We start from the raw sequence: 224,958 nt of genomic DNA on the forward strand, positions 1-224,958 counted from the left end.
TGGCGCCGATCAGGAAGGATTGAGCATGAGCTACCAACTGGAAACCGCTGCCCATCCGGAGACGCTGCGCCGGGTGGCGATCGATCCGGTGTCGCGGGTCGAGGGGCATGGCAAGGTGACCTTGCTGCTCGACGAGCAGAACAAGGTGCACCAGGTGCGCCTGCACATCGTCGAGTTTCGCGGCTTCGAGAAATTCATCCAGGGCCGCCCGTACTGGGAGGTGCCGGTGATGGTCCAGCGCCTGTGCGGGATCTGCCCGGTGTCGCATCACCTGGCGGCGGCCAAGGCGCTCGACCAGGTGGTCGGCGCCCGCCAGCTCACACCGACCGCAGAAAAGCTGCGCCGGCTGATGCATTACGGGCAGATGCTGCAATCGCACGCGCTGCATTTTTTCCATCTTTGTTCACCTGATCTGCTATTCGGTTTCGACAGCGAGGTGACCCGCCGCAATATCGTCGGCGTCGCCCAGGAACACCCGGAGATTGCCAAGCGCGGGGTGTTGCTGCGCAAGTTCGGCCAGGAGGTGATCCGCGTCACTTCGGGCAAGCGGGTGCATGGCACCGGCGCGGTGCCGGGCGGGGTGAACAAGGCGTTGACGGTGGCCGAGCGCGATGAATTGCTGCGCGACATCTACCAGATCGTCGCCTGGTCGCGCGATGCGGTGCACCTGATCCAGAAGGTGCATATGCAGGACCCCGGCCTCTACAACAGCTTCGGCATCTTCCGCTCGAACTTCATGTCGCTGGTCGGCCACAACGGCGACCTCGACTTTTATCACGGCACGCTGCGCGCCCGCGACGACAACGGCAAAGCGATTTTCGACGGCGTCGATTACTGCCAGTATGACCGCTACATCGAAGAGGAAGTGAAGCCGTGGAGCTACATGAAGTTCCCGTACTTCCGGGCCTTGGGCAAGGAGCACGGCTGGTACAAGGTCGGGCCGCTGGCGCGGGTGCAGAACTGTGACCAGATTCCGACCCCCTTTGCCGAACGCGAGCGCAAGGAATTCGTCGATTACGCCGGCGGCTCGCCGCTACATGCGCCGCTGGCCTATCACTGGACGCGGATGATCGAGATGCTGCACGCCGCCGAAACGATCAAGGACTTGCTGCACGACGACGATTTGCTGGGCGATCACCTGCTGGTCGAAGGCCCGCGGGCTTTTGAGGGGGTCGGCGTGATCGAGGCGCCGCGCGGCACCTTGTTCCACCATTACCGGGTCGATGAAAACGACTTGGTGACGATGGCCAACCTGATCGTATCGACCACCAACAACAATCAGGCGATGAACGAGGCGATCCGCCATGTCGCCCGCCGCTACCTGCACGGGCGGGAGATCACCGAGGGCCTGCTCAACCACATCGAAGTCGCGATCCGCGCCTTCGACCCCTGCCTCTCCTGCGCCACGCACGCGCTGGGCAAGATGCCGCTGGAGGTCGAGCTGATCGATGCTGACGGCGAGCGCGTGCATGCGCTGGCGCGCGGCTGAGGCACCATCTTGGTCGATTGCGAAGCCAGCGCAGATGCAGTTGCGGCAACCGGCCTGGCGCCGGTCGTGGTGTTCTGCATCGGCAATCCGAGCCGGGGCGATGACGCGCTTGGGCCGCATATCCACGGTCAACTGGAGAATTGGCTGAAAACCGCCGGGCTGGATGCGACGGTAGAACTGATTGAGGATTTCCAGCTGCAGATCGAGCACGCAGTGGATTTGGCCGGGCGGCAACTGGCGATCTTTGTCGATGCCGGGGTGGAAACCCTGGCACCCGTGGTTTTTCGCCGCTTGGCTGCGTCGACCGTGGCAACTCACTCCACCCATGCCCTGCCGCCGGAAAGCGTGCTGCAGGTGGCCTTGCAGATGGGCGTGCCACTGCCGCCGGCCTATGTGCTCTGCGTGCGCGGCGAGAGCTTTGCCTTGGGTGAGCCCTTGAGTCCGGCGGCACGCAGTTCTGCGGCGGCGGCACTGGGCTTGCTGCAGGATTTGCTGGGTGCCGCCGAGGGAGGCCAGGGGGTAGCGGATCGGGCAGCGAGGCTGGCCGGCAGCGGCGACCCGGGCGTATAATTCGCTGGTAATACTGACTTTTGAGTCAGTAAAGGCGGGTGCAGAATGAAAAAGATCAAAAACATCGTGGCCGGGGTGGCTTTGCTCCTCGGTGTAGCCAGCGTCGGCTACGTTTTCTGGCAACGTCAGGCGGCGGCTCTGCCGCCCGGGCTGACCAGTGCCAACGGGCGGCTGGAAGCGACCGAGGTCGATGTCGCCAGCAAGATTCCCGGGCGGATTGCGGCGGTGATGCCGCGCGAAGGCGACTGGGTCGAGGCCGGGACAGTGGTTGCCCGACTGGTTGCCGACGAACTGCGTGCCCAGTTGCGGGCGGCCGAAGCCAGCGTGGTCCAGGCCGAGCGAGCGGTCGATCAGGGCCGTGCCGGGGTGCGCAAATCGCGCGCCGACCTGCAGCTTGCCGACAAGACCCTGCAGCGCTCTGAAGAACTGGTCGGGCGCGGCTTCATCTCGCGCAACAAGCTCGACAGCGACCAGAGCGGCATGGAAGGCGCGATGGCCGGCATGGCCCAGGCGCAGGGCCGGGTCGCCGAAGCCGGTGCGGCGGTGGCGGCGGCACGGGCGCGGGTCGAGGTGCTGCAGGCCAATCTGCGCGACAGCGAACTGCTGGCACCGGTCTCCGGCCGCGTACTCTACCGCCTGGCCGAGCCGGGCGAAGTGCTGGCGGCCGGCGGCAAGGTGCTGACCCTGCTCGATCTGAGCGAAATGCATCTGACAGTCTTTCTGCCGACGGCGCTGGCCGGGCAGGTGGCGCTCGGCAGCGAGGCGCGGGTCGTGCTCGACGCCTTGCCGCAGCAGCCGCTGCCGGCGACGGTCAGTTTCGTCGCGGCCAAGGCGCAGTTTACGCCGCGCGAGGTCGAGACCCGCAGCGAACGCGAGAAACTGATGTTCCGGGTCAAGGTCCGGGTCGATCCGGACTGGCTGGCGGCGCACCGCGATCTGGCCAAGAGCGGCATGCCTGGCGTCGCCTATCTCAAGCTGGCCGCTGCCGCACCCTGGCCGGCGGCGCTGGCGGTGGCGCGCTGAGGCGGGTATGAGCGCCGAGGCAGCGGTGCTGGCGCGGCTGAGCGGCGTCCGCCTGGAATACGGCGCGGTGCAGGCGCTGGCCGAGCTTGAGTTGAGCCTGCCGGCGGGGTGCATGGTCGGGCTGATCGGCCCGGATGGTGTCGGCAAATCCTCGTTGCTGGCCTTGCTTGCCGGTGCCCGGCGGATTCAGCATGGGACGGTCGAAGTGCTCGGCGGCCATCTGGCCGATCCGGCTTTTCGCGCCGCGATCCAGCCGCGTATCGCCTACATGCCGCAAGGGCTGGGCAAGAATCTCTATCCGACCCTGTCGGTCAATGAAAACCTGCATTTTTTCGGCCGCCTGTTCGGCCAGGCTGCCGCCGAGCGGCAGGTACGCATCGCCGAATTGCTTGCCGCAACCGGCTTGACGCCGTTCGCCGAACGGCCGGCTGGGCAGCTTTCGGGCGGGATGAAGCAGAAGCTGGGCCTGTGTTGTGCATTGATCCACGACCCCGACCTGCTGATTCTCGATGAGCCGACCACCGGCGTCGATCCGCTGTCGCGGCGCCAGTTCTGGGAACTGATCGCACGCATTCGCGAGCGGCGGCCGGGAATGAGCGTGCTGGTCGCCACCGCGTACATGGAAGAGGCCGAACGCTTCGACTGGCTGGTGGCGATGGATGCCGGCCGCGTGCTTGGCTGCGGGACGCCGGCCGAGTTGCGGGTGCGCACCGGCCGCGACAACCTCGATGCGGCCTTCATCGAGTTGCTGCCGGCAGCCCGCCGCCAGGCGCACCGGGCGCTCAGCATTCCGCCGCGTGCGGCTGGCGGCACCACCTGGGCGATCGAGGCAGAGGATCTGAGCCAGCGTTTCGGCGAATTCACCGCCGTCGATGGCGTCAGCTTCCGCATCGCCCAGGGCGAGATTTTTGGCTTTCTCGGCTCGAACGGCTGCGGCAAGACGACCACCATGAAAATGCTGACCGGCTTGTTGCCGCCGACCGCCGGCAGCGCCCGCCTGTTCGGCCAGCCGGTTGCTGCCGGCGATCTCGCCACCCGGCGCCAGGTCGGCTACATGTCGCAGGCTTTTTCGCTCTACGGCGAGTTGACCGTGTTCGCCAACCTCGACCTGCATGCCCGCCTGTTCGCCTTGCCGGCGGCGCAGCGGCAGGCGCGGATTGGCGGGTTGATGCAGCGCTTCGGCCTCGACGAATACGCCGACCAGCCGGCCGCCGAGTTGCCGCTGGGGATCCGCCAGCGCCTCTCGCTGGCGGTGGCGGTGGTGCATGAACCCCGGCTGCTGATCCTCGACGAGCCGACATCCGGCGTCGACCCGGTGGCCCGCGACCAGTTCTGGGAGTTGCTGATCGAGTTGTCGCGCGGGCAGGGGGTGACGATCTTCATCTCGACCCACTTCATGAACGAGGCCGAGCGTTGCGATCGGATTTCCTTGATGCACGCCGGCCGCGTCCTCGCCTGCGATACGCCGCAGGGGCTGCGTGCCGGGCAGGGGGCGGCGACGCTCGAAGCGGCCTTTATCGCTTATCTGGAGGCAGCAAACAGTGGTCGCAGCGATCTGGTCACGGTCGACGGCGAAAAAACCGAAAAATCGCCTTCCCCGCCGGTCGACCGTGAGGCTCCGTCTCACGCCGCTCCAGGCGGCTTCAGCCTGCGCCGCCTGCTCGCCTACGCCGGGCGGGAGTGGCTGGAATTGCGCCGCGACCGAATCCGCCTGGCCTTTGCCTTGCTTGGCTCGCTGTTGATGATGTTCGTGCTTGGCTACGGTTTGAGTTTCGATGTCGAAGGCCTGCGCTTTGCCGTGCTTGATCGCGACCAGACGCCGGCCAGCCGCGACTACATTGCCCACCTCGGCGGCACCCGTTACTTTGTCGAGCAGCCGCCGCTGCACGACGCCGGCGAACTGGAGCGGCAGTTGCAGAGCGGGCGGATTGCGCTGGCGATTGAAATTCCCGAAAACTATGGGCGCGAACTGGGACGCGGCCGCAGCGTCGAGCTTGCCGCCTTTGTCGATGGCGCCATGCCTTTCCGCGGCGAGACCGTCCGTGGCTACGTCGAAGGCCTGCATCGCGACTATCTTGCCCGGCGCCAGCTGGAAAGCCGTGGCGAAGCGCCCGCGCCAGCGTTCAGCCTGGTCAGCCGCTACCGTTACAACCAGGACTTCAAGAGCATCTACGCGATGGTGCCGGCGGTGATTCCGCTGTTGCTGCTGCTGATTCCCGCGATCCTGATGGCGCTCGGCGTGGTCCGCGAAAAGGAGCTGGGCTCGATCACCAACCTGTATGTGACGCCGGTCAGCCGCCTCGAATTCCTGCTCGGCAAGCAATTGCCCTACATCGGCCTGAGTCTGGCCAGCTATGCGCTGATGCTGGCCGAGGCGGTCTGGCTGTTCGCGGTGCCGGTCAAGGGCAGCCTGGCGGCGATGTCGCTCGGCGCGCTGCTGTACGTCGCGGCAACCACCGGGTTGGGGCTGCTGATGTCCAACTTCACGCGGACGCAGATTGCCGCGCTGTTCGGGACCGCGATCGTGACCATGCTGCCGACTATCCAGTTTTCCGGCCTGACCTCGCCGGTCGAGTCCTTGCAGGGGGCCAGCTACTGGATCGGTCAGTTTTACCCGGCAACCTACTTCATCCTGATCTGTCGCGGTGCCTTCACCAAGGGCCTGGGCTTTGCCGAACTGTGGCCGGCACTGCTGGCGCTGGCCGCCTTCGCGCCGGTGCTGACGGCGGTCAACGTTGCCTTGCTGCGGAAACAGGAGGATTGAGGATGCGCTTCTCGCTGGCTCAGGTCTATCGTCTGGGGATCAAGGAACTGCGCAGCCTGGCGGCCGACAAGGTGTTGCTGGCGCTGATCTGCTGGGCGTTCAGCGGGGCGATCTACGAGGCTGCAACCGGGGTTTCGCAGCAATTGCATCTGGCGCCGGTAGCGATTGTCGATGCCGACGTTTCGCCGCTGTCGACGCGCCTGGCGGCAGCCCTCTATCCCCCGTATTTCCAGGTGCCGCAGAGCATTTCGCCGGAGCAGATGGATCCGGCGCTGGATCAGGGCCTGTACGCCTTCGTGCTGGTGATTCCGGCCAATTTCCAGCGTGACCTGAGCGCCGGGCGACGGCCGGAAATTCAGCTGAATATCGATGCCACGGTGGTCAGCCAAGCCTTTATCGGGGCCGGCTACATCAAGCAGATCGTTGCTGGCGAGGTCGCCCACTACCTGCAGGGCGATGCCGCCGCCGCACCCGACGCAATCCGTCTGGCGACGCGGGTACGCTTCAACCCCAATCTCACCGGCGTGTGGTTCGGCGGGGTGATGGAGGCGATCAACAACGTCACCATGCTGACCATCATCTTGGTCGGCGCCGCCTTCGTCCGCGAGCGCGAGCACGGGACGCTGGAACACCTCTTGGTGATGCCGCTGCGTCCGGCCGAAATCATGCTGGCCAAAATCTGGGCCAACGGGCTGGCAGTGCTGCTCGGGGTCGCCTTCGCGCTCAAGGTGGTGGTGCAGCAACTGCTGGAGGTGCCGCTGGCCGGGTCGCTGGCGCTGTTCCTGCTGGCGGCGGCTGGCTACCTGTTTGCCGCCGCGTCGATCGGCATCTTTCTCGCGACGCTGGCCCGCTCGATGCCGCAGCTGGGCCTGCTGATCATTATCGTGATTGTTCCGCTGCAGCTGCTCTCGGGCGGCGTGACGCCGCAGGAAAGCATGCCCGAGGCGGTGCGCTGGGTGATGGCGGCGACTCCGACCACCTATTTCGTCCGCCTGGCGCAAGGCATTCTTTACCGGGGGGCCGGCCTCGACGTGGTCTGGCGCGACCTGCTGCTGATGCTGACCGTCGGCGGTGGCTTCTTTGCCGTCGCCTTGTTGCGCTTCCGCAAGTCGGTAGCGCAGAGTCTGAATTGATTTTCATCATGGGCAGCAGCGAGGTCGCTGTTTAAGCTGCATCCCCGTGTCTGCCGCTTTCGGCAGAAAGCGGAGTTGACATGCATTTCCTCAGAAGCGTCTTGGCGGCGACCGCGGTCGCCGCATTTTTTCCCGCAGCTTCGCTCGCGCTGGCGGGCGAAAGCGCTGAACAGCATTTTGTCGCTTTGCAGACCGACGAACAGGCAGGCAAGCGTTTGCCGGGTCGCGAACTGGTGCTCGAAATCGACCTCGCCGCCAGCGATGTCGAGCGGCAGGAAGAGGGTAGCCGGCATCGCCTGCATTACCGGATGGCCGCCAACCAGGTGGCCGAGGGCTGGAGCTGGCAGCCGCAGGCCAACCCGGCGCAGGAAGATTATTACCGCTACAAGTTCCTGCCCCTGCAGTCGTTGACCGTGGAGCGCGGCGAATACACCCACGAAGACAAGATCGGCGAGGCCCAGCAGATGCGCATCGTCTGGCGCTACGACTATTTCCTGGCTTTCGACAACCTCTACGAGTTCTACCCGCGGCTGGTCGATGACGAAGCCGGTTTCGACGTCGAGTGGATGAGCCTGGCCGACGAGCGCGTCGGCTTGCGGGCCAAGGTCACGCTGGGCGAAACGCCGCTGTCGGAAAGTACGACTTTCTGGAAGGCGATTCATGCCCAGCCACGCGATCTGACCCTGAAAAAACGTTATTTCGTCGGCCAGTTGCAAGCACTGGAAGCTTTTGATCGGCAAAGTGGGGCGACCTTGTGCCGCATCGAGCGCGCTAGCAGTGGTCACTGCCGCCAGCCATAAATAGGCCAGCCGGCCAGTAAAAAGCCCGGCACCAGGCCGGGCTGCGATGGCAAGGGGATCGTTCAGCGATAGACGAGAACCGGAATCTTGGAGTGAGTGAGGACCTTGTTGGTCTCGCTGCCAAGCAAAAAGCCGCTAAAGCCGCGTCGACCGTGGGAAGCCATGAAAATCAGGTCGCATTCGGCCTTTTCGGCGGCTTCGATGATCGCTTCATAAGGGATATCGCTGGTTGCCGAAACCGTGGCGCATGGCACGCCGGCTTCAGCGCACAGGCGGCTTACTTCGCCGAGATATTCGGCGGCCTGTTGCTCGGCCATTTCAGCGAATTTTTCGGGAGTGGTCGGATCGATCAATGCGCCTTCGCCAAAATAGGCAATCGGATATTCCGGCTTCGCGAAGAAGGCGGTGATCCGGGCACCGGCTTCGCGGGCAAAGGTAACCGCACGCTGGACCGTGGCTTGCGACAGTTCCGAGCCATCGGTAGGAACAAAGATATGCTTGAACATGGTTTGCCTCCTTGGAAATCCTTGCCGGGCGGGGCTTTCGCGTCTTTTGCCCGAGTTCGTTTTCATGCTACGCCCAAGCGCTCGGGAAGGCAAACCCGAGGTAATCCGGCGCTCGGTTGATACCAGGAGATGGCCCGGTGCAGGCCGGCATCTGCGGAAAAATGCAAAGGCATTTGCGGCGGATCAAGTCTTGGCCGGCATTTAAGCTGCGAGTCGGGGGTAAGATGATCGCCATACCGTCGTCAATCAAGAGGTGAATTCGATGTCCGGCAATCAAAATGCGTTCAAGGATCTCGATCTGGCTGGCCTGAGTACGCTGGAAAATATTGGCCAAGCGGTCGGCAAAAGCGTCGATCCCTTCGGTGTCACCACTTCGCTGGTCAATGCCTGGATGGCCTGGGCGCTGCATCCGCAGGAACTGGCCCGGGCGGTCAGCGGTTTGTCGGGCGACCTGTTGGCCCTGCAGGCGCATGTCGCGCGGCGGGCGCTCGGCCTGCCCTCGCAGGACGTGATCACGCCGAATGCCGACGACGCGCGTTTTTCGGCCCCGGTGTGGACCGACTCGGCAAGCTGGGACATCATCAAGGAGTGGTATCTCGCCTTTACTCACCGCTTGCAGGACATGTTTTTCGAAACGCCGGGACTCTCCGACAGGGAGCGGCGGCGGGCGGCTTTCTGGCTGCGCAAGTGGCTGAACATGGTCGCTCCGACCAACTTCTTCTGGCTCAATCCGGTGGCCATGCAGCGCTGTGTCGAGACCCATGGCGAAAGTCTGCGTCAGGGCTGGGAGAACTTCCAGCGCGACGTGCAGGCCAAGAATATCCTGATGGTCGAGCCGGATGCTTTCGAAGTCGGCAAGGAACTTGCGACGACGCCGGGCAAGGTGGTTTTCCGCAACCGCCTGGTCGAGTTGATCCACTATGCACCGACCACCGAAAAGGTCAGGGCGATGCCGATCGTGATCATCACGCCGTGGATCAACAAATTTTACATTCTCGATCTGACGGCCAAGAAAAGCCTGGTCAAGTACCTGACCGATCAGGGGTTTTCGGTATTCATCACCAGCTGGAAAAATCCCGATGCCGGTATGGCCGATGTCCGCTTCGACGATTACCTGCTCGAAGGCGTCAACGAAGTGGTTGCCGCTGCCCGTGCATTTTGTCAGGTACCGCAGGTGCATCTGGTCGGCTACTGCATCGGCGGGACGCTGGTGACCACCTACATGGCCTGGGCCAACAAGCATTTTGCCGCCGATCAGGTGCCGGTCGCGCACTGGACCTTGTTTACCACGCTGACTGATTTCTCGCATCCGGGCGACATCGATGTTTTCATCGATGAGGCCTGCATCGGTGCGCTTGAAGAGTCGATGGCCAAGAAGGGATACCTTGACGGCAGCGAAATGGCAATGTCTTTCCGCATGCTGCGCTCCAATGGCCTGATCTGGCATTACTGGGTGCACAGCTATCTGCTTGGCGAGGCCTTGCCGCCTTTCGATGTGCTGTTCTGGAACATGGACACGACGCGCATGCCGCAGGCGATGCATTCCTTTTATCTGCGCGAAATGTATCTGCACAACAACCTGATCAAGCGCGACCGGCTGAGCATCGCCGGCGAACCGATCGACCTCGACCGGATCGTCCAGCCGCTTTATGCCGTGACTGCCGAAGACGATCACATCGCGCCGTGGAAGCAGTGTTACCGGATTCGCAAGTACATCAATGTCAGCGCTCCGGTGCGTTTTGTGCTGTCAACCTCGGGTCATATCCTCGGTATCGTCAATCCGCCCGCCAATCCTCCCAAGCGCGCTTACTGGATTGCCGAACCGGAGCGTAATGAGCATTGGGAGCACTGGCTTGACCGGGCCGACAAGAAAGCAGGAACCTGGTGGGAGGACTGGACCGGCTGGCTGGCCGAGCGGACCGGTGAACTGGTTCCGGCTTATCCGGCGGAAAGCGCGGGTTACCCGGCGCTGGCCGATGCTCCCGGCGAATATGTCCGCGAAAGATAGCGCGGCGGCTTTTTTTACCGGCTGCCGCCGCTTTCCCACTGTTCCTTTGTCGCCCGAGTTGATAAATTAGCGCCTGCTTCAAAAAGGCGATTGGGAAAATTCTGCTATGAGTACAGGATTGGCTGTGACAAAGAAAAGCGCGTCGACCGCTGGCGCTGATTTACTGCGTATTGTGCGCATCAACGAAGAAATCAAGTTGGTGGTCAGTGTCGCTTTTAAAATCAATATCATGGCGCTCAATGCGATTTTTCTCGCCAAGCGTGCGGGTACCGCCGCGCTTGGCTTCGGGGTGCTATCGAACGAGTTGCGGGTTTTTTCCCAGGATTTGCGCACCTGCATGCAGACCTTGACCGATCTGATTCACGCCAGCGTTGGCGAGGTTTCGGTGACCCTCAAGAATGTACGTCGTACCCGCTTGCTGCGCGCTGCGGTGCGAATGGCGCCAGAGTCTTCGGCAACAGCAGCATTGGCCCGCCGGGAGGCGGAAAACGAAGTGCATGAGCTCAAGTTTCAGTCTTTGCGCAAGCAGCTCAAGCGCGCACTTGAAGATGCATTTCAGATGGTTGAGCTGGGCGGCGTGCTGGCCAAGTCGGCCAAGATCGAAGCCGCTTATGGCCAGAGTTTTGCCGGGGCCCTGGCTCAGGTGTCGGGGGAATTCGACGGTATTGTCGAGGAAATTCGTAGTTCGCTGGAGTCGTTGCGCCGCTCGACTTTCGTCACCGCGCGCTGATTGCCCAGGGAGGGATGAGGACAATGAAAAAAACCGAAACTATTTTTCAGGATGGGTCGCACAAATGGGTGGCGATCATCCGCGATCAGGAAAAGCCCGGGTATCTGGTCGATACCAATGAGTATCTTGTGATCAACGGCAAGCAGGGGCTGTTGCTCGACCCCGGTGGTGCCGAAATTTTCCCGGCAGTCTTTTCGGCGTTGTCGGCTGAGTTTGATCCGTCGGCTCTGACCGCGATCTTTGCCTCCCATCAGGACCCCGACATCTGTTCGTCGCTTGCCCTGTGGCTGGAATTCAACCCGGCGATGCGCTGCTACATCAGTTGGCTGTGGGAGAGCTTCATTCCCCATTTCGGCGGCGATGCCGAGACTTTCGTCCCGATTCCCGACGAGGGCATGGATATCTCCTTGAACGGGCTGCCCTTGCGTGCGGTGCCGGCGCATTACCTCCACTCCTCGGGGAATTTCCACCTTTACGACAAGCAGGCAAAAATCCTGTTCAGCGGCGATGTCGGGGCAGCATTACTGCCGCCCGGCGATGAGAGCCTGTTCGTCGAAAAATTCGATACTCACATCCGTTATGCCGAAGGCTTCCATCGTCGCTGGATGGGGTCGAACGATGCCAAGCGTCGCTGGTGCGAACGGGTGTCGCAACTCGATATCGACATGCTTTGTCCGCAGCACGGGTCGATCTATCGCGGTGCCGACGTGCAGCGCTTCATTAACTGGTTCGATGAATTGCAAGTCGGAATTATCCAGTACTAAAAGCATTTTTGTCGATTTGACGGCTGTCAAGGCGTGACCGCAAGGGTCACGCCGACAATCAGGGAAAGATTTCCGCAGCCGTGAGTAACACGATGACCACCATACGTAACCTGATGACCGACGATCATCGTCGGTGCGACGATTTTTTTGCCGATGCCGAGCAGGCTGTCGGTAAAGGCAATCTGGAGGCCGCCCGAGCCGCTTTTGCGCACTTCCGCCAAGCTACGCTGGCGCATTTCGACAGTGAGGAAAAGACGCTTTTTCCGACATTCGAGGCCAAAACCGGGATGAGCATGGGGCCTACCCAGGTGATGCGGATGGAGCATGCCCAGATGCGAACCCTGTTTGATGATGCCGATGCTGCGCTGGTTTCCGGCGATAGCGACGAGTATCTGGGGGTGGCCGAAACCTTGCTGATCATGATGCAGCAGCACAATATGAAAGAGGAAAACATCCTTTATCCGATGTGCGATCAGCATCTTGCGGACGAGTTGCCGGAGTTGTTGCCGCGCCTCGAAAGCGAACTGGCCGGGGAGTGAGCATGAGCCATCCCAAGACGCCGCACGTGGTCGATGCCCGCTATCTGGAGCCGCCGGAGCCCTTTGTCCAGACCATGGAGATGCTCGACCGGCTGGCGGTTGGTGAGCGGATGCTGCTGCTGCTGTTCCGTGAGCCGCACCCCCTGTACAAGGTCCTGCGCCAGAATGGGCATACCTACGAAACCGAATTGCTGCCTGACGGTACTTTCGAAATCCTGATCACTCGCTGAGCGGAGGCGGACTCGATGCAGGCCCTGCTGTCGTTCGAGAATGCTCCGCCGTTTGCTGCCCCTCTCAGGTTTTTCATCACGGCGCCGCTGCTGGCGGCACTGGCCGGCCTGATTCTGGTCTGGCAGGGGGGCGACCTATTGTCGTCGCGCTGGCATCCCGGATTGCTGGCAGCCACGCACTTGCTGACCGTCGGTTTCATGCTGATGGTGATGCTTGGGGCGCTGATCCAGATTCTGCCGGTGGTTGCCGGTGCCAATCTGCGCCAGCCTTTGCAGCTGGCGCGTGGCCTGCATCCGCTGCTGTTGCTCGGTGCGCTGATGCTGGCGGCAGGATTGCTGTTCGGCAGGCCAGGCTGGTTGCAATTGGCGGCAGCCCTGTTGCTGTCGGCTGGTGGCTGGTTTATCCATTCTGCCGTGCAGGCTTTGTGGCGGGTACCCCTTACCAGCCCTACCATCGCCGGCCTGAAGCTGGCTTTGCCAGCGTTGGCGCTCAGCTTGCTGCTGGGGGGCGGGTTGGCCCTGACCTTGGCCGGTGGCTGGGCCTGGCCAGTTTCGGGGGTGACTGACCTGCATGCGGGCTGGGCTCTCGGCGCCTGGGCCACCGTCCTGCTCGCCGCCGTTGCCTATGTCGTGGTCCCGATGTTTCAGTTAACGCCGGGCTATCCGGCGCGAGCCGGCTGGCTGTTTCCCTGGGCAATGTGTGGCGTCGTGCTGTTTTGGTCGCTGGCCGAGATTTTCCGGTTCGCTGCGGCCGGTTTGCTGGCTCGCCAGCTGGCTGCCGGCCTGGGGCTGGCCTTTGCCGTTCAGACCTTGTATCTGCAGGGGCAGCGGCGGCGGGCGCGGCCCGACGCGATTTATCGTTTCTGGCAAGGAGGGCTGCTTTGCGCGGTTTTTGCGCTATTGCTGCTGTTGACCGTGAATGCCTTGCCCGAGGCGTTTGCCTGGGCTGGCTGGCCGGTGCTGATCGGGGTCTTGCTGCTGCCCGGTGCCTTTGTCGCCTTTATTTCCGGAATGCTATACAAGATCGTCCCTTTTCTGGCCTGGATGCATTTGCAAAATGCCGGACAGGGCAAGGTTTCGGCTCCCAGCATGGGTAAGCTGTTGCCTGAACGCGATGCTCTCTTGCAATCACGCTTGTATTTCACGGCAATGCTGCTCTTGCTGCTGGCAGTGTTTTTCCCCGACTGGCTGGCACGGCCGGCTGGTCTGAGTTTTGCAGCAGCCATGCTGTGGCTGGCGAGGAATTTGTGGTTGGCCTTGCGGCGTTATCGGGCGCACCAGCGGCTATTGTCGGGTATCGCGGAGGAGGGGGCGTGAGCTATCTGTTGTTGAAGCATCTGCATGTCAGTTGTGTGGTGCTCAGTGGCATCGGCTTCTTGCTGCGGGGGCTGTGGATGCTGCGGGGGTCGCCGTTGCTCGGTCATCGCCTGACACGCATATTGCCGCATCTGATCGATAGTTCATTACTGGGCAGCGCGTTGCTTCTGGCGTGGTTGAGCGGTCAATATCCGTTCATGCTCGACTGGCTGACTGGCAAGTTTTTTGGTTTGCTCGCTTACATCGTCCTTGGGGCGCTGGCCCTCAAGCGTGCGCCCACCTTGCGTGGGCGTGCACTCTGCCTGGTGCTGGCGGTGGTGGCTTATGGCTACATCGTCAGCGTTGCCATGACCCGCAATCCGTGGCCCTGGGCTTGAGCGGCAAGCTTCCGCCCCTGTTCGGGTCAGTGTTGCGGGTGCATCAGGCTCTTGAGTCCGGCAACATTGAGAATGCGGATGTGTTTCTGCTGGACTGCGATATGGCCCTCTTCCTGGAAACGGGAAAAGGCGCGTGAAACGGTTTCCAGTTTGAGACCCAGGTAACTGCCGATTTCCTCGCGGGTCATCCGCAGGTAGAACTCGGAGGGAGAAAAGCCGCGCGCGGTGAAGCGCTGTGACAGGTTGAGCAGGAAGGCGGCCAGGCGCTCTTCGGCGCGCATTGTTCCGAGCAGCATCATTACACCATGGTCACGGACGATTTCGCGGCTCATTACCTTGTGGAAATGGTGTTGCAGGGTATGAATCTCGCGCGACAGGGACTCCAGGCGCGAGAAGGGGATCGCGCAGACCTCGCTGTCTTCGAGGGCGATCGCGTTGCAGGTGTGGTGTTCAGTGCTGATTCCGTCAAGTCCGAGCAATTCGCCGGCCATCTGGAAGCCCGTCACCTGGTCCCGGCCGTCGGAGAGCAGGACGCCGGTTTTGAAAAAGCCGCTGCGGATCGCGTAGATTGCATCAAAGGTTTCGCTGGCGCGGTAGAGGTGGTCGCCACGCTTGACCCGGCGGCGGGTCGAGACCAGATCGTCGAGGCGTGCCATTTCCTCAGGCGAGAGCCCAAGCGGCAGGCAGAGCTCACGCAAGTTGCAGTTGGAACAGGCCGTTTTGATGACCGCGAGGGATACTTCTTCGTTCAGTTTGTGCTGACCCATACGCAACCTGCAATCGATTGATCCATGTCAACCGTTAAAATCGACCTTCCGAACATAATGCCGCAAAAAGCGAGGCGCCTAGCTCAATGAATTTTGCCACTGAAAATCTGGTTTTTGATCCTGAAATCATCCGTCGTTTCGACGTCAATGGACCGCGTTACACATCCTACCCCACCGCGGATCGTTTCGTCGAGGCATTCGACTCCGATGCCGCCAAATTGTGGCTGAGCAAACGCAACATCGGCGGTATCAGCCGTCCCTTGTCGCTGTATTTCCATATTCCTTTCTGCAACACCATTTGCTACTACTGTGCCTGCAACAAGATCATTACCAAGGATCACGGGCGCAGTGCCAAGTATCTGAAGTACCTGGGGCGCGAACTGGCCTTGCAGAGCGCGGCGCTCGAAGGCACCGACGGCGAACACGAGGTCATCCAGCTGCACTGGGGCGGTGGTACGCCGACCTTCCTGTCGCACGACGAGATGCGCCAGTTGATGGGCGAGACGCGCAAGCATTTCAAGTTGCTTGAAGGCGGCGAGTTCTCGATTGAAGTCGACCCGCGCAAGGTTGATACGGCAACCGTGGCGCTGCTTGGTGAACTCGGCTTCAACCGGATGAGCGTCGGTGTCCAGGATTTCGACGAACGTGTTCAGGCGGCGGTCAACCGCATCCAGAGCGAGGAAGAAACCGCCAACGTGATCCAAGCGGCCCGCGCCAATGGCTTCAAGTCGATTTCGGTGGACCTGATCTACGGCCTGCCGCATCAGACCGTGATGGGCTTCAACCGCACGCTCGAGCGTGTGCTGGCGATGGACCCGGACCGTCTGTCGATTTACAACTATGCGCACTTGCCCAGCCTGTTCAAGCCGCAGCGCCGGATTGCCGAAGACGATTTGCCGTCGGCCGACAGCAAGCTGCAGATTCTGGCGCTGGCAATCCGCAAGCTGACCGAAGCTGGTTACGTCTTCATCGGCATGGACCACTTCGCCAAGCCTGACGACGAGCTCGCCGTGGCGCAGCGGCAAGGACGCCTGCACCGCAATTTCCAGGGCTATTCGACCTATGCCGACTGCGACATGCTGTCGTTCGGGATTTCGTCGATCAGCAAGGTCGGACCGACCTACAGCCAGAACGTCAAGACGCTCGACGAGTACTACGACCGCCTCGACTCGGGGATGCTGCCGGTGTTTCGCGGGATCGAACTGACCGCCGACGACATCCTGCGCCGTTCGATCATCCAGGCGCTGATGTGCCATTTCGAACTGTCGATCGAGAGCATCGAGAGCGCGCATCTGATCGACTTCCACAAATATTTTGCCGCCGAGCTGGAAGATTTGCGCGAACTGGAGCGTGGCGGCCTGGTCAAGATCGACCGCGAATGGATCACCGTGCTGCCGCCGGGACGCATGCTGGTCCGTGTGATTTCGATGGCGTTCGATCGCTACTTGCGTGCTGATCGTCAGCGTACTCGTTACTCGAAGGTGATCTGACCGATTGTTGTTGGGGGGCAGGGAGGAAAAGGGGGGCTGCGGGGGCAGTCCCCCTTTTTTCTTTTGGCCGGCAAGGCTTTTTCGCGGGAGTCGAGGAAGCCGGTAAAATGCCGGCTTTTGCCGGGGCAGCCGCCTGCGGCCAGCCGGATCAATCGCATGCTCAGAATTACCGAAGTCAAACTCCCCCTCGATCACCCGCAGGAAGCGCTGCTGGCAGCCATCTGTGCCCGTCTGGAGGTGCCGGCGGCTGCGGTGCTCGGCTACACTATCTTTCGGCGCGGCTACGATGCCCGCCGTAAAAGCCAGATTTCGCTGATCTACACGCTGGACGTGACCCTGGCTGAGGAAGCGGCGGTGCTCGCCCGCTTTGCCGGCGACAAGCAGGTGCAGCCGGCGCCGGATACCCGCTATCAGTATGTCGCGCAGGCGCCGGCAGGGCTGAACGAGCGGCCGGTGGTGATCGGGATGGGGCCGTGCGGCTTCATGGCCGGCTTGTTGCTGGCGCAGATGGGGTTCCGCCCGATCATCCTCGAGCGCGGCAAGGCCGTCCGCGAGCGGACCAAGGATACCTGGGGGCTGTGGCGCAAGCACAAGCTCAACCCGGAATCCAACGTTCAGTTCGGCGAGGGCGGCGCTGGCACCTTCTCCGACGGCAAGCTCTACAGCCAGATCAAGGACCCGAATTTCTACGGCCGCAAGGTGCTGGAGGAGTTCGTCCAGGCCGGGGCGCCGGAAGAAATCATCTACGTCAGCAAGCCGCACATCGGCACCTTCCGGCTGGTCAAGATGGTCGAAAACATCCGTGCCAAAATCACCGAGTTGGGCGGTGAAATCCGCTTCGAAAGCAAGGTCGACCGTATCGTGCGCGAAGACGGACAGGTGGTGGCGGTCGAACTCGCTGGCGGCGAGCGGATCGCTACCCGGCATGTGGTGCTGGCAGTCGGCCACAGCGCCCGCGATACCTTCCAGATGGTGCACGCGCAGGGAATTTACGTCGAAGCCAAGCCGTTTTCGATCGGTTTCCGCGTCGAGCATCCGCAAACCTTGATTGACAAGGCGCGCTTCGGTTCCAGCGCCGGGCATCCGATTCTCGGCGCCGCCGATTACAAGCTGGTGCACCATTGCGCCAACGGGCGGGCAGCCTACAGTTTCTGCATGTGTCCGGGTGGCCAGGTGGTGGCCGCGACCTCCGAGCCGGGGCGGGTAGTGACCAATGGCATGAGCCAGTATTCGCGTGCCGAGCGCAATGCCAACGCGGCGCTGGTGGTCGAGGTCAAACCGGAGGACTTCCCCGGCGATTACCGTAGCAATCCGCTGGCCGGGATCGACTTTCAGCGGCAGTGGGAATCGGCTGCCTTCGTTGCCGGCGGCGAAAATTACGACGCGCCGGCGCAAAAGGTGGGCGATTTTCTTGCCGGCCGGCCGTCGACCGTGTTGGGCAGCGTCGAGCCTTCGTACCAGCCCGGGGTCCGGATGACCGACCTCGCCAGCTGCGTGCCGCCCTTCGTGATCGAGGCGCTGCGTGAGGCGATTCCGGCCTTCGACCGCCAGATCAAGGGCTTTGCGATGGCCGATGCGGTGCTGACCGGGGTCGAGACGCGTACTTCGTCGCCGGTGCGGATCAAGCGCGGCGCCGATTTCCAGAGCATCAACACTCGCGGTCTGTTCCCGGCCGGCGAAGGCGCCGGTTACGCGGGCGGTATCCTGTCGGCCGGGGTCGATGGGATCAAAGTAGCGGAAGCGGTGGCCTTGTCGATGCTGGCGGGAGCCAGCTAGGTTTTTGTCTTGCTTTTAGTGGTTTTGCTGAATTCTGCTTGATGTTAGTCAACGGATAGTCGGTAGTTCCGCGTAGCATCTAGGTCTTTCGTACTAGATTGCTTCGGCAAACATGGATAAGGACCAGGAAATTCTCGCGGTCAGCCGCATGGTTTTCGAACTGACGCGGATTGGCGACGATGATCTGGACCGCATGCTTGATCGCTTGTGCGAACTGTTGCCCGCCTTGCCCGGCATCCGGGTGCGCGATCAAGCCGTGCTGTTGCTGCGCAACCGGCGCGGAGTCCTCACCCAGGTAGCCCAGCACGGGCTGGCGCCCGCGTGGTTGCAGCCCTTGCAATCGGCCGGTGAGGTCGGGGGCGAGGTGCGCATCACGACGCCGGCGACGCATACGCCGCCGCTGCATTTCAACGATGTTGCTGCCGAAGCGCCCTGTTTTGCCTTGCCGCTGGCCGCGGCCGGCTGGTTGCTGTTGTTCATCGATCCAGAATGGCGGCCGGATGCGGTTGAGTGTGAGTTCATGAACGATCTCGCCCAGTCGGTGGCGGTGATCGTTACCCGCAGTATTGTCAATGAAACCCTGCGTGTTCGTGAAATTGAACTGGAGCAGGCACGGACTGATGCCATCCGCCGTTTGGGTGCGGCTTCCGAGTATCGCGACAATGAAACCGGGATGCACGTGATGCGGATGACCCATTTCGCCACCAGCATTGCCAAAGCGATGGGGCTGCCCGAAGCGCAGCGCGAACTGCTGGCGATCTGTGCGCCGATGCACGATGTCGGCAAGATCGGAATTCCCGATGCCATTCTGCTCAAGCCCGGGCGTTTGTCGGCCGAGGAATTCGAGGTGATGAAGACGCATGCCGAAATCGGCAGCCGCCTGCTGACCGGTGACGATGCCTTGATTCAGGCTGCGCGTGAAATTGCGGTCAGTCACCACGAGCGCTGGGATGGCCAGGGCTACCCGCAGGGCCTGACGGGTGACGAAATTCCACTGCTGGCGCGGATTTGCGCGGTTTCCGATGTTTTCGATGCATTGACTTCAATCCGGCCGTACAAGGAAGCATGGCCACTCGATGAAGCAATTGCCTGGATTCGTGCCGGCTCGGGAACGCATTTCGATCCGGCGGTGGTCTGCGCTTTTGAGCTTGCCCTGCCTGAAATCCTGCGGATTCGGCAGTTGTATCGCGACGACATCATCGATCCCAATCAGATCCTCAGTCTGCCGCCGCTGCCGTCGCGCGCAGACAACTGGGTGCAGTGGGATGACAGTCTCAGCGTCGGGATCGACGTGATCGATGAGCACCACCGCTACCTGTTTGACCTGACCAACGATTTGTTCGAAGTGGTCTCGCACAAGCGAGGCGCGCGCGAAGTCGCGCGGGTTTTGAAGGCGCTCGACCATTACGTGCAGGTGCATTTCCGCGCCGAGGAACGGATGATGACCCACTGGGGTTACGGCGGTCTGGCGCAGCAAGAGCAACAGCATGCCGAATTTGAGAGTCGCCTGCGCGGCTTTTATGAAGCGCTGCATGACAACCCGCTGACGGCGCAGTTCGACGTGCTGCACTACTTGCGCAACTGGCTGCTGGCGCACATCGTGCACGAAGATGCCAAGCTGCGTCTGCTGGTACAGCCGGCCTGAGCGCCGGCCGGCGCAGCGGGTATTCGCTGGATATTGCAGGCATCGGATGGGCTGCCGGAACTTGCCGGAGCGCGACGGTGACTGCCCGGCTCAGGCGAACTGGCCGGCGACCCAGCCCGACGACCAGGCCCACTGGAAGTTGTAGCCGCCCAGCCAGCCGGTGACGTCGACCACTTCGCCGACAAAATACAGGCCGGGCACCTGCTTGGCTTCCATGGTTTTTGACGACAGCGCGTCGGTCGCCACCCCGCCCAGGGTGACTTCTGCCTTGGCAAAGCCGAGGGTGCCGGCCGGCATCAACTCCCAGCCCTGCAAGGCGCACGCCGCCTGTTCAAGGTCGCGCTTGCCGAGTTCGCTGAGCGGGCGTTTGAGCCAGCGTTCTCCGCCGAGCAAGGCGCACCATTCGTGCGCGAAGCGGCGGGGCAGTTGCTGCGCCAACAGGTTCGGCAGCAGCATCCGGCTCTGCCAGTGCTCGGCCAGCCAGGCGGCGGCGTCAATGCCGGGCAGCAGGTCAATCTGCAGCGGGGCCTTCTTGCCGGCCTGATACTCCTGCATCTGCCAGTAACTGGAAATCTGCAGGATCGCCGGGCCGGACAGGCCACGGTGGGTGATCAGCACATTTTCGCGGAAACGCGCCGTGCCGAACTCGGCAATGGCATCCAGCGTGGCACCGGCCAGCGGCTTGATCGGCTCCAGAACTTCCGGCGCCAGCGCCAGCGGCACCAGTGCCGGCTTGGGCGGGATCACCGCCAGCCCGAATTGTTCGGCGAGGCGGTAGCCGAAAGGGGTGGCGCCGATCTTGGGGATCGCCAGACCACCGGTCGCAACCACCAGCGACGTTGCCGAAAAGTGGCCTTTTTCGCTGTCGACCGTGAATCGCGCTCCATTTTGGCCGGCGTCCGTGAGTTGGCGGATTTCACCGACCGCGCAGGGCATTGCCCAGCGCACCCCGACCGCATCGCAGGCGTCCTTCAGCATGTCGACGATATCGGCGGCCGATTCGTCGCAAAACAACTGGCCGTGTTCGCGCTCGTGGTAGGGAATGCCGCGTTTTTCCAGCATCGCGATGAAATCCCACTGGCTGAAACGGGCCAGCGCCGAGCGGCAGAAATGCGGGTTTTGCGACAAATAATTGTCGGCGCTGACGCTGCGGTTGGTGAAGTTGCAGCGGCCGCCGCCGGAAATGCGGATGCGCTCGCCCAGCTTTTCGGCGTGGTCGAGCAAGAGCACGCGGCGGCCACGGGCGCCGGCCTGGGTCGCGCACATCATGCCGGCGGCGCCGGCACCTATCACGATGACGTCGAAATGCATGGGAAGGGAGCGAAGAAAGGGGCGCCGATTCTACCACCCGCCCGCATCATGCCGGGTTTGCCGGAGTATTCCGTCCTGATCCGGGGGGCGCAGCCAAGCCGCTGAGCGCACGAATATTTCGCCCATCGGCAACGCTGCGGGCTGCTACTCGGCGACAGGGACAACCGGCGGCCGGGCAGACCTGGCGCCAAGCAGCTTCGCTTGATGTCGGCAGGGTGGGGGGATCAACTGCGATCACTCGATTCCCGGTCGACGCCGGCGGTTGCTCTTCGGTACACTGCGGCCTTTGTCATTACGGTCGTCGCTCATGCCCGATTCCGGCTATCTCGCGCTGTTCCTGGTTGGTCTGCTTGGCGGCACTCATTGCGTCGGCATGTGCGGCGGGATTGTCGGCGCCTTGAGCATGGGGGCTCCCGGCAGCGGGCGCTGGTCCTTGCACCTGGCCTACAACGGTGGACGGATCGCCTCGTATGCGCTGGCCGGCACCCTGGCCGGAGCGCTCGGCGCCGCCAGCCTGGGCTTCGACGGCGTCGCGCCGGTGCGGCTGACCCTCTACCTGCTGGCCAACCTGATGCTGATTGCGCTCGGCCTCTACCTGCTCGGCGCGACGCGGGCGCTGGCGCTGACCGAGCGTGCCGGCCAGCTGTTGTGGCAACGCCTGCAACCGCTGACCCGGCGCTTCCTGCCGGCGCGCAGCGTCGCCCAGGCCTTTCCGCTCGGCCTGCTGTGGGGCTGGTTGCCCTGCGGCCTGGTCTATAGCGCGCTGGCGACAGCCCTGACCGCCGGCTCGCCCGGGCGTGGGGCGGCGCTGATGCTGGCTTTCGGCCTTGGCACCCTGCCCAATCTGCTGCTCGCCGGGATCGTCCTCGCCCGGCTGAACGAATTCGTCCGCCGCCCGGTCGTACGCCTGTTGTCTGGCGCACTGGTGCTCGGTTTTGGCCTGTATGGCCTGCTCGGCTGGTTCCGCCTGCTGGCTCTTGAAGGAAAATGAAACGATGAAACTACTGCTCGCTGTCGATGGTTCCGATTGTTCGCTGCGTGCGCTTGAGCATGTGATCGGACTGGCGGCGCAGTGGCGGACGCCGCCGGAAGTGCACCTGTTGCACGTGCATCCGCCGATTCCGCTTGGCCGCGTGCAGGTGCATGTCGGCAAGGAAACGCTGGCAGCGCATTACCGCGAGGAAGGCGAAGCGGTGCTGGCGGTAGCGCAGCAGCGGCTGGCGCAGGCCGGGCTGGCCTATATCCCGCATCTGCATGTCGGCTTGCCGGCCGAGGTCATTGCGCATCAGGCCGAACTGCTGGCGGTCGATCAAGTGGTGATCGGTTCGCACGGGCGGGGCGCACTCGCCGGACTGCTGCTCGGCTCGGTGGCGCAAAAGCTCGCGCATCTGCTGAAAACGCCGCTGTTGCTGGTCAAATGAGCGCTACGTCGCAGGAAGCCGCTGCGGGCAACGAACAGGTCGTCGAATTCGCCATCGGCGGCATGACTTGTGCCGCCTGTTCGACGCGCCTGGAAAAGGTGCTCAACCGCCAGCCGGGGATGCAGGCCAACGTCAATCTCGCCGCCGAACGGGCGCGCGTGCGCCTGGCGGCCGGGGTCGAGGCGGCGGCGGTGGTCGCCGCCGTGGCCAAGGCCGGCTTCAGCGCGACGCCGGTCGACGCCGGCACCCGCGAGCGCGAAAAGGCCGCCAAACAGGCGGCTTATGCGCAGGAATTGCGCCAGTTCTGGATCGCCGCCGCGCTGACCCTGCCGCTGGTGCTGCAAATGCTGTGGATGTTCCCGGCCGACGGGCATGGCCACGCCGAACTGCCGCGCTGGCTGCAGCTGGCGCTGGCGACACCGGTGCAGTTCTGGATCGGCTGGCGTTTTTACGACGGGGCCTGGAAGGCGCTGCGCGGTGGCGGCGCCAACATGGACGTGCTGGTCGCGCTGGGGACGACCATGGCCTGGCTGCTGTCGGCGGTGGTGACCCTGTTCGGGCTCGACGAGCATGTCTATTTCGAAGGCGGGGCGGCGGTGATCACCCTGGTCCTGCTCGGCAAGCTGCTCGAAGCGCGGGCCAAGGCGCGCACCTCGGAAGCCATTGAGGCGCTGATCCGGCTGCAGCCGAAGACTGCCCGCGTCCGCCGCGAGCAGGACGGCGCGGTGGTCTGGCGGGAACTGCCGGTCGAGGCGCTGATGCCTGGCGATGTGTTTCTGGTCCGTCCCGGCGAAGCGGTGCCGGTCGATGGTGAGGTGGTCGACGGGGCGTCGAGCGTCAATGAAGCGATGCTCACCGGCGAGAGCATGCCGGTCGGCAAGGCGCCCGGCGACCGGGTTTTTGCCGCGACCCATAACGGCGAAGGGGCGTTGACCTGTCGCGCTACCGGCGTCGGCGAGCAGACGCTGCTGGCCGGAATCATCCGTCTGGTGGGTGAAGCGCAGGGCTCGAAAGCGCCGGTGCAGCGGCTGGCCGACCAGATTTCCGGGATTTTCGTGCCGGTGGTGTGCTCGCTGGCGCTGGCCACCTTCGTCGGCTGGTGGCTGGCCGGCGCCGGTTTTGCGACGGCGCTGGTCAATGCCGTCGCGGTGCTGGTGATTGCCTGTCCCTGCGCGCTCGGGCTGGCAACGCCGACCGCGATCATGGTCGGTACCGGCCAGGGGGCGCGCGCCGGGGTGCTGGTACGCAACGCCGAGGCGCTGGAGCGGGCGGAAAAAATCAAGGTACTGGCACTCGACAAGACCGGCACGCTGACCTGCGGCGAGCCGCAGTTGACCGACCTGCTGCCGCGCGCCGAATCCTCCGATGCTGTGCTGGCGCTGGCGGCGGCACTGGAGCAGTCGTCCGAACACCCGCTGGCGCGGGCAATTTTGCACCATTTCACGGTCGACCGTAAAAATCCGCAATTTTTACCAGTGCGCGACTTCCGGGCACTGCCCGGCCACGGCGTCGAGGCGCGGGTGACGACGCCGAGCGGCGAACGCCAGCTGCGCCTCGGTTCGCCGGTCTGGCTGGGGCTGGCCGACGATCCTGAGGTCAAGCGCCTGCAGCAGATGGGCAAGACGGTGGTGGTGCTGGCCGAGTGGCCGGGGGCGCAATCCGTCGCCGAATCTGCCACCGAGTCTGCCGCGCTGCAGGCCGCTGCCAATCAAGTGGAAGCCAATCCAGCGGCAGCCGGGCCGACGGTGCTTGGCGTGCTGGCGATTGCCGATGCCTTGCGTCCGACCTCGCGGGCGGCGGTGGCGCGGTTGCGGGCACAGGGGATCCGGGTGGTGATGCTGACCGGCGACCAGGCGCTGACGGCGGCGGCGATTGCCGCCGAGGCCGGGGTCGATGAATTCCGTGCCGGCATCCTGCCCGGTGACAAAGCCTCTGCCATCGGCGAACTGCGCGCTGCCGCCCAGGCGATGGACGCCAAGGCGCTGGTGGCGATGGTTGGCGACGGGATCAACGATGCGCCGGCGCTGGCCGCTGCCGATGTCGGCTTCGCGATGGGCGCCGGCTCCGATGCGGCGGTCGAGGCCGCCGACCTGACGCTGATCCGCAGCGACCTGCACGGTCTGGCCGACGCCATCGACCTGTCGCGGGCGACGCTGGGCAAGATCCGCCAGAACCTGTTCTTCGCCTTCATTTACAACGTGCTCGGCATTCCCGCCGCCGCCTTCGGCCTGCTCAACCCGGTGATCGCCGGCGCGGCGATGGCGGCAAGTTCGGTGTCGGTGGTCAGCAATTCGCTGCTGCTCAAGCGCTGGCGCGCCGGGCGTTAAAAATTCACTTTTTCAGGAGTCGACCGTGGGAAGTACGCAAACAAGTACCGAAATCAAGATCGGCGGCATGAGCTGCCAGGGCTGCGTCAAGAATATCGGCGGCGTGCTTGCCGCCTTGCCCGGGGTGGCCAGCGCCGAAGTATCGCTGGAACAGAACGCCGCGCAGGTCAGCTTCGACCCGCAGCAGATCAGCCGCGCTGACTTGCTGGCGGCGATTGAAGACGCCGGTTTTGATGCCGAATAACGTGCCGAGAGCCCTGCATGACTCAAGCCTCTAATACGAACGGCGCACCGCCGCGCCTGACCCAGCTGTCGCACGGCGGCGGTTGCGGTTGCAAGATCGCACCCGCCGTGCTGCGCCAGATTCTCGCTGCCTCCGGCGTGGCTGGCATCGTCCCGCCGCAACTGCTGGTCGGCACCGAGACCAGCGACGACGCAGCGGTTTACCAGATCAACGAAACCCAGGCGATTGTCGCGACCACTGATTTCTTCATGCCGATTGTCGACGACCCCTACGACTTTGGCCGCATCGCCGCGACCAACGCCATTTCCGACGTTTATGCGATGGGCGGCACGCCGCTGTTCGCCCTGGCACTGGTCGGCATGCCGGTCAATGTGCTGCCGCTGGAGACCATCGGCCGCATCCTGGCCGGCGGCGAAAGCGTGTGCAAGGCGGCCGGGATTCCGATTGCCGGCGGCCACACCATCGACTCGGTCGAGCCGATTTACGGCCTGGTCGCCATCGGCCTGGTCGATCCGCGCCACCTCAAGCGCAATTCCGGCGCCCGTCCCGGCGACAAGCTGATTCTCGGCAAGCCGCTCGGCGTCGGCGTGTACAGCGCGGCACTGAAGAAGGAGCAATTGCATTCGGGCGATTACGCCGCGATGGTCGATGCCACAACCCGGCTCAATACGCCGGGGCAGTTGCTTGCCTGTCTCGACGGCGTGCATGCGCTGACCGACGTGACCGGCTTCGGCCTGCTCGGGCATCTGCTCGAAATCGCACGCGGCAGTGGCCTGCGCGCCCGCCTCAATCTGGCCGACATTCCGCTGTTGCCGCGCGCCCGCGAGTTTGCGGCGGCGGGTTACATCACCGGTGCTTCCGGCCGCAACTGGGCCAGCTACGGCGCAGAAGTCAGTCTGGCCGCCAGTGTCGGCGACCTCGACCGCGCCCTGCTCACCGACCCGCAAACTTCGGGCGGCTTGCTCGTTGCCTGCGCCCCGGATACCGTCACCGAAGTGTTGTCGGCCTTCCTGCAGCACGGTTTCAACCATGCGGCGGTGGTCGGCGAAATCGTCGATGGCCCGGCCGGGGTCGAGGTGGGCTAAGCGGTTTTGGCGGTTTTTTCCGTTTCCCACGGTCGACCGTGGCAATGGCAAAAAATAGCCGACAAGCAGCCAAAGCCAGCCAAAAACCAGCCGAGACAAAAACAGCGCGCCGGGATTTTCGTCCCGGCGCGCTGTTTTGCTTTGGCGATCCGCTCAGAGCCGGTCAGGCATAGGCCTGTTCAGCGACCTTTTCGCGCTGTTCGACGGCTTTCAGCACGAACAGCAGCCCGGTGCCGATGGCCATGATCGCGGCGGCCAGCCACAGCCCGGCGGTGTAGTCGCCGGTACGGGTCGCCAGCCAGCCGGTCAGTGCCGGCGCCATGATCTGCGCTGCGCCGTAGGAAAGGGTCATCTTGCCCATCATCTTGGCCGGCTTGGTCGGGTAGTAGCGCCCGGCCATGGTCAGCACCAGGCTGACCATGCCGACGAAGGTCGAGCCGAAGAGCAGGGCCGCGAAGATCGCCGGCAGCAGGCCGGGGACGGTGATCGGCAGCAGGATGCCGACGATCTGCAAGGCGGCGGCGAGGATCAGCGCATTCAGTTCGCCGCTGCGGCGGGCGATGAAGTCCCAGGAAATGCAGGCCGGCGCAGCGCCGATGCCGATCGCCAGGAAAATCTTGGTGCCCTGACCGGCCATGTCCGGCAGGTGGTTGACGATGGCAACGATGAAGGTGGTGGTGACCACGAAGCCGACCCCGGCGCAGAAATACATCGCCATGAACAGCTTGAGGAAGAGCGGCGACGGCGGGTTGTCGACCAGCTTCTGCCCGCCGGCGGTGAGGCCCGAGTTATCGGGCGGTGGCAGCCAGCGCCAGGCCGGGATCAGCAGTAGGCAGGCGAGGGCACTGAAGGCGAACCACTGCTCGCGCCAGTCGAGCGCCGGGGTCAGTAGCCACACTGCCGCCGAGCAGCCGGCAATGCCGAGGCCGATGCCGGCGAAGTGGATGCCGAGTTCCGGGCGTTGCTGATGGCGGATCAGCCAGTTGAGGATCAGCCCGGTGCCGAGCAGCATCGCGGCGGCGCTGGCCAGTCCGGCGAAATAGCGCGATAGCAGCCAGATCCACAGGTCGGTGGTCAGGCCCATCAGCAGCGTGCTGGCAATCGCCAGCAACAGGCCGACCCGGTACAGGCGGTCCTTGAGGTGGAGGTCGGAAATCGACGCCGCGATCAGCGCGCCGGACAGATAGCCGGCGTAGTTGATCGCTGCCAGCCAGCCGCCTTCGGCCAGCCCCAGCCCCGCTTGTTGCTGCATCAAGGGCAGCAGCGGCGTGTAGGCAAAGCGGGCAACGCCGAGGGTCAGCAGCAGGCTGAAAATGCCCGCGCCCATCACCCGGTAGCGCTGGCGCGATCGTTCATTGCTGGAATTCATGGTGTTTCTCCTGATACAGAATTGCTTCACCTACGATAAACGCGCTAAGCTATCTGTTCAAATGATTTATCAAGAATCAATTGTTCGATTTTGGAGAATGGTATGGAATTGATCGCACTCCGCACCTTCGTTGCCGTGGTCGAGGCCGGTGGCATTCTGGCGGCGGCCGGCCGGCTGAATACCGTGCAGTCGAACGTGACCGGCCGCATTCGCAAGCTGGAGGACGAGTTCGCCAGCGAGCTGTTTCAACGCAAGGGACGCGGGTTGGAACTGGCGCCGGCTGGCCGGGTGCTGCTCGACTATGCGCGGCGGATGCTGGAGCTGGAGCGCCAGACGCTCGCCGCCGTGCGTCAGGTTGGCGAGTGTTCCGGCGAACTGCGGATCGGTGCGATGGAAACCTTTGCCGCACTGCATCTGCCGCAGGCCCTGAAAGCAGTGCGCAGCGCGCATCCCAAGGTTGAGTTGCGGGTGTATACCGAGCCGACTGCCCGGCTGGTGGACAAGGTGCTGGCCCACAAGCTTGACGCGGCCTTCGTCGCCGGCCCGGTCGTGCATCCGGACCTGACTTTCAGCGAAGTGGTGGCCGAAGAACTGGTGCAGGTGCATGCCACCGGTTGCGATCCGGTCCGGCTACCGTTGATCCTGTTTCGCGAGGGATGTGCCTATCGCACCCGGGCACTGGCCTGGCAGCGCAGCATCGGGCATGCGACGGCAGATGTGATGGAGTTCGGTACGCTGGACGGCATTCTCGGCTGCGTTTCGGTCGGCCTTGGCTGGACCCTGATGCCGCGGCGGATTGTCGAACAGTCGCGGCAGGCCTCCGAACTGATCATCACCCCGGTACCGGATGAAATTGCCCGGGTGCCGACTGGCCTGATTCGTCGCCACGAAGTATCGCCGCTACGCGCCTTGCAAACCCTGGTCGAAGCTTTTACGCCGCCGCAGGCGTGGCGGCAGGTGGCCTGACTCCGACTCGCTACCGGGCCGCGTGGGGGCGACAGCCGGGACAAGACCGGGTGCAGCAAGGCAAAATCAGGGCAGGAAAAATGAAAAAAGCCACGGTCAACGTGGCTTGGCGGCAAAAATGCCGGTGGAAGTTTGGGGCGGGGGCTGCGGCCGGTGACGGTGGCCGGCAAGCGTAACTGGCGGTAGTAGGCGTAGCCTCTTTAAAGCGGCCCCAATCGGGCTGCCCTAAATGGATGACCCAAAACGACCGGCGGCGATGGCCGCCGGGTCGGGGTCAGTCGCCGCTGCCCATCTGCGTCTGCAGGTAGTTGGGCAGGGTCACGGCGTCGATCAGGCTATGCTGGGTCTCGATCCAGTCGATCGCTTCCTCGCAGCCTTCGAGCAGGTCTTCGAGCAATTCGCGGCTGACGTAATCCTGCTGCTCCTCGCACAGGGCAATGGCTTCAATCAGCTGCGGGCGCTGGATTTCCTGCTCGTACTTGAGGTCGCCTTGCAGGCATTCGGCGACATGCTCGCCGATCAGCAATTTGCCGAGGTTCTGCAGGTTGGGCAGGCCTTCGAGGAAGAGGATGCGCTCGATCAGTTCGTCGGCTTCCTTCATCACCCGGATCGACTGCTTGTACTGGTAGTCGTTGAGCTTCTCCAGGCCCCAGTTGCGGAACATCCGGGCGTGCAGGAAGTACTGGTTGATCGCGGTCAGTTCGTTCTTGAGGACCTTATTCAGGACTTCGATGACCTTCTTGTTACCTTTCATCGCGGTCTCCTCAGCTCGGGCTGCCGGAGCCCATCTGGCTCTGCAGATAGTTGGGCAGGCCGATCATCTCGATCAGGCGCAACTGCTTTTCCAGGAAGTAGGCGTGGTCGACTTCGGTGTCTTCCAACTGCACTTGCAGCATGTCGCGGGTGACGTAGTCCTGGGCTTTTTCACAGGCGGCGATGGCCTTCTTCAGTTCGCCGTCGACCTTGTATTCCACGTCGAGGTCGGCCTTGAGCATGTCCGGCACGCTCTTGCCGACTTTCAGCGCTTCACGCTTTTCCAGATTCGGCTTGCCTTCAAGGAAGAGGATGCGCTGGATCAGCGCGCGGGCATGCTGGCGTTCGTGGTCGGATTCGTGGATCGACTTTTCGGCCAGCTCGTTGAGGCCCATGTCGGCGTACATTTCGCCGTGAATCAGGTATTGGTCGACGGCGGTCAATTCGCCGGCGAGGAGATCGTTGAGGATCTCGATGATTTTCTTGTCGCCCTTCATGGCTTTTTCTCCTGGGAGTGTGGGGGACGGACTGGCTGGCAGACCTCGGCTGGCTGATCCCGGCGATTGCCGGGCGCCATTGTAGGCGCTTGCGTCCCGTCTTAGAAGCGCGATTTGAAAAAAAGTTCTTTGATTACAATGAATTAGGAACTGTTCTCATTTGTGTTTCGGGGTTTTTTCGTTTTCTACCCAGATGTGCCGGGCAATGGCGTGTTCGAGTGCCAATTCAACCTCGTCGGCAAGGATCACGGTCATCGGCCGCTGCTGCAGCACGGTCAGTGGCTGCCCGAGCGCCAGGCCATAGGCGGTTAGTTGTTCGCGTTGCAAGGGATCGATTTCATCGCCGAGTTCGGCCAGGCAGACCCGCTGGCCGGCAGGAATGAAGGCCAGCGGCAGGCGGGCTGCCGCGTGGGAATTGGATTTCGGACTCATGGGCAGGTGCCTCAGGACCACAGCGCGCGCAGCGCCAGATTGAACAGACCGCCAACGAAAAAGGCGAAGGGAACAATGGTCGCGACCATGCCGAGCGCGGTTTTCAGGCCTTGTTCCTTGACCATCATCATCAGGCTGGCAAAGCAGGGGATGAACAGGGTGATGGTGATCATCCCGACCACCGCCTGAATCGGGTCGAGGCTGCCAGCCATCGCGAACAGGCCGGTGGCGCCGAAGTCACGGCGCAAAAAGCCCATCACGAAGGCAGCTGAGGCTGCCGGCGGCAGGCCGAGCCAGCCGCTGACCAGCGGTTCGCCGAGGCGGATGATCGCCGGCAGGATGCCGAATTTGTCGAGCGAGTACATGATCAGGGTGCCGAGCAGGAACAGCGGGATCACTTCGATCAGATACCACTTGAGGCGGCCGCCGGTCTTCTTCAGCACGTTGCCGAGGATGGGCAGGCGCATCGGCGGCAGTTCGGTGACCAGCGGAATACGGCGGCCGGGAATCAGCCGGGCGGCCAGGAAGCCGGCCAGCAGCAGTACGCCGACCATGGCCAGGGCCCACACCAGCAGCGCCTGGAAGGAGACGCCGCCAAGCATGCCGAGAACCACGCCGAGCTGCGCTGAGCAGGGGATCGCCAGCGCCAGTAGGAAGGTGGTGATCAGGCGTTCGCGAGGCGAATGCAGGATGCGCGTGGTCAGTGTCGCCATCGTCACGCAGCCGAGGCCGAGCACCATCGGCAGCACGGCGCGGCCGTTGAGGCCGATGGCAGCGAAGAGCCGGTTGGCGATCACGGTTAACCGGGGCAGATAGCCGGAATCCTCGAGCACGCCAAAGGCGATGAAGAAGGTGGTGACGATGGGCAGAATCAGCGCCAGCGCGTAGGTCATGCCCATGGTCCATAGGCCGTACTGGCCGACCAGCAATTCGGCCAGCCAGGGCTGGTCGACCGTGGTTTCGACGAACTGGGTGAAGGCCGGGTTGAGGAGGCCTTCGAAGAGGTCTTCCTCAAGCAGGCCGACGAGGGTGGTGGCGCCGAAGACGCCGACGAATTCATAAACCGCAAACAAGACGGCAAGCAGGCAGGGAATGCCCCACAGCGGATGCACCACGTATTGGCCGATGCGTTGCGAGAGCAGCGGGCTGCTTTGGGCGCTGCGCCGGATTACGCTGGCGGCCAGCGCATCGGCGGCCTGGGTCCGCTCACGGGCAAGTTCGGCGGGCAACTTGCCGTGCCAGCGGGCTTGCGCATTTTTACGGATGTCGGCCAGTTGACCGTAGTGCTCGCCGGCGCGCTCATGCAGCCAGCTTTCGACCTGGCCGTCGTTGCCGAGATAGAGGATGGCTAGGCCGCGTGCGTTTAGCTGCGGGTGCGGCGCCAGTTCGGCGATGGCCGCCGCCATTTCGCCAATTGCGGTTTCGCTGGCGGCATCGTAGCGCAGCAGCGGATCGGGGCGCCGGGCTTGCGGCAGGCTCTGGGTCAGCGCCTCGATGCCTTCGCCGCCGGTGGCGACGGTGGCCAGCACCGGAATCCCGAGTTCTTCAGCGAGCGCCGCCAGATCGACGGTGACGCCACGGGCGGCCGCCTCGTCGTGCATGTTCAGGGTCAGCACCATCGGCACGCCGAGTTCGGCGAGGAGCGCGGTCAGCGTCAGCGTCCGGCGCAGATTCTTGGCATCGCCGACCTGCAGCCAGCAGCGGGCGTCTTCGCCGAGCAGCGCGCGCATCGTCGCCCGTTCGTCGTCACTGCGCGAGGGCAGGGCGAGCACGCCGGGGGTGTCGAGCAGGCTGGCGCTGCCATCGAAGCGGGCGCTGGCGCGGGTGACTTCGACGGTGGTGCCGGGGTAGTTCGAGACATTGACGTAGGCGCCGGTCAGGCGATGGAAAAGGACCGATTTGCCGACGTTGGGATGGCCGACCAGGAGGATGGCGCTGGCAGAGGTTTGAGTCATGGGTTCAGGCTGTTTGGCAGCGGGCGATGGCCTGGTGCAGCCACTGCTCGCCGATTTCGCCGCTGTGGCGGGCACAGGGACGGCGATCCGGGGTGAGGACGAGAGTATAGGGCAGGGCGCCGCTGCGGTTACCGAAACGGGCGAGCAAGCCGCGTGGCTCGCTCGGTCCGTGCAGCAGCAGCAGTGGGGAGCGTAGCGCGGCGCGGGCCGGTGCGGGGGCACGTTCGGTTTCCGCCGGACGTTGCAGCGCGACGGTGACAATCCGGGCGCGGCCGGCATGTGCCTCGGCGCTCCGCAGCAGGGTCGGCAGTTCGCGGACACAGGGCGGGCAGTCGCTGCGCCAGAAATTGACTACCGAGACTTGTGGCGGCAAGTTGGCCAGGCGAACAAAACCTTCGTTGGCCGCCAGTTCGAAATCCAGGGTAGCGTCGGAAAATGCCGAATTTTCGGCGTGGACCGTGGAGATTCCGCCCAGCAGCACCGCTAAGCATAAGCAGCCAGCGCGGCCGGGGCGAGTAAGGGCAAAGCCCGTCCGGGCCGGAGCCGGGACGGGCGGAAGTGGCAATCGGGCGGGCTTACAACGCAAACTTGACTCCGCCGTAGATGAAGCGACCCCGGTTCGGACCCCAGATATGGGTCACATCGTAGCTGCCGGCGGCGTCGATCCAGAGCATGCTTTCCTTGTCTGACTGCTTGAAGTCAAACAAGTTATCGACACCCAGGTAGGCAGACCACTGCTTGTTCAGGCGGTATTCACCGCGCGCATCGACGACCCAGTAAGCCGGGCTTTTACGGCGTTTCGGGCTGCCGTCGAAGTTGAAGCGCTGGTTGTTGTCGTAGTCGTAGAACTTGGCCAGGTCCATCGGCCCGGTCCAGGTCGCCCGCAGCATTCCGGTCCACGGGCCGCTGTCGTAGTCAAGACGGAGATAGGCGCGGGTCTCGGGACGGGCGAAGGCGAGCGTGCCGGCTTCCGAAAAATCGTACTTGAAGTGTTCGCCGGCAATCGTCGCTTCCAGCTGCGGTGTCAGCTTGTAGGTGACGGTCAGGTCGCCGCCGATCACGGTCACCGGCTGTCGGGCCGAGGTGAAGCGGGTAATCGGGTCGCCGGTCAGCGGATCGGTGGCGCCCGAGTTGAGCAGTGCCATATTCTTGATCCGGTTGTAGTTCAGCGAGCCGACCCAGGCCAGGCGGTCGCCGGCGTAGGACAGTGCGTAGGAAAGGTTGTCGGCGGTTTCCGGCTTCTTGATTTCGCGGACGATGCGAGTGGTATCGAGAATCCCGTGGTCCTGTTCGAAGAACGAGGTCGGGGCGCGGTAGCCGTGGCCGACGGCAAAGCGGCTGTTGAGTTCGTGGCTGTGGTTCCACAGCACGTTCAGGCGCGGGCTGGTGATGCCGCCGAAAACATTGTGGTTGTCGTAACGCAGCGACCCGTTCACCTCGACATCGCCGTCGAAGAAGGCACGGTAGGCCTGAACGAAGGCGCCGGGGGTGCGGTACTTGTAATTGTCGATGCCATCGTTGATCCGGCCACTGGCGTCGCGGCCCCGGCTATTGAGGTCTTCGTAACGGTAGCTGGTGCCGACGGTGAGCAAGGTGGCGCCGAGCGGCTGCTGGGTGCTCGCCTCGAAGTAGTACTGATCCTGCGCCGCCTGGTAGAGCGCCTTTTCGTAGAACGAATCCTGCTTGTGGTTGGCGTAGCCGAAGGCCAGGCGCAGGCTGCCGGCGCCGAGGGCACGGGTGGCGCTGGAAACAAACTGCTTGCGCTCGGTGAAAATGATCTCCGACATGCCGGCCCGGCCATCGGTGTAGAAACGTCCGGCCTGGCCGTTGCGCAGCAGGTCGCTGCCGCTGCCATCTGGCGTCACCCAGCCACGCGGGTCGGGTGAGCCGTTGGCACCCCGGCTCCAGTCAAAACCATTGCCGCCGCCGTCGGCCTTGACGCCGCTGTAGTCGCGGCCCATCGCTCCGCCCATGCGCTTTTCGTCGACCACGTCGAAGCGGCCCTTGAGCTTGAAGCCGCCGAGATCGTCGGCGAAGAAACCGATGCCGCCGAGCTTGCGCTCGTAGCCGGTATATTCGGAAACGCCGTTCCTGTCGGCGTCGACCGTGTTATGCCGGTTGTGCTGGAAGTTGGCGGTTACGGCGCCGCGTTCGAAAGCCTTGGCGGCGAACAGGTCGGTGCTGTTCTGGCCGTAGCTGCCGAACTGTTGGTTGGCGATGAATTCATCCCTGGTCGGGCGGCGGGTCACGATATTGACCGAGCCAGCCAGCGCTTCGGGGGCGATCAGACTGGTCCCCGCACCCCGTGAAATGTCGATCCGTTCGATGCCGCCGAGATTGACGCTGTCGAGGCCGTACGCGGTCGAGACCGACGAAAAGATCGGGATGCCGTCGATCAGCAGCGTGGTGTAGCGGCCGGGCAGGTTGTTGAGGACCACGTTGCGCACGTTGCAGATCGAGCATTCGGCCTGGACAGCGATTCCCGGGCGCTTGTCGAGCGCCTCGGTGAGCATGGTCGCCCCGGTTTTTTCCAGTTCGCGGGCACCGATCGATTCGGTGGCAACGATCTCATCGCGCAATTGCGGCTTGGCGCCCACCGCGCGGCCGCCGGAAACGGTGACCTCGCCGAGTTGCTTGTCGGCCAGTGCCGGCCAGGCAAAGCATAGTGCCAGTGCGGCGGCAATCGGTTTGAGATGGGTGTGACGCATGCTGATCCTCCCTGAAGATTGGTTTGGCGGCACGACTCAGGTCTGTTTTCCCGCCGGTTCACTGCCAAAGCCGCCCGTAGGCGGCTTGGCGGAGGGCAAAAGGCCTTAACCCTGTCCGGGCTGGGTGACGAAGCCGATCTTGCTGAGACCGGCCCGACGGGCCGCGCTCATGGTCTCAGCAACCGTTTCGTAACGGGTGACGCGGTCGGCCTTGAGGTGCATTTCGACATTGGCATCCTGCTGCACCGCATCGCGGAACTTGGCTTCGAGGCTGTTACGGTCGACCGGCTCGGAACCGACAAAAACCTGGTTGTCGGCGTTGATCGCAACCTGCAGGGTCATCGGCTTTTCCGGGGTCGGGGTGCTGGCGGCGCGCGGCAGGTCAACCTTGACCGAATGGGTCATCAGCGGCGCGGTGATGATGAAGATGATCAGCAGCACCAGCATCACGTCGACCAGTGGCGTCATGTTGATTTCGGCGGTCGGCATCTGGCTGCCGCCGGAGTTGAACGAACCCATCGCCATTTAAGCCACCTCTGCCGCAGCACGGGCGCGCATCGGGTGGATCTGGGCGCTGTTGGCGACGAAAGGTTTGCCGACGGTGAAGAAGGCGTGCAGGTCGTGGGCGAAGGCGTCGAGGTCGGCGAGGATGACGCGGTTGGCGCGGGTGAAGGCGTTGTAGGCGAACACTGCGGGCAGCGCGACGGCGAGGCCGGCGGCGGTCATGATCAGCGCTTCGCCGACCGGGCCGGCGACCTTTTCCAGCGCGGCCTGGCCGGAGAGGCCGATCGCGACCAGCGCGTGGTAGATGCCCCAGACGGTGCCGAAGAGACCGACGAACGGTGCGGTGGCGCCGGTGGTGGCGAGCAGGGTCAGACCGTTTTCCATGCCGGCCTGGGTCGTCGACAGTTGCTGGCGCAGGGCGCGTTCCATCTGCTCGGCCGGGTCGAAGCGGGAAGCGAGGCGGCCGGTCGCGGCTTCGCAGTCGTTGTTGCAGCAATTGGCCTGGGCGGCGAGTTGGGCGTAGGGGCTGTCCTCGCCGGCTTCGCGCAGGCGGTCGAGACCCTCGGCGACGCTGCGGGCGCCCCAGAAGGCGCCGACGGCGCGGGCGGCGCGGCGCATGTTGTACCAGTCCCAGGCCTTGGCCAGGATCAGGTACCAGCTGGCGACCGACATCAGGGCCAGGATGACCGCGACGCTGTGCGAGATGGCATCGCCGGCCGCCCAGAGGTGGGCGAAGCCGAAAGCGTTTTGCGTGTTGTCCATGTCTTATTGCTCCAGTTTGAAGATGATGGGAACCAGGACCCAGCTTTGGACCGGGGTGTCACCGCGCTTGGCGGCGACGAATTTCCAGGTGCGAACGGTTTTCTGGGCGGCCTCGTCGAGACGGGCACTGCCGGAGGAAGTCTTGATTTCGACGTTGTCGGCGGTCCCTTGCGGGGTGACCGAAACGCGCAGGATGACCTTGCCTTCCTCGCCCATGCGGCGGGAGAGCGGCGGGTAAGCTGGGGCCGGATTTTTCAGGTAGTCGGCGTCGAAGCGGGCCTGGCTGACCGGCTCGGGCGCCGGTGGAGCCGGCGGTGTCGGCTTGCTTTCGACCACCGGGGCGACCGGCGCGGCCGGGGCTGGGACGGTGCTGGTGGTGGCTTCGATCTGCGGCTGCGCCGGCTTGGGTTGCGGTTGCGGGCGCACTGCTTGCGGCTTGGCCATCGGCAAAGGCTTGGCTTCTGGCGGCTTGGGTGCTTCGACCGGTGGAATCAGGTCGACGATCAGCGGCATTTCGAGAATCTGCGGCACCACCGTCTTGGCGGCCATGATCAGCGCAAAAACGCCGACATGCAGACCGATGACGAGACCGAGCAGGCTGCTGCGACGACCGGCAGCGGAAGAGGAAAGGGCGTAACTCATGATCTTTCGCAGCATCCGCAAGACACAAAAAACCCGTGGCTTGCTTGCAGATGCTGGCTGGCTGTGGGAAGGATTACAACGGAGAGAGGGAAAGTGGTACTCGACAGTTGCGCACTGGCTATTTGGTCAGGATCAGCTTGTTTTCGCGGGTGACGCGCAACTGGTAACGCTGTCCGGCATGCTCAATTTCGATCAGGTTCCGGCCGGCCAGGAGTTGCCGGCTGTCGATGCAGGTCTTGCTGTCGCTGGCTTCGGTGCGGACCGGTTGCGAGGGTGTGCTAGGGGTTTGCAGCATGATGGATTGCAAATAATTGAGAATTGTTCTCATATTATCGTATTGAGAATCGTTGTCAATATTGTTTTGGCAATTTGATTGAACTTTTTCCGCCGTCAAGGAAAAACTGTGGGAGGCTGGCCGAAAAAATCGGAGGATTGCTGGTGCTCGGTCCAGTCGCTGGCAGCGAGCATGGGATTTTCAGTGCGCAGTGAACGGTCAATTCGTGCCGGGTCGAATCGCACGGTTGGCAGCTTGCATGTCGTTGCAAAGCACCGGCGAAGGGCAGCAGCGGGAGCGAGCGGTCATGCTGCCGGGACGGGGGATGGCCGACGTGCGGAAGCCTCGGCGAAGCGAGCAGGGGGGTACAGGTTGACGTGGCTATCGCGGTAATCCGGCGCCAGTTTTTCGGCATGTGCCGGATGGTCGGGGCAGTCGTTGAGGCCGGGACGCGGCAGGGGATGGTCCGGCAAGAATTGTTTTTTTGCCGTTGATTATGGTCGACCGTAACTAACGGCAAAAACCGGCTTAAGCAGCTTGCCCTGCGCAGCTCGGTGCTTGCCTGAGGGCTGGCAAGATGGCCGGAGGGGCTTGTCGGAAATGAACGAGTCAGCGGGCTATTCCGGCAAGCTGTGATGAACAAAAAAATGGCGGGATCGCTCCCGCCATTTTTGCTGTAGCAGTCTTGCTGCTTATTTGGTCACGGCAGCAATAGCCTTGGCGACGTAGTCAATGTTCTTGCTGTTCAGCGCGGCCAGACAGATACGGCCGGTGGACACGGCGTAGATGCCGAATTCTTCCTTCATCCGTTCAACCTGGGCGGCGGTCAGGCCGGTGTAGGAGAACATGCCGCGCTGTTGCACGACAAAGGAGAAGTCCTGGGCACAACCGGTCGCCTTGATGGCGTCGACCAGACCGGTACGCATGGCACGGATACGGTCGCGCATGCCGGCCAGTTCGGCTTCCCACTGGGCGCGCAGTTCGGTCGAGGCGAGCACGCCGGAGACCAGGGCGGCACCGTGGATCGGCGGGTTGGAGTAGTTGGTGCGGATGACGCGCTTGACCTGCGACATGACGCGGGCCGATTCGTCCTTGGAGGCGGTGACGATGGACAGGGCGCCGACGCGCTCGCCGTACAGCGAGAAGTTCTTGGAGAACGAGCTGGAAGCGAAGAACTGCAGGCCGGAGGCGGAGAAGGCGCGGATGGCGACGGCGTCGGCGTCGATGCCGTCGGCAAAGCCCTGGTAGGCCATGTCGAGGAAGGGCACCAGGCCGCGTTCCTTGCAGATGCCGACGACTTCTGCCCACTGGGCATCGCTCATGTCGGCGCCGGTCGGGTTGTGGCAGCAGGCGTGCAGCAGCACGACCGAGCCCGGGGCCATCTTGTTCAGGTCGGCGACCATGCCGGCGAAGTTCACGCCGCGGGTAGCGGCATCGTAGTAAGCGTAGTCTTCCACGACGAAACCAGCGGCTTCGAACAGCGCACGGTGGTTTTCCCAGGACGGGTTGGAGATATAGACCTTGGCTTCCGGGTTGAGGCGCTTCAGGTAGTCGGCACCGATTTTCAGGGCGCCGGTGCCGCCAATGGCCTGAGCGGTGATCACGCGGCCGGCGGCGAGCAGGTCGGAACCCTGGCCGAAGAGCAGGTTCTGCACCGCGCCGGTGTAGGCGGCCGGGCCTTCGATCGGCTGGTAGCCGCGCGGCGGGGCGGCCTTCAGGCGGGTCTCTTCGGCGGCCTTGACGGCGGCCAGCAGCGGAATCTTGCCGTTGTCGTCAAAGTAGACGCCAACGCCGAGGTTGACCTTGGTGTCGCGCGTGTCGGCATTGAAGGCTTCGTTCAGGCCGAGGATCGGATCGCGCGGGGCCATTTCCACCGCTGCAAAGATCGAAGAGGACATAGGAACTCCGTGGAATAATAGGGACGAACTGACAATAACGCGCAAAGCACGCTTCGCGCTGACAAAACCGCAAAATTCTAGCATGACTGAAACGCCTGCATCCCTGCCTGAAGCTCAGGTTGTCACTTTTCCCGACAGTCCTTTTCGTTTGCACCAGCCTTTTCCGCCGGCTGGCGACCAGCCGGAAGCGATCCGGCAACTGGTCGAAGGACTGGACGATGGTCTTTCGTTCCAGACCTTGCTTGGCGTCACTGGCTCGGGAAAAACCTACACGATGGCCAATGTGATTGCCCGCAGCGGTCGGCCGGCCTTGATTCTGGCGCACAACAAGACCTTGGCGGCGCAGCTGTATTCGGAGTTCAAGGAGTTTTTCCCGGAGAACGCGGTCGAGTACTTCGTCTCCTACTACGACTACTACCAGCCGGAAGCCTACGTCCCGTCGCGCGACCTGTTCATCGAAAAGGACAGTGCGATCAATGACCATATCGAGCAGATGCGCCTTTCTGCGACCAAGAGCCTGATCGAACGCCGCGATGTGGTGATTGTGGCTTCGGTGTCGTGCATCTACGGTATCGGCGACCGCGAGGAATACCACAACATGATCCTGACCATGCGTGTCGGCGACCGCATGGATCAGCGCGACATCATCAAGCGCTTGAGCGCGATGCAGTATGATCGCAATGAACTGGATTTCCACCGTGGCACCTTCCGTGTGCGCGGCGACGTGATCGACATCTTTCCGGCCGAACATGCTGAACATGCGATCCGGGTTTCCTTGTTCGACGATGAAATCGAGGCCCTGCAGTTCTTCGATCCGCTGACCGGACAGATGCTGCACAAGGCCCTGCGGTTCACGGTCTTTCCGGCATCGCACTATGTGACGCCACGGGCGACGGTGTTGCGGGCGATCGAGGCGATCAAGGAAGAGTTGCGCACCCGTGTCGATTATTTCACCCGCAACCAGCAACTGGTCGAGGCGCAGCGGATCGAGCAGCGGACCAAGTTCGATCTGGAGATGCTCGATCAGATCGGCTTTTGCAAGGGGATCGAAAACTATTCGCGGCATTTGTCCGGGCGGCGACCGGGTGAGGCACCGCCGACGCTGATCGACTACCTGCCAGCCGATGCCTTGATGTTCATTGACGAGTCGCACGTCACCATTGGCCAGGTCGGTGGGATGTACAAGGGCGACCGCTCGCGCAAGGAAAATCTGGTCAACTATGGTTTCCGTCTGCCTTCGGCGCTGGACAATCGGCCGCTGCAGTTCGACGAATTCGAGGCGCATCTGCGGCAGACCGTCTTTGTCACTGCCACGCCATCGGACTACGAGCAGAAGCATGCTGGTCAGGTGGTCGAGCAGGTGGTGCGACCGACCGGGCTGGTTGATCCGGAAATCATCGTCCGGCCAGCGACGACGCAGGTCGACGATTTGCTGGCCGAGGCTGCGAAGCGGATTGCCGTCGGCGAGCGGGTTCTGGTGACAACGCTGACCAAGCGGATGGCCGAAGACTTGACCGATTTTCTCGCCGACAACGGGATCAAGGTGCGCTACCTGCATTCCGATATCGACACCGTCGAACGGGTCGAGATCATCCGCGACCTGCGCCTCGGCGAATTCGATGTGCTGGTCGGCATCAACCTGCTGCGCGAAGGTCTGGATATTCCCGAGGTGTCGCTGGTGACCATCCTCGATGCAGACAAGGAGGGCTTCCTGCGGTCCGAGCGTTCGCTGATCCAGACTATTGGCCGGGCTGCGCGCCACTTGCACGGGACGGCGATTCTCTATGCTGATAAGATAACCGAGTCGATGCGCCGGGCGATGGCCGAAACCGAGCGGCGGCGCGAGAAGCAGTTACGTTTCAATGCTGAAAACGGGATCACACCCCGTGGCGTATCGAAGCGAATCAAGGATATTATCGATGGTGTGCATGACACCGACAGCAGCAGCGGCACCGGCCTGAAGGTGGCCGAGCGGCAGGCTGCGTACGATGTCATGGACGAGAAGGCGCTGGCCAAGGAGATCAAGCGTCTCGAAAAAGAAATGCAGGATTTCGCGAGAAATCTTGAATTCGAAAAAGCGGCAGCTGCACGGGACGAGCTTTTCCGCCTACGCGAAAGAGCATTCGGCGCGGCGCAGCACGACCACGACAGGGGAAATTGAATGATGACTTACCGGGTGTTGCTGGTTTGCATGGGCAATATCTGTCGTTCACCTACCGCCGAAGGTGTCTTGCGCCAATACATCGTCAACCATGGGTTGGGCGACAAGGTCGAGGTGGATTCGGCAGGAACGCATGGCTATCACGTCGGCGAGGCTCCCGATTCGCGGACACAAAGGGCGGCCAAGGCGCGCGGCTACAATCTTTCGCAATTGCGGGCGCGCAAGGTAGCGCCGCAGGATTTGGATTATTTCGATCTGATTCTTGCAATGGACAAAAGCAATCTCGACAATTTGCGTCGCATGGCTTCGCCCGAGCAGCGCGAGCGGATTGGCTTGTTCATGGATTATGCAAAGAATTTCGATGACAATGAAGTGCCGGATCCTTACTATGGTCTGGGCCATGGTTTTGATCTGGTTCTCGACATGGTCGAGGATGCATCAAGCGGTCTGATCGACCACTTTCGGCAAGTTGTCGGCCGTTAGTCGGGCCGTTGTTTACCCCTCGGGGTAGATGGCGGAAATGCAGAAGGGGTGCCCGCGGGCACCCCTTCTGCATTTCCGCCAACGGTGAAGTTGGCGGAGGTGGGTTGATTACTTGTTGCCGGTTTCAACCATGACCAGGGGTTCGCTTTCAACATTGACGCTGCGTGCCTTGCGCGGGCGGCCAAGCTTGACAGGTACTTCGCTGGTAACCGGGGCGGCGCTGGAAGTGGTTTGCACCATGACCAGACCACTTTCGGCTAAGGCCTGTTCGACATTGGCGGTTAGCGGAGCAGCTGCCGGCAACTCTGCCGGGCTGCTTGCTTCGGCTGGTGCCGGTGCGCTTGCTTCGGCTGGTGCCGGTGCGCTTGCCTCTGCCGGTTCCGGTGCCTGCGGTGCAGCAGCGGCTGGTACCGGTGCGGTCGGGATTTCGGGCGTGCCAGCCGGAGCAGTTTCCGGTTGTGTCTGCGGCGCTTCGCCAAGAATTACCGGTGCCGCCGGAGGAGCTTCCGTCGCAGCGGCCTCGGCTGCCGGTGCTTGCGGTTCGGCGTGCGGCAACGGCGCGCTTGCCGGTGCAATTGCCGGGGCTTCGGTAGTAGCTTCTGGTGCTGCCGGTGCTGCATCCGGTGCCGGGGTTGCAGCAACTGCTTCCGGGGCTACCGGGGCGGCGCTGGTGGCAGGTTCGATGGCTGCCGGGATGACGACGACCACCGGTTCCTGGTTGAGCTCGGGGTGGGCAGCGGTATCGGATGCCACGGCTTGCAAGTTCAGGTTTTCACCTTGCTCGCTTTCCTGGCGACGTTCTCCGCGATTACGGCCGCCACGGCGACCGCGCCGGCGGTTGCCGGACTCCTCGCCATTTGCTGCGCTCTGTTCGAGGGCAGGGACAGCGTTTGGCACGGCGTTGCTGGCGACCGTGCTTTCGGTGCTGGCGGCTACTTCCTGCGCTTGCTGTCGTTCGCGCTTTTCGCGACGTTGCTCGTTATTGCGCTGGCGGCGTTCCTGACGTTCTGCGCTATTTACGGTCGACTCGTCGCGGGCCGGTTTTTCCGCGCGTTCGCTACGCTCCGGGCGTTCACCTCGCTCTTCGTCACGACGGTTGTTGCGATTGTTGCGGCGGTTGTCGCGACCTTCATTGCGTTCGCGGCGACCTTCGCGGCTCTTCTTGGGGGCCTCGGTCTGGGTCGGCGTAGCCGGAGCAGCCTCTTCCTTGGTGCTGCCAAACCAGGACATGATGCGGGCAATCAGGCCGGCGCTCGGCTTGACTTCGGCAGCAGGCGGCGCCACCGGCTTCTCGGCGACGACCGGAGCCGGTTGCTCGGGGGAGATTCCCTTGACCACGGCTTCCTGGCGCGGTTTTGCGGTTTCGTTCTGGGCGTTGCGGGCAACCGCTTCTTCAACCGGCATATCGACCATCTTGTAGGACGGCTCGCGGGCATCGTCGTGGTTGAGGTCGTCGTGGCGGAGGCGGGCGATGGTGTGCGCCGGGGTTTCCAGGTGCACGTTGGGGATCAGCAGAATGGTGACCTTGTGGCGCAATTCAATGGCCTGGATGTCCGGGCGCTTCTCGTTGAGCAGGAAGGTGGCGACATCGACCGGAACCTGAACGTGTACGGCGCCGGTGTTTTCCTTCATCGCTTCCTCTTCGAGGATGCGCAGGATGTGCAGCGCAGCTGATTCGGTCGAGCGGATGTGGCCGGTGCCGGTGCAGCGCGGGCAAGGGATGTAGCTGGTTTCGGCAAGCGCCGGACGCAGGCGCTGGCGCGACAGTTCCATCAGGCCGAAGCGGCTGATCTTGCCCATCTGGACGCGGGCGCGGTCGAAGCGCAGCGCGTCGCGCAGGCGGTTTTCAACTTCGCGCTGGTTCTTGGCGCTTTCCATGTCGATGAAGTCGATCACGATCAGGCCGCCCAGGTCGCGCAGGCGCAGCTGGCGGGCGAGTTCGTCGGCAGCTTCGAGGTTGGTGCGCAGCGCGGTTTCCTCGATGTCAGCGCCCTTGGTGGCACGACCAGAGTTCACGTCGACAGCGACCAGGGCTTCGGTGTGGTCGATCACGATGGCGCCGCCGGAGGGCAGGTTCACCTGGCGGGCGAAGGCGGTTTCGATCTGGTGTTCGATCTGGAAGCGCGAGAACAGCGGCACGTCGTCGCGGTAGCGCTTGACGCGGCTGACGTTACCCGGCATCACCGTGCCCATGAAGGCCTTGGCTTGCTCGTAGATCTCGTCGGTATCGATCAGGATTTCGCCGATATCCGGCTGGAAATAATCGCGGATGGCGCGGATGACCAGCGAGCCTTCGAGGTAGATCAGGAAGGGGCCGGACTGCTGCTGGGCGGCGCCTTCGATGGCACTCCACAGCTGCAACAAGTAGTTCAAGTCCCACTGCAGTTCCTCGGCCTGGCGGCCGATGGCGGCAGTGCGGGCGATCAGGCTCATGCCTTGCGGCACTTGCAGCTGATCCATAGTTTCGCGCAGTTCAGCGCGTTCGTCGCCGTCAACGCGGCGCGAGACGCCGCCGCCGCGCGGATTGTTCGGCATCAGCACCAGATAGCGGCCGGCCAGCGAGACGTAGGTGGTCAGGGCGGCGCCCTTGTTGCCGCGCTCGTCCTTTTCGACCTGCACGATCAACTCCTGGCCTTCCTTCAGGGCCTCGTTGATCTTGGCCTTGCCTGGTTCGACACCAGACTGGAAAAAGGCACGGGAAACTTCCTTGAACGGCAGAAAGCCGTGGCGGTCAGCACCGTAATCGACAAAGCAGGCTTCGAGCGAAGGCTCGATACGGGTGATGACCCCTTTGTAGATGTTGCTTTTCCGTTGTTCCTTCGCGGCGGATTCAATGTCGAGGTCAATCAGTTTCTGACCGTCGACAATGGCGACACGGAGTTCTTCCGCCTGTGTCGCATTGAAGAGCATGCGTTTCATATTGTCGGGCTCCAACTAGCCGGAGCGCCGCAGGGAAACGCCCATGCAGGCAGCGACAGTTTCAGCAATCGGGTTGCGTCATGTTCTTCTGGGTATGGCGTCAAAAGGCGATGGTGAAAGTGCTGATCAGTAAGTGGCCGTGTCTTTTTTCTTGAAATAAACAGCCTGAAAAATCCTGCAACGGGTAATCCGTGCGTGCTTGTGGCGAGCTAATCCATTAACATCACTACTTTTGGTGAGTGAACTTAACCAGTCGTTTTACGTTGGTCTGGCCTGCGCAATTGGCGTAGGTGGGATGCGGAGCCTGCCTGGAGCCTGCCGTGTGGCGGTCGCGCTCGTGGCGCTAGGGCGAACGGTCTGACGGTTCGGCATCCCTTGCAAACCGAGACGCAAAACGAATGCAGTATATTGGAAAATGAAGGATACAGGGAAGAAATCACTCAACCAGGCGGTTGTGCGGGTCGAAATCGGCGAAGACGAAGTCGGGCAACGGCTCGATAATTTTCTCATTCGGCGGTGCAAGGGGGTGCCCAAAAGTCACCTTTACCGGATTTTGCGTAGCGGCGAAGTGCGGGTGAATAGCGGTCGGGTTGATGCGACCTATCGCCTGCAGTTGGGTGATAGCGTCAGAATCCCGCCGATTCGCGTTGCCGAACGGGTTGAAAGTGCAATCGACGAAGTCGCCAAGCAGCGGGTCGAACTGCCGATCATCTACGAAGATGAGGCGATGCTGGTGATCGATAAGCCGGAAGGGATTGCCGTTCACGGTGGTAGTGGCGTCAGTTTCGGCGTGATCGAAGCCTTGCGCCGGCAGCGCCCACTGGCCAAGTTTCTTGAATTGGCTCATCGCCTTGATCGGGAAACCTCGGGGGTGTTGCTGGTGGGGAAGAAGCGTCTGGCGCTGACTGCCTTGCACGACATGTTTCGCGAGCATGGTGCCGGGGCGGACAAGCGTTACCTGGTGCTGGTCAAGGGGCGCTGGATGAATCAGACGCAGCATGTCCGGCTCCCGTTGCACAAGTATTTGACCGAAGGCGGCGAGCGTCGGGTCAGCGTTGATGCGCAGGGTAAGCCCTCGCATACGGTATTTCGCTTGCTGGCCCGCTGGTCGGGGATGAGTCTGCTTGAAGCGCAGTTGAAGACCGGGCGGACGCACCAGATTCGCGTGCATCTGGCGCATCTCGGCTTTCCGATTCTCGGTGATGAGAAGTACGGCGATTTCGCGCTGAACCGCGATTTGAAGCGTGATGGCTTGAAACGCATGGCGCTGCATGCGTGGAATATCGCTTTCCGGCATCCTTTGACGGCGGTCCCCTTGAGTTGTCGTGCTTCATTGCCGGCGGGGATTGCTGATTACATTGCCACGGTCGACGCCCGGGAAAGCCGGGAATTTGCCGTTGCCGATTTGCAGGAGAGATTGGTGTGAAGTATTCGCTGGTGGTGTTTGACTGGGATGGCACCTTGCTTGATTCCGCTGCGACCATTGTTCGCTCGATTCAGGCGGCTTGTCATGACCTTGGCTTGCCGATTCCCGACGATGCTCGCGCCCGGCATGTGATTGGTCTTGGTCTCGCAGACGCGATGCGGCATGCAGTTCCGGAACTGCGGCCCGAGCAGATGCAGGCGATGGTCGATCGCTATCGCCATCACTATTTGTCGAGCGATCATCAGTTGACCTTGTTTGCCGGCGTGCCGGCGATGCTTGAGCGCTTGCGCTCGGCTGGGCACATGCTGGCGATTGCCACTGGCAAGAGTCGCATCGGATTGGAGCGGGCGCTCGATCATTCCGGTTTGCGGCCTGTATTCATGGGGTCGCGTTGCGCTGATGAGTGTCACTCCAAGCCGCATCCGCAAATGCTTGAGGAACTGATCCTGGAATTTGGCGTCGATGCAGCGTCGACCGTGATGATCGGCGATACCTCGCATGATATGCAGATGGCCAGGAATGCCGGGGTTGATGGCCTGGCTGTGACTTACGGGGCGCATCCGCATGCGCATTTGCTGGATAGTTCGCCGCGTGCGTGTCTGCACTCGGTTCAGGAGCTTGATGCATGGCTGGCGCAAAACGCCTGATCTGCCGCAGCGATGAATTGCTGGATGGTGGTCGAGGTGTCCGGTTTGGAGTTGAATTTGGCGGGCGGGAGCGGTCGGCTTTCGCCATCCGCTACGATGGTGGTGTTTATGCTTATTTCAACGAGTGTGGGCATGTGCCGGCGGAGCTTGACTGGCAGCCGGGTGAGTTCTTCGATTCTGCAAAGTTATACTTGATCTGCTCGATTCACGGCGCCCTTTATTCGCCGCGCGACGGGCGCTGCCTTGGTGGTCGCTGCCAGGGGAGAGGGCTGCAGCCTCTGGTGGTGTTCGAGGAGGCGGGGGCGGTCTGGCTGGATCTTGACCGGCTTTTGGTGGGTGTTGCTCGCGGTGGCCTTCCTGTGTTTTCAAAGATGGAAATAAATAACGAAAAATGAACGATCCTCAACAATCCGAAACTCGTTTGCCGACTGAGTCGGAAAAGTCGTCCTGGGAGCAGAAAACCCTGGAAAAACTGGTCTTTGCCACCCTTGAGGAGCAGCGGGCGCGGCGTCGCTGGGGGATCTTTTTCAAGGCGCTGGGTTTTGTCTATCTGCTGATCGTGCTGGTTGCCGTGGTCGATTGGGGGGTGGGGGCCGAGCAGCAGGAACGCCATACCGCGATGATCAACGTCACCGGCGTGATCGATTCGAAGGGGTTGGCCAGCGCCGAGCATGTGATTTCGGCGTTGAACAGCGCGTTCAAGGAAAAAAATGCGGCTGGGGTCATCCTGCGTATCAACAGTCCGGGCGGGAGTCCGGTGCAGTCCGGATTGATTAACGACGAGATTATTCGTTTGCGTCAGGCGCATCCGGACAAGCCTTTGTATGCCGTGGTTGAGGATATGTGTGCTTCCGGCGGTTATTACGTGGCGGCGGCGGCGGACCGAATTTATGTCAACAAGGCCAGTATCGTCGGTTCGATCGGCGTCTTGATGGATGGTTTTGGTTTTACCGGGACCATGGACAAGCTCGGGGTAGAGCGGCGTTTGTTGACTGCTGGCGACAACAAGGGCTTTCTCGATCCCTTTTCGCCGCAGGCGCCCCAGCAGCGCGCGCATGCGCAGGTGTTGCTCAATGACATCCATCGCCAGTTCATCGAGGTGGTCAAGCAGGGGCGTGGCAAGCGGCTCAAGGAAACGCCGGAAATGTTTTCCGGTCTGATGTGGACTGGGGCTCAGAGCGTCGAATTGGGGTTGGCGGACGACTACGGTAGTGTCGATAGCGTCGCCCGCGACGTGCTGAAAGCGGAGAAGGTGCTGGACTACTCGATCAAGGACAATATTGCCGAGCGTTTTGCCAAGCGTCTGGGGGCAGGGGCGGTGGGCAGTTTGTGGCAGGGGGTGGCCGAGAGCACGGCCGGGTTGCGCTGGCAGTAGTGGCCTGCGGGATGCCGGCCGGGCGGCTTGGCCGCCGGTCGGGTTCGGTTCAGGCGAGAAGCAAAAATACGGTAGGGCGCCGCTCGATATCGGGCGGCGCTTCTTTTTTGAGTTGTTGCCGCCATGCGCTGATGCTGCGAGTCACGATCCGTTCGCTGTCCAGCGTCAGGTCGGTTGCCAGGCAAAGGCGGGTGCCTGGCTGGCAGGTGTTGAGTAGAGCATCGAACAGTGCGCGATTGCGGTAGGGGGTCTCGATAAACAACTGGGTCATCCGCCGTTTGCGTGATTCGTTTTCCAGTTCGCGCAATGCTTTGCTGCGTTCGGCATCCTTGGTGGGCAGGTAGCCATGAAAAGCAAAGCACTGCCCATTGAGTCCGGAGGCCATTAGTGCCAGCAGCAGGGACGATGGTCCGATCAGCGGGATGACCTGAACGCCGTGTCGCTGCGCCAGTGCGACCAGATTGGCTCCGGGGTCGGCGACCGCCGGGCAGCCTGCTTCCGAAAGCAGGCCGAGGTCGTGGCCGGCGAGCAGTGGCGCGAGCAGGGCTTCTAGCGCGTCGGCCCGGGTGTGTTCGTTCAGTTCGGCTAACTGGAGTTGTTGCAGTGGCAGATTGGTGCTGACAGCTTTCAGAAAGGCGCGCGCGGTTTTGGCTTGTTCGACCACAAAGTGGGTCAGCGGCCGGATGATTTCCAGTGCTGAAGGTGTCAGGTTGGCACTGATCGGGCTAGGGCCTAGGGGGACGGGGATCAGGTAGAGCTTGCCGGAGGTGGGGTTGGAGTTCATGTTTTTACAGTACCTTGATGCCGGCGTTGCGCAGCATGTCGCAGAGGGCGATCAGCGGCAGCCCGACCAAGGCGTTCGGGTCGTCGCCGCGCATGCTTTGCAGCAGTGCGATGCCTAGTCCTTCGGATTTGGCCGATCCGGCGCAGTTGAAGGCGGGCTCGCGGTCGAGGTAATTTTCGATTTCCTGGGGGCTGAGCGTGCGGAAGGTGACCAGCGTCGGTACGCCGCGTACCTGGGCCTGATTACTGCAGCTATCCAGCAGGCACAGGCCGGTGAAGAAGTTGACGGTTTTTCCTGAGAGTTCCTGAAGTTGGGCAATGCCGCGTTCCCGGTTGCCGGGTTTTCCGTAGATTTTGCCGTCGACCGTAGCGACCTGGTCGCTGCCAATGATCAGCGCGTCCGGATGGAGTTTGGCGACGGCTCTGGCTTTTGCTTCGGCCAGGCGGAGCGAGAGTGCTTCCGGGCTTTCGTCGGGGAGCGGCGTTTCATCGGTTTGCGGATTGGCGACGGTAAATGGCAGGCCAAGGCGCTCCAGCAGTTCGCGGCGGTAAGGAGAGGTTGAGGCAAGGATCAGTGGTCGGGACATGGTGTTATTTAAAGGCTTCGGTGCAACAAAATCGGCTAACGGGCTGTTGCAATGGCACTTTGTTTTGACTTGGGCAAACAAAAATAATATCATCCGAAGTTTAAGTCGAAGCAGCTTGAGATTGAAAAAGATTACAGACGCTTTCGTTTTTGCCCGCGAGGGGCGTGTTCTTGAGGGGGCACTGCCGCTGGCATCGCTTGAACGGCTGCATGATCTGGTGGTTGAGGTGGCGGGTGAAGTACATTTCCGTCTCCGCGGGTTCAAAGGTTCGCGTGGCGAGCCGATGCTGGAAGTGCAGGTTTCGGGGGCTGTTCCCTTGGCTTGCCAGCGTTGCCTGCAGGCCATTTCTTTTGATCTTGAGGTCGATAACCGGCTGGAACTAGTTCCTGAAGGTGCCGATCTGTCGCAAGACGAGCTGGAAGACGACACCCGGGACTTTCTGCCGGTGGTGCGTGAACTGGATGTGCTTGAGCTGGTTGAGGATGAAATCCTGCTCAGTCTGCCGGTGGCCCCGCGGCACGAAAAATGTGGCTTGCCCGGAGCCTCCGAGTCCGGCGAACGGCCCAATCCGTTTGCGGCACTGGCGAGTTTCAAGGGTAAGCCGAACTGATTTTTTTGGAGTGACATCATGGCCGTTCAACAGAACAAAAAATCCCCGTCCAAGCGTGGCATGCACCGCGCTCACGACTTCCTCACCGCCCCTTCCATCGCCGTTGAAGCAACCACTGGCGAAACGCACCTGCGTCACCACATCTCTCCGAGCGGTTTCTACCGTGGCAAGAAGGTCCTGAAGGGCAAGGGCGAGTAATCGTTCAATGAAAGGCAGGCGTCTCCATTCGGGGCGCCTGCCTTTTCTTTTGTCTTTTCGGATCCTGTCATGACCCGCATTGCCGTTGATTGCATGGGGGGTGACCACGGACCGTCGGTGACGGTTCCTGCGGCCATCCGTTTTCTTGCCGAGCAGCCCTCGGCCCAGTTGTTACTCGTTGGTCGCGAAGAAGTCCTGCGCCCCTTGTTGGGCGAACAGGCCGCTAACCCGCGTCTGCGCATCGTGCCTGCTACAGAAGTGGTCGGGATGGACGAATCGCCATCCCTGGCGTTGCGCAACAAGAAAGACTCTTCGATGCGCGTGGCGATCAATCAGGTTAAAAGTGGCGATGCCGATGCCTGCGTTTCTGCCGGCAATACCGGCGCGCTGATGGCGATTTCGCGTTTTGTCCTGAAAATGCTGCCCGGCATCGAACGGCCGGCGATCTGCGCCCCTTTGCCGACCGCTACCGGGCATACGCACATGCTCGATCTGGGCGCTAATGTCGATTGCGCGCCGGAGCACCTGCTCCAGTTTGGAATCATGGGCGCGATGCTGGTCGCCGCGATGGAGCACAAGGAGCGCCCTACGGTCGGCGTGCTCAATATCGGTGAAGAGGAAATCAAAGGCAATGAGGTGGTCAAGGCTGCTGCTGAGTTGCTGCGCGGCTCCGGCCTGAACTTTGTCGGCAATGTCGAAGGCGATGGCATCTACAAAGGGCACGCCGATGTGATTGTTTGCGATGGCTTTGTCGGCAATGTCGCGCTGAAAACTTCCGAGGGTCTGGCGCAATTGCTTGCCGGTTCGCTCAAGGATGAGTTCAAGCGGAACTGGCTGACCAAACTGGCTGCTTTGTTTGCAATTTCCGTCCTCAATCGCTTCAAGCAGCGTTTCGATCATCGTCGCTACAACGGTGCGATCCTGCTCGGGCTCAAGGGTATTTCAGTGAAAAGCCATGGCTCAGCGGATGAGCTGGCGTTTGGCAATGCGATTCGGCGTGCATTCGACGCTGCCGAAAATCGGGTTCTTGAACGGATTACTGCGCAAATGGCGCAGATGCAGCCGCAGGCTGCGGTGGAGGCTTGATGATGTTTGCACGTATCGTCGGTACTGGCAGCTATTTGCCGGGCAATCCGGTCAGCAATAATGACCTGGCCGCCCGAGGCATCGATACGAACGACGAATGGATCGTTACCCGCACCGGGATTCGTACCCGGCATCTTGCTGAAGCCGGAGTAACCTCCAGTGAGCTGGGCCTGGTGGCTGCGCAACGGGCACTCGAAATGGCTGGGCTGCAAGCGGCTGACATTGATCTGATCATTGTTGCTACCTCGACGCCCGATTTCATCTTCCCGAGCACTGCTTGCCTGATCCAGGGCAAGCTCGGTAACAAGGGGGCTGCCGCGTTTGACGTACAGGCGGTGTGCAGCGGTTTTGCCTATGCACTGGGTATTGCCGAAAAGTTCATTCGCTCGGGGAGCCACCGGCGGGCGCTGGTGATCGGTGCCGAGGTATTCTCGCGTATTCTCGACTGGAGCGATCGCGGTACCTGTGTCCTGTTTGGTGACGGGGCTGGTGCAGTGGTTCTCGAAGCGTCGGAAAAGCCGGGTATTCTGGCAACAGCGATGCATGCCGACGGCAGTCAGTTCGGAATTCTCAACGTCCCTGGGCAGGTCAGTGGTGGCCAGGTGATCGGCGATCCCTTCCTGCGCATGGATGGGCAGGCAGTATTCAAGTTCGCCGTCCGGGTGCTGGCCGAGATCGCCGAGGAAGTCTGCAGTATTGCCGGCGTCGCAACCAGTGAGGTCGATTGGCTGATTCCGCATCAAGCCAATATCCGCATTATCGAAGCGACCGGGAAAAAACTCGCTATCGAGCGCGAGCGGGTCATCGTCAGCGTCGACCGGCATGGCAACACCTCCGCTGCATCGGTGCCGCTGGCTCTCGACGAGGCGGTGCGCGACGGCCGCATACAGCGCGGCCAGAAGGTGCTGCTCGAAGGGATTGGCGGTGGCTTTGCCTGGGGCGCTGCGCTGCTCGAATTCTGATCGTTCGAGAGGCGAGAGCCGAAGGTCGTCAAAGCGACGGCTTTCCACTCTCTACTCTCCATTAGCTAGGAGTCTGTATGTCTTTTGCGTTCGTTTTTCCGGGCCAGGGCTCGCAGAGCGTTGGCATGATGGCCGCCTATGGCGATGCCGCTGTGGTGCGTGCCACTTTTGACGAAGCTTCTGCCGCACTGGGCGATGATCTCTGGGCGATGGTTGCCGATGGCCCCGCCGAGTTGCTGGCACAGACGGTCAATACCCAGCCGGTTATGCTGACTGCCGGGATTGCAGCCTGGCGTTTGTGGCAGGAGAAGGGCGGCAAGCAGCCGGCGGTGGTGGCCGGGCATAGCTTGGGCGAGTACGCAGCGCTGGTGGCTGCCGGTGTAATCGAGTTCAAGGATGCGGTGCCGCTGGTACGCTTGCGCGCAGCTGCGATGCAGGCCGCTGTGCCGCTCGGTACCGGTGCGATGGCGGCAATTCTCGGGCTGGATAACGACGGTATCGTTGCAGCTTGTGCCGAGGCAGCGCTGGGTGAAGTGGTCGAGCCGGTTAATTTCAACGCCAACGGCCAGACCGTGATTGCCGGCCACAAGGCTGCAGTCGAGCGGGCAATGGCCGCATGCAAGGCGCGCGGAGCCAAGATGGCCAAGGGTCTGCCGGTGTCGGCACCGTTCCATTCTTCGTTGATTCGTCCGGCCGCCGAGCAGCTCGCTGCGCGCCTGAATGAGCTGACGCTGCAGGTGCCGCAGATTCCGGTGATCAACAACGTCGATGTTGCGCTTGAGAGTGACCCCGCACGGATCAAGGATGCGCTGGTGCGCCAGGCCTACAACCCGGTGCGCTGGGTCGAGACGGTACAGAAAATGGCCGCGATGGGCGTGTCGACCGTGGCAGAGTGTGGTCCGGGCAAGGTTTTGGCCGGCCTGACCAAGCGTTGCGCTGACGGTGTCAATGGCGTGGCGCTGGCTGATCTGGCCAGCCTCGAAGCAAATCTCGGATTGGAGTAAGCAGATGCTGAACGAAAAAGTTGCCCTGGTGACCGGTGCCACGCGTGGTATCGGGCGTGCGATTGCGCTCGAGTTGGGCAAGCTGGGAGCGACCGTGATTGGTACGGCGACCAGCGAAGACGGCGCCGGCAAGATTTCCGCTTACCTCGCCGAAGCCGGCATTGCCGGGCGCGGCGTGGTGCTCAATGTGACCGATGTGGCGCAGAGCGATGCCTTGCTTACCGATCTCGGCAAGGAATTCGGTGCCATCGGGATTCTGGTGAACAATGCCGGTATCACCCGTGACAACCTGGCGATGCGGATGGGCGATGATGACTGGGATGCGGTGATCGACACCAATCTCAAGGCCGTCTTCCGCCTCTCGCGCGGTGTCATGCGCGGCATGATGAAAGCGCGTTTTGGCCGGATCATCAATATTTCATCGGTCGTTGGCTATTCCGGAAACCCCGGTCAGGCCAACTACTGCGCAGCCAAGGCGGGGGTTGCTGGTTTGACCCGTTCGCTGGCTCGCGAACTGGGTAGTCGCAACATTACCGTGAATTGCGTTGCACCAGGCTACGTTGCGACCGACATGACGCATGCCTTGACCGACGAGCAGAAGGCCGCCATGCTGGCGTCGATTCCGCTGGGGCGTGCCGGCACGCCCGAGGATATTGCCGGTGCGGTGGCCTTCCTGGCCTCGCCTGCCGGTGCTTATGTGACAGGTACCACCATTCATGTGAATGGCGGTATGTTCATGGATTGATTTCCAGAAGCCTCGGCTTTTGGTACACTTCTAACGTTTTTTTTCGAACCCCCGAGGGGAAGGAGCTTTTCTAATGGATAACATCGTAGAGCGCGTCAAGAAAATCGTCGCCGAACAACTGGGCGTGAACGAAGCGGACATCAAGAACGAGTCCTCCTTCGTGGACGATCTGGGCGCTGACTCCCTGGACACCGTCGAGCTGGTCATGGCCCTCGAAGAAGAATTCGAGTGCGAAATCCCCGACGAACAGGCCGAGAAGATCACCACGGTGCAGCAGGCCGTCGATTACATTCTCGCCAACAAGAAGTAATCCATTTCGGTTGAACCAGGCAAGGCCGGCCCCATCAGGCCGGCCTTGCCACATTTAGTATTCGGAGTGCACCTTGGCACGTCGCAGAATTGTCGTTACCGGCCTGGGCCTGATTTCCCCGGTTGGAAATAGCGTTGAAGAGGGCTGGCAGAACATCATCGCCGGTCGTTCCGGTATTGCCCCGATCACCAAGTTCGATACGTCCACCTTCCCGGTCCAGTTTGCCGGCGAGGTCAAGAATTTCGACATTACCCAGTACATTGCCGCCAAGGATGCGCGTCGGATGGATGCCTTCATCCACTTCGGTCTGGCTGCCGGTATTCAGGCGGTGCGGGATGCAGGCCTCGACCAGGCTGGTGCTGCCGATCCCGAGCGGGTTGGCGTGTCGATCGGCTCCGGTATCGGCGGTCTGCCGCTGATCGAGAACACCAAGGCGGAATACGATGCTGCCGGCGTGCGCAAGGTGTCGCCTTTCTTCGTGCCCGGTTCGATCATCAACATGATCTCCGGCAACCTGTCGATCGAGTTTGGCTTCAAGGGGCCGAACATCGCCGTGGTTACCGCCTGTACGACCGGCACCCATTCGATCGGCGAAGCTGCGCGCATCATCGAGTACGGTGATGCCGACGTGATGATCGCCGGCGGTGCCGAGTCGACCGTGTCGCCGCTGGGTATGGGCGGTTTCTGTGCCGCCCGCGCGCTGTCCACCCGCAACGACGATCCGGCGACTGCCAGCCGTCCTTGGGACAAGGATCGCGACGGTTTCGTGCTGGGCGAAGGGGCCGGGGTTCTGGTACTGGAAGAGTACGAGCACGCCAAGGCTCGTGGCGCCAAGATTTACGCCGAACTCGCCGGTTATGGCATGAGCGCCGACGCTTACCACATCACCGCGCCGAACATGGACGGTCCGCGCCGTTCGATGGTCAATGCCCTGAAGAATGCCGGCGTGACCCCGGCCGACGTGCAGTACGTCAATGCCCATGGTACCTCGACCCCGCTCGGCGATAAGAATGAATCCGATGCGATCAAGGCCGCCTTTGGCGATGCTGCCCGCGATATCGTCGTGAACTCGACCAAGTCGATGACCGGTCACCTCCTTGGCGGTGCTGGCGGCGTTGAGTCCCTGTTCACCGTGCTGGCGATCCATCATCAGATTTCGCCGCCGACGATCAATATCTTTAATCAGGATCCTGAGTGCGATCTGGACTATTGTGCCAATGTCGCTCGTCCGATGAAGATTGACGTAGCGCTGAAGAACAACTTCGGTTTCGGTGGGACCAACGGTTCGCTGGTCTTCAAGCGCGTCTGATCGACGCTCCGGTCTAGCGGAGTCTGAACGGTGCAGTTTCCGGTACACATCGGACTGCACCGTTCTTTTTTATTGTGTTATTCCTTGCTGCTGTTGAGCTTGCCGGTTCTGATGCTGGTCCTGCTGGCGCCGCATCCGTGGTTCTGGCGGCTGCTCTATGCCTGCCTCTGGCTGTTGCTGCTAATCACAGCCTGGTGCGCCTGGTCAAAGCAGCCGCAGAGCCTGATTTTACAGGCTGACGGTTTAATCCGCCTGGCAGATGAAGAATGCGGGCGCAAGGTGCTCGATGGTGCCTGTGTGCATCCTTGGCTGACGGTATTTCGTCTGGAAAACGGCAAAAAGCGACCGTTGACCGTGGTGGTCACAGTCGATAGCTTGAATCCGGAGGATTTTCGCCGCTTGCGGGTTTTCCTGCGCTGGCGGCGGCCGCTCAGCCGGGGCGGCGTCGTTTGAGGACGGTGTTGCGCGGTTTTGCAGCCAGTTCCGGGTAGTCACGCGAACAATGCAGGCCACGGCTTTCGCGTCGTTGCATCGCGCACCGCACAATCAGTTCGGCGGTAACCACCAGGTTACGCAATTCGATCAGGTCGTGGCTGACCCTGAAGTTGGCGTAGAACTCGTCGATTTCGCGCTTGAGCAGACCGATCCGGTGCTTGGCCCGTTTCAGGCGCTTGTTGGTGCGCACGATGCCGACGTAGTCCCACATGAAGCGGCGCAGTTCGTCCCAGTTATGCGAGATCACCACTTCCTCGTCGGCATCAGTGACCCGGCTGTCGTCCCAGGAGGGCAGGGTGGGGAGGGGGGCTGGCGGAGCGGCGAGCATGTCGCTGACCGCAGCCTCGGAGAATACCAGGCATTCAAGCAGTGAATTCGAGGCCAGGCGGTTGGCGCCATGCAGGCCGGTGCAAGAGGCTTCGCCGGCGACGTAGAGACCGGGAACGTCGGTCCGTCCGCGCAGGTCGCTGACAATGCCGCCGCAGGTGTAGTGGGCGGCCGGGACCACCGGAATCGGGTCGCGGGTGATGTCGATACCCAGTTCAAGGCAACGGGCGTGGATGTTCGGGAAATGCGCGCGAATGAAGTCGTCGCCTTTGTGGCTGATGTCGAGATAGACGCAGTCCAGCCCGCGCTTTTTCATTTCGAAGTCGATGGCACGGGCGACGATATCGCGCGGCGCCAGTTCGGCCCGCTCGTCGTGATCGAGCATGAAGCGCGTGCCATCGGGCAGCCGCAATAGACCGCCTTCGCCGCGAACTGCCTCGGAAATCAGGAAGGACTTGGCTTGCGGGTGATAGAGGCAGGTCGGATGGAACTGGATGAATTCCATATTGGCGACCCGGCAGCCGGCACGCCAGGCCATCGCGATCCCATCGCCGGTTGAGGTGTCGGGATTGGTAGTGTACAGATACACCTTGCCCGCGCCGCCGGTGGCAATCAGCGTGTTGCCGGCACCCAGCGTCAGTACTTCACCATTGCGCGTATCGAGCACATAAGCGCCCAGGCAGCGTTGTTCCGGTAGCCCCAGTTTTTCACTGGTGATCAGGTCGATGGCGATGTGATCTTCGAGGATGGTGATGTTCGGGTGCTGGCGAACCTTGCGCGTCAGCGTGTCCTGGACGGCAAGGCCGGTGGCGTCGGCGACATGGATCACCCGGCGGGCGCTATGGCCGCCTTCGCGAGTCAGGTGGTAGCCGGATTCATCCTGGGTGAAAGGAACGCCCTGGTCGATCAGCCATTCGATGGCGCGGCGACCGTTTTCAACCACGAAACGGGTTGCGCTGCGGTCGTTCAGCCAGGCACCGGCGATCAGGGTGTCTTCGATATGCGCCTCGATCGAGTCGCGGCTATCGAGCACGGCGGCAATGCCACCCTGTGCCCAACCGGACGCCGAATCCTCCAGGCGCCGTTTGCTGACTAGCGCCACGCGGCAGTGTTCGGCGAGGCGTAGCGCGGCAGATTGACCTGCCAGGCCGCTGCCGATGATAAGGGCATCGAATGTCTGCACTACAGTATCCGGAGTGTTGATTGCGGCGCGAAATATAGCACGCGGGCCCGGCTTCAGCCCGTTACGAAGCGTCACAATTTTGTTGTTTTCAGTGCTGGGCAGCGAAAACGGCTGCGCTATACTGGCAGCACAAATATAAACATTGGTCCCCAGGGAATGAATGCCATGAGTGAGCGCGAAATCGATCAGGTGCTGGTCGAGCAGGCGCAGGGCGGTGATCAACGCGCCTTCGATCAGTTGGTGGGCAAATACCAGCGCAAGCTGGGGCGTCTGCTTTCGCGCATGATTCGCGATGCCGCCGAAGTCGAAGATGTAACCCAGGAAGCCTTCATCAAGGCGTATCGTGCCTTGCCGTCGTTTCGCGGCGACAGTGCCTTTTATACCTGGCTCTACCGCATCGGCATCAATACCGCTAAGAACTATCTGGTTTCGCAGGGGCGGCGTGCGCCGACCTCGACCGAATTCGATGCCGACGAGGCGGAGACCTTCGAGGATGCGACCCAGTTGCGTGACATCAACACGCCGGAAAGCCTGCTGCTGTCCAAGCAGATTGGTCAGACCGTGAATGCAGCGATGGAGGCTTTGCCTGAGGAGTTGCGTACGGCCATCGTGCTGCGCGAGATCGAAGGCCTTTCCTACGAAGAGATTGCCGGAATCATGGATTGCCCGATCGGAACGGTACGTTCGCGGATTTTCCGCGCCCGCGAAGCGGTTGCCGGTAAATTGCGGCCCTTGCTCGACACCTCGCCGGATCGTCGCTGGTAATTCGATGAATAGGCATGCAGAACAAAGCACCACGGTGCGCGGCGTCGTGCGCGCAGTCGAGGGAACGGTCGCGCTGGTCGAAGTCGAGCAGGGCGGCTGTGGTCGTTGTCACGAAGAAGGTGGCTGCGGCGGGCAGAACCTGACCCAGATGTTCTGCTCCGGCCCCAAGTCCTACCGGGTGGACAATGCCCTCGGTGCCCAGCCCGGCGAGCGCGTGCTGATTGCCGTGCCGGCCGGTAGTGTCCGGCGGACCGCCAACCTGGCCTACGGCCTGCCGCTGCTTGGCATCATCGGCGGTGCCGCACTTGGTACTGCCTTCGCGGCCGATCTGGGTGGCGTCCTCGGAGCGCTGCTGGGCGGTGGTCTGGTCTTTGCGTGGGTCAGGCGGAAGACTGCGGTCGGCTCTGGGAATTTTTCGCCGCGTCCCCATATCGTAGACCGTCTTGATTCCTGAATTTTTCTGCCTGTTTTCTGGAGGGTGATTGCCGATGAAACGCCTGCTTGCGTTTTTTGCCTTTTTCCTTGCCTGTTCTCTGGCTGTCGCGCAGGGAAGAAACTTGCCGGATTTTGCCGATCTTGCCGAAAAGCAGGGGCCGGCCGTGGTCAATATCAGTACTACGCAAACCGTTCGACGTGGCGGCCAGATGTCGCCTTTCCCTTTTGATGAGAACGATCCGGCTTTTGAGTTTTTCCGTCGCTTTATCCCCTTGCCGCCGGGCGGGACGGTGCCGCGTGAGTTCGAAAACAAGTCCCTGGGCTCTGGATTCATCATTAGTGCCGATGGATATATTCTGACCAACGCCCATGTGGTCGACGGGGCTGACGAGGTGACGGTCCGATTGACCGACAAGCGCGAGTTCAAGGCCAAGATCATCGGTGCCGACAAGCGCACCGATGTTGCGCTGATCCGGATTGAAGCAGCCAATTTGCCAGTGGCGCGACTGGGGGATCCGCAAAAATTGCGCCCGGGTGAGTGGGTGGTGGCCATCGGTTCGCCCTTCGGTTTCGAAAACTCGGTGACGGCCGGGATCGTATCGGCCAAGGGACGTTCGTTGCCGCAGGAAAACTACGTTCCTTTCATCCAGACCGACGTGGCGATCAACCCCGGCAATTCCGGCGGTCCCTTGTTCAACATGAATGGCGAAGTGGTCGGGATCAACTCCCAGATTTACAGCCGCAGTGGCGGTTACATGGGGGTTTCGTTCGCGATCCCCATTGATGTCGCGATGGAAATTCAGAGCCAGTTGCGCGCCAGCGGCAAGGTTGCTCGTGGCCGGCTCGGCGTGGTCATTCAGGAAGTCAGCAAGGAGTTGGCCGATTCGCTGGGGCTGGCCAAGCCGATGGGGGCAGTGGTCAATGCCGTTGAGAAGGGCGGCCCGGCAGACAAGGCAGGGCTGGAGCCGGGCGACGTGATTCTCAAATTCGATGGTCGGCCGATCAACGCCTCTGCCGATCTGCCGCGGATTGTCGGCGCCACCCGCCCGGGAACCCGAGCGCTCGCCCAGGTCTGGCGCAAGGGCGGGACTCGTGAAATTCCGGTCGTGGTCGGTGAAATGCAGGAGGATAAATCGGCTGGGCGCAACGTCAGGCCACAGCGCCCGACGGAGTTGGCGGCCAATCGTCTTGGTCTGGTGCTGAGCGAGCCTTCCCCGGAACAGAAACGCGAGCTGAAACTGGCGGCCGGTCTGATCGTCGATGAAATACGCAGCACCGCACCGCGTAGCGATCTGCGTGTTGGCGATGTGATTCTCGCGGTGATCAGCAGGGGGGCAACGACCGAACTCAAAAGCGTCGAGCAGTTCAACAAGCTGCTGCAGCAGTTCGAAAAGGGCAGCAATGTGACCCTGCTGATCCGGCGTGGCGAACTGCAGACTTTCATCACGATCAAGGGTATCAACGGAAGCAACTGAGATGAGTATCGAACTGACGCTGATCAGCCGTGGCTACTGCCACCTCTGCCATGACATGGAAGAAGCCCTGAACCCTCTGGCGGCAGAGTTCGCGGCAACGGTCAGTGTGGTCGATGTCGATGCCGATCCGGCGCTGGAAGCAAAGTACGACGAACTGGTGCCGGTCTTGCTGCACGGCGATCACGAACTCTGTCACTACTTCCTCGATGTCGCCAAAGTCCGTGAATATTTGGCGGGAATCCGCTAGAATTCAAAGTCTTCTGAACAAGGAAGGGCGCCGGACAGCGCCCTTTTTTACTGGCAGCCTTTTAAGCGGCAGCGTAAAGCAGCATGGATCACATTAGAAATTTCTCGATCATCGCTCACATCGACCACGGCAAATCGACCCTGGCCGACCGGATCATTCACCTTTGTGGCGGTCTTTCCGACCGCGAAATGGAAGCCCAGGTTCTCGACTCGATGGATATCGAGAAGGAGCGGGGCATTACCATCAAAGCCCAGACGGCTGCGCTGCAATACAAGGCGCGCGACGGCAAGGTGTACAACCTCAACCTGATCGACACCCCGGGACACGTCGACTTCTCCTACGAAGTCTCGCGTTCGCTGTCGGCTTGCGAAGGCGCACTGCTGGTGGTCGATGCCTCGCAAGGTGTCGAGGCCCAGACCGTGGCCAACTGCTACACGGCAATCGAACTCGATGTCGAAGTGGTGCCGGTGCTGAACAAGATCGACCTGCCATCGGCCGACCCGGACAGCGCCAAGCAGGAAATCGAGGATGTGATCGGGATCGACGCCACTGACGCTGTTCAGGCTTCGGCCAAGACCGGTCTCGGTGTTCAGGATATTCTCGAACAAGTGGTTGCCCGGGTGCCACCGCCGGTTGGCGATGTCACCGCGCCGCTCAAGGCACTGATCATCGACTCCTGGTTTGACAACTACGTCGGCGTGGTGATGCTGGTCCGTGTGGTCGATGGCGAAATACGTCCCAAGGACAAGCTGCATTTCATGGCCACCGGCGCCAATCAGCTGTGCGAGCAGGTCGGCGTGTTTACGCCGAAGTCGCTGCAGCGCGATGTGCTGCGCGCCGGCGAGGTCGGTTTTGTGATTGCCGGGATCAAGGAGCTGAAGGCCGCCAAGGTGGGCGACACCATCACCCATGCCGACCGCAAGGCGGTCGAGCCGCTGCCCGGCTTCAAGGAAATCAAGCCGCAGGTTTTTGCTGGCCTGTATCCGGTTGAAGCCAACCAGTACGACTCGCTGCGCGAAGCGCTGGAAAAGCTCAAGCTTAACGATGCCTCGCTGCAATACGAGCCGGAAGTCTCGCAAGCGCTTGGTTTCGGCTTCCGTTGCGGCTTCCTCGGTTTGCTCCACATGGAAATTGTGCAGGAGCGCCTGGAGCGTGAATTTGATCAGGACCTGATTACGACCGCACCGACCGTGGTTTATGAGGTGGTGCAAAAGGATGGCAGCGTGATCCAGGTCGAGAACCCGGCTAAGCTGCCGGAAATCTCCAAGATCGACGAAATCCGCGAGCCAATCATCGAGGCAACCATCTTCGTGCCGCAGGACTTCCTCGGCAACGTGATCACGCTGTGCAATCAGAAGCGCGGCAACCAGGTCGACATGCACTACCACGGCCGCCAGGTAAAGCTGGTCTACGAAATGCCGATGGCCGAAGTGGTGATGGACTTCTTCGACAAGCTCAAGTCCTGTTCCAAGGGCTACGCCTCGCTCGACTACGATTTCAAGGAATACCGCACGGCCGACGTGGTCAAGCTCGACATCCTGATCAATAGCGAGAAGGTCGATGCGCTGTCGCTGATCGTTCACCGCGCCAACTCGCAGTATCGCGGCCGCGAACTGGCCTCGAAAATGCGCGAACTGATTCCGCGTCAGATGTACGACGTGGCGATCCAGGCCGCCATCGGCTCGCACATCATCGCCCGTGAAAACGTCAAGGCCATGCGCAAGGACGTGCTCGCCAAGTGTTACGGCGGCGACATCTCGCGGAAGAAGAAGCTGCTCGAAAAGCAGAAGGCCGGCAAGAAACGGATGAAGCAGGTCGGCTCGGTCGAAATTCCGCAGGAAGCCTTCCTCGCCGTGTTGCGTGTCGATAACTAACCCGGATCCAGACTGAGCATGAACTTCGCACTGATTCTTTTTGTGCTGCTGGTGCTTACCGGCCTGCTTTACGCGGTCGACGTCCTGAAATTCAGGAAATTGCGGGCACCGGGTGGCAAGGAGCCGTTGTGGGTCGAGTGGGGCGCCAGCTTCTTCCCGGTGATCCTGATCGTCTTCGTGCTCCGTTCCTTTCTCTTTGAACCGTTCAAGATTCCTTCCGGTTCGATGATCCCGACGCTGCTGATCGGTGACTTCATCCTGGTTAATAAATTCACCTATGGCATCCGTCTGCCGGTGATCAATAAAAAGATCATCAGTATCAATGACCCGCAGCGTGGCGATGTGATGGTCTTCCGCTTCCCGGAAGACCCGTCGCTCGACTACATCAAGCGGGTGGTGGGCGTGCCCGGCGACACCATTGCCTACCAGCACAAGAAGCTGACGATCAATGGCCAGCTGGTGCCGATGAAGAAGCTGGAGGATTTCCAGCATCGTGAGCGCCTGTATTACTCCGAGCAGTACAGCGCCAAGATGGGTGAGGTCGAGCATCGCCTGCTCAACGATAGCGATGCACCGGAGTTCATCCCTGACGCCAGCCGCTTCCCGTTTCGCGAAAATTGCTCCTACAATGCCGCAGGCGTGGTCTGCAAGGTGCCGCCCGGGCATTACTTCATGATGGGCGACAACCGCGACAACAGCCGCGACAGCCGTTCGTGGGGCTTCGTGCCGGAAGAGAACATTGTCGGCAAGGCCTTCTTCATCTGGCTGAACCTCAGCGATCTGGGCCGTATCGGCTCGTTCAAGTAAGGAGAAAGCGATGCGCAAGCAGAAAGGCGTCAGCCTGGGCGGGCTGTTGATGCTGCTGGTCCTGTTGCTGCCGGTTGGCCTGGTCGGCCTCAAAACCGTGCCGACAGTGATCGAGTACTACGCGATCCTGAAGGATGCCAAGGCAGCGATCGCCCAGGTCGGTCCCGAGGCGACCGTGGCCGATGTACGCCGGGCTTTCGACAAGTACGCCGAGATCGACAATTTGCCATTCAAGTCGGCAGACTTGCAGATCGGCAAGGAAGGCAATCGCATCGTCGCTTCCTTCGCATACGAGAAGGTGATTCCGCTGTTCGGCAACGTTAGCCTGTTGATCGACTATCGCGGCACCACCGCCGGCAAATAAGGGATGACGGCAGAACGTATTGCCGGAAAACTCGGACACGCGTTTTCCGATTCCGCACTATTGCGCACCGCGCTGACGCACCGCAGCTACGGCATTCCCAATAACGAGCGCCTGGAATTCCTGGGTGACGGCATCCTCGATTTCGTGGTGGCCGATCTGCTCTACCGGCGTTTCCCCGATCTGCCGGAAGGCGATCTGTCGCGTTTCCGCGCCAATCTGGTCCGTCAGGACAGCCTGCATCAACTGGCGCTGGGGGTCGGCATCGGCGAGGCCTTGCGCCTGGGTGAGGGCGAGTTGAGGAGCGGTGGCGCCAGCCGGCCGTCGATTCTTGCCGATGCGCTCGAAGCGGTGTTTGGCGCGGTCTATCTGGATGCCGGTTTTGCCGCTGCCGCCGAGGTGATCGGACGGCTTTACCAGCCGCTGCTTGACGCGCTCAAGCCCGGCGCCGCGCCGCAGAAGGATGCCAAGACCCGGCTCCAGGAGTGGCTGCAGGGGCGCAAGAAGCCGCTGCCACGGTACGAATTGCTGCAAACTTCGGGGGCCGCACACCAGCAGAATTTTGAGGTGGCCTGCATTATTGGCAACCCAGCCCTGCGCACCGTAGGCGAGGGCAGCAGCCGGCGCATTGCCGAACAGGTCGCCGCCGATCTGGCACTGAAGGAATTGAAAGCATGAAAGAAATCCGCTCCGGTTATCTGGCCATTGTCGGCCGTCCCAACGTCGGTAAGTCGACGCTGTTGAACCGCCTGGTCGGCGAAAAGATCAGCATTGTCTCGCGCAAGGCGCAGACAACGCGCCACCGCATCACCGGCATCCTGACCAACGATGATGCACAATTCGTCTTCGTCGATACCCCGGGTTTCCAGACCAAGTTCTCGAATGCGCTCAACCGCGCGATGAACCGGGGCGTGACGCAGACCCTGCACGATGTCGATGTCGTCCTCTTCGTCGTCGAAGCCGGGCGCTACGACGCCAAGGACCAGGCGGTGGTCCGCCTGCTGCCCAAGGACGTGCCGGTGATTCTGGTGGTCAACAAGACCGACCAGTTGAAGAACAAGGACGCCTTGCTGCCTTTCCTGGCCCAGGTCGCCGCCGACTTCGACTACACCGCCGTGGTCCCGGTCAGCGCCGCCAAGGGGCGCCAGACCGAGGAACTGCTCAAGGAGGCGCGCAAGCACCTGCCCAACGAAGGTCTGATGTTCGGCGAGGACGAACTGACCGACAAGAGCGAGCGCTTCCTGGCCTCCGAATACATCCGCGAAAAGGTTTTCCGCCTGCTTGGCGACGAACTGCCCTACGCAACAGCAGTCGAGATCGAACGCTTTGAAACCGAAGGCGCGCTGCGCCGGATTTTTGCCGCCATCGTCGTCGACCGTGAAAGCCATAAGGCCATCGTCATCGGCAAGGGCGGGGAAAGCCTCAAGCGGATCGCCAGCGAAGCCCGCCAGGACATGGAGCGCTTGTTCGACGGCAAGGTCTATCTGGAAATCTGGGTCAAGGTGAAGTCGGGCTGGAACGACGACGAGCGCCTGCTCAAAAGCCTCGGCTACGAATAAGCCGGGCATCCGAGCCAGACAAGGGACGCCACAGGCGAGGCCGGGACGATGTCAGCACGCGGCAAGGTCGATGCCCAGCCGGCCTGGGTGTTGCACAGCTATCCCTATCGTGAAACCAGCCTGATCGTCGAGGTGTTCACCCGCGATCACGGGCGCATCGCGCTGCTGGCGCGCGGTGCCCGCCGGCCGCGGGCGGCGATTCGCGGCCTGCTGCTGGCCTTTCAGCCGCTGGAAATCGGCTGGGCCGGCAAGGGCGAAGTGCCGACCCTGATGAAGGCCGAATGGGTCGGCGGCCAGCCCCTGCTCGGCGGTGAGGCCCTGTTCTGCGGCTATTACCTGAACGAACTGCTGCTCAACCTGCTGCCGCGCGAGGACGCGCACCCCATCCTCTTTGCCCGCTACGGCGCCTTGCTCGCGCATCTCGCCGGCGATCAGGACAGCGCCGAGCGCGAGGCCGACCTGCGCCGTTTCGAAAAGGCGATGCTGCAGGAGCTTGGCTACGGCCTGACCCTCAACCACGATGCAGCGGGCGAGCCGATTGCCGCCGAACTTCAGTACAGTTACCGGATCGAGGAAGGCGCGGTGCCGCTGGCGCAGGGCGGCGGCGAACCGCCGCTGGTGCTCGGGCAGACCCTGCTCGACCTCGATGCCGAAGATTTTTCCCGGCCGCGTACACGGTCCGAAGCCAAAAACCTGATGCGCACGTTGCTGGCGCATTACCTGAATGGAACCGAACTGGTCACCCGCCAGATTTTCAAGGAGTTGCAAGCGCTATGATCGAACTCGGCGTCAATATCGACCACGTTGCCACCCTGCGCCAGGCGCGCCGCACCTATGAGCCGGACCCGGTCTGGGCGGCTTCCGAAGCTCACCTCGGCGGTGCCGACGGGATCACCTTCCACCTGCGCGAGGATCGCCGTCACATTCAGGATCGCGATGTCGAGCGGCTGGCCGAGACGACCCAGATCAAGCTCAATTTTGAAATGGCGGCAACCGACGAAATGATCGCCATCGCCTGCCGGATCAAGCCGCAAATGGCGATGCTGGTACCGGAAGGGCGCCACGAGGTGACCACCGAAGGCGGCCTCGACATCCTTGGTCAGGAAGCCCGGCTCAAGGACCAGATTGCCCGCCTGGCCGAGGCCGGTATCTGCACCAGCGTCTTCATCGACGCCGAACTGGCACAGATCGAAGCAGCGGCGCGGATCGGCGCGCAGGTCTGCGAAATCCACACCGGCCCCTACGCCCACGCCTTCCACGACCGGGGCCGCGATGCCGAAGCGCCGGCGGTACTCGCCGAACTGGCCAAGATCCGCGCTGCCGGGCAGGCGATCCGCGAGTTCGGGATGCGCTTCAACGCCGGGCACGCGCTCAACTACTACAACGTGCAGCCGCTGGCCCGCCTGCCCGGCGTGCGCGAACTGCACATCGGCCACTCGATCGTCAGCCGCGCCGTCTTCGTCGGCCTGCGCGAAGCCGTGCGCGAAATGAAGGCGCTGATCCGCGAAGCGGCGGCTCGGCCCGAAGGCGTCTGAGCCGGATGATCCACGGCATCGGCACCGACATCGTCCGCGTCGAGCGACTGGCGGCGATGTGGCAAAAGCACGGCGAGCGGGCTGCGGAAAAAATACTCGCTGCCGACGAACTGGCGGCGTTTGCCGCCGCCGGCGATAAAGGCCGCTTTCTCGCCAAGCGTTTTGCCGCCAAGGAGGCCTTTGCCAAGGCGCTCGGCAGCGGTGTGCGCGAACCGGCGACCCTGCCCAACATCGCCGTCGGCCACGACCCGCTGGGCAAGCCGCAACTGCATTTCCACGGTCAACTCGCCGAACTGGTCAAAAACCTTGGCCTGACCGCGCATCTTTCGATCAGCGACGAAGCCGAATACGCTGTCGCCTACGTGCTTCTGGAGCGTGCATGACTACTGCTGCGTCCTCTTCCTCCGTCCTGGCCGGGTTTGCGGAATCCGCTGGCTCGGCTGTTTCGCCCCGGTCCCTGCCGCTCGGGCCGCTGATGATCGACATCGCCGGTCACGAACTCACCGCGCTTGACCGCGAACGCCTCTGCCATCCGCTGGTCGGCGGCATCATCCTGTTTACCCGCAATTACCGCGACCCCGAGCAACTGCGGGCGTTGACCGCCGACATCCACGCCCTGCGCCAGCCGCAGCTGCTGATCGCGGTCGATCACGAAGGCGGCCGCGTGCAACGCTTCCGTGACGGGTTCACCCGCCTGCCGCCGATGCGCGCGCTGGGCGAACGCTACGCCGCCGACCCGGAAGCCGGGCGGCAACTGGCACGTGCCGCCGGGCGGGTGCTGGCCGGCGAATTGCGAGCGCACGGCGTCGACTATTCCTTCACCCCGGTGCTCGACCTCGACTATGGCCCTTCGCGGGTGATCGGCGACCGCGCCTTCCACCGCGACCCGGCGGTGATCGTCGATCTGGTCAAGGCCCTCGGCGAAGGCCTGCGCGCCGGCGGCATGGGCACCTGCGGCAAACACTTCCCCGGCCACGGCTACGTGATTCCCGATTCGCACGTCGAACTGCCGGTCGACGAACGCCCGCTGAGCGAAATCCAGGAAGACCTCGAACCCTACCGCCAGCTGGTGCAAGCCGGCGCGCTCGACGGCGTGATGGCCGCGCACGTCATCTACCGCCAGGTCGACCCGGCCACCGCCGTGTTCTCCCGCCACTGGATCGACTATTTGCGCCAGGACCTTGGCTTTAACGGCGTGGTATTCACCGACGACCTGTCGATGGCCGGCGCCGGCATCGTCGGCGACATGCTCGCCCGCGTCGAAACCGCCTATGCCGCCGGCTGCGACATGCTGCTCGTGTGCAACTCGCCGGACGCGGTCGGCGACGTGCTGGCCCGCTGGCAACCGCCGCAGGACACCGCCTACCGGGCCAGAAGCGCACGCATCGAACAACTGGCCGCCGCGATGCAGCAGCCGGTGGGGGAGTTGCTTGCCGGAGCCGCTTATCGTGAGGCGCTGAGGGTGTTGTCGACTTTGGCCTGAGCTTGGGTGCGGAAATCGCCAGTTTTCCAGCACCGCATGGGCAGGGAAAAGGCTGCTGTCACGGTCGACCGTGACAGCAGCCTTTTTTGCTTGAAACCCAGCAGGGGGCTCCCCGCAACCACCTCAGGTTCAGGCGCTGCTCTTGCTCACCGCAGCCTTGCCGGCATCAGCGGTGGTATTACTGCCCGCATCGCCTCCACCGGTCAGTTCCTTGGTCTTGCTGGCGATGAAGTCGTCGTAGCCTTTTTGTACCAGCGCGTAGGTCTGGTCGATGCTGCCTTTGATGTCGTCGCCGAGGGCATTGAGGCCTTTGAGGATGTCGCTGGCTTCGTTGAAGCCGCGTTCGAAGCCGCTGCGGATGGTGGCGACGAAGTCCTTGACCAAGGTTTCCGGGTCCTTGTCCGGGTTTTGCTTGGCGTAGGCTTCGAAGAAGCCGGTGGATAGCGACAGGATGCGGTCGGCGGTGGCTTGCGGGCTGTTGTCCTGGCTCATCGCGTTCTGAATCGCGTCCGGCCCCAGGGTGGGCGCCAGGGCTTCGTTGATGCCTTGAATGGCGCTTTTCAGCATCAGCGCCAGCGGCTCGTTGCCGCTGCTCAGCGAGACGCTGACCGAGGACTGGACGATCTGGACATTCTGCTGCGCCTTGAACTGCGCCAGCGCGGCGGTGGCGCTGCTTTTGCTGGCAGCGGTCGCGCTGGCCTGTTCGCTGTTGCCGGCCCGCTGGCTTGCTTCGGCGCCGGTAGCAGTCCGGGGGGGCGTGGTGGCGGACGAAGTGCGCGCCGCCAGCGGAAGTTTGTCGCTCAAATTGCCGGATAGGGTGGTGCCGATCATGGTGATTCTCCTCGCGCGAACCTGCGGCGTGCCGGAGTGGCACGTCCTCCATCTTCTTTATCGGCATAAAAGGGCGGTATGACAAGGGCTGGGGGCTTGTTTTTCGTCGCCGAATCGCGGAACATCCGGCCCCTTTTTGCCCGGAGAAGTCATGGCCTTCAAGGATGCCGCCGCCGAATACCGCTTGCTCGACCTGTCGCTGCTCGACCCCGACCCCGAGCATCCGCGCCGCCAGCCGGACGAGGCCGCGCTCAAGGGGCTGGCCAACGCCATCGGCAAGAAGGGCGTGCTGCAGCCCTTGCTGGTGCAGCCGGCCGATGCCGCCGGGCGTTACCGGGTGATCGTCGGCGAACGCCGCCGTCAGGCCGCGCTGCTGGCCGGCGAAACGCAGGTGCCGGTGCTGATCCGCGCCTGCCCGGCGGACGAGGTCCTGGAGGTGCAGGTATTCGAGAATCTCGGCCTCGGCGTGCGTGCCGCGCTGGAACCGCTGGACATGGCCAACGCCATCCAGCGGATTGCCGACCGTTTCGAGACGCCGAATGCCGCCGCCGAGCAGTTCGGGCGTTCGCCGACCTGGCTCAACCAGGCGACCGCCGCCGCCAATCTCTCGCCCAAGGTCAGTGCCTTGCTGGAGTCGGGCAAGATCGGCAGCGCGACCACGGCGGTGCAGATCGAGAAACTGGCGCAGAAGGACGAGGCCAGCGCCGAATCGCTGCTGGAAAAAATCGAGCAATTGCCGGAAGGCGAAAAGCTGCCGCGCGAGCTGGTCGAGGAAGCCCTGGCCGAAGCCGGCGTCAAACGCCGCAAGAAGGACAAGAAGAAGCCGGCTGCGGACGAAGGCGACGCCGCTGAAGCCGCACCGGCTGTCGCGGCAGTGACCGCCGTTGATGGTGTAGCCGTGACCGCCAGCGGCGAACCGGCCTCGACCGGGAGCGATCTGCCGCCGTGGGAAAGCGGCGAGGCTGAGGCTGCCGGCCCGGTGCAGGCTTCGACGCGGGCGACTTCACCGGTGCAGGCAAGCAGCGCCGGGTCGCCGGTAACGACCCGAGAAAGCACAGGCGAGGGCGGCTACCAGGTCGCGCGGGAAGCGGCCAACGCTCGCGCCGCCGTGCACCCGGACAAGATGCGCCAGGTCGCCGCCTTGCTCGGGCTGGAAAGCGGCGACGAAGCCACCATCCTCGACCGGTTGATCGACGAATTCCTGGCGCTCAAGGCTCGCGCCTGAGCGGCTGGTAGCGGTGCTGCCGGCGGCGGGCCGGCGCACGCGGTCGACTGGAAGTTGGCCTGTTTTCACGGTCGACCGTGGCATTCCAATGTTTTTCCAGCTATCCACAAAAGCTGTGGATAAGTCTGTGAATGAGTCGTGGGGAAATGCGCTAAGTCCCGCAACCGTAAGGCTTTTTCTTACTCTGCTGCAAACTTGTGCAGAATTGTAAGTTGTTGATTTTGTTGAGTTTAAACTGTGCGCACGGTTTGGCGCGGCTTGCCGGCGTGTCAAGGGGTTTGGCAAAAAATATATTTCGCCGCCTGTGCGTAAGCCAGGCTTGACAGGGCTGCTGTCAAGGGCTTGGGGATATTTTTTTCCACAGCCGGCAGCTCGCGCCGGGTGCTGCATTGCGGCGGCCTCTTGCAGCCGTTGGCTAGGCTCAGAACGAGATGTAGCGGCCTTTGCGGTGGTTGATCGCCAGTGTTGAGTTGAGCGCGGCGATGCCGAGCAGCGAGATCGCCACTTGCGACCACGGGACGACGGCGAGGGCGGCGAGCAGAATCACCGTGTCGATCACCTGCAGGCATTTGCCGGCCGGCCAGCCGTGGCGATCCTGCAGGTAGAGCGCGAGGATGTTGAAACCGCCGAGGCTGGCCTGATGCCGGAACAGGATCAGAAAGCCGACGCCCAGCGAAAAGCCGCCGAGCACGGCCGCCAGCAGCGGTTCGAGCAGCGCATAGCGCAGCCCGAGCGGCGCCAGATCGACGAATAAGGAAAATAGCGCAATCGCGATCAGCGTCTTGACCACGAAGACTTTGCCCATCCGCCGCCAGGCCAGCCAGAAGAAGGGCAGGTTGAGCAGCGCGTAGAGCAGGCCGAACGAGCTGCCGCTGGCGTAGTGCAGCAAAAAGGTCAGCCCGGCAGTGCCGCCAGTGAGCAGCCCGGCGCTCTTGAATAGCACCACACCGGAGGCGACCAGCAAGGTGCCGATCACGATCGCCTGCGCGTCGTCGAACAGGCTGTGCGGATTGGCCGGGCGGTCCTCGTCCGGCCTGGCCGCTGCGGTGGCGGACGGGTGGGCTGGCGGCGGGGCAGAACGCGTGGGGAGTGCGGACATGGCAAGGGCAGGCAGAAGCGATATCCGGCATTTTCCGGCGCCCGCCTGCCGCCGGCTATTGGGGAAAGACGCAGTGCCGGCGCTGGGCTGGCCGGGCGACGGCAAAGTTCAGGTTATGGGGCGCTTTTGCCACGGTCAACTCGCAAAAATGCAGAAAATTGCGGGTTGACCGTGACCGTGACCGTGACCGTGACCGTGGTCGTGGTCGTGGTCGTGGTCGTGGTCGTGGTCGTGGTCGTGGCTGGCTTGGGCTTAATCCGCCGCGTCTTTGTGGTGCCACAGGGCCGGGAAGTCGTCGGCGTACCAGTAGCGGGGAATCCACGGTGCGGGTTGCAGCTTGTCTTCCGGGTCGATGAACACCAGCGGCGTCGGGCCTTGTCCACGCAGAATCGGGTGGGTGATCTGGTCCAGGCGCAGGCCCTCGGCGAGTTCGCTGGTATCCAGTGAAAACCAGGCTTCGCCTTCTGTCCAGAGTATGCGTAGCAATTGTCCGGAGTGGGCGTCCCAGATGCGCAGGGTGTTGTCGTAGCTAGCGGAGAGGATGCGAGTTCCATCGGGGGAGAAGGCGGCGCTCCTGACCGAGCTTTGATGCCCTTTGAGGGTGGCGAGGGGTTGCAGGGAGTGAGCGTCCCAGAGGCGCAGAGTATTGTCGTCGCTGGTGGAGACGATGCGAGCGCCGTCGGGGGAGAAGCTTGCGCTGTTGACCGGGCGTTGATGCCCTTCGAGGGTGGCGAGGGGCTGCCAGGAGTGAGCGTCCCAGATGCGCAGAGTGCGGTCGTAGCTGGCGGAGACGATGCGAGCGCCGTCGGGGGAGAAGGCAGCGCTCATGACCCAGTGTTGATGCCCTTCGAGGGTGGTGAGGGGCTGCCCGGAGTGAGTGTCCCAGATGCGCAGAGTATTGTCGTTGCTGGCGGAGACGATGCGAGTGTCGTCGGATGAGAAGGCAGCGCTCCTGACCGAGTCTTGATGCCCTTCGAGGGACGCGAGGGGCTGCCCGGAGTGAGCGTCCCAGAGACGCAGGGTGCGGTCGTCGCTTGCGGAGACGATGCGGGCGCCATCTGCGGAGAAGGCGACGCTGTTGGCCCAGTCTTGATGTCCTGCGAGGGTGGCGCGGGTTAGGCCGGAGTGAGCGTCCCAGATGCGTAGGGTATTGTTATAGCTTGCGAAGATGATGCGGGTGCCGTCGGGGGAGAAGGCGGCGCTTCTGACCCAATCTCGAGGCCCTTTGAGTATGGTGAGGGTTTGCTCGGAGCTAGCGTCCCAGGTGCGCAAGGTATTGTCGGCACTTACGGAGATGATGCGAGTGCCGTCGGGGGAAAAGGCGGCACTAGTAGCCCAGCCTTGATGTCCTTCAAGTATGGCGATGACCTGGCTGGAGTGGGCGTCCCAGATGTACAGGGTGTTGTCGAGGCTTGCTGCGATGATCCGAGTGCCATCGGGGGAAAAGACGGCGCTTCTAACCCAGCCTCGATGCCCTTTGAGTGTGGCGATGGCCAGGCCGGAGCGAGCGTCCCAGATGCGCAGGGTGTTGTCGTCGCTTGCGGAGACGATGCGAGCGCCGTCGGGGGAGAAGGTGGCGCTTCTGACCCGGTTTTGATGCCCTTCGAGTGTGGCAAGGGGGGGCTCGGAGTGGGCATCCCAGAGGCACAGGGTGTTGTCGTCGCTGGCGGAGACGATGTGAGTGCCGTCGGGGGAGAAAACCGCGCTAGCAATTCCACCTCGGTGCCCTTTGAGTGTGGCGAGAGTTTGTTTGGAGTGAGTGTCCCAGATGCGCAGGGTCCGGTCATTGCTTGCGGAGACAATGCGGGTGCCGTCGGGGGAGAAGGCGGCGCTGTTGACCGAGTCTTGATGTCCTTCGAGTGTGGCGATGGCGCGGTAGGAGTGAGCGTCCCAGATGCGCAGGGTGTGGTCGTCGCTTGCGGAGACGATGCGGGTGTCGTCGGGGGAGAAGGTGGCGCTTCTAACGCGGTCTTGATGCCCTTCGAGTGTGGCGATGGACAGGCCGGAGTGAGCGTCCCAGATACGCAGGGTATTGTCGTCGCTGGCGGAGACGATGCGGGCGCCGTCTGGGGAGAAGGTGGCGCTTCTGACCCAGTCTTGATGTCCTTCGAGTGTGGCGATGGACAGGCCGGAGTGAGTGTCCCAGATGCGCAGAGTGTGGTCGTAGCTTGTGGAGACGATGCGGGCGCCGTCGGGGGAGAAGGCTGCGTAGGTTGTCATTCCACTATGGCCGTACTGCAGGTGGGGGGTGCAGGGGGGGGCAGGGGGATGGGGCAGTGAACCTGCCCGGCTGTTCGGCGCAGTGCAACCCAATAAACAGCTATCGACAAGCGTCACTTCGCCCTGGCTATTGGCCAGGCGGGCTGCGCGCAGGTCGGTGTTGGAAAAGTCCGCCTCGCTCAAATCACTGTGCTGGAACAAGGCCTTGATCCACTGGCTATTGCGGGCCGAGGTGTGGCTTAGATTGGCATGGCGCAAGTCGGCTTCTTTGCCTTGTACCCTGTCGAGCTTGCTGGCACTCAGGTTGGCGTTGGCGAGGATGGCTTGCCAGAAGTTTGCCCCACTGGCATCGGCTTGGCTCAGGTTGGCGCCGTCGAGCACACTGCGTGACCAGTCGCTGCCCTGAAGTTGCGCATTGGCGAGATTGGCGCCGGGGAGCACCAAGTCCTGGCACTGGCAGCCGGCGAGATTGATACGTTGTGGTGCTAGCGGTAGCCAGTCCACCTGGTCTTGCTGGTAGGCGCGGCTGGCCCAGTAGCCGAGCAGGTAGGCATTGCGCCGGGCGTTGGCCGGGTAGGCGGTTTGGCGGGTGAGCAGGGGGCTGCCGGGGGCGTTGCCATCTTCCTTGGCCAGGATTGCAGCGATGTTTTGCTGTGCCTGTTTTTGCGTCATGACCTCGTGCAGGGCAAGCAAGTCGGCAAAAAAGACGGCGGCTTCGCGGCTGGGGATGGGGCCGTTGAGCTTGGCTGCGAGTGCCTCCGGGTTGTTTTCGGTAGCTTTGAGCAGGGCACGGGCGTAGAAAAATTCGAGAAAGCTGCGGTGCGAGAAGCCGTAGTAGCCATCCGGCGTGCGTGAGAGAAAGGCGGCGGTGCGCAGTTCGATGTCGAGCGTGGCGGGGTCAAGCTGGCTGGGCAGGCGGCGGTCCTTGATCAGCGCGTAGAGGTCACCGTGGTGGATGCGCTGACCGTCGCGTTGCCAGAGTTCGACGGCCAGGGCTTCAAGGATGACGAGTAGCTCGTTGCTATTGCTTTGCCGGTCGGAGTGGCGGTAGTCGTTGAGCCAGCAGTTGGTATAGCGCAGGTAGAGCGCGCCGGCGGTGACGGCTTCACCGCTGCGCTTGAGATCGGGCAGCGAGCCGATGATGATGTCGAGCAGTTGCGGTCGGTCGGCGAGGCTGGCGAGGTTGTAAATGTTGCGGATATCCTTCCAGGCTTGTTTGCCGTCTTTTTTGCCCAGGCGTGTGCTCAGGTATTGCTGGATTTGCTCGTGGTCAAAGCGGGGTAAAACGTCGATGTTGCCGTCAAAGCCGCGCGCGGCCTGTTCCAGCGCGGCAAGGCGGTCACTCAGGCGGTGCACGGTTTGCTGGGCTTCGCCGTGTTCGCGGAAAAACTGCTCGCGGCAGGTAATCAGCACACGATTGGCGCGCGGGTTGTCGCCGGCACTGTCGCTGGGTTGGGCGAGCATGCGGAATTGCTCGACGACATTGCGGTGGGCTTGGGCAACGCCCATTTCGTCAAAGCTGTCGATCAACAGGATGAGGCGGCCACGTGCCAGCAAGTGTAGAAAAATGGCCGGGTCGCGGCGTTCGCCGGTCTGGCGCTGCCAGTGGTCGTGCAGCAGATCGCCGAGGCTGGTCTTGTTGGGGAAGTCGCGCAGGTTGATCAACAGCGGAATCGGATTTTCCGGATTACCGAGGGCTTGTTGTGCCAGATCGTAAGCAAAGCGGCGGGTAAAGGCGGTCTTTCCGGTGCCGTAGTCGCCGAGCAATACCCATAGGCGACTGTGCTCGCCCCGGCTCCAGGCTTGCGCATAGGGCAGTAGCGGCAGGGTTTGGTCGGCCTGTTTTTCTGGCTGGATTTTTTGCTCGATGTAGCTGGCAGCGAGCGGACTGTTGGCAAATTCCGAAATCAGGCGGTTGAGGTAGGTGGAAAAGTCGATCAGGGCGCGTTCGAGGTCTTCCGGCGTAAAACAGCGAATCTGGCGACCTTTGGCGAGTTCCTGTGCTTGCGGGCTGAAGCGGCGGGCAACGACCATGCCGCGCGCGCCGCGTTCGAGTGCCTTGGGTGTGCGCAACCAGACATCGAGGGTTTCGATAATTTCCTTGCCGACGGCTTTTTCGTGGTCCTTGCATTCGACAAAGTAAGTTGCAGTGTCCAGGCCTTGCTGGATGCTGGCGATCAGGTCGATGCGGTTGCCGTCCAGGGTTTGCTCGGGTTCGACGCGGTAGCCGAGCAGGCGCAGCAGGTCGGCGATACGCTCTTCAAAGGTTTTGCCTTGCTTGGCGCGGCTGTCGGGTTTGCGCAGGTCGAGGTAAAGCTCCGGGCGTTGGCGCTGGGCGATGCTTTCGGCTTGGGCAGCGCGCTCGTTTTCGGCCTCGATGGCGAGCAGGCGGGCGGCGACTTCATGGTATTTGCGGACGATGGGCGAGTCGGTTTCGCTGAGTGCCAGGATGGCTTCGCTACGGCGCAGTTCCGAGCGTTCGGGGATTTCGATCAGGCTGTCGGCAGCAAGGCCGAAATCCTTTTCCCATTGGCTGCGCAGTTTGGCGCTGACCTCGGGCTGGTCGGCCGGGATAGGTGAGGCGACCAGTTCCAGCTTGAGTTCGGCGTACTGTCCGTTTTCGCCGCGCTGCGGGTCGTTGACATGGTCTTTGAGGGCTTCCCATATGTGGTTCAGCCCGCCGGTATTCTGCGCGCCATAGTTGCCGACGAGCAGGGTGACATCGGGCAGCCAGGCGGTGAGAAAGCCGCCAATGTCGGTGATGCCGGTGCGCGAATCGAGCACGATGTAGCGAAAGCCTTCTTTTTCGCGCAGGTGCGTGAGCATGGCGCGCAGCATTTTCAGGCCGGTTTCCGGGGTGACCGCGAGAAAGTGCCCCCAGTCGATTTGCTGGTAAAGATCGGCGGCATTGGTTTCCTCGCCGTGCGCTGGCAGCAGGTAGAGGTTGCTTTGTTTTTCGCAGGGCAAGATGTTTTTGCCTAAGCGTTCCAGGTCGCGCTGAGTCGGGGCATCGAATTTGCGTTTTTCCTGCCAGTGGTGGAGCCATTCAAACAGGCCGCTCTTGTTCTCGCGGCTGGTCGATAGATCATTGATGCGATGCAGGCCGGGGGCTTCGAGGTCGAAGTCGCAGATCAGGGTTTTGCCGTGGCGGGCTAGTAATACGGCCAGATTGGCGGCCAGAACGCTGCGCCCTACGCCGCCCTTGTAGCTGTAGAGAGTGACGGTGAGGGACATCAGGCAGCTTTCTTGTTTTTGGGGTGCAAGCTGAATACGCTCATGCCGCACAGTGGGCTGCGGGGAGAATTTACGGTCGACTCGGTTTTGGGGGGGATTTTGGTCAGCCTCTGGGGCTTGCTGGCGGATTGCTGGGCTAGCATTTGCCGGCCACGCTCGGTCAGGCACCAATCCTTTTCGCGGCCATTTTTGCGCGCGCTGATTAGGCCGTGGTCAGCGATTTCGCCGAGCAGTTGCGAGAGGCGTGAGGCGCTGTAGCTTTTGGCATCCTTGAGTTCACTTTGTGCCAGGTAGCGGCCATCTATGGGCAGTGATTGCAGCAGGCTGCTGATTTGCTTGCGGCGGATGAATTCGCGCAATTCTTCGTCTGATGGAATGCGCAGCATTTGCCCGGCCAGCAGCGAAAGATAGCCCTCCCAGCGACCGCGCAGGGATGCGGGCAGTTGCCCGGCATTGGGCAGGCGTTCGAGCAGCGCATCAAGTACGGTTTCGAGCTCACCGAGGGTTTCCGGATCGTCGCTGCTGCAGGCGCGCAGGGTCCAGGCATTGAGCAGGTAGTCGGCGACGTTGCGGGTGGTGTCGTCCCATTCAGCGAGTTCGCGGGCGGCGGCCAAAAGATCAAGTGGGGAACTGTCGTCGACGCGGAGTTCCGGGTCGGCGGTACGGAGATTGAGTGCCATGACTAAATCGTCCTAAAGTATTTTCTGTTTAAAATTTTAGCACTGTTTAATTTTATATGCCGGGATCGCTACATCAAAGATCCACAGTGCTGAATTGCCTGGGTGGTAGGCCTGATCATCGAGCTTGTCGATGGCGGCTGACTGGCTGGCGTGGATGTAGCCAAAATGCGGGGCGGTGGCGCTGGCGGGCATGTTCAAGGTGCTGGCGCCTATTGGCTGGTTGGCAACCAGGCTGGTGCAGCGATGGCGGTTCCAGAGTTCTCGGGTAGTTTGCTGGTGCAGATGAACTTTGTCGCTCAGGCTGGGGATCAAGAGCCAGTCGGGGCAGAGTTGATCGAGCCAGATCGTTTTGTAGTCGTTGACGCAATCTTTACAGATAGCCATCGAGAGATTGCCGATGGGGGTTTGTAGTAGCGAGGCAAACTGGCCGGGGGTGAAATCTTCGGTAAAGCCGCCAATCGAGGCCGGTGAAAATTTGTCGTGCACCAAAATGCTGCGACCGTTTGTGCCTTGCAGCAGGTGGCAGCGATTGCGGGGTTGGGATTGGCAATGAAGGTGAAAGCTGCCGAGAACGATCAAGGGAATGGTGCAGGGATTTCCTGTTTCGTAGCGTTCAAGGAGCCAGTCAGCGATGTCTTTTTGAACGGCGCAGGAAAGCGTCAGTTCCGGAAAGATCAACAGTTGTACGGATCGCTTTTCGGCCGCCAGGATTTGTTTCTGCGCTTCGGCAAAACGTTCTTTCTCTCCCATAGTGCCGGTGGCAAAGCCAATTTCCCGCCCGTGGTGGGTTTCTTTTGTCGACCAGGTAATTTGGTGCTGATCCATGAAGTAGCCGAGTGCCGCGCAGAGCGTTGCGGTTTTAGGCTTGAGCTGCTTTTTGAGTGCAGCGTTGGCGGTCGGGGCTTTTTCTGCGAGGTTGTGCACGCGCGCCGAGACTCCTTTTTCCAGTTGCTCCGGAATGACCTGGTGGTGACTTATGTAGTTGCCAAAGCGCACTGCCTGGGTTTGCTCGACTCCGCCGTGCGGGCTGCCCTGGACCAGAAAATAAGTCGCGGACTCAATCGCGATAGGAATAACCGCTATTTTTTTACGTTTGGGGGCAGCAAGCAGGCGATCAAGGGCTTCAATCACATCGGTTGGCCGGGCGAGCAGGTCGATCAGTTCCAGCAGTTCTTTGCCGGTTTCAAAATGTGCCTTGATCCGGTCGCTGACGGCCATGCGGCTTGGTTTTCTGGACCATTCATCCAGCTGTGTTCCGCCTTGGGAATAGGATTGTTGGGCGAGATGCCACAAGCGAACGAGGGCGGTTCGGTATTCCTGTTGATTGATCAGCTGGCAAACGGTTTCCATGACAACCAGTGGCGGTGAATGATCCTGGTATTGTCGCCGATGTTTTGGTCATAACCAATGCGTGCAAGGCTGTTGGTGAATTGCTTGGCACCAGCTGGAGTTTTGGGGCTATCCCCAAAACCTGTGGATAAGTCTGTGGGTGAAGCGGGGAAGGATGCGCTAAGTGCCGCTGCCACAAGCCTTTTTTCTGCTCTGCCAAAATTTTTGGCGGATTCTTAAGTGATTGATTATTCGTTGTTTTACTTGCCTTGGCTGGTTTCTGCTGAAGTCCGAACTGTCAAGAGGGGGCAGTAAAAATATTTTCTGCAGGCTGTGCGTAAACTCGCTTGACTTGCCGCTTGTCAAGCCGGTTTCGGGCGGGTTTTTGCCGTTTGTCACGGTCGACCGTGGGAAAACGCAAAAAAGCCGGCACGGCCTTGCGGGGCCGGGCCGGCATGCCGTGGGCTGAAACCCCCGGTCTGGCCTGGCCGGTTTACCAGCGCATTTCGCCCTTGTTCACCTTGGCGCCGATGTCGAGCGCGATGCCGAGGCCGGCTTGCGGGTAGGCCTTTTTCAGCGCCGCGATCAGTTCGCCAGCGTTGCTGCTGTGGGCGGCTTCCTGCTCGAAGCGGACCAGGTAGTCGCGGGTGTAGCGGAGGTTGCTGGCGTCGAGCGGGGTGCCCGCCTGCATGTGGCCGGGGATTACCACCGCCGGTTGCAGCGCCGCCATTTCGTCGAGCTGCGCCAGCCAGGCCTGGCGTTCGGCGGGCTGCTGGGTGTCGGCGGTCCACACATGCAGTTGGCCGAAGACGCCGATATTGCCGAGCAGCACGCGCTGGCCGGGAATCCACAGGTAGGGGCGGTGGGCCAGTGGGCCGTGGTTGCCGCGCAGTTCGATGCTTTCGCCGTCCACCGTCAGCGGGCCGTCCCAGGCTTCCGGCAACTGCGGCTGGCGCGGCGCGTTGGCACCCATCTTCGGGCCCCAGAAGGCGAGCTTGGCCGGCAGCTTGGCGGCGATTTTCTCGCGCACCGCCGGGCTGGTCAGCAGCGCCGCCTGCGGGAACAGTTCCTTGAGCGTCGCGGCGCCAAAGTAGTAGTCGGGGTCGGCCTGGCTGATGTAGATCGCCTTCAGCGTCTTGCCGCTGTCGAGGACGTTGGCGGCGATGCGGTAGGCGTCGGCGCGGGTGAAACCGGCGTCGATCACCAGCGCTTCGCGTTCGCCGCTGAGCAGCACCGAATTGACGTGGAAGCTGCCGGCTTCGGCGTTATAAACCTTGACCTGCAGTTCGCCGGCCTGGGCGGGCAGGGTGGTTAGCGAACTCAGGGCAAAGGCGAGGGTGCTGGCAATCAGGGTAGGGCGCAACATGGGGTTTCTCCGTGGGGTTGGTGTTGACGGAGTGGATTGTCGTTGCAGAATGCGAGCGGATAAAGGCGTTAAACTGCGCTTATCTGTTACATAAATTGAAACAATTGAGGGGCGAAAAATGGACCGATTGCAGGCGCTGGCGATTTTTGCCGACATTGCGGCCAGCGGCAGTTTTACCGCCACCGCCAGCCGGCTCGACCTGTCGCGGCCGATGGTCACTCGTGCCGTCGGCGAACTGGAACAATGGCTGGGCGCCCGCCTGCTGCAGCGGACAACGCGGCGGGTGACGCTGACCGATGCCGGCGAGCAATGCCTGCGCCGGGCGCAGCAGATGTTGGCGCTGCGCAGCGATCTGGAAGAAGAAATCAGCCCGGCCGACGGCGAATTGCGCGGCCAGCTGCGGCTGACGGCGGCGATGTCCTTCGGCCACGCACATCTGGCGGCGGCACTGGCCGACTTTCTTGCGCTGCACCCCCGGCTCAAGATCGACCTCGATGTCGGCGACCGGGCGCTGAATCTGGTCGAGGCGCGCATTGACCTCGCCTTGCGCATCGCCGCCGAGCCCGACCCGGCCCTGATCGGGCGGCCGCTGGCGCCAATTGCATCGCGGCTGGTGGCCGCGCCGACCTATCTGGCGGCGACCTCGGTGCCGCAGCAGCCGGGCGAGCTGCCGCCGCACCGCTGCCTGGGCCACAGCCACTTCGGCCGCCAGCAATGGACCCTGAGCCGGGCCGGCGAAACCTGCCGCGTCGATGTCGCCTGCCGCTTCACCGCCAACGAGGCGACGGTGCTGCACCGCGCCGCGCTCGCCGGTGGCGGGATTGCGCTGCTGCCGACTTATCTGGTCGCCGCCGACCTGGCCAGCGGCGCACTGGTTGCGGTGCTGCCCGAATGGGAATTGCCGCCGCTGACCCTCTACGCGCTCTACGCCTCGCGCCGCCACCAGTCGCCGGCGCTGCGCCAATTGCTGGATTATCTGGTGCTACGCTTTGCCGATCCCGATTGGCGGGCGCAGGCCTTGCTGGCCTGAGTGTGCGCCCGGCGGATTGTGGTCTGCGGGCCGGCATTCACGGTCAACCTGTGCGGCCGGCAAATATGCGGTTTTGGCGGTGTTGACCGTGGTAAGACGTGCCGTCGTGCGCTATCCACAAAAGCTGTGGATAAGTCTGTGAATGAGTCGGGGAGCGATGCGCTAAGTCCCGCCGGCGTAAGGGTTTTTCTTACTCTGCTGCAAACTTGGGCAAAATCCTAAGTTATTGATTTTTAAGTAACTAAACGAAATGCACGGTTTTGTGCAGCGGGCCGGGCTGTCAAGAGGCTGGTGAAAAAATATATTCGCCAACTTGTGCGTAAATGGCCTTGACTTAGCCCCTGTCAACACCTTTGGCGGCGTTTTGTCGGCCGCTCCCGGCCTGCTGTCGGGCTGGCCGGCGCCAGAGTGAGGGGAGGCGGGCGGCGGCATTTTTAAGCAAGGCCTGCGAGGCATCCCGTAAAATCCCGCTTTTCCCCTCTGGAAGTTTCCCGCCATGGCACTCCGTGAAATCCTCCGCATGGGCGACCCGCGTTTGCTGCGCCGGGCGCAGCCGGTCACGGCCTTCGATACGCCGGAATTGCACGCCCTGATCGCCGACCTGCGCGAAACGATGGCGGCGGCCGGCGGAGTCGGGATCGCTGCGCCGCAGATCGGTGTCGATCTGCAACTGGTGATTTTCGGTTTCGCCCAAAGCGCGCGTTATCCAGAGGCCGCAGCGGTGCCGCTGACCGTGCTGCTCAACCCGGAGATCGAAATCCTGCCCGGCCCGGAGGAAAGCGGCTGGGAAGGCTGCCTGTCGGTGCCGGGGATGCGCGGAGAGGTGACGCGGCCGGCGCGGATTCGTTACTCGGGCTTTGACCCGCTCGGCCAGCGCATCGAGCGCGAGGCCGAGGGCTTCCACGCCCGCGTCGTGCAGCACGAATGCGACCACCTGTGGGGCGTGCTTTACCCGATGCGGCTGCGCGACCTGAGCCGCTTTGGCTTTACCGACGTGCTGTTTCCCGAACTGGCGGGGCTGCAATGAGTGAGCGCGCCTGCTGGCCGGCGCTGCTGCCGCTGGCATTGATTTCCACGGTCCACGCCGCTGTCGGGCAAAATTCGGGCGGCGGCGAAGCCTGGCAGGCCTGCCGGCAGATCGCCGATGCTACGCAGCGGCTGGCCTGTTACGACGCCTTGCCCGCCAGCGGCGCCGGTTCCGGCGCGGCGGTGCTGCCGGTGGCGGGAGGTGCGAATGCCGGCCCGGCGCGCGGCGCATCCGGCGCGCCTGCCGCAGGTGGCGTCAGCTCAGCGCAGGTCGCCGCGAACACTGGGGGCAGTAACGGTGCAGCGGTGGAAACGGCAGCGCCACGTTTTCCGGTCAATGCGCCGGCAAATGTGCCGGCGAGTGTGCCAATCAGGGTGGCGCCGGAAGGCCTGCGGGCGGCGGGCGCCGCTATCCCCTCGCTGCTCGGCAAGGCCTGGGAACTGGACCCGGAGTATCGCGGCCAGGTGCTGCAAATCCGCCAGTACAAGCCGGTCTATGCGCTGCCCTGGTTTTCTGCCAGCCGGGCCAACCGCCATCCCAATACCCCGGCGCCCGGCCACAGCCTGCCCGAGGCCTTGCCGATCGAGTCCGGCGAGGCCAAGTTTCAGATCAGCCTCAAGGCCAAGCTGGCCGAAGACCTGCTCGGCAGCAACGGCGACCTGTGGTTCGGCTACACCCAGTCGTCGCGCTGGCAGGTCTATAACGGCGGCGTCTCGCGCCCCTTCCGCGAGACCAATTACGAGCCCGAGGCAATGCTGGTCTGGCGGACCGATTACGACCTGCTCGGCTGGCGCGGGCGGCTGTTCTCGCTTGGCATCAACCATCAGTCGAATGGCCGGGCGCTGCCGTTGTCGCGTAGCTGGAACCGGGTGATCGCCACCGCCGCGCTGGAAAAAGGCGACTGGACGCTGGCGCTGCGCCCCTGGTGGCGCGTGCGCGAGGCGAGCAGCCAGGACGACAACCCGGATATCGCCAACTACCTCGGGCGCGGCGACCTGCAGTTGATCCGCCGCTTCGGCGGGCATCAACTCTCGCTCATGCTGCGCCACTCGCTGCGCGGCGGCGAGCAGAGCCGGGGCGCCGTGCAGATCGACTACGCCTTTCCCATCGAAGGCAGCCTGCGCGGCCACCTGCAATGGTTCTCCGGCTACGGCGAAAGCCTGATCGACTACAACCACCGCGCCACCTACTACGGCGTCGGTCTCTCCCTGCTGGAGTGGTATTGATGGCGGCCAACGCACACATGGTGTACCTGCTCGGCTACCCCGAGCACCTCAGCACCCCGGTCGCGCAAATGATCGCCGACGACCGTCTCGCCGCCTGGCTGCGCCAGCGCCACCCGCAGGCGCACGAAGTGCGCAGCGACCGCGCCCTCTACGACTACGTCGAAGAACTCAAAAGCGACCACCTGCGCAACGCCCCGCCACTGGCGCGGGTGGCTTACGACGGCAAGCTGCAAACCGTGCGCAACGCTCTCGGCACCCACACCCGGATCGCGCGGGTGCAGGGCGGCAAGCTCAAAAGCAAGCGCGAAATCCACATCGCCACCGTCTTCCGCGAAGCCCCGGAAGCCTTCCTGCGCATGATCGCCGCGCACGAAGTCGCGCACCTCAAGGAGCCGGAGCACGACAAGGCTTTCTACCAGCTGTGCACCTACATCGAACGCGACTACGCGCAACTCGAATTCGAAACCCGCGCCTGGCTCTGCCTGCTCGCAGCGGGGCAGGAAAATCCCTGGGGCTAACGCCAGTGGCGGCACTTTTGCCGCAATCAAGGTTCAAAAGCGGGAGCCCTGCGCCGGCGATGCGCATTTTTCCAGGCGGTTTTACGACAGCACCCATTCCCCGGCCCGGCTCGGCGACCCGACAATCGGGAATCTAGGCTGACCAGGAGAATGAACATGACACGCTCGCATCGTTTGACCACCGGCCTGCTGTTCGCCGGCCTGCTCGCCGGCTGTGCCGGCCACACTGCCATTACCGCCGCACCGGTCCGCAGCGGCGACGGCCTGCTCACCGGCAGCAACGGCATGACCCTCTACACCTTCGACAAAGACACCGCCGGCAGCGGCAAGAGCACCTGCAACGGCCCCTGCGCCAGCAACTGGCCGCCGCTGCTGGCAAGCCAGGGCGACACCGCCCACGGCGACTACAGCCTGATCACCCGCGACGATGGCCGCAAACAATGGGCCTACCGGGGCAAGCCGCTGTACCTCTGGATCAAGGACCAGAAACCGGGTGACCGCACCGGGGACGGGTTTAACGGGGTTTGGCGGGTGGCGAAGCCTTGAGGGGGAGTTTGGTCTGACGCGAAATTGGGGGCGGGGGGCTGCTGATTTGTGTCAGACCGGATGGGCTGGGAACGACCCAATCCGGCCTTTCACTGGCCCTGAGCGCTAACGGCAGTTTTCGGATTGGTGCTGCCGTTCAGGGCAAGTGCCGAATGCCAACTGCTCAGCCATTACCCCGCCCACCGAATGGTAGCTTTTCTCCCATAAACGCTTACGCATCAAGCGCCTGCTGAAACACATTTCGAATATCCCGTAGGTACTTAGGGTCTAATTCCAGCACCGGCACTTCGAGCGTTACGTCGTCAATGGTAAGTTTCTCAAAAGCCCAACCAGGACTTAAATCGTTGCACCATCGGTCTAGTATTTCATATGACATTGCAGCAAGTCGTGCAACTGGCTCCTGTTCGTTACCGCTTCGAATCTCGCCTATAACCGCAGCCAAAAGCGGAAGATTCAGTGCGGCCATTCCCTTCATGCGCTGCCAGACGGTAGAAGTTCCAAAGCAAGACGAAGTAAGAATTGCATCGCAAACTGTAACTGCACTTACCTTTCTCTTAACAGCTTGGGAAATTAATTCATCGATGGTCGTAGAATTTTCTTGATGCAGGCGTTCCAATTGTGAAAACGCTTCGGCGATACGTGTTTCCATTGCCCTAGTCATTCGAGCGCCTTCTGGTGGAATGGCAGCCTTCGCTTGAATTTGCAGAGCCGCGTTCTCATCAGGGTTGAAAACAAGAATATCAATTTCGCCTCTTTCCCAGCACACGTTTGGCACAACAACGAGTTGCGGTATCTGCTGGAAAATCTTCACGGCCGCCGCAATAAGAGCTGGTTCCATCTCGTTTGCAATACTGCGCGAAAAAGAGTCGGGGGCCAGTTTATTTTTTACGTAAAGAAGATTCCGTGTGGACATCACGGTCCTTACTATTTGCGGACTAAACAAGTATCCATCGCCAAACTTGATAATCGGAGGAAGAAACCCATCGCCCGCCTGTGGTGCAGTTCGCGCCTTTGCGTCTACGGCGAAGAATCGCATGAGCTTGCCATACTCTTCACCCTGAAGTCTGGCGATAGAACAAATCAGACTATCGATAAAGCTGGCATCAATTAGGGGCATAATCCATTCCCATGCCTCGGCTACGAGACGCTCTTTTTCGCTCTCCGGGACGAAACGCGTCGTTGCAAAAAGCATTTCTGCTATCAGCTGACAGCAGATAGAGTAGGCGGCCCATGCGGCTCGGAACTGTCGAAACGTCTCAAACGCTACTCCAGTTGCGTTAAAAAAACCTTCTTCGCTGATGCCTAGAAACTCACGTTCGCCAGCTATATATTCGTTCTTTATAGAGTAAATTACCGACACGAAAAGCCCCATGTCGATATTTGGTGCCGTGTCAGCTAACTGATAAGTTGCATCATAATATTTCGCTACGTCAATTTCCGGCTCTTGTGGCATTGCCGTTTCACTGAGAACTATGTCACGCCAATCAAATCGGGCAATATCTGTCGAAAGATGGTTGATTGAATAAGATCGATTAGCCACTTCATGAACCAGATACCACTTTCGGTGAATAGCTGGCATCAACTCGCAATAATGCCCATACTGGAGTAGAAATTGCAACTCTGCAAAGTCCTGCAAGGTGAAGGCTTTCATAGCGTCTAGCACACCATCACCGAGACTCTCAACATCACACTTTGTTAGGAGTATGGGGAGAAGATAAGACAACCTGGAAACAAGGGCTTGACCTGCCTGCCTCCTAGGTGTTCCTCCCTTGAGGCGGTTTCCGTAGCAGAGAGCATCCAGAATGCCAAAAATGTTGGTTAGAACTGACCTTAGTGGGAGCGAAAGAATCCCCAGTTCTTTTGCTCTCTTATCGAGTTCCTCCTCAATTTCAGATAGCTTATAAGACATGTGGCAACTCCGATGCTAGGTGGGGGGCAAGTGCCGCAGAGTATAGTGGGTGTTCTACTTTCGGAAGCGGCTAACATCCGAACTGGAACAACATGAAGGTTGGCACCAAGGCAGAAGTCCGCGTTATTGGCAGATGGCAGCTCAGACCAACCAGCCTAAGTAGGTCGACTGGCAGGTTTTGGACTGAAACTGACGCTCGAATGACCATGGTGACAAGAGGCTGACCGGCAGCTTCTGGCCGATTGCTGTCGAAACCAGCATCATCAAACCCAATGCCCTCCGTAGCCAGATACAGCGAGGCCGGGCGGCGAAAACAGCGGGATTGGGGAGTCAGGGTAGCGGGGTAATCGCCGCCTGCGTAAGGCAAGAAAGCACCAATACCCAAGATTTTCCGAAGCCGCCACCCAACTCCTCAGCCCATCCGCAACCCCTTACTGCCGCACTTCCCGCGTATTGTCCGGGGCCGGGTAGTCGGGGGTGGTGGGGGTGCCGCTGCTGCGGAAGGGGTTGATGTCGAGGCCGCCGCGGCGGGTGTAGCGGGCGTGCACGGCGAGGGCTTGTGGGGCGCAGCGGTGCCACAGGTCGCAGAAGATGCGTTCGACGCATTGCTCGTGGAATTCGTTGTGGTTGCGGAACGAGACCAGATAGCGGAGCAGGCCGGCGCGGTCGATTGCGCGGCCGCGATAGCGGATGACGACCATCGCCCAGTCGGGCTGGCCGGTGACCAGGCAGTTGGATTTGAGCAGGTGCGAGTACAGGGTTTCTTCGACGATGGCCGAACTTTCCGCTGCCGCACCGGCTTGTTCTCCGGCGGATTTTTGCCCGTTTTCGCCGTCGACCGTGGTCAGCCGCTCCGGCGCCGGTTGATAGTCGCTGCAGTCGATGTCGAGGTCGTCGAGGAGCACGCCTTGCGGGTAGCCGACGCTGGCTGGCGGTTGGTCGCCGAGCGGCGCGAGTTCGACCCGTACCGGGGCGCCGGCGGCGGCCGAGAGGTCGCGGCTGAGGGTCGCGGCGACGGCCGCGGGGTCGGCAAAGGCGGTCTGGTTGAGCGAGTTGAGGTAGAGCTTGAGCGACTTGGATTCGATCAGGCGCGGGCTGTCGGCCGGGACGCGCAGGGTACCGACGGCGACCACCGGTTTGCCGCGCGGGTTGAGCCACGAGACTTCGTAGGCGTTCCACAGGTCTTCGCCGACGAAGGGCAGCGCGTCGGCACGCAGACCGAGTTCGTCGCGCTTGCCCTGGCGCGGGATCGGGAACAGCAATTCGGGGGCGTAGGTGCTGGCGTAGGCGGTGCTTTTGCCAAGCGGCGAGGCCGAGGCTTCCGGGCAGGAGGCCGGGGCGGGAGAGGCGGAGGTAGTCATGGGCGGCGATTTTACCGGCTTTGCCGGTGGCGGGAGGAAGACCTCCGTGTGCTGGTTTTTATCGATTGCTACGGTCGACCGTGGCGATCGATAAAAACCCCGGGGTAGCGGTTTTATTGGCCGGCAACCCAGTTTTTGGGCGCGGGGCGGGTCCAGACTTCGCGGCAGGTGGCGATTTCTTCGTCGCTCATTACCGGTCTGATCTGGCAGCGGGTCTCCCATGCATATTGGCGCTGGGCGGCTTCGAGCTTGGCCTGTTGGCGATCCTGCTCGCGCTTTTCGGCATCGAGGCGCTTTTTCTCTTCTGCCGCAGCGAGGGCGGATTGTTCGGCTGCCGCCTTCTGGCGCGCCAGGGTCAGCGATTCTTCAAGCTTGCGGGCAGCCTCGGCATCGGCGGCAGCCTTTTGCTCGGCTTCCCGTTTGCCGGTCGGGGCGGCGTCGGTCGCGCTGGCTGTTGTCGGCGTGTTCTGGCTGCTATCCCGTTCTCCCTGGCGCGGGCGTGGCAGCGACACGGACAGGCTCGGGCCGCCGCTGTCGTGCTTGCTCCCGGCGGCATGTGTGCTGTCGGCATGGCCGGTCGGGTGCGAACTGCTGCTGTGCGACGAGCCGCTGCGTTTGGCCTCGGCTACGCCGGGCAGGAGCAGGGCCAGGCTCAGGCCGAGGAGGGGAAGCAGGGCGGAGCGTTGCCCGTGCGGGCGACATGAGCGGGCAGTGGGGCGGGGGGCGCGAAGCATGCTGACTCCTCTGGGCAAGGCCGGAACGATCCGGCCATTTTAGCGGAATGCGGCGGCGGCAACGGGTGGGAAACCGCGCTGCGTCACTTCTTCCACTTCGCCCAGGGGTCGTCGCTGGCGGCGGCCGGGGCGCGGCGGGAGTCGGCGCGGGGGGCACTGCGGGGGGAGGGGTCGCTGCGGGAGTCGCTGCGCGGGCGGGCTTCCGGCCGTGGGCGGCGGTCGCCGTTGCGGTCATGCTCGGCGGCTTTGCGGGCGCGTTTTTCGCGCAGGCGTTCGGCGTCTTCCAGGCTCAGTTCGGCGGGCGGCCCCGGCTGTTGTTCGGGCGGAACGATGCGGTCGCGCGGCGGCAGTTCAAACTGCTCGGCCGAGGCGCGGGGCAGGCTCTTGAACTGGTAGAGGTAGAAGCCTTCGACCTTCTCGCGCGCCCAGTCGGCTTTTTTCAGGAATTTGACGGCGGCTTCGATGCTCGGGTTGGTCTTGAAGCAGTTGATGTTGAGGTAGGCGTAGAGGATTTCGTAACCGTAGTGATTGACGATTTCGCTGACCAGCTGCTTGAGGCTGACACCGTGCAGCGGGTTGTTCTGATAGTTGGGTTCGCTATTCATTGGGGCGATATGAGGAAAGAGATGGGGCGGCTCAGTGAAGGCGGGCACGGTTCTGGGCGTCGATTTGCCGCGCCAGTTCGCGGTAGGCTTCGAGAATCAGCCGGGTGGCGCGCTCGACGTCGGCGGCCTGGCTGATGCCCTTGCTCAGGCAGTAGCTGGTGACGGCAACCAGATCAAAGGGATTGTCGTTGCCGCTGTCGGCGAGGCTGGCGGCAACGGCCTGGCCAACCGCGCTTTGCTGCGCCAGTTGGATGAAGTCGGCAAAGTTGGTTTCCTGGACGACGACCTCGCTCGGGGGCAGATGCAGGGCGACATCGCGCGTCAGGTGCAGGCTGACCATGCCGCTCCAGCGCGGGGTGGGGGCGGCGAGGCCGACCACGGGCAGCGGAAAACCGGGGATGTGGGGAATCAGCGCAATACGCCAGTCTTGGTAGGGGTTGAGGTCCTGCATCGGGGTAGGCTTGGGTAAACAGGGGAAAATCCCGCTGCCGGGGGCGGTGGCGGGTCAGTTGAAAAGGTCGGGCAGGGAAGCGCACGGGCAGCTGGCAGCGGCGACTTGCCGGCGGGTCTTCCGGGCAGCGCACGGCGGCGTATTCTGCGGGCCATTGGCGGGGGCGTCAATCAAGACTCCGGTATCCGCTGGGGAGCCGCCGGGGGGCTGGCGAGCCAAGTCTGCCGGCAGGTGCAACACTGAACTGGACGCGGGTGGAGGATGGGCGTGAAGCGGAGCGCAGCGGGCGGGACATCAAGGAAGCGGGAAGGCGACTGGTTGCTACGGTCGACCGCGATTTTTGCCCAAAAGGCCGGTCGACCGTGTCAGGCCTCAGGGCAGCAGTTTTTGCAGCGCCAGCAGCACCCCCATGCCGGCGACGAAGGGCAGCCAGGGGTTGCGCCACAGGCTGGCGGCGACCACGGCGGCGATGGCGCCGGCGAGTTTGGGGTTGAGCGGTGCCAGTTGGCCGCCAACCACCAGCACGTCGGGGACGACAATCGCGGCTAGGGCCGCCGCAGGGGCGTAGCGCAGCGCGCGTTGCAGGGTCGGCGGCAGGCTGACGCGATTGCCGGCAACGATGAAGCCGGCGCGCGGCAGGGTGGTGGTCAGGCCGAGCAGGATGAAGGTCAGCCACAGCCAGAGTTCGTCAGTCATCCTTGTTCTCCTGCCAGTGTTCGGCGGCAAAACCGGCGGCAATGCCAATGCAGATGCCGGTGACGACGCCGAGGCGCAGCGGCATGTTGCGTAGCAGCGTTGCGCTGGCGCCGCCGGCCAGCGCGGCCACCAGCATCGGGCGGACCTTGGCCATTGGCACCAGCAGCACGATCAGCGCAATCGTGGCCATGAATTCGAGCGACCAGGTTTTGGGCAGCAGGTGCGCGGCATGGATGCCGATCAGCGCAAAGCTCTGCCACAGCAGCCAGCTCCACAGCCCGGTGGCGAGGTAATAGCCGAGCCGCCAGTGCGGATCGTCGGCCTTGCGCATCGGTTCGTAGCAGCAGGCAAAGCTGCCGTCGGTCAGGAAATGCCCGGCAAACCAGCGCATCGGTGTGCCGATGCCGGCAAAGCTGGGGGCCAGCGCGGCGCTGAAGATGACGAAACGCAGATTGAGCGCCAGCCCGGTGGCGACGATCAGCCACAGCGGCGCGCCATCGACGATCAGCGGCAAGGTACCCAGTTGTGCGGTGCCGGCAAAGACAATGATGTTCATGCCCATCGCCTGGGCCGGGGTGAAGCCGGCACTGGTCATCGCCATGCCGACCACCAGCGCCCAAGGAATCAGCCCGACCGACAGCGGCAGGAACGCGATAAAGCCGGCACGGGCGCCCTGCAGCCAGGGCGCATCGCCCCGGCACAGGCGGGAAAGCGGGTTTAATTGCACTGCAGGCTCCAGCCCGGGGTCAGGGTCGCTGCCCGCTCGCGGCGTTGGGCCAACAGTGCTCGCAGCCAGGGGTAGCGGACTGGCCGCAACAGCGCGACGCTGGCTTCGCCGATGCCTTCGATCAGCAGCAGGGCGTTGCGCGGAATCTCGTATTCCTCGCCCGGCATCAGGAAAATGTCCTCGGCCTCGCCTGCCAGCGTGATCCAGACCTGGCCGGCAACGCCGCGCAGGGTCAGGCCGCGGGCGTGTTCCAGGCGCAGCGGCTGGTTGTCGTGCAGTTGCAGTTCCAGCCAGGGACGGCTGGGGGTGCGGGGGGCTCCGAGTTTCATTTGAGGGCTCCTGTCGATGCGCAAGCAAAGTGCGCGGGATGCGATGAGCGATCAGTTTAGGTAAGCGTGGTTTGCTGATACAGTAGCAATAAAGTGAAATTGTGACCAATACAGTCTGTTTGTGCTGCAACTGTATTGCTTGAAAAATATGCCAACTGTGCTGTTTGCCCGGAGTCGCCGCGATGGCAGAAGAATTGCGTTATGAAAAACTGGCCGGTGAACTCGCCGGAATGATTGCCGACGGCGTGCTGACTTGCGGTGACCGCCTGCCTTCGGTGCGGCGGCTGGCCGAAGAGCGGCGCTTGTCGGTGTCGACCGTGGTTCAGGCTTTGCGCCAGCTGGAAGATCGCGGCCTGGTCGAAGCCCGGCCGCAGTCCGGCTACTTTGTCCGGCGCGCGCGCAGCGAAAACCCCGAGCCGCAAACCCGCGAAACCCCGGTTACCGCCATGCCGGTCGAGATTTCGCAGCGGATTGCCCGGATTCTGCACGACGGCAGCCGGCCGGGCGTGGCGCCGCTGGCGATTGCCTTTCCGGCCAACGAGCTGTTGCCGATTGCTGCCTTGCACCGTCTTTACGCCGGCGTTGCCCGCCGTCATCCGCACCTGCTCGAAGCCGGCAGCCACGGCCGCAACGACCTGCCGGCGCTGATCCGCCAGCTGGTGCGCCGCTCGCTGGCTTGGGGCGGGCCGCTGGCGGCCGAGGAAATCATCATCACCAATGCCTGCACCGAAGCCCTCGGCTTGTGCCTGCGCGCGGTGACCCGGCCCGGCGATACCGTCGCGGTCGAATCGCCGGCCTATTACCTGATGCTGCAATTACTGGAGAGCCTGGGCCTCAAGGCGCTGGAAATCCCGACCGACCCGCGCACCGGGATGTCGGTCGAAGCGCTGGAACTGGCTTCGCGCTACGGCAATATCGCCGCCTGCCTGATCGTTTCCAACGGCAGCAATCCGCTCGGTTGCGTGATGCCCGATGACAACAAGCGGCGGCTTGCGGCGCTGGCCGCCGAGCGCAACATTCCGCTGATCGAAGACGACATCTACGGCGATCTTTACCATGGCAATGCGCGGCCCTGGCCGATCAAGGCCTTCGACCGCAGCGGCAATGTGATGCTTTGCGCCTCGTTTTCCAAGTGCCTGTCGCCGGCCCTGCGCATCGGCTTTGTCGCTGCCGGCCGTTATGCCGAGGCGGTGGGTATGCAGAAGACGCTGAACAGCGGCGGGACCAATCCGGTGACCCAGATGGTGCTGGCCGAATACCTCGAATCGAATGCCTACGAACGCCATCTGCGCAAGCTGCGCAGCATTTATCGGCAGCAGGTGGCGGCGCTGAGCGATGCGGTCGCCCGCTACTTTCCGGCCGGTACGCGGATCGCCCAGCCGCAGGCCGGTTACGTGTTGTGGGTCGAGTTGCCGGAAGGCGTCGACACCATGGCGTGTTATGAACGGGCGCTCGCCGATGGCCTGTCCTACACCCCGGGCGAACTGTTTTCGGCCAGCGGCATGTACCGCAACTGCCTGCGCCTGAACGGCGGCAACCCGATGACGCCGGCGCTGGAGGACGCGGTGCGCCGCCTGGGCCGGCTGTTCGCTGGCGAACTTGAACAGGGGGCGGTGTTATGATGGCCTCCTCACTCACCGGAGTTGTGCCGATGACCGATCCCGCTGGCGAAACCCTGCGCTGCCAGCAACTTCCTTGCGCTGCCGAGCGGCCGCCGGCGCTGCCTGCCGGCGCTTCGCTGGTGGTGGTGCACGGCCGTCAGCCGGGGCGCCGCTATGAACTGCGCAGCAATGAAATCCTGCTCGGCCGCGATGGCGGTGCCGATCTGGTGATCGAGGATCCCAAGGTCTCGCGGCGCCAGGCCTGGTTGCGCCAGCACGAAGGGATTTTCCGGCTGCACGATTGCGATTCGACCAATGGGACTTGGCTGAACCATCAGCGGGTCGATGACCAGGGCGTGGTGTTGCAGCGCGAAGACCGGATCGTCGTCGGCGATACCGAACTCAAGTTCCTGCCGCATGATGCCGCCGAACTCGATTATTTGCGCCGGCTCGAAGCGCTGGCCCATACCGACGCGATCACCCAGGTCTTCAACAAGGGCCATATCGGCGAACTGATGGACAGCGAGTTTGCCCGCGCTCGCCGTCAGGAGCAGCCGTTCAGCTTGCTGGTCATCGACCTCGATCATTTCAAGCAGATCAACGACAACCACGGCCACGATGCCGGCGACCATGTATTGCTCGAAGCCGCGCAATTGCTCAAGCGCGAGGCCGGGGTCAGCGGCGGCATTCTGGGCCGCTTTGGTGGCGAGGAGTTTGTCGTCATCCTCAGTCCTTGCGACCAGGTGGCCGCCCTGGCCTGCGCTGAAAGCCTGCGTACTGCCGTGGCCGCCCGGCCCCTGGCTTACGAAGGCTTGAGCATCCCGCTTACCGCCAGCATCGGTGTGGCCACCGCCGACGCTGAGTGCCACAACGTCCGTGACCTTTTTCGTCGTGCCGACGCTGCGGTCTACCGCGCCAAGCGCGAGGGCCGTAACTGCGTCTGTTGCAGCAACTGAGCAGGAACTGCCGGGGGCGCATGGCCAGTGGGTTGCTTGCCGCAAGCCGCATCGCGTTTTCCCGGTTCCGCTTCCGGGCAAGTGGCCCGGCTTGCGTAAGGCTCAGGACCGGGCTGGTAACGTACCCTGACTGGGCAGGTGCAGCGCAAAGATCACTTCGCCGGCTTCGCCACGGTTTTGTAGCTCGATTTCGCCGCCATGCAGACGGGCGATCCGGCGTGCGATGTAGAGGCCGAGGCCGGCTCCCGGGCGTTGCTGTGCCTGGCGGCCGCGGAAATATTTCAGGAACAGCCGTTCGGCTTCCTCGGGCGGAATTTCCAGTCCCCGATTGGCGACCAGGATTTCCAGCCCGCGTGCGGTGTTTTTGGCCGTGACGTGGACCGGTGCGTGTTCCGGCGAGTGGCGCAGGGCATTGCTGATCAGGTTGCGTACTGCGACCCGCAGCAGTGCCGGGTCGCAGATCAATGCCGGAAGGGCTGCATCCTGTTCAAAGCTCAGCCGTTCGTCGGGCCATTCGTCGGCGATCGCCTGTAGTACTTCGCATCCTGTGCAGGGGCGGGGCTGGTAACCGGCGGATTCGGCATCGATCCGGTCGGCAGCGAGGTATTCGTCGACCAGCGAGAGCATGCGGGCTGTTGCAGTCCGCAGGTTATTGCAGCGGGCGACGGTTTTTTCCCAGGGGGCTTCAGGGTTGCGTACCAGTTGCTGGGCGGTGGTGCTGATGATCGACAGCGGGGTGCGGAACTCATGCGAGATCATCGCGGCAAACTCCTTTTGTTCCTCGCGGACCCGCTGTTCATTTTCCAGCGCGGCGCGCAACCCGTTGGCCAGCAACTGGCGGCGCTGGATTTCCTGGCGCAGGTCGCTGGTTCGGTGCTTGACCTCCTGCTCGAGTTGCTCGTTGAATGCCGTCATTGCGGTCACGGCGCTTTGCTGTGCGGCAGCGAGTTCGCTGCGCAGGCTGTCATAGCGGAAATTCAGGCGCAGGCTCATCAGAACCAGGTGGATCATGGTTCCCACTGCCGCCGCGTTGAGTGTCCAGAGGTTGGTCGGCAGGATTGTCAGGTTGCGCAGGAAGGCGATGGTGACGCCGAGGTAGAAAATCCCGAAGGCGAACAGATAAAAGCGTGCCGGACGATGACCTTGCCACAGTAGCCAGAGTGCGAGCAGGGTGAAGAAAGGGATCGAGCCGAGGGCCAGGATTTGGCCGAGAATCACCCCGGCGGCGTAGTGGCCAGCGGCAATCGTTATCGCCGCTACGCCGCCAAGCAGTGCGTAGAGCAGTTGCAGGCGGCGGCAGAAAACCGGCCAGCGGGCAGGGAGTTCGAGCTGGAGCAGGGCGAAGCGCACGCCGATGATTGGCGACAGCGCGATGGTGATCCCGAGCAAGGGATCGGACAGCCATGCCGGCATCAGGAATTGTTGTTGCGGCAGGCCGACCGTCAGGACTTCGATCCCGGCGTTGATGATCACATAGAGCAGGTAGCAGCCGCTTTGCGCTTCGCGCGTCATGCGCCAGAAAAAGGCATGAAAAATGATCAGCAGCAGGCAAGCGCCGAAATACAGCCCGTGCCAGAGTTCTTCGCTCCGCGCCTCACGTTCGTAAGCGTCAGCTTGCCAAAAGACGATTTCGCTGTTGAGGGCGTTTTTTGAGCGGAGGCGGATCAGCAGTTCGTGAACCTGGCCGGCATCCGGCGAAAAGTCGAAGAGTGGGGCACGGGTGGCGTGCGGCCAATGTTCTCGTCCGATGTTCTCGCCAGAACGCTGGACTTCCCAGTGGCCATCCGGACGCAGGAGATGAAGATCGACTTCGTCGAGCAGAGCGTTGGAAAAGGCGATCCGCCAATGGCTGGTGGCTGTTGGCGAATGCAGGCGCAAACGCAGCCAGAGATCGTCGTTACGGTAGCCGGCGCTGACCGCGCCGGGAAGCGCCTGCCAGCGCGTTGGATCGTTGAGCGCAGCCAGCGGAGGTTCGCGGCTGGTGCCGATCAGCCGGACGAGATGGCCTTGGGTGGCGATCCGTGCGCGTGCCGGGTCGAGTTCCAGCAGGGTTTGGGCAAAGCTGGGCGAAGCGGAGAAAAACAGCAGGGCAATCGACAGCCAGGAGAAAAAACGGCTTTTCATCGTGTCGACGATAGCACGCAGCTGCCGGCGAATGCCTTTCGCTCAGAATTCCTCAGGCAGCTGGCTGGCTTGGCGCGGTATCCTTCGCCGCATGAAGCGCCTCGTATTTCTCGAAGACGAAGACATCCTGCGGGAGGAAATTGCCGATTTTCTCCGCGATCAGGGCTATCTGGTCGATGCGGTTGCCAGCATTGGCGAATTCAAGCTGTGCTACAACCCCGGTCGGCACCGTTTGGCACTGCTTGATCTCGGCTTGCCCGATGGCGATGGCCGGGAATTGATCCGCGAGTTGCGCGGCCGTGGGCACCGGGTTGGCATCGTCGTACTGACTGCGCGCGGCGGCATCCGCGACAAAGTTGCCGGGCTGGAGGAGGGCGCTGACTACTATTTGGCCAAAACCGTCGATCTCGACGAACTAGCCGCGACTCTGGCAGCCCTTGCCCGCCGTCTCGGTGAGCCAGAAAAGGGCGCCTGCTGGACGCTGGAACTGGGGGCCCGCCGTCTGATTCCTCCTGGTTACCAGCCCTTGTCGTTGTCGCAGCAGGATCTGACCGTGCTGCAGATTCTCATGCAGCGACCGGGAGTTGCCGTCAGCCGGCGGCAGATCATCGAGGCGCAGGGCGAGAATTATCTCGATTACGACCAGCGCCGGCTGGATACCCAGATCAGCCGTCTGCGGCGCAAGACCGAGGAACTCTGCGGCCTGGCCTTGCCGTTGAACACCTTGCGTAATGCCGGCTACTGTTTTTTTGCTGAAGCCGAAATCGTCGCTTGAAGCCCGGATGGGGCGCTCAGAATTGCTCAGTTTTCCATCTGTCCCGGCTGGCTACAATTCGCATTGAATTTTTTTGACGTCCTTCAAGGACATTGGCCTGATCCCTGTTTTGCGTTGCGGAAATACAAAATGAAGCTTAGTCGTATCCTTTTTCTGTTAGCCATGTTGTTTGGTGCCGGTTTGCTGTACGCAGCCAGTCCGGCCGCCAAGGTCAGTTCGCCGTCGAGTGGCGGGGAGTCTGCCGAAGTGGTCGCGGCACTTAATAACTGGGCCCAGGCCTGGGCCCAGCGTGATCTTGATGGCTATTTGGCGGCTTATTCGCCGCAATTTACGCCGCGCGGACTGAGTCGCGAGGCGTGGGAAAAGCAGCGGCGGCAACGGGTCGGTCAGCGCAAGTCGATCCGCCTGAGCCTGAAGGACGTGAACATCCGCCAGATTGACGAAAATCGTGCCGAAGTGACCTTCAACCAGGCCTACAAGTCCGGCAAATACCGTGACCGTGGCACCAAAGTCCTGGCATTGGCGCGGGTCGACGGCAAGTGGCTGATCGAGGCTGAGCAAGCGCAAAAGCATAAAAGCACCAGGCTTCCCGCAAAATTGCGGCGGGCCGGCAAGGCCTGAACAATTTCCCTTTTTCCCCAAGGCGGCCTTGCCCCCCATGCGCCGCCTTGTTCCGCCGCCGGAGAGTTTTCCGGCGGTTTTTTTATGTTTTCTGCCCAGAGCAGTCAATTCTCTTGGTCTGACTGAGCAGCGGGAGGATACTTTTTGCCGGACAGACAGGGCGCTTGCGTCAGCGTAATGAACCAGGCTGCCTGCTTCAGCAGGGGCGCTTCATCCGCTGCCAGCATGACCAGGCTGCAGGGCGCACGCAGATGGCGAGCGGCGCGGGCATGGGCCACCGGGGTGCGTTTGTCGTCGGCAGCATGCAGTAACAGCAGGGGCTGGCCAAGGAAGCGCAGGGCTTCGCCGCCGGCTCGATCGATTTCGCCGCCGCAAGCGGCGATGGCCGTGACTTGCCGGTCGCGCTGGGTTGCCGTGCGGATAGCGGCCGGTGTTGTTGCATCGTAAGTGCAGAGCGCCAGGGGCAGGGCCTTCAGTTCGGATTGGCGAAGCAAGTGGGCGAGGGCCTGCAGCAGCCGTTCGCTGAGGCGAAAGATGTTGTTGCCGGCATCCGGGTAGCGGATTTCTTCCTCGTCGAGCAGCGCGCAATTGAGCAGCGCATGGCCTTGGCCGAGCAAAAATGCCTCCTGAGCTTGGTCGACCGTGACAAAGCCGGTGTGGGCGAGCAAGAGCAGGTCACGGGGAGTTTCCGGCAGCGCCAGGCGGCCATGAATGTGCGGTCCAAGGTCGATTTCCTGCCACATGTTCAGGCCCTCCGGGCGGCGTTTTCGCCGATGCTTGGTGGAATCCGCCGTAGACCGGAGGCGTAGTCAATGCCGTAGTGGCTGCCGGCTGGTGTACCAACCTGTCCGGCCGCCGTCTTTTGGCATTGCGGGCAGACGCCTGCCGGGGTCACAGCGCTGCAGGGCGTCCGGCGCCGACATCGCCGGCCAGGGTTTCGAGCGAGGCGACAACAACGCGCAGCTTGGCTTCGACCTCGTTGGGCTTGTCCCACAGTTCGTCGAGCCGGTGGCGCAGTTCCACCATCTCGCTGATCATCATGTTCTCGATGTCGGCACGGATGGCCATGTGCACGAAAGCGGCTTCAAAGTCGTCGATCAGGCCGATCATCATCTCGCGGCCCTGCTGCTGATGGGCTTGTTGCCGCTCGTAAAGATTGGCGACCGAGTCGCGGATTTCGCAGACCGCATAGCGGATTCCCTGCTGCTTGAGCAGGTTGTCGTGTTCCAGCAGCAGGCCGGCAACGCGCGATTCGATGCCTTCGCACAGGGTAGCGATGTTGTCGCGGATACGGCCGCAGCGCTCGGGGTCTTCCGGCATGTTCTTGATCAGGATGGTGGTGTGTTCGAAATTGACCACCAGTTGTTCCTTGATTTCGAGGAGGCGGCCGAGAGTGCGCAGTTGCGCGATCTGTTCGCGGTCGCTGTCGAGAATCTCGGCCTGGTTGCTGCGGGTGGTATAGCTCTCGCCTTCCCAGACAAAGTGAATGATGCCGTCGAGTTCGTATTGTTGCAGTGCGCTCAGGGCTTGTTCGCCGACCGCCTGGATACTGCGGCAGGCAAAGCTCTTGGACATGAACTCCATGACCACGCCGAGCTCGCCCATGCTGCACATCGCGGTCATCGCGACATTCTGCGCATAGGCCATCTGGGCCTTGGCTTCCTGTTTTTGCTGCAGCGATTTCTTGAACAGGCGCAGTTTGCTCAGCAGCGGGGCGCCGCCGGCCGGACGCAGCATGAAATCGTCGGCAACGAGGTCGGGATGGGCGGCTTCGCTTTCGTTGCAGAGCAGGAACTGGTAAACGTCGGAGGTATTGAAATCGTCGCGGATTTCGCGGTGCAGGCTCCAGGCATCGCAGCCCGGCAGTTGCGTGTCGAGCAGCAGGATGTCGGGCTGGCGCTCGTTGAGTGCGCTCAGGCAGTCGCTGCCGCTGGTGAATACGTTGAGTTCGAATTCCTGCTGCAGGCTTTCCTTGTGGCCGGCAATCCATGCTTGATCGGCGGTGGCAAGGAACAGAAAGGGCTTGAAACTATCCATGGTTGCGCTCCGGTTGAACCACAAATTCTATGGCATAAGCCGGACCAGTGCAGCCAGAGAATGCGAAACGGGCGTTTGACGGGGTTAGCCAATCACCCGATTGCGGCCACTCTGCTTGGCCCGATAGAGCGCCTCGTCGGCGGCGGTGAGCAGGTTTTCCAGGTCGGCACGATCGCTTTCCTGACCAAAACACGCGGCGACACCGAGGCTGACGGTGTAAGCCGGCAGTTCGGAGCTGCGTTGTTGCTCGATTTCGCGGCGAATCCGTTCGGCGACTTTTTTTGCTTCGCTCAGACCGGTTTCGGGCAGCAAGATTACGAATTCCTCACCGCCGAAGCGGGCCAGCACGTCGGGCAGGCGCAACTGTTCGCCGGCGCGCCGGGCAAAGTCCTTGATCACCAGATCGCCGATGTGGTGACCGTAGGTGTCGTTGACCTTCTTGAAAAAATCGATGTCCGAGGCAATGGCTGCCAGGGGCCGGCGGGCGCGTTGGCTGCGCGCCCATTCGATATTGGCGCGGGTGAAGAAGGCGCGGCGGTTGAGGGCGCCGGTCATTGGGTCGCGGGTGGCGAGAAATTCGAGCTCGACGCGCAGCCGCTCGTTGGCGAGCAGGATGAAGCCGATTGACAGCCCGAGGACACCGAGCGAGAACATGGCCAGGTAGGCCTGCTGGATCAGGTTGTGATCGAAAGTATCGTCGCTTTGTGCGACGTTGGTCGGCAGGGTGGCGATCCGCCACAGTGCGACGATGACCCCGAGAACGAAGAAGCCGGCGAGAAAACGATTGCCGAAACCGGCCGGCCGGGCTTGCCAGGCGAGCAGCGCGCCAAACGAGAAAAGCCCGATGTGGGCCAGGCCCATGATCAGTAACCGGCCCTGGTAGTGTGACGAGCCGTAGGTTAGCCACAGGGTCAGGAACAGGACCGCACCGATGGCGTCGAGCGCCGGGCGCCAGGTCGGTGGCTGGCCGGCGTAGCGTTGCAGGCCGATGATCAGCAGCAATTGTCCGAACAGCAGTAGGGCGCTGGCGCCGACGATGCTGAGCAGGTCGGGCAGATGCCCGCGCATCGAGGCCAGGCCGGAAGCACAGCCGATCAGCACCACCGCCCGGGCCCAGTCGCGCAGGCCCTGGATGTCGTCGGGAAAACTCCGCGCCTGCACCCACAGCACGAAAGCGCAGAGGATGCCGAACAGGTTGGCGACGAGCAGGAAGGTGCGGGGGTCGATGAATTCCAAAAAAAGGCTCAGGAAAATGCTGGCTGGGAATTGTAAGTGGCTGGCGCTGTGGGGCAAGCAAAATCTTGCGCTCTTTGTTGCTTCCTTTGCGACGCGACTTAAGCCAGGCTGGCGGCGAGCGCGGCCTCAATCGCTCGGCCAAGATGTGCGATCCCGGCATCGTCGATGATGTAAGGCGGCATCAGATAGACCGTATTGCCGATCGGCCGCAACAGGGCTTCGTGGTCGAGCGCGGCACGGTAGAAGCGGCGCGAGAAGTGCGGATCGTCGGTGAGCACGTCGAAGGCGGCGATCATCCCGCGCTGGCGCAAGTGGCGCACGCGCGGATGAGCGGCCAGTGGTGCCAGCATGGCGGCGATTTTTTGCGCTTTCTGCCGGTTGACCGTGAGAATGTCGTCTTCCCGGAAAATATCGAGCGTTGCCAGCGCCGCGCGGCAGGCCAGCGGGTTGCCGGTGTAGCTGTGCGAGTGGAGGAAGGCTCGGGCGACCGAGTCGTCGAGGAAGGCGGCGTAGATTTCGTCGCGGCAGAGGACGATGGACAAGGGCAGGTAGCCGCCGGAAATCCCCTTGGACAGGCAGAGCAGGTCGGGGCGGATCGGCCGGCCGTCGATCTCGGCCTGTTCGTGCGCGAAGAAGGTGCCGGTGCGGCCGCAGCCGACGGCGATTTCGTCGCAGATCAGGTGTACTTCGTGCTGGTCGCACAGCTGGCGGGCCAGACGTAAATATTCCGGGTCGTACATCGCCATGCCGGCGGCGCCCTGGACCAGCGGTTCGACGATCAGTGCCGCCGTGCGCGGGCCATGCTCGTCCAGCCAGGCGGCGAGCGCGGCGGCGGCGCGGCGGGCCACATCCGCCGGAGTTTCGCCGGGCTCGGCCAGGCGCTGGTCGGGCGCGGGCAGCACGTGCGCGGCGCTGCGCACCAGCGGTGCGTAGGCGTCCTTGAAAATTGCGACATCGGTGACGGCCAGCGCGCCGACGGTTTCGCCGTGGTAGCTGCCGGCCAGGCAGAGAAACTCGGACTTCTCCGGGCGGCCCCGGTTGCGCCAGTAGTGGAAGCTCATCTTCAGCGCGATTTCGGTCGCCGAAGCGCCGTCGGAGGCGTAGAAGGCGTGGCCGAGCGTGCCGCCGGTCAGCGCCGACAAGCGCTCCGAGAGTTCGACCACCGGCTGGTGGGTGAAGCCGGCGAGCATCACGTGCTCAAGGCTTTCCAGCTGCGCCTTGAGCGCGGCGTTGATGCGCGGATTGGCGTGGCCGAAGAGGTTGGTCCACCACGAGCTGATGCCGTCGAGAAAACGTCCGCCGTCAAAGTCATACAGCCAGACGCCTGCGCCGCGTGCCACCGGGACCAGTGGCAGGTGCTGCGGCTGGTGCGGATTGGCGTGGTGCTGCATCTGGGTGCACGGATGCCAGACCGCAGCCTGGCTGCGGGCCAGCCACTCGACGTTGGCGGAAGACGGGGACGACATCGGAGCCTAGTGCAGCAGGGTCGGAGTGGCGTGGCTGGCGGCTTCTTCCGGCATCTGCGCATGCACCAGTTCGCCTTCGGCGTTGGGGAACATCGGGGCGCCGCAGTCGTCGCAGAATTCCATCGGGAAGCGATGGTCGAGGAAAATCACGTCCTTGACCCCGGCTTCGCGCAGGCGGGTTTCGATTTCGCCGACGGTATCGCTATTTTCATCGTCGTTGCCGAGCAGCGGCCAGACGATGCCGTGGTACACCTCTTCACCGTTTTGCGGTCCGAGCCCGACGCGGTATTCCTCCAGGCGACGGTCGTAGCAGGGGCCGATCACCGCCCGCAATTGTTCCGGCTCAAGGTTCAGCGTGGTCTGCAGGAAAGCCACCGAAGCTTGCAGCGAATAGGGGCGCGACTGGCGGTCAGCATCGCGGCAGGCAGCGTGATAGGCATTCGGCAATTGCAGTTGCCAGGCGCAACCGGTCAGCAGCGATTCAAGATTGGCACCGCCCTGGCGCTGCCATTCCTTGAGCGCGGCATCCTTGTTGCCGTCGTTCTCGTTCCAGCGGAACAGCGGCGAGCCAGCGGGCAGCGCAATGGCGCCGATCAGGTAGCGGGCGTCGGAGAGGAAACGGTTGGTTTCGGCCATGCCGCTGCTATCGATTGCCAGATGCTGGCCGGCCAGCGCGGCGGTAGCGAGTTCCTGGGTAAGTTGGCGGGTGTCGCAATAGCTGCGCGGCAACTGGTCGGGGCTGAACAGGTAGTTGGCCAGCGCGATCCGCGCCTGACCGGCAAAGACATGCGCTCCGAGTTGTACGCTCAAGGCCTGCAGCAGCGCGGTCGGCAGGTTGCCCGAAGCAATCGAGAAGCGCGACCAGGCGAGCAACGGTGCGGCAAAGAGCAGGATATCGAAGGGCTGGCCGGCGGCTTCGACACGGCAGGATTCAGCGCGTGCCTCGATCATGTCGGCGAGTTCGTCGTGCGCCCGCGGATTGCTTTCGAACAGGCGGTCGAGCGCCGCGTTGAGGTCGTCTTCGCCGCCATTTTTGAGCAGGCTGTCGACGGCTTCGGCGAGCTGATTTTCCCAGTAGCCGTCTTCCAGTTTGCCACCCGATTCCGACAGGCCGGTGGCCAGGCGTTGCAGTTCCGCTGCGTCGCGGGAGAGGCGTTCACGGGCGCCGAAGCGGGTACGTTTCATGGGTGTTCCGAAAAAGCAAAAGCGTAATTTTACCAGCCGGTAGAATGTCCACCTTCCTGTTTTCTCAAATAGCACCATTGCATCGACTGCCATGCTGATCCTGCTCTCTCCCGCCAAGGCTCTTGACTACCAAACCCCGGCGCATGTCGACCGCCACACCCAGCCGGTCTTTCTTGAGCATGCGGCGACCCTGATCCGCCAGTTGCGCGGCCTGTCGCCGGCCGACATCGCCGGCTTGATGGACCTGTCCGATCAACTGGCCTTGCTCAATTACCACCGCTACCAGGACTGGTCGCTGCCGTTTACGCCGCAGAACGCCAAGCCGGCGGTGCTGGCCTTCGATGGCGACGTCTACGACGGCCTGGCGGCAAAAACCCTGAGCGCCGCCGACCTCGATTTCGCGCAGCAGCAGGTGCGCATCCTCTCCGGTCTCTACGGCCTGCTCAAGCCGCTCGACCTGATGCAGCCCTATCGCCTGGAAATGGGCACCAAGTTCAGGAACGAGGCCGGCAAGGACCTGTATGCTTTCTGGGGCCAGACCCTGGTCGAGGCGATCAATGCCGAACTGGCTGAAATGCCGCGTCCCTGCGTGATCAATCTGGCCTCCGAGGAATATTTCAAGGCCGCCGTCGGCAAGAAGATCGCGGCGCCGGTGATCCAGCCGGTGTTCGAGGATTGGAAGGGTGGCAAATACAAGATCATCAGTTTCTACGCCAAGCGCGCGCGCGGGCTGATGACCCGGCACGCAATCCTCAATCGTGTGCACGACCCGGAGGCGCTGAAGGCGTTTGCCAGCGAGGGGTATGCCTTTGCCGCCGAGGCCTCCGACGAGCGGACCTGGGTTTTCCGCCGCCGTCAGGAGTAGTTCGCGGATCGCCGCGCCGGCGGTACCGAAAAATGCCGCTGTTTACGGTCGACCGTGAACACCGGCATTTTTCATCTCCCCGTGTGCCTCGGAGGGCGCTGTCGGGGGGGCTTTCAACTGGATGAATTCAGGCCGGCCCCTGATCCCTCAGGAGACTGGGCAGCTTCTTGTCGGGCGCGGGCGGCGGCATGGCGGTCGATCTTGACCCGCGCTCGCAGCTGGCCGCAGCCGCCATCGATGTCCTGGCCGGCGGAGTTGCGCAGTTTGGTCAGGATGCGCCGCTCGTGCAGCCAGCGGGCGATGGCGCGGGCCTTTTCCGGGGCCGGGCGGCGGTAGGGCAGGGCGTCGACGCTGTTGTACGGGATCATGTTCATCAGTGCGTACTTGCCGGAGAGCAGGCGGACGATCCCTGCCAGCTCTTCCTCGCTGTCATTGACCCCGTCGATCAGCGTCCATTGGTACTGGATCGGGTAGCCGGTGGCGCGGGCGTAGGCTTCGCCGGCGGCGACCAGCTCTTCCGGCGTCATTCGTGGGGCGCGCGGCAGCAGTTCGGCGCGCAGGTCGGCGCGGGTGGTATGCAGCGACAGCGCCAGCGCCGGCTTGACCGGCCCCTGGCCCAAGCGCTCGAAGACACGCGGATCGCCGACGGTCGAGAAAACCAGGTTCTTGTGGCCGATGCCGCCGAGGGTGCCGAGGAAGTCGATCGCCTCAAGCACGTTGTCGAGGTTGTGCGCCGGCTCGCCCATACCCATGAACACCACTTTCTTGACTGGCCGCCGGCGCCGCGCCAGGACGACCTGGGCGACGATCTCGGCGCTGCCGACCTGGCGCAGCAAGCCATCCTTGCCGGTCATGCAGAAAACGCAGCCGACCGCGCAGCCGACCTGGGTCGAGACGCAGACGCCGTCGCGCGGCAGGAGCACGCTTTCGACCGTCTGGCCATCGGCCAGGCCGACCAGCAGCCGGGCCGAGCCGTCTTCGCCGGGGTGTTCGGAGACGACCCGGGCGAGGCCTTCGAGCTGGGCATTGATTTCGGGCAGGGCGCCGCGCAGGCTCAGCGGCAGGAAGTTCTCGCTGGCGCTGTGGCGGTTGTCGAGCGAGCGGACCTGGCACCAGGCGCGCAGCACGCGCTCTTCGTGGCAGGTCTGGGCGCCGTGCTGGCGCAGGAGGTCGCGGAGGGTATCGAGTTGCATCGGGGGCGAATGATACGGGAGGGGGGCGGGAGCGTCGAGTTGAGGGAGTGGAGCACGCTTATGGTGCGTCATTCGCCTGTTTGTGGTGCATTGGCGGGGCGAGAGGTGTTTGGGTTGCTCGAACTTGGTGCTTGATTCCTATTGACTAGTCATTTTGTATTGGTCTAAACGCTTGATTTACAGCCTGCCTGGTCTTGGCTATCTGGCAAGGCAGGGAGGCGGGTATGGATATTGCACTGCAGCACAGGTCTGCGTTTGGGAGCAAATCCGATGTTGAAAAGTGTGAACATGCCGCTGTCGGCCCAGGAAAAGGGCTGGTTGCCCTGGCTCGGACGTACCGGGGCGCTGGCGATGCGCTGGGCAACTTTCTGGAACCGCCATCGCTACCCGGCGATTGAACAGACTTTTGATGCCTTTGCCGAAACCCGCGTGCGCATCCTGAACAACTGGTGCAGCCAGCAATGGTCGTCGCTCGATGGTCTGGCGCGCGAACTGGCCGGCCGCTGGCCGACGGCCAGCGATCCGGCGGCACTGGCGCTGTTGCAGCAATGCCAGCGGCGCTCCGGCGATTTTTCCGAGATTTTCCTGGTTGACCGTAGTGGCGTCGTTTTGGCCTCGACCCAGAGCGGTCGGGTCGGCCTGTCGTTGCCGGTGCGGGCGGCGGTCGATGCCGGCTGGCGCGCTCCCTTCCTGCACGGTCCTTACCGCGATCCGGTGACGGCGGCCTTGCCGCCGTCGAGTTCGCGCTTTCACGATGCGGTGACGCTGATGTTCATGCAGCCCCTGCTGGTGAGGGGCGAAACGGTGGCGCTGGTTTGCGGCCGGGTGCCCAACGATGTCCTGGGCGACCTGATCCAGCGCGAGGCCGGACACATCTTTCACGAGTCGGGCGACAACTACCTGTTCATGGTCCGCTCGCAGTTCGATCCGACCCTGCGGCCGGGCACTGCCTTGTCGCGCTCGCGCTTCGAGGACCGCACTTTCACTGGCGGCGACAACCTCAAGGACGGCGTGCGCACCCCTTTTGGCACGGTGCAGGTACGCGAACACACCGAGCTCGAACTGGTCTTCAACGATCCATCGACCGGACAATTGCATCCTGGTGTGCGCGAGACCATCCGCAACGGCCAAAACCTTTTCGTCACCTATCCCGGCTATTCCGATTACCGGCATGTGCCGGTAATCGGCAAGGGCGTCACCTTCCAGCTGCCGGGTTCGCCCGATACCTGGGGGATGATGTGCGAGGCCGATCTGGAGGAGGTTTATCGCTACCGCGGTCTGCCCTACCGGATTCTCCGCCTGTATCTGCTGTTGGCACTGGCCAGCTGGCTGGGGGCGGCGGCGCTCGGCGATGTGCTGGGGCATGGCGGTGCGCTGGTCGCGGCGGTTGGCGCCGGCCTCCAATTGCTGGGCGGCGCGGTGCTTTACCTGCGCGGCGTGGCGCCGGTCAGCGGCCGGATGCGGGAAGCAACGCGGATGCTGCGCGGCAGCGCCGAAGGCGGCGGCAACCTGTCGCAGCGCTTGCCCCGGGCCAGCGGGGATAGCGACGAAACCACGGTGATGGCGCAGTGGACCAACAGCTTTATCGATAATCTGGAGCAGATCATCCGGGTGGTGGTCCGCACCACCGGAGAAATCGGCGACAGCAACCGCAGTTTGCAGGAACGCAGCACGCGGGCGCTGGAAGTGGCCGACGAAATGCAGCAGGCGACGGCCGCGATTCTTGACGCGGTGCGCGGCCAGCTGGGCGAAATCGATGCGGCCAGCGCCAACACCGAAACCATGCGCGAGGTGGTGCGCCGGGTCAGCCACGAAGCCGCCGGTCAGTTTGCGCTGATCGATAGCAGCAGCCAGCGCATCCGCGAATCGGTACGGCTTTCGTCGGCAACCATCCGCCAGCTTGAGCAGCGGACGCTGGATATTGGTCGTATCGTGACCCTGATCAAGGAAATCGCCGAGCAGACCAACCTGCTGGCGCTCAACGCCGCGATCGAAGCGGCGCGCGCTGGCGAGGCCGGGCGCGGCTTTGCGGTGGTTGCCGACGAAGTGCGCAAGCTGGCCGAGCGGACCAGCACCGCTACCCGCGACATCGGCAGCATGATCGAAGGGGTACAGGTTCAGGCCGAGGAGGCGGTGCGGACGATGGACAGCGGCATGAGCGAAATGGAGCAGGGGCTGCGCCTGGCGACCGAGGCGGCGTCCGACAAGCGCGAGATCGAGGAGGTGGTCGAGCGGTTGTTCGTGACCATCGGCCAGATTGCCAGTTCGACACACTCCTATGGCGAACGGGTCGAAGGCATTGCCGGCAAGGTTGATGCGGTGCGCGAAGCGATTGCGGCTGCAACCCGCAGTGCCGAAACCACCGGCTTCGCCACCGGCAAGCTGGAGCAGACGATGGGGCAGTTCAAGGTATCAGCAGCCTGAGGCAGCCTGGCGGTAGCAGAAAACACTCCTGCGCACGGTCGACCGTGCGCAGGGATGAAAAATCCCGATTCAGGCTGGCTGCTGGCCGCAAACCCGGTTGCGTCCGCCGTCTTTGGCGCGGTACAGCGCCTTGTCCGCCTGCGACAGCAGTTCTTCGTGGTTGCGCTCCCCTCCGGAGAGCGTGGCAACCCCGACCGAGGTGCTGACCCGCAGCTTGGTTCCAGTGAGCGGCAGGCTCAGACCGGCAACGCTGGCGCGCAGTTTTTCGCCAACTTCAAGCGCGCCGGCAAGACCGGTTTCCGGCAGGATCACCGCGAACTCCTCACCGCCAATCCGGGCCAGCAGGTCTTCGCTGCGCAATTGTGCCTGGCAGGCCGTACCCACTGCACGCAGTACGGCATCGCCCACGGCATGACCGTGACTGTCGTTGATCGATTTGAAATAGTCGAGGTCGAACATCAGTACTGACAGCGGACGTTCGTGGCGCTGGCTGCGCTGGAATTCAGCGGCCAGCATCTGCATGAAACAGGCACGGTTTTTCAGGCCGGTGAGATCGTCGGTGGTGGCGCGGCGGCGCAATTCGTCGAGGATCGCGTAGTGCCCGAGGACCAGGCTGCTCAGGTCGGCCAGCGACTCGACCAGCGCAATGTCGCTGGCCGCCGGCACGGTCGGCTGGCAGTGGTAAACCGCAAAGACACCAAGCAACTGGCCGTCGGCATCCTTGACCGGCTGCGACCAGCAACTGTGCAGCCCGTGCGATAGCGGAATGTCGCGGAAACTGGCCCAGTAAGCGTGGCTGCCGATGTCTTCGACGATGACCATCTGGCCGCTGTGCGCCGCCGAGCCGCAGGAACCGACGCCAGGGGCGACCGGGACTCGCTTGAGCAGGGCGGTGTAGGCTTCCGGCAGGCTGGGGGCGGCAACCACGCCAATACTCTGGCCATCCGGATTGGGGCACATGATGCTGCACAGCATCTGCGGATGCTCGGCTTCTATCCCGAGAATCAGCTGGGTCAGCACTTCCGGTAACGGAGCGTGGCGGGCTGCCATTTTCAGGATGCGGTTCTGGAATTTCAGCTTGCGTCCGGCACTCTCCAGTTGTGTCAGCGTGTCAAGCCGTTGCAATTCGGCCTCCAGGCGCAGCGAGAGCAGTCGCAACTGCTCCGCAAGTGCCGCAGAGAGGCCGCCGGCCGCCTTGAAAAACAGTCCGAGGTGGCCGATGCAGCGACCCTCGCCGTCAAAGAAGGGGAAGCCGAAAAAGCTTTCGCAAGCGCTGTCGCGGGCCAGCAGAAAGCGCTCAGCAACCCCCTGCTCAATGGCTATGCTGCGTCCGCCATAGACCAGTTCGCAGGGGCTGCCGGCGAGGTCGAAGGTGTCGAGCCAGCCGGTCCGGCTGCAGGCCAGGACCTCGACGCGGGTCGGCGGGGCATCGAGGGCACGGGCCACAAAAACGGTCTGGGCCTGCAGCAGTGCAGCCAGCTGGTCTACCACCGCTGCCAGAAAGCGTTCGCCGACCTCGTGCACGGTATCCCGCAGGATACGGGCGAAGGCTTGTTCCGGCAGGTGACGGGCAGGGATCGGCATGCACAGGGTTCGCTAGGAAACAACTGCCTATTTTACGCCGCCGACTGCTGTTTAGGGGAGATGGAGCCGACAGGGGCGGTTAGTTGACTCCAGATTGCGCGGCGAGAGGTGCATCGCCTTCCGGGACATAGATCATCGAGCCGTCCTTCATTCGGTAGGCGACCCCGGCTTTTTCGCCGTCGCCACTGCCGATGCTGCCGTTGGCCTTGTATTTCTCGATCTTTTCGCCTTTCTTGATCGTCACTTCCATGTTCGGCTTGCCGGGGTCGGTAATCACCGTCACGTCCTGCTTGTTGAAGGGGTTGATCAGCGGATTCTGGGCCACGGTGATCAGCAGCGCGGCGATGATCACCAGGAAGATGTCGATCAGGTTGACCACCGACAGGATCGGGTCTTCGGTTTCCGGTTCGTGCAGCAGTTTCAGGCTCATGCGGCGCTCCGTTGCAGTTCGATCGCGACCAGTTCTTCCGCCAGCCAGCGGCGGCGGACATTGACCACCCAGTAGGTGATCGACGCCGCGATCAGCGCCAGGATGACCGCCGAGAAGGCAATCGTCAGGTTGTTCGAGACTTCGGCCAGGTTGCCGTCGGACAGCGACTTGAGTGCCGGTCCCATCGGGATCATCGTCGCCACCAGCCCGAGCATCGGCGTGACCCGGCTGGCGATGCGCGGGTTCTCCAGCACCTTGTGCGCCAGGACGTCGAGTTCATCCACGGTCAACGCCGAATTGCGGCGAAATTCGGCGAGCAGCGGCTGGCCCTTGCCTTGGCGGCGATACCAGGCGAGCAGCAGGAATTCGCCGAGCACCCAGAAGGCGTAGAGAAACAGCGCGGCGATCAGGATCAGCGTCGGTAGCAGGAAGAGCTGCGAGAGCTGGTACATCGAGAGTTCAACGAAATGCGACATGGCGTCTCCTCGGGAAAAGAAAAAAATGAACGGGAAGCGGGGAAAAAATGGGGGAATAACGGAGGAAGAATCGGCTGGACTCACCACTTGCCTTCGAGCGACAGGAAAAAGCCGCGCTGGCCGCGTTCGCGCCCGCTCAGCGACCAGTCGTCGCCGCCCTGCCAGGCACGCGCCAGGCGGCGGGTGTCGGCGGCCAGCACGTTCTGCGCTTCGAAGCGCAGGTTGAGCTGCGGCGTCAGGCGGTGAGTGAGATAAAGATCGAGCAGGCGGCGCGCCTTCTGTTCGCTCGCGCTCTCGCCGGGGATCGCGCTGCGGGTCGCGCCGTAGAGGTTGAACTGGAAACCGGCGCTGGCCTGCCACCACGGCAGCGCCTGGTCGATGCCCAGGCTCCATTGGTAGCGCGGCAGGTCGCGGGCGTCGCGGACGATGCCCAGACGTTGGTCGGCGACGCGGGCCTGGGGGAGCGTCAGATAGCTGCGCAAGGCGGCGCCTTTCCAGCCGAAGGCCTCGCCCTTGAGCTTGGCGTCGAGCTCCAGGCCCCAGTGCCGGGCTGTGCCTTCGTTATAGGGGCGGTCGACCCAGCGCGTGCCTTCGAGCGTGCTCCGGCGTTCGATGAAATCCTCGGTACGGCGAAGGTAGACATTGGCGCCGAGGGTGCCGGCGCCGTTCGGCAGATGCCGGTCGAGCGCCAGTTCCCAGTTCAGGTTGCGCTCGGCCCGCAGTTCGGGATTGCCGCCACGGTCGGCTTCGAGCGGGCTGTTGTTGCCGCCGCCGCGCACGGTCAACGGGGAAATTTCTTCCAGTTTCGGAGTTTTCAGGCCGGCGCCGAGCGATGAGCGCAGGATCAGGTCGGGCGTCAGTTCGAAACGTCCGGCCAGGGACGGCGCCAGTTGCCCGGCGCGGCGCTCGCGTTCGCCGACGGCGAGGCTCAGGTGCTCGCCGCGCACCCCGTAGGTCAGCGTCAGCGCCGGCGCCAGCGGCTGTTCGTGCTGCGCCCAGGCGGTCCATTGGCGGGCCTCGGCCTGGTATGTGCCGTGGCCGGCAAAAATGCCGCTGGCCTGCTGGCGTTCCTCGCGTCGATGCCAGCTCTGTTCCAGCCCGAACGAGAGCAGGCCGCTGCCGGCCGGGCGGTCAAGGCGCAGCGCCGAGGCGAATTCGCGCTCGTCGCGGTCGATCGCCTCGCGGCCGTGGCTGGCGTTGCCGGCGGCGTCGAGCCAGCGGCGCTCGGTGTCCTGTTCGCGCCGCGCGGCCATCGCCGCGACCCGCCCGGACAGCTTGCCGAGTGCGCTTTTCTGTTCGCCTTCGAGGCGCAGCCGGGCGATGGTCAGCTGGCTTTCCTCGCGTTCGCGGCGGCTGCCGTCGGCGCGCAGTTCGCCGGCCGTACCGTCGCTGGGGGTTGTCGCGGCGCTGCGGCTGAAGGCGCCGTGCCGTTCGCCGCGGTTGTGGTACAGGCTGGGCCACAGCGACAGGCTGCCGTCGCCGCCGCGCCAGGTCAGGCGGGGCGAAACAATCAATTCGTCGAGCCGGTAGGGGCTGCTTTCGCGTTCCTCCTGGTACGCAGCCGGGCCGGCCACGGTCGACTGCCGGCGCCGGGTGTTTTTCTCCAGCGGCATCGCGTGGTGGTTCAGCGTCAGCGGCAGAATCCACGAAAAGCCGGCGCTGCCGCCGCCCTGGCTGAGCGTGAATTGCCCGTTGGCGGACTCGCCGCGGCTGCCGAGCGCGGCTTTCAGGGCCGTGCTGCCTTGCGGCCGGGCCTTGCGCATGACCAGGTTGACCGTGACCGGGGCGCTGCCGCCGTGTTCGGCCGAGGCGCCACGCAGGATTTCGACCCGCTCCAGTTCGCCCGCCGGCAGGCGGCCGACCGTGGTCAGCGCGTAGCGGGCGTTGGCGCTCGGACGTTCGCCGTCGACCAGGAACTGCACCGCGTCGCGCCCCATGCCGCGCGCGTTGGCGCTCGGGCCGCCGTCGCCGCCGTGGGCGCCGGCCTCGATCCCGGGCAGCTTGCGGATCACCTCATTCACGGTCAACCCGCCCAAAGCCTCGATTTCCTGGCGGTCGATCACGGTTTTCTGGGTCACCGCCGCCTGCCTTTCGGCCTCCGCCTCGCTGCTGGCGGTTACCGTCACCGCTTCGAGCACGGTCGGCTCCGCCGCCAGGCCGGGGGCCGCGCAGGCGCTGGCGAGAAGCGCCGCGAGCGCTGACCGGCGGGGCTTCATGCGGCCCTCCGCTGGCGGCGGACGGTGGTCAGGGCACCGCCCAGCGTTGCCAGGAGCAGCAGGCCGCCGCCGGCCAGCGCCAGGGGCGGCGGTTCGGGCAGGCGCTCGACGACTTTTTCCAGCTTGATCCCGCTGATCTGCGGTGCCGGCGCTGCGGCCGGCGGCGGGACCAGGTCGGCGGCGCGCTGCGGCCGGGCCGGCGCCGGGGCCGGCAGCGGCGCGACCAGGCCGAAGCCGGCGGCAGCGAATTGCTCGAAGGCGGCGTTGTCGCTCTTCACGTCATGGCGCCGGGCCAGCTCGCGGTAGCGCTGCTTGAGTTCGGCGACGGTTTGCGCATCGGCCTGCCAGTAGCCGTGACGGGCCATTTCCAGCATCTTCTCGATGCTTTGCGCCAGCGCGTGCGGGTTGTTCTTCTCGAACCAGTCCTTCAAGCCGAGCCGGTGCTTGTCGCGGACGTAGACCTCGACGAACTCCTGCCACTGGTCGTCGCGGACGATTTCGCGCGAAACGGTGGTCCAGCCGGTGAAGTTATTGATCCCGTCGAGCACTTGCAAGGTGCCGGCGTAGCCTTCGGCCATCAGGCCCTGGATGTAGCCGGGGTGGAAGTTCCGGGTGGCCAGTTCCTTGGCCAGGAACTGGTCGGCGCCTTCGATCTTGCCGCCGCTTTTGCCGCCGGTACCGTCGCCGCCGCTGTTGCGCAGGTTGGCGATGTACAGTTCGGGCGCCTTGCCGTCGAGCGCGCGCACTGCGGCGCCGATGCCGCCGAGGTACTGGAAGGGATCGTCGGTGGTCAGCATGCCGTAGAGGTTCGAGCTGCGCGACAGGATCGCGCCTTCGGTGCCCTTCAGGTGTTCGGCGTAGAGGTTGATGGCGGCAGCCGCGCCATTGCCGGCCGCGTCGGCGCCGGCAATCCCCTTGCTGCCCCAGGTCGCTTCGTCGCTGCCGTAGGCGTGCTGCATCCGCGACAGGTAAAGATTGGCCAGCTTCTTATCGGCTTCGCCCTTGCTTTTCCAGGTATCGGTGGCGAGCGCGGCGTCGTCGAGCCCGGTGCCGTAGCGGCCGGATTCGTTGGAGAAGATGCGGGTTTCGGCGGCCCGTTGCGCGGCTTTTTCCGGTACGCCCTGCTTGACCAGGCGGGCGGCGAGGGCGCGGCTGTTGGCGAAGACCGGGTTGTCGGCTTCGTCGGCGCGGGCCGCCAGCTCGACCGCCTTGGCCAGTTGCTTGATCGCGTTCGGGAAATGGTCGCGATAGAGACCGGTGGCCGAGAGCACGACGTCGATGCGCGGCCGCTTGAGTTGTTCGCGCGGCACCAGCTTGACGTCGACGACCCGGCCGCCGGCGTCCCATACCGGTTCGACGCCCAGCGTCCACAGCGCCTGGGCTTCGAGGATGCCCTGGTGGCGCATGGTTTCGACCGACCACAGCGAGAAGGCGAGCTTCTGCGGCGGCCGGCCGGCTTTCGCGGTGTGCGCCGCGATCAAGGCCTCGGCTGCTTCCTTGCCGGCTTCCCAGGCGGCTTTGGTCGGCACCCGCGAAGGATCGAAGCCGTACAGGTTGCGGCCGGTCGGCAGCGCGTCCGGGTTCTTGATCGGGTCGCCGCCGTAGGAGGTCGGGCGGTGCTGGCCGGACAGCGCGGCAAGCAGGCCGGCGATCTCGCCTTCGGCACCGAGCTCGGCGTACCAGCGGCGGCCTTGTTCGAGTTTTTCGGCGAGTGCCTTGTCGCCTGGCGGCGGCGTCTTCCCGGCGAGCGCCTCGCTGAGCATGCGGAAGGGCGGAGTGTTGGTCAGCTTGGTGTAGTCGCCGACGAAGATTTCGTCGAGATCGTCTTCCTTGACCCCCATGATCCGCGCCGCGGTTTCGTGGAAGCCCTTGCCCAGCATCAGCAGCACGGTGCCGAGCCGGTGCTTGTCCTGCGGCGCCGTGCCGAAGCTGTGCAGGCCGAGCGGTTGTGCGGTCTGCGCCAGTTCGTGCAGGTGGTTGTGCAACTCGTCGATGAAGGTGCGGAAGTCCCGGTCGATGCGGGCTTCGCTCCAGCCCATGTCCTTGTCGATGCGTTCCTTTTTGACCCGCTTTTTCAGGTCGACCGCAATTTTTTCCTTCACCGCGCCGTCGTCCTGCGCCAGCCACTGATGTAGCAGGTCGTGGATCTGGGTCAGCGCGTCGTGTAGCCCGGCCGGAGCGAAGGGCGGCGTCTGGTGGCTGACGATCACCGCCCGGCCGCGCCGCTTGGCCTGCAGGGCTTCGCCGATGTTATCGACGATGTAGGGGTAGATCACCGGCACGTCGCCGACCGCGAGCAGCGGGTAGTCGGTCACCGGCAGGCCGCGTTCCTTGCCCGGCAGCCATTCCTGCGAGCCGTGGGTGCCGTAGTGCACCAGCGCGTCGGCCTTGAACTGCTCGCGCAGCCACAGGTAGTGGGCTAGGTAGAAGTGCGAAGGGGCAGCCTTCGACGAGTGATAGAGGGCTTTTTCCTTTTCTTCCCAGCGTTCGCCGCGCGGCGCTTGCGGGCTGAAGACGAGTTTGCCGACGGCCAGACGCGGGATCACGAAAAAGGCTTCGCCACGGTCGACCAGCACCATCGCCGATTTTTCCGGCGCACCCCAGCGCGCGTGGATTTCGTCCTGGATTGCCTGCGGCTGGCGCTGCAGCCAGGCTGTGTAGGTGGCGACCGGGAATTTTTCGGCCAGGCCGTCGCGGAGCAGGGCGGCGAGTTGGCCATCGCGGTAGAAGGGCGCGAGCAGGCGTTGCAGGGTGCCGATCAGGGTCATTTCGCTTTCGCCACGGGTATCGTAGCCGGCGGCTTGCAGCGCCTTGAGCGTGGCTTCGAAGCTCTTCGGCACGTTCATGAACGAGGCCGAGAGATTTTTTTCGCCCGGCGGGTAGTTCCAGAACAGCACCGCAACCTTCTTCTCGCCGTTGGGCAGGCGTTGCAGGCGGATCAGCCGCAGCGCTTTGTTGACCACCGCAGCGGCCTGCGCGGGCAGCACCGTGGTCTCGCCGCTGGCCTTGTCCACGGTGTGGGCGACGATGGCGTCGACGATCCCGGCGTATTCGCCCTGGGCCAGGTAGAAAGGCACGTCGGTCAGCGGCACGCCTTGCGGGTCGGCACGCCAGGCGGCCTCGTCGCCCTTGCGGTAGCTCAAGGCGTGGACCACCGGAATGCCGAGTGCGGCCAGTTCCTTGCGCCGGCCTTCGGGGTCAAGCACGATCTGGGTGTTGATCACCGCGTCGGCGACGACCCGGTCGCCGACGGTCAGCATCTTTTGATGGGTGCCGAGGACGCTGGCGTAGTAGGGCAGGGCGATGGCGCCGGCGGCTTCGATGCGGGCGACCAGATCGTCGATGAAGCCGGTCTGCTCGGCGCCGATATAAATCTGGTGCATGGCGATGGCGACGGTCGGCGGCCGTTGGTCGGGAGCGATGCCGCGCCACTTGAAATACTCGGCGGGGTTGGCGAAAACCCGTTGCGGCGCGCGCGGATGGTAGATCGCCTCGTCCGGAAAGACGAAGGGCGGGGCCACCGCCGGCAGCGGCCGGCCGTGCAGGTGGGCGGCGAGCAGCGCAAAAAAGGCGTCGTAGTTCTGTCGCCCGCCGTTCAGGTAGTAGGCGTGCAGCGTGGCGGCAAGGGCCGGCGGCAGGCCGCTGGCGGTGGGGCCGCTGTCCTTGATCCAGAGTTGCGGCATTTTGAGCTGGCCGAGGGCGGCGCCGAGTTTGTTGCGGACTGCTTCCTGCATGTGGCTGCGGGCCGCGTCGAACACCACCAGCCGGCGCTGGTCGAGTATTTTGCCCGCTGTTTCGCCGCCCAGCCGCTCGGCAAAGTGCGTTTCCACGGTCAACCCGTATTTGGCGCCGATTTCGCCGAGCACCTTGAATTTGCCCGGCGGCACCGGCGCGGTGGCGATGAACAGGATCGAGGCCGGCGCGGTGGCGGCAGCCGGTGTGGCGTGGCCGAGCAGCAGCGCGGTCAGGAACAGGAGCAGGGAGCGGAAGCGGGGCATGGGCGGAACATCGGCAGGAAGATGAAAACCGGCCGTAGCCGGCGTTGACCGTGGCGCCAGACGGCGGCCGGGGCCGCCGCCTGGCGTGCGGACTCAGAAGTCGCTACGCAGCGTGACGAAGAGGTTGCGCCCCATCTCGGCGTAGCCGAAGTTGGGCGACTTCTCGGCGAGACGGACGTCGGTCAGGTTGTTGATTCCGGCGCGCAGGCTCAGCTGCTTGCCGATCTTCTTGCCGACGCTGGCGTTCCAGACGGCGTAAGCCGGCAGCCGGACGCCGGTCGAGTCGAGCTGGCGACCGTAGTATTCGACCGCGCCGCGGGTGCTCCAGCCATCGGCCAGGCGCCAGTCGAGCTGCGAAGCCAGCGTCAGTTCGGGACGATTGGCCAAGTCCCGGCCGCTGCTGCTGTCCTTGGCGTTGAGCGCGGTGAGGTTGGCGCTCCATTGCAATGCCGGGCTGATTTCCCAGCTGAAGCCGGTTTCCAGGCCGCTGATCCGGGCCTTGTCGACGTTGTCGTAGAGATAGGTGCGGCGGATGCCGGAGACGCTGAGCAGCTTGTAGGTGATCAGGTCTTCGACGCGCGAGTGGAACAGCGTTGCGCGCAGGTTGAGCGGGCCGCGCTTCCAGTCGGCACCGATTTCCAGCGAATCGGCGCTTTCGGGCTTGATCCGGGCGTTGCCGAGGAAGGTGTGGGGGCCTTCGGCGCCGACATAGCTGGGAGAAATCTGCTTCAGCGTCGGCGCCTTGAAGGCGTGGCCGTAGCCGCCCTTGATCACCAGTTCCGGGCTGGCTTCCCAGACCAGGTAGGCACGCGGGCTGGTTTCGTTGCCGAAGATTTCGTGGTGGTCGTTGCGGATGCCGGCGGTCAGCATCAGGTTCTTGCCGAGCGCGATTTCGTCCTGGATGAACAGCGCCTTGTGCGTCGCATCGTCCTTGCCGCCGATCAGGCCGCTGTTTTTCAGCGTTTCGGTCCGCTGCTCGCCGCCGACGGTCAGGATGTGGCTGCCCAGCTTGAGCGCCGCGAAGCCATCGACGACCTGGTCGCGCATGTTCTGCGGCCGGGTTGCCGCGACGCCGTTGCTGCGCCGGTTGGTGATGTCGATTTCGCTGTCGTAGACGCGTGCCTGCGCCCGCCAGTTGCCGAACTCGCCCTTCCAGGTCAGGCTGCGCTGGCTGCGGTCGATGTCGTACAGATTCTGATAGGCGACGTTGCCGCTGACGTCGTCGTAGCGCCGGGTTTCGTTGCCGCCGTTCCATTGCAGGTCGAGGCTCTGGTTTTCGCTCAGGCGAATGCTGCTGCCCAGACCGTAGCTTTGCTGCCGGCGGCCTTCGAGTTCCGAGTAGCGGCGGTCTTCCTTTTTCGCGACCGGGTCGCGTTCCTGGGTTTCGGCATTGACCCGCAGCACCACTCGCTCGCCCAGCGGGCCGGCGGCAAACAGCGAGGCCTGGTGGCCGTCGCCGCCTTTGCCGTCGCTCAGGGTGCTGCCCGACAGTTGCAGCGAGCCGATCCAGCGGTCCTTGGGCTGGCGGGTAATCAGGTTGACCACGCCGCCCAGCGCCTCCGAGCCGTAGAGCGTGGACATCGGCCCGCGGATGATTTCGACCCGTTCGATCGCCGATACCGGCAGCCAGCCGTACTGGTAGTCCGAATGCCCGACGATGTCGTCGGACGGGGAGATCCGCCGGCCGTCGACCAGGGTCAGCGTATGTTTGCCTTCCAGGCCGCGCAGTGCCAGGGTCTTGCGGCCGCCGACCTGGCGCGGGGTGAGCGTCACGCCGGGGGTGCCGCGGACGACGTCGAGCAGGTCGGCGGCGTTGCGCTCCTCGATCTGTTCGCGGCTGATCACGGTGACCGAGGCCGGCGCGGTGCGCGTATCGTGTTCGGACATCGTGGCGGTGACCACGGTGTCCTTCAGTTGCTTGTCGCCGGCCTGGGCGGAGTGAATGAAGACGCCGAGCAGCGCCAGCGGGATCGCGCGCAGCACGAAACGAGGGGAAAAGCAGGTCGAGCAATGCATGGGAACCTCCAAAGCGAGTTGGTCTCGTCTGGCTGGCTACCGGGCGTCGGCTGGGTGGCTGGCTTGGTCTAATTGAGAATCGTTATTATTCCATCTTGGGTATCGAATGGGAAGGGTGGAAATGAAAAAAGCCACGAAAACGTGGCTTTTGTCGCTGATTTTGATCTGAATCAGGTGAGTTACTGGTCGTTGCCCGGCTTTTTGCGGAACTTGCGTTCGCCGTCGCCGCGCGGAGCGAAACCGCCGCCGGGGCGACCTTCGTCGATGCGCAGGTTGATCGGCACGCCGCGGATGCGGGTGCGCTTCAGGGCGTTGGCGGCTTCATGCGGCATGCCGGCCGGCAGTTCGACAGTGCTCGATTCCTCGTAGAGACCGATGCGGCCGATGAAGCGGCTTTCGATGCCGGCTTCGTTGGCGATCGCGCCGACGATGTCGCGCACTTCGACGCCATGTTCCCGACCCACGTCAATCCGGTAGCGGACCATATCGCCGGCCGGTGCCGGACGGGCCGGGCGGTCTTCGCGCCGCGGACGTTCGCCCCGGTCTTCGAAACGCGGACGTTCGCCGTCGCGTTCGAAGCGCGGCTTGCGCTCGCCGCGGTCGCCGAAGCTGGCCGGACGGCGGTCGTTGCTGCGGTCGTTGCGGTCGAAGGCGCGCGGCGGCGGGGGGTCTTCGCCGGCGACCTGCAGCGGCTTGCCTTCCTGCGCCATCATCGCCAGTGCCGCAGCGACTTCCTCGGCCCCGACGTTATGTTCTTCGCAAATCTGGGCGACGATGTTGCTGAAGAAGTCGAGACCTTCCGCATTCATCACTTCGGCAATCTTTTCCTTGAAGGCAGTAACCCGTTTGTTGGTGACGTCGGCGCGCGACGGCAGGGTCAGCGGAGCGATCGGCTGGCGGGTGGCGCGCTCGATGGTGCGCAGCATGCGGATTTCGCGCGGCGCGACGAACAGGATCGCGTTGCCGTTGCGGCCGGCACGGCCGGTGCGGCCGATACGGTGCACGTAGGCTTCGGTGTCGTAGGGAATGTCGTAGTTCACGACGTGGCTGACACGCGGCACGTCGATGCCACGGGCGGCGACGTCGGTGGCGATGACGATGTCGAGAGCGCCGGACTTCAGCTGCTCGATCACGCGCTCGCGCATCTGTTGGTTGAGGTCGCCATTCAGCGCAGCGGCGGCATAGCCACGGGCGTTGAGCTTGTCGGCGAGTTCGACGGTGGCGGTTTTGGTACGGACGAAGATGATCGCTGCGTCGAAATCGTCCTCGACTTCGAGAATGCGGGTCAGCGCGTCGAGCTTGTGCATGCCGGAGACCTGCCAGTAAACCTGGCGGATCGCGGCGACGGTGGTGGTGGCAGCCTTGATCTTGATTTCGCGCGGTTCGACCAGGTATTTCTGGGCCACGCGGCGAATTTGTTCCGGCATGGTCGCCGAGAACAGCGCGGTCTGGTGCTCGTCAGGGGTGTGTTCGAGAATCCACTCGACATCGTCGATGAAGCCCATGCGCAGCATTTCGTCGGCTTCGTCGAGGACCAGGGTCTTCAGGCTGTCGAGGTTGAGCGTCTTGCGCTCAAGGTGATCCATGACCCGGCCCGGCGTACCGACGATGACGTGGGCGCCGCGTGCCAGCTGCTTCAACTGGATGGTGTAGCTCTGGCCGCCGTAGATCGGCAGCACGTGGAAGCCGGGCAGGTTCTTGGCATAGCTCTGGAGGGCTTCGGCGACCTGGATCGCGAGTTCGCGGGTCGGGGTCAGGATCAGTGCCTGCGGTTTGTTGACCTTGATGTCGATGGTTTCCATCAGCGGCAGCGCGAAGGCGGCGGTCTTGCCGGTGCCGGTCTGCGCCATGCCGAGGATGTCGTGACCGTCAAGCAGGATGGGGATGCATTGTGCCTGGATCGGCGAGGGAGTTTCGTAACCGATTTCGGAGAGGGTTTTCAGCAGCGATTCGCTGAGGCCGAGATCGGCAAAGCTTTCGACGGGAGTCGTCATCTGTGTTTCCTTTCAGCACGACGACGACCACGGCCCGCTTCGATGAAGGGCGGTGGTCGGTGCGCACAAGGCCCGCTCAAGCGGGCGTCCTGGGTGACCCCGACGCAGCCATGCCGGGGAGCGAATAATCATTACTTCAATGGGTAAATGCGGGTAGAACCTGCTCAAAAACCTGTGATACCGGCGGCTGCGCGGAATGACTGCGGGCGAAACATCAACGCATTGAACTGATTATTCTACATTTTTTTTGCCAGCGCGGCTAGCTCTGCGGCAGAAAACCCGGCTTGCAGGCGGGCCGCGTCATTCATCGGCGCTTGTGGCCACGGGGCGCGGTAGTGCAGCAGCAGTTGGCGGTAATGCGCTTCCGGTTCCAGCCCGGCGGTGGCGCACAGGTGGCGGAACCAGCGGTCGCCGAGGCCGACGTGGCCGATTTCGTCGCGCAGGATGATGTCGAGGGCGAGGGCGCTGGCCTCGTCGCCAGCCTCTTCCAGGCGTTGCTGGATCGGCGGCGTCGCGTCAAGGCCGCGTGCTTCGAGCAGACGGGGAATCAGCGCCATCCGGGTGAGTGGATCGTGCGCAGTCTTTTCGGCCATCTCCCACAGCCCGGCGTGTGCCGGAAAATCGCCGTAGTCGTGATTCAGCGACTGCAGACGGGTGCGCAGCAGTTCGAAGTGCATGGCCTCTTCGGCGGCGACTTCGATCCAGTCGGCGTAGTACTCGCGTGGCAATTGCGGGAAGGTGCCGGCCGGAAAGCGGACGATGTGGTCGAGCGCCAGGTTGATAGTTTATAATGAATGTCACTTAAATGCTAAGTCTATGAAATGACGCAAGCTTTTAGCTACATTCGGTTTTCCAGCCCACAGCAGGAGATGGGGGACTCGGTTCGGCGTCAGGAAAAAAAGGCTGTTGAGTACGCTGCGCAGCATAACTTGACTCTCGATACACGTAGCTACAGAGATCTTGGTCTCTCCGCCTGGGATAAAACAAATGTCACCAAGGGAAACTTTGGAAAGTTTCTCCTTGCGGTTGAACAGGGGAAAATTCCGAAAGGCTCTTATCTTCTCGTCGAAAGCCTTGATCGGATATCTCGTGCTGACGTTGATGATGCACTTGAGCTGCTTCTATCTATCGTTAGAAAAGGAATTATTGTCGTTACCCTAGACGACAGGCAGGAGTATTCCAAGCAGCGAATTAAGCAAGACCACGGTATTTCTTTGATTATCTCGATTGCTCGTATGAGTCGAGCCAACGAGGAAAGCGCCAGAAAATCAGATCGGGTTCACGAGGCATGGGAAGGGCGACGTGCCGCTGGCGTGATACTGACTGGAGTGGGGCCAGCTTGGCTAAAACTCTCCGAAGACCGCAAACGCTGGATCATCCTCGAAAATAAAGCAGAGGTTGTGCGAGAAATTTTCCGATTGGCTTTGGCGGGTAACGGCTCTCCGTCCATTGCGAGAATGCTCAATAGTCGAGGGGTTCCGACGATGTTGCGCGCGGCACATTGGACTTTTGCCACCGTTGCTGCATTGCTCAAAAATCAATCCGTATTTGGTCTCTACACTCCCAAAAAAGCCCTAAGTGCTGCGCCTATCCCAGATTATTACCCTGCAATCGTGACAGAAACGGAATTCCGCTTGGTGCAGGAAAGTATGTCTAAACGCAAATGGATCGGTGGCCGAAGTAGCCATTACGTTAATAATCTGTTCGCTGGTATCTCCTATTGTCATGTGTGCGGCGCAAAAATGCGTGCAGTTGGCAATTCTGGTCGTCATTTGTACCTGCGTTGCCTGAACGCATACTCCAACAATGGTTGTCGCGAAGGGCGTTTCCCTTATCTGGCTGCGGAGACAGCAATCCTTCGTTTCTTGGCGGATGACCTTTCGAGGATCATGGCAACCGATAACGAGCAGGTTGATCCAGTAGTTGCTCTAGAGGCGGAAAGAACAGACCTTATCAAAAAACTGGAACGGCTTGTGACCGCCCTAGAGGAGACGGATGACTCTACTTTCGTGGCGGCACGGATAAATGCTTTGGAAAGACAGTTACGTTCTGTCGAACAATCGATTCGCACTGCACAACCGGCCAACTATCGCCTCGATCCCGAGGAAATGAATTCGCTTTTCGACAAACTAAAAGGGGTGGATGGCCCTATTGAGAGAGAGCTTCGTTTGCGGGTTCAGGAAACGCTTCGACGGGTGATTGAGCGCGTCGAATTTTGGTGCGATGCCGAACACGATCGTCCGTCCGTTTCTCTTCAGTTCTACGAAGAGTACGGTGGTTACTTCGAAGCACTTGACGTTTCGCGGTATCGAGAGCAACGGGGCGGTGCCCGCATCAAAAAACGAGTTGGTAGTTAAGGCTGCTGATTACCTTCTGCGCGGAGCAAATCGACGACAGAAACGCCCAACGCAATCGCAACCTTATGCAGTACCAACAAGGACGGATTGATTACTGACCGTTCGATCTGGCTGACATAGGTGCGATCAATCTCTGCATCGAAGGCTAACTGCTCCTGAGACACCTTCCGTGCACGCCTAACCCTACGGACATTAGCCGCAAGGGTCTGGCATAGCTGGTCGAATTCGGGTGTCTGTCTCACCAGCCGAGAATGGCTGTATTGAGATTATCAATCCACGGAATATTTTCTACAAAATTGCTTTAGGGGTACTATGAAACCCTCATGTCATGGAGGGTTTCAAGTGGTACGTCGTGAGCCGATTCTTGCGTTGATCGCAGTAGCAACAGGTATTTTCTTTCCCACTTCCAGTTATTCGACCCCCGCAGTTGTGCAGCCTGATCAGGCCTATGCATGCACCTCGTTAACGCGACAACCTGACAGCCTCAACTATGTTGAACGTCTCTTTGCCAAGGATGGGACGTACCTCTTTGCATGGAGCCGGACTGAAGGTGTCAAGAACGCTATTACCCAGCGGCGTGGAGAGCATGGCGAGTGGGTCTCTTTTGGCCGGTGGAAGGTAATACCCAAGGCAGATGGTGGCTCAACACTCGAAGTGTCGGAGGATGTCCGCTATCGCTATTCGGATCGCTCTTGGCACCTTCCGCAGGACTCCACCCAACCTGATCGCGCATTTGTTACGGAAACTGTGTCCTTGAATGCCGGCGGAAACGGATTCGATTCAAAAGTTGGCGGTCGAGACTACTTCACCTGCGCCAAGCGCCCTGACCTGACTGCGGATAAATTGGAGTTGTGGCGGAACGTCATGCCTCAGGCAATCGAGGCAAAAAATAGCTTGGGGCAACGGGTATCCAATCAACGGCAAGTAGCTGCTGCACGTGATACGGCGCAGCGAGATCGCTATCCCGGTATGAATCCTCAACATGTCGCCGAGCAGGAACTCATGCAGTTGCAGCGACGGATTGTCGAGAACGAGGCTCAAGGACTTCCTCCCAAGTGCCAAGCGCATTACTCATCACTCAAGCATTTTTATACGAGTTCTCAGCAGTACATTTCCGTGGGCAACTATAGGGATGCAGCGAATATCGCCAGAGTGGGGATAGATCGGCAAGCTCAGGGTTGCCCCTAAGGCGTTTCGCACATGGGCATCTTTACCTACTTTATAGCCATTGCGATTGGCATCTTTGCGCAGAAGGTGCGGGGGCGAAATGGATTGGCTTGGGGGGCTGGAACTTTGATGGCCATAAGCCTCGGCCACATCTACATTCAATTGGCTGGCGGCAGCGAATGGGTTTGGACGATTGTCGTATCTACAGCGGTAGTTTTGCTGTTGGTCGGCTTGAACCACGGAAAGCGGGGCGCAACGGAAACTGCTGCCTGTCGTATCAGCACTAATGAAAAATAGCCCTATCAAATCGCTGGCGCTGTGGCTTCTTCTCGTCGCAGCCAATCAAGCTGCTGCTGACACTTGCCCAGGCAAACAATGGGAAGTTACGCCGCCTTCATCGTCGGGCTGGTCGGAACAGCAACTGGGCGAGTTGGAAAAGGTCCTCAAGTCACTCGATACCACGGCGTTGGTCGTTGCCCACAAAGGCAAAATTGTTTTCGAGTACGGGCGTGTCAGTTCGTCGATGAACATCCATTCTGCACGGAAAAGCATGATGAGCATCCTGTACGGCATTGCCTCGGATAAGGGGCAAGCCAAGCTGGAGGCTACGGTCGGTGAATTGGGGATTGACGACAGGCAAGGGCTGACGGAAGTCGAGAAAACGGCGACGGTCAAGAACCTGCTGGAAGCGCGTTCCTGTATCTACCATGAGGCGGAATATGAAACTGATGGGATGAAGGCCAAGCGGCCAGTCCGCCATTCCTGCAAGCCCGGTGAGCAGTGGTACTACAACAACTGGGATTTCAACGCGCTGGGTACTGCCTATCAGAAACAGACCGGCAAAACGGTATTTGACGGCTTTAACGATGAGCTGGCAAAGCCCTTGGGGTTCGAGAACTTCAATCCGTTTTTCGACACGAAGTTTGTCGGCGGGGCAACGTCACGTCATCCGGCCTACACCATCAAATTATCGGCCCATGACTTTGCGCGGGTCGGTCTGCTGATGAGCCGTAACGGCAATTGGTGCGGCAAGCAGCTTGTATCACCATCATGGGTGGCTGATAGCACGACGACCATTTCGGCAACGGATCGCGGGGCATCGGTCGGCTATGGCTACCTTTGGTGGACCAGCACCAACAACACGCAATTCAATTACAAGTTTCCCAGCAAGGTATTCAGTGCTCGCGGCCATCTTGGACAGTTTTTGCTGGTGGAGCCGGATGCTGACTTGGTGATTGCTCACCTGACGGATGGCGACTTGAAGCTGAAACGCCAGGTGTCGAGTACGGAATTTGGCAGGATCGTGAAGGCTACTATGGCGGCTATGCCGCAGAGCAAATGACTCTCAACATAGTATCCATCGGGCCTTCGCAAGTTTTCGATTCCTTGGCGAATCTAGCCTACTTGGTGAGTGACCGGATCGATCTCTCGGCCACTGGCAGTTCGTCGGCCAAAGCCGCCATTCAAAGTTTTTGCACTATTCGGCTGATTTCGTTCTCATAGAAGACGCTCAAAATTGCCTACCGATTTAGGGGCGATTCACTACTGAGTCCGAATGATATTGAAGCTTTTAGCCCGGAATAGGGTGTTGGCTGAAGAAGATACCAGGAGCCCAGCCAAGACAGCATCTGAATGTTTCAAGATTTTGCCGAAACCTAAGGAAGACCTATGCTGTTGCAGCACGGAATCCAGCACAGCTTTCGACAAATGGAGGTCGTCCGCTAATACAGGAATGATCTTCTCCGTCGCCTCCCCAAGAACGTCCACAATGTTGTAGGGGCGTAAGCCATGCTCTCTGGAATGCGTCCAAACCTCTTGCAAGGTATGAGCGTCGGTCGACGAAATCAGATGTTCAATATGGGCAATTGCATCCACAATCTTAGGGAGAATTGGTTTTAACAGAGCGTTAGTTTCTAATGACCGGCGCAATGTAAGATCGAGAGGCAATGAGTGAATGTTCTTTGAGTCACCAAAGTAAAACTTGATGCTCCAGGAAGGCGTGCCCTCCTCTATGTGGTTCGCCAATTCAAACCTGACCCCACTCTTGAACCGCAGGTGAGGGATGGCAGCCCTAAATCTCCGGTTTACAGGATATGAACCTCCGACACTGTCAGGGCGGCTATATGGCGGTGGCTCAAACGGAGGGCAAAACGCTTGTATGCCTTCCTCTGGAGTAAGCACCGATTCGGCCGTAATGCCTCGCATTGCTTGTGCCACGTAATAAGTGAAAAGCGGCGGAATCGCATTGCCAATCATCTTGAGCTTTTGCGGATAGGTGTCACCATAGAACTGATAGGTGATAGGAAATCCCTGTAGACACCCTCTTTCCCTGACAGTAAGGCGCCGAAAACGTCCCTTTTTCTCTGGCGCCTCTATGACAATACTTTCGCGGGACACTCGTGTGCACGTGGCGGTGATAGTCCTCGCCGTCTTATCGAGCGGGTCAGGGAAGGCCATGTTGTTATATACGGGGTGAAAAATCTTCATATCCCGATTCATGCGCTCCTCTTCCTCCGACAGAAACTCCTCAATCGAATGGTCAAGAACCTTGAGCGCCGGAAGGCTTATCCCGTAGATAGGGTCATGAACGACACCTGACGACATTGATCTAATCACATCACCTAACGTTCGGGCCTTGGTGTGGGCTCTGTAGGCATATAAAAGGTCGAAATCAAAATTGCCGGCAATGCAGCGCCGCCGTCGTTGAGGGAGTCCCCATTCGCACATATCGACAACCTTGATGGTGGGTGTGAGGTGCGCAAATTTCTCCAATCGCCCCCCGGGCTGCAACTCATGCGCGATGATGGATGCCACGCGAGGGACGTTTTCCATTCCCCACCACTTAGGCTTTACGTGGTCCACAATGCTCAAGAATTTTTCAATGTCCTTAAGACCGTCCTCAATATCACCGTTTCCCCCTCGGTTGGAGTAGGAGAATTGAGTGCAGGGCGGGCTACCGACCACGATGTCCACATCATTAGGCAAGCTGTCGAGATTCAACTGTCGAATGTCCAGCTCTGCCGCCAAATGGAGGTTGTTCTTGTGATTTGTACGGTTAGCCTTGTCCCACCATTCATAAGAGGCAATCACCTCAATCCCTGACATTTTTAGCCCAAGCGACCACCCGCCAATTCCGGAGTAGAAATCGATCGCCCGCAACTTGCTCTTTTTGCTAACCATGAATGTTTTTATGAAGTTTCCAGTAAGCCCGCCCTCAGAGAGGTTTAAAACCCCGTACCACATAGGCAAGTTTAGTTTGGAGAACAACAACTTGCTTTCTGCCGATTCCCCTTCCCTACCGATCTGTGGCGGATGCGAGGATACACCCTCCTGGTGCTCATCTGAGGTTACTAGCCACCAAACACTCCTTTGCTCGAATCAGCGGCATACCGTCAGGAATTGGAAAGCCGATCCGGAAACATCTGAAGGGTGCGTTACAAAGAAATTGCTTATTGACCGACCTCGAGGTTTTACTTCCGCTGACCGAAGGCCAAACACTGACAATGGACGCTTCCCTGAAAGATCATCGACGAGTTGGATCGGCACCCCAGTGACCTGCGCCGTCCGATTAGGAGCAAGCAAATGGAGAGTCGAAAGCCCTTGGGGCTCTTGATACACCCGGACTTCTCCATGGAAATCCCCTTTGGCCAACGCCTCAGTGCTCTCATTCCTCTCTCCTGATGCCAGAAGTGACATATAACTTGGGCAGCCCGGGCGTACCTGGCATCGGGCACAATGCTCGCCCATCACGGCGAGCGTCTCAGCCTGCCGCGACACGCCCAACGGCAGGGCCTCATTTGCCCGACGCAACAACTCCATGACTTCCTCCTCCATCGAGGACGACAAAATTCTCTCCCACAGTCCGTCTGCACCAGATACCATCAGGCGGACTTGGCGTACTCCGAATGTGCGTTTAGCAAGAACGCCATAAGCCAATATTTGAGCCCTGTATACAGGCCGCAACTCCGCCTCTCCGATCGAAATCGGTCCGGTCTTGTATTCGTGAACGCAGACTTCCCCGTCGCTGTAGCTACATACAGCATCCAACCGTCCGGACATCCCTAACTCCTCGTCGGATAAGGGACGTTCCACACCAAATCCCCCGCTCATGATGCTACGACCACTGGAGCGCGGACTTGCCCCCTCGACCTCGTAAGAGGTTGCTAGGCGCCACCGCTGCTTGATCCGTCGGCATTGCTCGTTCAGCAGTGCAGGCCCTAGTACCCTGCACTGTGGGCGGTGCATAACCAGCCACCCCAGCAAGCTACGATGCTCACGCCGGGCTAGCCATTCGAACTGGGAAAGGATTGATGCCCGAAGTTCGGGAGTCCCAAGGGAACCCAACCGGCTGCACTCCGCCGCGATACTGTGCGCAATGATGCCCAAGAGCGTCGCTGGCCCTACCGGCAATCGGGGCACCTCTAACCGCTCCGTTTCAAGGAGATAACGCAAGGGGCAATCGGCAACCAGACCCAGCTTAGAGGGCTGCCAAGCTTGCGTTCTGGAGACCAGGATCACTTGCCAAGGCTCATCGGGTCGCCTAATCCAGCAGATAAATCCGATCCCGAGCGTAACATTGGGATCAGTTCCCCCATCCGACGAACCAGGTCGAAGGTGCTAAGCATCTCGAGAGGAGCATCGAGGTCTGTCTCGAAGTCGGCTAGCAGGGGGCGGAACGACATCAGTCCGTCCCTAGACCAGAAGGGATGAACGACAACCCCCCAGCGGCGCGGGGCCAACTCAATCAGAGGTAGCCCATCAACGTGCTCGACCCGCGTGTTGAACAAGGTTGCCGCCTCGACGGCCAAACGCTCAGCCATTGGCAGCCAGTCACGTAACCCAGGGGCGCTGTAGTCCTTATCAAGTCCAGAAAGGAATGCGTCATCCAAGAGTGCCTGCAAGGTATCTAGTCCGAGTCGCCAGTCCAACAGGCCGTGATACTGCTGATTCCCATAGCGGTGGATGCAACGATAGCAACCTGAGAAGCACTTACTCGCGTGAGGCTCAGACAAAATATCGACCAGAAAATCTGGCTGGATAACTGGATTCAGCAAGGCGCGGACGGCGTCGACAACCAAGCGACGGCCTTGATTGTCCGGCTGTGCCAGTTGATTGCAAAAACCCGAGCCATTCACAAGCTGATCCGCAAGCTGCAAGACCAATGTGTCACCAGTGGAGGAGTTTCGAATCTTTGGAGCCAAAATCTCGAACTCCCCAGGGTCTACGTCAAAGTAGTTTTTTGACACAAAGTCAACCAACAACACACAGGCTGAAATCGCTCCAGCACGAACTCCCGGGCTCAACGCATCCTCTCCCGCCAATGCTGCACGCCGCAGCTGCAGGTTCGGATTGGGGCGCGCCATCTCCAGGACGAGGGAGCTTGTCCGCTTTTCCGCTGCGAGATAGAAGCCTTGTTCTTTCACGGGAACTCCTCGGAACCGTGACTGAATTTGTGTGCTCCCTGTATCCATGTCGATAACCTGTGGAGAAATCCATAAGTCCTCGACGGTTACGCGTCTTGCGTACCCCTGGTCATCGACATAGGTTGTCAGGTTGCCCTTCTGCGCGGAGAACCCTTGCCAATGGCCGTCGATATACTCACCCCTGTTCAGTCTTACAAGGTTTACGCCTTCGCTGAAGCCGACCCGCACATTGGTGTGATAAACGTACTCGACCGGAATCGCTTCCGCAAATGCAATGGAAACACGACTCGCCCGCGTGAGGACTTCGTCAATCCGGTCATCGTATGGACGAGGCAGGAGGGTCGTCACAAACTCGTCAGGGACATAAGCGGTGAAGACACGAGCGCCGTCCATGCTGGCTTGGCAGAATCGGCAGGTCGGCGCCAGCGGTACCCCACCGCTAGCCGGATTCAACAGCAGACAGACAGAACACTCGGCCAGCTCCTTGGGTTCGCCCAGCCGGCTATCAAGCGCCTTGACCTCCCCTCTAGGTGAAACCGCCACGCGCCCCCCCGCGAAGCCCGCGGTCAAGTAGGTGCGCTTATCCTTTACCAGTTGTCGTCCGGGCGCGAATTCCTGTATGGCTATATCGATGTCGCGGTCCATTGTCACGGCCTCGATCTTCCCTCGTTTATTCATGGCCAGCTTCGTGACCAGGTTGCGCACGCGCGTTGGCATTCCATACATCGGAAACAGCCCTGATTCCGCAAGCCCCTCCGCCAGACCGAGCCCCTGAAGGGCAGGGTTGCGCGCGACAGACTTGATCTCATCTATTACCTGCTGAACCGTCAGATGCTGGCTGATCTCCTGCAGAAGATTCTGTGAGTACCCTACGCATTCTTCTATCATCGCATCTCGTAGGGGGAGAAGCGCAGTCAAGGCCTCAGCCAACCGTTCGAACCATGGAGCAGGAGGCTGTGGAATGTCGGCTACCCTGATGAATTCTCCATGATTGTCGGGGGAGCTCCTGAGCGCATCCCCTGGCCACTGACCAATCCATTGACGACGCATTATTCGGAAAGCCTCCACGCACCAATGCTTCCGTATTACTCGCTCGGGAATCTGCCGGAGCCCGGTACTCAGGAAGGGGGGCGGCGGCGCATCCCCTGTGATTGACTCCGGATGCCGGAAATAGTGGAGGTCATGGCTCTTGTTGCGGCACACGGTAAGCACGAAGGAATATGCCTGCCCACGTCGTCCGGCCCGACCCACGCGCTGTTGGTAATTGAAGCGCTGGGGCGGCATGTTAGCTTCGAAAACAGCACGGAGATCGCCAATATCAACCCCGACCTCCATTGTTGTGGTCACGGACAGCACATCGACCAAACGTGCGTCGCGGTCAAGCTCCCTATCGACTTCCAGCATAGGGTTGGCCTGTGGCAGGATGTCATCGTCATCATTGATGAGGATGCCCTTGAAGCGGCGGAGCCGTGCCGCAGGATTTGACGTGATCCCAGTCAATTCCTCCGCACGCAGGCGATAGAGCCCCGCTGAATCCAAGATGCGGCGGCTCAGGTAGTTGCTCTGGCGCAACGCCTGCACGGTGCCGCTGGCATCGGCTGGCAGAGGATCGGCACAGCGCGTGCAATATCCGGTGCCCCTGTGCAGATGCACTCGACCACACTGTGCGCAACGCCAATAGGCATCGTCGGCGCCAACATGCCGGAAGTGGAGTTCGCGAACTTTAAGGAAGCCATGGGGGTGTCCAGCGTTCGTCAAAAGGCCAAGGAGCTCGGCCAAAATATCCCTCCATGTTGAAGGGAACACCTTCTCCACATATCTTTTTAGGCGACCTCGAACATCCCCGGGCGCCCCCCAGGGGCGCTCGGGGGTGTAGGCATTGGGAACAACCCGGTAGTCATCACTGATGATGCGCATCAACGCATCGAACTTTTCTAGCTCGACACGTTTTTTCCCTCCCGCAAGAGGAAGGCAAGGGTAGCCCCATCCCGCTTCCTCGAGAGAGAAATAAGTTGGGTTGAACACGGTTTCCCCAACCAGCCTTTCCAGCTTTTCCGACAGCTGCTGTGCCGCAAGCTGAATTGTAGAATCCATCCCCTGCCGCTGCGCCCATGACCATCCGTAGCTCGATCGTTGGAAAAGTTGCTGCCAGGCGAATTGGTCATTGATCTGCAGTCCTGGAACACGTTCCGGAAAAGGCGCAATGCCGACGCGGTCCGTCGGGTGAATACCTAGCCGGATAAAGGCCTCCAACAACTCCCCCACCGGCTGCCCGGGTTGAGGCTGGATATTCGGAAGCACCTTCGAAAGCGGGACAGAGTCGCATAAGGCTTGGCTACGCTGGGCAGATAAGGCACTCTGCTCCTCAATTGCTACCATCCTTGCTCTGCGAATCTCTTCTGGGTCGGATGCAGTCTTGAGTTTTGCGGTCAGCTCTAGAATTAGGTCGTCATAGGCCGCAATCCGGGCATCTAATTCTTGGATTGAGGTCGCACTGCCATCAACCCGCCCGATCGTACGGACCAGCACCTCCCGGCGGATATCGTCATGGTGGCCGCCCTCAAGGTCCAGCGCCGTCCTGGCGGCGTCCTGACGGCTGTCTGAGAAGGCCACAAACCGGTCAGCAGCCGAGGGGGAGTCCTCTTTTAGCTGGCCCATCAGCGATGATGAGAGCAACTGGGACATCTTAGAGAAACCGGTCCTGAAGCCCCGAATAGGGGAGTTCCGATAAATCTTGTTTCGGTAAGAGATTCCGCAGGCCGGGCACTGGAAAGGCAATGCTGTTCCCGGGTCCGCAGGGCTCCGCTGATCTCGCGTGCCATTAAACGACGCTGGGTTCGTGTAGTAGTAATAGCCCGGAACCTGGTAGTCGCAGTTGGCCGACGCTGGCGTAAGGCAAAGAGTCGCGGTCCGCATGTCGAGGAGCGCTGGACTCCATGCCCCTTGCGCGTCCTCCGCGGAGATTCGCTCGTCGCCAAACGGCGGGAACCGCGACACAACAGGCATGAACAGTGCGTAGTCCTCGGCGGAACGGTCATTCACCAATTGTCCCTTCACGCGCTCCGGCAAAAGATCAGTGTCAGGGTCGTTGGGGGATAACTCGATATGGTCATGGGACTCGCGGCCTTTCTTCCCCCCGTAGAAGAGGGTTCCACAGCACTCGCAGTAGAGCAGCTCCACACGCCGCATGCCCTTAGCCCCGTTCGACTGTTTGCCGTAGCGTTCGCCAGATTCGATGCTCAGATCGCTGAACAGGGCACGGGAACGCTCCGCTCCATGAATTGACGGGCAAACCGGGGAAGGGGCAACAAACAACCCCTCCAGGGCTCTGATAAATGCATGCACACGGAACCGAGGAACGCTCCTCGTATCAGGGAACGGCATGGAGAACAATGTCCGCCAATCGTCCGTGCAGCCCCGGAGCCATACCAGGAGCCCCACAGCCTTCGGCCCTAGGGAGGCTTCCCCGAATAACCGAAGCGCAATGTCCGAGATCGAGGTCGCGCGGACGCTACGCTCATCCTTCCCGCAGCCCCATTGGAGCAATATCCCAGCCTGCGTTACCGCCTCCTCGGCAATCCGGAAGAGAGGTGAACTGCCATCTACCGGCAGACCTAACGCATGGCACGCGTTCGTCCACACCGGTCGCATGTTCTCATCTACGGCTCGGTCGGAAAGTGACGCCCGCAGCGTCTCAAGGGCCTCACAAACCGCTAACGGGTCGGCGGCATTGGCGGGCGGGACCGGGGAAATCTCCCTGCCCTGAACGATGGCTGATTTCCAATCGGGCATTTGACCATCGCGGGCGAGGCCTGCACTGCGGAAGAATCCCCAGAGGTATTCAAGACTCTTGGATGCATTAAGGTCGTCCAGCGGAAGCGAAGCGCTGGAACAAAGAACCCGGAGCTTATGCCGGTGGGCAGGCCTGTGAAGGCCGAGCCGTATCAAGAGCATACGGATCAGGTTGGCGACCTCGGTCCCAGGAGATCCCCGTTGCAGATGCAGTTCGTCGATCACCAGATAGAAGTACGCGTCCGCCGAGGACTCAAGCCAAGCCTTCGTTTGCTCAAAGATTGGCTCGTCGATTTCCCGGACAAGCATGGTCGAAAGCATGCTTGTGTTGGAGATTAGGATGTCTGGAGGATTGCGCTGCATCGACCAGCGGTCAACCATCTCATTCCCTGTTGGACTCGCAAAGTTATAGCGAAGGTCATTTACGGTGGATTTGCTCTCGCCTCCGGCTTCAGCGGCCATGCGCTCAATCTCGTCTTGTGTAGCCGCCAAGTCACGTAGGTATGCGCGTAATGCTTTGACCCGTTCCCGGCTGCTGTTGGCTTCAGCACGGTTATGTACGCGAGGATGCCGATGCCAACCGGTGACCGGGGTTGCGCTAGTGTAACGACCGAAGTAGATGCGGTTGTTTCCAAAATGGCGGGCCATCGCCGCACTTGCCTCTGGCGAATCAAAGGCACGTCTCAGGCGCACCATCTGGTCCTCGACCAAGGCGTTCATCGGGTACAAGATCAGAGCACGGATGCCCTTGGGGCGGGCGTTCGCCTCAAACGGAGCATCCCGTCTGTAGCGAGGCTCCCCTTCGTCCAGAGCCCACCAATGAGGTTCGTCGTTCGGTGCGCCTTGCGGCCAAGTCACGGCCTCCCTCGCAAGAGCGGCCAAAATCGGGAGCAGGAAGGATTCGGTCTTTCCAGAGCCAGTGCCCGAGGTCACGATTCCAGGAGTGCCCCGAGAAACCCCTTTGCGCAGCATCTCCAACTGGTGAGAGTAAAGGTTGAACTTGGCCCTGCCGGGTTCTCCCGGCAAGGCCGGCAGCAATCCGCAGAGCGCAAGGTCCACGAACGCTTGCCGCTGCGCCAAGGAGAAATTCGGCAGCCACTTCTTTCCCAACGCCTCGTCGAGAAGGTCGTCCAATCGGACCCCACTGTTCTCGTAATTGGGCAACGGCTCGAGCATGGGCTCTGCGCAAAGGGTTCCGGACTGCTCAAGCAACTCTCGACGCATTGCTTGAATCTCGTCGTCACCGATACGGAACGCCGTCTCCAAATAGGTTATGAAGAACTCTCGGATTTTGTGGAAAGCTTCGATGGGATTTTTCATGCTTTGAACCTTTATTACTTAACGGCCGGGAGCACTTCCGTCTCATAGCAAGCCCCGATATACCGAACAACTCTCGCCCGCAAAGAGGGCGCCTCCCTACTGACGGCTTCCTCAAGGGCTTGTCGCTCCACTCTCCCCAGCAGGAACGCGCACCGCGTCAGCTCAGCCAACTCATCCAAGGGGACATTGAGGGACTCCATCAGTCGCTTTGTCCGCTCGACGATGCTGGAGCATTCTGCATGGTGCGCTTGCGGGTCATTTTCCCCTGAAATGTGGGAAGCATGGTCGGCAACCCAATAGTGCAGAGGCCTCTCGATATCGTGACGAACATTGCTGTCATCCCACGGATGGTCTGCATTGAACCAGGCCAGGATCGAAGCATAAGGTTTAGGAATCGGGAACGTCGTCTGACCTGCGATCAAATCCAAAGTGAAGAAAATTGGTGCCACGATCCGCAGCGCACGCGGTACGCCACCTTCACCACACCAGGCCACTACCCGGCCGACCCCGCGACGACCGGCCGCCTCCAACAACTCCGGCAAGATGGATTCTGGGGGAACTCGGTTAAAACCGCGAAGCACCACATGACAGGGGATGCTCTCCGCCTGGCATTGTTCAAGGAATGCACCGAGCGTGCTCGGGGCAAGTTGGGTGCGACAAAGTGCGATTGGGGCGTTAAGGAGATCGGCCCAGCCAAACATGTCGCCTGAGACAGAGACCTCCACGGAGTTCCCTCCCGCCAGGGTATCGCTGACCAGTCCCTGAAGCACGCCCGCCTGAGATCCCGAGATGCTGACGAAGCCTGCCGCCAACATTGTGCTGATCACCGCCTTGCAATAGTTGGAAGAGACACCGGAGTAGAGCGAGTACAGCTTAGTCGCTACAACCAGTCCCTCCGCATCCGAGATTGGGGAGCCGTCAACGGTCGGCACCGGCAGGGCCGACACAGTAGGCGTGGCATTGTGGACGGCGGGAGCCATGCCAGCATTAGGTGCCAGAAAAGGTAGCAAGGTTGCCACCTCTGCCAATTTGGCGAATCCATTTTGTGTGGTGCGTTCGAAGGCGCGTTGGAGTTCCTTGGTGAGGGCTGCCGCAGTCGACTCGTTTTGAGCACGTATCCTCTTGAGGGTTTCCTCCTGGGTAGCCCGTACGGCCTTCAACTCCTCAATCTCTTCACGTATCCTGTCGGCCTCCTTGCGATACGTGCTAACCAGTTCCGCCTTCCGGTCCTCGATGGCTTGTTGGATATCGGGACGCTGCAGAACGCGCTCCACCACCTGTTCCGCCAAATCGCGGCCCAATTCCACAGAGGAGACGAGTTCAATGGCACGCATCGCCGACCGCCGAATGCCGAGCCCCATGAACTCGGCGGAGACCGACTCTTGCAGTCTGCCGATTTGCCCCTTGGTTAGCCTCGGCACATCTTCCAAATCCTTTTGCTGCTTGAGCAGCCTACCGATCAATACCTCCGGCGGAGCCCAATCGTAATTTTCTGCCGCTGCTGGCAGCGCGGATAGGATCAACGATTTGCCTGCAACCTGATGGACGACGATCGAGCGATAAGCTGCGACGCTGTTTTCGAGGGGCTGGACACTGGAGCGGGGAAGCAAGGCAAGACCATCCTGGAGCAGAAACAAGGTTGATCCGGCTCCACGGTGGATGTGGGTTTGCACCCAGTTACGAACCTGATCGGGATGGTCAGAACGATGGGGTACTTCAAAAACGGTCAGCGCGCGTCCGACCACCTGCTGGACAACATACTGGGTCTTTTCTGAAGGATTTTCACGTGCAATGTCCAGCACCCAGTCGGTCTGATCGTGATTGACCATTGCACCAGCCCGGGCAGGAAACAGGATGGCCGAACCGGTCCCAGGAAATGCGATTAGGGCATCCTTGGGCGTGACCTCAAGCCATTCGCCATCACGAAAAACCCCGAAAATCGAAAAAAAACGTGTCCCTTGCGCCGTCTGATTTGTGAAATGCCCGAGGACGCGGACACTTCCATCAGAATCAATCGGACTAGACACTGTGGCACGGCGGCAAGACACCACCTGGACATCACTTTGGGGACTTGAGTCGGATCGACTCACCTCAATATTGCCAAATCCGGCTAAGCGCTCCAACAATGCTGAGGGCACATCATCACTGGTATCCAGCAGTTTGCCCAAGAGAGCCTGGTCGTTTCTGCCGGCGGCGAATGCAACTGCGATACTGAGTGACACCAGCTTGGTAGGGTGCCCAGGTGAAGATGTACCCCTTACCAATCCGAGCGCATTGTCGATATCCGCTGCCTCTATGCCTTCGCCCTGGAACGACACAGGAGTCAATCTGGTGTTCTCATTCTCCCTCGTGGGCGAGAGGAAGGCCAAGATTTCCGGAGCATCCGAAAGATCGGCGAGCCCTGCGATGAGAGCCAGCCAGAGAGGTCTTGTGGCTTCATCTGCCCATTGGTCAGGCGGCATGTCCGCCAGGGACTTCAGCGCTTCTGGGAGTGAAGCGGCATCAGTAAGCATGCCGTGCCGAGTCAACCATTTCAGGAGAATCCCTATCCATTCGCGAGGATGAACGGAGAAGAGTTTTTCAAAGCACTTCTGCGGATCGGACGGCGGGTTCGAGGCCTGAGGGACCCGTGCGGGAATCAGGGCCGCCTTCGACTCCTGCATGAATTTGAAGACCAGATGGTCGGGAATCACAGCCTTCACCATGGCTTCCCAACGAAGCAACCCTGCCGAGACGCGGCTTCTCATCTTATTTGTCATAGCTGTGTTCTTGTGCATATTCTTGCGTGCTCAAATGTCATATCTGATTGCGCCGAAGCCATGCGGGCTTACCCAGCTTCCGTAAGTCACGGGCAAGCCAATGGCGCGAAAGTGCCGTATCTTTCTCTTCGAGAGTGACGCTCTGCGCCTCCATGGGCAGCCACGCCGACAACGAAGCCCACATTTGGTAGCCTTTCCCCCCGAGGAATAGCAGCCTACCAGTTTGGTCAATAGCGACTCTCCCCCCGCCCCATAAGAGCCACCATTTGGTGAAGGCCGGCGGGGGTGAAGAAACCTTGCGTGCGAAGCGGAGGTTGCCGTGGCGATCAAGTTCAGCGAACGCCTGTCCTTGGGAATGGAGGGATATCGTGTGGGCCCACCATTCACTTCGGGTCCGCCAAAAGCCAGGTCCGGCCAACTTGACCCAATAGACGCACGATCGGCGATCAGAGCTGCGGAAGATATCTCCCATGCTGGGCTGCTCAACGTTACTAACAGCCTCCCAGCGATATGACCTTGTTTTCCATTGCTCGTAAGACGAGTTACGAAGTGGGGGCAGCGTAGAATCGAACTGAATTCTTATATCGCGGGGGTTCGCCAGGCAAGCATCCGCGCAATCAGTCTCGATCCGCCCCACGCCCAAGAGTTGAGCAAGGGCAGCCACTCTCGGAACGTCGGAAAGGTGGAATTCAATTGCCCCGATCGATGCGCTATAGCCGGGGGACACGAGCTCCTGAACACGTTCGCCATCCAGGAGAAACTGGCTTATAAGGTGGTGCTCGTGCTTTGTGACAAGTCCAATGAGGCGCGCCCGCACACCGTCACGCAGGCCCCGGACCGCCAGCACACGCCCCCCCAGGGCAAAGGCAGCTTGGCGATATGCTGCCCCACTTAGCCGGGTAACCCAATGCCCTGCGCAAAGCAGCGTAAGGAGGGGCCAAACGGATCTCGCGTTTATCGTTGTCACTGGCGACACGTGCTCCAGTAGCCCCCTCGTGGACAAATTCCGCGCATTGGCATACCTGCAGCTGAGGACGTCATTAAGCCAGCCGAGGACCTCGCCCCAATCCGCTTTACAGGACTCTTCCGCGGAAGGTGCAATCTCGTCAGGACAGAAACCTAAGCGCAAGGCTGACCATAGGGCAGACGACGATTTCCATTCGCGGCTGGCAGTCCCCATGGTCGGAGCCGCATCCCGCGCAACTGTCCCGTGCCATGGAACGAGGTCGCCATCCGGCCCGTCGACCGCCCATTGGTCATGCCCATCCGACGGGACTTCGAACCGCACCGGGGCATGACTGATGCAGTTGAGGGTCTTTTCCACAGCCAACCCATCGTCCCGCATGAGGCGCACTCGAAGCCTATCCGACATCGGCGGTAGATGGGATTGGTCCGCCGGAATGTACCAGTCGTTATCATCAGATTCAGCCAGTGCTCCTGAGAAAACCTCGTTGCCTTCCATATTGAGAAAGCTGAACTCACCCGTCTGGATCGCATCCCCCGAAAACCGAATACCAGTAGCGGGGTTCAGGACCAACGAAGAGCCCCACCAAGCGCCCCCTCGAACATGCACGCTGTAGGATCGAGCCAACGACTCAAAAAGGGCAAACACCCGGTCTCTAGTGGCGCGGTACAGGGATGGAATGGCTTTCCGGTCAAGCCGAGGGAATTCCACAACTGCCCAGCCTTCCCAACTGACTACATCCGGGGTAAGGCGTACAGCCAGCTTGCACTCTCTGGCCGCTTGCGAAATCCGTATTGCCCGCCCCCGGTTCACTAGGATGCAGACCCGCGCACCGTCAAAATAGGTGGGCTTGGTCTGCAAACGCCCATAGTCATCTGTGACGAATAGCAGGAACCCTTCGGAAAGGCTGCGCCCTTCTGCAGAGCGGCGAAAGCCATCCGCACCTGCACATACCTGCAGGAGAAGGGTGGGCGTTACAGGGTTGCGGTCACGGGGAAGCTGCTGACAGAAGCCATCAATTTCCTGCCCGGGCGAAGCACAAAACCAGCGTGCCAATCGCTGCGCCCCAACCGTGTCTGAATAAAGCGCCAATTTGGGTTCGAGCAAATCGGAGATATCAAGGCTGATGTTGTAACGCCCTTGACGCCTGCACTCACGCTCTTCGTGTTCCCAAGTTAAGTCCTGGATAGCCCCCCAGAACGGTGAGTCAGCCGCATCTTCGTAACGCCCCTGATAATAGAGATCGCGGAATGCCTGGAACTCCTCGAGAAATGACCCGGTGAAGTCGGCTCGGTGTCGTTCGATCTCGGCGATCACGTCCCCAAAAGAACGTCGTTGGCCAGCCTCCTGGAGGAGATTAGCCAACCTGCTTTCGTCCCTATAGCCGGGAAAGGCTAGGCGCTTAGAGTAACCGATGATGGTCTCACGCCCGGGGTCCGGGAGAAGGAGCCGACGGCAATCCTGGAGTTTTTCGGCTCGATGATCAGCCCACCGCTTTAGTTGCCGCCACATCACGGGGAGATTGCCGAAATTGGGGCGCGGAGCATTGCTCACATGCGCGAATAGGATCGCGAAGCGCTCGCGAAAATTCCCTTCGTGAACTGTAAGCTCATCTGCCGTTCCCGCGAGCAAGGTTGCGTAGAGGCTGGCGAAGAAGCTTGGCAGCTGCATCACATCCAATGCCCCCCTTCCGGCGATTCCGTCAAACCACTGAGGGCTGGAATGCGGGCCGTTCCCAAAGCATTGCAGAAATGCCGTTTTGACGGCACGACTCTCCTCGTGCGATGCATGGGCAAGCATTACCAGCATCCGCTCAGAAGCGGTGATGCGCTTGATCGGTAGATTGCGCTTGGCTGGGTTCAGGAAAATCGCGTTAACTAGCGCGACATTCCAGTCTTGGTACTTCCACTCCTTCCAGCTCAACCGTCACTCCCTGCGTTGCTCTAATATTCTGTATTTCTTGTACCTTATGTATGCGGCTAGGACGAAATACTAAATTTAATTCGTTAAAGAATAACGATAGCATATTAGAAGAAGTTGCCGCATTTCTCTCTGGACTAGTTCTCCTCACCTGCTAAAACAAAACTGCATCGCTCCGATTTTTCCGGACGCGAAGCAAGTCCGCTTTCAATCATCGAGCAGACTATTCTTTGAGTGGAGCCAAACAACTCCAAAGGCCGAGTACCTGCCTGTGAGTGATCATTCCGGCACAACAAAATCCACCATGACCAGCTCCAGCCCACCACAGAGCCGGAACACCTGCTCATGGCTGACCACGTAGCGGCGTAGCTCTTCCGACAAGTCGGTTTGTGGGTTCACGGCTTCCTCCCACAGCTTGCAGGCAATTTCTGCGGATGCCAACACGTAGCGGCAACGTGCTTGCTCAATCTTCTCCCCCAGGCTGTTTTTGGCAACCTGTCCCCGGCAATAGACGGCATACCAAGGGCCAGCGGATTGACCCACTGGCCCTTGCAGCATGCCAGACCGGCGTAGGTCATCCAATGGGCTGTCTGCACCATCGTCGGCGGCTAGATGCCAATGTCGGCGGATGTATTCATATAGCTGTTTGGCTATTTCGTGGGAGAGTACCCAGTCATAGGGCTTGTCCTGGAAGGCAACGGCATAGCGGATGGCCGGATAGTCGTTGTCAGGGCAAAGGGCACGGAGCAGGTTCAGGCGGGCATTGAGCATGGTGAAGTCGGATTGATCGGAGCCGTCGAGCCTGATTGCTCAGACGGCCAGCAAGTTACTGTCAGGTGAAGACCTGAGCAGGCTGCAAGCTGCTCGCGGTACTGCATGGCAAAGCTGCGGCAACCAGCAAACATTGGTGCGTCGGGGTCATCAGCAACGGCAAGTAGCTGGCTCACGACAGCCGGTGAGGTCAGCAGGTGGGAGACATGCACCGGATTCGATTCGCCATAAACGGCAGGAATGCAGACGATGCGCGGTTCAGTTTCCAGCCGGAGCATCAATGCGGCATCCTCCGGTGTCCATGGCTGATTAACAATCTCGGTGCCTACCCAACGGCAGAACTTGGACAGGCCAAAGGCTTCCTCGTCGGAAATGCTCAACTGGAAGGGGTTAAGGTTCAGTTCAGAGGTGGTGGGATACAGGCCACGTACCCAGTTGCGGCGGTTCATGGTCATGTCAGCAGCCCCTGTTGTTGAGCACTGCTTAGGTGGTCATTACAAAGTCTGGCGATGTACTCGCTGATGCTCATTTTTCGGGCGGCGGCGAGCTGGGCAATGGCGGCTTTCATCTCACGGCTGACACGAGCACAGAGCATCACGCGGCGAGCAAACTGGGCTGGTAATCGGCGGGCATAGGGGCGGTGGCTTTTCTTCATCTACGGATTCCTTGGGATCAGGCAGCCAACCTTACGGCGAAGGTTGGCGCGTTTGTTCTATGTATTGCTGGCGGCGATGAAGAAGAATTCATTTCGATGTCATTGATCTCAACGGAACTGGATAGGTAATATTCCCGGTTACGTACCTACTACTCCGGTTCTCGAATGCAAATAAGGCACCCATCCCGTTTGGCACAGCAGATTGCTGTCTTGTCCTTGGCTGTCGGCATGTCTTGGCAGGTTGCGGCTTCGAGCACCGAATTCGGTGGCGAGTGGAAAGGCACCTTCGAATGCGGTCCCATGCTGGTCGGGACGGCTGGTGCTGGCTTGTCGCAGTCCATGACCATGACGGTCAGGCAGGGCGGGGTGCAGACCAATCGAGCTACGGACAAATATCGAGAGGAACTGCGTGGCAGGATCGGTGCTGACAAATCAATCCAGCTTGAAGGTGAGGGACACTACACGGCGGACAGCTTCCCCCCTTGGCAAACCAAGCTGGCCGGTTCGTTCTCCGGCAATCGGCTCATGGCAAGTGGCGCGGTGTTCGGGCTGGATGGCACCAAGCGGCGTGACTGCAAAGCTGACCTGACACGAGTTGCTGGCACCAGTGAGCAGGTTCAGGTTCATGCTGCGGCTCCACAAGTATCAAGCTTTTACTCCAACAGCTACGAGCTGGTGAAGTCACTGGAGGATGGCCGTTCCGGCAAAATCGCGTACAAATCGGTGAGCCGGAACACGACAGTAGGTGATCTCAAGTCAGGCAGGGTCTTCCTGAACGACACGGTTCATGCGGTGCTGTCACTTCCCTCTACCGGCAAGGCACCTTACCCGGTCATGGTGATTGCACATAGCTCGGCAGGTGTACAGAACAAGGATCGGGATTGGGCGAGGTGGTTTAATGAGCAGGGCATTGCAACCTTGCTGGTGGATACCTTCACACCTCGTGGCATTACCCAGTCGGCAACAGATCAGTCTGTCCTGTATTACGGGGCAACCATCGGTGAGTACCTGGTGGCACTCAAGCTGCTGGCAACTCACCCGGCAATCGACATCAAGCGAGCAGGGATCATCGGCTTCTCCAGAGGCGGTGTAGCGGCAATGGCTACCGGCATCGAGTCAATCCGGCGAGGGACCATAGGCGGTGACTTGAAGTACGCCGTGCATTTCCCGGTCTATGGCGGCTGCACCTATCGAGCAGATCGGTGGACAGGTGCTCCCATGCACCAGTTTGTCGGCAGTGAAGATTCCTACGAGGACATTGAAATCTGCCGTGGCTGGCAGGAACAGGCAAAGGCCAAAGGTGTCGATGCAAACTTGACGGTATTTCCCGGTGTTCATCACGGCTTTGATAACTCGGATCAGATGGCATTGCGGCAATTCCCCAATGCCGAGTACTGGAAGGACTGCAAGGTCGAGTGGAACGTCGATGCAGGCCAGTTCAGAAGTGCACGTCACCCCTATTGGCACAGTGACAACTCGATGGTCGAGGAAACTGCGGCATGCAAAAACAGAGGGGTGACGGTCAAGTATGACGAGAAGGCAACGGCTGACTTGAAAGCGGCAGTCAGAGAGAAGCTCAAGCAAGTCGGATTTATTTGACCGGCTTGATCGGTCCTCCTGTTGCTGGCAGGTCGAGCATATTGCTGGTGATGAAGTTTTCATAGGAGAACGGACGGCTGACGTGCTTCGTTGCATAGATGGCAACCCAGTTCAGGTCATCGGCTCCCTGCTTGATAGGCTGGATGTCGGCAGTACCGGTGGGAACGATCTTTTTCCATATCGGAGTTGCAACCTTGGCAAACCAGTCATGGCGGCTCTCATGTACCCACATGGGCAGGTGGTAATGCAGATGGCCTGTCTTCGTGTGCTCAGGGAATGCAATGAAGCGGAAGAGCTGATCGAGCTTCAAGGCAGAGAAGGTCTTGCTGTGGAAGACACGGCGGATCACATCGAGTGACCACATACGCAGGCGTTTCTGCCCACGATGCAGGTCGTAGTCGTTGTGGAAATTCAGCGTTACCCAATGAGTGTGGGTAGTGCTGGTGATCATGTTGATGAAAGCGGGGCGGAGTTGCAGACCACTTTCGGTGACTCGGTAATGGTTCAATTCGTTTTACGGGTTCAATCGGTCGATGCAAGGCGATGCAATCGAACGGGCACGGAAGCTGGTTGGTATTGATCTTCCTGTGCTTCTGGTAAAGGCTCTTCTTGAACAACAGACAAGTAATATGAATGCCACTGTCTTTAAACGGTGACTTGCCTGTGTTGAAGAGCCTGCGACGTTGGCAGCATTTGCACAACGGCTCTGGTGAAAGCTACTAGGTGCAGCAACGATCATTGAGGGTATTTACCCCTGATGATCGAAATGAATACAAAAACAGGGTCGTTAACAAATTGGACAAGTATTACGACGTTCGTACTGGTCGTACTTTGCCAACGGCCTTGCCGGTGATGCCCACGCAGGATGTTAAAAAAGTGAATCCTGCATGGGCAAAGTTAATGACGCTGGTGGTGAGGCCAGCGCCATTCTTCCGGTTGTGATTACGCCAACGTCAGCACTGCGGCGAACGGGGTTTCTTCGTCGTAGGATGCTTTGACAAAGTTCTGCAGCGCCGTGACGGCTTCAACCTGCGGCACCGTCAGTGACAGGGTGGCTTCGTTATCTTCCACAAGTTCTCCAAGGCGGAACATCACCCCTTGGTGGAGGTGCAGGCCTTTGCCTGCCAGTGAAGCGATCCCGCCATCCGCTAGGGTCGGTTGAGTGATGCCAGGCAATGCACCTTCGGACATGTTGGTAATTTCGTCAGTGGTCAGCAGTGCCGTGTACTCGTTACCGTCCCACTGGGCTTTGAACAGACGGAAGTTGTCAGTACCCAGAACTTCCAGCAGATCGCGTGCTTGCTCTGGCGCAGAAGCCATCGAATGCTGAGCAATGAAGGCGTTGATGTTCAAGGTGGTTTGCAGATTGGTAAACATAATGAGTTCCTTTGAATAAAGTAGCCCTCGCGGGCGGAGTGCCCACAAGTTGCCGCGGGTGCGGATGTGCCGAATAAGCTCGGTGGCTGGTGCCTTTCAAGGGAGTCGAACCCAAGAATCCCTACCGCCTAGGGAAAGGCAATTGGTGCGCATTCAGGGAATCGACCCTTAGGAAAGGAACCCACCAGGAAGCGCAAGGAGTTTGGCCGTGCCCGCGCATCTGCATTGCGCGAGCACTGAGCGGTATCAAAAAAGCTGATTGGTGATTAACACGCCCCCCGACTTGCGCAGGAAGCGTTTTTGCCCCCAGATCAGATTCCGAATGCGGTCACTCATCTCTGTGGCCCCCTCGTCGGAGTCGGCTTGTTCCACCAGCCAATCACACAGGGGCTGGGTCAGGAACACCCCAAAGCGTGGCACGTCTGCATGGGGTAGGAAGTCTTTCCAGTCCATGTCATCGGTGCCATCGCCAGCGCTGCCGTTGGCGTGCATCGACAGCACGCTGTTCCATTTCCAGAGCAGCCGTGCTTCGGGGGATGTGTCGAAGTCTTCCTCGATGTTCAGCCGGGATGCGGTCATGGCCTGATCCAACAAATCAGCAAGCTCCTTCAACTGGCTGGAACTGAGTGTGGTCAAGCCCACGGTGCCTTTGCGCAGCTTACGGAAAAGGCTGGCATGCAATTGGATCATCCACGCCGGTACAGCCTCATCGCCCAAACGGCACTCGATCAATGCCCACCACTGGGCAACATCGCCATGACACAGCGGCCATGCTGTTTCAGCAATGGTGGCTAGGTGGGGCGCGTTTGCTACTTGAGTCTCCTGATCGAACAGGCAGGTAATGACCAGCGGAGTCTTCAAGTTAGCATTTGCCGCTGCTGCAAGTTCTTGTGTGCCAAACGTTTCAGCAGAGCAGCCTGTGACATACAACGGAGGCTGGTCTGGGTTGTGCTGCTGGCACAGATGTAAAAGCTCCTGCATGCAATCGGGAGATGGAATGTGTGGGAAGCTGGGCCGGGTGAGTTCAGCCCACATTGGGCTTGGCAGTGAGTTAATCCAAGTGGCGGGGACTACCGCAATGGGATTGGTGTCATCTCGGGCCGTGATTTCAAAGGCACGGCAGAATTTTTCAGGCATGGTTCAACTCCGTTTTGGGGTGCAACTCATGGCTTAAAACCACAAGCTGAGCTGCCGGAACATCCGGCTACCGGTACGTCTTCAGGGGAATCGAACCCCAACATGCTCACCAGAGAGACGTAAAAAACGGACGGGAAGAAAAATGCCACGCCCAAAAATGTATACAACCATTGAAAGGAATCTTTAGCTCACCGTGGCAGTTGCTACGGTGAGCCATTCATCAGCGGCTTAACCCCAGTGCACGACTGCGCAGTAAGAGCTGTCAACGATTTGATTGCCATTCAGGAAGCTCTGAAACTCAAGGATATTTTCCGGAATGTTCACCTTGGTCTCGATGCCGTATTCATCGCGGAAAAGATCGTAGGCATCGAACCAAAACTTGATTGTTTCTTCCAGGCGATTAATGACTGAGTTGTGGATATACAGCCCATGCTTCTCGCAATGGGCGAGATCGCAGTCAATCGAACGGGGCATGGAATCCCCATCCAAGACACCATTGGTATGCGCATGCAAGGTCTTGCGATCAAACAGTACCGAGCGATATTCATCGGCGGATTCTTCGTCATCGGATTGGGCGATGAGGCAGAAATCCGGGCCTAGCAAGAATTGCAGCAAATTGCGTGCGCTAGCTCCGTTGAAGAACTCATTCTTGGATTGGTCCAGCGAAGAGACGCGAACAGGGAAAACGATTTTCTTTGACATAAGAATTTCTCTCAAAAATTTCCACGAAATGCGATTGCACATCGGGGACGCCGAAAATCTCGGCAGTCGGTACGTCTTCGGGGAATCGAACCCCGGCAAAACCACCAAGGAGACGTCATTTCGGGCGTATTGGTTGTTGCTTATTGGCCCGAATGGAGAGGGATCAGCTCCAAGTGGCTACACCAGCGAAGGCATGATCATTGGAGTCATGGGTCCAGGCGAAGTGCAGCAACTGATTTATCTCGTTCAGCTGCGGGGAGGGGGCACCAAAACCGTATTCGTCTTGGAAGAGTTCATTGGTGTTCTTCCAGCGCTCCCGGCTTTCGTCTAGGCGGTCAATCACCGAGTGGTGGATGTGTAGGCCACCGTTGGCTGAAATTGCGCTTGGGCTGAAACGAATTGTCTCGGGAAGAAATGCACCAATGACGCCGGCGCTGGTCATGAGTGTCAACGCTTGCCGGTCGTACAGCTCGTAGCTCGGGTTATCTCCATCGGCAGATAGTTGGAGGCAAAACTCGGGGCCGTAGAGCGCTTGCAGCAAATTGCGTGCGGCGGCGCCAGTAAAGACAATGCTGTCAGATTTGTCGGCAGCGGTGAAGCAGAGGGAAAAATGGATTTTCTTGGACATGACAATACCTTCGATCAAAATTTCCGCAACGTGCAGCTGCACATCGGGGACGCCGGAAGCCGGCTGTCGGTACGTCGTCAGGGAATTGAACCCTAGCAGTTAAGCCCACCGAGGAGACGTATGATCGAACGGGAAGAAAAATGCCACGTCCTAACTTTGCGCTATCAACTACCCACAGCGAAAGTTCTGACATACTGACATGAAATAATGTTCGTGTCAACAACTGGATGAAAATGTCAACCCGGCTTGTTACTTTTTTGCCACGGTCCAAATACTATCAATCCGGCTTAACAACCGGATTCGTAACGTGGCTGAGTTTGGACAAGCAAGGGTTCCCACTGAAGAGGAAATGAAGCGCCTGTACCGGGTAGCCAAGGGCGGCATGTACCCGGCCAGGAACACGGCAATCCTGATGGTCAGCTATAAGCTGGGCCTTCGTGCCAAGGAAATTGCAGCACTGCGTATCTGCGATGTGCTGGATGACAGGGGCAAGCTGAAGGAGGAAATCCACCTTACCGGCAAGATGACCAAGGGCAACAAGCAACGGGTGGCTTACCTCACCAATCCGGCACTGCGAGCAGCCCTGACGACCTTCCTCGGAGAGCGGCAAGAGCAGGAGACTTGCCTGTTCAATGTTCTGGCACCACTGTTCAAGTCGCAGAAGGGTTCTGCGTTTTCACCCAACACCATGAGCCAGTTGCTGACCGGGCTTCATGAGCAGGCTGGCGTGATCGGTGGACGATCCCATAGCGGCAGACGTTGGTTTGCAACCGAGTTGATCGGCAAGGGCGTTGACCTCAAATCCGTGAGCGTGCTGATGGGCCATGCCTCCGTGTCTATGACTGCCAAGTATGCGGAGGCCAACCCCCAGAAGCTGCGCCGGATCACTGCGGAGCTGGTCTGATGGGTGTTGATGTCAAGCAGACCTACCGTCTGTATCAGGCACTGATGCGGGTCACGCCAGAGCTTGCGAGCGTGGATCGAACCTGCACCGTGAGGCTGGCAGGGGGATTGCCGCTACGCTGTGATGTGCTGGAAGTTGGCAACGACTTCAGGCGGATTGCTCTCGGGCACTACTGGATGCTTGCCACTGGTGATCAGGTGCCGGATGTGATTTTCGAGATTTGTGTCTTCTTCGACTGGGAGCTTGCCGAAGCGGTGTCGTACCACTTTGGTGGGCGCGTTGAGGATGCTTACCCGGTTGATGGTGGGCCTCCGGTGCTTTCGATCCATCGGCGGATCAATCGGCTTCTGGAGCGTTGGCTGCTATTGCTGGCGCAACAGGGGTACTGCATGGGCACTGAAGCAGGCAGCAATGTGCTGCCTGTGCTCGGTAGCCCCTGACTCGCACCATTCAACGGCGGCGGTTGGGGCGGGGGCGAGATTTCTTCGTCGGGCTTGATTTGGCTGCCACATTGGATTCCTCAGGCGTTTCATCCACGTTGTCAGTGGTGGCCTCTGCTCCCTCGGATTCAGTCTCTGTGTCAGATTGCTGATTGGTCGGCTGTTCCTCTTGGGGAGGTTGATTGACCAACTCGATGGCGGTGGCAATCTCGACCTTATCTTCGTCGGTCAGGGATTCAAAAGGCTGCGATTCGATCTTGGCACGTTTGGTCAGCAGGGCTTCAGCCAGGACGATGCTTTCCACTTGACCTTGACCATTCACGCGGATGAACTTGGTCAATCCTTCAATGCGGATTTTCTTGAGGTCACGCAGGCGGAAATGGTATTCAAAATAATCGCTATGCCTACTGAGGCCGATGATCTTGCCTCCTACGACGCAGGCAAACTTTTCTAGGAAGGGAACGGTGATGGCAAGCATGTTCAATACTCTGAGGGCAAAAGGAAAGTGGTTGCGGAACGGTCAGCCTCGGTGATCAGCCAGACCTTGCTGGTTGGCGTGATGTCGTAGGCGCTGAAGATGCGCGTGCCATCCTTGATGGCGAGGTCGTTGAGTTGCTTGTCGTGCTTGTCGAGGTTGCCCCAATCACCTCTTAGGTGGCGGTGAAGCAAAGCCAGCGGCGAGATGTTTGCTGCCTGCATGGCTTCAAGTGCGCCGGGTGTGCTGACTACTTCGCCAAGCGGGAAGAGTGGGGTAACGGGAAGGGCAACGACCGTTTGGTTTTGATCGTCACTAGCAACCAGAAAGGCCGGTTGGCTGGGGTGTTCTGTCATGTTGTTTCATCAGGGAAGTCCTTGATGAACCTAGACAGTAAAAGGAATCGACAGAAGGTGAAACCGGCTTTGATCGTTTAAGTCGTGGCAAACTTAAAAATTCTGTACGGGGCTTCAAAACATGCTCAGATCAAACGCTTTGGAGGCAATTTCCCTGACAACATATTCAGGGAAGCTCTCTGCTACGGACTCTATCAACATTAATGACGTGATTGATAGTCAGGCCGTGTTAAATCCACTCGCCAATATTCCGGGGAGGGAAGATGCCCCGGAGCTGGTGCCTCATACACAACTTCGCAGACGTTCAATGGCTACCGTCGAGGGGCGAGCCACATTGATTCATGCATTGGCGCACATTGAACTGAATGCCATTGATCTTGGCTTGGATATCGTTTGGCGGTTTTCGGGAATGCCTGACCAGTTTTACCGTGACTGGATCAGAATCGCGAAGGAAGAGGCCTATCACTTTCGGCTGCTAAGCGAGCACCTTAAAGAGTTAGGGTATAGCTACGGTGATTTTCCTGCTCACAATGGCCTCTGGGAGATGGCAGAGAAAACCCGAGATGATCTATTGGCACGACTGGCATTGGTTCCTCGGACTTTGGAGGCACGGGGGCTAGATGCCTCAGTGCCAATCCGAGACAAACTCAAACGGGTTGGTGATGCTAAAGCTGCGGCCATTCTCGACATCATTTTGCGGGATGAAATCGGGCATGTGGCCGTTGGGAATCATTGGTTCAAATATCTCTGCTCGCAACGTGGCCTAGACCCGGTATCGACGTATGCCATGTTGGCGGAGCAATACGGTGCCCCCAAATTACGTGGCCCGTTTAATCTTGAAGCACGCAGAGCCGCAGGGTTTGACGAAGCTGAACTCGCTGCATTGCAGATGCCGGGCTAAACCGCGAAAGTAAAAAATTTATCCTTACATTCATTAAATCCGAACTTGATGGCGGTGAACTCGATGTGCACGATGGCGTGCAGCAGTCGCGCCCGTCCTTCCGGGCTACGCGCATTGCGTTGTAGCAGTTGCTTGGGCGGCACCAGTTCCGGGCGTTCCGGGCAGCCGCAGCCGGGGTGGGCGGCTGCTGCGCCTTGCCAGTCGAGCCGTCCGGCCTGCCAGTCGGCGTGCAGTTTCACGGTCAACGCCAGTTTTTGCCCGATTTCCGGGGTGGCGAGTGCGGCCGCCGCCGCTGCATAAAGCGATTCCACTGTCTGCCTCTCAGGGTGCCGGGTTGGTGTAGCGCAGGTGGATGGCTTCGATCCCAGCGATCACCTCGGGTGTCAGAGGTACTTGGAAGGCGGCGATGTTTTCCTTGAGCTGCGCCAGGTTGGAGGCGCCGATGATGGTGCTGGCGACGAACCAGCGCGAGCGGACGAAGGCCAGCGCCAGTTGCGTCAGGGTCAGGCCGTGCGCCTGTGCGAGCGCAGCATAGGCTTCGACCGCCGGGCGGACGTTGGGCTTGGCGTAACGTTGGCCGAAAAACTCCCAGATCGTCAGTCGACCGTGGGCGCTGGCATCGTTCAGGTATTTGCCGCTCAGATGGCCAAAAGCCAGCGGCGAATAGGCGAGCAGGCCGACATTCTCGCGGTGGCAGGTCTCGGCCAGGCCGTATTCATAGACCCGGTTGAGCAGGCTGTAGGCATTTTGCGTCGAAACGATGGTTGGCAGGCCGTGTCCGCGGGCAAGACGGGTGAATTCGCTGATTCCCCACGGGTGCTCGTTGGATACGCCGATCTGGCGAATCTTGCCTTCGCGTACCAGCTCTCCGAGTGCCTCCAGTTGTTCCAAAATCGGTGTCGCGCCGCGTTCCTTGTCCGGGTCGTACTGCCATTGGCCGAACATCGGCTGGTTGCGCTCTGGCCAGTGCAGTTGGTAAAGATCGATGTAATCGGTTTGCAGGCGCTGCAAAGAGCCGTCAATCGCTGCGCGGATATTGGCGCGGTCGAGTGCCAGCGGGCCGCCACGGATCCAGTCGAGGCTGCGTGCCGGGCCGGCGACCTTGGTTGCCAGGATGATCCGGTCGCGTTGCTGGCGTTTGAGCCAGTTGCCGACGATACGCTCGGTGGCGCCATAGGTTTCGGCGCGGCTGGGGACGGCGTACATCTCGGCGGTGTCGATGAAATTGACGCCCTGCGCCAGCGCGTAGTCGAGTTGCGCATGGGCGTCGGCTTCGCTGGTCTGTTCGCCGAAGGTCATGGTGCCGAGGCAGAGGTCTGGCACTGGCAGGGGGCTGTTGCCCAGCGGGCGGATGCGGAAGGCGGTCATCGGGTCTCCTTGGTGATGGTCGGTGCGGAGTTCAGGGTTCGCTCCGGATTACTCCGTAAATCAGGATCGGACGTTGCAGCAGGGGGTCGTAGCCGAGCGGCACGATCGCCAGGTCGTGGGTATCGGCCGCCGTGCCGTTGCGCTGCAGGTAGCGGCTGGCGGCGACATGAGCCGCAGCGAAACTGCCGAAAACTGCTTGCAATTGCGGGTGACGTACCGGCAGCAGGGTGCCGCTGTCACCGTCGAGCAGGCAGTCGCTGTCCAGGCGTTGCACCCCATAGCCGACGGCCGGGCGTGGCAGGGGCAGGACGTCAATGTCAAACGGGTCGCCGAAGGTGTCGGCCGGCAAGTCGAGCAAATTCATAAGTCGGCCATTGTAGCGTTTGCCCTGCGCTTGGCGATGTTGCGGCAAGGGCCGCGTGCTAAAATCCCCGGCTGTCACAATTACATAACGGAACTGTCATGTTCGGTCGCCTGATGCCCAAAGAGGGCAAGTACTTCGATCTTTTCAATGCGCATGCTGACCTGATCGCCGAAGGGGGCAAGGAGTTGTCGGCCTTGATCGGCGCCTTGGTAGGGGCACCCGAGAAGGCCGCGGCGCACGCGGACCGGATCGACCGCCTTGAGCGCGACGCCGACAAGATCACCCACGATACCCTCGGGCAACTGCACACTTCGTTCATCACTCCGTTTGACCGCGACGAGATTCACCAACTGATCAGCGATATGGACAATATCCTCGACGTGATCCAGGACGTTGCCGAGTCGATGTCGCTATACGACATCAAGCAAGTGCCGCACGAAGCCACCCGTCTGGCCGAAGTCAGCGACCAGTGCTGTGTCAGCGTCCAGGCCGTGGTCAAGTTGCTGCACAGCATGGACAATGCCCCGACCATCCTGCGCAAGTGCAATGAAATCGACGAACTTGAATCTGACGCCGACCGCATTTTGCGTGAAGCCATGTCGCGCTTGTTCCGCGAAGAGTCGGATGTGCGCCAGCTGATCAAGCTGAAGGAAATCTACGAACTGCTCGAAAGCGTCACCGACCGCTGCAAGGACGTTGCCGGCACCATCGAAGCCATCGTTCTCGAAAACTCCTGAGCCGGAGGCCGCAATGGACTCCTTGCAAATCAGTCTCTGGGTGGTTGTCACCCTGGTTGCCGTCGCGCTGCTGTTCGATTTCATGAACGGTTTCCACGACGCTGCCAATTCGATTGCGACCATCGTCTCGACCCGCGTGCTCAAACCGCATCAGGCGGTCATCTGGGCTGCCGCCTTCAATTTTCTGGCCTATTTCCTGTTCCAGCTGAAGGTTGCCGCCACCATCGGGAAAGGCACCATCGACCCGGCGATCGTCGACCATTACATCATCTTCGGTGCCTTGGTCGGGGCCATCATCTGGAACATCATCACCTGGTACTACGGGATTCCCTCGTCCTCGTCGCATGCGCTGGTTGGCGGCCTGGTCGGAGCGGCTGTGGCCAAGGCCGGATTTTCTGGCCTGATTACCTCCGGGGTGCTCAAGATCATCGCTTTCATTTTCATCGCGCCATTGTTCGGCTTCGTGATCGGCGGCACCTTGATGGTGATTGTTTCCTGGCTCTGCCGCAACATGGCAGCGCGCAAGGTGGATAAGCACTTCCGTCGTTTTCAGCTGATTTCTGCGGCAGCCTACAGTCTTGGGCATGGCGGTAATGATGCGCAGAAAACGGTCGGCATTATCTGGATGCTGCTGATCGCAGCAGGAATTTCCCAGAGCACCGATCCGGTGCCCGGCTGGGTGGTTTTCTCCTGCTACGCGGCGATGGGTCTGGGGACGATGTTCGGGGGATGGCGCATCGTCAAAACCATGGGCAATCGCATTACCAAGCTTAATCAGGCGCGCGGTTTCTGTGCCAACAGTGGCGGTGCTGCAACCTTGTTCATGGCCAGCGCCTTCGGGATTCCGGTTTCGACCACTCACACCATTACCGGTGCGATTGCCGGGGTTGGCTCGACCCGGGGGGCCAGGCGAGTGCGCTGGGGGGTAGCCGGTGGTATCGTCTGGGCTTGGATTCTGACTGTACCGTGCAGTGCGCTGATGGCGGCAATTGCGTGGTATCTGGGAACCTTGGTCCTGTAGACCGTAGGGAACATCGAAGGTCTTGCAAGCCCGGCCTGGCGCCGGGCTTGTCGTTTTTGTGCAGACAAAACGATCGTGTGGTCTCAGGCTGGAATGTCGGGAATCAGCATTTCCTCCAGCAGGCGGATTCTGTCCTTTAGCGCCAGCTTGCGTTTCTTGATCCGGCGTACCAGCAATTCATCGCAAGAAGGATTGTTTTGCAGGTGCTCGATGACCTGATCGAGGTCGCGGTGCTCCAGTTGCAATTCCTGTAGCTGACCACGGATTTGTTGTATTTCCTCTTCGCAGAGGGGGTGCAGCGCCATGAGCGACTCCTGACAGCAAACGATGTTTTGCTAGAATAAACCCGCAATCTAATCAATAACGGAGGAGAACACCATGCAGCATCACGTGATCGTTGCTTTTGGCAAGGATAGCGAATTCGAATTCAAGTTTGCTTCTGGCGCCGCAGTCGAGGAGGCGCGTCAGTGGTTCGAGCGCGAGTTTGTCTCGCTCGAATGCGATGTGGCAACCCCGACCGGCAAAATTCTGGCGGTGGATCGTATTCTGTGTGTAGCGAAGTATGCCGGTGAGGCCCGTTTTCGCGAACAGCAGACCTGGGCCGAACAATTTGCCCGCAATACCGCCGCAATCCTCGGACGCGAACTGATTCGGGTAGATGTCGGGAATTACAGCATCGGTTATTGATGAGCAAGGCTTTTGTCCGTGAAAGCGATGGCGATGAGGAAGAACTCGAGCCATCGCTGAAACTCCCTGCCGGGGTTCGTAACTACATCACGCCAGCCGGGCATGCTCGCCTTAAAAATGAACTCGAACATCTGGTCAAGCGTGAGCGACCGCAGGTGGTTGAAGTCGTCGCTTGGGCAGCTTCCAATGGCGATCGCTCAGAAAATGGCGATTACATCTACGGCAAGCGGCGCTTGCGTGAAATCGACCGCCGCATCCGTTTCCTGACCAAGCGGCTGGATATTGCCGAAGTCGTTGATCCTTTACGCCAAGGCAACAATGATCAGGTATTTTTCGGCGCCCGGGTGACCGTTGCCGATGGCGATGGAAGCGAAAACACTTACACCATTGTCGGTGTCGATGAGGCGGATGCCTCACGAGGCAGAATCAGTTGGGTGTCGCCGCTGGCTCGTGCGCTGATCAAGGCCCGTGAGGGCGACACCATCCGCTTCCAGAGTCCGGTCGGGATTCGAGAACTCGACATCGTCGAGGTCGCCTATCTGCCGGTCGACTGAAAGCCAGGGATAGCAGAAGCGTCCTGTCGGACAATTGCGAAAGCCGCAGTTTTCGCTGGTGTTATTGCCTTTAGCGCAAAAGCATTTTTTTCTGGATTTTGCCTGGTATTGACCGTAACATGACCAAGGTTTTTCACCGGGCCGATGCCGACCATGGCGGAGCAAAATTCCCTTCCTGTTTCTTTCGATGCACTACGCTGTTTCCAGCAGACCTTCGGGGGCAGCGCCGATCCGGTGTGGCTGATTCGTGACCGGCGATTTGTCGATTGCAATCAGGCTGCGGTGCTGGCGCTGGGCTATCGGAGCCGAGAAGAGCTGCTGAATGTGCATCCCGCCCGTTTGTCTCCGGCGGTGCAGGAGGATGGCCAGAGTTCATTGCTCAAAGCCGAGCGGATGATGCACCAGGCCGAGGAACAGGGTGTCCTCTGTTTTGAATGGATTCATCAGCGTGCCGATGGGCAGCGTTTTCTGGCTGAAGTCAGCCTGTTCCGGGTCGAGCAAATGGGGGAGCGGACCCTGCTGTGTACTTGGCGGGATTTATCGGCATCGCGGCTGCGCGATCAACAATTACAGACCCTGCTTGAAGAGCAGCGCCTGATTTTTGATAGTGCCCATGTCGGTATCCTGATGTTGCGTCATCGCCGCATTCTCCGCTGTAACCATCGCTTTGCCGAAATGTTCGGCTATGCCATGCCGGAGGAGTTGGTCGGTTTCTCGACTAGCCGTTTTTACCCTTCTGCCGAGGCGTTTGCCCGGATTGGCGCCGAGGGTTATGCCAGCTTGGCGGAAAATGGGAGCACCAGCTTCGAGTGCGAAATGACGCGCGCAGACGGCGAGTCGATCTGGGTGATCCAGTCCGGCCGGGCTCTCGCCCCCGAGGATGTGCTGGGTGGCATCTCTGTCTGGGTCTATACCGATGTCACCCGGTTCAAGCAGGTGGACCGGCAGGCTCGCCGGCTGGAGGAAAAGTTTACCCGTGCCTTTGACTGCTGCCCGCTGGCCGCTGCCATTTCAAATATCAGTGATGGCCGCTTTCTTGAGGTTAATAGCAGTTATGAGCGGAATTTCGGATGGACGCGCGCCGATCTGATCGGCAGGACTTCGCTGGAAGTTGGCTTCTGGCCCGACAGTGCGACGCGTGATGCGTGGCTGCAGGCGATTTACCGGGCTGGCCGGCTGGTCAATTACGAGACGATCTGGATTCATAAATCCGGTGAGCGTCGGCATGTCAGCCTGTCTTGCGAGATCATCGAACTCGATGGCGAGTCATGGATCCTGACCTACATGACCGATATTACGGCGCGCAAGCTATGGGAGGCCGACCTGCGGATAGCGGCTACGGCCTTCGAGTCTCAGGAGCCGACTCTGGTTACCGATGCCAATGGAGTGATCCTGCGGGTCAATCAGGCATATATCGACAATACCGGCTACAGCGCAGCCGAACTGGTCGGAAAAACGCCGGCGGTGTTGCGTTCGGGGCGGCATGAGCCGGCGTTTTATGCGGCTATGTGGCGGCAGATCATGCGCGACGGCAGCTGGCGAGGCGAGGTTTGGGACCGTCGCAAGAATGGCGAGATTTATCCCAAGTGGCTAACCATTTCGGCGGTCAAGGACGAGCAGGGAACGGTGACTCATTATGTCGGCGTGCATCACGACATCACCGAGCGCAAGGCAGCGGAAGAGCGTATCAACGCATTGGCTTTTTATGACCAGTTGACCGGCTTGCCCAATCGTACCCTGCTGCGCGACCGGCTGCAGCAGGCGATGGCCGGCAGTGAGCGGGATGCCTCTTATGGGGCCTTGCTCTTCATCGATCTGGACAATTTTAAAACCCTCAACGATACCCAGGGGCATGAACAGGGCGATCAGTTGCTCAAAATCGTTGCCGGACGGTTGCGCGAGGTGATCCGCGAGACCGATACCGCAGCCCGGCAAGGGGGGGATGAGTTCGTTGTCGTGATTTCCGGTCTGGGCGACGAAACGGTGGCCGCGTTGGCCGCAGAGCACGTCGCAGAAAAGCTGCTCGCAGTGCTGGCCCAGCCTTATGTGCTTGGGACGCTGGTGCACCGGAGTTCGGCGAGCATCGGGGTAACCCTGTTTTTGGGCCCGTGCTTCAGCAGCGACGAATTGATGAAGCAGGCCGATCTGGCGATGTACAAGGCCAAAGCGGCAGGGCGGAATGTGGTCCGTTTCTTCGATCCAGCGATGGAGGCTGCCGTGCATGTCCGGGCGAATCTTGAACGGGATTTGCGGACAGCCCTTGATGAGGGGCAGTTTTTGCTGCATTTCCAGCCCCAGGTCAGGAGCGATGCTTCGATCAGCGGTGCCGAAATTCTGCTGCGCTGGCAGCATCCCTCGCGTGGCATGGTGTCCCCCGCAGATTTCATTCCTCTGGCCGAGGAAACGGATTTGATTGTACCGATTGGCTACTGGGTGATCGAATCAGCTTGTTGTCTGCTGGTCGAGTGGGCCGCGAACTCCGCCTGGCAGCATCTGACCCTGGCGGTTAACGTCAGTGCCCGTCAGTTTGACCAACCTGACTTTGTCGAGCGCGTACTTGGCATCATTGAGCGCAGCGGAGCCCCGGCTCGTCGCCTGAAGTTGGAGTTGACCGAAAGCATCATGGCCGGGGATGTCGATGCGATCATCGGCAAGATGCGCCGCCTGGGGGCGGTTGGTGTCGGTTTCTCGCTGGATGACTTTGGTACCGGGTATTCGTCACTGTCTTACCTCAAGCTATTGCCGCTGGATCAGCTGAAAATCGATCAGTCCTTTGTCCGCGATGTGCTGACTGACGCCAACGATGCGGCAATTGCCCGTACCGTCGTGGCGCTGGCCGGCAGCCTCGGGCTTGAGGTGATTGCCGAGGGGGTTGAAACTGCCGAACAGCGAGATTTTCTCGCCGCCAGCGGGTGTTACAACTATCAGGGGTATTTTTTCTCCCGTCCTTTGCCGCTGGCGGCCTTTCGCGATTTTCTGCCATCCCGGCTGGCAGTGGCCGAGGCGGTTGGAGTTTAATTGCCGACTTCCGCCTCGCGGCTGAGTCGCACCAGTTCTCCGATGTTCTCCGCCGGCAGGTCGAGTACTGCCAGGCAGGTTGGTCCGAGCTTTTTCCATTCACAAGTCATCGCCAGACCGGTACGAATCTGAAAAATGTACTCGGCCAACTGGGTTAGAGCGATCAGTTGCCGGATCGGGGTGGGTAGGGGTTCGGGCGAAGTACCCTGAATCGCCGCTGGCTCATGGTGATGGGCAATCGCCACGGCGATTTTTTCCGGGAGCAGCCATTCATTGGCCAGTCGGGCGCCGATCTGGGCGTGGTCGATCCCGATTTCATCCTGCTCGACGGCAGTGAAGCTGCGCTCGGCCTCGGTATTGGCGATTGCGAGCTGTGCCCGGTAGTCGTCAATATGAATGATCAGCGAGGGAATGCCGGCATCGCGGAACAGGGCAAAGGTATGCACATCTTCCGGTAGCAGTTCGCCCCGGGGCTGCAGGTGACTGCATAACCAGGCGGAAATTTCGGCAATCCGGGCCGAACTGTCCCAGAAGCGTTCCATATCGGGCAAGTGACTGAATACCTGGCGTAACGACAGGCCGGCAATCACCTGGACTACGTAGCGCAAGCCCAGCAACAGCATTGCCTCACGCGGAGAAGACACTTTCTTGCTGAGGCCCAGCATCGGGGAGTTGGCGGTCTTGATCAGTCCGGCGGCAAGGGCGACGTCCGAACGCAGCAGTTGTCCCAGCCGGTTGAGATCCGGCTCTTCCCTCGCCATTTCCTGCTCGATCGCTTCAAGGATGGTCGGGCGCGGCGGGATGCCGATTTCGCGCAGGGAAATATTCATCCGCTTGCGAACGGAGTCCTGGTCGCTGGTAGGGGTTTGGCTGGCGAGAGAAGTCATGGTTGGATCCGGATCAATGCAGCATTGATTCTAAAACAGGTGGCAGTAATTTCCTCGGCCAGACTCAGGCCAGCAGCGCAACTGCCTTGATTTGCGCCCTGACAGGCTGTCCCGGATGCAACTCCAGTGCGTTGGCCGAGCGTCGGGTGATGCGGGCGAGCAGTGTTTCACCGCCGCTGTCGAGGCGGACCAGTACGTGGCCGGGAGTTTGAGTCTCGGCCAGTTCGCAGACGGTAGCAGCAACGCAGTTAATAATGCTGCTCCGGGTTTGCGGGACCAGGGCCAGGCTTACGTCGCGGGCATGGATACGGCAGCGCAAGGCAGTTCCCGGTGGCTCGCTCCGTTGCGATACATGAATCTCGCCGCCGGCAAAGTGCAGCCGGGTCAGCCCGTCGGCGGCGTGTTCGGCGACGGTGGCGTCGATCACGACGGCGGCGTCGTCAGCCAGCGCGCCGGGCAGGTCGAGGCGGCCGAGAACGCGCTTGAGCGGGCCGCTGGCGACACAGCGTCCGCTTTCGAGGACGACCAGATGGTCGGCGAGGCGGGCGACTTCGTCGGGCGAGTGGCTGACATACAGCATCGGCAAGGCCAATTCGCGGTGCAGGCGTTCGAGGTAGGGCAGGATTTCTGCCTTGCGCTGCGGGTCGAGTGCGGCCAGCGGCTCGTCGAGCAGCAGCAGGCGTGGCGCCGTGAGCAGGGCGCGGGCGATGGCAACGCGCTGGCGTTCCCCGCCCGACAGCGACAGCGGCGAACGGGCGAGCAGGTGGCCGATGCCGAGCAATTCACAAACTTCGTCGAGGCGGAAACGGCGCGCGGCAACGGGCACCCGCCGGGCGCCGAATTCGATATTGCCGCGCACATCGAGATGAGCAAACAGGCTGCTTTCTTGGAAAACCACGCCGATTGCCCGGCGGTGCGGTGGCACGAACAGCCGTTTTGCGTCGTCCTGCCAGATTTCGCCGTTGACCGCACAATAGCCGCCGGATGGGCGTTCCAGACCGGCCAGCACGCGCAGGCAGGTGGTCTTGCCGGAGCCGGAATGGCCGAACAGGGCGGTGATGCCGGAGCCGGGCAGGCTCAGGTCGAGGTCGAGGGCGAAATTGTCACGGTCGACGCGAAAACGGGCCACAATTCCTGGCGCCATCGTCCCTCCTCAGGCCAGCGGCCGGCGTTGCCGGTTGAGCGTGTACAAGGCCAGCAGCACGACAAAGCTGAAGACCAGCATGCCGGCGGCCAGCCAGTGCGCTTGTGTGTATTCCAGTGCCTCGACATGGTCGTAAATCTGCACCGAGACCAGCCGGGTCTGCTGCGGAATGTTGCCACCGATCATCAGCACGATGCCGAATTCGCCGACGGTATGGGCAAAGCCGAGCACGGCGCCGGCAAACAGGCCGGGCCGGGCGAGCGGCAGGGCGACCGACCAGAACGTATCCCAGGGGCTGGCGCGCAGCGTGGCGGCGACTTCCAGCGGGCGCTCGCCGATGGCTTCGAAGGCGTTCTGGATCGGCTGGACGACGAAGGGTAGCGAATAAAAGACCGAAGCCACGACCAGGCCGCCGAAGGTGAAGGGAAGCAGTCCCAGTCCCAAGCTTTGCGTCAGTTGCCCGAGCCAGCCTTGGGGGCCCATCGCCAACAGCAGGTAGAAGCCGATGACGGTGGGTGGCAGCACCAGCGGCAGGGCTACCACTGCGCCGATGACCGGTTTGAGCCGTGAACGGGTCCGCGCCAGCCACCAGGCCAAGGGGGTGCCGATCAGCAGCAGCAACAGGGTGACGACCGTAGCCAACTTCAGAGTCAGCCAGATCGTGGCAAGGTCTTCCGGGGTCATGGGCAATCGATGCCGGTGGAAAAAACGGCAGTTTACACAGCCGTTCCGCAGGCGCGAAATCTTTTCCCCGGCTGCACGGGCCGGGGTGGGTTTCAGGCGCGGAAGCGGCCGACCGCCTGCAATAATTGTTCGGCGAGGGTTTCCAGTCCGCGTGCCGAGTCGGCGGCACGGCGGACTGCGGCATTGTTGCGGCTCGCCATCTGGGCAATTTCCTCGACGTTGTCGCTGATCCGGTGGCTGAAGCCGGTCTGGGCATTGACTGCTTCGCCAATCGCCGCGATGCCGTCGGTCGTACTTTGTACCGAAGCGCCGGCCTCCTGCAGCGCTGTCTTCACCGAGCGGGCCTGCTGCGCGCTTTCGTGCAGGGCGTGGGTGCCGCGCTGGATAGCTTCCTCGACACTGTCGGTCCGGTTGCGCACATTCTGGGTCAGGGCATCGATACTGCTTGCTGACTGCGCCGATTTTTCGGCCAGCTTGCGCACTTCGTCGGCGACCACCGCAAAGCCGCGCCCGGCTTCGCCGGCACGGGCTGCCTCGATGGCAGCATTGAGCGCGAGCAGATTGGTCTGTTCGGCAATGTCGCGTACCTGTGCCGTCATCTGGCAAATTTCGAGTGTCGTCGCCACGAAGGCTTGTACAGTGGTGGCAATATCCTGTACCGCATGCTCGACGATGTCGATATCGCGCACCATGGTTTCCAGGTTGTCCTGGCCGAGGGCGGTTTTCTCTCGGCTGTGGCGGGCAATCGCATCGACCTCACCGGCCCGTTGCGAGACGTCGTCAATGCTGTGGGAAATCGAGGTTACGGCATCGCTGGCCTGGCGGGCCAGCGTTTCCTGGGTGGCTGAACTGCTCGATATTTCGTTGGTGCTGTCGGCCAGTGCATGAGCGGCATGACCGAGGCTGCCGGCACTGTGTTGCAGCGACTGGATCACTTCCTGGAAGGAGGCGGCCATCCGGTTGAAACTGTCGGCGATGTCGGCGTATTCGTCGTTTGAATGGATCGCCACCTTGTACTGCAGGTCGCCGTCAGCCAACGCGCGTCCGCCCTGGATCAGGCGTTCGCTGCCGCGGGCCAGCGACAGGTAGGAGCCCATCGACAGATAGCCGGCGAGGCCGAGCCCGATGGCCGCCAGCAGCAGATATAAATTGCGCTGGCTTTGCAGGCGTGTCTCGCGGGCGGCCAGCGACTCCGCCAGTTGTTTTTCGACGCTGACGGCCAACTGACTGACGCTGCTTAGTGGAGCGCTGGTGCTGCTTAACACTGCAGTTGGCGTGGCGTCGATGTCGGTCTTGAAAATCAGTTGGTCTTCGACAAAGCGGCGCAGGCCCTGAATGTCCTTGTCGAGCTTGCCCAGTGCCGCCTCAATTGCCGGTGGCGTACCGCCAGCGGCGAGCGCGCGGGCCAGGCTTTCGCGAACCCGCGCCTGCTGCAGCAAGGCATCGCCCACCAGCTTGTCGAGACGGCCTTTATCGCCGGCATCGATCATCTGCACTTCCGCGATGTAGGCAGCTTTCAGCCGGGTTTGCGATAAGGTTGCGGCGAGTTGCGGCAGGTGGGCGATCAGGACATCGTTGAGATAGTAGGTTTCCACCTCGCCGTCGAGTGTCAGTTGCGTGCGGTCGGCAACGTTGCGGGCATGCGATGCCAGCGCAGCTTCCATCTGTTCGGCGATCTGGCGGATTTCCGGCGTCGAGGAGGCAGGGAGCACGCTCTTTGCGGTTTGCCAGTCCTTGGCCAGTTTTTCCCAGCTGGCGGCGAGTTGCCAGCGCGGGTCATCGCCGGCCTGGCCTTGCTTGAGCAACTCGTCGAAGCGCTGGGCGGCAGCCTGGGCGCGCGCGGCGATTTCCTTGTCGCTGGCGCCGGCCGAGAGCAAGGTCAGCGCTGTGGCCTGCTCCTGCAGGGCTTCGGTCAGGCTGCGGATGGGCACGATCATGCGGGCGCCGGCAATTTCGTTGCGGGTGGCGCTCAGCTGGCTGCCGACGCTGCCGAGAAATTGCCAGAGCAGGCCGGCGATCAGCAGGCCGCCCGCAGCACCGATCAGCACAAAGCGCGAGGCAAAGCGCAGTCGATTCATCAACTGTACTGCCGGTTCAAAAATGAACAGCATGGTTTTTACTCCAGGTGTGGATATGCGACTCCCGGCCTGCCTCTGTCAGTGCCGGGTATCGTTTTTGTTATCTTTTTATTCTGCCGTGACGCCCCTGGTGCGCCCATTGTGGACAGCACGTAGTTGCGCATTGATGAACAGCTTATGCTTGCGGTGACGAGGTGGGTGTCAGCTGGGCGACAATTTTTGTTTTTTTGCCATTTTTCAGGTCGACCGTAGCTGCCTTGGCTGGCCCGGTGCTTCAGCCGAAAATTGTGCTCAGGCGGGGGGCGAGGCGGACTGGGGCGACGATTTCGAAGGCCAGCTTGCTGCGCCCGCGCAATTTGAGCAACGCCTTGTCTTTGCTGACCAGGATGTCGGCACCGCTGCGGGCGGCGAGTTCGAGGAATTTCTGGTCGTCCTTGTCCTTGCAGCGCGGTAGTGGCGGTGCCTCGCCATCGCCGACGACGGTGACGCGGGCGGTGTAGCGGGCCCAGCGTTCGGCGATCATTTCCGGGGTCAGCTTGAGCTGCGGATAAGTCAGCACCCGTTGCAATTCGTCGAGGGTGCGGGCATCGGCCAGGCATTCGATCTGTCCGGCTTCGAGCGCGGCCATGATCGGCACGGCATCGGTATTGGCCCAGTGGAAAAGATCGAGGACGACGTTGGTGTCGAGAACAAGACGCAGCATGGCGAGGATTATAATGCGTCCCCTGTTTTTGCGTGGCTCGGGTGGACTTCCCCGGTTGGCTGCCCGTTGTGGTTGCTGACCCGTCCTTGCTCCGTTCCGCCCGACCTGCTGCCTGAGTCCTGCTCGATGTCCCGTATTCTTCTCGCCCCGATGGAGGGGCTCGCCGATCCCCTGATGCGCCAGATCCTGACCGCCGTTGGCGGCTACGACTGGGGAATCTGCGAATTCGTCCGCGTCACCGAGAGTGTGTTGCCGAACCGCACCTTTCTCCGCACCTGCCCGGAACTGACGCAGGGCAGCCGTACCGACGCCGGCACGCCGATCCGCGTCCAGCTGCTCGGCTCCGATCCGCACTACCTGGCGGCCAATGCCCGGCGCCTGGTCAAGCACCGTCCGGCCGGGGTCGATATCAATTTCGGTTGTCCGGCGCCGACGGTCTTTCGCCATCGCGGCGGCTCGGCGCTGCTTGGCGAACCGGAACTGCTGCACGCCATCGTCAGCGCGATCCGCGCCGAGGTGCCGCGCGAGATTCCGTTTACCGCCAAGATGCGGCTGGGGATCAAGGACCACTCACTGGCCATCGACTGCGCGCGGGCGATTGAAGCCGGCGGCGCTGACGAGTTGATCGTGCATGGCCGGACCAAGGTCGACGGCTACAAGCCGCCGGCGCGCTGGCACTTGATCGACGAAGTGCGGCGGGCGGTGCAGCTGCCGTTGATTGCCAACGGCGAGGTGTGGACCGTGGACGATTTCCGCAACTGCCAGCAGCAATCGGGTTGTGCCGACGTTATGCTCGGGCGCGGCGCGCTCGCTGACCCGCTCCTGCCGCGCCGGATTCGCGGCGAACTGCCGCCCGAAAGCGCCGCCAACGAGAGCTTGTGGCCCATGCTAGTGCCGGCGCTGGCCGAATTCTGGCTGGGCGTGCGCCTGCGGGTGCGGCCAGTGCATGCCGGCGGCCGGATCAAGCAGTGGCTGATGCTGTTGCGCCGTCACTACCGGGTGGCCGAAGAACTCTATACCTTGCTGCGTCCGGTCAAGGAGGCGGAAGCCATCGACCGCTTGTTGCTCGAACGCGGCATCCTGCCGCATTTGCCGAATGAGGTGCATCCATGAGTTATCGCACCGGCTTGTCTGCCGGCCAGGCCCCCGCGTCCGAACCTGCGGATGCGGAGGATGCTGCCGGCGAGGGCAACTCCCGTTTCATCGTCAGCGCTCAGGACGGGCCGCACCGCGACCTGCCGGCCTTGCTCGAACGCCACCTCGCGCATCCTTTCCGCAAGCCGGTGCTCGACTACAACCGGGCGGCGCTGGCGACGGCACTGGCGGCGTGGCGGGACTGGAATCCGGCGGCGCCGCTGATTCTCGATGCCGGTTGCGGCGTCGGCTGGAGCACGCTGGCGATTGCCGCGCAGTACCCCGATCATTTCGTGCTTGGCGTCGATCAGTCGCTCGAGCGCCTGCAGCGCGGCAAGCCTTTGCCGCTGCCGGAGAACGCCTTGCTGCTGCGTGCCGACCTGGTCGATTTCTGGCGCCTGCTGGCCGGCGAGGGCATCCGCCTGGCCCGGCATTACAACCTTTATCCCAATCCCTGGCCCAAGATCGGCCACCTGGCACGGCGCTGGCACGGGCATGCGGTGTTTCCGGTGTGGTGCGAACTCGGCGGCGTGCTCGAATGCCGCAGCAATTGGCAGATTTACATCGCGGAAATGGCGTTTGCCTTGAGCCGCCTGAGCGGCCAGCCGGTCGCAGCCGAGGCCTATGCCGTGCCATCGGGCGGGCAGCCGATGACGCCGTTCGAGAAAAAATACCTGGCTTCGGGCCACGGGCTATGGCGTTGCGTGGTCGACTTTGCAGCGGTTGCGTCTGACCAGACGCATGCGGCGGCTAATGGCTTGGCCACTGGTTTTTCCGGTTTTCCGGCGTCGACCGTGGATCAGCGCCAATGAGCGTCGCCAGCAGTCCTTGCCAAAGCTGCGGTGCCTGCTGCGCCAGCCTGCGCGTCGACTTTCATCCGGCCGAACTGGCCGGTGGCGCCTTTGCCTGGGGCGACGGCGTGCCGCTGGCGATGACCGTGCCGCTGACCCCGGCGCTGGTGCGCATGCGCGGCACCGACGCGACTGGCGAAGTAACCCGCTGTGTCGCGCTGGACGGCGAAATCGGGGTCGCGGTCAGTTGCCGCATTTACCACGGTCGACCGTCGCCATGCCGTGAATTCGATATCGAACACCCAGCCTGCAACCGCGCCCGCCGCCATTGCGGCCTGCCGCCGCTGGCCGAGTAAACGGCGTTTGAACTCCGCTCAAGCGGCACCGTTATCGGGAGGCGTCACGATGTCGGCGCTGGCACACCGTGCCTGCAGCCAGTCGGCAAAGACCTTGGCCGCCGGCGTCGCGGGCTGCCGCAGTAACAGGTAGTAGGCGTAGGCCGAGGGCAACGCTTGCCGATGGCAGATTTGCAGGCGGCCATCGGCCAGATCGTCGGTAATGTGCGCCCGTTGCATCAGCGCCACGCCCTGGCCGGCAAGTGCCGCCTCATGGACCAGTACGGCATTGGAAAAACTTGGCCCCTGGCGGCAGTTGATACCGTCAAGGCCGGCCAGCCGGCACCATTCACCCCAGTTGGGGCGCTGTTCCGGTAGCGGAATCGAGGCATCGTGCAGCAGCGTCTGCCGGGCCAACCAGGCGGCAAACGGCAACTCGGGGCGCCACAAGGCCGGCGCGCAGACTGCTAGGTAATCGCCAGTCTGCAAGCGCAAGCTGGCTTGGCCCGGGTAATGCCCGTGACCGTAGCGGATCAAGACATCGACTGCGTCGGGAATCAACGGTTGCGGAATCACCGTCGCATCGACATAGTCCGGTGCGCTACCCAGGTGCAGCGTGATCTCCGGGTGCCGGCGGTTGAATTCGCCCAGATGCGGCACCAGCCAGCGACTGGCAAAGGCGGCCGGGGCACCGACGTGCAGCGTGCCTTCTGGCCGAACGGCGGGAAGCTGGGCCAGCGCCTCGGCAAAGCAGGCGAAGCCGTCACGAATTCCCGGCAACAGCGCCATCCCTGCCGGTGTCAGACGCAGGCTGCGCGGACTGCGCTCAAACAGTGAGCAGCCCAGGTAGTCCTCCAGGCTGCGGATTTGCTGGCTGACGGCGGCTGGAGTGACGTGCAGGTCACTGGCGGCCTGGCGGAAATTGAGCCGGGTAGCGGCGACCAGAAAGGTGCGCAGGGTGGATAGCGGGGGCAGGCGGGGTAGCATCGCTCAAGGTTAACTTTTTCTTAACGTGGCGATGATAAAACATTGTTTTGTGCGCTGCAGCAAAAGGACTAGACTTTTTTCGTCTCCCATTTTTTTGCGAAAGGAGTGTGGACCGTGAATATCATCCGTCTGCTCACCCGTTGGTTCTCCACCCCGACTACCGCAGCTGCGCTCAGCTACGACGAGGTCTTCAGCGCTGGCCAGCCCGAGCGGGTTGCCGTCACCCCGGCGCCGGCGGCGATCGCCGATGGCGAAGCCTGGTTCCACGAAGTCTTTGCCGGAGCAGTATTTTGAGCCGGCCATGCCGGCAGGCGGGGGCGCGATGATTGTCCGTCCCCGCCCGCACTGGTTGCGCCTGTTGTTTGTCCGGCGAGGTTCGCTGGTCCACAAGATTTTTACCCAGCAATGCCTGATGTTTGCGTGGTCGGCCGCGATCATCTACGCCCACGCGCATTTGCAGCACTGGCAGATTTCCCTGACTGCGGCACCGTTTTCGCTGATGGGCCTGGCGCTGGCGATTTTTCTCGGTTTTCGCATCAACGCCAGCTACGACCGCTACTGGGAAGCACGCAAGCACTGGGGCGCCGTGCTGGTCGAGGTCCGCAACCTGGCTCGCCAGGCACAGACGCTGACTTCAACGGCCAGCCAGCCGCGCCCCTTCATCCTCGGTCTGGCCGGCTTTGCCGCCGCAATGCGCAACCAGTTACGCAGCGAGGCCAGCGATCACGGCTGTCGCCACTTGCTGCCGGAAAGCCTGCTGGCGCAGATGCAGGGCAAGCGTTTTGCACCGGTGCTGGTGCTGCGCTGGCTCGGCGAATGGTTGCGCGACGAGCGCGAGGCCGGGCGGCTCGACCCGGTGCTGGCGCCCAAAATGGAAGCCTCGCTCGATGCGCTGTCGATGGCCCACGGCAGTTGCGAACGGATCGCCTACAACCCCTTGCCTTTCAGTTATGCGGTGATCCTGCACCGCGCCGCCTACCTGTTCTGCCTGCTGCTGCCCTTTGGCTTGGTCGAGTCGGTCGGGCTGATGACGCCACTGGTGGTCACCTTCGTGTCTTACACCTTCTTTGCGCTGGAAGCCCTCAGCGATGAAATCGAGGAGCCTTTCGGGCGCAGTACCAACGATCTGGCCCTCGATGCAATGGTCGTGACCATCGAAATCAGCCTGCGTGAACTATTGGGTGAGACCCCGCCGGCGGCTCTGCAGCCGGACTGCAACTACCTGCTGACCTGAGATTGCGGCGGCTATTGCGGCTTGCGGGCGGGCTTGAGGCGTTTGCGAGCAGCGGGTATTTGCCGGCCGCCATCCGGCGGGCGGCAAATACCGATGGCTGCCCTGGGCGCAGTCCTGGTGTCCAAGGATGTGTTCAGGCGGTTACCAGCGCTGGGCCAGCAGGCTGACGATCTGCCGGTACAGTTCCCGTGGCTCAACCGGCTTATGCAGCAGCGGAACCCCGAAGGCGCGAGCTTCGCGCAGTCGTTGCGGATCGGTGTCGCCGGTAATCAGCAGAGCCGGGATCGGGCGCTCGGCTTGCTGCCGGATGCGTTCGATGGCCTCGGCCCCGGTCCGGTATTCGCGCAGGCGGTAGTCGCTGATGATCAGGTCGGGTGGATTTTTTCGGGCAATCATCAGGGCCCGTTCAATGTCATCAACGCTCTGGCAGTTGAAGTCCCATTCAGCCAACTGTGCAGCGGTACTGGCCCGCACGATGTCGTCGTCGTCGATCAGCAGAATGTTCACGTTTTGCGGCAGGATGCGTGGGACCGGCGGAGTGGGGGGGAGGGGCTCTCCGGCATAAGTCAGCGGCACGCCAAGGCGGAAAACACTGCCGCGTCCTGGCCGGGAACTGACCGAAATGGGGTGCTGCAGGCAGGTGGCCAAGCCTTTGACGATGGCCAGGCCAAGACCCAGGCCTTTCTGGCGATCGCGTTCAGGATTGCCGAGTTGGTGAAATTCGCGAAAAATTTCCTGATGTTGCTCTTGCGGGATGCCGATTCCGGTGTCGTAGACTTCGATCAGAGCCATCTGTCCGCGTTTGCGGCAGGCCAGCAGGACTCCGCCGCGCCGGGTGTAGCGAATCGCGTTGCCGACCAGATTGCGCAGAATCACTTCCAGCAGTCCGGGGTCGGAAAGAACGGCCAGATCGGTTTCGCGCGAGCGGTAGTTGAGCCGCTTGGCATCGGCCTGGGCGATGAATTCGTTCTCGATCTTGTTGAGCAGTGGCTGCAGGCGGAAGCGGCTGAACTGGGGCGTGATGTTCCCGGCCTCGATCCGCGAAAAATCCATCAGCGTGTGCAACATTTCGCTGCTGGCATTGGTGGCAGTGGTCAGGTGGTCGATCAACTCCTGCTGTTTCGGACTTAACGGGGTATTGCGCAGAACGCTGAGAAACATCCCCTGAGCATGGATCGGTTGCCGCAAGTCATGGCTGACCGAAGCCAGAAAGCGCGATTTTGCGTGGTTGGCGGCATCGGCATGCAGGCGGGCGTTGTCCGTCTGCTGGATTTCCCGACGCAGACGCTGTTCGCTGAGATAGAGTTGGCGGCGCTGCAATTCGGTCAGATAACCGGCGGCGCCGCCGATCAGGTTGGCGGTGACGATATAGAAATCATGCAGGCAGAGCATCTCGGCCGGAATATCGTTGCGCCAGAATGCGCCAAGGTTGTAGGCCGCCAGCAGCAGCAAGTCGACTGCCAGTGCATAGATGAAGCGGGTGCCGACCAGGTTGTAGGTGAAAAAAGTAACCAGGATCAGGGCCGGGTAAAACGCATCTGCCTGCTCGTGCGGCAGATACAAACCCATGCTCACCAGTCCCAGCCCGCCGGCCAGGCCGACCAGTGCGAGCAGCAAATAATTGCAGAGCGGGAATAGCCGGTGGGTTGAAAAGAGCAGGACGGAGACAGGCACCAGCGTAGCGGCACCGCGGATCGTCCAAACTGCAGTCAGGTCGTTGCCGGAAAAAAAACGCGGGTCGAACAGCAATCCGTGCGCCAGGTAAGTGCTGATTGCGACCAGCAAGGCCATCCGGCCCTGCTGGAGCAGACGTAACTGGTCATGCTGCTGGAACGCCACTTCGACGCGGGCATCCCTGAAACAGAGGGTGAGTCGCTTGAGTTCCGGCGGGATCACCGGATATATCCCCGGCGGCGGGCTTCAAAGACGGCTTCGGTCCGGTTGCTGACGCCGAAATAGCCGAGAATGTCCTGCACATGGCGGCGGACGGTGTTGTCGGAAAGTTTGAGTTCGCGCGCGATCAGCTTGTTGCTGAGTCCATCGCAGAGCAGTTCGAGAACTTCGCACTGACGGGGGGTCAGGAAGTCCTGTTCGCTGCGGGAGTGGGGGGGCGGGGCATCGTTTTCAGCCAGCAACTGGTTACGGATGGTGGCGGCAATGTGCGAACTGTTTTCAGACTTGGAAAGAAAGCAGTGCACCCCGCGCTCCAGCGCATTGTTGCGGGTGAATTCGTCGTCCTGTGCCGAAAGCATGATCAGGCGGGCGTGCGGCCAGCGTTTGCGGAGCAGGGTCACGCCATCCAGACCATTGAGGCCGGGCAGCTTGATGTCGACGACGATGCCGTCGGGCGACACATCCAGCTGCAGCGCGGCGTGGATCGACGAGGCCGTATGTACTTCCAGGTCGGGCATCTCATGTTTCAGCACGATGCCGAGACCTTCGAGCAGGATGGCGTGATCGTCGATGATCAAAAGGGAAGGCAAGGGTTCTGTAGTCATGAGAAAGGCTAACGGCAAAAATGACCAAAGAATGGATAGTTCGAAAAGACCAGTTTGCTGTCAAGCGGTTTTTGCCCTTTTAAGGGTTTTCGATAATTTTTCGCTTTGTCGGGCTGAGGTGGCCTGACTCGGCCAGTCTCGGCGGCCCCGAAAGCCATTTGCCGGTCAGCCTTCGCCGGGATGCAGCCGAGCATATCTGGCGGCAATGAGGACAAGGTGGGGTATTGCCAGGGGCATGGCCCAGTGGTCCAGCCGGCCTATTCAGTGTTGCTTGCCAGCTGCTGTTAGTCACCCTGAACGCATTAGATGAAAGGGAGGGATGTACGCCGTATTGCTTGACAGTACGCCGGCACGCCGGGTGCAGACCAATCTCGATCGCTCGTCGGAGCGGCTAGGCGGTGCCGTCCGCCAGCTTTCATCGGGGCTGCAGATCAATGGCGCGAAAGACGATGCCGCCGGCGCGGCGATCGCCGAAAAAATGACCAGCCGCGTACGCGGTTTAGACCAGGCGCGGTGCAATGCCAATGACGCGGTTTCGGTTCTGCAAACCGCAAAAGGCGGCTTGAATTCCGTTGCCAATCATTTGCAGCGCATCCGCAAACTGGCGGTACAGGCCGGCAACGACACGCAGAGCGCCAGCGACTGTGCGGCCTTGCTGCAGGAGGCCGGGCAGTTGGTCTCCAATCTGCAAATCGCCAGCGAGAATACTGCCGCTACCCGCTACCCGCTACCCGCTACCCGCTACCCGCTACCCGCTACCCGCTACCCGCTACCCGCTACCCGCTACCCGCTACCCGCTACCCGCTACCCGCTACCCGCTACCCGCTACCCGCTACCCGCTACCCGCTACCCGCTACCCGCTACCCGCCACCCGCCCACCGCCCACCGCCCACCGCCCACCGCCCACCGCCCACCGCCCACCGCCCACCGCCCACCGCCCACCGCCCACCGCCCACCGCCCACCGCCCACCGCCCACCGCCCACCGCCCACCGCCCACCGCCGGATCCGCGATGCCGATTACCGGATTGCCGTCAGCACCATGACCAGTGGCCAGATTGCCCGGCAGGCAGGGATTGCCATGCTGGCGCAGGCCAGTAGCCAGCCGCAGCAGGTGCTGACCCTGCTGCGCAGCTGGATGTAAGGCGGATTGCGGCCGCCTGGGTCGGGGCGGAATGTCCCGTAAGCGTCGGTGGCATGCCGCCCCGGCGCTTTGTGATTTATAATTACAGCCTTTCGGGTAGCCTGTCCGACACCATATGTCGATGGGCGACGGGAAGCCGGTGATCCGGCGCGTGAGCGAATCGTCACGCGCGGCCAGTCCGGCGCAGCCCCCGCTGCTGTAGGCCTGACGACTTTGCATTCAGCCACTGCACCGCAAGGTGCGGGAAGGCGCAAGGGAGGACGAGGGCAAGCCAGAAGACCGACCCGGAAAACGTTTGCTTCATGCTCCGGGTGGGAGCGCGGGCCGGTGGCAGCAGTTTTCTGCCCACTTGTCGGCATTCCGTCCGGGGCCTTGTCAGGTCTTGCACGCACGGAGGGTGTCGGCATGCACATCATGGAAGGTTTTCTCCCGGTCGAACACGCCGTCGGCTGGACGCTGGCGGCGGCGCCGTTCGTCGCCTGGGGCGTGCGTTCGCTGCGCCGCCAGTTTGTCGAGCAGCCGGAGCAGCGGATGCTGCTCGGCGTCGCCGCCGCATTCTCCTTCGTGCTCTCGGCACTGAAACTGCCGTCGGTCACCGGCAGCTGCTCGCATCCCACCGGTGCCGGGCTTGGCGCCTTGCTCTTCGGGCCGGCGGCGATGGTCCCGGTCGGCCTGGTGGTGCTGCTGTTCCAGGCCCTGCTGCTGGCGCACGGCGGGCTGACCACGCTCGGCGCCAACCTGTTTTCGATGGCCATCGTCGGCCCCTTCGTCGCCTATGGCGTCTTCCGTCTGGCACGGCGCCTCGGCCTCTCGCTGGCGGTCGCGGTGTTTGCCGCCGCCTGCCTCGGCGATCTGGCGACCTATGTTACCACCTCGCTGCAACTGGCCTGGGCCTTCCCCGATCCGGCCGGTGGTTTTGCCGCGTCCTTCGCCAAGTTTGCCGGCATCTTCGCGCTGACCCAGATTCCGCTGGCGATCAGCGAAGGCCTGCTGACCGTGGTCGTGGTCAATGCGCTGGCCCGCTTCAATGCCGACGAACTACGCCAGCTCAAGCTCTTTGCCCGCGAGGTGAAGGCATGAGCGCCAAGGAAGTGCTGGCCCCCGAGCAGCATCCGCCGGGCAAGGGCAAAAACTCGCTGCTGCTGCTTGCGGTCGCTTTGCTGACCGCCTTGCCGCTGTGGCTGTACCAGCCCGAAGAGGGCGAGGAAGCCTTTGGCGGCGCCGACAACAAGGCGCAGGCGCAGATTTCGCAAATCGCGCCGGACTACCAGCCGTGGTTCAAACCCCTGCTCGAACCGGCCAGCGGCGAGATCGCCTCGCTGTTGTTCGCCTTGCAGGCGGCGCTCGGCGCCGGCGTGCTCGGCTACTGGCTGGGCGCGGCGGTAACCCGCGAGCGGCTGAAGAAGGAGCTGGCCGCCGCATTGGCCATAGCGCAGGAAAATGGCGAAAAGACGAGCGGCGAAAAAGCCAGGCTCGAAAAAACGCCAGATTCCACGGTCGACCGTGGAAATGTGCAAAAACCGGCGCAAGCCACAGCGCAACCGGCAATGCCAATGCCGGCGGCGAACGCTGCGTCGGCACCGGCCTCCGGGCAAGCCTCCGGCGGTGATGCGTGCTGATTGAGCAGGCGGCGTATGCCAGCCGCTGGCGCGCGGTGTGCCCCGGAGCCAAGGCAGCGTTTGCGTTGGCCGGGCTGATTGCCGCCTTCGTTGCGGCGACGCCGGCTGCGGCCTTGCTGGTCACCGCACTGTTGGCGCTGGCCGCCGTTGCCGGGGCCGGGGTCGGCCTTGGCCTGTATTTGCGGGTGGCCTTGCCGGCCACCGGCTTTCTTGCGCTGTCCTGTCTGTCGCTGCTGGTCTCGCTGGCTGGCGACGGCGCCGGCGGCATTGTCTGGCAACTGGCACCCGACGCCACGCCGCGCATCGCCGAACTGGCGGCGCGTTCGCTGGCGGCGCTGGCGGCGATGCTGTTCCTGGTGCTGAGCACGCCGCTCTCCGACCTGATCGTGCTGCTGCGTCGTTTGCGTGTGCCTGAGGTTCTGCTCGACCTGATGGTGCTCTGCTACCGGATGCTCTTTGTGTTTTCCGAAGCCCTGCACGATACGTTGACCGCGCAACAGGCGCGGCTCGGCTTCGTCTCCAACCGGCGCAGCCTGCATTCGCTCGGCCTGCTCGCCGCCAGCCTGGCGGCGCAGGTGTGGCTGCGCGCGCGGCATCTGCATCTGGCGGCCCTGGCGCGTAACGGCGACGGCCCGCTGCGCTTCCTGCCGCGCGAATTTTCCAGCGCCCGCCGCGAATTCGCTATCGCGCTCGCCGCCGGCCTGCTGCTGCTTGCTGCTGCCTGGGCCGGGGGGCGCGCATGAACGGAACCGCGCCGGTGGGCGATCCCTTGCTGCGTCTGGTCGAGGTCGTTTACCGCTATGGCACCCTGCCTGCCGATGCCGGCACGACCGGCGGCGGCCTGGCCGGCTGTTCGCTGGCGCTGGCGCGCGGCAGTCGCAATGTGTTGCTCGGTGCCAACGGTTCGGGCAAGACCACGCTGTTGCTGCACGCCATCGGCCTTTTGCAGCCGCAGGCCGGCCACCTCGAATTCGCCGGCCAGCCGCTGGATTACCGCCGGGCCGGCCTGACCGCGCTGCGGCGGCGGGTCGGGCTGGTCTTCCAGAACCCCGACCGTCAGCTGTTTTCGGCCAGCGTGGTCGAGGATGTCTCGTTCGGCCCGCTCAATCTCGGGCTCGATCCGGCGACCGTGCGCCAGCGGGTCGCCGATGCCTTGCAGGCGGTCGGGATGACCGATTACGCCGAGCGGCCGGTGCACCAGCTGAGTTTCGGCCAGAAAAAGCGGGTCTGCATCGCCGGCGTGCTGGCGATGGAGCCTGAGTTGCTGCTGCTCGACGAGCCGATGGCCGGCCTCGATGCGGCAATGCAGGCGGAACTTCTGGCCGTGCTTGACGGTCTGTCGGCGCGCGGCATCACCGTGCTGCTGTCCACCCACGATGTCGATTTCGCCTATCGCTGGGCCGACGCCATCCACCTGCTGGTCGGCGGTCGTTGCGCGGCGTCGTTTGCTGCCGCCGATCTGCCGCAGCATGCTGGTGCCTTGCGCGCCGCCGGCCAGCCGCTGCCGGCAGTGCTGGCGCTGCAGCAGGCCCTGGTCGCGCGCGGTGTGCTGGCAGCGACTCCGGGGCTGCGTAGCGTGGAGGCCTTGCTCGGCGAGTTGGGGCAGGGTGGGGGAGTGGCAGGATGAAGGCGCGGCCAAAGTCAGCCGCAGCCGGGGGCAGACCGGCACAAAAACAGGTTTTTTCACGGTCGACCGTGAAAAACACGCAAAAAGCGGAAATGCAGGCGCTTCAAGCTTGTATTTCCATCGTCACGATGAAGGGTTAAACCAAGTTATGTCTGGAAAAATCTGGTTTGTCGGCGCCGGTCCCGGCGATCCCGACCTGATCACCGTCAAGGGCCGCAAATTGCTCGAACAGGCGGGCGCCGTGCTCTTCGCCGGTTCGCTGGTCGATCAGGCGGCGACGCTGTACGCGCCGGAAGGCTGCGAGATCCGCGACTCCAAGGACATGACCCTGGAGGAAATGACTGACTGGCTGATCGCCGCTGCCGCCAAACATGAGACGGTGATCCGCCTGCAGACCGGCGACCCCGGCCTCTACGGCGCGCTGATCGAAATGACCCGGCCGCTGACTGCCGCCGGCATCGAATGGGGGGTGATCCCCGGCGTCTCGTCAGCGATGGCGTCGATGGCCGCCGCCGGCGAAACCCTGACCCTGCCGGAAATCACCCAGACGGTGATCCTCACCCGCGTCGCCGGGCGCACCCCGATGCCGCCGGGCGAAGAACTCGAAGCCCTGGCCGCGCACAAGACCACGCTCTGCATCTACCTCTCGATCACGCTGCTGCACAAGGTCCAGGAGGCGTTGCTGGCGGCTGGCTGGAGCGAGGACGCACCGATTCTGGTGGTGCAGAAGGCGAGCTGGCCGGGCGAGGAAAAAATCGTGCGCGGCACGATCAAGGACATCAAGCGCAAGTGCCAGGACGAGAAGATCGCCAGCCAGGCGATGATCGTCGCCAGCCCGACCCTGGGCGCCGCCGACTGGCCCGACCTGATCCGTTCCAAACTCTACGATCCGACTTTCGGCCACCGTTTCCGCAAGGCCACCGAGACTCCCCATGACTAACGCCACCACCATCCTCCTCGTCGGCCACGGTTCGCGCGGCCGCGAGGGCAACAAGGAAACCATCAATTTCGCCGCGCAGTGGCGCGAACAACACCCGGACTGGCGGATCGAGGTCTGCTTCATCGAGCACGCCGAGGTGCTGCTCGACGAAGGCCTCGACCGTGCCGCCAAGGGCGCGAAGAAGGTGATTGCCATCCCCTTCATCCTGAATGCCGCCGGCCACGTCAAGATGGAATTGCCGCACGCGCTGGAAGAGGCGCGCGCGCGCCATCCCGGCGTCGAGTTCATCGTCACCCGCCACCTCGGCATGGGGCGCGAGATCTTCGCCGTGCTGCAAAACCAGCTTGACCGGCTGATGAAGCAACTGGCGATGCCCGACCCGATGACCACCGGCGTGATCCTGCTCGGGCGCGGTTCCTCGGATGCCGGCGCCAACGGCGAACTGGCCAAGATGGCGCGCTGGATCTTCGAGGACAACGACCACGAGCTGGTCGACCTGGCCTTTACCGGCGTCACCTGGCCGCGCCTGGAAACTGTCGTCCAGCGCCAGGTCAAGCTGGGCATGATGCAGATCGCGATTGTCCCGGTCTATCTGTTTACCGGCGTGCTGATCGAGCGGATCAAGGAGCAGGTCGAGCGCCTGCAGCGCCAGTATCCGCAAGTCAGCTTCGCGCTCGGCACGCATTTCGGTTTCGATCCCGGCGTTTTCTCGCTGCTCGACGCCCGCGTCGGTGGCGAACAGCTGGAGGGCGCGATGCTCGAATGCGACGGCTGCAAATACCGCGAACTGGCCGAGGCCGAGCACCTGCACGACCACAGCCATACCGCGCTGCCGGCCGGCGGTGGCTGCGGCCATGCGCATGGGCACGAGCATGGTCACGCGCACGGCCATGATCATCATCAAGGACACGAGCACAGCCATCCGCATCATCACGGCTGCTCACATAAACACGATTGATTCGGGAGTCTCGCCATGACCATCAACACCGCCAGCAATACCGCCACCGAACAGCTGACCGCCGCCGGTCGCGCCATCGAGCATGAGTCCTTCGCCGTGATCGACGCCGAAGCCGGCCCGCACGATTACACCGACGAGCAATGGCCGCTGGTCCGCCGGATGATCCACGCCAACGCCGATTTCGAATTCAACGGCCTGACCGTCTTCCACCCGGAGGCGATGACCGCCGGCATGAACGCGGTGCTCAAGGGCAATACGCCGATCGTCGCCGACGTCGAAATGATCTGCGTCGGCCTCTCGAAGCCGCGTCTGGCCCACTTCGGCCTGAGCACCCATCACTATATTTCTGACGCCGATGTGATCGAGCAGGCCAAGGCCGAGAACACCACCCGCGCCGTGCAGGCGATGCGCAAGGCGCAGCGCGAAGGCAAGCTCGACGGCGCCATCGTCGGCATCGGCAACGCGCCGACCGCGCTGATCGAACTGGTTCGCCTGATCAAGGAAGAGGGCGTGCGCCCGGCGCTGGTCGTGGCGATGCCGGTCGGCTTCGTCTCCGCCGCCGAATCCAAGGACCTGATGATGACCGTCAATGAAGTGCCGTGGGTTGCGATCAAGGGCCGCAAGGGCGGTTCGACGCTGGTCGTCGCCGCGATCCACGCGATGCTGTCGCTGGCCGAAGCCGAGCAGAAAAAGGCGGCATGAGTTTTTTTGCCCGCACGCCGAAACCGCCGTACTACGCCGTGATCTTCTCGTCGCGGCGCAGCCCCGGCGACGACGGTTACGCGCAAACCGCCGCGCGGATGGTCGAGCTGGCCGGGCAGCAGCCCGGCTTTCTCGGCGCCGAGAGCGTGCGTGGCGAAGACGGCTGCGGGATCACCGTTTCCTACTGGGATTCGGAACAGAGCATTGCCCGCTGGAAAGCCCAGCACGAACACCTGACCGCCCAGCAAGAAGGCCGGCAGAAGTGGTACGAAGCATTTGAAATCCGCGTCGCGAGGGTGGAGCGCGCCTATGGGAAACAAGAGGATTCGGATTGATGAGTAGCGAAAACAAGGTCGGCCACGCCAGCGCCCCGGAAAAGGTGCGCAAAGGCGATGCCAAGCGCGAACGCGGCAACCGCACCGGCTTTACTACCGGCGCCTGTTCGGCCGCCGCCGCCCGCGCCGCGACCCTCGGCCTGCTTTACAGCGAGGTGCCGGAAAAGGTCGTTTGCCGCCTGCCCAACGGCAACGACCAGGAATTCGTAGTGATCGAAGGTTGCGTCGAGGAGGTTGCCGGCTACGCCAATGCGGTGATCGTCAAGGATGCCGGCGACGACCCGGATGCGACGCACGGCGCGCACATGACCGCCGAGGTGCGGATTCTCAAGCACCGCGCCGGTGAGATCGTGCTCAAGGGCGGCCCCGGTGTCGGCACGGTGACCAAGGAAGGTCTCGGCCTCGAAGTCGGCGGCCCGGCGATCAACCCGGTGCCCCGGCGCAACATCATCGACAACGTGCGCGCTGCCGGTAACGAACTGCTCGAACACGACGGGCTGGAAGTGACCATTTCGGTGCCGGGTGGCGAAGAGATGGCGAAAAAGACGCTGAATGCGCGGCTCGGCATCCTCGGCGGGATTTCGATTCTCGGCACCACCGGCATCGTCCGTCCGTATTCGACGGCGGCTTTCCGCGCCAGCGTCGTCCAGGCCGTCGACGTCGCGGCCAAGCAGGGGCAGACCAGCGTGGTGTTCACCACCGGCGGGCGCACCGAAAAATTTGCGATGAAGCAGCTGCCGGAACTCGACGAATCCTGTTTCGTGCAGATGGGCGACTTCGTCAAGGCCGCCTTCACCAGCGCGGTCAAGCGCCAGCTACCGCAGGTCTACGTCGGCGCGATGGTCGGCAAGCTGACCAAGATGTGCCAGGGCCTGGCCGTGACCCATGCCTGGAAAGCCGAGATCGACCGCGACATTCTGGCCGACTCGGCGCGCGAAGTCGGCGCCCCGGACGATCTGATCGAGGAAATCCGCGCCGCCGAAACCGCGCGTTTCGCCGCCGAAAAACTGGCCGCGCTCGGGTTGACCGTGGATTTCCACAAACAACTGGCGAAAAAGGCGATCCGTAGCCTCAAGAGCGAGTACCCCGGCGCCTACCACCTGGCAGTGCTGGTTTGCGACTTCGAGGGCAATTTCATCTGTCGCGTCGATGAAGAAGAAGCCCAAGGGGAGGAAGCACGGTGAGCGCCAAGGTATTCATCATCGGCATCCTCGACGACGGCTGGGCCGGGCTGGGCGACACCGCCCGCCAAGCACTGGCCGGGGCCGGGCTGATCATCGGCGTCGGCCGCACGCTGGAGCTGGTCAAAGCGCAGTTGCCGGCGGTCGAGACCCGCGACATGGACGGTGCTTTGACCAAAAGCCCGGAGTGGATCAAGGCCGCGCGAGCCGAAGGGAAATCCGTCGCCGTGCTGGCGACCGGCGACCCGCTCTGCCACGGTATTGCCAGCTACCTGCTGGGCAAGCTTGGGCGCGACGGCGTCGAGATTCTGCCCGCGCCGTCCACCCTGCAGATCGCCTTTGCCCGCTGGCAGCAGCCCTGGCAGGATGTGACCGTCGCTTCCTGCCACAGCAAGGATGCCGGCGAATGGGTGCTCGGCGCGACGCCGGAACACGGCCTTTACCCGCTGATGCGGGCGATTGCGCTGAACCGCCGGGTGTTCGCCTTTACCAGCCCGGAGAACGATCCGGCCCGGCTGGCGCGGGCGCTGCTTACCGCCGGCTACGGGCCAGATTCGGGCGACGACGTGACTCTGTCGGTCGCCAGCCGCCTGCTGCTGCCCGACGAAAGCGTTCACACCGCTCTATCCACGGTCGACGCAGCCAACATGCAATTTTCCGAACCCAGCGTCGTGCTGATCGAACGCAAGGATCTGGATCGCGGTCCGCATTTTGGTCTGGACGATCTCGACTACATCCAGCGTTCGCCGGAAAAAGGCCTGATCACCAAGCAGGAAGCGCGCGCCTTGTCGCTGGCCAAGCTGCGGCTCAAGGCTGACAGCATCGTCTGGGACATCGGCGCCGGCTCCGGCTCGGTCGGTCTTGAATGCGCCCGCGTCGCCGCGCACGGCCATGTCTGGGCGATTGAAAAGAACGAGGGCGACGCCGCCAACGCGCGCGCTAATGCGGCCCGCTTCCGCGTCGGCAACTACACCCTGTGCGAAGGCAAGGCGCCGGCGCTGCTCAACACCTGGCCCGACCCGGACGCAGTGTTCATCGGCGGCTCGGGTGGCGAGCTCGGCGAGCTGATCAAGCTGATCCTCGGCCGGCTGAAACCGAATGGCCGGCTGGTGATGAACTTCGTGACCCTGGAAAACCTGGCCACCGCGACGACCACGCTGAAAGACCTCGGCGCCGGCTGGGACGTGGTGCAGCTGCAGGCCAGCCGCAGCCAGCCGATTCTCGACATGCACCGGATGGCGGCACAGAACCCGGTGTGGGTGGTGACTGCCGCTAAGGATTAAAGCCATGTATGCCTCAACCTTCATTTTCAAAAAAAAGCAGTTTGATGCGCGTTTTCATGAGCTCGATCAAGCCATCGCCGAGGCAGCCAAGCAGATTCCCGGTTATCTGGGCGAAGAGGCTTGGGAAAATCCGCAAAGCGGGCTGCTGGCCAACGTTTATTACTGGGAATCGCTGGCAGCATTGCAGATGCTGATCGAACATCCTGCTCACCTGGAAGCCAAACAGGCCCAGGCGGCATGGCTGGACGGCTACGAGGTGGTGATCTCCCAAGTGCTGCGCACCTATGGCGACGGCAAACTCGATGCTTTGCCGACCGCCCAGGTGCGCGCCAAGGAAAAGGCTGCGTGATCCAGCTGGAAACCTCGCGCCTGCGTCTGCGCCACTGGCGCGATCAGGACTTTGCTCCTTTTGCTGCGCTCAATGCCGATCCGCAGGTAATGGCGTATTTTCCCGCACCTCTCGATCAAGCCGCGAGCGAGGCCTTGGCCGTACACTGCCAAAGCCTGATCGCAGCACAGGGCTGGGGATTTTGGGCTGCCGAACTCAAAGCCGGCTGCGAATTCATCGGTTTTGTCGGTTTGCACCGGCCAATAGCCGAACTGCCGTTCTCACCCTGCGTCGAAATCGGCTGGCGCCTGGCCCGGCCATTTTGGGGGCAGGGCTACGCCAGCGAGGCCGCAGGGGCTGCACTGGAATTTGCCTTTGATACGTTGGCCCTGGATGAGGTTGTTGCCTTTACCAGCCTCGACAACCGGCGTTCGCAAGCAGTGATGGAAAGGCTGGGCATGCGCCGTGCTGAAAATTTCCAACACCCTGCATTGGCGGTTGGCCATCGGCTGCGCGAACACTGTTTGTACCGCCTTGCCCGAAGTGCATGGCAAAACGCCTGAACACTGTCATTTTTGATTGAAAGAAAGCATATGACCGAACCCAAACGCTACGGCAAACTGATCGGCGCCTCGCTCGGCCCCGGCGACCCCGAACTGATCACCCGCCGCGCCTGGAGCGCGCTGCAATCCGGCGCCCGCTGGCTGTACCCGGTGAAGAAGGCCGAGGAATCGTCCTATGCGCTGTCGATTGTCGAGCGCGGCGGCCTGGCGGTGCCGGGCGATGCGGTCGAACTGGTGTTTCCGATGACCCGCGACGCCGAGATTCTGGCCAAGGCCTGGGCGCGTGCCGCGACGCAGACCGTCGAACTGCTGGCCGAAGGCCGCGACCTGGTTTTCCTGGTCGAAGGCGATGCCTCGACCTTCGCCACCTTCGGCCATCTCGCCCGCGTTGTCCGCGAGCTGGTGGCTGAGGTTGAAGTCGAAACCATCCCCGGCGTCTCGTCCTTTGCCGCCGCTGCGGCGACGACCGGCGTGACCCTGGCCGAGGAAGACGAAACCTTCGCCATCATCCCGGCCGCCTACGGCGTCGAGGTCATCAACCATCTGCTCGACGAGTTCGACACGCTGGCCCTGCTCAAGGTCAAGCCGCTGGTCGACGAAGTGGTCGAACTGCTCGAACAGCGCGAACTGCTGGCGACCTCGGTCTTCGTCGAGAAGGTCGGCTCGCCGGACGAGCGCATCGTCCGCGACGTGGCCAGCCTCAAGGGCGAAAAGGTCAATTACCTGTCGCTGATGCTGGTGCAGAACCCCAAGCGCGAGCGCGGCGAACTGCGCCGTGGCTGCCGCAAGCGCAAGGCCGCGCAGGACGGCAGCGACACGGTCGACGCCTGAAAAACTCAAAAACCAAAAACAACCCCCAACCCCAAACTACAGAGAACACAGAGCATGAAAATCGCCGTCGTCTCCATTACCAAGCACGGGATCGCGCTGGCCGGCAAAGTCGTTGCCGCGCTGCCCGGTGCGCAGCTGTTCTGCCCGGAAAAATTCCGTGCCGAAGGCGAAACTGCGGTTTTGCCACACTCGCCCGGCGTCACCCATTGCTACGAAGGCAAGGTCGGCGACCAGGTGCCGGCACTGTTCGCCGCCTTTGACGGCATCGTCGCCATCGTCTCGCTCGGCGCCGTCGTCCGCCTGATCGCGCCGCACCTGAAGAACAAGGAGGTCGACCCGGCAGTGGTGGTCATCGACGAAGCCGGCAAGTTCGTGATCCCGATGCTCTCCGGCCACCTCGGCGGCGCCAACGGGCTCGCCGGCCACCTGGCCACCGCGCTCGGCGCGCAGGCGGTGCTGACCACCGCCTCCGACGCCCGCGAAACCATCGGCGTCGACATCCTCGGCCGCGAACTCGGCTGGAAGTACCAGGCCAGCCACGACGAAATCGTCCGCTGCAGCGCCGCGATGGTGAACGACGAGCCGGTCGCGCTGGTGCAGGAAGCCGGCTCGCGCGACTGGTGGACCAACCACGCCAACGGCCGCAAAGGCCCGCTGCCGGGCAATGTCACGCAGTTCGAGCGGCTCGAAGAGGTCGATCTCGACCGCTTTGCCGCCGTGCTGTGGATCGCCGAACGCGAGATGCCGGCGGAACTGGCGGCCAGGCTCGCCGGGCGGCGGGTGGTGTATCGGCCGGGAACAACGGTGTGATGCACTGCACACGGCTTTCCAGTCTCTCCACCCGGAAACCGCGTCACGGTCTGCCAGCTTCCGCGCGAGCGGGGAGTGGCGCTGCTGGCGCTGTGCCAGCGGAACCGCTGTTTTCCGCCGTGGACCGGCGGCTGACTTTCTTTGCTTCGCCAAAGAAAGTCAGCAAAGAAAGGCGCCCCCTGCGTTCGCGCCGGGCCGGTGGCCCGGTTCCCTGCGCTGCTCGCCTGGCCGGGGGGCTGGCTAAACTCGCCTGCGGCTCAAATACCGCCAGCCCATTTCCCCCGGCCAGCCTGCGCTGCTCGGCGCTCGCGAAGGGGATGGGGACACCGTGCCACGATGGCTGCGCCGTAGGTGGTCACCAGCCGGTTGTTGCGCTTTCATCTGCGATCACCTCTGTTTCATTCCTCCAGCCGTTGTTGTGTGACGCTTTGCCCTCTCCCTCGCGAGCGCCGAGCAGCGCAGAGCGGGCGGGGGTAGTCGGTTCGCGCTGTTTGAGCCGCAGGCGAGTTTCGCGAACCGCCCGGCCGCTTGAGCAGCGCAGGGGACCGGGCCAGCGGCCAGGCGCGAACGTGGGAGTCGCCTTTCTTTGCATCCTTTCTTTGGCGAAGCAAAGAAAGGATGACGCCGGTCAACGGCGGAAAGCAGCGGTTCAGCAAGCGATAGGCCGCTGCTCGGCGCTCGCGAAGGGGATAGGGGCACTCCGTAGCAACTTTTGTCCCGAGGGGAACGTATGAACCTCGCTCTCGGCCTCGGCTGTGACCGTAACACCCCGGCGGCGACGATCCAGCAAGTGATTGACGAAGCGCTGGCGCAGGCCGGGGCGACGCTGGCCGAGGTGCGGGCGGTGGCTTCGATCGACCTCAAGGCCGATGAGGTCGGCCTGGCCGAAGTCGCTGCGGCCAACGGCTGGACCATCCGTTTTTACCCGGCGGCCGAGCTGGCCACGGTCGACGTGCCGAATCCGTCGGAAACCGTGCGCAAGTACACCGGGACGCCGTCGGTTTCGGAAGCGGCGGCGATTCTCGTCGCCGGCGCCGACCAAAGCCAACTGCTCATTGAAAAACACAAGCTGCGCGGCCCGGATGGGCGGAATGCGACCGTTTCCATCGTTCGCATGCCCGGCTGACGCGCCCGATTACTTTCAACTTTTGACTGAAGACCATGAACGCACCTGAAACCATTGTTAAAACCGGCAAGATTATGCTCGTCGGCCTCGGCCCGGGCAGCAACGATCACCTGACCGGCCGCGCCCGGGCAGCGATTGCCGAGGCCGACACGATCATCGGCTACGTCACCTACATCCGCCTGGTCGCCGACCTGGTCGAAGGCAAGGAAGTCATCAAGAAGTCGATGACCGAGGAACTCGACCGCGCCATTGAGGCGCTCGACCGCGCCCGCCAGGGCAAGAAGGTGGCGCTGATTTCGTCCGGCGATGCCGGGGTGTACGGGATGGCCGGGCCGACCTTCGAGGTCTTGTTCCAGGCCGGGTGGACGCCGGATTCGGAGATCGAGGTCGAGATCGTGCCCGGCGCTTCGGCGCTCAACACCTGCGCCGCGCTGGTCGGCGCGCCGTTGACCCACGATTTCTGCGCGATTTCGCTGTCCGACCTGCTGACGCCGTGGCCGACCATCGCCCGTCGTCTCGACGCGGTGGCCTACGCCGATTTCGTGGTTGCGCTGTACAACCCCAAGAGCGGCCGCCGCACCCAGCAGATCGTCGAGGCCCAGCGCATCTTCCTGCGTCACCGCGACCCGCAGACCCCGGTCGCCATCGTCAAGTCCGGCTATCGCCCCAAGCAGCGGATCGAACTGACCACGCTGGACAAGATGAACGAGGCCGACATCGGCATGCTGTCCACGGTGCTGATCGGCAATTCCAACACCTTCATCAAGCACGGCCTGATGGTCACCCCGCGCGGCTACGCCAACAAGTACGCGGTGGAAGAGGGCGAGCGCAACACCAAGGACGGCGAACAGGCCGGCCGTTCGCTGTCCACCGGCCTCAATGGCTGGATGGCCGCAATCCAGGCCAGCGGCAAGAGCGCCGCCGAACTGGCTGCCGAATACCGCCTGCCGGAAGACTACATTGCCGCCGTGCTGCAGGCCGAACTGCCGCCGGAAGGCGAGGAGAACGAGATTGAAGGCTGAACGCGACGCGGACAACATCGTCAAGCCCAAAATTCGTGACTACAGCCGGCAGGTGCTGATCTGCACCGGCCCGCGCTGTACTGAGAACGGCGAGGGCGAAGCCCTGTTCAATGCGCTGCAGGCCAAGTTCCGTGCCGCCGGCCTCGGCGTTGATGCCGGCCCGGCGCGGGTCAAGCGCACCCGCACCGGCTGCGTCGCCGCCTGTCAGGGCGGGCCGATTGTTGCCGTGCAGCCGGACGGCGTGTGGTACTACAACGTTACCGACGCCAACATGGACCGCATCATCGAGCAGCACCTCAAGGGCGGCGAGATCGTCGAAGACCTGGTCTTCCACCGCAACGGCGAGGGCGATCCATGCTGAGCACCGGCAGTGCTTTCCCCGCCGGTTGCGTGTCGCTGATCGGCGCCGGGCCCGGCGACCCGGAACTGCTGACGCTCAAGGCCTACCACCGGCTGCAGCAGGCCGAAGTGCTGCTCTACGACAACCTGGTCAGCCCGCAAATTCTCGAATTCGTGCCGTCGACCGTGGAACGCATCTTCGTCGGCAAAATGCCCGGCAACCACACCCTGTCGCAGGACGAAATCGGCCCGTTGATGCTGGAAAAGGCCCGTAGCGGCAAGCGCGTGGTCCGTCTCAAGGGCGGCGATCCCTTCGTCTTCGGGCGCGGCGGCGAAGAAATGGAAGTCCTGCTCGCCGCCGGCGTCGGCGTCGAAATCGTCCCCGGCATCACCGCCGCGCTCGGCGCCGCCGCCGCCTTCGGCTTCCCTCTGACCCACCGCGATCACGCGCAAAGCTGCCTGTTCGTCACCGGCCACCTCAAGGACCACAGCGTGGACCTCAACTGGCCCGGCCTGGCCCAGCCCAACCAGACCCTGGCGATCTACATGGGGATTACCGGCGTCGACACCATCTCGCGCGAACTGCAGGCCCACGGCCTGCCTGGCGACACCCCGGCGGTGCTGGTGTACAAGGCCACCTGGCCGGAACAAAAGCTGCACCACGCGACCCTGGCGACCCTGCCGCAGGTCGTCCGCGAGCAGGCAATCAAATCGCCGACCTTGCTGGTGATCGGCAGCGTGGTGAGTCTGGCCGGCAAGTAATCGTCCGCTCCCTCGCGGCAAAATGGCAGCGACCGGAAGGCGCTGCCATTTTCATTGCCGGCCTGCCCCGTGGAGCGCTGCTTATGCGCCTTTGCCGCCTCTGGCCTGGCGCAGCAGATCGCCTGTTTCCCCTGTCGCCGGGATGGGCACCGTGGCCGCTGATGTGCAGGAATTAATGCCGTTTGCCAGTGAATATCGGTGAAATACCTTGCGGCCAGGAAAATCCTGGCAGCGATTCCCCGCATCCTTCCGATTCTGTCGTGCCCGTCGGTTAATCATCGGAATATCCAGGCGCGGTAAATTGCGCAATAAAAGGCGATTCGGGATGGCCGGTCGGGGCGGCCCGAGCGGCGGTGATTAGTTCAAAAGGTTTAATTAAATGAGCGGGTATTTCAGTTCGACCGGGTTCATTTCAATTTCTTTTTCCCGCCACTGTGTTTATCGCCGCATCGCGACTGCCGATTTCAGGTCAGGAACGGGGCGGAGCGATTCCCTTTTTGCCACGGCGGGCAACGCAGCGTATCGGGCGGGCCTGCGGTTGCCTCGCGGAGTGGGCCAAATCGGCCAATTTTCACGGTCGACCGTGAAAATTGGCGGTTTTTTGCTGGTGATCCGTGCCTGCCGAGCTGGTATCGGGCGGCTGTTCGCGAGTGTTTGCGGTGATCGTTGGGGGGGGCAATCGGGGAAAACCCCTGTTTCATATTTGCCAAAAGATCATGCATTGCGTCATTTAAAGGGCAGTTTTAATTCATTTTGAATGGGCTCGGGTTAGGGGGGCTTATGGGGAGCCCTTACAATCGACAGCGCTCGAATCAGGTATTTGGCGGCACTGTCCCGCGTCGGAATCGACTGGTTTAACCCGCAGTAGGTGTTCCTTCTTCCGGCCAGGGGCACGCCGCCTTTCCCTTTTTCGTTATCCCAATTAAATGATCCTGAATAAGGATGGAGACCATTGGTATGAAACTCAAAATCTGTGCCTTGCTTATCGCCAATCTCGGCCTGGCCGTTGCCCAGCCCGTTGTTGCCGGTGAAGTCGAAGACCTGAAAGTGCTGGTCAAGCAGCTGCAGCAGCGTCTGGAACAACTCGAAACCCGCGAAGCGACCAAGGTTGCCGCCGCCCCCGCCGCCGCTCCGGCAGCGGTGCCGGCCAATGTGGTGACCGCCGGCACCTTGCCGGGCTCGATCAAGCTGCCGGGGACCGAGACCTCGCTGAAGGTTTATGGTTACGCCCAGCTCGACGCGACCCATGACTTCAAGGGCCGCAATTCCGACATCAACAACAACGACTGGGCTTCGGCGCTGTTCGTCCAGCCTTTCGACAAGGCCAGCACCGGCCGTTCGCACAAGGGCCAGACCTACGCCACCGCGCGCACTTCGCGGATTGGCTTCGAAACCGCGACGCAGACTTCCAGCGGCGTGCTGCTGACCAAGGTCGAGGGCGATTTCAACGCGCCGAACCAGTTCCAGGGCGAACTGGCGACCAACTCCAACACCTTCCGCCTGCGTCACGCCTACGGTCAGCTGGGCAACCTGCTGGTCGGCCAGACCTGGTCGAACTTCTCCGACCTCGGCTCCTTCCCGGATACCGTCGACTTCAACCCGCCGGGCACCACCGCCTTGCTGCGCCAGCCGCAGATCCGCTACACCATCCCGCTGGCGACCTCCAAGCTGGCCTTGTCGGTTGAAAATTCGCAGAGCCTGTCCTTCCCGACGGCACCGGGCGTGAATGATTTCGACCGCTCGCCCGATTTCGTCGCCAACTGGACCATGAGTGGCGACCGCGGCCACCTGTCGCTGCGCGCCGTCAGCCTCGAATACCGCAACGACAACCACGCCAAGCGCGGTTACGGCCTGGGGCTGGGCGGCAGCCTGAAGCTGGGCAACGACACGCTGGTCGCCGGCATCCAGGGTGGCGAGGGCATCGGCCGTTACATGCTCAACTCGCTGGTGCAGGGCGCTACCGAAGCCTCCAACTCGATCCATCTGTGGAAGGCTTACGGCTGGCACGTCGGTTACACCCACGCCTGGAACGCCAAGTTCCGCAGCAATCTGATCGCCAGCCAGACCGTCTTTGATCGCGACGAGGTCGCCAACGTCGCTCAACGTGGCCTGGGTGCTGCCGATCTGTTCCCGAACCGCCGCATCGAGCAGGTATTCCTGAATACCTTCTGGGCTTTCGAGAAGAACGCCGAATTCGGTCTGGAATACGCCTGGGGCAAGCGCACCACCTTCAACAACGAGGTCGGTACCCAGAGCCGGATCAACGCTTCGGTCCGCTACAGCTTCTACTAAGCCGAACCCGCGCCGAATCTGCGCCGGAAGATCGACAGGGGCCTGCGGGCCCCTGTTTTTTATGCGCGCTTGGCGGCCACCGCTGCCGCCGGGATCGGAAAGATCCGGTCGTAAGCCAGGTTGAAGAAGAAGGCATAGACGACGTAGGCAAGCGCCAGGCCGATGTCGGCAATCAGGGCTTCGAGCCAGCTCATGTCGGTCAGCCAGACGATCAGCGGCAGGCTGGCGAGCAGCAGGCCGGTTTCGAAACCGATGGCGTGCACCGCCCGCCAGAACACCGGACGGCGGTCGGCCGGGCGGCCGGTGAGGCGGCCTTCGAGCCAGTCGAAGCCGGTGTTGTAGGCGGCGTTCCACAGCGCCGCGAGCAGCGCGACGAGGGCCAGCAGCAGCAGCGAATCGCCGGCGTGCATGCCGCTCAGCCAGATGAAGGGCGGGGTGATCAGCAGCAGACCGCCGATTTCAAACAGCGCCACCTGGCGGATACGGTCGGGCAGGCTGCGGAGTTGGGGGGAGGACGACATCGGATGAGCGGCGCGTGGAGCGCGCAGAGGCTGAAGCGGGAAAAGGATCGAGGCTAGCCGAAAGCGCCGGCCCGGTTTGTAACCGAATGTCAGCACGCAGCATCCGGCAGATGATGCGGAGTTGCGGTGCAGGCAAGGTTCGCCGGCTGCGGCCGGAAAAATGCCCGCTTTCACGGTCGACCGTGAAAAAAGCAGAAAACCGCCGGTGGCAGCGTGTCGCAGCGAACCTCCGTCCCCGCGCAAGAATCGGATTGTGGGCCGGTCCGACGATCCTCTATCCTGCTGCCTTGATTCATTCTGCGACATTGCCATGACGCCTGCCGATCTTTCCCGCTTGCTGCTGCTGGCTGCCATCTGGGGCGCTTCCTTCCTGTTCATGCGGATCGGGGCGCCGGTACTCGGGCCGGCGCGGCTGATTTTCCTGCGGGTCGGGCTGGCGGCGCTGTTCCTGCTGGCAATTGCCTTTTATCTGAGAAAGCCGCTGGCGGTTCGCCGCTGCTGGAAGCACTATCTGATGCTCGGTTGCTGCAACTCGGCGGTGCCGTTTCTGCTCTTTGCCTATGCCGCGCAAACCGTTTCCGCGTCCTTGCTGGCGATCCTGAATGCCACCGCACCGCTGTGGGCGCTGGCGGTCGGGACGCTCTGGTTCAAGTCGCGTCCCGCGCCCGGGGCCATGTTCGGGATGTTGCTCGGGATCGTCGGCGTCGCCCTGGTGGCCGGGGTGGAAACTCTGGCGCTGCCGGCCGGCGGTGGCCTGGCGGTGGCGGCCGCACTCGGCGCCGCCGCTTCTTACGGGGTGGCTTCGACCTATACCAAAACGGCACCCTCGGTCGAGCCGTTGGCCAATGCCCACGGCAGCATGTGGGCGGCCACCGCCATGCTGCTGCCGCTCGCCTTGCTGGCGCCGCCTTTGGTCGCCACGCCTGCGCCGCCAGTGCTTTTCTCGGTGGCTGCGCTCGGCATCGTCTGCAGCGGCATCGCCTATCTGCTCTACTTCCGGCTGGTTTCGGACATCGGTGCCGCGCCGGCCTTGACCGTGACCTTCCTGATCCCGGTGTTTGGAATCTTCTGGGGCGTGGTCTTTCTCAACGAGTCGGTCGGCTGGCATACCTTCGCCGGCGGCCTGGCGATTCTTGCCGGAACCGTCCTGGTGACCGGCTTTTCGCCGGCAACGCTAGGGGCGAAAAAGGGATGAACATGGGAGCGATTCCTTCCGGGCAGGAACGGCACTACGCGCTGGTCGCCCGCGCGATTGCCTACCTCCGGCAAAACTACCGGCAGCAGCCGACATTGGAGCAACTGGCGGCGGAGCTTGCCGTCAGCCCGTTTCATCTGCAGCGGCTGTTCGCCGAATGGGCCGGGATTTCGCCCAAGCGCTTCCTGCAGTTTTTGAGTAAAACCGAAGCCAGGGCGCGCCTGCGGGCAGCCCGTCCGGCGCTGGCCGTCAGCGAGGAAATCGGCTTGAGCAGCGTCAGCCGGCTGCACGACCTGATGGTCAGTTGCGAAGCGATGACGCCGGGCGAAATCAAGGCCGGCGGGCAGGGGCTGGAAATGGTCCATGGCTTTGCCGAGTCACCGTTCGGCGAGGTTCTGGTGGCCTCGACTCCGCGCGGGGTTTGCCATTTCGCCTTTGTCATCGACGCAGCAGCGACGATGCTCGCCGAGCTGTCGCAGGCTTGGCCGCACGCGCAACATCGCCGCGACGACGAACAGGCCCGGCGTCTGCTGGCGGAAATCTTTCCCACGACGCCGGTACGCGGCAAGGTGCATTTGCTGCTGCGCGGGACCAATTTCCAGGTCAAGGTCTGGGAGGCTTTGACCCACACCGAATTCGGCCGGGTGATTTCCTACCAGCAGCTTGCCGACCGCATCGGCAGTCCGCAGGCCCAGCGGGCCGTCGGGTCGGCGCTGGCCGCCAACCAGATCGGCTTTTTGATCCCTTGCCACCGCGTGATCCGCGATAGCGGCGAGAGCGGCAATTACCGCTGGGGTGTCGAGCGCAAGCTGGCGCTGCAGGTCTGGGAGGCGGGCAAAACCGGCCAATAGGCCGAGCCGAGCAGGGCGGAGCCACGCTCCCGGCACGATGCGTTGTGACTCGGTGCGGCGAATGTATCCGTGGCGCCGATTCCTTCAATTTGGCGGTACGTAAATGCGGCCTTGGGCTGTCGCATCCGCTCGCTCAGCAGGATGCAGGCGGCGGGCCGGCACGGCTGTGGTGTGACCGCCGGTCGTAGATGCGTTTTGCAGCGGCTCGTGATAAAACCCCGGCGATGAAATCCGCGTTTCTTTCCTTGCTGCTGCCTGCGTGGCTGCGTGCCTATCCCCGCGCCTGCTGGCCGGCCGACCTCAGCGCCGGGGTGCTGGTGGCGATCCTGGTGATTCCGCAAAGCCTGGCTTATGCCTTGCTCGCCGGCTTGCCGCCGCAGTACGGGCTCTACGTCAGCATCTTTCCGGTGCTGGCTTATGCCTGGTTCGGCAGCAGCCGGGTGCAGGCGGTGGGGCCGGTGGCGATCACCGCGATCATGACCTATGCCGTGCTGGCGCCGCTGGCGGTGCCCGGTTCGGCTGCCTACCTGGCGCTGGCGGCGGCCTTGTCCCTGCTCTCGGGGGCGCTGGTGCTGGCCTGCGGCCTGCTGCGCCTGGGCTTTTTGTCGCAATTGCTGAGCCGGCCGGTGGCCAGCGGCTTCATTTCCGGTTCGGCGGTGCTGATCGTGCTCAGCCAGTGCAAGCATCTGCTCGGCGTGCCGGTGGCCGGGCATGGCGTGGTCGAGCAATTGCCAGCACTCGTCGGCGCCTTGCCGGCGACCAATCCGGTGACTCTGGCGATTGGTGGCGGCAGCCTGCTGCTGCTCGCGCTGGCCCGCCGCTACCTGGGCGGCGGCTTGCGCCGGCTGGGGATGCGCGGCGCGCATGCCGATTTCGTCGTCCGTCTGCAGCCCTTGCTGCTCCTGCTGCTGGCGACGCTGGCGGTGAGCTACGGCGAGCTGGATCGGCGTTTTGCGGTTGCGGTGATCGGCCAGATTGTCGCCGGGCTGCCGCCGCTGGACTGGACCCCGCCCGACTGGGGCATCCTGCGCCTGCTTTTTGTGCCGGCGTGCACCATGACCCTGGTCGGGATGGTGCAGAACCTGTCGATGGCGCAGGCGCTGGCGGTCAAGCGCGGCGAGCGGATCGACGCCAACGCCGAGTTGCGCGGCCTCGGCATCGCCAATCTGGTCGCCGGGGTCTATGGCGGCATGCCGGTTGGCGGCGGCGTTTCGCGCTCGGCGGTGAATGTCGCCGCCGGTGCTCAGACCCAGCTGGCCAGCATCGTCACCGCGCTGAGCACCATCCTGCTGGTGCTGTGGGCCGCGCCCTGGCTGGCGCGTCTGCCGCTGGCGGTGCTGGCGGCAAGCATCGTGCTCGCGGCCTGGTCGATGATCGACCTGGCCGCGCTGCGTCAGGCTTGGGCCTACGACCGCGCTGACGCCTGCGCCTGGCTGGGCACCGCCTGCGGCGTGATCTTTCTCGGCGTTGATGTCGGGATTGGTCTTGGCGTGCTGCTGTCGCTGGCGACCTTGCTCTTTCACGCCAGCCAGCCGCATATCGCGGTGATCGGCCGCTTGCCGGGCAGCGAGCATTTCCGCAACGTCGACCGCCATCGGGTCGAGACGTTGCCGGGGGTGCTCTTTCTGCGCATCGATGAAAGCCTGTTCTTCGGCAATCTGGCGGCGATCGAGACGCGAATCCGCCAGCAACTGGCGGCACAGCCGGGTTGCCGCGAACTGGTGCTGGTGATGAGCGCGGTTAACCGCATGGACGCGACGGCGGTTGAGGCATTGGCCGAATTCGACCGCGATCTCGGCCGCAGCGGCGTGCGTCTGCATCTGGCCGAGGTCAAGGGGCCGGTACAGGATCGACTGCAGGGCACTGCGCTGTGGCAGGAACTCTCGGGCGAGGTGTTCTTGTCGGCCAGCGCAGCTTTTGACAGTCTGGCCACCGACCCGGCGGCGAATCCGGGCTGAATCGCGTTTTTCCGCGCGGTTGTGGGGCTTGGGGCCATTTTCACGGTCGACCGCAGCAATCGCGATTTTTTGCTGCTTGCCCGCAACGGCATTTTTTCGGCTAAGATCGCGCCTCGTTTTTCAGGGCTACCGCGTGCGCCCGGCAGTTGAAGCATGCGGAAACGGCAACAGGTGCCCGGCAGCGCGAGCTGCAGGGTGAAACGGGAACGAGGTGCGCGTACTCCGCAATTCCTCGGCTGCCCCCGCAACGGTAAGCCAGTGCGGAATCACCTCGACGACCCCAACGGTTGTCAGCCACTGCGTCGCAACGTGACCCTCTCCGGGTGCGCGAACGACGCGGGAAGGCGGTGATTCAAGACTGGCAAGCCCGGAGACCGGCCTGTCGCCTTCGTGCCGTCCGCGCTTTGCGGCCGGCGAATGCAATGGACCGTCTGCGGGGTTGCGGATGGCGGCAGAACTGCCTTGGCGCGCGTGCGTCCCGTGGGAACAGCGGCCGGGCAGGGGTCGTCATCGGCGGGCAGACGGTCGCATCCGGAGCTTGTCTGACCATGTCTTACCCTTTTTCACCCGTATTTTCCCGTTCCAACCTGCCGTCCTTGCGCCCGCTTTTTGTTGCCACGCTGGGCGCCTTGCCCTGGCTTGCCGCCGCCCAGTCCGCGCCGGTCCAGCTGGCGCCGGTTGAAGTCAGCGCCGGCCGCGAGGTCGGCACGCTCGGCCTCGACCACGCCACCACCAGCGCCACCCGCACCGGCCTGACTGCGCGCGAGACGCCGGCCAGCGTCAGCGCGGTCGATGCGCAGCAGATGCGCGAACGCGGCGATTTCCAGGTGCGCGAGGCGATCACCCGCGCTCCCGGGATCACCGACATCGGTTCCGGCGGCACCGGCGGCCTGTCGTTTTCGGCGCGCGGCTATACCGGCACCAACTCGGTCGGCATCGCCGAGGATGGCGTCCGTGTCCAGACCGGTGCCGGCACCCAGAACTATCCTGGCAGCAGCTGGGGTTACGAGCGGGTCGAGGTGCTGCACGGGCCGGCGTCGGTGGTCTATGGCAGCGGCACGGTCGGGGCGACGATCAACGCGGTACGCAAGGAGCCGAGCCGGGTGGCCGCGCAGGAAGCGATGGTCGCGCTCGGCAGCGACGGCCTCACGCGCCTTGGCGTTGGTGCCACCGGTGCGCTGGGCGAGATCGCCAGCTACCGCGTCGATGCCTACGGTACGCACATCGATGGCTACCGCGACCTCGGCAATTCGCAGGGCGGCAAGCTGATGAGCCGGCTGCGCCTGCAGCCGAACAGCGAGTTCAAGCTTGACCTGAGCGCCGACTACAGCCTGCAGCGCCCCGAGCGCTACTGGGGCACGCCGCACGACAACGGCCGCCTGCTGCCCGAGCTGCGGCGCGAGAACTACAACGCCGACGACTCGGTGATCCGCTATGCCGACACCCGCCTGCGCGCCCGCGCCGAGTGGCAGATGAACGCGGCCTGGACGCTGAGCAACGAAGCCTACTATCTGGAATCGAAGCGGCGCTGGCTGAATATCGAGAATTACAAGCTGAATTTGCCCGCCAACCGCGTCGACCGTAGCGATTATCTGGAAATCCAGCACGATCTGGAGCAGACCGGCAACCGCCTCGAAGCCAGCCTCAAGCAGGGCGGGCATCGCGCGGTCTTCGGTTGGGAAACCGCGCGGGTCAATTTCCGCCATACCAACAATGCGCCTTATGGCGGCAGCTCCAGCGTTGCCATCCGCAATCCGGCGCACGGCCAGTGGTTCAGTCCCGACCCGACCCTGCCCAAGTTCGACACTGCTACCACCCTGAATGCGTTTTATGCCGAGGACGCCTGGCAACTGGGCGAGCGCTGGCTGCTGCTGGCCGGCTTCCGCCACGACCGGGCGGCGATCAACCGCGACGAACTGGTCAGCGGCAGCGATTTCAGCCGGACCCTGCAGGGCAATTCCTGGCGCCTTGGCCTGACGCATTTCCTGACTCGCGATACCAGCCTCTACGCCCAGGTCGCGAGCGGCCACGATCCGGTGACTTCCATGATTTCGCTGAACCTGGCCAACGCCGATTTCAAGCTCAGCCGGGGCCGGCAGGTCGAGGTCGGGATCAAGCAGACGCTGGCTCAAGGCCTGGGCGAGTGGAGCGCGGCCTTCTACCGGATCGACAAGGACGACATCGTCACCCGCGATCCCAACAACGCCGCGCTGTCGGTCCAGGGCGGCAGCCAGTTTTCGCAGGGGATCGAACTGGCGGCAGCGCTGACGCCATGGCAGAACTGGCGTTTTGAGGGCAACATCACCCGCCTGCAGGCCGAATTCAAGGACTTGAACGAGCGGGTCGGCGCCGCCGCCGTGTCGCGTGCCGGCAACACGCCGCTCGACGTGCCCGAACTGGTCGCCAACCTGTGGGGGCATTACCGGGTCGGCGCCTGGCAGGCCTCGCTGGGTCTGCGCCACGTCGGCCAGCGTTTTGCCGACAACGCCAACACCCTGCGTCTTGCCGCCTATACCGTCGCCGATGCCAGCCTGGCCTGGCAGCTCAATCGCCAGACCACGCTGCGCCTGCTCGGCCGCAACCTAGCCGACAAGGTCTATGCCTCGCGCACCTACAACAACCAGTTCATCCTCGGCGAACCGCGTCGGGTCGAGCTGGTCGCCGAGTTCAAGTTCTAAGCGGGAGGCGGCGCGTGCATTGGCAACGCCTGTTGCACCTGGGGCACCGCTGGCTGGGCATCGTCCTCGCCGGCTTGGTGCTGCTGTGGCTGCTCTCCGGGCTGGTGATGCTCTTCGTCGCCCGCCCGCAGCTGAGCGAGGACGAGCGCCTGGCCTGGCTGCCGGCGCTGGCGCCGGATTCGCTGCAGCTGACGCCGCTGGCTGCCTGGCAAGGGCTGGGGCGGGAGGGCTGGCCGGAGGCGGTGCGTTTCGACGCCGAGCCGGGATTCACGGTCTACCGCTTCTTTGCCGAAAAACGCTGGTGGACCGTGGATGCCGCCAGCGGCCGGCTGCTGCCGCCGCTGACCGGCGAAGCCGCCGCTGGGCGGGTAGTCGCGCGGGTGGGCGGCGAGGTGGCGCGGATCGAGCCGGTGGAGCGCGACCAATGGACGGTGTACCGCCGCTTCGACGCCTGGCGGCCGTTCTATCGGGTCGAACTGGCCGATGGCCGCGATTGGTACGTCGGCCGCGACAGCGGCGAGATCGTGCTCGACACGGCGGCCGGCGAACGCGCCTGGAACTGGCTGGGCAGCGTTAGCCACTGGCTCTACTTCACCGCCTTGCGCCAACTCGGCGAGGTCTGGCGGCAAACGGTGTTGTGGCTGGCGGCGCTGGCGCTGCTGCTCGGCTTGAGCGGACTGTGGCTGGGTTGTCAACGGTTGTGCCTGCGCCGGCCGTATCGCGACGGCCGGGTCAGTCCCTACCGCGATCCGGCCAAGCGTTGGCACCATTTGCTCGGGTTGGCCGGCGGGGTCTTTCTCTGCACCTGGCTGTTCAGCGGCTGGCTGTCGCTGGCGCCGTTCGGCTGGGCCGCCGGGCCGGACCTGCGCAGCGAGCAGCAGGGGCTGGCCGGCGGCCGCTTCGATGCCGCCGCGCTGGCTTGGCGCCCGATCTTGCCGGCCGGCAGCCAAAGCGGCGAATGGCGGCTGTTGGCCGGCCAGCCGCTGGTCCGACTGCGCGGCGAATTTGCCGGCGCAGTGGGCGAGATAGTGGGGGACTCGGCAGCTGGGTCGGTAGTCGCCAGGTCGGTGGCTGCTGAGTCGGTGGCCGAAGCGTCGGCTGGGCTGGCGACCGTGACGGTGACTGGATTTGCGGCTCGTTCGGCTGGTGAGCGGGCCAGCCAGGCAGCCGGTGGCACAGTGGGCGAGGGCAGGGCGGCCGGGGAAAAAGCGGCTTCGCTGCTGGTCGACCGTGAACAGCGGCTTTCTCCGGCGGTAGACAGCGCCCGCCTGCTCGCGGCGGCGGCCGAATTGCGCCCCGGGGTGGCGTTCGCGGCCAGCTGGCTGAGCGAAGGCGACGCCGATTACTACCCGCTGCGCCATCATCCGCGCGTCTTCCCGGTGCTGCGCCTGAGTTTTGCCGACACCGCTTCAACCCGGGTCTATCTCGACCCGGCCAGCGCCCGCCTGGTGCATCTGGCCAGCCGCGATAGCGCCGCGCAACGCTGGCTCTACCACGGCCTGCATCGGCTCGACTTTCCGCCGCTGGCCGCCTGGCCCGGGCTGCGCGACGGGTTGGTGATCGCGCTCTCGCTGCTCGGCATCGGCCTGGTCGGCTACGGCAGCGTGCTCGGCTGGCGCCGCCTGCGCGGGCGTTCGGTGGCGCGGGCGGGCGTGGCTGGCGACTGAGGCGGCGACCTGAGCAGCGGCTGAAGCCGTGCCGCCCGGATGAAAATTGCCCTTGACCACGGTCGACCGTGGTCAAGGGCGTTTTTTGCCATGGGCACAACTGGTAGTGGTTGCTCTGTATGTTTTCTACTATCCCTAGTGTTTTTGTTTTGACATTGTCCTTGCCGGTGTTTACAATCCGGGCATTGTTGATGGTTCCCGAACGGGATCAAAAGGGAATCCGGTGCCGGCCTGTGCAAGGTCGAAATCCGGGGCTGCCCCCGCAACTGTGATCGGCGAGTCCTTGCCCCTCAAGCCACTGGAAGATTTTCCGGGAAGGCGGGCCAGGGCGATGAACCGAGAGCCAGGAGACCTGCCGCAACATTCTTTCAACCAACGATGGGGCGGGGTGTCCCTGGCGAAAGGTGCAGGCGCAATGCGCTGCGGGTTTTTGGCGTTTCCGGCGAGTCGACCGTGTCGATTCGGCTCCGGGCACGTGCCACCGCGCTACCGCCTGCCGGCCAGATCACCGCTTCCCGTCCCGCTTGCGGAGTCTGTCGATGTCGGCCTGTCCTGCCTTATCCGTCGCGCCTCTGGCGGCTGTCCTGCCGCATGTCCGCGTGCGCCGTCTGGCCGCGCTTGATGGCGAACAAATTGCTGCCCACCTCGGCGCGCTCGATGCCGAGGCGCAGGTGGCCTTGTTTGCTGCACCGCTTTCCGCGCAGGCGATTGCCGCCTATGTGGACAGCCTCGATTACCGCCGCGACTTGTGCATCGGCGCTTTTTCCTCGCAACGCGTTCTGGTCGGCCTGCTGCATCTGCGGCTGGCCGGGCGTCAGGCGCAACTTGCCGCCAGCGTCGCTGCCGGCTGGCGGCAGCAAGGCGTCGGCCGGGCGCTGCTGGCGCGCGGACTGCGCATGGGGCGCGCCCTGGGCGTTCGCCAGTGGCAATTGGCTGCGCATCCGGCGGCTGACTTGCCGACCGAGCCTGCTGCGGGGTCAGCAATAGAGGTTGCCATGGGGTCTGCCATGGGGGCTGCAACGGAGCCGGCAGACGATTCGTGCACCGTACCGGCGGCGCATCTACCGCTGCGCCGGATCTGCGACGCGCTCGGCTATCCGGTCGAGGCCCTGCGCTAGCGCCAGCCCGCCGGGAATTCAGTGGTCAATTTGGCGGCGACTCCGACTGCCAGTTTTCCGCTTAATTCGACCAAATATCCCGCCACTCAAGCCAATCAAGCAAAATCACGACAGGGAGAAAACCATGCACTTCAATCTTGCCCGCAAGCCGCTCGGGCTTGCGCTGCTCGCCGCCTTTGCCTTGCCCGCCGGCGCCGCCGGCATTCCGACCTTGCAGGAGGTGACCGTCAGTGGCGGCGGCAAGGACCTGGTCGGCGTTGCCGATACCGCCAGCGAAGGCACGGTGACTGGCAAGCAGCTGGCCAACCGGCCGCTGCTGCGTCCGGCCGAGGTGCTGGAGGCGGTGCCCGGCTTGATCGTCACCCAGCACTCGGGCGACGGCAAGGCCAACCAGTATTTCCTGCGCGGCTTCAACCTCGACCACGGTAGCGACTTCGCGACCACGGTGCTCGGCATGCCGGTCAATATGCGCACTCACGCCCACGGCCAAGGCTACATGGACCTCAATTTCCTGATCCCCGAACTGGTCAGCGCGGTGCGCTATCGCAAGGGCGTCTATGCCGCCGAGGACGGCGATTTCGTCACCGCCGGCAGCAGCCGCATCGACTACCAGCGCCGCCTGCCGGCCTCCTTTGTCGATGTTGGCCTCGGCCAGCGCAACTTCCGCCGCCTGCTGGCGGCCGGCAGCCACACTTTCGAGAACGGCTACACATTGCTTTCGGCAGCCGAGGTGTCCGGCTACGACGGCCCGTGGACTCAGGCGCAGAACCTGGAAAAGCACAACGCGGTATTCCGCCTTTCGGAAGGTTCGGCGAGCAACGGCCTGGCGCTGACCGCGATGTTCTACCGCGCCGACTGGACGGCGACCGAACACGTGCCGCAGCGCGCGATCCAGAGCGGCGAAATTGGCCGCTACGCGCCGCTGGGCGCCAACGACGGTGGCAAAACCCACCGCTATAGCCTGTCCGGCGAATGGGCGCGCAGTGGCGAGAACAGTGCGCAAAAGGCTAATGCCTACGTGATCGACTACGGCCTCAACCTGTTTTCCGGGCCTTCCGGTTACATCAGCGGCGTAAACGGCGACCAGCACGAACAGGCCGACCGACGCATCGTCTGGGGCGGTGCCGGTGAGCAACGCTGGTTCCTCGGGCCGAACTGGCGCGACAGTGAACTGGCGCTCGGCGCCGATTTCCGCCAGGACCGGATCGCCAAGGTCGGCCTGCACCGTACTGAGAACCGCCGCCGCACCGAGACCGTGCGCGAAGACCGCATTCTCGAATCCAGCCTCGGCCTCTATGCCGAGCTGCGCACCCAGTGGCAGGACTGGCTGCGCACCAGCGCCGGCCTGCGCCACGATCAGTTCCGGGCGCAGGCCAAGGCGCTGGCCGGCGCCAACAATGGCAGCAACGGCGGCGAAGTCAGCGCCAACCAGACCAGTCCCAAGCTTGGCGTCGTTTTCGGCCCCTTTAATTTGCTCGGGCCGAGCGAGTTCTACGCCAATTGGGGCCACGGCTTCCACAGCAACGACGTGCGCGGCGCGACGGCGCGGGTCAACCCGCAGGACGGCAGCGCGGCCGAGCCGGTGCCGCTGATCGTCAAGGCCAAGGGCGGCGAGGTCGGCGTCCGGGTCAATCCCTTGCCCGGCTGGAACAGCAGCCTGACGCTGTGGCAGAAGGAACTGGCCTCCGAACTGGTGTTCATCGGCGACGAGGGCGTCACCGAGCCGCGCGGTGCTTCGCGCCGCCACGGTGTCGAGTGGTCCAACTACTACGCGCCGGGCAACGGGATGATTCTCGATGCCGACGTGGCCTGGTCGCAGGCGCGTTTCAAGGAAGAAATCAACGGCGGCCGCCAGGTGCCCAACGCGATCCCGCTCACCGCCTCGCTGGGCCTGACCTGGGACGACGGCGGCGCGTGGTTTGGCGGCCTGCGCCTGCGTTACCTCGGCGCCTATGCGCTGGAAGAGAGCGGGGCGCAAAAATCGCAGGCCTTCTGGATGACCAGCCTGAAAGCCGGCTACCGGGTCAGCAACAAGTTGCAATTCACTCTTGACGTGCTCAACCTGTTCGACCGCAAGGCCAACGACATCGAATACTGGGGCGGTGCCTGCACCCGCAGCGAAGCACTGGCCGGCACCGGCGGCTGCGGCGTCGGCGGCAGCCTCGACGGCCGCCTGGTGCACCCGCTGGAACCGCGCTCGCTGCGCCTGGGTATGCGCATCATGTTCTGAACCACGCGGCCAAGAGGCAGCGCCGACGGGGACCTTGCCGCGAGGCAGTGACCGTGAAGGCGCTCCTGCAAGGGCGCAAAGGCAGCGGCACTTGTGGCCGTTCCGGTGGTCAGAACCGCATCGACACTGACCACCGGGGAGCAAGCCATGTTGTCGAGCGACGAACTGCTGGCGCTGATGCGCGATGTTGAGGCCGAAGATCCGATCGATTACGCGGACCTGCCTTGCGACGAAGAGGCGCTGCGCAGCCTGGTCTGCACCCAGGTCTGCGAAATCTCCGAACAGGCGCAAATCCTCGACGCCTCAGCCCGCGAACGCGTCCTGCTCGCCGTCGCCGCCAAACTGGTGCTGGAAAACATGGTCCTCAACCTGCGCCTGCTCAAAAGCGAGGACCGCCCGGAATGCAGCGCGGAGTGGTTCGCCCGCTGGCGGGGGAAGACCTGAAGCTTCGTTTTTGGGGCGGTTAACACGGTCGACGGGCGGTGGGGCGGGTTTTCGGGCCACTCCGGATGGTCATACCGGGTAGATTGACGCCTTGTATCTACAGATAGGATAGCGCAAGCGTTGCACCGATCAGACCAGTTGCCGAGTCAACATGGCTCAACCATACTTCGCCGTCAGACAAGCTGGATCAACCGATATCTCGCATGTTTAAATCGTAGAATTTATACATTGTCTGGAGTGCATGAAAGCGGTTGTTTAACAGGGTGCTTAAAAACTATTTTTAAGCTCCAAAAATGACCTTCAAGGCAACTAACTTCGCCCAAAAGCATCAGAATTGGTGTGCCAAGTTAGATATTTTAGGCCTCAAGCTGGCTATCTGGGCATGTTTACGGATGGCTCAAATTGTTTTTGGGTGTCCTGTTAATTTCTATTCTATGTATTTTAATTTTTTCTGATTTTATTTAATATTTATGACGGTTGCTCGTATTTTAAAGCGGTCACTGGCACCTGTATCTGCTGTTTTTATTTCAATTTTATCGGCCATATTTGCATGGCAGCAAGTTGATGTGAGCCGAGTTCATAATCGAAAATCGGTTATGCCAATTCTTCAGGTTACGCCATACATGGAAGGGAAAGAACGGCGCAATGGTATATATTTGTCCAATGATGGACTCGGGCCTGCGATTGTTAAAGGTTTTTCGGTAAGTTCTGGGAATGTGGTTGCAAGTGGATTTGGCTCAGATCGTTGGTCTGAAGTTCTATCTGCGACAACACTAAACTCTAGTTGCTTTGCAACAGGATGGCCAAAGGGAGAGACAGCGATAAGAGCAGGGTCGGATATGCCACTTCTCTCTATTACAAATGCTGATGGATATGATATGTGTATGGTGGAGTTGGTAAAGCTAATTGGAGGTAAGCCAATTGAAATCAATATTGAATATGAGTCGATCTATGGTGACGTAATGCATCTCTCTGCAACCTCAAAAATTAGCTCTCAAACTCTCGATTCGTTACACAAGAAATTAGTGGCTAGTGGCCTCTCCCATCATTAAATTTATATTGGTATAGTGTTGTTGGTTATTTTAGGTTATTTATTTTTATGGATAATGAACAAGTTAATCGTTTGGCCGAAGTGAAGGAGGCGGGGTTGTCAAGCCTAAGTCAAAATACATCGCATAAAGCGAAGGATTGGAGAGAGAGGTTTCTGGAGATGGACTTGTTGTCTCCATTGTATGTGTTTGCTTTTATTGTTTTATTTAAAGATGGAAGAGATGGTTTTGATTTGCACGATGCAATCATTAAGTTTATTTTGACTTATAATGGGCAGTAACTTGAAAGGTAGAGGTATTTAATCCATCTGTGGCGTCCTGCATCAACTCTGTAGAACCTGCTCAACTCATCCCGCGATCAAGCGGAAATAGCACTCAACGCAGTTGATCAGCTAGCGGGTTACTTCGGTCAGTTCTGCACACTTTGCTCGCCAGACGTTTCACGCTTGAATTTCCCGCACTGATCGCCATATTCACGGTCAACTGACCGGTTTCCGGTTTTTCACCGTTTCGGTGTTGAGGAGTTTCGATGTCCGACCGCTTTCTTTCCCGCCTGCTCTGGCTGACGCTGGCTTCGGCCTTGCTGATGATGTTGTGGCAGGGGCGGCTCGATCCGCTGGGCTGGCTGGGGCTGCGCCCGGAGGCGCAGCCGCGTACGGTGGCGGCGCGTGGCGAGTTGGCGGCGGATGAGCAATCGACGATCCGCTTGTTCGAGAATGCCCGCGATTCGGTGGTGTTCATTACCACCAAGGGTGAGGTGGTCGATTTCTGGACGCGCAATGTGCAGCGCGTGCCGCGCGGTACCGGCTCGGGTTTCATCTGGGACGATGCCGGGCATGTGGTGACCAATTTCCACGTTATTGACCAGGCCAGCGAAGCGACGGTCAAGCTGGCCGACGGGCGCAGCTTCCGCGCCGGGCTGGTCGGCGCGTCGCCGGCACATGATATTGCGGTGCTCAAGATCGGTGTCGGCTTCAAGCGGCCGCCGCCGGTGCCGGTCGGCAGCAGCGCCGAACTCAAGGTCGGGCAGAAGGTGTTTGCCATCGGCAATCCCTTCGGTCTCGACTGGACGCTGACCACCGGCATCGTTTCGGCGCTCGACCGCAGCCTGGGCGGCGAAAACGGGGGCAGCATCGAACACCTGATCCAGACCGACGCCGCGATCAACCCCGGCAATTCCGGCGGGCCGCTGCTCGACTCGGCCGGCCGGCTGATCGGGATCAACACCGCGATTTACAGCCCGAGCGGCGCCAGCGCCGGGATCGGCTTTGCCGTGCCGGTCGATACCGTGAACCGGGTGGTGCCGCAATTGATCAGCCACGGGCGTTACCTGCGGCCGGCGCTTGGGATCGGTGTCGACGAGGCGCTCAACGAGCGCATCCAGCGGGTTTTTGCGGTGGATGGCGTGGCGGTGCTCAGCGTGCCCAGGGATTCGGCGGCGGCACAGGCCGGTTTGCAGGCGGCACGGCGTACCCGCGACGGCGGGATCGAACTCGGCGACCTGATTGTCGCCGTCGAAGACCAGCCGGTCAGCAAGGTGCGCGATCTCTCGCGCCGCCTTGATGACTTCAAGATCGGCGACCGCGTCCGCCTCGGGGTGCTGCGGCGCGGTCAGCCGCTGACGGTCGAGATCAGCCTGCAGCCGGAATAGTTTCCCTGCTGGCCTCTGGATCGTCTGCTGTTGGCTGAAGTGTCGGCATCCAGCCTGCCTCGGCTTGCACGCAACTGCTGATTTCGTCGAGTACCGCCAGCAATTCCTCTTCCAGAGCTGGCAGCAACTGGTCGAGTTGTTGTGCATATCGGGTGTCGTCAGGCCCGCTGCTGGCCAGTTCAACCGAGCGGATTTGCTCGGCCAGGTGTTCGGCGCCGATGGTGCGAGCCAGCCCGCAGGCGGTGTGGCTCAGACGCTGCACCGCCTGGTCGCGGTCGGGGCTGTGGCCAAGCCGGCGCAGGCGGTCGCCCAGATCCTGATAGCTTTTGGCGAAGGCTTGCAGCATTTCGCGGTAGAGCCCGAAGTCGCCATCCATGCGGCGGATGGCTTCGCTGCTGTTGAGATGTGGTTCCTGAGCTTGTGCAAGTTGTTGGCTGATGGCAGGGCGCACTGGCTCGTCGAGCGGGCTGGCTGGCAGCGTCAGTGCCGGAATCAGATGGCTCAGGAAGCGGTGCAGGGTTGCTTCAAGCTGTCGGGGATCAACCGGCTTGCTGAGAAAGTCGTTCATCCCCGCTGCCAGGCAGGCGCGTTGATCCTGTGCTTGGGCATTGGCGGTCAATGCAACAACTGGCAGTTCGGCAAAGCGCGGGTCGGCGCGCAGTCGCCGGGTTGCCTCCAGTCCGTCGATGCCGGGCATCTGCATGTCCATCAGGACCAGGTCGAAGCCGTCGGGGTTGCTTTCGAGTTGCAGCAGGCATTCTTCGCCGTCGCTGGCAATGCAGACTTCGAGGCCCCGGCGCGAAAGCAGTTCGCTGATCAGAATCTGGTTCAGTTCGTTGTCTTCGGCAACCAGAATGCGGGCCTGGCCCCGGTAGTCGTTATGGGCTTCGCCGTCGCTTCTGCTTTCTTGCCGGCCGATCAGGAAGAAGGGGCTGACGGTTTCAAACAGGGCGGACGGGGTAAAGGGCTTGAGCAGAATGGCCGCAACCTGGACGCTTTCCCGCAGTTCTGCAATCAGGCGGGTTTCCGGCTGACTGGCCAACAGGATGATGCGTGGCTGCAGTTCTTGCGGGACTTCATCGCGCAGACGTCGGGCCAGTTCCCGGGCGGCTTCTTCCTGCTGTACTGCGAGCAGGCAGAGGTCAAAAGACTGTCCGCAGAACATGGCTTCTTCGAGGCGATCGATCGCCTCGTCGGCACCGGCGAGTGCGACGACATGCCAGTGCAGCGAGCGGGCAATTTCGAAAGTGACGCTGCGGCTGCGTTCGTTCGGGTCGACGATCAGCAGGCGCAGCTTTTGCAGATGTTCCGGGACGATCACCCAGGGGCGGTCTTCGTCGTGCTGACGGGGGAGTTGCAAGTGCAGTGAAAAGGTACTGCCGACGCCTGGCTGGCTGCGCAGTTCGAGGCGGCCGCCCATCATTTCGGCGAGGCGCCGGGAGATGACCAGTCCCAGCCCCGTTCCGCCGTAGCGCCGGGAGGTTGAGCTTTCAGCCTGGGCAAAGGGGCGGAACAAATGTTGTTGCTGCTGCTCGCTGATCCCGATGCCGCTATCTTCGACATCGAAACGCAGCGCCGCGTGGCTGGGGGTCAGTTCCTCAAGTTCGACATGCACCACCACATGCCCTTGCTGGGTGAATTTGATCGCATTGTTGGTCAGATTGATCAGAATCTGCTCCAGGCGCAGCGAGTCACCGATCAGTTCGTGCGGAACGTTGGGGGCGATCCGGAACAGGACATCGATGTCCTTGTTTTTGGCGGCGGCATTGGCGATTACGCCGAGGGTGTGGAAAACCTGGCTGAGATCGAAAGGCGCTGGGCTGATTTCAAGCCGGCCGGCTTCGATTTTCGAGTAATCGAGAATGTCGTTGATGACCCCCAGCAGGATGCCCGATGCCGATTCGATGTTGCGCAGGTATTGGCGTTGCTGTTCGTTGAGTGGTGTGTCGCGCAGCAGATGTACCATGCCGGTGACGGCGTTCAAGGGGGTACGGATTTCATGGCTCATGTTGGCCAGGAATTCCGATTTGGTCCGGTTCGCCATTTCGGCGGCGAGGCGGGCGGCAACCAGTTCGGACTCGAACTCCTTCTCTTCGCTGATATCGACGTAGGACCACAGGCTGGTGCCGTTCTCCGGGTCGAGCAGGGCGCCGGTGACGTCGAGCCAGCCCTGTGCGCCTTCCTTATGCACGTAAGGCAACTGGGCCTTGAATACTTCGCCGCGCTCGATGCTGGCGTAGGCAGCGGTTCCGATCTGTTCGAAACTGGTCTGGTCCGGGTAAAGGCAGCGGATTGACTGGCCGATCAGTTCTTCTGGCTGATAGCCCCAGAGACGAGCGATGCTTGGACTGACCCAGACGAATTGGCGCTCTTTGAGAATCGAAAAGCCGATCGCATCGTTGCGCAGGATCGCATCCTGGATCGATAGCAGGCGGCTGTTTTCATTTTCCTGGGCTTTGATCCGCGAAATATTCTGCATGATCCCGAGCGCGCTCTGGGCTTGCCGGTCGGGCGAAAACTGGATCTGGGCTGAGGCGTGTACCCAGCGGGTTTCGCCATTGACGACGATCCGGTAGTCGCAGTTGAAATGCCCGCCGTTGAGCGCACTCTCCCAGGCTTCGGCAAGCTTGCTGCGGTCTTCCGGATGGGTATAGTCGAAAATCTTTTCCAGAGTCAGCGGGACGCTCTTTTCGATCCGGAACAGGCGATAGATTTCGTCTGACCAGTAAATGCTGCGGCTTTGCAGGTCGAGATGCCAGATGCCGATACGGGCAATTTCGAGGGCTTGCCGCAAGCGTTTTTCGTTGACTGCGGTGAGTTGCAGCGCGTCGAGGAGGATGCGCCGGGTTTCCTGCAGTTGCCTGACATCGCCGGTCTGCCGGTGCTTTGGCTGGCGGCTGTGGTCGCTCTGTTGCTTGAGCAACTGCTTGAGCTGGGCATTCTCTTCGCGCAGCAGGGCCAGTTCGTGGTCCGCCTGAGGGTCTTCCGGGCTGACGCCAAGAGAAGCAGAGAAATCCGGCACCTGAGCGGTTGCCGCGGCTTTACGCAGATGCTCTGCCAAGGACTGGCTCCAGTCCCATTTCAGTTTGCCGTTCATGATCTACCCCGTCGTGAGTAGTTGTACTTCTTGTGATTTTTTTGTTGCAGTGCACTATGTGTAGTTATAGCACCGGGATGAAACTGCCGGTAGAGCAAAAAGTCATACTGGATTGACATTGCGATATGAATCAGCGCTGCAGCGCTGAATTTAGGTCATGCCGGCAGGCGTCAGTGGGGTTTTGCTTAAGGCTTGACGCGGAGTTGGTGGCGTGATGTCGCTGGCTGTCGCAGGCTCATGGGCGCGGCGGCAGGTAGGCCTTGCCGCCAGTCAGGTAGGCGAAATCGAGCGGCAGGTGGCCGGGGGCGGGCCAGCCGAGGAGGAGGTCTTCGGCGTCGGGCAGCGAGGCGCCGGAGCAAAGGATTTGCTCGGCGAGTGGCACGAACTGATCGAGTGCCGCCCAGAAGCGGCTTTCGTGAGTCAGCTGGAGGTCCATGCTTGCCTCCCTTGGCGGGGTGTTTGGTGTTCTGACTCGCCGCCTGCCGCTTTGTTCAACCCGGCCAGGGGTCAGCCGGCAATGCTCAGCCGCGAATGCCCGACACCGCCACCCTTGTCGACGCGGATTTGCGCCGGGATGCGTTCCTTGAGCGCCTCGACGTGGCTGATCACGCCGATGGTCTTGCCGCTGGCGTTGAGCGTGTCGAGCGCGGTCAGGGCGATGTCGAGGGTGTCGCCGTCAAGGGTGCCAAAGCCTTCGTCGAGGAACAGCGAGTCGATCGAGGTTTTGTGGCTGACCAGATCGGAGAGTGCCAGCGCCAGCGCCAGACTGACCAGGAAGCTTTCGCCGCCGGAAAGCGTGCGGGTATCGCGGGCGACGTCGCCTTGCCAGTTGTCGACCACCTCCAGTTCCAGTTCGCCGCTGCCTTTGCGCCGCAGGGTGTAGCGGGCATGCAGGCGGAGCAGATGGCGGTTGGCAAGTTGCAGCAGGTGGTCGAGGGTCAGGCCTTGGGCGAAACGGCGGAATTTGTCGCCCTTGGCCGAGCCGATCAGGCCGTCGAGCTGCTGCCACAGATCGCTGTCGCGGGTCTGCGCGGCGATTTCGGCAAACAGCGCTTGCTGGCCCTGGCGGAGTTCCCGGTCGCGGGCGAGCAGGGTGCGCAGACTGCCCAGGCGTTCGGCAAGCTGCTGGCGTTCCTGATCGAGCCTGGTCAGTTGCTGCTCCAGGGTGTCCAGATCAGGTAGCGGGGCTACCGCATTTACATTGCCCGATGGACTCCCGTCTGAATCGGCCCCGGATGCATCCGCCAGACCGTCGGCTGGCGCCGCTGCAACAGGCCATTCCGGCGGCCGTTCGGCCCGCAGCCGGGTGAGTTGTTCGCTGGCGGCGGCGTGCAGGGCTTCGGCTTGCTTGAGTGCTTGTTCGCGCGTTTCCTTGAGTTGCTGCAGGGCTTGCCGTTCCTCGGTAGTCAGCAGCGCGGCGCGGTAGGCCTCTTCGTCGGCAAAGGGGCTGGCGGCCAGTGCCTGCTGCCAGGATTCGCGGGCGGCGGCGAGCGCGGTGCGCAGGCCGGCCTCCTGTTCGGCGAGTTGCTGGCGGCGGCCGTCGCTGGCGGCCAGGGCCTGGCTGGCCGTGGCGTAGGCGCTTTCGGCGGCAGCCAGTCGGGCCGCGTGTGCTTCGGCGCCGGATTCGGCCAGCGGCTCCACAGGTGGTTCGGCGAATGGCTCGGCCGCTTCGGCAGGTCCCAGGCCGAGCGCCGGGCTGGCATCGGCGTTTTCGCTGTTGTCTACGGTCGACCGTGAAAAATCGGAAAAATCCTGGGTTGCCAGCGCGGCCAGGGTTTCCTGCCAGCGGGCGGCGGTTTCCCGGGCGGTTTGGGCAGCGACTTGCTCGCGGCCAAGTTGCTCGCTCAGACTGTGGCGGCGTTGCTGGCGCTGTTGCCAGTCGCGCCATTCGGCCTGGCGTTGACTCAGCCAGTTGGCCGTCGCTTCCAGGTGGGCTTCGTCCGGCAGGCTATGGCCGGCGGCAGCGAGATCGGCCTGCAATGCGGCGTCGAGATCGGCCAGCGCCCGGCGGTTGTCTGCGGCCGCCTTGTCCAGTGCTGCCCGGCGCTGGGCGAGGTTCTGGATTTCCTGGTCGAGCAGGGCCAGCGCATTGGTGGCCTTGAGTACGGCTTCGTTGCTTTGGGCCTGTTGCTGGCGGGCTTGCTGCAAGCTTTGTTCGCCGGCCTCGGCGGCGTGCAGGGTTTGCCGGCTGGTCTGGCTGGCCTGTTCGGCTGCGGCGCTTGCGGCCGCCAGTGCGGCCGGGTCCTGCCAGAGTTCTTTCCCTGGCACTCCGGCGCTGTCCCCACCGGGCGGTAGCGAGGCGGCTAGGGTCTGCCAGTATTCCTGCCAGCGGCGCAGGTGGCGTTCGAGTTCGGTTTGTTGCGCTTGCCAGCCTTGCAGGCTGGCCTGCTGGGCGGCGAGTTTTTCCTTGGCCCGGTTGCCGTCCTCGCGGGTTTGTTCGAGCGCGGTTTCGGCGGCTTGCAGCGCTTGTGCGGTGGCGTCCGGGTCGAGCGAGGCATAGGCGGCGACGGCGGGGTGCTCGGTTGCGCCGCACAGTGGGCAGGGGCTGTCGGCTTGCAGTTCGCGCCGCCAGGCTTCGAGGTCCTTGATCCGTTGTTCCTGCGCCAGCAGCTTTTTCTTGTCGGCCACCGCCTCGGCTTGCAGTTTGTAGCGCTGGCGCAGGCCGGCCAGTTCGGTTTCGAGGGCCTGCCGGGTTTGTTCGCCGGTTTGCCGCTGCGCTTGCAACTGGCGGGCGGTGGTGGCGAGTTCCTGGCGTTGCTGGCCGAGTTCGCCCAGTTGCTGCCAGATGCCGTGCGCTTGCCGGGCTTGTTCGGCCGCTTGTCGCCATTCGCTGAGGAGGCGGCCTCCCAGGCGGGTTTGTTGCTGCTGTTCGCACTGGGCCAGGTGGTGGCTGGCGGCGGTTTTTGCCTGTTCCGCCTGGTTGACCGTGGTTTGCTGCCGTTCTCTGGCCTGTTGTTGCTGCAGGCTTTGTCCGGCCAGTTGCCGGCTTTCGTCGGCCAGCTGCGCGGCCTGCGCCCGCAGTTTGTCGCGGCTGGCGAAGTCGCGCTGCCAGCCTTCGAGTTGTTCGCCGAGCCGGGCACGGCCGGCGTGCTCGCTCAGGAATTGCGTCAGCGTCCGGCATTCGTCTTCGAGGTGGCGGACCCGCTGCCCGGCCAGCTCGGCCAGTGTTCCGGCCGCGCTGGCGGCGGCGCTGGCCGCCGCGTTTTGCCTTTGCCTCAACCGGGCTTGCTGCCCGGCGATCTCACTGCTTTGCCGCTGGTTGTCGCTCAGGGCTTGTTCGGCAGCCAGCCTGGCGGCGTGCACCGCTTGCAGTCGGGCCGCCGGCTCGCCGGCGGCCAGCCGGGCTAGGCCCGGGGCAGCCTCGGCAAGCGCGGTCCGGGCTAGGCGCAGGCGTTCGCTGGCGGCTTGCTGTGCTTGTTCGGCCCGGGCTAGGTCAAGCCGCCACTGGCGTTGGGCGTGCAGGGTTTGCGTCTGCACGAGCAACTGCTGCTGGCGCTGTTCGAGGCCGACCTGTTCCTGTTCGGCTGCCGTGCGGGCTTCCTCGCCGAGCAGTTCGACGCCGTCGGCGCGGGCCTGCAGCTGGGCGACGCGGGCGCGGGCATCGCGGGCCTGCTCGAATACCCGTTGCGAAATCAGGCCGTAGATTTCGCTGCCGGTCAGTTCTTCCAGCAGTTCGGCGCGTTCGTTGGCGCTGGCGTTGAGGAAGGCGGCAAAGCCGCCTTGCGCCAGCAGCATCGACTTGGTGAAGCGGGGGAAGTCGAGGCCGGTGATCCGGGCGATCTGTTCCAGTTTTTCCTTGCTCTGGCTGGTGATGATTTCGCCCTTGCCGGTGCACAGTTCGACCCTGGGCGCCTGCAGCGCACCGTCGGCCTTGTCGCGGGAGCGCCGCTGGCTCCAGAAGGCGCGGTAATGCGCGCCTTTGACCTCGAATTCGACCTCGGCCAGGCAGTCGGCGGTGTGCCGCGTCATCAGGTCGTTGTCGCCGGCCGAAATGCTCTTCAGGCGCGGCGTCTGGTGGTAGAGCGCGAGGCAGATCGCGTCGAGCAGCGTCGACTTGCCGGCGCCGGTCGGGCCGACGATGGCGAACAGGCCGTTGTCGGCAAACGGCGGCCGGGTGAAGTCGATCTCCCATTCGCCTTTCAGCGAATTCAGGTTTTTCAGGCGCAGGCGGAGGATCTTCATGCTTCGAGGCGGTTCAGCAACAGGGACAGGGCATGGTCGAGCGCATCGCGCTCGGCCGCTGGCAGCGGTGCGAGCAGGCGTTCGAGGTTGGCGACGTGGGCGGCAAGCGCGGCGTCGATGCGTTCCAGCCCCAGCGGGCTGAGTTCGACCATCAGGCTGCGGGCATCGTCAGGATTCGGGCTGCGTTTGACCCAGCCACGGTGTTCAAGCCCGTGCAGGCGATGGGTCATGGTTCCCGAACTGACCATCAGCGCCGAGAACAGTGCGGTTGGCGCCAGCCGGTAGGGCGGGCCGCTGCGGCGCAGGGTGGCGAGCACGTCGAATTCCCAAGGGCTCAGATCGAAGCTGGAAAAAGTCGTGCGCAGTTCGCGGTCGAGCAGCGCCGCCACCCGCTTCAGGCGGCCGAGCGGCCCCATTGCGCGGGTGTCGAGGTCAGGCCGGTGTTCTTGCCATTGGGCAAGAATCTGATCGACAGCATCGGTGGGGCGGGGCGGGTTCATGGTGACCGGGAAAATGTCTCGATTTCGAGATTATATGCTAGGCTAAATTATCTTGAATTAGAGGTAATTTGGATGCGCAAGCTGGCGATCGGCGATCAACAAGCATTTTCTCCTGCCGTGTCTCCCGGTGTTGCGACCCGGTTGCGCGATACCTGCTTAACCGCTTTGGCGCCTTTGCTATGGGGGACGACGTATTTGCTCAGCAGCGAAATCCTGCCGCCGGAGCGACCCCTGACCACGGCTGCGCTGCGCGTGCTGCCGGCCGGTGCCTTGCTGCTGCTGTTCTGCCGGTATCGGCCACGGGCCGGTGAGTGGTGGCGGCTGGGGGTGCTGGCCTTGCTCAACATCGCCGTCTTTCAATCCTTGCTGTTCGTTGCTGCCGCTCGCTTGCCGGGCGGTGTGGCGGCGGTGCTCGGGGCGGTGCAGCCGCTACTGTTGCTGCTGCTGGGCTGGCTGGTCGATGATCGTCGCCCGGCGCTGCTGGCCTGGTTGGGCAGTGTTGGTGGCATTGCCGGTCTGGCCTTGCTGCTCCTGGGGCCGCAAGCCGCCTGGAATGGCGTGGGCGTTGCTGCCGCGCTGGTCGGTGCCGCCGGCATGGCGCTGGGCACCTGGCTGGTCCGGCGCTGGCACCTCGGCATGCCGGTACTGGCTGCCACGGGTTGGCAGTTGGTGCTGGGCGGACTGCTGCTGTTGCCGCTGGCGTTAAGCGGCGAAGCGGCGCTGCCGCCGTTGAGCGGCACTCAGCTTGCGGCCTATGTCTATTTGTCGCTGGCCGGTTCGGCGCTGGCCTACAGTTTGTGGTTTCGTGGTCTGGCCCGCTTGTCGCCGCTGGCAGCCTCGGCATTGGGGTTGCTCAGTCCGCTCTGTGCCAGCGTGCTCGGCTGGCTGGTGCTGGGGCAGACATTGGGGGTGGGCGCATGGTCGGGGATGGCGCTGGTACTCGCCAGTGTGGTGCTGATCCAGTGTGCCGGGCCGGGGGGGGCTTGACCAGACGGTGGCACGACGCCTGAAAATCGCCAATTTTTCCGGTCGACCGTAAAAGCGTGTAGCCAGGGAAAAAGAGAACGCCGCCCGGGGCTTGCCGGGCGGATGGGGGGAACGGTTTTCCTACGGCATCCAGAATTTGGATTTTTCCTGGGCGCCGATCTTGCTGTCGTTGCGGTCGCTGACCTGGAAATCGATCCGGTTCGGACCTTGCGGCAGGCTGCCGGGTTCGGCGCGGATGGTCAGGGTCAGGCTGCCGTATTCGCCGGCCGGGACAGTCAGCGCGGTTTCGCCGGCAATCTGGAGTCCCTTGTCTTCGGCCAACCCGACGCTGAGCTGGCGGGCGACGTGGCTGGCATTGAGGATGCGCAGGCGGAAAGTGTTTTCGATCAGGCCGTCGTCGGCCTCGCGGGCCAGCGCGGTGCGGTCGTCTTTCTGAATTTCGACGCGCAGCACCGGGCGGGTCGCCAGCGACCAGGCGGTGGCAATGGTCAGGCCGCAGAGCAGCAGCGCATAGACCAGAACGCGCGGCCGCAAGGCCCGGCGCAGCACGGTGCCGAGCGTGTAGCGCTGGCTGATCGCGTTCTCGGTCGAGTAGCGGATCAGGCCGCGCGGGTAGTTGAGCTTGTCCATCACCTGGTCGCAGGCATCGATGCAGGCGGCACAGCCGATGCACTCGTTCTGCAGGCCTTCGCGGATGTCGATCCCGGTCGGGCAGACCTGTACGCAGATACCGCAATCGACGCAGTCGCCCAGTCCGGCAGCCTTCGGGTCGGTGCCCTTGGGACGGGCGCCGCGCGGGTCGCCGCGCTGGTCGTCGTAGGCGATGATCAGCGTGTCCGGGTCGAGCATCACGAACTGGAAGCGGGCGTAGGGGCAGATTTGCCGGCACATCTGCTCGCGCAGGAAGCCGGCGTTGCCGTAGGTCATGAAGCCGTAGAACAGCGCCCAGAACAGCGACCAGGCGCCGGCGTTGAAGCTGATCAGTTCGCCGAGCAGTTCGCGGATCGGCACGAAGTAGCCGACGAAGGTGATTCCGGTCCACAGCGCGAACAGCGACCAGGCCAGGTGCTTGCCGCCCTTGACCGTGAGCTTGCGGGCGTTCCATGGCTGGGCGTCGAGCTTGATCCGTTGCGAACGATCGCCTTCGATCTTCTTCTCGATCCACAGGAAGATTTCGGTATAGACCGTTTGCGGGCAACTGTAGCCGCACCAGATGCGCCCGGCGACGGCGGTGAACAGGAATAGCGCCAGCGCGCCGATGATCATCAGGATCACCAGGTAAATGGTGTCCTGCGGCCACAGCACCAGGTCGAAGAGATAAAACTTGCGCGCGTCGATGTCGAACAGCACCGCCTGGCGGCCGTCCCAGGGAATCCAGCAGACGCCGTAGAAGACGATTTGCGTCAGCCAGACGAAAAACCAGCGCCAGCGGGTGAAGGGGCCGTCGACCGAGCGCGGGTAAACCTTGGCTTCGGGGTCGCCGGCAGGCTTGATCTCGATGACTTTTCTCGGGGGCGGGGTGGCTGACATGCGGACTCGCAGAAAATTGCATCCTCGCCGGGCGAGGATAAGCAAAGTCTTAAATATGAATTTAAAATTCCTCTTTATGGTAGCTTGCACCCCATGCCGAAGCAACTGGATTTGCCGCTTTTGCTAATCCAAAGAGGTAATCAATATCAATCTTTGGTGGTGCCTGCGTATATACTGGCCGGGTCATTACTTCGATTACCGGCATGCATATCACCCTGCACACCGACTATGCCTTGCGCGTCCTGATCTATCTCGGCGCCAATCAGCATCGTCTGGCGACGATCCAGGAAATCTCGGAGCGCTTCGAGGTTTCGCGCAGCCATATGATGAAAGTGGTCAACCAGCTGATCCGCAGCGGCTATGTCGAAGGCCAGCGTGGCAAGGGTGGCGGCCTGCGTCTGGCGCGGCCGGCAACGCAGATCGGAATCGGCCGGGTGGTGCGCGACATGGAAAACGATCTGGCCCTGGTCGAGTGCTTCGATACCGGCAGTCGCTGCCTGCTGACCGGCAGCTGCCGCTTGCGCTCGGTGCTTGGCAATGCGCTGGACGCCTTTCTCGCCAGCCTCGACCAGCAGACCCTGGCCGATCTGCTATCGCCCAAGCAGCACGAAATCCTGCATGTGCCGGTGGCGGCCATCGGCGGCCGGCGGCAAGCCGGCCAGACCGCTGCCGATTGAGTGCCGGCAGCAAAAATGCCGATGTTCACGGTCGACCGTGAACATCGGCAAAAACTCAATGCCGGGTGGTCCACCACACGCCGCTGCCGGCGATCACGATACCCAGCCACTGGCTGCCGCTCAGTCCGTGTCCGAAAAGCAGCCAGTCGAGTAGCGCGGCGGCAACCGGAAGCAGGTAGAACCAGCCGGCGACCTGGCTGATTTGCCCTTGGCGGATCAGCAGGACCAGCAGGCTGACTGCGCCGGCCGAAACGATCACGCTCATCCAACTCAGCGCCAGCACGAACTCGCTGTGCCAGCGCACCGGCTCGGGCTCATACCACCACCAGCCGATGGCGCACACCATCGTGCTGATCAGGCACTGCAGGCTGCCGCCGGAAAAGGGATGCATCGCTGCGCAGCGGGCTTTCTGATACAGATTCCCGGCGCACAGCGCGAACAGGCCGAAGAAGGATGCCGCCAGCGCACTGACCGGCAGGGGCTGTTCCCCCTGGCCGGGCGCGAGGACCAGGGCGACGCCGGCCAGACCGAGCAGCAGGCCGAGGCCTTGCCGGAGGCCAAGGCGTTCGCCGAGCAGCCAGGGGGCGAGTACTGCGATTAGCAGTGGTTGCAGCGCGATGATCAATGCCGAAACTGCCGCCGGCACGCCGCCGGCGATACTGTGAAAGACGCCCAGTGAAAACAGGCCGACGCCGAGCAGGCCGGCCAGGGCATAGTCTCGTCCCGCCCGCCAACTTTGCGGCCACGGCGCGCCCACCAGGCGGGCGAGCCCGGCGAGCAGCAGGGCGGCCAGAGCAAAACGCAGGGCGAGAAAAGCAAAGGGGCCGGCATGCGGCAGTCCCAGCCGGGCGCCGACGAAGCCGCTGCCCGAGAGCAGCGCAAAACCGAGAGCGGTCAGGGGCATGCGTGTATTCCCCAGGCTTACAGGCGAGGCTGGGCAAGGCGGCGGGCGGCCTGGGTCTGGCCGGCGTAACCCCAGTTTTCGGCAGGAATTTCGCGGATCACCAGATAGCTGGCTTCTGCCAGCGGGCCGCATTCGCGTTCGAGCAAGGCGTTCAGGGCGGCGATGAAGGCGGCTTTTTCCTCCGCCCGGTTGCTGCCGGCGGTGATGCAGACTTCGCCGTGGCAGGCTTGCCAGGGTGCAGCGACCGGCTTGCCGGCGATGAACCAGGCGGCCTCGCGTTGTTCGATGCGGACCGCCGTCACTTCGCCGCGTTTTCCGAGCTGTTCGCTGAGCAGGCGGGTAGCCGCCGCTGCCAGGGTTTGTTGTTGGTCGGTGGCGAGCGGGCGGTTCAGGGTCAGTTGCAGATAGGGCATGGCGAGCTCCGGTGGTTTGAGGGTGGCCCACTGTAAATCTGCTAGTTATATTTAAAAAATTGATTAATACTGGTTATTAATTTGATTTTTAAATTTTGTGACCATGACCTGGCGTTCTCTCGATCTGGATGGCTTGCGCACGCTGATGGCGATTGTCGACCACGGGGGCTTTTCGCTGGCGGCCGAGCAATTGGGGCGCAGCCAGTCGGCAGTCAGCCTGCAACTGAAACGGCTCGAAAGCAGTCTCGGCCAGACCCTGGTGAAACGCGTCCAGGGCCGGGTCGATGGGCCGACCGCCGAGGGCTTGGCCTTGCTCGGCTACGCCCGGCAGTTGTTGCGTCTCAACGACGAGGCTTGCGCTGCCATCAGTTGCCGCAGCGTGGTTGGCAGCTTGCGCATCGGCTTGCCCGAAGAGTTGATGGAGTCGGCATTTGCTCCGGCGCTGCAGGCTTTTCGCACCCGTTACCCCTTGCTTCGGCTAAGCCTCCAGGCCGACCCGGCCGCCCGGGTGCGGGCCGCGCTGACAGAAGGTCGGCTCGATCTGGCGGTGTACAAGGATTGCGCCACGGCGCTGCCGCCGACGGCCCGGCTGCTGCGCGATGAACCCTTGTGCTGGGTGGCCGGGGAGGCTTACCGCGATAGCCTGGGGTTGGTTGATGATGCTTTGCCGCTGGCGCTGTTTGGTGAAAACTGCGTGTTCCGGCTGGCGGCAACGGCGGCGCTGGCACAAGCCGGCTACCGTTGGCAGGTGCATTACCACGGCAGCAGTCTGACCGGCTTGCGCCACGCGCTGCGCCATGGCCTCGGGCTGGGGCTGTTGCCGGCCAGCCAGCTGGGAGACGGCCTGGTCGCGGTGCAGCAGTGTGCCGGGAAGATTTTGCCGCCCTTGCCGCGCGCGCGTTTGCTGGCCGAGACCGGGAGCGGGGCGGGGGCGCCCGGCGAGGCCTGGATTGCCGCCCTGGCAGTCGCTCTGGCCCCGGCGGCCCAGCTGGCCTGAGCGAAAAGCCGCCTAGTCGACAGCATTGGCAGTCAATTGATCGACCACGATCCGGTAGCGCGCCTGCAATTCGGCAAGTTGTTCGGGCGCCAGTTCTTCCTGTGCCAGGCGGCGCTTGAGCACTTCGTCCGGGCTCAACTCCTCCAGCGTTTCCTGGGCCATTCGCTCAATCCCGCTGCTGGTTTCGCGCAGGCGGCGGATGCGCAGCACTTCGACCGGCCATTCGGCGCAGGCTGCTTGCACCCGAGCCGGCAGGTCAGCGAGACCGCTCTCGCCGCTGATCGCAATTTCCAGCCACAAGGGCGGTGGGCCGGGCAAGGCCAGGCGGCCTGTGGCATCGGCCTGGCCGACCGCAGTTGCCAGCGCCGTGGGCAATTCGGCAAGACTGCAGCGCAAGGCCTGCAAGGGCTGGAAACGCGGAACGGCCAGCGGCCAGACCTGCCGCAGTCCCCCGGCATCGAGGTCCACGCAGAGCATTTCCTTCTGTTGTCCGGCTTCGTCGAAGCTGAGCGGCAAGGGCGAGCCGCTGTAGCGGATGTGTTCGAGCCCGCCAACCCGTTGCGGCCGGTGGATGTGGCCGAGAGCGATGTAGGCCACCGGCGGAAAGGCGGCGGTCGGGAAGGCATCGAGGCTGCCGACGTAGATTTCGCGCACCGATTCGCTGCGGCTGGCGCCGACGGTGGTCAGGTGGCCGGTCGCCACCAGCGGCAGCGGGCGGCCGATTGCGGCGGCGAGCTGTTCGGCTTTTTGCCGGGCGGCGGCGTGGACCGTGGCATAGCGTGCGGCAATCGCCTGTTGCAGTGATTCCTGCTTGCTTTCGGCGCTTTGTCCGGCCTGGCTGCTCAGTACATCGCGCGGGCGGATGTAGGGAAGGGCGCAGACCACGCAGCCGGGCTGTCCGTCGCGTTGCCGCAAGACCTTGACCGCAACGTTCGGGTCTTCGCCGCTGGTCAGCGCGGGCAGGGTGATGACGCCGAGGCGTTCGAGCAGTTCCCGGCTTTCGCTCAAGACTGCCGGCGAGTCGTGGTTGCCACCCAGCAGCAGCAGGCCGACGCCGGCATCGGCCAGGCCCAGTGCCAGCCGGTGGTAAAGCTCGCGGGCGTAGGAGGGCGGGGTGCCAGTATCGAAAATGTCGCCGGCGATAATCACCGCGTCGATCTGTTCGGCGTCGACTTGTTGCAATAGCCAGTCGATCAGCGCGGCATGCTCGGCCTGCCGGCTCTTGCCCATGAAGTGCTGACCGAAGTGCCAGTCGGAAGTGTGAAGAAGACGCATGCGCGGTCCGTAAGCGAAGGAAACGGGATTCTAGTGGCCGCCCCGGTTCGGGGGAAGCTCAGCCGGCAATCCGGTAGGCCAGCATGATCGTCGGTGTGCGCGCCGATAGCGGAGGCGGCTGCGGGCATGAGTGCAGTGCATCCAGGGTCAGGCGATGCAGGGTTGCGGCCAGCGCCGGCGGCAGATTTCTGCCCTGATCCAGCACCGGCTTGGCATCCGGGCCCAGGCTCAGGATCAACGCTGCCTCGCCCTGCCACTCTCCGATTGCGCTGGCGAGCAGGGTGCGGTCTTCCGGCAGGGCTTGGTAGAGCGCCAGGCGGTAAGCGGCCAGTTGCAGATCGCTGAGTGGCATCGTTCCGTCCTCTGCCGGGGCGGCGCCAGTTGCCGGCTCGCTGCGAGTCTTGGCCGGACGGTGTGGCTGACGCGGCGCTGCTGACCGTTGCACCGGGCTGGCCGGGGTATTCCGGGAGGGCGGGCGAGAGGGATGCAGGGTCCCGGTCAGGCGCGTCCCCGGGGCGGGCGGAGTCTGCGCTGGGCGCAGGAAAAAAAGGTGCAGCAGCAAGGAAGCAGCCCCGGCCAGCAGCAGACGGCGACGGGGTGGCAACGGGGTCGGTTGGGGGGCGGAAACCGGCATGTTGCCGATGATTGGCAATGATTATGCTTTTGTCAATTTTTTGCGTAACCGAGGAGGTGAGGGTCGCCGGGAGTAGGAGCCTGCTGACGAGGCATCCTACTTTAGTAGTAGAATTAGCCAAGTTGAATGTTCAAATACCCGGAGTTAGCTTCGGGCGGGGAGGAAGCATGGCCGATGACGGGGGGCGTGAGTTGGGCGTTGCCCGGGCGCTGACCTGGCGCTACATCATTGCGCTGGTATTGGTGGCCTCCCTGTCGACTGCTGCCTGGTTCAGTCTGCATCTGGTGATTGAAAGCCAGCAGAGTACAGCCGCCGTGGTTAATGTCAGCGGTCGGCAGCGGATGCTCAGCCAGCGTACAGCCTTGTTCGCCAATCTGCTGGTGGCGGCTCCGCCGGAGCAGCGGCCTGCCTTGCGTACCCGATTACAGGAGGCAGCCGACCTGATGGCGCGCTCGCATCATGGCCTGACCCATGGGGATCGGGCGCTGGGTTTGCCGGCCGGCATGTCGGCGACGGTCCGACACCTCTATTTCGCGCCCGATCAGGGGCTGGACTCCCTGGTCCAGTCATATCTGGCCGCAGTTGACGAACTGCTGCGCTTGCCCGACAGCGCCCTGCAAGCAGATCATGTGCTCCTGCAGTTCATCACCGAACTGGCCCCTAACCAGTTGTTGCGCCAGCTTGACGGCGCGGTGCGCCAGTATCAGCGCGAGGGCGAGGCGGCAATTGCCGAACTGCAGCAGGCGGAAACCGCATTCTGGCTGCTCACCCTGTTCTTGTTGCTGCTTGAAGCCCTGCTGATTTTTCATCCATTTATTCGTCATGTGCGTTCGGTGATCGGTCGCCTGCAGGCGACCAGCCAGGAACTGGTACAGCACCAGACCCGCCTGCACCAGATGATTGAGGAGCGGACGCGAGAACTGGCCGAAAGCGAGGAGAAATTCCGCCTGATCACCACCTCGGCGCAAGATCCGATGCTGATGATCGATGCCAGCGGTCTGCTGACCTTCTGGAACCCGGCTGCGAGCGATGTTTTCGGCTATGCCGCAGAAGAGGTCCTGGGGCGCGAGATGCATCTGTTGCTGGCGCCCCAGGAACAACTGGCGGCGGCACGCCGGGGGCTGGCGCATTTTGCCGAGAGTGGTAACGGGCCGCTCCTTGGTCGCACTTTCGAAAGTCTTGCCCGACGCAAGAATGGCGAGGTGTTTCCGATCGAGCTGTCGGTTTCGACAGTCAGTCTTGGCGGTCGGCGGCAGGCGCTGGGGATTGTTCGTGACATCAGTGGGCGCAAGGAGGCCGAGGCGGAACTGGCGCGTTACCGCGAGCATCTGGAAACCCTGGTCGCGGCCCGTACTGCCGATCTGTCGGTGGCCAAGGAGCAGGCGGAGTCCGCCAGTCGGGCAAAAACCACCTTCCTGGCCAACATGAGCCATGAGCTGCGGACGCCGATGAATGCCATCATGGGGTTGACCGGGATTGCTCTACGACGTACTGAGGACCCGGCCCTGCGTGAGCAGTTGGGCAAGATCGACCGCGCTTCGCAGCATTTGCTCGGGGTCATCAACGACATTCTCGATCTGACCAAGATCGAGGCCGAACATTTGCGACTCGAGCAACGCCCGTTTGCTCTCGATGAGTTGTGCGACAGCGTTTGTGGCTTGGTTGCCGGGCGGGCTGCGGACAAACAGCTGCAACTCCGGCAGGAACTGGCGCCCGAGTTACGGGGATGCTGGTTGCTCGGCGATCCATTCCGGCTTGAGCAGATTCTGATCAATCTGCTCGGCAACGCGATCAAATTCACCGAACGCGGTGTTGTCAGCCTGCGCGTCGAGCCGCTCGGGCCGGCTCAAGGCCAACGCTGGCCACTTCGTTTCTCGGTCAGCGATACCGGGATCGGGATCACTCCCGAGGATGCCGGGCGGCTGTTCTCGGCTTTCGAGCAAGCCGATGGGTCGATGACCCGCAAATATGGTGGAACCGGCCTCGGGCTGGCGATCTGCAAACGCCTGGTTGGCCTGATGGGCGGCGAAATCGATTTTTCCAGCCAGCCGGGAGTCGGGAGTGTGTTCCATTTCACCGTCGATCTGCCGATAGAGGCGTCGCCTGCCGATTGTACGGGGATGCTTTCCGAGCCGGTCGCCGATGAGCACCGCTTGCGCGAACTGGCCGTCGGCCGGCGTCTGCTGCTGGTCGAGGATGAGCCGATCAACCGCGAAGTTGCCAGCTGCCTGCTGACCGATTACGGCTTTGCGGTTGATTGCGCCGGTGATGGCGAGGAGGCCGTGCGCATGGCCGGGCAGCAGTGTTATGACCTGATCCTGATGGATATGCAGATGCCCCGCCTCAACGGGCTCGACGCCACCCGCGCCATTCGTTGTCTGTCCGGACAGGCGGCCACGCCGATCATCGCACTGACTGCGAATGCTTTTGCCGAAGATCGTGAAACCTGCCTGGCGGCGGGGATGAACGACCATATCGGCAAACCGGTTCAGCCCCAGCAGATGACCCGCATCTTGCTCAAATGGTTGCCGGCAACGGCGGGAGTTGCGGGACTCCGGTAAAATCCGGGACATGCTGATTCTTGCTCTCGAAACCTCGACCGACTTCGGTACCTGCGCGCTGTGGCGCGACGGTGAAGTGACTGAACGCATCTGCCCGCCGGGGCGGCCGCACTCCGAAACCTTGCTGCCGCTGGTGCGGGATTTGCTGGCTGGCGCTGCGGTCGGTATCGCCGATCTCGATGCGATCGCTTTTGGCTGCGGCCCCGGTGCTTTCACCGGCTTGCGGGTTGCTTGCGGCGCCGCCCAGGGACTCGCGATGGTGGCTGGTACGCCTTTGCTGCCGGTGGTGAGCCTGGAGACAATGGTGGCCACCAGCCGTCCGGCGCCCGGGCAACAGGTTCTGGCCTTGCTCGATGCGCGCATGGGCGAGGTATATCTTGCGCCATACCGGCCAGGCTCGACCGGATGCCCGCAATTGCTTGCGGAAATTCGCGTGCAGCGTCCGGAAGCGATCGAACTCGCCAGCCTGGCCGGCTGGCATGCCTGCGGCAATGCGCTGACCGCTTATCCGGTCTTGCAGGAAAAACTGCTGGCGGCCGGGTTGACCGTGGAAGCCGGCTGTCTGCCGCGTGCAGCCGTGGTCGCCGCCCTGGCGGCCCCGCGCGTGGCGGCCGGAGAAGGGATCGATGCCGCACTGGCTGCGCCGCTGTACATCCGCGACAAGGTTGCCAAAACGGTGGCCGAGCGCCTTGCCGAAGGAGGGAAGGCGTGAGCCTGCTGTCTTTGCAAGCCGAGTTTCGGCCGATGGTCGAGCAGGATCTCGACCGGGTTGCGGCACTGGAGGCCGAACTACAGGCATTTCCCTGGTCACGTGGCAATTTTCTCGATTCCCTGAAAGTCGGACACAGCATCTGGGTGTGCCTGCTTGGCGGCGAACTGGTCGGTTTTTCGGTGGCAATGCTGGTGATCGACGAGGCGCACCTGCTCAATATTGGCGTTGCGCGCAGTCATCAGGGGCTGGGCTGCGGTGCCCAGCTGTTGCGCCGGGTGATGGAGCATGCCCGGCAGCACGGTGCCTCGCGCCTGTTTCTTGAAGTACGTCCGAGCAATGCACGGGCAGTCGAGTTGTATCGGCATTTCGGCTTTCGCCAGATCGGTCTGCGCAAGGGCTATTACCCGGCATCCGACGGCCGCGAGGATGCGTTGATCTTCGACAAGGACCTGGCATGAGCCTGAGCCGCGAGCAAATGCTGCAGGAGATGGGCATTGGTCCGATCTGGGTCCTGCGTCAGCCGCAGCGAGAGGAAGAACTGGCGGCGACGGCGGCGCCTGATGCTTTGGCCAGGCCCGAGCCGGAAAGCGTCGGAACTGGTGCTCGGGCTGTGGGGGATTTGCCAGGCGCAGGCTTGTCTGATCAGCCGCCGGCCGTACCAGCCAGCAAGCCGGCTGCCGCAACGCCAGTTGAGGCAGCCGTTTCCGCTGCGCTTGGCGGTGCCGGCTGGCCGGAGTTGCAGCAGCAGATTGCAGCCTGTCGGGCCTGCGTCCTGTGCCAGCAGCGTCAGCAGGCGGTGGCCGGGGTGGGCGACCTCAATCCGGATTGGCTGTTCATCGGCGAGGGGCCGGGGGCCGAAGAGGATGCGCGGGGTGAGCCTTTCGTTGGACAGGCGGGGAAACTGCTTGACAACATGCTGGCCGCGCTCGATCTCAAGCGCGGCGAGAAAGTCTATATTGCCAATGCGGTGAAGTGCCGGCCACCCGGAAATCGCACCCCGGACGCGACGGAAATGGCCACCTGCCGGCCATTTCTTGAGCGCCAGATCGCGCTGCTCAAACCCAAGATCATCGTCCTGCTGGGTAAGGCGGCGGTGCATAGCGTCCTGCACGAAGATAAATCGCTGGCCTCGCTGCGTGGCCAGGTGCGCGACTACCAGGGGATTCCGGTTGTCGTCACCTATCACCCAGCCTATTTGCTGCGTAACCTGCCAGACAAGGCCAAGGCCTGGGAAGACCTGCTCTTGGCCCGCCGTACGCTACGGCAACAATCGCAAAGCGAAGAGCTTACCCGTCTGATGTTTTGACCGGGGTGTGAAAAAAACATCCCGGCTTTGATCTTCAACCAATAGCTGGCAGCTAATAGCCAGCAGCTGACAATTAACCAGGAGACCTGCATGAACCTGCCCCAGACCACTGATGCCTTGCTCAGCGTCGATGGCCGTGTTGCCACCCTCAGCTTTAATCGCGATGATGTTCGCAATGCGCTTACCGGCACGGCGCTGATCGACGACATTGTCGGTGTTGCCGAATGGGTCAACGCTTGCGACGAAATCTCGGTCCTGGTCCTGACTGGCCTAGGGTCGGCCTTTTCGGCTGGCGGCAACATCAAGGACATGGCACAACGCGGTGGCGATTTTGCTGGCGATGTGGCCGAGGTCGCAACCCGTTATCGGCGCGGCATCCAGCGCATCCCGTTGGCACTGCAGCAGGTCGAGGTACCAATCATTGCTGCGGTTAACGGTCCGGCGATCGGTGCCGGTTTTGATCTGGCAAATATGGCGGACATCCGACTGGCTTCAAGCCGAGCCCGGTTCGGCGAAACCTTCCTCAATCTGGGGATCATTCCCGGCGACGGTGGTGCCTGGTTCATGCAGCGCCTGATCGGGTATCAGCGAGCCTTTGAGCTGACCTTGAGCGGACGTATCGTCGATGCGGCTGAAGCCAGAGAGCTTGGCCTGGTCCTTGAAGTGGTCGAGCCGGAGCAGTTGGCTCCGCGTGCTGCCGAGCTGGCGCAGCGCTTTGCGGCTCAGCCGCCAAAGGCGTTACGGCTGACCAAGCGCCTGATGAAGATGGCGCAGCGGATGGAGTTGAAGGATTTTCTCGACCTGTGTGCGGTATTCCAGGGGGTCAGCCACAACGAAGCAGAGCATCTGGAGGCCGTCCAGCGGATGCTGGCCGGGGGGCGCTGAGGCTGCTCACGGTGAGATTGGCCGGTGGTGGCGCATAGCCCATGAAAAATCCCCGGTTTGCCCGGGGATTTTTCATGGCTGGCTGTTTTCTGAGTCGCCGTTCAGTGGTGAGCGCTATCGTCGAGATGGCAAACGTCGTCCTGGGCTCGCTGGTTGGCCAGATGGCGTTCGCGGATCAGGTACATCAGGCCGCTGACAAACAGGCCGAACAAGGTGACGACGATGTAGATCGAAACCTCAAGTTTGATCAGCAGGTAGTAGATCCCGGTCATCATCAGGATCGACAGGTTTTCGTTGAAGTTCTGCACCGCAATTGAATGGCCGGCTCCCATCAGGATATGGCCGCGGTGTTGCAGCAGTGCATTCATCGGCACGACAAAGAAGCCGGAAAGGCCGCCAATCAGGATCAGCAGTGGCACCGCCAGCCACATCTGGTGCACGAAGTTCATCACCAGCACGATCAGGCCCATCGCAATCCCGAGCGGGATCACCCGTACCGATTTGCGCAAGGTGATCATCCGGGCGGCAACGATGGCACCGATGGCTACGCCGATCGCAACCACGCCCTGCAACATCGAGGATTTGGACAGGTCAAGCTGTAACGATACTTCAGCCCACTTGATCACGATGAATTGCAG

At 62.2% G+C, this 224,958-nt stretch carries 208 protein-coding genes, 1 pseudogene and 3 riboswitches (1 of these 212 only partly in view); of the genes and pseudogenes, 121 read left to right on the plus strand and 88 right to left on the minus strand.

The window, feature by feature from the left end; genetic code table 11:
• The first annotated feature begins 25 nt into the window (after nucleotides 1-25).
• From VX159_RS06520 to VX159_RS06545, 6 genes are all read left to right on the plus strand, one after another.
• Complete coding sequence (locus VX159_RS06520) at nucleotides 26-1,489, plus strand: Ni/Fe hydrogenase subunit alpha (protein WP_371325162.1); 1,464 nt, start codon at nucleotides 26-28, stop codon at nucleotides 1,487-1,489.
• A 9-nt stretch (nucleotides 1,490-1,498) separates the two neighbouring features.
• Entirely contained in the window at nucleotides 1,499-2,059 is a 561-nt protein-coding gene (locus tag VX159_RS06525) for a hydrogenase maturation protease (RefSeq protein ID WP_371325163.1), read from the plus strand.
• 45 nt (nucleotides 2,060-2,104) lie between these two features.
• Nucleotides 2,105-3,082, plus strand: coding sequence for an HlyD family secretion protein (locus VX159_RS06530; protein ID WP_371325164.1), 978 nt, complete (start codon nucleotides 2,105-2,107; stop codon nucleotides 3,080-3,082).
• A gap of 7 nt (nucleotides 3,083-3,089) precedes the next feature.
• The gene (gene rbbA, locus VX159_RS06535; RefSeq protein ID WP_371325165.1) at nucleotides 3,090-5,846 is read left to right on the plus strand and encodes a ribosome-associated ATPase/putative transporter RbbA; all 2,757 of its coding nucleotides are present in this window, start codon (nucleotides 3,090-3,092) and stop codon (nucleotides 5,844-5,846) included.
• Nucleotides 5,847-5,848: 2 nt separating this feature from the next.
• Complete coding sequence (locus tag VX159_RS06540; protein ID WP_371325166.1) at nucleotides 5,849-6,979, plus strand: ABC transporter permease; 1,131 nt, start codon at nucleotides 5,849-5,851, stop codon at nucleotides 6,977-6,979.
• Nucleotides 6,980-7,059: 80 nt separating this feature from the next.
• A complete protein-coding gene (locus tag VX159_RS06545) occupies nucleotides 7,060-7,779 on the plus strand; it encodes a hypothetical protein (protein ID WP_371325167.1) in 720 nt (239 codons plus the stop codon).
• A gap of 62 nt (nucleotides 7,780-7,841) precedes the next feature.
• Here the strand turns inward: VX159_RS06545 and VX159_RS06550 are convergent, their stop codons facing one another.
• Nucleotides 7,842-8,285: a universal stress protein gene (locus VX159_RS06550; protein WP_371325168.1), complete on the minus strand. Its 444-nt coding sequence runs from the start codon at nucleotides 8,283-8,285 to the stop codon at nucleotides 7,842-7,844.
• A gap of 262 nt (nucleotides 8,286-8,547) precedes the next feature.
• Between VX159_RS06550 and VX159_RS06555 the strand changes: the two genes are divergently transcribed.
• The 7 genes from VX159_RS06555 (at nucleotide 8,548) to VX159_RS06585 (ending at nucleotide 14,250) form a co-directional block, all read left to right on the plus strand.
• On the plus strand, nucleotides 8,548-10,293 hold the full coding sequence (locus VX159_RS06555) for a PHA/PHB synthase family protein (RefSeq protein ID WP_371325169.1): 1,746 nt from the start codon (nucleotides 8,548-8,550) through the stop codon (nucleotides 10,291-10,293).
• A gap of 124 nt (nucleotides 10,294-10,417) precedes the next feature.
• Nucleotides 10,418-11,023 carry a chemotaxis protein gene (locus VX159_RS06560; RefSeq protein ID WP_371325170.1) on the plus strand — a complete coding sequence of 202 codons (606 nt, stop codon included), beginning with the start codon at nucleotides 10,418-10,420 and terminating at the stop codon, nucleotides 11,021-11,023.
• Between the two features lie 23 nt (nucleotides 11,024-11,046).
• Complete coding sequence (locus tag VX159_RS06565; RefSeq protein WP_371325171.1) at nucleotides 11,047-11,787, plus strand: MBL fold metallo-hydrolase; 741 nt, start codon at nucleotides 11,047-11,049, stop codon at nucleotides 11,785-11,787.
• Nucleotides 11,788-11,879: 92 nt separating this feature from the next.
• A complete protein-coding gene (locus VX159_RS06570; RefSeq protein ID WP_371325172.1) occupies nucleotides 11,880-12,326 on the plus strand; it encodes a hemerythrin domain-containing protein in 447 nt (148 codons plus the stop codon).
• Between the two features lie 2 nt (nucleotides 12,327-12,328).
• On the plus strand, nucleotides 12,329-12,556 hold the full coding sequence (locus tag VX159_RS06575) for a DUF2249 domain-containing protein (RefSeq protein ID WP_371325173.1): 228 nt from the start codon (nucleotides 12,329-12,331) through the stop codon (nucleotides 12,554-12,556).
• 15 nt (nucleotides 12,557-12,571) lie between these two features.
• A complete protein-coding gene (locus VX159_RS06580; RefSeq protein ID WP_371325174.1) occupies nucleotides 12,572-13,873 on the plus strand; it encodes a hypothetical protein in 1,302 nt (433 codons plus the stop codon).
• Nucleotides 13,870-14,250, plus strand: coding sequence for a SirB2 family protein (locus VX159_RS06585; protein ID WP_371325175.1), 381 nt, complete (start codon nucleotides 13,870-13,872; stop codon nucleotides 14,248-14,250). The genes VX159_RS06580 and VX159_RS06585 overlap by 4 nt, the downstream gene beginning before the upstream one ends.
• 26 nt (nucleotides 14,251-14,276) lie before the next feature.
• Here VX159_RS06585 and fnr read toward each other — a convergent pair whose 3' ends face one another.
• Nucleotides 14,277-15,017: a fumarate/nitrate reduction transcriptional regulator Fnr gene (fnr, locus tag VX159_RS06590; protein ID WP_371325176.1), complete on the minus strand. Its 741-nt coding sequence runs from the start codon at nucleotides 15,015-15,017 to the stop codon at nucleotides 14,277-14,279.
• A gap of 86 nt (nucleotides 15,018-15,103) precedes the next feature.
• Between fnr and hemN the strand changes: the two genes are divergently transcribed.
• From hemN to VX159_RS06605, 3 genes are all read left to right on the plus strand, one after another.
• Nucleotides 15,104-16,507: an oxygen-independent coproporphyrinogen III oxidase gene (gene hemN / locus VX159_RS06595; protein ID WP_371325177.1), complete on the plus strand. Its 1,404-nt coding sequence runs from the start codon at nucleotides 15,104-15,106 to the stop codon at nucleotides 16,505-16,507.
• 156 nt (nucleotides 16,508-16,663) lie between these two features.
• Entirely contained in the window at nucleotides 16,664-18,283 is a 1,620-nt protein-coding gene (locus tag VX159_RS06600; RefSeq protein WP_371325178.1) for an NAD(P)/FAD-dependent oxidoreductase, read from the plus strand.
• 112 nt (nucleotides 18,284-18,395) lie between these two features.
• The gene (locus VX159_RS06605) at nucleotides 18,396-19,928 is read left to right on the plus strand and encodes a bacteriohemerythrin (protein ID WP_371325179.1); all 1,533 of its coding nucleotides are present in this window, start codon (nucleotides 18,396-18,398) and stop codon (nucleotides 19,926-19,928) included.
• Between the two features lie 90 nt (nucleotides 19,929-20,018).
• Here the strand turns inward: VX159_RS06605 and VX159_RS06610 are convergent, their stop codons facing one another.
• Nucleotides 20,019-21,239 (minus strand): NAD(P)/FAD-dependent oxidoreductase, encoded by a 1,221-nt coding sequence (locus VX159_RS06610; RefSeq protein ID WP_371325180.1) that lies wholly within the window; start codon nucleotides 21,237-21,239, stop codon nucleotides 20,019-20,021.
• Between the two features lie 307 nt (nucleotides 21,240-21,546).
• On the opposite strand from VX159_RS06610, the gene VX159_RS06615 reads away from it, so the two are divergent.
• From VX159_RS06615 to selD, 5 genes are read left to right on the plus strand one after another with little or no spacing between them, the layout of a single operon-like run.
• The gene (locus VX159_RS06615) at nucleotides 21,547-22,230 is read left to right on the plus strand and encodes a sulfite exporter TauE/SafE family protein (protein WP_371325181.1); all 684 of its coding nucleotides are present in this window, start codon (nucleotides 21,547-21,549) and stop codon (nucleotides 22,228-22,230) included.
• 4 nt (nucleotides 22,231-22,234) lie between these two features.
• Nucleotides 22,235-22,660, plus strand: a complete 426-nt coding sequence (locus VX159_RS06620) for a universal stress protein (protein WP_371325182.1) — start codon at nucleotides 22,235-22,237, stop codon at nucleotides 22,658-22,660.
• Entirely contained in the window at nucleotides 22,657-24,987 is a 2,331-nt protein-coding gene (locus tag VX159_RS06625; protein WP_371325183.1) for a heavy metal translocating P-type ATPase, read from the plus strand. Before VX159_RS06620 ends, VX159_RS06625 begins: the two co-directional genes overlap by 4 nt.
• A 25-nt stretch (nucleotides 24,988-25,012) precedes the next feature.
• On the plus strand, nucleotides 25,013-25,231 hold the full coding sequence (locus VX159_RS06630) for a heavy-metal-associated domain-containing protein (RefSeq protein ID WP_371325184.1): 219 nt from the start codon (nucleotides 25,013-25,015) through the stop codon (nucleotides 25,229-25,231).
• A 17-nt stretch (nucleotides 25,232-25,248) separates the two neighbouring features.
• Nucleotides 25,249-26,316 carry a selenide, water dikinase SelD gene (gene selD, locus VX159_RS06635; RefSeq protein WP_371325185.1) on the plus strand — a complete coding sequence of 356 codons (1,068 nt, stop codon included), beginning with the start codon at nucleotides 25,249-25,251 and terminating at the stop codon, nucleotides 26,314-26,316.
• A 163-nt stretch (nucleotides 26,317-26,479) separates the two neighbouring features.
• Here the strand turns inward: selD and VX159_RS06640 are convergent, their stop codons facing one another.
• A complete protein-coding gene (locus tag VX159_RS06640) occupies nucleotides 26,480-27,685 on the minus strand; it encodes a YbfB/YjiJ family MFS transporter (protein ID WP_371325186.1) in 1,206 nt (401 codons plus the stop codon).
• 102 nt (nucleotides 27,686-27,787) lie between these two features.
• Between VX159_RS06640 and VX159_RS06645 the strand changes: the two genes are divergently transcribed.
• Nucleotides 27,788-28,651 carry a LysR family transcriptional regulator gene (locus VX159_RS06645; protein ID WP_371325187.1) on the plus strand — a complete coding sequence of 288 codons (864 nt, stop codon included), beginning with the start codon at nucleotides 27,788-27,790 and terminating at the stop codon, nucleotides 28,649-28,651.
• A gap of 274 nt (nucleotides 28,652-28,925) precedes the next feature.
• Here VX159_RS06645 and bfr (VX159_RS06650) read toward each other — a convergent pair whose 3' ends face one another.
• The 11 genes from bfr (VX159_RS06650) to VX159_RS06700 form a co-directional block, all read right to left on the minus strand.
• Nucleotides 28,926-29,405: a bacterioferritin gene (gene bfr / locus VX159_RS06650; RefSeq protein ID WP_371325188.1), complete on the minus strand. Its 480-nt coding sequence runs from the start codon at nucleotides 29,403-29,405 to the stop codon at nucleotides 28,926-28,928.
• Between the two features lie 10 nt (nucleotides 29,406-29,415).
• Nucleotides 29,416-29,901: a bacterioferritin gene (gene bfr / locus VX159_RS06655; RefSeq protein WP_371325189.1), complete on the minus strand. Its 486-nt coding sequence runs from the start codon at nucleotides 29,899-29,901 to the stop codon at nucleotides 29,416-29,418.
• 156 nt (nucleotides 29,902-30,057) lie between these two features.
• Entirely contained in the window at nucleotides 30,058-30,333 is a 276-nt protein-coding gene (locus VX159_RS06660; protein WP_371325190.1) for a ferrous iron transport protein A, read from the minus strand.
• Between the two features lie 11 nt (nucleotides 30,334-30,344).
• A complete protein-coding gene (gene feoB / locus VX159_RS06665) occupies nucleotides 30,345-32,288 on the minus strand; it encodes a ferrous iron transport protein B (protein ID WP_371325191.1) in 1,944 nt (647 codons plus the stop codon).
• Between the two features lie 4 nt (nucleotides 32,289-32,292).
• The gene (locus VX159_RS06670) at nucleotides 32,293-32,769 is read right to left on the minus strand and encodes a TlpA family protein disulfide reductase (protein WP_371325192.1); all 477 of its coding nucleotides are present in this window, start codon (nucleotides 32,767-32,769) and stop codon (nucleotides 32,293-32,295) included.
• Between the two features lie 94 nt (nucleotides 32,770-32,863).
• Nucleotides 32,864-34,996 carry a TonB-dependent receptor plug domain-containing protein gene (locus VX159_RS06675; RefSeq protein ID WP_371325193.1) on the minus strand — a complete coding sequence of 711 codons (2,133 nt, stop codon included), beginning with the start codon at nucleotides 34,994-34,996 and terminating at the stop codon, nucleotides 32,864-32,866.
• Between the two features lie 105 nt (nucleotides 34,997-35,101).
• A complete protein-coding gene (locus tag VX159_RS06680; protein WP_371325194.1) occupies nucleotides 35,102-35,521 on the minus strand; it encodes an ExbD/TolR family protein in 420 nt (139 codons plus the stop codon).
• A complete protein-coding gene (locus tag VX159_RS06685) occupies nucleotides 35,522-36,262 on the minus strand; it encodes a MotA/TolQ/ExbB proton channel family protein (protein ID WP_371325195.1) in 741 nt (246 codons plus the stop codon).
• 3 nt (nucleotides 36,263-36,265) lie between these two features.
• Nucleotides 36,266-36,904: an energy transducer TonB gene (locus VX159_RS06690; protein WP_371325196.1), complete on the minus strand. Its 639-nt coding sequence runs from the start codon at nucleotides 36,902-36,904 to the stop codon at nucleotides 36,266-36,268.
• A gap of 118 nt (nucleotides 36,905-37,022) precedes the next feature.
• Nucleotides 37,023-37,199, minus strand: a complete 177-nt coding sequence (hemP, locus tag VX159_RS06695; RefSeq protein WP_371325197.1) for a hemin uptake protein HemP — start codon at nucleotides 37,197-37,199, stop codon at nucleotides 37,023-37,025.
• 671 nt (nucleotides 37,200-37,870) lie between these two features.
• Nucleotides 37,871-39,076: an aromatic amino acid transaminase gene (locus tag VX159_RS06700; RefSeq protein WP_371325198.1), complete on the minus strand. Its 1,206-nt coding sequence runs from the start codon at nucleotides 39,074-39,076 to the stop codon at nucleotides 37,871-37,873.
• 82 nt (nucleotides 39,077-39,158) lie between these two features.
• Here VX159_RS06700 and uvrB point away from each other — a divergent pair, with 82 nt between their 5' ends.
• Together uvrB and VX159_RS06710 are read left to right on the plus strand one after the other, a co-directional pair.
• The gene (gene uvrB / locus VX159_RS06705; protein ID WP_371325199.1) at nucleotides 39,159-41,237 is read left to right on the plus strand and encodes an excinuclease ABC subunit UvrB; all 2,079 of its coding nucleotides are present in this window, start codon (nucleotides 39,159-39,161) and stop codon (nucleotides 41,235-41,237) included.
• A gap of 3 nt (nucleotides 41,238-41,240) precedes the next feature.
• Nucleotides 41,241-41,720 carry a low molecular weight protein-tyrosine-phosphatase gene (locus tag VX159_RS06710; protein ID WP_371325500.1) on the plus strand — a complete coding sequence of 160 codons (480 nt, stop codon included), beginning with the start codon at nucleotides 41,241-41,243 and terminating at the stop codon, nucleotides 41,718-41,720.
• A gap of 108 nt (nucleotides 41,721-41,828) precedes the next feature.
• Here the strand turns inward: VX159_RS06710 and VX159_RS06715 are convergent, their stop codons facing one another.
• The gene (locus tag VX159_RS06715; protein WP_371325200.1) at nucleotides 41,829-44,639 is read right to left on the minus strand and encodes a ribonuclease E/G; all 2,811 of its coding nucleotides are present in this window, start codon (nucleotides 44,637-44,639) and stop codon (nucleotides 41,829-41,831) included.
• A gap of 415 nt (nucleotides 44,640-45,054) precedes the next feature.
• Here VX159_RS06715 and VX159_RS06720 point away from each other — a divergent pair, with 415 nt between their 5' ends.
• The 4 genes from VX159_RS06720 to VX159_RS06735 are packed head-to-tail and all read left to right on the plus strand — an operon-like array spanning nucleotide 45,055 to nucleotide 48,087.
• On the plus strand, nucleotides 45,055-46,065 hold the full coding sequence (locus VX159_RS06720; protein ID WP_371325201.1) for an RluA family pseudouridine synthase: 1,011 nt from the start codon (nucleotides 45,055-45,057) through the stop codon (nucleotides 46,063-46,065).
• Nucleotides 46,056-46,712 (plus strand): HAD family hydrolase, encoded by a 657-nt coding sequence (locus tag VX159_RS06725; RefSeq protein ID WP_371325501.1) that lies wholly within the window; start codon nucleotides 46,056-46,058, stop codon nucleotides 46,710-46,712. Before VX159_RS06720 ends, VX159_RS06725 begins: the two co-directional genes overlap by 10 nt.
• On the plus strand, nucleotides 46,691-47,107 hold the full coding sequence (locus VX159_RS06730; RefSeq protein WP_371325202.1) for a Rieske (2Fe-2S) protein: 417 nt from the start codon (nucleotides 46,691-46,693) through the stop codon (nucleotides 47,105-47,107). Before VX159_RS06725 ends, VX159_RS06730 begins: the two co-directional genes overlap by 22 nt.
• Entirely contained in the window at nucleotides 47,104-48,087 is a 984-nt protein-coding gene (locus VX159_RS06735; RefSeq protein ID WP_371325203.1) for a S49 family peptidase, read from the plus strand. Before VX159_RS06730 ends, VX159_RS06735 begins: the two co-directional genes overlap by 4 nt.
• A 49-nt stretch (nucleotides 48,088-48,136) precedes the next feature.
• Here VX159_RS06735 and VX159_RS06740 read toward each other — a convergent pair whose 3' ends face one another.
• Together VX159_RS06740 and VX159_RS06745 are read right to left on the minus strand one after the other, a co-directional pair.
• Complete coding sequence (locus VX159_RS06740; protein ID WP_371325204.1) at nucleotides 48,137-48,871, minus strand: SAM-dependent methyltransferase; 735 nt, start codon at nucleotides 48,869-48,871, stop codon at nucleotides 48,137-48,139.
• Nucleotides 48,872-48,875: 4 nt separating this feature from the next.
• Nucleotides 48,876-49,457, minus strand: a complete 582-nt coding sequence (locus VX159_RS06745) for a nucleoside triphosphate pyrophosphatase (protein WP_371325205.1) — start codon at nucleotides 49,455-49,457, stop codon at nucleotides 48,876-48,878.
• Between VX159_RS06745 and VX159_RS06750 the strand changes: the two genes are divergently transcribed.
• The 9 genes from VX159_RS06750 to VX159_RS06790 all read left to right on the plus strand — a co-directional run bounded on the left by VX159_RS06750 (nucleotide 49,456) and on the right by VX159_RS06790 (nucleotide 56,134).
• Entirely contained in the window at nucleotides 49,456-50,067 is a 612-nt protein-coding gene (locus VX159_RS06750) for a DUF177 domain-containing protein (RefSeq protein ID WP_371325206.1), read from the plus strand. The genes VX159_RS06745 and VX159_RS06750 overlap by 2 nt on opposite strands.
• An 18-nt stretch (nucleotides 50,068-50,085) precedes the next feature.
• Nucleotides 50,086-50,265, plus strand: coding sequence for a 50S ribosomal protein L32 (gene rpmF, locus VX159_RS06755; RefSeq protein WP_371325207.1), 180 nt, complete (start codon nucleotides 50,086-50,088; stop codon nucleotides 50,263-50,265).
• 69 nt (nucleotides 50,266-50,334) lie between these two features.
• The gene (gene plsX, locus VX159_RS06760; RefSeq protein ID WP_371325208.1) at nucleotides 50,335-51,351 is read left to right on the plus strand and encodes a phosphate acyltransferase PlsX; all 1,017 of its coding nucleotides are present in this window, start codon (nucleotides 50,335-50,337) and stop codon (nucleotides 51,349-51,351) included.
• The gene (locus tag VX159_RS06765; RefSeq protein ID WP_371325209.1) at nucleotides 51,351-52,313 is read left to right on the plus strand and encodes a beta-ketoacyl-ACP synthase III; all 963 of its coding nucleotides are present in this window, start codon (nucleotides 51,351-51,353) and stop codon (nucleotides 52,311-52,313) included. Before plsX ends, VX159_RS06765 begins: the two co-directional genes overlap by 1 nt.
• 77 nt (nucleotides 52,314-52,390) lie before the next feature.
• Nucleotides 52,391-53,317, plus strand: coding sequence for an ACP S-malonyltransferase (gene fabD / locus VX159_RS06770; protein WP_371325210.1), 927 nt, complete (start codon nucleotides 52,391-52,393; stop codon nucleotides 53,315-53,317).
• 4 nt (nucleotides 53,318-53,321) lie between these two features.
• Nucleotides 53,322-54,062, plus strand: a complete 741-nt coding sequence (gene fabG / locus VX159_RS06775) for a 3-oxoacyl-ACP reductase FabG (protein ID WP_371325211.1) — start codon at nucleotides 53,322-53,324, stop codon at nucleotides 54,060-54,062.
• Nucleotides 54,063-54,135: 73 nt separating this feature from the next.
• Nucleotides 54,136-54,372 carry an acyl carrier protein gene (gene acpP / locus VX159_RS06780; protein ID WP_290895319.1) on the plus strand — a complete coding sequence of 79 codons (237 nt, stop codon included), beginning with the start codon at nucleotides 54,136-54,138 and terminating at the stop codon, nucleotides 54,370-54,372.
• A 73-nt stretch (nucleotides 54,373-54,445) separates the two neighbouring features.
• Entirely contained in the window at nucleotides 54,446-55,681 is a 1,236-nt protein-coding gene (gene fabF, locus VX159_RS06785; protein ID WP_371325212.1) for a beta-ketoacyl-ACP synthase II, read from the plus strand.
• Between the two features lie 30 nt (nucleotides 55,682-55,711).
• Nucleotides 55,712-56,134, plus strand: coding sequence for a protein YgfX (locus VX159_RS06790; protein ID WP_371325213.1), 423 nt, complete (start codon nucleotides 55,712-55,714; stop codon nucleotides 56,132-56,134).
• On the opposite strand, the gene nadB is transcribed toward VX159_RS06790, so the two are convergent.
• On the minus strand, nucleotides 56,112-57,686 hold the full coding sequence (gene nadB, locus VX159_RS06795; protein WP_371325214.1) for an L-aspartate oxidase: 1,575 nt from the start codon (nucleotides 57,684-57,686) through the stop codon (nucleotides 56,112-56,114). The genes VX159_RS06790 and nadB overlap by 23 nt on opposite strands.
• Before the next feature lie 165 nt (nucleotides 57,687-57,851).
• Here nadB and rpoE point away from each other — a divergent pair, with 165 nt between their 5' ends.
• From rpoE to nagZ, 13 genes are all read left to right on the plus strand, one after another.
• Entirely contained in the window at nucleotides 57,852-58,451 is a 600-nt protein-coding gene (rpoE, locus tag VX159_RS06800; protein ID WP_371325215.1) for an RNA polymerase sigma factor RpoE, read from the plus strand.
• A gap of 4 nt (nucleotides 58,452-58,455) precedes the next feature.
• On the plus strand, nucleotides 58,456-58,905 hold the full coding sequence (locus VX159_RS06805; protein ID WP_371325216.1) for a SoxR reducing system RseC family protein: 450 nt from the start codon (nucleotides 58,456-58,458) through the stop codon (nucleotides 58,903-58,905).
• A 34-nt stretch (nucleotides 58,906-58,939) separates the two neighbouring features.
• Nucleotides 58,940-60,361: a DegQ family serine endoprotease gene (locus tag VX159_RS06810; RefSeq protein ID WP_371325217.1), complete on the plus strand. Its 1,422-nt coding sequence runs from the start codon at nucleotides 58,940-58,942 to the stop codon at nucleotides 60,359-60,361.
• A gap of 1 nt (nucleotide 60,362) precedes the next feature.
• Complete coding sequence (locus VX159_RS06815) at nucleotides 60,363-60,608, plus strand: glutaredoxin family protein (RefSeq protein ID WP_371325218.1); 246 nt, start codon at nucleotides 60,363-60,365, stop codon at nucleotides 60,606-60,608.
• Nucleotides 60,609-60,691: 83 nt separating this feature from the next.
• A complete protein-coding gene (gene lepA / locus VX159_RS06820; RefSeq protein WP_371325219.1) occupies nucleotides 60,692-62,482 on the plus strand; it encodes a translation elongation factor 4 in 1,791 nt (596 codons plus the stop codon).
• Between the two features lie 18 nt (nucleotides 62,483-62,500).
• The gene (lepB, locus tag VX159_RS06825) at nucleotides 62,501-63,289 is read left to right on the plus strand and encodes a signal peptidase I (protein ID WP_371325220.1); all 789 of its coding nucleotides are present in this window, start codon (nucleotides 62,501-62,503) and stop codon (nucleotides 63,287-63,289) included.
• Nucleotides 63,290-63,299: 10 nt separating this feature from the next.
• Nucleotides 63,300-63,653, plus strand: a complete 354-nt coding sequence (locus VX159_RS06830; RefSeq protein ID WP_371325221.1) for a DUF4845 domain-containing protein — start codon at nucleotides 63,300-63,302, stop codon at nucleotides 63,651-63,653.
• A gap of 3 nt (nucleotides 63,654-63,656) precedes the next feature.
• On the plus strand, nucleotides 63,657-64,328 hold the full coding sequence (rnc, locus tag VX159_RS06835; RefSeq protein WP_371325222.1) for a ribonuclease III: 672 nt from the start codon (nucleotides 63,657-63,659) through the stop codon (nucleotides 64,326-64,328).
• The gene (gene era, locus VX159_RS06840; RefSeq protein WP_371325223.1) at nucleotides 64,325-65,209 is read left to right on the plus strand and encodes a GTPase Era; all 885 of its coding nucleotides are present in this window, start codon (nucleotides 64,325-64,327) and stop codon (nucleotides 65,207-65,209) included. The genes rnc and era overlap by 4 nt, the downstream gene beginning before the upstream one ends.
• A 48-nt stretch (nucleotides 65,210-65,257) precedes the next feature.
• Entirely contained in the window at nucleotides 65,258-65,986 is a 729-nt protein-coding gene (recO, locus tag VX159_RS06845; protein ID WP_371325224.1) for a DNA repair protein RecO, read from the plus strand.
• The gene (locus VX159_RS06850) at nucleotides 65,983-66,744 is read left to right on the plus strand and encodes a pyridoxine 5'-phosphate synthase (RefSeq protein ID WP_371325225.1); all 762 of its coding nucleotides are present in this window, start codon (nucleotides 65,983-65,985) and stop codon (nucleotides 66,742-66,744) included. Before recO ends, VX159_RS06850 begins: the two co-directional genes overlap by 4 nt.
• A 5-nt stretch (nucleotides 66,745-66,749) precedes the next feature.
• On the plus strand, nucleotides 66,750-67,127 hold the full coding sequence (gene acpS, locus VX159_RS06855; RefSeq protein ID WP_371325226.1) for a holo-ACP synthase: 378 nt from the start codon (nucleotides 66,750-66,752) through the stop codon (nucleotides 67,125-67,127).
• The gene (gene nagZ / locus VX159_RS06860) at nucleotides 67,124-68,227 is read left to right on the plus strand and encodes a beta-N-acetylhexosaminidase (RefSeq protein WP_371325227.1); all 1,104 of its coding nucleotides are present in this window, start codon (nucleotides 67,124-67,126) and stop codon (nucleotides 68,225-68,227) included. The genes acpS and nagZ overlap by 4 nt, the downstream gene beginning before the upstream one ends.
• Nucleotides 68,228-68,356: 129 nt before the next feature.
• On the opposite strand, the gene VX159_RS06865 is transcribed toward nagZ, so the two are convergent.
• Complete coding sequence (locus VX159_RS06865) at nucleotides 68,357-69,058, minus strand: DUF5610 domain-containing protein (RefSeq protein ID WP_371325228.1); 702 nt, start codon at nucleotides 69,056-69,058, stop codon at nucleotides 68,357-68,359.
• Between the two features lie 151 nt (nucleotides 69,059-69,209).
• On the opposite strand from VX159_RS06865, the gene VX159_RS06870 reads away from it, so the two are divergent.
• Nucleotides 69,210-70,283: a ParB/RepB/Spo0J family partition protein gene (locus tag VX159_RS06870; protein WP_371325229.1), complete on the plus strand. Its 1,074-nt coding sequence runs from the start codon at nucleotides 69,210-69,212 to the stop codon at nucleotides 70,281-70,283.
• Between the two features lie 421 nt (nucleotides 70,284-70,704).
• On the opposite strand, the gene VX159_RS06875 is transcribed toward VX159_RS06870, so the two are convergent.
• The 5 genes from VX159_RS06875 to VX159_RS06895 form a co-directional block, all read right to left on the minus strand.
• The gene (locus VX159_RS06875) at nucleotides 70,705-71,382 is read right to left on the minus strand and encodes a YitT family protein (RefSeq protein WP_371325230.1); all 678 of its coding nucleotides are present in this window, start codon (nucleotides 71,380-71,382) and stop codon (nucleotides 70,705-70,707) included.
• 252 nt (nucleotides 71,383-71,634) lie between these two features.
• Complete coding sequence (locus VX159_RS06880; protein WP_371325231.1) at nucleotides 71,635-76,836, minus strand: KGGVGR-motif variant AAA ATPase; 5,202 nt, start codon at nucleotides 76,834-76,836, stop codon at nucleotides 71,635-71,637.
• Nucleotides 76,836-77,516 (minus strand): hypothetical protein, encoded by a 681-nt coding sequence (locus VX159_RS06885; protein ID WP_371325232.1) that lies wholly within the window; start codon nucleotides 77,514-77,516, stop codon nucleotides 76,836-76,838. The genes VX159_RS06880 and VX159_RS06885 overlap by 1 nt, the downstream gene beginning before the upstream one ends.
• Before the next feature lie 36 nt (nucleotides 77,517-77,552).
• Nucleotides 77,553-78,866 carry a hypothetical protein gene (locus tag VX159_RS06890; protein WP_371325233.1) on the minus strand — a complete coding sequence of 438 codons (1,314 nt, stop codon included), beginning with the start codon at nucleotides 78,864-78,866 and terminating at the stop codon, nucleotides 77,553-77,555.
• Nucleotides 78,867-79,338: 472 nt separating this feature from the next.
• Nucleotides 79,339-80,211: an MBL fold metallo-hydrolase gene (locus VX159_RS06895; RefSeq protein WP_371325234.1), complete on the minus strand. Its 873-nt coding sequence runs from the start codon at nucleotides 80,209-80,211 to the stop codon at nucleotides 79,339-79,341.
• A gap of 118 nt (nucleotides 80,212-80,329) precedes the next feature.
• Here VX159_RS06895 and VX159_RS06900 point away from each other — a divergent pair, with 118 nt between their 5' ends.
• From VX159_RS06900 to VX159_RS06920, 5 genes are all read left to right on the plus strand, one after another.
• Nucleotides 80,330-81,241: a LysR family transcriptional regulator gene (locus VX159_RS06900; RefSeq protein ID WP_371325235.1), complete on the plus strand. Its 912-nt coding sequence runs from the start codon at nucleotides 80,330-80,332 to the stop codon at nucleotides 81,239-81,241.
• Between the two features lie 496 nt (nucleotides 81,242-81,737).
• Nucleotides 81,738-82,268: a peptide deformylase gene (def, locus tag VX159_RS06905; RefSeq protein WP_371325236.1), complete on the plus strand. Its 531-nt coding sequence runs from the start codon at nucleotides 81,738-81,740 to the stop codon at nucleotides 82,266-82,268.
• Entirely contained in the window at nucleotides 82,265-83,494 is a 1,230-nt protein-coding gene (locus VX159_RS06910) for a phospholipase A (protein ID WP_371325237.1), read from the plus strand. Before def ends, VX159_RS06910 begins: the two co-directional genes overlap by 4 nt.
• A complete protein-coding gene (locus tag VX159_RS06915) occupies nucleotides 83,494-84,012 on the plus strand; it encodes a YgjP-like metallopeptidase domain-containing protein (protein ID WP_371325238.1) in 519 nt (172 codons plus the stop codon). Before VX159_RS06910 ends, VX159_RS06915 begins: the two co-directional genes overlap by 1 nt.
• Nucleotides 84,013-84,168: 156 nt before the next feature.
• Entirely contained in the window at nucleotides 84,169-84,558 is a 390-nt protein-coding gene (locus tag VX159_RS06920; RefSeq protein ID WP_371325239.1) for a hypothetical protein, read from the plus strand.
• 211 nt (nucleotides 84,559-84,769) lie between these two features.
• Here VX159_RS06920 and VX159_RS06925 read toward each other — a convergent pair whose 3' ends face one another.
• The 8 genes from VX159_RS06925 to VX159_RS06960 form a co-directional block, all read right to left on the minus strand.
• Nucleotides 84,770-86,467, minus strand: coding sequence for a hypothetical protein (locus VX159_RS06925; RefSeq protein WP_371325240.1), 1,698 nt, complete (start codon nucleotides 86,465-86,467; stop codon nucleotides 84,770-84,772).
• 431 nt (nucleotides 86,468-86,898) lie between these two features.
• Nucleotides 86,899-87,828 carry an NADPH-dependent 7-cyano-7-deazaguanine reductase QueF gene (queF, locus tag VX159_RS06930; protein ID WP_371325241.1) on the minus strand — a complete coding sequence of 310 codons (930 nt, stop codon included), beginning with the start codon at nucleotides 87,826-87,828 and terminating at the stop codon, nucleotides 86,899-86,901.
• Nucleotides 87,829-87,941: 113 nt separating this feature from the next.
• The gene (locus tag VX159_RS06935) at nucleotides 87,942-88,562 is read right to left on the minus strand and encodes a hypothetical protein (RefSeq protein WP_371325242.1); all 621 of its coding nucleotides are present in this window, start codon (nucleotides 88,560-88,562) and stop codon (nucleotides 87,942-87,944) included.
• A gap of 83 nt (nucleotides 88,563-88,645) precedes the next feature.
• Complete coding sequence (locus tag VX159_RS06940; protein WP_371325243.1) at nucleotides 88,646-89,167, minus strand: VF530 family DNA-binding protein; 522 nt, start codon at nucleotides 89,165-89,167, stop codon at nucleotides 88,646-88,648.
• A gap of 31 nt (nucleotides 89,168-89,198) precedes the next feature.
• Nucleotides 89,199-89,618 (minus strand): hypothetical protein, encoded by a 420-nt coding sequence (locus VX159_RS06945; RefSeq protein ID WP_371325244.1) that lies wholly within the window; start codon nucleotides 89,616-89,618, stop codon nucleotides 89,199-89,201.
• A 372-nt stretch (nucleotides 89,619-89,990) separates the two neighbouring features.
• Nucleotides 89,991-90,314, minus strand: coding sequence for an AzlD domain-containing protein (locus VX159_RS06950; RefSeq protein ID WP_371325245.1), 324 nt, complete (start codon nucleotides 90,312-90,314; stop codon nucleotides 89,991-89,993).
• Nucleotides 90,307-91,041 (minus strand): AzlC family ABC transporter permease, encoded by a 735-nt coding sequence (locus VX159_RS06955; protein ID WP_371325246.1) that lies wholly within the window; start codon nucleotides 91,039-91,041, stop codon nucleotides 90,307-90,309. Before VX159_RS06955 ends, VX159_RS06950 begins: the two co-directional genes overlap by 8 nt.
• Entirely contained in the window at nucleotides 91,032-91,370 is a 339-nt protein-coding gene (locus tag VX159_RS06960) for a DUF2917 domain-containing protein (protein WP_371325247.1), read from the minus strand. The genes VX159_RS06955 and VX159_RS06960 overlap by 10 nt, the downstream gene beginning before the upstream one ends.
• 182 nt (nucleotides 91,371-91,552) lie before the next feature.
• On the opposite strand from VX159_RS06960, the gene VX159_RS06965 reads away from it, so the two are divergent.
• Together VX159_RS06965 and VX159_RS06970 are read left to right on the plus strand one after the other, a co-directional pair.
• Nucleotides 91,553-92,992: a PLP-dependent aminotransferase family protein gene (locus tag VX159_RS06965; RefSeq protein WP_371325248.1), complete on the plus strand. Its 1,440-nt coding sequence runs from the start codon at nucleotides 91,553-91,555 to the stop codon at nucleotides 92,990-92,992.
• A gap of 29 nt (nucleotides 92,993-93,021) precedes the next feature.
• Nucleotides 93,022-93,927, plus strand: a complete 906-nt coding sequence (locus VX159_RS06970) for a GGDEF domain-containing protein (RefSeq protein ID WP_371325249.1) — start codon at nucleotides 93,022-93,024, stop codon at nucleotides 93,925-93,927.
• A gap of 102 nt (nucleotides 93,928-94,029) precedes the next feature.
• Here VX159_RS06970 and VX159_RS06975 read toward each other — a convergent pair whose 3' ends face one another.
• A complete protein-coding gene (locus tag VX159_RS06975) occupies nucleotides 94,030-96,051 on the minus strand; it encodes a 7TM diverse intracellular signaling domain-containing protein (protein WP_371325250.1) in 2,022 nt (673 codons plus the stop codon).
• A 91-nt stretch (nucleotides 96,052-96,142) separates the two neighbouring features.
• On the opposite strand from VX159_RS06975, the gene VX159_RS06980 reads away from it, so the two are divergent.
• Nucleotides 96,143-96,826, plus strand: coding sequence for a response regulator transcription factor (locus VX159_RS06980; protein ID WP_371325251.1), 684 nt, complete (start codon nucleotides 96,143-96,145; stop codon nucleotides 96,824-96,826).
• Nucleotides 96,827-96,955: 129 nt separating this feature from the next.
• Nucleotides 96,956-97,447, plus strand: coding sequence for a nuclear transport factor 2 family protein (locus tag VX159_RS06985; protein ID WP_371325252.1), 492 nt, complete (start codon nucleotides 96,956-96,958; stop codon nucleotides 97,445-97,447).
• A 104-nt stretch (nucleotides 97,448-97,551) separates the two neighbouring features.
• Here the strand turns inward: VX159_RS06985 and VX159_RS06990 are convergent, their stop codons facing one another.
• From VX159_RS06990 to VX159_RS07010, 5 genes are all read right to left on the minus strand, one after another.
• Nucleotides 97,552-98,190: a hypothetical protein gene (locus VX159_RS06990; protein WP_371325253.1), complete on the minus strand. Its 639-nt coding sequence runs from the start codon at nucleotides 98,188-98,190 to the stop codon at nucleotides 97,552-97,554.
• 148 nt (nucleotides 98,191-98,338) lie between these two features.
• Nucleotides 98,339-99,484, minus strand: coding sequence for a hypothetical protein (locus VX159_RS06995; protein WP_371325254.1), 1,146 nt, complete (start codon nucleotides 99,482-99,484; stop codon nucleotides 98,339-98,341).
• A gap of 84 nt (nucleotides 99,485-99,568) precedes the next feature.
• Nucleotides 99,569-100,720, minus strand: coding sequence for a diguanylate cyclase (locus tag VX159_RS07000; protein WP_371325255.1), 1,152 nt, complete (start codon nucleotides 100,718-100,720; stop codon nucleotides 99,569-99,571).
• 98 nt (nucleotides 100,721-100,818) lie between these two features.
• Complete coding sequence (gene bioA / locus VX159_RS07005) at nucleotides 100,819-102,186, minus strand: adenosylmethionine--8-amino-7-oxononanoate transaminase (protein WP_371325256.1); 1,368 nt, start codon at nucleotides 102,184-102,186, stop codon at nucleotides 100,819-100,821.
• A gap of 6 nt (nucleotides 102,187-102,192) precedes the next feature.
• Nucleotides 102,193-103,371, minus strand: coding sequence for a DUF2863 family protein (locus tag VX159_RS07010; RefSeq protein ID WP_371325257.1), 1,179 nt, complete (start codon nucleotides 103,369-103,371; stop codon nucleotides 102,193-102,195).
• Nucleotides 103,372-103,462: 91 nt separating this feature from the next.
• Between VX159_RS07010 and yaaA the strand changes: the two genes are divergently transcribed.
• A complete protein-coding gene (gene yaaA, locus VX159_RS07015) occupies nucleotides 103,463-104,236 on the plus strand; it encodes a peroxide stress protein YaaA (protein ID WP_371325258.1) in 774 nt (257 codons plus the stop codon).
• Nucleotides 104,237-104,349: 113 nt separating this feature from the next.
• Here yaaA and VX159_RS07020 read toward each other — a convergent pair whose 3' ends face one another.
• Entirely contained in the window at nucleotides 104,350-105,429 is a 1,080-nt protein-coding gene (locus tag VX159_RS07020) for an RNA methyltransferase (RefSeq protein WP_371325259.1), read from the minus strand.
• A gap of 270 nt (nucleotides 105,430-105,699) precedes the next feature.
• On the opposite strand from VX159_RS07020, the gene VX159_RS07025 reads away from it, so the two are divergent.
• Nucleotides 105,700-107,853 carry a methyl-accepting chemotaxis protein gene (locus VX159_RS07025; protein ID WP_371325260.1) on the plus strand — a complete coding sequence of 718 codons (2,154 nt, stop codon included), beginning with the start codon at nucleotides 105,700-105,702 and terminating at the stop codon, nucleotides 107,851-107,853.
• Between the two features lie 69 nt (nucleotides 107,854-107,922).
• Here the strand turns inward: VX159_RS07025 and VX159_RS07030 are convergent, their stop codons facing one another.
• From VX159_RS07030 to VX159_RS07065, 8 genes are all read right to left on the minus strand, one after another.
• The gene (locus VX159_RS07030; RefSeq protein ID WP_371325261.1) at nucleotides 107,923-109,437 is read right to left on the minus strand and encodes a diguanylate cyclase; all 1,515 of its coding nucleotides are present in this window, start codon (nucleotides 109,435-109,437) and stop codon (nucleotides 107,923-107,925) included.
• Nucleotides 109,438-109,516: 79 nt separating this feature from the next.
• Nucleotides 109,517-109,867: a DUF2149 domain-containing protein gene (locus tag VX159_RS07035; RefSeq protein ID WP_371325262.1), complete on the minus strand. Its 351-nt coding sequence runs from the start codon at nucleotides 109,865-109,867 to the stop codon at nucleotides 109,517-109,519.
• Nucleotides 109,864-110,343, minus strand: coding sequence for a MotA/TolQ/ExbB proton channel family protein (locus tag VX159_RS07040; RefSeq protein WP_371325263.1), 480 nt, complete (start codon nucleotides 110,341-110,343; stop codon nucleotides 109,864-109,866). Before VX159_RS07040 ends, VX159_RS07035 begins: the two co-directional genes overlap by 4 nt.
• A gap of 80 nt (nucleotides 110,344-110,423) precedes the next feature.
• Nucleotides 110,424-112,559: a TonB-dependent receptor plug domain-containing protein gene (locus VX159_RS07045; protein ID WP_371325264.1), complete on the minus strand. Its 2,136-nt coding sequence runs from the start codon at nucleotides 112,557-112,559 to the stop codon at nucleotides 110,424-110,426.
• The gene (gene cobN / locus VX159_RS07050) at nucleotides 112,556-116,557 is read right to left on the minus strand and encodes a cobaltochelatase subunit CobN (protein WP_371325265.1); all 4,002 of its coding nucleotides are present in this window, start codon (nucleotides 116,555-116,557) and stop codon (nucleotides 112,556-112,558) included. The genes VX159_RS07045 and cobN overlap by 4 nt, the downstream gene beginning before the upstream one ends.
• Nucleotides 116,558-116,650: 93 nt before the next feature.
• Nucleotides 116,651-118,573 (minus strand): TonB-dependent receptor plug domain-containing protein, encoded by a 1,923-nt coding sequence (locus tag VX159_RS07055; RefSeq protein WP_371325266.1) that lies wholly within the window; start codon nucleotides 118,571-118,573, stop codon nucleotides 116,651-116,653.
• Nucleotides 118,574-118,752: 179 nt separating this feature from the next.
• Nucleotides 118,753-120,567: a DEAD/DEAH box helicase gene (locus tag VX159_RS07060; RefSeq protein ID WP_371325267.1), complete on the minus strand. Its 1,815-nt coding sequence runs from the start codon at nucleotides 120,565-120,567 to the stop codon at nucleotides 118,753-118,755.
• Between the two features lie 236 nt (nucleotides 120,568-120,803).
• Nucleotides 120,804-121,349, minus strand: coding sequence for a ferritin-like domain-containing protein (locus VX159_RS07065; RefSeq protein WP_371325502.1), 546 nt, complete (start codon nucleotides 121,347-121,349; stop codon nucleotides 120,804-120,806).
• A 39-nt stretch (nucleotides 121,350-121,388) separates the two neighbouring features.
• Between VX159_RS07065 and VX159_RS07070 the strand changes: the two genes are divergently transcribed.
• Complete coding sequence (locus VX159_RS07070) at nucleotides 121,389-122,924, plus strand: recombinase family protein (RefSeq protein ID WP_371325268.1); 1,536 nt, start codon at nucleotides 121,389-121,391, stop codon at nucleotides 122,922-122,924.
• Here the strand turns inward: VX159_RS07070 and VX159_RS07075 are convergent.
• The gene (locus tag VX159_RS07075; RefSeq protein WP_371325269.1) at nucleotides 122,921-123,166 is read right to left on the minus strand and encodes a helix-turn-helix domain-containing protein; all 246 of its coding nucleotides are present in this window, start codon (nucleotides 123,164-123,166) and stop codon (nucleotides 122,921-122,923) included. The two genes, VX159_RS07070 and VX159_RS07075, sit on opposite strands and share 4 nt — an antisense overlap.
• 127 nt (nucleotides 123,167-123,293) lie before the next feature.
• Between VX159_RS07075 and VX159_RS07080 the strand changes: the two genes are divergently transcribed.
• The 3 genes from VX159_RS07080 to VX159_RS07090 are packed head-to-tail and all read left to right on the plus strand — an operon-like array spanning nucleotide 123,294 to nucleotide 125,433.
• The gene (locus tag VX159_RS07080; protein WP_371325270.1) at nucleotides 123,294-124,112 is read left to right on the plus strand and encodes a hypothetical protein; all 819 of its coding nucleotides are present in this window, start codon (nucleotides 123,294-123,296) and stop codon (nucleotides 124,110-124,112) included.
• Between the two features lie 12 nt (nucleotides 124,113-124,124).
• The gene (locus VX159_RS07085; protein WP_371325271.1) at nucleotides 124,125-124,388 is read left to right on the plus strand and encodes a hypothetical protein; all 264 of its coding nucleotides are present in this window, start codon (nucleotides 124,125-124,127) and stop codon (nucleotides 124,386-124,388) included.
• A complete protein-coding gene (locus VX159_RS07090; protein WP_371325272.1) occupies nucleotides 124,378-125,433 on the plus strand; it encodes a serine hydrolase domain-containing protein in 1,056 nt (351 codons plus the stop codon). Before VX159_RS07085 ends, VX159_RS07090 begins: the two co-directional genes overlap by 11 nt.
• 200 nt (nucleotides 125,434-125,633) lie before the next feature.
• Here the strand turns inward: VX159_RS07090 and VX159_RS07095 are convergent, their stop codons facing one another.
• From VX159_RS07095 to VX159_RS07130, 8 genes are all read right to left on the minus strand, one after another.
• Nucleotides 125,634-127,358, minus strand: a complete 1,725-nt coding sequence (locus VX159_RS07095) for a DNA cytosine methyltransferase (protein ID WP_371325273.1) — start codon at nucleotides 127,356-127,358, stop codon at nucleotides 125,634-125,636.
• A gap of 111 nt (nucleotides 127,359-127,469) precedes the next feature.
• Nucleotides 127,470-128,609: a PD-(D/E)XK nuclease family protein gene (locus VX159_RS07100; protein ID WP_371325274.1), complete on the minus strand. Its 1,140-nt coding sequence runs from the start codon at nucleotides 128,607-128,609 to the stop codon at nucleotides 127,470-127,472.
• A complete protein-coding gene (locus VX159_RS07105; protein ID WP_371325275.1) occupies nucleotides 128,606-134,626 on the minus strand; it encodes a DEAD/DEAH box helicase in 6,021 nt (2,006 codons plus the stop codon). Before VX159_RS07105 ends, VX159_RS07100 begins: the two co-directional genes overlap by 4 nt.
• Nucleotides 134,627-134,640: 14 nt before the next feature.
• Nucleotides 134,641-137,373 carry a coiled-coil domain-containing protein gene (locus VX159_RS07110; protein WP_371325276.1) on the minus strand — a complete coding sequence of 911 codons (2,733 nt, stop codon included), beginning with the start codon at nucleotides 137,371-137,373 and terminating at the stop codon, nucleotides 134,641-134,643.
• A 49-nt stretch (nucleotides 137,374-137,422) separates the two neighbouring features.
• A complete protein-coding gene (locus tag VX159_RS07115; RefSeq protein WP_371325277.1) occupies nucleotides 137,423-140,272 on the minus strand; it encodes a hypothetical protein in 2,850 nt (949 codons plus the stop codon).
• Nucleotides 140,273-140,548: 276 nt separating this feature from the next.
• On the minus strand, nucleotides 140,549-141,040 hold the full coding sequence (locus tag VX159_RS07120; RefSeq protein WP_371325278.1) for a hypothetical protein: 492 nt from the start codon (nucleotides 141,038-141,040) through the stop codon (nucleotides 140,549-140,551).
• Complete coding sequence (locus VX159_RS07125; RefSeq protein WP_371325279.1) at nucleotides 141,022-141,495, minus strand: hypothetical protein; 474 nt, start codon at nucleotides 141,493-141,495, stop codon at nucleotides 141,022-141,024. Before VX159_RS07125 ends, VX159_RS07120 begins: the two co-directional genes overlap by 19 nt.
• Nucleotides 141,492-141,695 carry a hypothetical protein gene (locus VX159_RS07130; RefSeq protein WP_371325280.1) on the minus strand — a complete coding sequence of 68 codons (204 nt, stop codon included), beginning with the start codon at nucleotides 141,693-141,695 and terminating at the stop codon, nucleotides 141,492-141,494. The genes VX159_RS07125 and VX159_RS07130 overlap by 4 nt, the downstream gene beginning before the upstream one ends.
• A gap of 210 nt (nucleotides 141,696-141,905) precedes the next feature.
• Here VX159_RS07130 and VX159_RS07135 point away from each other — a divergent pair, with 210 nt between their 5' ends.
• On the plus strand, nucleotides 141,906-143,294 hold the full coding sequence (locus VX159_RS07135) for a dienelactone hydrolase family protein (protein ID WP_371325281.1): 1,389 nt from the start codon (nucleotides 141,906-141,908) through the stop codon (nucleotides 143,292-143,294).
• Here the strand turns inward: VX159_RS07135 and VX159_RS07140 are convergent.
• From VX159_RS07140 to VX159_RS07160, 5 genes are all read right to left on the minus strand, one after another.
• Nucleotides 143,287-143,745 (minus strand): hypothetical protein, encoded by a 459-nt coding sequence (locus VX159_RS07140; RefSeq protein WP_371325282.1) that lies wholly within the window; start codon nucleotides 143,743-143,745, stop codon nucleotides 143,287-143,289. The two genes, VX159_RS07135 and VX159_RS07140, sit on opposite strands and share 8 nt — an antisense overlap.
• A gap of 491 nt (nucleotides 143,746-144,236) precedes the next feature.
• Complete coding sequence (locus tag VX159_RS07145) at nucleotides 144,237-144,671, minus strand: hypothetical protein (RefSeq protein WP_371325283.1); 435 nt, start codon at nucleotides 144,669-144,671, stop codon at nucleotides 144,237-144,239.
• Between the two features lie 246 nt (nucleotides 144,672-144,917).
• Complete coding sequence (locus VX159_RS07150; RefSeq protein ID WP_371325284.1) at nucleotides 144,918-145,808, minus strand: hypothetical protein; 891 nt, start codon at nucleotides 145,806-145,808, stop codon at nucleotides 144,918-144,920.
• Nucleotides 145,809-146,036: 228 nt separating this feature from the next.
• A complete protein-coding gene (locus VX159_RS07155; protein ID WP_371325285.1) occupies nucleotides 146,037-146,510 on the minus strand; it encodes a hypothetical protein in 474 nt (157 codons plus the stop codon).
• 163 nt (nucleotides 146,511-146,673) lie between these two features.
• A complete protein-coding gene (locus VX159_RS07160) occupies nucleotides 146,674-147,180 on the minus strand; it encodes a hypothetical protein (RefSeq protein ID WP_371325286.1) in 507 nt (168 codons plus the stop codon).
• A gap of 307 nt (nucleotides 147,181-147,487) precedes the next feature.
• Between VX159_RS07160 and VX159_RS07165 the strand changes: the two genes are divergently transcribed.
• Nucleotides 147,488-148,042, plus strand: a complete 555-nt coding sequence (locus tag VX159_RS07165; RefSeq protein WP_371325287.1) for a tyrosine-type recombinase/integrase — start codon at nucleotides 147,488-147,490, stop codon at nucleotides 148,040-148,042.
• Entirely contained in the window at nucleotides 148,042-148,482 is a 441-nt protein-coding gene (locus VX159_RS07170; protein WP_371325288.1) for a hypothetical protein, read from the plus strand. Before VX159_RS07165 ends, VX159_RS07170 begins: the two co-directional genes overlap by 1 nt.
• 10 nt (nucleotides 148,483-148,492) lie before the next feature.
• Here VX159_RS07170 and VX159_RS07175 read toward each other — a convergent pair whose 3' ends face one another.
• A complete protein-coding gene (locus VX159_RS07175) occupies nucleotides 148,493-148,960 on the minus strand; it encodes a hypothetical protein (RefSeq protein ID WP_371325289.1) in 468 nt (155 codons plus the stop codon).
• 2 nt (nucleotides 148,961-148,962) lie between these two features.
• Nucleotides 148,963-149,313, minus strand: a complete 351-nt coding sequence (locus tag VX159_RS07180; RefSeq protein ID WP_349731994.1) for a hypothetical protein — start codon at nucleotides 149,311-149,313, stop codon at nucleotides 148,963-148,965.
• A 121-nt stretch (nucleotides 149,314-149,434) separates the two neighbouring features.
• Between VX159_RS07180 and VX159_RS07185 the strand changes: the two genes are divergently transcribed.
• Nucleotides 149,435-150,214 (plus strand): ferritin-like domain-containing protein, encoded by a 780-nt coding sequence (locus tag VX159_RS07185; protein ID WP_371325290.1) that lies wholly within the window; start codon nucleotides 149,435-149,437, stop codon nucleotides 150,212-150,214.
• Here VX159_RS07185 and VX159_RS07190 read toward each other — a convergent pair.
• Genes VX159_RS07190 through VX159_RS07200 form a run of 3 tightly spaced genes read right to left on the minus strand, consistent with a single transcriptional unit; the run spans nucleotide 150,211 to nucleotide 151,946 of the window.
• Complete coding sequence (locus tag VX159_RS07190; RefSeq protein WP_371325291.1) at nucleotides 150,211-150,525, minus strand: DUF455 family protein; 315 nt, start codon at nucleotides 150,523-150,525, stop codon at nucleotides 150,211-150,213. The genes VX159_RS07185 and VX159_RS07190 overlap by 4 nt on opposite strands.
• A 10-nt stretch (nucleotides 150,526-150,535) precedes the next feature.
• Nucleotides 150,536-151,582: an NADP(H)-dependent aldo-keto reductase gene (locus VX159_RS07195; RefSeq protein ID WP_371325292.1), complete on the minus strand. Its 1,047-nt coding sequence runs from the start codon at nucleotides 151,580-151,582 to the stop codon at nucleotides 150,536-150,538.
• A gap of 31 nt (nucleotides 151,583-151,613) precedes the next feature.
• Nucleotides 151,614-151,946, minus strand: coding sequence for a hypothetical protein (locus tag VX159_RS07200; protein WP_371325293.1), 333 nt, complete (start codon nucleotides 151,944-151,946; stop codon nucleotides 151,614-151,616).
• Nucleotides 151,947-152,044: 98 nt separating this feature from the next.
• On the opposite strand from VX159_RS07200, the gene VX159_RS07205 reads away from it, so the two are divergent.
• Complete coding sequence (locus tag VX159_RS07205; RefSeq protein ID WP_371325294.1) at nucleotides 152,045-152,683, plus strand: DUF47 domain-containing protein; 639 nt, start codon at nucleotides 152,045-152,047, stop codon at nucleotides 152,681-152,683.
• 13 nt (nucleotides 152,684-152,696) lie between these two features.
• On the plus strand, nucleotides 152,697-153,704 hold the full coding sequence (locus VX159_RS07210) for an anion permease (protein WP_371325295.1): 1,008 nt from the start codon (nucleotides 152,697-152,699) through the stop codon (nucleotides 153,702-153,704).
• 83 nt (nucleotides 153,705-153,787) lie between these two features.
• On the opposite strand, the gene VX159_RS07215 is transcribed toward VX159_RS07210, so the two are convergent.
• Entirely contained in the window at nucleotides 153,788-154,009 is a 222-nt protein-coding gene (locus VX159_RS07215; RefSeq protein WP_371325296.1) for a YdcH family protein, read from the minus strand.
• A 73-nt stretch (nucleotides 154,010-154,082) separates the two neighbouring features.
• Between VX159_RS07215 and VX159_RS07220 the strand changes: the two genes are divergently transcribed.
• From VX159_RS07220 to VX159_RS07230, 3 genes are all read left to right on the plus strand, one after another.
• Nucleotides 154,083-154,391 (plus strand): hypothetical protein, encoded by a 309-nt coding sequence (locus VX159_RS07220; protein ID WP_371325297.1) that lies wholly within the window; start codon nucleotides 154,083-154,085, stop codon nucleotides 154,389-154,391.
• The gene (greB, locus tag VX159_RS07225; RefSeq protein WP_371325298.1) at nucleotides 154,391-154,945 is read left to right on the plus strand and encodes a transcription elongation factor GreB; all 555 of its coding nucleotides are present in this window, start codon (nucleotides 154,391-154,393) and stop codon (nucleotides 154,943-154,945) included. Before VX159_RS07220 ends, greB begins: the two co-directional genes overlap by 1 nt.
• Nucleotides 154,946-155,098: 153 nt before the next feature.
• Nucleotides 155,099-157,963 carry an EAL domain-containing protein gene (locus tag VX159_RS07230; RefSeq protein ID WP_371325299.1) on the plus strand — a complete coding sequence of 955 codons (2,865 nt, stop codon included), beginning with the start codon at nucleotides 155,099-155,101 and terminating at the stop codon, nucleotides 157,961-157,963.
• Here the strand turns inward: VX159_RS07230 and VX159_RS07235 are convergent.
• The 5 genes from VX159_RS07235 to VX159_RS07255 form a co-directional block, all read right to left on the minus strand.
• Nucleotides 157,960-158,850: an HDOD domain-containing protein gene (locus VX159_RS07235; RefSeq protein ID WP_371325300.1), complete on the minus strand. Its 891-nt coding sequence runs from the start codon at nucleotides 158,848-158,850 to the stop codon at nucleotides 157,960-157,962. The two genes, VX159_RS07230 and VX159_RS07235, sit on opposite strands and share 4 nt — an antisense overlap.
• Before the next feature lie 64 nt (nucleotides 158,851-158,914).
• Nucleotides 158,915-159,994: a molybdenum ABC transporter ATP-binding protein gene (modC, locus tag VX159_RS07240; protein ID WP_371325301.1), complete on the minus strand. Its 1,080-nt coding sequence runs from the start codon at nucleotides 159,992-159,994 to the stop codon at nucleotides 158,915-158,917.
• 9 nt (nucleotides 159,995-160,003) lie between these two features.
• Nucleotides 160,004-160,678 carry a molybdate ABC transporter permease subunit gene (gene modB, locus VX159_RS07245; RefSeq protein WP_371325302.1) on the minus strand — a complete coding sequence of 225 codons (675 nt, stop codon included), beginning with the start codon at nucleotides 160,676-160,678 and terminating at the stop codon, nucleotides 160,004-160,006.
• A gap of 92 nt (nucleotides 160,679-160,770) precedes the next feature.
• Nucleotides 160,771-162,789 carry a methyl-accepting chemotaxis protein gene (locus VX159_RS07250; protein ID WP_371325303.1) on the minus strand — a complete coding sequence of 673 codons (2,019 nt, stop codon included), beginning with the start codon at nucleotides 162,787-162,789 and terminating at the stop codon, nucleotides 160,771-160,773.
• A gap of 241 nt (nucleotides 162,790-163,030) precedes the next feature.
• Complete coding sequence (locus VX159_RS07255; RefSeq protein ID WP_371325304.1) at nucleotides 163,031-163,459, minus strand: putative toxin-antitoxin system toxin component, PIN family; 429 nt, start codon at nucleotides 163,457-163,459, stop codon at nucleotides 163,031-163,033.
• A gap of 126 nt (nucleotides 163,460-163,585) precedes the next feature.
• On the opposite strand from VX159_RS07255, the gene VX159_RS07260 reads away from it, so the two are divergent.
• The 3 genes from VX159_RS07260 to VX159_RS07270 are packed head-to-tail and all read left to right on the plus strand — an operon-like array spanning nucleotide 163,586 to nucleotide 165,740.
• Nucleotides 163,586-164,572 carry a tRNA dihydrouridine synthase gene (locus VX159_RS07260; protein ID WP_371325305.1) on the plus strand — a complete coding sequence of 329 codons (987 nt, stop codon included), beginning with the start codon at nucleotides 163,586-163,588 and terminating at the stop codon, nucleotides 164,570-164,572.
• Complete coding sequence (locus VX159_RS07265; RefSeq protein ID WP_371325306.1) at nucleotides 164,569-165,405, plus strand: tRNA (guanosine(46)-N(7))-methyltransferase TrmB; 837 nt, start codon at nucleotides 164,569-164,571, stop codon at nucleotides 165,403-165,405. The genes VX159_RS07260 and VX159_RS07265 overlap by 4 nt, the downstream gene beginning before the upstream one ends.
• A complete protein-coding gene (locus VX159_RS07270) occupies nucleotides 165,402-165,740 on the plus strand; it encodes a YkgJ family cysteine cluster protein (RefSeq protein ID WP_371325307.1) in 339 nt (112 codons plus the stop codon). The genes VX159_RS07265 and VX159_RS07270 overlap by 4 nt, the downstream gene beginning before the upstream one ends.
• Nucleotides 165,741-165,758: 18 nt before the next feature.
• On the opposite strand, the gene VX159_RS07275 is transcribed toward VX159_RS07270, so the two are convergent.
• A complete protein-coding gene (locus VX159_RS07275) occupies nucleotides 165,759-166,706 on the minus strand; it encodes a LysR substrate-binding domain-containing protein (protein WP_371325308.1) in 948 nt (315 codons plus the stop codon).
• Nucleotides 166,707-166,820: 114 nt separating this feature from the next.
• Between VX159_RS07275 and VX159_RS07280 the strand changes: the two genes are divergently transcribed.
• On the plus strand, nucleotides 166,821-167,000 hold the full coding sequence (locus VX159_RS07280) for a hypothetical protein (protein ID WP_371325309.1): 180 nt from the start codon (nucleotides 166,821-166,823) through the stop codon (nucleotides 166,998-167,000).
• A gap of 28 nt (nucleotides 167,001-167,028) precedes the next feature.
• Nucleotides 167,029-167,940 (plus strand): bestrophin family protein, encoded by a 912-nt coding sequence (locus VX159_RS07285; RefSeq protein WP_371325310.1) that lies wholly within the window; start codon nucleotides 167,029-167,031, stop codon nucleotides 167,938-167,940.
• A 141-nt stretch (nucleotides 167,941-168,081) separates the two neighbouring features.
• On the opposite strand, the gene VX159_RS07290 is transcribed toward VX159_RS07285, so the two are convergent.
• Nucleotides 168,082-169,836, minus strand: coding sequence for a hybrid sensor histidine kinase/response regulator (locus tag VX159_RS07290; protein WP_371325311.1), 1,755 nt, complete (start codon nucleotides 169,834-169,836; stop codon nucleotides 168,082-168,084).
• Entirely contained in the window at nucleotides 169,833-170,438 is a 606-nt protein-coding gene (locus VX159_RS07295) for a response regulator (RefSeq protein WP_371325312.1), read from the minus strand. Before VX159_RS07295 ends, VX159_RS07290 begins: the two co-directional genes overlap by 4 nt.
• Nucleotides 170,439-170,757: 319 nt before the next feature.
• On the opposite strand from VX159_RS07295, the pseudogene VX159_RS07300 reads away from it, so the two are divergent.
• From VX159_RS07300 to VX159_RS07405, 22 genes and pseudogenes are all read left to right on the plus strand, one after another.
• Nucleotides 170,758-171,126: pseudogene (locus VX159_RS07300) on the plus strand (hypothetical protein); the annotation flags it as partial.
• A 352-nt stretch (nucleotides 171,127-171,478) separates the two neighbouring features.
• Complete coding sequence (locus VX159_RS07305; RefSeq protein ID WP_371325313.1) at nucleotides 171,479-171,580, plus strand: hypothetical protein; 102 nt, start codon at nucleotides 171,479-171,481, stop codon at nucleotides 171,578-171,580.
• 77 nt (nucleotides 171,581-171,657) lie between these two features.
• Nucleotides 171,658-171,883, plus strand: a riboswitch (cobalamin riboswitch).
• A 102-nt stretch (nucleotides 171,884-171,985) separates the two neighbouring features.
• Nucleotides 171,986-172,660 carry an energy-coupling factor ABC transporter permease gene (locus VX159_RS07310; protein WP_371325314.1) on the plus strand — a complete coding sequence of 225 codons (675 nt, stop codon included), beginning with the start codon at nucleotides 171,986-171,988 and terminating at the stop codon, nucleotides 172,658-172,660.
• Nucleotides 172,657-173,199: an energy-coupling factor ABC transporter substrate-binding protein gene (locus VX159_RS07315; protein ID WP_371325315.1), complete on the plus strand. Its 543-nt coding sequence runs from the start codon at nucleotides 172,657-172,659 to the stop codon at nucleotides 173,197-173,199. The genes VX159_RS07310 and VX159_RS07315 overlap by 4 nt, the downstream gene beginning before the upstream one ends.
• Complete coding sequence (locus tag VX159_RS07320; protein WP_371325316.1) at nucleotides 173,193-173,942, plus strand: CbiQ family ECF transporter T component; 750 nt, start codon at nucleotides 173,193-173,195, stop codon at nucleotides 173,940-173,942. Before VX159_RS07315 ends, VX159_RS07320 begins: the two co-directional genes overlap by 7 nt.
• Nucleotides 173,939-174,826 (plus strand): energy-coupling factor ABC transporter ATP-binding protein, encoded by an 888-nt coding sequence (locus VX159_RS07325; RefSeq protein WP_371325317.1) that lies wholly within the window; start codon nucleotides 173,939-173,941, stop codon nucleotides 174,824-174,826. The genes VX159_RS07320 and VX159_RS07325 overlap by 4 nt, the downstream gene beginning before the upstream one ends.
• 148 nt (nucleotides 174,827-174,974) lie before the next feature.
• Entirely contained in the window at nucleotides 174,975-175,766 is a 792-nt protein-coding gene (cobM, locus tag VX159_RS07330) for a precorrin-4 C(11)-methyltransferase (protein ID WP_371325318.1), read from the plus strand.
• On the plus strand, nucleotides 175,759-176,724 hold the full coding sequence (locus tag VX159_RS07335; RefSeq protein ID WP_371325319.1) for a sirohydrochlorin chelatase: 966 nt from the start codon (nucleotides 175,759-175,761) through the stop codon (nucleotides 176,722-176,724). Before cobM ends, VX159_RS07335 begins: the two co-directional genes overlap by 8 nt.
• A gap of 15 nt (nucleotides 176,725-176,739) precedes the next feature.
• Complete coding sequence (locus tag VX159_RS07340) at nucleotides 176,740-177,426, plus strand: precorrin-8X methylmutase (protein WP_371325320.1); 687 nt, start codon at nucleotides 176,740-176,742, stop codon at nucleotides 177,424-177,426.
• Nucleotides 177,423-177,761 (plus strand): antibiotic biosynthesis monooxygenase, encoded by a 339-nt coding sequence (locus tag VX159_RS07345; RefSeq protein WP_371325321.1) that lies wholly within the window; start codon nucleotides 177,423-177,425, stop codon nucleotides 177,759-177,761. Before VX159_RS07340 ends, VX159_RS07345 begins: the two co-directional genes overlap by 4 nt.
• Nucleotides 177,761-178,945, plus strand: coding sequence for a cobalt-precorrin-5B (C(1))-methyltransferase (locus VX159_RS07350; RefSeq protein WP_371325322.1), 1,185 nt, complete (start codon nucleotides 177,761-177,763; stop codon nucleotides 178,943-178,945). The genes VX159_RS07345 and VX159_RS07350 overlap by 1 nt, the downstream gene beginning before the upstream one ends.
• Complete coding sequence (gene cbiE / locus VX159_RS07355) at nucleotides 178,942-180,225, plus strand: precorrin-6y C5,15-methyltransferase (decarboxylating) subunit CbiE (RefSeq protein ID WP_371325323.1); 1,284 nt, start codon at nucleotides 178,942-178,944, stop codon at nucleotides 180,223-180,225. Before VX159_RS07350 ends, cbiE begins: the two co-directional genes overlap by 4 nt.
• Before the next feature lie 4 nt (nucleotides 180,226-180,229).
• On the plus strand, nucleotides 180,230-180,574 hold the full coding sequence (locus VX159_RS07360; protein WP_371325324.1) for an antibiotic biosynthesis monooxygenase: 345 nt from the start codon (nucleotides 180,230-180,232) through the stop codon (nucleotides 180,572-180,574).
• Nucleotides 180,571-181,116: a GNAT family N-acetyltransferase gene (locus tag VX159_RS07365; protein ID WP_371325325.1), complete on the plus strand. Its 546-nt coding sequence runs from the start codon at nucleotides 180,571-180,573 to the stop codon at nucleotides 181,114-181,116. Before VX159_RS07360 ends, VX159_RS07365 begins: the two co-directional genes overlap by 4 nt.
• A 30-nt stretch (nucleotides 181,117-181,146) precedes the next feature.
• Nucleotides 181,147-181,947 (plus strand): precorrin-2 C(20)-methyltransferase, encoded by an 801-nt coding sequence (cobI, locus tag VX159_RS07370; protein WP_371325326.1) that lies wholly within the window; start codon nucleotides 181,147-181,149, stop codon nucleotides 181,945-181,947.
• A gap of 54 nt (nucleotides 181,948-182,001) precedes the next feature.
• The gene (locus tag VX159_RS07375) at nucleotides 182,002-182,757 is read left to right on the plus strand and encodes a cobalamin biosynthesis central domain-containing protein (protein WP_371325327.1); all 756 of its coding nucleotides are present in this window, start codon (nucleotides 182,002-182,004) and stop codon (nucleotides 182,755-182,757) included.
• Nucleotides 182,758-183,487: 730 nt separating this feature from the next.
• Nucleotides 183,488-183,883 carry a cobalamin biosynthesis protein gene (locus VX159_RS07380; protein ID WP_371325328.1) on the plus strand — a complete coding sequence of 132 codons (396 nt, stop codon included), beginning with the start codon at nucleotides 183,488-183,490 and terminating at the stop codon, nucleotides 183,881-183,883.
• 35 nt (nucleotides 183,884-183,918) lie between these two features.
• Complete coding sequence (gene cobJ / locus VX159_RS07385) at nucleotides 183,919-184,905, plus strand: precorrin-3B C(17)-methyltransferase (protein WP_371325329.1); 987 nt, start codon at nucleotides 183,919-183,921, stop codon at nucleotides 184,903-184,905.
• Entirely contained in the window at nucleotides 184,895-185,266 is a 372-nt protein-coding gene (locus tag VX159_RS07390; protein WP_371325330.1) for a ferredoxin, read from the plus strand. Before cobJ ends, VX159_RS07390 begins: the two co-directional genes overlap by 11 nt.
• A complete protein-coding gene (cobA, locus tag VX159_RS07395) occupies nucleotides 185,260-186,006 on the plus strand; it encodes a uroporphyrinogen-III C-methyltransferase (protein ID WP_371325331.1) in 747 nt (248 codons plus the stop codon). The genes VX159_RS07390 and cobA overlap by 7 nt, the downstream gene beginning before the upstream one ends.
• Nucleotides 186,007-186,385: 379 nt before the next feature.
• Nucleotides 186,386-186,763 (plus strand): hypothetical protein, encoded by a 378-nt coding sequence (locus VX159_RS07400; RefSeq protein ID WP_371325332.1) that lies wholly within the window; start codon nucleotides 186,386-186,388, stop codon nucleotides 186,761-186,763.
• Nucleotides 186,764-186,963: 200 nt separating this feature from the next.
• On the plus strand, nucleotides 186,964-188,298 hold the full coding sequence (locus VX159_RS07405; protein ID WP_371325333.1) for a DcaP family trimeric outer membrane transporter: 1,335 nt from the start codon (nucleotides 186,964-186,966) through the stop codon (nucleotides 188,296-188,298).
• Nucleotides 188,299-188,357: 59 nt separating this feature from the next.
• On the opposite strand, the gene VX159_RS07410 is transcribed toward VX159_RS07405, so the two are convergent.
• Complete coding sequence (locus VX159_RS07410; protein WP_371325334.1) at nucleotides 188,358-188,819, minus strand: PACE efflux transporter; 462 nt, start codon at nucleotides 188,817-188,819, stop codon at nucleotides 188,358-188,360.
• Between the two features lie 310 nt (nucleotides 188,820-189,129).
• On the opposite strand from VX159_RS07410, the gene VX159_RS07415 reads away from it, so the two are divergent.
• The 11 genes from VX159_RS07415 (at nucleotide 189,130) to VX159_RS07465 (ending at nucleotide 203,660) form a co-directional block, all read left to right on the plus strand.
• Nucleotides 189,130-190,014, plus strand: a complete 885-nt coding sequence (locus tag VX159_RS07415; protein WP_371325335.1) for a DMT family transporter — start codon at nucleotides 189,130-189,132, stop codon at nucleotides 190,012-190,014.
• Nucleotides 190,011-190,865: a methylated-DNA--[protein]-cysteine S-methyltransferase gene (locus VX159_RS07420; protein WP_371325336.1), complete on the plus strand. Its 855-nt coding sequence runs from the start codon at nucleotides 190,011-190,013 to the stop codon at nucleotides 190,863-190,865. Before VX159_RS07415 ends, VX159_RS07420 begins: the two co-directional genes overlap by 4 nt.
• A gap of 224 nt (nucleotides 190,866-191,089) precedes the next feature.
• Nucleotides 191,090-192,823, plus strand: a complete 1,734-nt coding sequence (locus VX159_RS07425) for a SulP family inorganic anion transporter (RefSeq protein WP_371325337.1) — start codon at nucleotides 191,090-191,092, stop codon at nucleotides 192,821-192,823.
• Between the two features lie 152 nt (nucleotides 192,824-192,975).
• Nucleotides 192,976-193,221: riboswitch (cobalamin riboswitch) on the plus strand.
• 150 nt (nucleotides 193,222-193,371) lie between these two features.
• Nucleotides 193,372-195,501 carry a TonB-dependent receptor gene (locus VX159_RS07430; protein ID WP_371325338.1) on the plus strand — a complete coding sequence of 710 codons (2,130 nt, stop codon included), beginning with the start codon at nucleotides 193,372-193,374 and terminating at the stop codon, nucleotides 195,499-195,501.
• Between the two features lie 14 nt (nucleotides 195,502-195,515).
• Nucleotides 195,516-197,168: a hypothetical protein gene (locus VX159_RS07435; RefSeq protein ID WP_371325339.1), complete on the plus strand. Its 1,653-nt coding sequence runs from the start codon at nucleotides 195,516-195,518 to the stop codon at nucleotides 197,166-197,168.
• 175 nt (nucleotides 197,169-197,343) lie between these two features.
• Nucleotides 197,344-197,543, plus strand: a riboswitch (cobalamin riboswitch).
• Between the two features lie 164 nt (nucleotides 197,544-197,707).
• Nucleotides 197,708-198,286, plus strand: coding sequence for a hypothetical protein (locus VX159_RS07440; protein WP_371325340.1), 579 nt, complete (start codon nucleotides 197,708-197,710; stop codon nucleotides 198,284-198,286).
• A 124-nt stretch (nucleotides 198,287-198,410) separates the two neighbouring features.
• Complete coding sequence (locus VX159_RS07445) at nucleotides 198,411-200,516, plus strand: TonB-dependent receptor (RefSeq protein ID WP_371325341.1); 2,106 nt, start codon at nucleotides 198,411-198,413, stop codon at nucleotides 200,514-200,516.
• A gap of 147 nt (nucleotides 200,517-200,663) precedes the next feature.
• Nucleotides 200,664-200,960 (plus strand): hypothetical protein, encoded by a 297-nt coding sequence (locus VX159_RS07450; RefSeq protein WP_371325342.1) that lies wholly within the window; start codon nucleotides 200,664-200,666, stop codon nucleotides 200,958-200,960.
• A gap of 470 nt (nucleotides 200,961-201,430) precedes the next feature.
• Nucleotides 201,431-202,012: a hypothetical protein gene (locus VX159_RS07455; RefSeq protein WP_371325343.1), complete on the plus strand. Its 582-nt coding sequence runs from the start codon at nucleotides 201,431-201,433 to the stop codon at nucleotides 202,010-202,012.
• A gap of 47 nt (nucleotides 202,013-202,059) precedes the next feature.
• Entirely contained in the window at nucleotides 202,060-202,290 is a 231-nt protein-coding gene (locus VX159_RS07460) for a hypothetical protein (protein WP_371325344.1), read from the plus strand.
• 248 nt (nucleotides 202,291-202,538) lie between these two features.
• A complete protein-coding gene (locus VX159_RS07465) occupies nucleotides 202,539-203,660 on the plus strand; it encodes a S1C family serine protease (protein ID WP_371325345.1) in 1,122 nt (373 codons plus the stop codon).
• Here the strand turns inward: VX159_RS07465 and VX159_RS07470 are convergent.
• The 4 genes from VX159_RS07470 to VX159_RS07485 form a co-directional block, all read right to left on the minus strand.
• Entirely contained in the window at nucleotides 203,641-206,757 is a 3,117-nt protein-coding gene (locus VX159_RS07470; protein WP_371325346.1) for a response regulator, read from the minus strand. The genes VX159_RS07465 and VX159_RS07470 overlap by 20 nt on opposite strands.
• Before the next feature lie 235 nt (nucleotides 206,758-206,992).
• Nucleotides 206,993-207,193: a hypothetical protein gene (locus tag VX159_RS07475; protein ID WP_371325347.1), complete on the minus strand. Its 201-nt coding sequence runs from the start codon at nucleotides 207,191-207,193 to the stop codon at nucleotides 206,993-206,995.
• Between the two features lie 71 nt (nucleotides 207,194-207,264).
• Nucleotides 207,265-210,939, minus strand: a complete 3,675-nt coding sequence (locus VX159_RS07480; RefSeq protein WP_371325348.1) for an AAA family ATPase — start codon at nucleotides 210,937-210,939, stop codon at nucleotides 207,265-207,267.
• Nucleotides 210,936-211,439, minus strand: coding sequence for a MarR family winged helix-turn-helix transcriptional regulator (locus tag VX159_RS07485; protein WP_371325349.1), 504 nt, complete (start codon nucleotides 211,437-211,439; stop codon nucleotides 210,936-210,938). Before VX159_RS07485 ends, VX159_RS07480 begins: the two co-directional genes overlap by 4 nt.
• A gap of 72 nt (nucleotides 211,440-211,511) precedes the next feature.
• On the opposite strand from VX159_RS07485, the gene VX159_RS07490 reads away from it, so the two are divergent.
• Nucleotides 211,512-212,426 (plus strand): EamA family transporter, encoded by a 915-nt coding sequence (locus VX159_RS07490; protein ID WP_371325350.1) that lies wholly within the window; start codon nucleotides 211,512-211,514, stop codon nucleotides 212,424-212,426.
• 120 nt (nucleotides 212,427-212,546) lie between these two features.
• Here VX159_RS07490 and ccoG read toward each other — a convergent pair whose 3' ends face one another.
• Both ccoG and VX159_RS07500 read right to left on the minus strand, forming a co-directional pair.
• Nucleotides 212,547-213,956, minus strand: a complete 1,410-nt coding sequence (ccoG, locus tag VX159_RS07495; RefSeq protein ID WP_371325351.1) for a cytochrome c oxidase accessory protein CcoG — start codon at nucleotides 213,954-213,956, stop codon at nucleotides 212,547-212,549.
• A gap of 61 nt (nucleotides 213,957-214,017) precedes the next feature.
• The gene (locus VX159_RS07500; RefSeq protein WP_371325352.1) at nucleotides 214,018-214,161 is read right to left on the minus strand and encodes a hypothetical protein; all 144 of its coding nucleotides are present in this window, start codon (nucleotides 214,159-214,161) and stop codon (nucleotides 214,018-214,020) included.
• On the opposite strand from VX159_RS07500, the gene VX159_RS07505 reads away from it, so the two are divergent.
• Nucleotides 214,160-214,633, plus strand: coding sequence for an Rrf2 family transcriptional regulator (locus VX159_RS07505; protein ID WP_371325353.1), 474 nt, complete (start codon nucleotides 214,160-214,162; stop codon nucleotides 214,631-214,633). The genes VX159_RS07500 and VX159_RS07505 overlap by 2 nt on opposite strands.
• A 55-nt stretch (nucleotides 214,634-214,688) precedes the next feature.
• Here the strand turns inward: VX159_RS07505 and VX159_RS07510 are convergent, their stop codons facing one another.
• Nucleotides 214,689-215,537, minus strand: coding sequence for a DMT family transporter (locus VX159_RS07510; protein WP_371325354.1), 849 nt, complete (start codon nucleotides 215,535-215,537; stop codon nucleotides 214,689-214,691).
• Between the two features lie 17 nt (nucleotides 215,538-215,554).
• Nucleotides 215,555-215,950: a 4-oxalocrotonate tautomerase family protein gene (locus VX159_RS07515; RefSeq protein WP_371325355.1), complete on the minus strand. Its 396-nt coding sequence runs from the start codon at nucleotides 215,948-215,950 to the stop codon at nucleotides 215,555-215,557.
• 103 nt (nucleotides 215,951-216,053) lie between these two features.
• On the opposite strand from VX159_RS07515, the gene VX159_RS07520 reads away from it, so the two are divergent.
• Complete coding sequence (locus VX159_RS07520) at nucleotides 216,054-216,947, plus strand: LysR substrate-binding domain-containing protein (protein WP_371325356.1); 894 nt, start codon at nucleotides 216,054-216,056, stop codon at nucleotides 216,945-216,947.
• 12 nt (nucleotides 216,948-216,959) lie between these two features.
• Here the strand turns inward: VX159_RS07520 and sbcD are convergent, their stop codons facing one another.
• The gene (gene sbcD / locus VX159_RS07525; protein ID WP_371325357.1) at nucleotides 216,960-218,222 is read right to left on the minus strand and encodes an exonuclease subunit SbcD; all 1,263 of its coding nucleotides are present in this window, start codon (nucleotides 218,220-218,222) and stop codon (nucleotides 216,960-216,962) included.
• Nucleotides 218,223-218,280: 58 nt separating this feature from the next.
• Entirely contained in the window at nucleotides 218,281-218,856 is a 576-nt protein-coding gene (locus VX159_RS07530; protein ID WP_371325358.1) for a hypothetical protein, read from the minus strand.
• A 167-nt stretch (nucleotides 218,857-219,023) separates the two neighbouring features.
• Here VX159_RS07530 and VX159_RS07535 point away from each other — a divergent pair, with 167 nt between their 5' ends.
• From VX159_RS07535 to VX159_RS07555, 5 genes are all read left to right on the plus strand, one after another.
• A complete protein-coding gene (locus VX159_RS07535; RefSeq protein WP_371325359.1) occupies nucleotides 219,024-221,417 on the plus strand; it encodes an ATP-binding protein in 2,394 nt (797 codons plus the stop codon).
• Between the two features lie 10 nt (nucleotides 221,418-221,427).
• Nucleotides 221,428-222,129, plus strand: coding sequence for a tRNA (adenosine(37)-N6)-threonylcarbamoyltransferase complex dimerization subunit type 1 TsaB (tsaB, locus tag VX159_RS07540; RefSeq protein WP_371325360.1), 702 nt, complete (start codon nucleotides 221,428-221,430; stop codon nucleotides 222,127-222,129).
• Nucleotides 222,126-222,587: a ribosomal protein S18-alanine N-acetyltransferase gene (gene rimI / locus VX159_RS07545; RefSeq protein ID WP_371325361.1), complete on the plus strand. Its 462-nt coding sequence runs from the start codon at nucleotides 222,126-222,128 to the stop codon at nucleotides 222,585-222,587. Before tsaB ends, rimI begins: the two co-directional genes overlap by 4 nt.
• Entirely contained in the window at nucleotides 222,584-223,435 is an 852-nt protein-coding gene (locus tag VX159_RS07550; RefSeq protein WP_371325362.1) for a uracil-DNA glycosylase family protein, read from the plus strand. The genes rimI and VX159_RS07550 overlap by 4 nt, the downstream gene beginning before the upstream one ends.
• 90 nt (nucleotides 223,436-223,525) lie before the next feature.
• Nucleotides 223,526-224,320, plus strand: coding sequence for an enoyl-CoA hydratase-related protein (locus VX159_RS07555; RefSeq protein WP_371325363.1), 795 nt, complete (start codon nucleotides 223,526-223,528; stop codon nucleotides 224,318-224,320).
• Between the two features lie 101 nt (nucleotides 224,321-224,421).
• Here VX159_RS07555 and lplT read toward each other — a convergent pair whose 3' ends face one another.
• Nucleotides 224,422-224,958 carry the end of a lysophospholipid transporter LplT gene (gene lplT / locus VX159_RS07560; protein WP_371325364.1) on the minus strand. The gene runs 729 nt beyond the window's last position, so the window shows 537 of its 1,266 coding nt (coding positions 730-1,266); its start codon lies off the right edge, out of view — the gene reads right to left on this strand; the stop codon is at nucleotides 224,422-224,424.

Source organism: Dechloromonas sp. ZY10, assembly GCF_041378895.1.
GTDB classification, from domain to species: Bacteria; Pseudomonadota; Gammaproteobacteria; order Burkholderiales; family Rhodocyclaceae; genus Azonexus; species Azonexus aquae.

What these genes read in the sequence shown, in the direction of transcription:
- VX159_RS06520 (WP_371325162.1), top strand. Translation starts at nt 26, where the DNA reads ATGAGCTACCAACTGGAAACCGCTGCCCATCCGGAGACGCTGCGCCGG.
- VX159_RS06530 (WP_371325164.1), top strand. Translation starts at nt 2,105, where the DNA reads ATGAAAAAGATCAAAAACATCGTGGCCGGGGTGGCTTTGCTCCTCGGT.
- rbbA (WP_371325165.1), top strand. Translation starts at nt 3,090, where the DNA reads ATGAGCGCCGAGGCAGCGGTGCTGGCGCGGCTGAGCGGCGTCCGCCTG.
- VX159_RS06540 (WP_371325166.1), top strand. Translation starts at nt 5,849, where the DNA reads ATGCGCTTCTCGCTGGCTCAGGTCTATCGTCTGGGGATCAAGGAACTG.
- VX159_RS06545 (WP_371325167.1), top strand. Translation starts at nt 7,060, where the DNA reads ATGCATTTCCTCAGAAGCGTCTTGGCGGCGACCGCGGTCGCCGCATTT.
- VX159_RS06550 (WP_371325168.1), bottom strand. Translation starts at nt 8,285, where the DNA reads ATGTTCAAGCATATCTTTGTTCCTACCGATGGCTCGGAACTGTCGCAA.
- VX159_RS06555 (WP_371325169.1), top strand. Translation starts at nt 8,548, where the DNA reads ATGTCCGGCAATCAAAATGCGTTCAAGGATCTCGATCTGGCTGGCCTG.
- VX159_RS06565 (WP_371325171.1), top strand. Translation starts at nt 11,047, where the DNA reads ATGAAAAAAACCGAAACTATTTTTCAGGATGGGTCGCACAAATGGGTG.
- VX159_RS06570 (WP_371325172.1), top strand. Translation starts at nt 11,880, where the DNA reads ATGACCACCATACGTAACCTGATGACCGACGATCATCGTCGGTGCGAC.
- VX159_RS06575 (WP_371325173.1), top strand. Translation starts at nt 12,329, where the DNA reads ATGAGCCATCCCAAGACGCCGCACGTGGTCGATGCCCGCTATCTGGAG.
- VX159_RS06580 (WP_371325174.1), top strand. Translation starts at nt 12,572, where the DNA reads ATGCAGGCCCTGCTGTCGTTCGAGAATGCTCCGCCGTTTGCTGCCCCT.
- fnr (WP_371325176.1), bottom strand. Translation starts at nt 15,017, where the DNA reads ATGGGTCAGCACAAACTGAACGAAGAAGTATCCCTCGCGGTCATCAAA.
- hemN (WP_371325177.1), top strand. Translation starts at nt 15,104, where the DNA reads ATGAATTTTGCCACTGAAAATCTGGTTTTTGATCCTGAAATCATCCGT.
- VX159_RS06600 (WP_371325178.1), top strand. Translation starts at nt 16,664, where the DNA reads ATGCTCAGAATTACCGAAGTCAAACTCCCCCTCGATCACCCGCAGGAA.
- VX159_RS06605 (WP_371325179.1), top strand. Translation starts at nt 18,396, where the DNA reads ATGGATAAGGACCAGGAAATTCTCGCGGTCAGCCGCATGGTTTTCGAA.
- VX159_RS06610 (WP_371325180.1), bottom strand. Translation starts at nt 21,239, where the DNA reads ATGCATTTCGACGTCATCGTGATAGGTGCCGGCGCCGCCGGCATGATG.
- VX159_RS06615 (WP_371325181.1), top strand. Translation starts at nt 21,547, where the DNA reads ATGCCCGATTCCGGCTATCTCGCGCTGTTCCTGGTTGGTCTGCTTGGC.
- VX159_RS06620 (WP_371325182.1), top strand. Translation starts at nt 22,235, where the DNA reads ATGAAACTACTGCTCGCTGTCGATGGTTCCGATTGTTCGCTGCGTGCG.
- VX159_RS06625 (WP_371325183.1), top strand. Translation starts at nt 22,657, where the DNA reads ATGAGCGCTACGTCGCAGGAAGCCGCTGCGGGCAACGAACAGGTCGTC.
- selD (WP_371325185.1), top strand. Translation starts at nt 25,249, where the DNA reads ATGACTCAAGCCTCTAATACGAACGGCGCACCGCCGCGCCTGACCCAG.
- VX159_RS06640 (WP_371325186.1), bottom strand. Translation starts at nt 27,685, where the DNA reads ATGAATTCCAGCAATGAACGATCGCGCCAGCGCTACCGGGTGATGGGC.
- VX159_RS06645 (WP_371325187.1), top strand. Translation starts at nt 27,788, where the DNA reads ATGGAATTGATCGCACTCCGCACCTTCGTTGCCGTGGTCGAGGCCGGT.
- bfr (WP_371325188.1), bottom strand. Translation starts at nt 29,405, where the DNA reads ATGAAAGGTAACAAGAAGGTCATCGAAGTCCTGAATAAGGTCCTCAAG.
- bfr (WP_371325189.1), bottom strand. Translation starts at nt 29,901, where the DNA reads ATGAAGGGCGACAAGAAAATCATCGAGATCCTCAACGATCTCCTCGCC.
- VX159_RS06660 (WP_371325190.1), bottom strand. Translation starts at nt 30,333, where the DNA reads ATGAGTCCGAAATCCAATTCCCACGCGGCAGCCCGCCTGCCGCTGGCC.
- feoB (WP_371325191.1), bottom strand. Translation starts at nt 32,288, where the DNA reads ATGACTCAAACCTCTGCCAGCGCCATCCTCCTGGTCGGCCATCCCAAC.
- VX159_RS06675 (WP_371325193.1), bottom strand. Translation starts at nt 34,996, where the DNA reads ATGCGTCACACCCATCTCAAACCGATTGCCGCCGCACTGGCACTATGC.
- VX159_RS06680 (WP_371325194.1), bottom strand. Translation starts at nt 35,521, where the DNA reads ATGGCGATGGGTTCGTTCAACTCCGGCGGCAGCCAGATGCCGACCGCC.
- VX159_RS06685 (WP_371325195.1), bottom strand. Translation starts at nt 36,262, where the DNA reads ATGGACAACACGCAAAACGCTTTCGGCTTCGCCCACCTCTGGGCGGCC.
- VX159_RS06690 (WP_371325196.1), bottom strand. Translation starts at nt 36,904, where the DNA reads ATGAGTTACGCCCTTTCCTCTTCCGCTGCCGGTCGTCGCAGCAGCCTG.
- hemP (WP_371325197.1), bottom strand. Translation starts at nt 37,199, where the DNA reads ATGCTGCAAACCCCTAGCACACCCTCGCAACCGGTCCGCACCGAAGCC.
- VX159_RS06700 (WP_371325198.1), bottom strand. Translation starts at nt 39,076, where the DNA reads ATGTCCTCTTCGATCTTTGCAGCGGTGGAAATGGCCCCGCGCGATCCG.
- uvrB (WP_371325199.1), top strand. Translation starts at nt 39,159, where the DNA reads ATGACTGAAACGCCTGCATCCCTGCCTGAAGCTCAGGTTGTCACTTTT.
- VX159_RS06710 (WP_371325500.1), top strand. Translation starts at nt 41,241, where the DNA reads ATGACTTACCGGGTGTTGCTGGTTTGCATGGGCAATATCTGTCGTTCA.
- VX159_RS06715 (WP_371325200.1), bottom strand. Translation starts at nt 44,639, where the DNA reads ATGAAACGCATGCTCTTCAATGCGACACAGGCGGAAGAACTCCGTGTC.
- VX159_RS06720 (WP_371325201.1), top strand. Translation starts at nt 45,055, where the DNA reads ATGAAGGATACAGGGAAGAAATCACTCAACCAGGCGGTTGTGCGGGTC.
- VX159_RS06730 (WP_371325202.1), top strand. Translation starts at nt 46,691, where the DNA reads ATGGCTGGCGCAAAACGCCTGATCTGCCGCAGCGATGAATTGCTGGAT.
- VX159_RS06735 (WP_371325203.1), top strand. Translation starts at nt 47,104, where the DNA reads ATGAACGATCCTCAACAATCCGAAACTCGTTTGCCGACTGAGTCGGAA.
- VX159_RS06740 (WP_371325204.1), bottom strand. Translation starts at nt 48,871, where the DNA reads ATGAACTCCAACCCCACCTCCGGCAAGCTCTACCTGATCCCCGTCCCC.
- VX159_RS06750 (WP_371325206.1), top strand. Translation starts at nt 49,456, where the DNA reads ATGGTGTTATTTAAAGGCTTCGGTGCAACAAAATCGGCTAACGGGCTG.
- VX159_RS06745 (WP_371325205.1), bottom strand. Translation starts at nt 49,457, where the DNA reads ATGTCCCGACCACTGATCCTTGCCTCAACCTCTCCTTACCGCCGCGAA.
- rpmF (WP_371325207.1), top strand. Translation starts at nt 50,086, where the DNA reads ATGGCCGTTCAACAGAACAAAAAATCCCCGTCCAAGCGTGGCATGCAC.
- plsX (WP_371325208.1), top strand. Translation starts at nt 50,335, where the DNA reads ATGACCCGCATTGCCGTTGATTGCATGGGGGGTGACCACGGACCGTCG.
- VX159_RS06765 (WP_371325209.1), top strand. Translation starts at nt 51,351, where the DNA reads ATGATGTTTGCACGTATCGTCGGTACTGGCAGCTATTTGCCGGGCAAT.
- fabD (WP_371325210.1), top strand. Translation starts at nt 52,391, where the DNA reads ATGTCTTTTGCGTTCGTTTTTCCGGGCCAGGGCTCGCAGAGCGTTGGC.
- fabG (WP_371325211.1), top strand. Translation starts at nt 53,322, where the DNA reads ATGCTGAACGAAAAAGTTGCCCTGGTGACCGGTGCCACGCGTGGTATC.
- acpP (WP_290895319.1), top strand. Translation starts at nt 54,136, where the DNA reads ATGGATAACATCGTAGAGCGCGTCAAGAAAATCGTCGCCGAACAACTG.
- rpoE (WP_371325215.1), top strand. Translation starts at nt 57,852, where the DNA reads ATGAGTGAGCGCGAAATCGATCAGGTGCTGGTCGAGCAGGCGCAGGGC.
- VX159_RS06805 (WP_371325216.1), top strand. Translation starts at nt 58,456, where the DNA reads ATGAATAGGCATGCAGAACAAAGCACCACGGTGCGCGGCGTCGTGCGC.
- VX159_RS06810 (WP_371325217.1), top strand. Translation starts at nt 58,940, where the DNA reads ATGAAACGCCTGCTTGCGTTTTTTGCCTTTTTCCTTGCCTGTTCTCTG.
- VX159_RS06815 (WP_371325218.1), top strand. Translation starts at nt 60,363, where the DNA reads ATGAGTATCGAACTGACGCTGATCAGCCGTGGCTACTGCCACCTCTGC.
- lepA (WP_371325219.1), top strand. Translation starts at nt 60,692, where the DNA reads ATGGATCACATTAGAAATTTCTCGATCATCGCTCACATCGACCACGGC.
- lepB (WP_371325220.1), top strand. Translation starts at nt 62,501, where the DNA reads ATGAACTTCGCACTGATTCTTTTTGTGCTGCTGGTGCTTACCGGCCTG.
- VX159_RS06830 (WP_371325221.1), top strand. Translation starts at nt 63,300, where the DNA reads ATGCGCAAGCAGAAAGGCGTCAGCCTGGGCGGGCTGTTGATGCTGCTG.
- rnc (WP_371325222.1), top strand. Translation starts at nt 63,657, where the DNA reads ATGACGGCAGAACGTATTGCCGGAAAACTCGGACACGCGTTTTCCGAT.
- era (WP_371325223.1), top strand. Translation starts at nt 64,325, where the DNA reads ATGAAAGAAATCCGCTCCGGTTATCTGGCCATTGTCGGCCGTCCCAAC.
- recO (WP_371325224.1), top strand. Translation starts at nt 65,258, where the DNA reads ATGTCAGCACGCGGCAAGGTCGATGCCCAGCCGGCCTGGGTGTTGCAC.
- VX159_RS06850 (WP_371325225.1), top strand. Translation starts at nt 65,983, where the DNA reads ATGATCGAACTCGGCGTCAATATCGACCACGTTGCCACCCTGCGCCAG.
- acpS (WP_371325226.1), top strand. Translation starts at nt 66,750, where the DNA reads ATGATCCACGGCATCGGCACCGACATCGTCCGCGTCGAGCGACTGGCG.
- nagZ (WP_371325227.1), top strand. Translation starts at nt 67,124, where the DNA reads ATGACTACTGCTGCGTCCTCTTCCTCCGTCCTGGCCGGGTTTGCGGAA.
- VX159_RS06865 (WP_371325228.1), bottom strand. Translation starts at nt 69,058, where the DNA reads ATGATCGGCACCACCCTATCCGGCAATTTGAGCGACAAACTTCCGCTG.
- VX159_RS06870 (WP_371325229.1), top strand. Translation starts at nt 69,210, where the DNA reads ATGGCCTTCAAGGATGCCGCCGCCGAATACCGCTTGCTCGACCTGTCG.
- VX159_RS06875 (WP_371325230.1), bottom strand. Translation starts at nt 71,382, where the DNA reads ATGTCCGCACTCCCCACGCGTTCTGCCCCGCCGCCAGCCCACCCGTCC.
- VX159_RS06880 (WP_371325231.1), bottom strand. Translation starts at nt 76,836, where the DNA reads ATGTCCCTCACCGTCACTCTCTACAGCTACAAGGGCGGCGTAGGGCGC.
- VX159_RS06885 (WP_371325232.1), bottom strand. Translation starts at nt 77,516, where the DNA reads ATGGCACTCAATCTCCGTACCGCCGACCCGGAACTCCGCGTCGACGAC.
- VX159_RS06890 (WP_371325233.1), bottom strand. Translation starts at nt 78,866, where the DNA reads ATGGAAACCGTTTGCCAGCTGATCAATCAACAGGAATACCGAACCGCC.
- VX159_RS06895 (WP_371325234.1), bottom strand. Translation starts at nt 80,211, where the DNA reads ATGTTGCGCCCTACCCTGATTGCCAGCACCCTCGCCTTTGCCCTGAGT.
- VX159_RS06900 (WP_371325235.1), top strand. Translation starts at nt 80,330, where the DNA reads ATGGACCGATTGCAGGCGCTGGCGATTTTTGCCGACATTGCGGCCAGC.
- def (WP_371325236.1), top strand. Translation starts at nt 81,738, where the DNA reads ATGGCACTCCGTGAAATCCTCCGCATGGGCGACCCGCGTTTGCTGCGC.
- VX159_RS06910 (WP_371325237.1), top strand. Translation starts at nt 82,265, where the DNA reads ATGAGTGAGCGCGCCTGCTGGCCGGCGCTGCTGCCGCTGGCATTGATT.
- VX159_RS06915 (WP_371325238.1), top strand. Translation starts at nt 83,494, where the DNA reads ATGGCGGCCAACGCACACATGGTGTACCTGCTCGGCTACCCCGAGCAC.
- VX159_RS06920 (WP_371325239.1), top strand. Translation starts at nt 84,169, where the DNA reads ATGACACGCTCGCATCGTTTGACCACCGGCCTGCTGTTCGCCGGCCTG.
- VX159_RS06925 (WP_371325240.1), bottom strand. Translation starts at nt 86,467, where the DNA reads ATGTCTTATAAGCTATCTGAAATTGAGGAGGAACTCGATAAGAGAGCA.
- queF (WP_371325241.1), bottom strand. Translation starts at nt 87,828, where the DNA reads ATGACTACCTCCGCCTCTCCCGCCCCGGCCTCCTGCCCGGAAGCCTCG.
- VX159_RS06935 (WP_371325242.1), bottom strand. Translation starts at nt 88,562, where the DNA reads ATGCTTCGCGCCCCCCGCCCCACTGCCCGCTCATGTCGCCCGCACGGG.
- VX159_RS06940 (WP_371325243.1), bottom strand. Translation starts at nt 89,167, where the DNA reads ATGAATAGCGAACCCAACTATCAGAACAACCCGCTGCACGGTGTCAGC.
- VX159_RS06945 (WP_371325244.1), bottom strand. Translation starts at nt 89,618, where the DNA reads ATGCAGGACCTCAACCCCTACCAAGACTGGCGTATTGCGCTGATTCCC.
- VX159_RS06950 (WP_371325245.1), bottom strand. Translation starts at nt 90,314, where the DNA reads ATGACTGACGAACTCTGGCTGTGGCTGACCTTCATCCTGCTCGGCCTG.
- VX159_RS06960 (WP_371325247.1), bottom strand. Translation starts at nt 91,370, where the DNA reads ATGAAACTCGGAGCCCCCCGCACCCCCAGCCGTCCCTGGCTGGAACTG.
- VX159_RS06965 (WP_371325248.1), top strand. Translation starts at nt 91,553, where the DNA reads ATGGCAGAAGAATTGCGTTATGAAAAACTGGCCGGTGAACTCGCCGGA.
- VX159_RS06970 (WP_371325249.1), top strand. Translation starts at nt 93,022, where the DNA reads ATGACCGATCCCGCTGGCGAAACCCTGCGCTGCCAGCAACTTCCTTGC.
- VX159_RS06975 (WP_371325250.1), bottom strand. Translation starts at nt 96,051, where the DNA reads ATGAAAAGCCGTTTTTTCTCCTGGCTGTCGATTGCCCTGCTGTTTTTC.
- VX159_RS06980 (WP_371325251.1), top strand. Translation starts at nt 96,143, where the DNA reads ATGAAGCGCCTCGTATTTCTCGAAGACGAAGACATCCTGCGGGAGGAA.
- VX159_RS06985 (WP_371325252.1), top strand. Translation starts at nt 96,956, where the DNA reads ATGAAGCTTAGTCGTATCCTTTTTCTGTTAGCCATGTTGTTTGGTGCC.
- VX159_RS06990 (WP_371325253.1), bottom strand. Translation starts at nt 98,190, where the DNA reads ATGTGGCAGGAAATCGACCTTGGACCGCACATTCATGGCCGCCTGGCG.
- VX159_RS06995 (WP_371325254.1), bottom strand. Translation starts at nt 99,484, where the DNA reads ATGGATAGTTTCAAGCCCTTTCTGTTCCTTGCCACCGCCGATCAAGCA.
- bioA (WP_371325256.1), bottom strand. Translation starts at nt 102,186, where the DNA reads ATGTCGTCCCCGTCTTCCGCCAACGTCGAGTGGCTGGCCCGCAGCCAG.
- VX159_RS07010 (WP_371325257.1), bottom strand. Translation starts at nt 103,371, where the DNA reads ATGAAACGTACCCGCTTCGGCGCCCGTGAACGCCTCTCCCGCGACGCA.
- yaaA (WP_371325258.1), top strand. Translation starts at nt 103,463, where the DNA reads ATGCTGATCCTGCTCTCTCCCGCCAAGGCTCTTGACTACCAAACCCCG.
- VX159_RS07020 (WP_371325259.1), bottom strand. Translation starts at nt 105,429, where the DNA reads ATGCAACTCGATACCCTCCGCGACCTCCTGCGCCAGCACGGCGCCCAG.
- VX159_RS07025 (WP_371325260.1), top strand. Translation starts at nt 105,700, where the DNA reads ATGTTGAAAAGTGTGAACATGCCGCTGTCGGCCCAGGAAAAGGGCTGG.
- VX159_RS07030 (WP_371325261.1), bottom strand. Translation starts at nt 109,437, where the DNA reads ATGCCGATCCCTGCCCGTCACCTGCCGGAACAAGCCTTCGCCCGTATC.
- VX159_RS07035 (WP_371325262.1), bottom strand. Translation starts at nt 109,867, where the DNA reads ATGAGCCTGAAACTGCTGCACGAACCGGAAACCGAAGACCCGATCCTG.
- VX159_RS07040 (WP_371325263.1), bottom strand. Translation starts at nt 110,343, where the DNA reads ATGTCGCATTTCGTTGAACTCTCGATGTACCAGCTCTCGCAGCTCTTC.
- VX159_RS07045 (WP_371325264.1), bottom strand. Translation starts at nt 112,559, where the DNA reads ATGAAGCCCCGCCGGTCAGCGCTCGCGGCGCTTCTCGCCAGCGCCTGC.
- cobN (WP_371325265.1), bottom strand. Translation starts at nt 116,557, where the DNA reads ATGCCCCGCTTCCGCTCCCTGCTCCTGTTCCTGACCGCGCTGCTGCTC.
- VX159_RS07055 (WP_371325266.1), bottom strand. Translation starts at nt 118,573, where the DNA reads ATGCATTGCTCGACCTGCTTTTCCCCTCGTTTCGTGCTGCGCGCGATC.
- VX159_RS07060 (WP_371325267.1), bottom strand. Translation starts at nt 120,567, where the DNA reads ATGACGACTCCCGTCGAAAGCTTTGCCGATCTCGGCCTCAGCGAATCG.
- VX159_RS07070 (WP_371325268.1), top strand. Translation starts at nt 121,389, where the DNA reads ATGACGCAAGCTTTTAGCTACATTCGGTTTTCCAGCCCACAGCAGGAG.
- VX159_RS07085 (WP_371325271.1), top strand. Translation starts at nt 124,125, where the DNA reads ATGGGCATCTTTACCTACTTTATAGCCATTGCGATTGGCATCTTTGCG.
- VX159_RS07090 (WP_371325272.1), top strand. Translation starts at nt 124,378, where the DNA reads ATGAAAAATAGCCCTATCAAATCGCTGGCGCTGTGGCTTCTTCTCGTC.
- VX159_RS07105 (WP_371325275.1), bottom strand. Translation starts at nt 134,626, where the DNA reads ATGAAAAATCCCATCGAAGCTTTCCACAAAATCCGAGAGTTCTTCATA.
- VX159_RS07110 (WP_371325276.1), bottom strand. Translation starts at nt 137,373, where the DNA reads ATGAGAAGCCGCGTCTCGGCAGGGTTGCTTCGTTGGGAAGCCATGGTG.
- VX159_RS07120 (WP_371325278.1), bottom strand. Translation starts at nt 141,040, where the DNA reads ATGCTCAATGCCCGCCTGAACCTGCTCCGTGCCCTTTGCCCTGACAAC.
- VX159_RS07125 (WP_371325279.1), bottom strand. Translation starts at nt 141,495, where the DNA reads ATGACCATGAACCGCCGCAACTGGGTACGTGGCCTGTATCCCACCACC.
- VX159_RS07130 (WP_371325280.1), bottom strand. Translation starts at nt 141,695, where the DNA reads ATGAAGAAAAGCCACCGCCCCTATGCCCGCCGATTACCAGCCCAGTTT.
- VX159_RS07140 (WP_371325282.1), bottom strand. Translation starts at nt 143,745, where the DNA reads ATGATCACCAGCACTACCCACACTCATTGGGTAACGCTGAATTTCCAC.
- VX159_RS07145 (WP_371325283.1), bottom strand. Translation starts at nt 144,671, where the DNA reads ATGTTTACCAATCTGCAAACCACCTTGAACATCAACGCCTTCATTGCT.
- VX159_RS07150 (WP_371325284.1), bottom strand. Translation starts at nt 145,808, where the DNA reads ATGCCTGAAAAATTCTGCCGTGCCTTTGAAATCACGGCCCGAGATGAC.
- VX159_RS07155 (WP_371325285.1), bottom strand. Translation starts at nt 146,510, where the DNA reads ATGTCAAAGAAAATCGTTTTCCCTGTTCGCGTCTCTTCGCTGGACCAA.
- VX159_RS07165 (WP_371325287.1), top strand. Translation starts at nt 147,488, where the DNA reads ATGAAGCGCCTGTACCGGGTAGCCAAGGGCGGCATGTACCCGGCCAGG.
- VX159_RS07170 (WP_371325288.1), top strand. Translation starts at nt 148,042, where the DNA reads ATGGGTGTTGATGTCAAGCAGACCTACCGTCTGTATCAGGCACTGATG.
- VX159_RS07175 (WP_371325289.1), bottom strand. Translation starts at nt 148,960, where the DNA reads ATGCTTGCCATCACCGTTCCCTTCCTAGAAAAGTTTGCCTGCGTCGTA.
- VX159_RS07180 (WP_349731994.1), bottom strand. Translation starts at nt 149,313, where the DNA reads ATGACAGAACACCCCAGCCAACCGGCCTTTCTGGTTGCTAGTGACGAT.
- VX159_RS07185 (WP_371325290.1), top strand. Translation starts at nt 149,435, where the DNA reads ATGCTCAGATCAAACGCTTTGGAGGCAATTTCCCTGACAACATATTCA.
- VX159_RS07195 (WP_371325292.1), bottom strand. Translation starts at nt 151,582, where the DNA reads ATGACCGCCTTCCGCATCCGCCCGCTGGGCAACAGCCCCCTGCCAGTG.
- VX159_RS07200 (WP_371325293.1), bottom strand. Translation starts at nt 151,946, where the DNA reads ATGAATTTGCTCGACTTGCCGGCCGACACCTTCGGCGACCCGTTTGAC.
- VX159_RS07205 (WP_371325294.1), top strand. Translation starts at nt 152,045, where the DNA reads ATGTTCGGTCGCCTGATGCCCAAAGAGGGCAAGTACTTCGATCTTTTC.
- VX159_RS07210 (WP_371325295.1), top strand. Translation starts at nt 152,697, where the DNA reads ATGGACTCCTTGCAAATCAGTCTCTGGGTGGTTGTCACCCTGGTTGCC.
- VX159_RS07215 (WP_371325296.1), bottom strand. Translation starts at nt 154,009, where the DNA reads ATGGCGCTGCACCCCCTCTGCGAAGAGGAAATACAACAAATCCGTGGT.
- VX159_RS07220 (WP_371325297.1), top strand. Translation starts at nt 154,083, where the DNA reads ATGCAGCATCACGTGATCGTTGCTTTTGGCAAGGATAGCGAATTCGAA.
- greB (WP_371325298.1), top strand. Translation starts at nt 154,391, where the DNA reads ATGAGCAAGGCTTTTGTCCGTGAAAGCGATGGCGATGAGGAAGAACTC.
- VX159_RS07230 (WP_371325299.1), top strand. Translation starts at nt 155,099, where the DNA reads ATGGCGGAGCAAAATTCCCTTCCTGTTTCTTTCGATGCACTACGCTGT.
- VX159_RS07235 (WP_371325300.1), bottom strand. Translation starts at nt 158,850, where the DNA reads ATGACTTCTCTCGCCAGCCAAACCCCTACCAGCGACCAGGACTCCGTT.
- modC (WP_371325301.1), bottom strand. Translation starts at nt 159,994, where the DNA reads ATGGCGCCAGGAATTGTGGCCCGTTTTCGCGTCGACCGTGACAATTTC.
- modB (WP_371325302.1), bottom strand. Translation starts at nt 160,678, where the DNA reads ATGACCCCGGAAGACCTTGCCACGATCTGGCTGACTCTGAAGTTGGCT.
- VX159_RS07250 (WP_371325303.1), bottom strand. Translation starts at nt 162,789, where the DNA reads ATGCTGTTCATTTTTGAACCGGCAGTACAGTTGATGAATCGACTGCGC.
- VX159_RS07255 (WP_371325304.1), bottom strand. Translation starts at nt 163,459, where the DNA reads ATGCTGCGTCTTGTTCTCGACACCAACGTCGTCCTCGATCTTTTCCAC.
- VX159_RS07260 (WP_371325305.1), top strand. Translation starts at nt 163,586, where the DNA reads ATGTCCCGTATTCTTCTCGCCCCGATGGAGGGGCTCGCCGATCCCCTG.
- VX159_RS07265 (WP_371325306.1), top strand. Translation starts at nt 164,569, where the DNA reads ATGAGTTATCGCACCGGCTTGTCTGCCGGCCAGGCCCCCGCGTCCGAA.
- VX159_RS07270 (WP_371325307.1), top strand. Translation starts at nt 165,402, where the DNA reads ATGAGCGTCGCCAGCAGTCCTTGCCAAAGCTGCGGTGCCTGCTGCGCC.
- VX159_RS07275 (WP_371325308.1), bottom strand. Translation starts at nt 166,706, where the DNA reads ATGCTACCCCGCCTGCCCCCGCTATCCACCCTGCGCACCTTTCTGGTC.
- VX159_RS07285 (WP_371325310.1), top strand. Translation starts at nt 167,029, where the DNA reads ATGATTGTCCGTCCCCGCCCGCACTGGTTGCGCCTGTTGTTTGTCCGG.
- VX159_RS07295 (WP_371325312.1), bottom strand. Translation starts at nt 170,438, where the DNA reads ATGACTACAGAACCCTTGCCTTCCCTTTTGATCATCGACGATCACGCC.
- VX159_RS07305 (WP_371325313.1), top strand. Translation starts at nt 171,479, where the DNA reads ATGACCAGTGGCCAGATTGCCCGGCAGGCAGGGATTGCCATGCTGGCG.
- VX159_RS07310 (WP_371325314.1), top strand. Translation starts at nt 171,986, where the DNA reads ATGCACATCATGGAAGGTTTTCTCCCGGTCGAACACGCCGTCGGCTGG.
- VX159_RS07315 (WP_371325315.1), top strand. Translation starts at nt 172,657, where the DNA reads ATGAGCGCCAAGGAAGTGCTGGCCCCCGAGCAGCATCCGCCGGGCAAG.
- VX159_RS07325 (WP_371325317.1), top strand. Translation starts at nt 173,939, where the DNA reads ATGAACGGAACCGCGCCGGTGGGCGATCCCTTGCTGCGTCTGGTCGAG.
- cobM (WP_371325318.1), top strand. Translation starts at nt 174,975, where the DNA reads ATGTCTGGAAAAATCTGGTTTGTCGGCGCCGGTCCCGGCGATCCCGAC.
- VX159_RS07335 (WP_371325319.1), top strand. Translation starts at nt 175,759, where the DNA reads ATGACTAACGCCACCACCATCCTCCTCGTCGGCCACGGTTCGCGCGGC.
- VX159_RS07340 (WP_371325320.1), top strand. Translation starts at nt 176,740, where the DNA reads ATGACCATCAACACCGCCAGCAATACCGCCACCGAACAGCTGACCGCC.
- VX159_RS07345 (WP_371325321.1), top strand. Translation starts at nt 177,423, where the DNA reads ATGAGTTTTTTTGCCCGCACGCCGAAACCGCCGTACTACGCCGTGATC.
- VX159_RS07350 (WP_371325322.1), top strand. Translation starts at nt 177,761, where the DNA reads ATGAGTAGCGAAAACAAGGTCGGCCACGCCAGCGCCCCGGAAAAGGTG.
- VX159_RS07360 (WP_371325324.1), top strand. Translation starts at nt 180,230, where the DNA reads ATGTATGCCTCAACCTTCATTTTCAAAAAAAAGCAGTTTGATGCGCGT.
- cobI (WP_371325326.1), top strand. Translation starts at nt 181,147, where the DNA reads ATGACCGAACCCAAACGCTACGGCAAACTGATCGGCGCCTCGCTCGGC.
- VX159_RS07375 (WP_371325327.1), top strand. Translation starts at nt 182,002, where the DNA reads ATGAAAATCGCCGTCGTCTCCATTACCAAGCACGGGATCGCGCTGGCC.
- VX159_RS07380 (WP_371325328.1), top strand. Translation starts at nt 183,488, where the DNA reads ATGAACCTCGCTCTCGGCCTCGGCTGTGACCGTAACACCCCGGCGGCG.
- cobJ (WP_371325329.1), top strand. Translation starts at nt 183,919, where the DNA reads ATGAACGCACCTGAAACCATTGTTAAAACCGGCAAGATTATGCTCGTC.
- cobA (WP_371325331.1), top strand. Translation starts at nt 185,260, where the DNA reads ATGCTGAGCACCGGCAGTGCTTTCCCCGCCGGTTGCGTGTCGCTGATC.
- VX159_RS07400 (WP_371325332.1), top strand. Translation starts at nt 186,386, where the DNA reads ATGAGCGGGTATTTCAGTTCGACCGGGTTCATTTCAATTTCTTTTTCC.
- VX159_RS07405 (WP_371325333.1), top strand. Translation starts at nt 186,964, where the DNA reads ATGAAACTCAAAATCTGTGCCTTGCTTATCGCCAATCTCGGCCTGGCC.
- VX159_RS07410 (WP_371325334.1), bottom strand. Translation starts at nt 188,819, where the DNA reads ATGTCGTCCTCCCCCCAACTCCGCAGCCTGCCCGACCGTATCCGCCAG.
- VX159_RS07415 (WP_371325335.1), top strand. Translation starts at nt 189,130, where the DNA reads ATGACGCCTGCCGATCTTTCCCGCTTGCTGCTGCTGGCTGCCATCTGG.
- VX159_RS07420 (WP_371325336.1), top strand. Translation starts at nt 190,011, where the DNA reads ATGAACATGGGAGCGATTCCTTCCGGGCAGGAACGGCACTACGCGCTG.
- VX159_RS07425 (WP_371325337.1), top strand. Translation starts at nt 191,090, where the DNA reads ATGAAATCCGCGTTTCTTTCCTTGCTGCTGCCTGCGTGGCTGCGTGCC.
- VX159_RS07430 (WP_371325338.1), top strand. Translation starts at nt 193,372, where the DNA reads ATGTCTTACCCTTTTTCACCCGTATTTTCCCGTTCCAACCTGCCGTCC.
- VX159_RS07440 (WP_371325340.1), top strand. Translation starts at nt 197,708, where the DNA reads ATGTCGGCCTGTCCTGCCTTATCCGTCGCGCCTCTGGCGGCTGTCCTG.
- VX159_RS07445 (WP_371325341.1), top strand. Translation starts at nt 198,411, where the DNA reads ATGCACTTCAATCTTGCCCGCAAGCCGCTCGGGCTTGCGCTGCTCGCC.
- VX159_RS07450 (WP_371325342.1), top strand. Translation starts at nt 200,664, where the DNA reads ATGTTGTCGAGCGACGAACTGCTGGCGCTGATGCGCGATGTTGAGGCC.
- VX159_RS07455 (WP_371325343.1), top strand. Translation starts at nt 201,431, where the DNA reads ATGACGGTTGCTCGTATTTTAAAGCGGTCACTGGCACCTGTATCTGCT.
- VX159_RS07460 (WP_371325344.1), top strand. Translation starts at nt 202,060, where the DNA reads ATGGATAATGAACAAGTTAATCGTTTGGCCGAAGTGAAGGAGGCGGGG.
- VX159_RS07465 (WP_371325345.1), top strand. Translation starts at nt 202,539, where the DNA reads ATGTCCGACCGCTTTCTTTCCCGCCTGCTCTGGCTGACGCTGGCTTCG.
- VX159_RS07470 (WP_371325346.1), bottom strand. Translation starts at nt 206,757, where the DNA reads ATGAACGGCAAACTGAAATGGGACTGGAGCCAGTCCTTGGCAGAGCAT.
- VX159_RS07475 (WP_371325347.1), bottom strand. Translation starts at nt 207,193, where the DNA reads ATGGACCTCCAGCTGACTCACGAAAGCCGCTTCTGGGCGGCACTCGAT.
- VX159_RS07480 (WP_371325348.1), bottom strand. Translation starts at nt 210,939, where the DNA reads ATGAAGATCCTCCGCCTGCGCCTGAAAAACCTGAATTCGCTGAAAGGC.
- VX159_RS07485 (WP_371325349.1), bottom strand. Translation starts at nt 211,439, where the DNA reads ATGAACCCGCCCCGCCCCACCGATGCTGTCGATCAGATTCTTGCCCAA.
- VX159_RS07490 (WP_371325350.1), top strand. Translation starts at nt 211,512, where the DNA reads ATGCGCAAGCTGGCGATCGGCGATCAACAAGCATTTTCTCCTGCCGTG.
- ccoG (WP_371325351.1), bottom strand. Translation starts at nt 213,956, where the DNA reads ATGTCAGCCACCCCGCCCCCGAGAAAAGTCATCGAGATCAAGCCTGCC.
- VX159_RS07505 (WP_371325353.1), top strand. Translation starts at nt 214,160, where the DNA reads ATGCATATCACCCTGCACACCGACTATGCCTTGCGCGTCCTGATCTAT.
- VX159_RS07500 (WP_371325352.1), bottom strand. Translation starts at nt 214,161, where the DNA reads ATGCCGGTAATCGAAGTAATGACCCGGCCAGTATATACGCAGGCACCA.
- VX159_RS07510 (WP_371325354.1), bottom strand. Translation starts at nt 215,537, where the DNA reads ATGCCCCTGACCGCTCTCGGTTTTGCGCTGCTCTCGGGCAGCGGCTTC.
- VX159_RS07515 (WP_371325355.1), bottom strand. Translation starts at nt 215,950, where the DNA reads ATGCCCTATCTGCAACTGACCCTGAACCGCCCGCTCGCCACCGACCAA.
- VX159_RS07520 (WP_371325356.1), top strand. Translation starts at nt 216,054, where the DNA reads ATGACCTGGCGTTCTCTCGATCTGGATGGCTTGCGCACGCTGATGGCG.
- sbcD (WP_371325357.1), bottom strand. Translation starts at nt 218,222, where the DNA reads ATGCGTCTTCTTCACACTTCCGACTGGCACTTCGGTCAGCACTTCATG.
- VX159_RS07530 (WP_371325358.1), bottom strand. Translation starts at nt 218,856, where the DNA reads ATGCCGGTTTCCGCCCCCCAACCGACCCCGTTGCCACCCCGTCGCCGT.
- VX159_RS07535 (WP_371325359.1), top strand. Translation starts at nt 219,024, where the DNA reads ATGGCCGATGACGGGGGGCGTGAGTTGGGCGTTGCCCGGGCGCTGACC.
- tsaB (WP_371325360.1), top strand. Translation starts at nt 221,428, where the DNA reads ATGCTGATTCTTGCTCTCGAAACCTCGACCGACTTCGGTACCTGCGCG.
- VX159_RS07550 (WP_371325362.1), top strand. Translation starts at nt 222,584, where the DNA reads ATGAGCCTGAGCCGCGAGCAAATGCTGCAGGAGATGGGCATTGGTCCG.
- VX159_RS07555 (WP_371325363.1), top strand. Translation starts at nt 223,526, where the DNA reads ATGAACCTGCCCCAGACCACTGATGCCTTGCTCAGCGTCGATGGCCGT.